We start from the raw sequence: 230686 nt of genomic DNA, 5'->3' as shown, positions 1-230686 counted from the left end.
AGTAGGGGTTGCGGCGCATGACGATGATGTCGTCGGCCCGGTACTCGACCGGCACCCAGGCGCCCATCACCGGCATGTTCATGAACTCCGGCGGGAAGGCGTTCTTGAACTGGTCGTAGGTGTTCTTCGAATATTTCGGATGCTGCGGCTTCAAGATGTGCGAGGGGCCGGGGCAGAAGGTGCCGTAGGCCATGGCGTAGAGATACTGCCGCGGGAACGCGTCCTTGAAGGTCCATTCGACCGTGTAGTCGTCGATCTTCTTCAGCGTCGTGCCGACGCCGAAGGTCTCGGGCGTCGCGCCGTTGAGCGGCGACACGTTCGGATCGACCACCTCGTCGTCCCAGTAGAACATCACGTCGTCGGCGTTGAAGGCAACGCCGTCGGACCATTTGGCGCCTTCGATCAGGTGCATGGTCAGCTTGTGGCCGTCCTTCGACCACTCCCAGCTCTTGGCAAGGTTGGGCAGCGGCTCTGTGTCCTTGGCCTCGACCTGGAACAGCGGCGCGGTGCGCGTCAGGCATTCGGAAAGGCCGATGTCGATGCCGCCCCAGCCTTGCGTCTGGCCGGCGCCGTAGTTCCAGCCTTCCGGCCGGCCGCCGATGACATGGCGCATCGTGTCGCCATAGACGCCGATGCCGTCCGGCATGTTGCCGGTCTTGAACACCAGAGGCTCCTTCGGCAACCGGTCCTTGACCGGCGGCAGCTTGCCGGCCTTGACGTATTTTTCCGTCACCCAGTCCGGCTCGTGATATTCGGGCAGCGCCTTGAACTCCAGGATGGAGTCGCGCGCCACGAACTTGATCTTGCCTTCGGCCGGGAACGTCGCCGGCTCGGGCGGGATCGTCGCTTCGGACGCGAAGGCGTTGAGCGCATGCGCCGAGACGCCGAGCATCAGCCCGGCGGCAATGCCAGCCTTAAGAAAATTCCTCATAGTTCTCCTCCCAGATGATTGGACGTCTGCTGCTGCCCGCCTCTTGTTCCAGATGGCTGATCCGACGGATGTGCCTCCCTGCAGTCCGCCTGCTTGTCTCGGATATCAGCCGGCCTGTTTCAGTGCCGCCTTTTCGGCGCGCAATTCCTCGATCGAGCGCACGCTGCGGCGCGCCGCGCCCGCCCATTCGCGGGTCTTGACCTTGGATTTCGACAGCCGCTCTTTCGCCGCTGGAACAGCGCCGGCATATTGCGGCAGCCATTGAGCCTGGGCGACGACCATCTCGTCCACCATCTGCCAGACTTCCTCCGGCGTCGACACGGCGCCCACCAGCGGGTCATGCAGCACGGCGAGCTTCAAGAGATCGATGTCGCCGGAAATTGCCGCATGCACCGACATGCGCTGGACATTGATGGAGGACATGCAGGTGGCCGCGCAGGCTTCGGGCAGTGTGATGCCGGCCGCCATGTTGATGCCGAAGCGATCGACGAAGCCGGGCGATTCGATGATGGCGTCCTGCGGCAGATTGGTGATCACGCCATTGTTCTTGACGTTGAAGTGGCCGCGATAGACCCGGTTGGTCTCCAGCGCCTCGAGGATGTGGCTGGCATGCTCGTTGGAGCGCTTGGCCGGATCGATCGGCTTCGACGCCGCTTCGAGGAATTGCGGATACTCCGTCTCGAACCAGTTGCGGGTCTCCGTCGAGTAGCGCAGATAGCCGCCGGTCTCGCCATGGATCCAGTCCGACATGTCGATCCAGCGCGTGATCTCCTCGGGGCGCTTGCGGTACCAGGGCAGATATTCCGACAGATGCCCGTTGCTTTCGGTCGAATAGACGCCGAAGCGCTTCAGCACGTCGATGCGCAGCTTCTCCTGCTTCGAATAGACCGGATGCGCCTCGAAGGCGGCGATGAGCTCGTCCTTGCCGATCGCTCGCCCGTTCAGCTTGAGCTCGATGAACCAGGTCTGATGGTTGATGCCGGAGCAGACATAGTCGAGTTCCTTCGGCGACTTTGCGCCAAGCACCTCGGCGATCTGTTCGGCGCCGTGCTGGACGCCGTGGCAGAGCCCGACCGTGTCGACCTTGCCGTATTCGATTGCCGCCCAGGTGTTCATCGCCATCGGGTTAGCATAGTTGAGGAATTTCGCGTTGGGGTCGGCGACCTCGCGTATGTCTTTGCAGAAGTCGAGGATCACCGGGATGTTGCGCTGGCCGTAGAGGATGCCGCCGGCGCAGATCGTATCGCCGACGCATTGGTCGATGCCGTATTTCAGCGGGATGCGGATGTCGTCGGCATAGGCTTCCAGCCCGCCGACGCGCACGCAGCTGATGATGTAGCGCGCGCCCTCCAGCGCCTCGCGGCGGTTGGTGGTCGCCGTCACTTTCGTCGGCAATTTGTTGGCCTCGACGATCCGGTCGAGGATCGCTTTGATCATCGCCAGATTGTGCTCGCTGAGGTCGGTCAGCGCGAATTCGATGTCTCTGAATTCCGGCACGCACAATATGTCGGTGAACAGCTTCTTGGTGAATCCGACGCTGCCGGCGCCGATAATAGCGATTTTGAAGCTCATCACCTTCACCTCGATCCAACTGAATGCTAGGCAAGGAGCAACAGGGGAGGATTTGGCCGCGCGCCATCGCGCGCATGCCAATCAAAGCCGGGAAATCCGGCCTTTTCTCCTCCCGCCCGCTCCTCGACCGCGGGTCTTTCGCGTTCTGAGAAGCTGGATTATGCCGTTATTGGCGGGCGCCGCCAGAGAAGGATTATGCTTTCGAGGGTAATTTTGTGCTACGCGATCTGATCACCAACGGGCAGGTGATGCGTACGGTCTCGCTGCCGCGCGGCCGCCAGCGCCTGCATGCCATGCCGACCAGCACCGGCTATGAGGTGCGCGAGGACGAGATCTACGATTGGGATGGGCGAAAGCGCGGCCAGACGCCCTTCACCGTGCTCCAGCACACGATCAGCGGCAACGGCGAACTGCGCTACGAAAACCGCAACTATCGCCTGCAGGCCAACGACACGCTTCTGGTGCTGGTGCCGCACAATCATCGCTATTGGCTGAGGCAGGGCGACCGCTGGGAGTATTTCTGGATTTCGATGAACGGCGAGGAAGCGCTGCGCATCCACAAATCCATCCTGAGCGTCTCCGGACCTGTATTGCGCCTGCAGCGGACGACCATCGATCACCTCGCCGATTGCAGCCTGCGGCTGATAAAGGGCGCGGCTTCGCCCGGGATGGCCTCGGCGATCGCCTATGAGGCGGCGATGGCGCTTTACGACGACGTCTTCGGCTCGCATGCTTTCGCCGAGAAGCTGAGCGCCATGCAGCCGGTCATCGACCACATCAACGCCAATCTCGACAAGCCGCTGCCGGTGTCGGAGCTGGTCGAGATCAGCGGCCTCAGCCGGGCGCACTTCTCGCGCTGCTTCGCCGAGAGCGAAGGCTTGCCGCCGGCCGAGTTCGTGCTCCAGCAGCGCCTGCAGCGCGCCGCCAAGCTGCTGACCAAGGCCGATTTCCTGCCGGTCAAGGAGGTGGCCGTGCTCTGCGGTTTCGAAGAGGCGAACTATTTCTCGAAGGTCTTTCGCCGCTTCTACGGCATCACCCCGACGCAGTTCCGCACCACCGGCATGTATGCCAGCCTCGGCAGCCTTCGCTGACGGCTAATGCATGTCGCCAAGAAGTGTGCAGCGGTTCTGGGACAACGACATGCATCAAAACAAAGGCCTACTGCCTGCGGTGGTCCAGTGCCGTCGAAGCGGTGTTGACCGGGTCGGCCGCCGCGAAGGCCTCGTCGATCTGCTCGGGCGTGCGCTGCTCGGTCCGCTTCCAGGCGACATATTGCACGATGCCGAAGCTCGGCCGCTGCGGCACCGTCTTCACCACCGGCATCCGGAACCCGTCGCGGAACTTGTCCCAGCGCGCGCCGAGCACCGCGACCATCTCCTCGACGGTCGGCGGCGTCGCCACATCGGCATAGGTGATGGTGACCTTGCCGGCCAGCGCCGCCTGGCGCGACAGCGGCACCGGGATCGAGGCGAGATAGTCGGTCGGCACGTCGATCAACCCGCCGAACGCCCACTGCTTACGCAACTCATCGCCGCTCATCGGCGCGACGGAAACATCGATGTCGTTGGGCGTGCCCGGCACCCGATATGGGCAGCGGAGGCGGCCGCAATTGGCTTGCGCCGAAAACTGCCAGAGCGAATAGCCCTGCCAATTGCCCATCGGGAAATGCACGTCGATGTCCGGCTTGTAGCGCGCATACCAGAGCGGCAGCCGCGACAACAGACGATAGGTGTAGCGGTTGTCGGCGATGTACTGCGCCGTCTTGCCGTTGACGTAGAGCACCGGGAAGCGGCCGAGGCGGCGATGCACCTGGCGCACGAATTCTTCGGCGTCCTCCAGCGACATCCATTGCGCCGGGTCGATGCCTTCGATGTCGAGCGCGATGAGATCGTCCGGCGAGGGGTCGGCGAAATCGATGAAATTGTTGGCCTGCTCGAGCGGGTTGCCCGGGCGGGCAAGGTGATAGGCGCCCCATTTCAGGCCGAGCGCCTTGGCCACCACCTTGCGCGTCTGGAACAATTCGCGCGTCACCGCATAGCGCTTCCACAGCGCCTTGCAGAGTTTGACGTCGGTGTCGCCGCCGAAACAGAAATAGGGCGGCGGCAACCCGTCCGAGGCCTTGTTGATGAAGCCGACGATGCGCTTGTCGGTGACAAGCTGCTGCCAGTCGATGGAATTGTATTCATAGGCGTCGATGACCAGTGCGCGGTCGGCATTCTTCCAGGGCTCGGAGAAATCCGAGGCCTGTGCCGCCGTGCCCAGCGCAACCGCCGCCGCGAGAAGCGCCAGGCGGCGAAGAGGGCGCGCCGGCTTTTTCAATCAGGGTGTCCCCACTGACCAGGGAACGATCCTGAACCGCTATGGTTAAGGAATTGCTTCGGGACGCGGGTCGATCATGGCTCAAGTGCGTTGGGTGGTATGGGGTAGGCCTCCGCGCCTGGCACGACCGGCGCTACGAAGCCTTCCTGGCACTGCGGACGGTGGGCCGCAGCAGACGATGAGCAATCGGTAACGAGTCAGCGTTGGAACAGCGATGGGACCTCGAATGGATCGGGCGCCGGTTCCTGCGGTAGCGTGCCTTCGGCGCTGCGCTTCTTGTGATGGGCAAGCGAGCATCGCGGCGAGCACAACAGGCCGCGGTCGCTCCAATAGGCCGGACCCTGTTCGATCTCTCCGTGATAATAGTTGAAGCCCGGCGCCCGATAGGGCAGCCCGCATTCGATACAGCGATAGGCGTCGGGTCTGGCAAGCATGAGCGTTCCGGTTCGCTTGGTCCGCAGTCACCGGATCATACCAGCCGGGTGGAATTCATCGTAGACATTTTGAGCGGCAGTTGCAGCCTTGAAAGGTGGCCGCCGCCCCTCAGCTTCGTCATCCACGGGCGGAGCGAGGAGCGTAGCGACGCAGCGCAGACCCGAGGATCCATTCCGTGACTTCAAAGCGCCGCTACGGTCCAGAATTCTGCTCCGCTGCACTCTACGGCCAAGGTAACGGCATGGATCCTCGGGTCTGCGCGTCCGCTTCGCTCCCGCTCCGCCCGTGGATGACGAAGTTTAGGCGCTTCGGCTAATCTCCAAAGTCGGCGAGCCACTTGGTTTGGGTCAAAGCGTCGCGAACCTTCGTGATTGGCCGGAGCGCCTGACGCGCGCTAATGCAAAAATCCGCGTGACAAAGTTTGACGTTTACGTAAAAAGAAAGTGCGAGGCCCGCCCAAAGCGTGGTGGCCTCGCTTCGGCCACGCGCCTAGGCTGGCCGGAACAGAGGAGGAAACATGTATCGCGCACCGGTCGAGGATATCGCTTTCACGTTGAAGCACGTCGCGGGGCTGAAGCCGGCGCTCGATTCCGGCGCCTTCGGCGATCTCGGCGAGGACCTAGTCGACGCGATCCTGGCCGAAGCCGGACGTTTCGCCACCGAGGAGGTGGCTCCGCTCCAGAAGATCGGCGACGAGCGTGGCGCGGTGCTGAAGGACGCGGCCGTCACGATGCCGCCCGGTTGGAAGGAGCTTTACCGGCGCTGGATCGAAGGCGGCTGGAATGCGCTGTCGGGACCGGAGGAATATGGCGGCCAGGGTCTGCCGACCATGCTCGGTGTCGCCGCGCTCGAAATGTGGAACTCCGCCGCCATGGCTTTCGGCATCGGCCCGACGCTGACCATCGGCGCGGTGGAAGCGCTCGACAAGCATGCCTCGGAGGAACTCAAGGCCAAGTATCTGGCCAAGCTCGTTTCCGGCGAGTGGATGAGCACGATGAACCTGACCGAGTCGCAGGCGGGCTCCGACCTCGCGGCCTTGCGCAGCCGCGCCGAGCCGGTCGGCGACGGCACCTACCGCATCTTCGGCCAGAAGATTTTCATCACCTATGGCGAGCACAATTTCACCGACAACATCGTGCATCTGGTGCTGGCCAGGCTGCCCGACGCGCCGGCCGGCACGCGCGGCATCTCGCTGTTTTTGGTGCCAAAATTCTTCGTCAATGACGACGGCTCGCTCGGCGCCCGCAACGACGTCTTCTGTTCGGGCCTGGAGCACAAGCTCGGCATCCACGCCTCGCCGACCTGCACGATGATCTATGGCGACGGTTTTCAAGGTGCCGCGCCCGGGGCCATCGGCTGGCTGATCGGCGAGGAGAACAAGGGCCTGGCCTGCATGTTCACCATGATGAACAACGCCCGGCTTTGCGTCGGCATGCAGGGCGTGGCGGTGGCCGAGGCCGCCACGCAAAAGGCGATCGCCTACGCCAATGAGCGCCGCCAGGGTAAGGCGTCCGGCTATTCCGGTTCCGGCATGGCGCCGATCGTCCATCACCCGGACGTGCAGCGCAATCTCTTGACCATGAAGGCTCTGACGCAAATCGCGCGCTCGATCAGCTATGCCTGCGCCCATGCGCTCGACCGCGCCCGCCTCGGCGAGGGCGAGGCGCGCGCCAGATGGCACGACCGCGCAAGCCTGCTGACGCCGCTCGCAAAAGCCTTCTCGACCGATGTCGGCGTAGAGGTCGCTTCGCTCGGCGTCCAGGTGCATGGCGGCATGGGCTTCATCGAGGAGACCGGTGCGGCGGCGCTTTACCGCGACGCCCGCATCGCGCCGATCTATGAAGGCACCAATGGCATCCAGGCGATCGATCTCGTGGCGCGAAAACTGCCACTCGGCGGCGGCGAGCATGTGCATGGCTACATCGGCGAGTTGAAGGCGATGGCCGATGCGGTGCGCACCTCCAATATCGACGGTTTCGGCCGCACCGCCGATAATCTCGACCGCGCGTTGGCCGATCTCGATGAGGCGACGCGTTTCCTGCAGAAGCTCACGGCCGACGGCAAGGCCGACGCCGCGATGGCCGGCGCCACGCCCTATCTGCGCCTGATCTCGCTTGCCGCCGGCGGCGCCTATCTGGCGCAGGGCGGGTTGGCCGATCGCAGCCGCATCGCGCTTTGCCGTTTCTTTGCGGAAAACCTGCTCGGCGAAACGCGCGCGCTGAAGGAGCGCGTCATCGACGGCGCCGAAAGTCTCGCCGCCGCCGGCAAGGCGCTGATTTCAGCCTGACCTTCACAAGGGAAAAATCGTGACCGACCATATCCTCATCGAGCGCCGGGGCGCCGTGCAGATCATCCGGATGAACAGGCCGGACAAGAAGAACGCGCTGACCCGCGCCATGTACGCGAAAATGTCGGCCGCGCTTGCCGAGGGGGACGCCGATCCGGCGGTGCGCGTTCACGTATTCCTCGGCGTTCCCGGCGCCTTTTCTTCCGGCAACGACCTCGCCGATTTCCTGGTCATCGCCACCGGCGGCGAAGGTGGCAACGAGGTCTGGGATTTCCTGATGGCCCTGGCCAAATCGCAAAAGCCAATGGTGTCCGGCGTCGACGGCATTGCCGTCGGCATCGGCACCACGCTCAACCTGCATTGCGACCTAACCTTTGCAACGCCGCGCACGCTCTTCCGCACGCCCTTCGTCGATCTCGGCCTGGTGCCGGAGGCCGGCTCCAGCCTGATCGCCCCGCAACTCCTGGGACGCCAGGGCGCCTTCGCACTGCTCGGCCTTGGCGAAGGCTTTTCGGCCGAGCGCGCCAAGGCTGCTGGGCTGATCTACGAGGTGGTCGCGGAAGACGCGCTGGAAAGCGCGGTGATGGCGGCCGCCGACGACATCGCCGCCAAGCCGCCGCAGGCGCTGAAGATCGCGCGCGACCTGATGCGCGAGCCCCGCGAGGAACTGGTCGCGCGCATCAAGGTCGAAAGCGAGCATTTCCGCGAGCGCCTGACCTCCGCCGAAGCACGCGCCGCGCTCACCGCCTTCATGACCAGGAAGAAGGGCTGACCGTCAGGGATAAAGCCGCTCTTTGTCCCAGCCGCCGGCGGCATTGCGCGAAAAGACCAGGCGGTCATGCAGCCGGAACGGCCGGTCGTGCCAGAACTCGATCGCCTGCGGCAGGATGCGGAAGCCCGACCAGTGCTTTGGCCGCGGGATCTCGCCGATGGCGTAGCGCGCCGTGTATTCGGCCACCGCCTTCTCCAGCGCGAAGCGGCTTTCCAGCGGCCGCGACTGTTTCGAGGCCCAGGCGCCGATGCGGCTGCCGCGCGGCCTTGTCGCGTAATAGGCGTCGGCCTCGGCGTCGGTCACGATTTCGACAGGACCGCGTATGCGCACCTGGCGGCGCAGTGATTTCCAGTGGAAGCACATCGCCGCCTTCATGCTGCCAAGAATTTCGCGGCCCTTGGCGCTCTCGAAATTCGTGTAGAAGACAAATCCCCTCTCGTCGAACCCCTTGAGCAGCACCATCCGCACATCAGGCATGCCGTCGGCATCGACGGTCGCCAGGGCGACGCCGTTGGCGTCGTTGATCTCGCTTTTGGTGGCATCTTCCAGCCATTCGGCAAAGAGCTTGAACGGCTCTGCCGCCTCGGTGAAGTCACCTGTTGTTAACTCAGTTTCGGTCATAGTTATTCGAATTTTTACCGTTGCGGGAGGAGTTTGCCTGTTGTCGCGCATCATGCAAGCTTTTGACAGCGGGCAACGGAGCGTTATCGCTTCGGCCAGTGTCAAGGCTGTGGTCGTGGCACTGGCTTTGCCGCTCGCGGCCTGCGGCGCCGGCGGTTTCAGCCTGGAGAAGGCCGAGGTCGACCGTTCGATCATCACTTCCAGCACCCCGTCCGCGCCCGCTGCCCCGGCTCTCAGCGACAAGGATTCCGACCAGACCACCATCGGCAACGCCGTCTCTTCCGCCGACATCAAGGAGCTTGGCGGTCAGTCGGTGCCATGGGCCAATTCCGGCACCGGCTCGCGCGGCGCCATCACCGAGCTGGTCGAACTGAAAGACACCGGCCTGACCTGCCGCCGCTTCACCGCCACGCGCGAAAGCTTCGATGGTGTCGCGCTCTACAGGGGCGAGCTGTGCATGGCCGAAGCCGGCGGCTGGCATATGCAGGAATTCAAGGCGCTCTGATTTTGGGCGCTCTGACTGGGGCACTCCGATTTTCGTGCGCCAATCCCTCTTGCGCCACTGGAATTTCTTCCTATGCGAGCGCATATAGGGGGCGACCCATGAATTCATTCTCTTTTGCAGGCAGGAAGCATGCGCGACCCCTATGAGGTGCTGGGCGTTGCAAAGAACGCATCGGCCAAGGACATAAAATCGGCCTACCGCAAGCTCGCCAAGAAGCATCATCCGGACCAGAACCCGAATGATCCCAAGGCGAAGGACCGTTTTGCCGCCGTCAACCAGGCTTACGAGGTCGTCGGCGACGAAAAGACGCGCGGCGCCTTCGACCGCGGCGAGATCGACGCCGACGGCAAGCCGAAATTCCAGGGCTTTGAGGGTGCAGCCGGCGGCGATCCGTTTGCCGGGTTCCGCCGTCAGCAAGGCCCCGGCGCCTCGCATTTCGAATTCCGCTCGGGGCGTCCCGGCGGCGATCCGTTCGACGGCAACAGCGACATTTTCAGCCAGATCTTCGGCGATGCCTTTTCCGGCGCGCGCGGCGGCGGCAGGGGCGGCGACCGCCGCCAGCCCGCCCAGGCAGCCGATTTGAACGTCACGCTCGACGTCTCCATCGAGGAGGTGGCCGCCGCCGACAAGGTGACGGCGATGTTCCCCGACGGCCGCAAGGTCGCGGTCAAGCTGCCCGCCTATGTCGAGGACGGCCAGACCATCCGGCTCAAGGGTCAGGGCGAGCAGGGGCCGGGCCAGCCGGGCGATGCGCTGGTCAAGATCCACATCCGCCGCCATCCGCGCTACCGCATCGAAGGCCGCGACCTGCATGTCGATCTTCCGGTCGATTTGGCCGACGCGGTGCTCGGCGCCAAGGTGGCTGTCGAGACGCCGACCGGCAAGCTGGCGGTCAACGTGCCGGCATGGTCGAGCTCTGACAAGGTGCTGCGCCTCAAGGGCCGGGGCCTGCCGGAAAAAGCCGGCGGCCAGGGCGATCTCTACGTCCATGTGCGGCTGATGCTGCCGGAAGGCGGCGATGCGGAGCTTGAAGCCCTGATGCGCCGCCAAAAAGGCTGATCGGGTCTGTTTTCTCTTCCCGGCAGTCCGTTTTGAAAGCTTGAAGGGGCTTTGTGCCTGTGCGATAGGGCTCTCCACGAAGCATTCTATTCTTGCGGAGAGCTTGCACATGGCGGGTGGACAGGGCCTGATGGCCGGTAAGCGGGGCCTCATCCTCGGCGTCGCGAACAATCGGTCGATCGCTTTCGGCATCGCCAAGGCTTGCGTCGATCACGGCGCCGAAATCGCGCTGACCTATCAGGGCGAGGCGTTCAAGAAGCGCGTCGAGCCGCTGGCAGCCGAGCTCAACGCGCATGTCGCCGGCCATTGCGACGTCACCGATCCGGAAAGCCTCGACGCCGTCTTTGCCGACATTGCCAAGCACTGGGGCAAGCTCGACTTCCTCGTCCATGCCATCGCCTTCTCCGACAAGGACGAGCTCACCGGCCGCTATGTCGAGACGACGCGCGACAATTTCCTGCGCACCATGGACATCTCCGTCTATTCCTTCACCACCATCGCCAAGCGCGCCGAGCCGCTGATGACCGATGGCGGCTCGCTGTTGACGCTGACCTATTACGGCGCCGAGAAGGTGATGCCCCATTACAACGTCATGGGCGTCGCCAAGGCGGCACTGGAGGCCAGTGTGCGCTATCTGGCCGTCGACCTTGGCGCCAAGAAGATCCGCGTCAATGCGATCTCAGCCGGTCCGATCAAGACGCTCGCCGCCTCCGGCATCGGCGACTTCCGCTACATTTTGAAGTGGAACGAGTACAATTCGCCGCTGAAGCAGACGGTGACGCAGGAAGAGGTCGGCGATTCCGGCGTCTACTTCCTGTCGGACCTGTCGCGCGGCGTCACCGGCGAAGTCCACCATGTCGATTCCGGCTACCATGTTGTCGGCATGAAGGCGGTCGACGCGCCGGACATCTCGACCGTCAAGGACTGATCCGCTCTCCGCCTATCTCTCCGTCCAGGCCCTCCGGAAGACCTGATGTATCCGCTCGTCTACATCGCGCGCCACGGCCAGACTGCGTGGAATGCCGAGCACCGCCTGCAGGGCCAGGCCGACACGGACATCAATGCGCGCGGCCGCGACCAGGCGGCCCACAACGGCCGGCAACTGGCCGCGCTGATCGGCAAAGGCGCGGATTTCGATTTTGTCGCAAGCCCGATGCGCCGCACGCGCGAGACGATGGAATTGATGCGCGCAGCGATGGGGCTTGATCCGCTCGCCTACCGCACCGATCCGCGCCTGGTGGAATTGAGCTTCGGCGACTGGCAGGGCCACACCTTCGCCGAGCTCGAAGAGCGTGTCCCGGGTTCGACCGACGGCCGCCGCGCCGCCAAATGGGATTTCCAGCCGCCCGGCGAGGGCGCCGAAAGCTATGAGATGCTGCTCGAGCGGGTAAAGCCCTGGTTCGACGCGCTGCGTCAGCCCACGGTCTGCGTCACCCATGGCGGCGTCATCCGCTGCTTCTTCCGCTTCGTCGCCGGCCTATCCAAGCGCGAAGCGGCCGGCCTCGAGGTCCCGCAGAACCGGCTGCTGCGGCTGGAGGGCCGGAGTCTGCATTGGTTGTAAAGAACGCGGCGTGGCGAATTCAGGTCAGGCCGAGTCGGAGTCGAAGACGGGCGCGAAGCGACCAAACTGGGTGGGCTCCGAGAACCGGAGCGGAGCGTACTTTTCGTACGTGAGCACCGGAAGCGCAGGAAGCCGCCATTTGCAGGCCGGCCTCACCTGAATTTAGTTCTGGTCGCTGTCGGGCAACTGCATATCCGTCACGACATTCTCGCCATTGCTGACGTCATAGGCGATGACGATGTCCATGCCGGGCTTGAGCGAGTCGATATCGGTCTCGGCGTTGAGCTTATAGGACTTGCCGTCGTCGAGCGTCAGCGTCAGCGTGTCCTTGTCGATCTTCTTGATCAGGCCTTCGGTCTGGCCGGCGAATGCGGCGGCGGTGGAAATCAAAAGCATGGCGCAGGCGGCGCCAATCAGGGTACGCATCGTCGTCCTCTTTGGTCATTGCGCCGGCTGGTTTGCGGCGGGTCCTCAACGGCGGATGGGAAGAGAGCAGAAACCAACCGAATGTGTCAAAACTAAAACCGCCACATCACGCTTTGATCCACCGGAACAGCGTTTGACCGCTGTGGAAAACGCCAATAGAAGCACGCGTGCAGCGCCGCGAACCCTTTTGGCGAGCAACGGACGCTGCACCACATAAGGTTGCCGGCTTTGCCGCCGGGCAGGGCGCGTTTCATGTCTCATAACACCTTCGGCCATCTCTTCCGCGTCACCACCTGGGGTGAAAGCCATGGCGCAGCGCTCGGCTGCGTTGTGGATGGCTGCCCGCCCGGCATCCGCTTCAAGCGCGAGGATATCCAGGCCGAGCTGGACCGGCGCCGCCCCGGGCAGTCGCGTTTTGTCACCCAGCGCCGCGAGCCGGACGAGGTCAAGATCCTGTCGGGCTTCATCCTCGACGAGGACGGCGAGACGATGATCACCACCGGCACGCCGGTTTCGATGATGATCGAGAATGTCGACCAGCGTTCGAAGGACTATGGCGAGATCGCCCGCCAGTATCGTCCCGGCCATGCCGACTACACCTACGACATCAAATACGGCGTGCGCGATTATCGCGGCGGCGGCCGCTCCTCGGCGCGCGAGACTGCGGCCAGAGTGGCGGCAGGTGCCTTGGCGCGTAAGGTCGTGCCGGGCATGGTGGTGCGCGGCGCCCTGGTCGCGATGGGCGAGAAGTCGATCGATCGCGCCAACTGGAGCTGGAATTTCGTCGGCGACGCCGAAAACCCGTTCTTCACGCCGGATCCGGCCTCGGTCCCGATCTTCACCCAGTATCTCGACGGCATCCGCAAGGCCGGCTCTTCGGTCGGCGCCGTGATCGAGATCGTCGCCGACGGCGTGCCGCCGGGCCTCGGCGCCCCGATCTATGCCAAGCTCGACCAGGACATCGCGTCGGGGCTGATGTCGATCAACGCCGTCAAGGGCGTCGAGATCGGCAATGGTTTCGAGGCCGCGCGCATCACCGGCGAACAGAATGCCGACGAGATGCGCATCGGCAACGACGGCAAGCCGGTGTTCTTGTCCAACTATGCCGGCGGCATCCTTGGCGGCATCTCGACCGGACAGCCGATCATTGCCCGCTTCGCCGTCAAGCCGACCTCCTCGATCCTGACCCCGCGCCAGTCGATCGACAAGGACGGCAAGGATGTCGAGGTGATGACCAAGGGCCGTCATGACCCCTGCGTCGGCATCCGCGCCGTGCCGATCGGCGAAGCCATGGTTGCCTGCGCGATCGCCGATCATTATCTGCGGCATAGAGGACAGACGGGGAAGTAGGGGAGTAGGGGAGTAGGGGAGTAGGGGAGTATGTTACCCCGACTGCCAACACAGCCAAAATTTTCCTTTTCCCTACTCCCATACTCCCTTATTCCCCTACTCCCCTAGCGAGCTAGCGAGCGTCCGATGCCTTACGACCAGAAGAAAATCGTCGAAGCGATCCGCGCCTTCGAGCGCGGCGAGATCGTCGTCGTCATGGATGATGACGGGCGCGAGAACGAGGGCGACCTGATCGTCGCCGCCGTCCACTGTACGCCGGAAAAGATGGCTTTCATCGTCCGCAACACGTCGGGCATCGTCTGCACGCCGATGCCGCGCGAGGAGGCTAGGCGCCTGAACCTGGCACCCATGGTGGCGGACAATGATTCCGCCCATACCACCGCCTTCACGGTCAGCGTTGATTTCAAGCACGGCACCACCACCGGCATCTCGGCGGACGATCGCACGCTCACCGTGCGCAACCTCGCCAATGGTAATGTCGGCGCCTCCGATTTCGTGCGCCCCGGCCACATCTTCCCGCTGATCGCGCGCGAGGGCGGCGTCCTGATGCGCTCCGGCCACACGGAAGCCGCTGTCGACCTCTGCAAGCTCGCCGGCCTGCCGCCGATCGGCGTCATTTCCGAGCTGGTCAATGACGACGGTACCGTCAAGCGCGGGCCTGAAGTCCAAGCTTTCGCCGAGCAGCATGGCCTGAAGCAGGTATCGGTCGCCGATCTCATCGCCTACCGCCAACGCAAGGAAACGCTGGTCGAGCGTGTCGCTTGCTCCGACATCAACACGCTTGGCGGCAAGGCGCAGGTCTTCACCTACACGCTGCCCTGGGATTCCATGCACCACGTCGCGGTCGTCTTCGGCGACATCCGCGACGGCGAGGAGGTGCCGGTGCGCCTGCATTCGGAGGATGTCGTCACCGACGTCTTCGGCACCAGCCATCGGCTCGACGCCATCATGAAGGCAATGGGCGAGCGCAGGCGCGGCGTCATCGTCTATCTGCGCGAAGGCTCCGTCGGCGTCGCCCATCAGGAGCGCAAGCGTCCGCAGAGCGGTGACCGCGAGGACCACGAGGAAGCGCGCCGCCGCGAGAACGAGTGGCGCGAGATCGGCCTCGGCGCCCAGATCCTCAAGGACCTCGGCATTTCCTCGATCAACCTGATCGCCTCGCGCGAGCGCCACTATGTCGGCCTCGAAGGCTTCGGCATCCACATCGCCAAGACCGAGATTCTCTGACACTTCGCGCGGCGGGCTTTGCAATGGCGGCGTCACTGCCCTTGAGCCAGCGCAGCGCGCGATTGCTGTTGCGGCGACCGAAGCAAGTCGATCTCGATTTCGTGGTAGACCTCTTTTCGCGGCCCGAGCTCGTGGCGCATCGCCCCGATCCGACACCGGACACGTCGCAGCAGAGCGCCGCGCGGCTTGCCCGCGACATCGACCACTGGAACAGGCGCGGCTTTGGCCGCTGGGCGGTCGAGGCGGAGGGCAGGCTGGTCGGATTCGGCGGCATCACCGTCTCGAACGACTTCGACGGCCTGAACCTTTCCTACCATCTCCATCCCGATAACTGGGGCCAAGGCTATGCCAGCGAACTGGTCCTGGAGGCGTTGCGTACGGCATTCCTGACCTTGGAGGCGGAGCGTGTGATCGCCTTGGCGCGACCGGCCAATCCGGCCTCGCGCCGCGTGCTGGAGAAATGCGGCTTCGCCTTCGACAGGGAGGTCATGCTGCACGGCGCGCCGACGGGGCTCTTCATCATCACGGCGGCGAGCTATTCGGGGCGACGGCCGGCCTGACGCCATGCCGGCCGTGGGGGTTACTCCGCCGGCACCACCGCCTCACCCTTGTCCACGTCGCAATCGTCCGTCGCCAGCCTGCATTGCCCGGCGAGAACCGTGGCGAAAGCGATCGCGCCTGCCGCCACCGAGACCCAGAACCCATTCTGCGGCCCGAAAGTGTCGACCATCCAGCCGGCGGCGAAGGAGCCCAGCGCCATGCCGATGCCGATGCCGGTCGTCACCCAGGTGACGCCTTCGGTGAGCATTGCCGCCGGCACGTGCCGCTCGATCAGCCCGAAGGCGGTGATGAAGGTCGGCGAGATCGCCACGCCGCTGACGAAAACAGCAAGCGCCAGGGCCGGCACCGTGTCGGCAAAGAGCAGTGGCAGCGTGGTGAGCGCGACGACGCCGACAGCGACGGCCAACTGCCGCTGCAGCGCCGCCTTGAGACTGAGCGCGCCGATGATGATGCCGACCACGAAGGACCCCAGCGCATAGACGCCGATGACAAGGCTCGCGGCTTCGGGCTGACCGAGCGCCTTGGTGATAGCGACGGTGGTGACTTCCGTGGTGGCGAAGGTCGCGCCGACGAAGATGAGCGCGAAGGTGATGATCTGCACCGGGCGCAGGCGGATCGCCGAACCGGCCACGCCATGCTCCGCCGGCCGGACAGGAGGCTCGGACGAGCGCTGCAGCAGGAAGGCCGCCACGCCAAGCGCCAGAAGCAGTGTGCTGACCACCATGCCGGCTTCAGGGAAGAGTGCTGCGCTCAAGCCCACCGACAGCGAGGCTCCGGCGACATAGACCAGTTCGTCCGCGGCGGATTCGAAGGCGAAGGCGGTGTTGAGCTCAGGCCGATCGCGAAAAATCTCGGTCCAGCGTGCTCTCACCAGCGCCGGAATGCTCGGCATGGCGGCGGCAAGCAGCGCCGACAGGAACAAGCTCCAGACCGGCCAGTGCTGGTTGGCCGCCACGACCAGCACTGCGAAGGCAAGCACCGAGATAAGCGTCGTCGGAAACGCGATCGCGGTCTGGCCGCGCTGGTCCACCCATCGCGATATCTGCGGTGACAGAAACGCATTAACCAGCGCGTAGGTCGCCGAGACGGCACCCGCCAGCCAATATTCGCCATGTGTCTGCGACAGCATGGCCACGATGCCGATCGGCGCCATGGCGATGGGCAGCCGCGCGATGAAGGCCGCCGCGGCGAAGCCTTTGGTGCCGGGAACCCGGAAGATGTCCGAATAGGGATTTCGCATGGTCCTGCTCCTCGACAAGGGTGCATAGCACAATTACATACGGGGCGTATGAATTTCAGGTAGTTCATACGCCCCGTATGTCAATTGGCATACGTTGCGTATGTGAATAGGGCCAGCGCATGCACAGACCGCGCAAGGAGATGATCGCCGAGACCCGTGCCAAGCTGATCGCGGCGGCGCGCCAGGCCTTCGGCACGATCGGCTATGCCGAGGCCTCGATGGACGATTTCACCGCGTCGGCCGGTCTCACGCGCGGCGCGCTCTACCATCATTTCGGCGACAAGAAGGGCCTGCTGCAGGCGGTGATCGCCGAGATCGATGGCGAAATGGCCGCGCGCGTCAACGAGGTGGCGTCGAAGGCGCCGACCCGCTGGCAGCATTTCGTCGACGAATGCACCACCTATATCGAGATGGCGCTGGAGCCGGAAATCCAGCGCATCATGTTCCGCGACGGCCCGGCGGTGCTGGGCGACCCGGCGCAATGGCAAAACGCCAACGCCTGCGTCGCCTCGATGACCGATCACCTGACAGCGCTGCAGGAGGAGGGGGTGGTCGTTGCCGATCTCGATCCGGAGACGGCGGCCCGGCTGATCAACGGCGCCAGCAGCCAGGCTTCGCAGCGCATCGCCAACGCCAAGGATCCGGCGGCGACGTCGAAAAAGGCCATTGCGGCCTTCAAGCAACTGCTGGAGGGTCTGCTTAAGAAGACCTGACCACACGCCAATGAACCCGACCGTCGGGCTTGTGCACCGGTTTTGCGCGGCGCACGCCGTGGCCGCAATTGACTTTCGCGGCCTTGGGCGCATCTTCTCCCGCCAACTCTAGGGGTGTGGAGAGTCGGGGCCATGTGGGACTTCAGCATCGGCAGGTCGGTGTCCATCATGATGCGGACATGGCCGTTCATCGTCTTTCGCATGATCGTCTATTTCGGCATCACGGTCGCCTACATCATGGCGACCGGCACGGGCGCCAGCGTCGGCTACGGCGTCGGTCATATCTCCACCGATCCTGACGGGCCGACATCCTTTGCCTTGTGGGGCGGCGTTGTCGGCTTCGGCATCGTCTCGATCGCCGTCTACTGGATCCGCGAATACATCCTCTATGTGCTGAAGGCCGGCCACATCGCCGTCATGGTGCATCTGATCGACGGCCGCGACGTTCCGGACGGCCAGGGCCAGATCGCCTATGCCAAGCAAGTGGTGACCCAGCGCTTCGCCGAGGCCAACATCCTTTTCGTCGTCGACCAACTGGTCAAGGGCGCCATCCGCGCCATCACCGGCCTGATCGGCGGCATCGCCGCCTTCCTGCCCATTCCGGGCCTGAGCGGCCTGGTTAGCTTCATCAACACGGTGATCCGCCTGTCGCTGACCTATGTTGACGAGATCATCCTCGGCTACAACATCCGCATCAATTCGAACTCGCCCTTCGAGACGGCGCGGCAAGGCGTCGTGCTCTACGCGCAGAATGGCAAGCACATGGTCAAGAACGCCGTCTGGCTGGCGGTGATCATGTGGGTCGTGTCCTTCGTCATCTTTCTGTTGATGCTAGCGCCCGCGGCAGCGATCCTGTGGGTCATGCCCGGACAGCTCGCCGGCTGGGCCTTTGTGCTGGCCATCGTCTTTGCCTGGGCCTTCAAGGCTGCCTTCATCGAGCCCTTCGCCATCGCCTCGCTCATGCAGGTCTATTTCGACGCCATCGAAGGCCAGGTGCCCAACCCGGAATGGGACAGCCGCCTGGCCGAGGCGTCGTCGAAATTCCGGGAGTTGCGCGACAAGGCGCTTGCCTCCTTCGGCGGCAACTCGCGCTGGGACGCGCCCCGGGCGGCTTGATCAGCTTCTCGTCGCGTTTTCGCCGCCAAGCCTTTCGATCGCCGACTTGAGCGTCGCCTCGCCGGCGCCGCGAAAGGTCTCGCTCATCACCAACTCGGGCAGCGGCAGGCGCTTGCCCCAGCCATGCGCTTCCAGGTCCGGCTTCGGCGCAAACTCCGAGACCCGGCCGACGCAGAGATAGGCGATTGGCGTGACATGTTCGGGGATCGACAAGAGCCGCTTCAGCGCCTCGGTTTCGATGATGCTGACCCAGCCGACGCCGACGCCCTCGGCTCGTGCCGCCAGCCAGAAATTCTGCACGGCGCAGACGGTGCTGTAGAGGTCCATTTCCGGATTGTGCCAGCGCCCGAGCGGCGAGTCTTTCGAGCGCTGCCGGTCGCAGGTGATGCAAAGATTGAGCGCGCTTTCGCAGATGCCTTCGAGCTTCAGCTTACTGTAAAGCGCCTGCCGCTCAGCCTCGATGGCCGGCAGTTCCTTTTCGCGCGCGGCGAGGAACAGGTCGCGCACCTGCCGCCGCCGTTCCGCGTCGCGGATGACGATGAAATTCCACGGCTGCATGTAGCCGACCGACGGCGCGTGGTGGGCGGCGGTGAGCAGCCGCGCCAGAACGCAATCGTCGAGATCGTCGGGAGTAAAATGGCTGCGCACGTCGCGCCGGGTGAACATCGCCCGGTAGACGGCGTCGCGCGCCAATTGGTCAAAGTCATCGCCGCCGACGGCGAGCGCCTGTGCTTGCATCGCTTTTCCCCTGCGATAAGCAATCCTGCGCCTGACCAAGCGCAAGACCATGTCTGCCGGGCCGGTCTTCTGGCTCGGGATCGACCCGCCTCCGGCGCCTTCCCGTCTTTCGACAGTGGCTTTGCCGGCGCGGTCCCCCTTACAGCGTTGGGCACGCCACGGAATAAAACCGTGTTCCCGATTCTCCCGCGTCGCGGGCACCAGGCAGCGACGCGACCTTACCGCGAAGCGCGGGCCGCGCCAATGGCGCGGGCGACATGGCCTGACGCAATTTTCCCCAGCCATTCCGTTTCCAAACATGGTCATTGCGGCCACAGGTGCCTAGATTAGGCGCCATGACAACCCGTCTCTACACGCACCCGATCTTCCTGGAACACGTCACGCCGCCCGGCCATCCTGAAAGGCCCGACCGTCTGCGCGCCATCGAACGCGTGCTCGACGACGAGGCTTTTTCGGCGCTCGACCGCGTCAAGGCGCCGGAGGGCGATGAGGCAACGATTCTCTATGCGCATCCCGAGGATCACGTCGAGCGCGTTCGCGCGGCGATCCCGGAGAGCGGCATCGCCTTGATCGACGCCGACACCAGCGCCAGCCCGAAGAGCTGGCAGGCCGTGGTGACGGCGATCGGCGCCGCCAATGCGGCGGTCGACGACGTCTTCGAGGGCCGCGCCGCCAACGTCTTCGTCGCCGCCCGTCCGCCGGGCCATCATGCCGAAAAGACCACGGCGATGGGCTTTTGCCTGTTCAACACGGCGGCCATCGCCGCCCGCTACGCGCAGAAGAAGCATCAGGCCGAGCGCGTCGCCATCGTCGACTGGGACGTCCATCACGGCAACGGCACGCAGGACATCTTCTGGGACGATCCGTCGGTGCTCTATTGCTCGACGCACCAGATGCCGCTCTATCCGGGCACCGGGGCCAAAAGCGAGACCGGCGCCGGCAACATCGTCAACGCGCCGCTGGCGCCGCGCACCGGCAGCGACCTGTTCCGCGACGCCTTTCTGTCGCGCGTGCTGCCTTCGATCGACGCCTTCGCGCCCGACTTGATCATTATTTCCGCCGGTTTCGACGCGCATCATCGCGACCCGCTGGCCGAGATCAACCTGACCGAGGATGATTTCGACTGGGCGACCGGGCAATTGATGGAGCGCGCCGGCCGCCATAGCGGCAATCGGCTCGTCAGCCTGCTGGAAGGCGGCTACGATCTGCAGGGACTGGCATTTTCAGTCGCCGCCCATGTCGGGCGGCTGATGAAGGGATAAGTGATGGCAGTGGAAGGCAATGAGGACGTCAAGGCGATGAGCTTCGAGCAGGCGCTCGACGCGCTGGAGAAGATCGTCGATGATCTGGAGCGCGGCGACGTCCCGCTCGACCAGTCGATCAGGATCTATGAGCGCGGCGAGGCGCTGAAGGCGCATTGCGACCGGCTCTTGAAGGCGGCCGAGGACAAGGTCGAGAAGATCAGGTTGTCGCGCGACGGCAAGCCGGTAGGAACGGAGCCGCTCGACGCGGAATAGTTGAAAGACGGTGAGGCAAAGCTAGCAAGGTAAGGAGTTCAAGCCATGTGCCGCAACATCAAGACCCTGGCCAATTTCGAACCGCCGGCAACCAATGACGAGGTGCATGACGCGGCGCTTCAGTTCGTGCGCAAGCTGAGCGGGTCGACCAAACCCTCAAAGCGCAACGAGCACGCCTTCCATCACGCCGTCGAAGCGATCGCCGCCATCGCGCGCGAATTGATCGACTCGCTCGAGACCAACCAGGAGCCGCGCAACCGCGAGGAAGAGGCGGCCAAGGCAAAAGCCAGGTCGGCGCTGCGTTTCGCTTGAGGGCCTGGCCATGAGCTTCTTTCCGGGAAACGATCCTGAGCCCGGCGACGCCTTCGCCTGCGACCAGATCGAACTGATGGTCGTGCCCAACGCCAAGGACATTGGCGGCTTCGAGGTGCGCCGCGCTCTGCCGACGGCAAAACGCCGACTGGTCGGGCCGTTCATCTTCTTCGACCGCATGGGCCCGGCCATCCTGCGCGCCGGCACCGCGCTCGACGTGCGCCCGCACCCGCATATCGGGCTTTCCACCGTCACCTATCTGTTCGACGGCAAGATCAGGCACCGCGATTCCCTCGGCACCGAAATGGTGATCGCGCCAGGCGACGTGAATTTGATGACCGCCGGCCGCGGCATCGTCCATTCCGAGCGCACGCCGGAAGAGTTGCGCGGCGCGCCGATGTCGATCTCCGGCCTGCAGACCTGGCTGGCGCTGCCGGACGGCAAGGAGGAAGTCGCGCCGATCTTCGAGAACACCGCGATGATCCGCCTGCCCGAGATCGATGCCGAAGGCATCAAAGGCCGGGTGGTCATCGGCGAATTCTCAGGCCTGCGCTCGCCGGTCGCGACGGCGTCGGAGACGCTCTACGCCGATCTCAGCCTGGCGGCCGGCGCCAGCGTCCAAATCCCCGCCGATGCCGAGGAACGCGCCATCTACACGCTCCAAGGTGAGGTTTCTATCGCCGGCGACCGCTTCCCGGCCGAGCGGCTTCTTGTGTTCAAGCCGGGCGAGGAGATCGTCGTCTCGTCCGAACGCGGCGCGCATTTCATGCTGTTCGGCGGCGCCTCGCTGGGCTCCAAGCGGTACATCTGGTGGAATTTCGTCTCCTCCTCGAAAGAACGCATCGAGCAGGCCAAGCAGGAATGGAAGACAGGGCGCTTCGATATCGTTCCTGGTGATGAGGAAGAGTTCATTCCGCTGCCGGAAAGCTAAGGTTTGCCGTGTATCCGCGTCACTGACGCGCATTTACATTCGCCCGCTAGCGGCCTATGCCGCGCATGATTATGGCGCAATTTTCTGGTAGCGCCGTGTTTGATCAATTGAAGCAGGACGCGCCCGAGTGAAGCCAGACACGCCGCTGCTCGACAAGGTCCGCATCCCGGCGGACTTGCGAACGCTTGACGAGAGCGAGCTCCCGCAGCTCGCCGCCGAGCTGCGCGCCGAGCTGATCGACGCGGTGTCGCAGACCGGCGGCCACCTCGGCGCCGGCCTCGGCGTCGTCGAGCTGACGGTCGCGCTGCACTATGTCTTCAACACGCCGGATGACCGGCTGATCTGGGATGTCGGCCACCAGGCCTATCCGCACAAGATCCTGACCGGGCGCCGCGACCGCATCCGCACGCTGCGCCAGGAAGGCGGCCTGTCCGGCTTCACCCGGCGGGCCGAGAGCGAATACGACCCGTTTGGCGCAGCGCACTCCTCGACCTCGATTTCGGCCGGACTCGGCATGGCCATGGCGCGCGACCTGTCGGGCGGCCGCAACAATGTCATTTCCGTCATCGGCGACGGCTCGATGTCGGCCGGCATGGCCTTCGAGGCCTTGAACAATGCGGGTGCGCTGGATGCCCGCCTCATCGTCATCCTCAACGACAACGACATGTCGATCGCGCCGCCGACCGGCGCGATGAGCGCTTATCTGGCCAGGCTGGCGTCAGGCAAGGCCTATCTCGGCCTGCGCGATTTCGGCAAGAAGCTGACCTCCTATCTCGGCAAGCGCGCCGACCGCGCCATCACCCGCGCCGTCGAGCATGCGCGCGGCTACGTCACCGGCGGCACGCTGTTCGAGGAGCTCGGCTTCTATCATATCGGCCCGATCGACGGGCACAATCTCGAGCACCTGATCCCGGTCTTGAAGAACGTCCGCGACAATGGCGACGGCCCGGTGCTCATCCATGTCGTGACCCAGAAGGGCAAGGGCTATGCGCCGGCGGAAGCCGCCGCCGACAAATATCACGGCGTCAACAAGTTCGACGTCATCACCGGCGCGCAGGCCAAGGCGCCGGCCAATGCGCCGGCCTACACCAAGGTTTTCGCCGAAAGCCTGATCCAGGAAGCGCGCGACGACGAGCGCATCGTCGCCATCACCGCCGCCATGCCGACCGGCACCGGCCTCGACCTGTTCGGCGAGGTGTTTCCGTCCCGCACCTTCGATGTCGGTATCGCCGAGCAGCATGCGGTGACATTCGCCGCCGGGCTGGCCACCGAAGGCTACAAGCCTTTTGCCGCCATCTACTCGACCTTCCTGCAGCGCGCCTACGACCAGGTCGTCCATGACGTGGCGATCCAGAAATTGCCGGTGCGCTTTCCCATCGACCGCGCCGGCTTCGTCGGCGCCGACGGCGCCACCCATTGCGGCGCCTTCGACACCACCTTCCTCACGACGCTGCCGGGCTTCGTTGTCATGGCCGCCGCCGACGAGGCGGAACTTCGCCACATGGTGCGGACCGCGGCATCCTATGATGACGGCCCGATCGCCTTCCGCTATCCACGCGGCAACGGCGTCGGCGTCGACATGCCGGAACGCGGCGAGGTGCTCGACATCGGCAAGGGCCGCATCCTGAAGGAGGGCACCAAAGTAGCGCTGCTGTCCTTCGGCACGCGGCTGCAGGATTGCCTGGTGGCAGCCGAGGAACTCGGCGCCGCCGGCCTCTCCACCTCTGTCGCCGATGCGCGTTTCGCCAAGCCGTTGGACGAGGATCTCATCCGTCGGCTCGCACGCTCGCATGAAGTGCTGGTGACGGTGGAAGAGGGCGCCATCGGCGGCTTCGCCAGCCAGGTGTTGCATTTCCTCGCTCATGAAGGCCTGCTCGAAAGCGGCCTCAAGGTGCGTCCGCTGGTGCTGCCGGACGTCTTCACCGACCATGCCAAGCCCGAGAAGATGTACGCGGATGCCGGCCTGGATTCGGCCGGCATCGTGCATACGGTCTTTGCCGCGCTCGGGCGAGGCGTCCAGGCGCAGCGCGCCTGAATCAAGTTCTTAACTGTTTAAATTGCTTTGCCGGCTTTTGCTGGTAAGCTTCTGTTAACGCTTTCGTTTGTTGGTTTGCTTACCTTGTCCCTTGGTCGTTTTTCAACGGCGCCCTGCTAGGTTTCGACCAAGGCAGGGGCTAAAACCAATGAAATCGTTTCTGTGCGGCATGGCCCTCTTGGCGGCCAGCGTTGCGCCGGCGGCAGCCGAAATGCGCTATGACCGCAACCTCGAAAAGGCGGTGACGGATATCGTCGCCGCCAAGATGGGCGCCATCCGTGGCGGCTTTTCCTACAAGCAGGTGCCGCAACTGGTGGTGATCCCCGAAGTCGCACCGGCCGCGCCCGCTCCGGTTGAGCCGCGCAAGCAGGCCGCCAACAATGACGGCTTGATGCCGGCCGTGGAGCGCCGCGTCTCGCGGATCGTGTTCTAGAACCACATATCGCGCACGCAGCGCCCATCGCGCGGCAAATCGTCGAAACTGTCGAGGCCATCGAAATGGTCGATCGGCAGGTCGGCGACGGCCTCGGGCGGCGCCAGCCTGACATTGACGGCAATGCGCGTGCGGCCGCTCTTGCCCTGGCGCAGGCCGCGCCAGGCGAGCACGCAGGCGCAGGTCGGACAAAACAGGATCTCCAGCGCGGGATCGGCCTTCTCGGCGCGGGTGTAGGAACTGACCGGCCCGAAAACCTGGATGCGCTCGTCGACATAGTCGTAGGCCCAAAGCGTGCCGTAGCGGCGGCAGAGCGTGCAGTTGCAGGCCGTGATCGGGCCGGGGTCGCCTTCCAGCGTCCAATGGGCTTTTCCGCAATGGCAGGTTCCCTTCAGCATCGGTCCTCCATTCGCTTGCCGCCTTGCCGGCATTGTGCAGGAGAGCCATGGCGGTGGGCAAGCGCCAACAGCCTTGCCTTCGCGCCCGGCATTCGCCAATGAAGGCCGATGAGTTCCCCTTTGCCAGCCAGCCAGCGCCAGCGGCTCGACGAACTGCTCGTCGGGCGCGGCCTGTTCGCCAGCCGCTCGCGCGCCCGCGACGCGGTCGAGCGCGGCACGGTGAGCGTCGACGGCTCGGTTGCCCGCAAGCCCGGCCAACCTGTCGCGGCAGACTGCGTGGTCGCGATCGACGACCCGGCACAGGCCTATGTCTCGCGCGCGGCGCTGAAGCTGATCGCCGGCCTCGACCGTTTCGGCTTTGATCCGTCGGGCAGCGAAGCGCTCGACATCGGCGCCTCGACCGGCGGCTTCACCCAGGTGCTGCTCGAACGCGGTGCCGCCCATGTCTTGGCGATCGATGTCGGCCATGGCCAGATGCATCCTGACATTGCCGGCGACCCGCGCGTGAGTCTGGTCGAGGGGCTGAACGCCCGCGACCTGACCATCGCCGATCTCGGTGGCCGCGCGTCGGATTTCCTGGTCTGCGACGTCTCCTTCATCTCGCTGAAGCTGGCGCTGCCGCCGGCATTGGAGCTGGTGGGCGAGGGCGCCAGGGCAATCCTGCTCGTCAAGCCGCAATTCGAGGCCGGGCGCGAAGCGATCGGCAAGGGCGGCCTGCTCAAGGATCCGGCCGATGCCGAACGCGTCGCTGCCGAACTGCGCTACTGGCTGGCCTCCATTCCCGGCTGGCGTGTGCTCGGTCTGCACCCGTCGCCGATCGAAGGCGGCGACGGCAACCGCGAATTCCTGCTTGCCGCGATCAAGGACGCAGGATCGCGATGAGTACGCGCTTCACCATCGCCAGGCTTGGTTCGCAGGGCGACGGCATCGCCGTTGCGGAAGGCGGCGAAGTCTTCATCCCCTTCACGCTGCCGGGCGAAACGGTCACCGCCGCACGCCAGAAGGACCGTGCGACCTTGATGTCGGTGCTGGAAGCCTCGCCGCTCAGGATCGATCCGGCCTGCCGCCATTTCAGCGAATGCGGCGGCTGCGCGCTGCAGCACTACGAGGCCGATGCCTACCGGCAGTGGAAGCGCGAGCGCGTCGTGCAGGCGTTGAAGGGCAAGGGCATCGCTTGCGAGGTCGGCGCGCTGGTGCCGTGCGAACCGCACAGCCGCCGCCGCGTCACCTTCAGCGCCAGGCGCACCGAGGCCGGCATGCTACTCGGCTTCGTTCGCGCGCTGTCTTCGGAAATCATTGCGATCGAGGAATGCCCGATCTCGTTGCCGGCGATCGTTGCGTTGCTTGATCGCTTGCGCAGGCTGGCCGACCTGGTCTGCGCGACGCCAAAGGCCTTCCACATGACGGTGACGGCCACCGCGTCCGGCCTCGACGTCGCCGTCCATGACGTCGGCAAGCTCGGCGACAACCAGCGCCGCATCGCCTCCAACTTCGTCATGGCAGAGGGATTTGCGCGGCTTTCCGTCGACGGCGAGATCATCGTCGAGCCGAAAAAGCCGGTGGTGCAGTTCGGATCGGTCGCCGTGGCCGTGCCGCCCGGCGCCTTCCTGCAGGCGACCGAGGCCGCCGAGCAGACGATGGCCGGCCTGGTCGGCCACCATCTGTCGCGGGCCAAGAAGGTGGCCGACCTGTTCGCCGGTTGCGGCAGCTTCGCGCTGAGACTGGCGGTAAAGTCGGAAGTCCACGCCGTTGAAGGCGATGCGCCGGCGCTCGCCGCGCTCGACCGCGCCTTCCGCTTCGCCAGCGGCCTGAAACGCGTGACCAGCGAGCGCCGCGACCTGTTCCGCCGGCCGCTGACCTTCAAGGAGTTGAACGCCTTCGACGGCATCGTCTTCGACCCGCCGCGCGCCGGCGCAGAGGACCAGTCGAAGCAGATCGCGCGCTCCGAGGTGCCGCTGGTCGCGGCCGTTTCCTGCAATCCGGTGACATTGGCGAGGGACCTGCGCATCCTGCTCGACGGCGGCTACCAACTGAAGAGCGTCACGCCGATCGACCAGTTCCTGTGGTCTGCGCATGTCGAGGCGGTCGCGCTGCTGGAGAAGCCGAAGCGCCGCCGCTAGAGCATGATGCCGAACCGGAGTCAGATCAGGATGGCGATCTAACGAAACGTCATGATCTGTTCACGCACCCGGCGGAAATCATCACTTTTCCTTGAGACCACCGGTTCCGCGCGTCCTGGCCGGGAACGCGCCTGAATCGCGCCGCAAAGCCGCCCTTTTGCACGCCCCTAGTCCGCCCGGCTGGCATTGCTCCAGCGTCGTTTGCCTTGACAGATGGGAAGTCTCAGATGCGGACGCTACAAAAACTCCTCGGTTTGTCTATTCTCTTTGTGCTTGTCGCCGGTTCGGCGACAGGCGCGATGGCGCAGGGCGAAAAACGCCTCGCCTTCGTCATCGGCAATGCCGCCTATGCTTCCGGCGCGCTGGCCACGTCCGCCAACGATGCCGGCCTGATCGCGCAGACCTTGCAGGCGGCGGGCTTCGATGTCGTCGGCGCGCGCGACGTCGATCAGGAATCGCTGCGCGGCGCTTACCGCGATTTCCTTGCCAAGGTCTCGGCCGCCGGTCCCGACGCCGTCGTCTTCGTCTATCTTGCAGGCCACGGCGCCCAGTTTGAGGGCGCCAACTACTTCCTGCCGGTCGATGCCAAGATCGCCAATCCGGCCGACGTGCCGCTGCAGGCGGTAAGGGTCTCCGACCTGACCAGCCCGCTCGCCGCGCTGCCGAACAAGGTCAACATCGTCGTGCTCGATGCGGCGCGGCCGAACGACTTTCCGCAGTCGAGCCAGCCGCTGGCCGGTGGCCTGGCGCTGGTCGATCCCGACCCGAACATGCTGATCGCCTTCAATGCCGCGCCGGGAACGGCGGCGCCTGAGGGCAAAGGCCCCTATGGCGCCTATGCGCAGGCTCTGGCCGAGATGATCCGCGACGGCGGCCTGTCGCTCGACGATCTGTTCGACCGCACAAGATTGCGCGTCAACGAGGCGACGCAAGGCGCCGAAGTGCCGTGGGATGCTTCCAAGATCACGACGCCCTTCGTCTTCTTCGATCGTTCTGCCGATGCTCCGCCGCCTAAAGTATCCGAGGCGCAGGCCGTTGCCGACCGTACCAGGGAAATCCGCGACTTCGACGCGCATGATGCCTATATGGCGGCGCTCGATCGCGACACGCTGCGCGGCTATGAGGATTTCCTCGTCGCCTATCCGCACGACCCGATGGACAAGCGCGTGCGCGCCATCATCGCGGCGCGGCGCGAGGCGATCACCTGGCGCCAGACCTGGCTGCGCGACACGCCCGAGGCTTATTGGTCCTATCTCGACCGCTATCCGCACGGGCCGCATGCCTGGGATGCGCGCCGCCGCCTCGAACATTTCGAGGCAGCACTCGAGCCGCCGCCGAGCTTCGCCATGATCGCCTATGACGTGCCGCCGCCGCCGCCGGAGGAGATCGTCTATGTCGACCGTCCGGTGCTCTATTTCGACGATCCCGACTATGATTTTGCGCCGCCGCCGCCGGTCGCGGTGGTGTTCCTGCCGCCGCCTCCGCCGGGATTCGTTGTGCTGGCGCCACCGCCACCGCCAGTCGGCATCTTCGTGCTGCCGACGCCCGTCTTCGTGCCGCTGGCGCGCTGGATCAACCCGCCGCATGACATCGTGCCGCCGCCGGACAACATCATCTTCAACAACATCCACAACACGACCGTCATCAACAACACCACGATCAACGAGAACCAGGGCGGCGGCCTGACCACCGGCCAGAAGCTGACCGCCGGTGCGGTCGGGGTGGGCGCAGCCGCTTTGGCTGCCAAGGTGGCGCTGCCGCCGCTGCTGCAGAAGCGGGCGGTACTCCAGCAGGGCAAGCAGCCCGGCCTGGCAACGCCGCTGTCGAAGACGCTTGCGACCGAGCATGCTCTGCCCGGCGCCGACGGCAAGACGCTGCCGCTGGTCAACGGCAAGATGCTGCCCTTGGTCAACGGCAAGCCGGCGGTGGCTGACAGCCACCTGAAGACGCTTGGCAAGCAGGGCGAGATCGTCACCGGACAAGGCGGCCAGCAAGGCAAGGACAAGCTCCACAGGCTGCCCACCGTCAATGGCGCGCCGGCCGCGAACGGAACGGCCGGCCAGGACAAGCTCGGCAAGAACACGACGGTTCTGTCGGATCAGAACGGCGGCAAGCCGAAGAAGCTGACGCGCAAGGATCTGGCCGCCGGCCAGGTCGGTGTCCCGAACGGCCAGGGCGCCGGCCCTGGCAATGGCGGCGACAGGGGCAAGAAGCTCCGCAAGCTGACGAACACCGGCGGTGACTCCGCCGCCGTCCATGTCCAGCACGACATCAAGCTCGACAAGCCGAAGATGCAGGTCCTGTCCAGGCAGGACCGACCGCAGTTCCACGCGCAGCCGAAGCCTCATCCGCAGGAGCGGCGTCTGCCGCAAATGGCCAGGCAGTCGGTCAAGAAGCCCGTCTGCGGACATCCGGGCGAGCCGCCGTGTAAGCGATAGGCTGTCGCGGAAACGGGTTCTGGGGAGGGCGATCGCATAGGGCGCTCCCCCACTCCCGCGGCTTGATTGCCAGGTGGTTCCCTCAATCCGTCGCTGCTTCGCAGCGCCACCTTTCCCCCTCCGGAGGGAAAGGAAGGGAGCTTTGCTGGTTGGGCGTTGACGGCAAAAGCTTGGCGCCTTTCCTCTACCCCATCGATCGGGGGAGAGGTGGCTCGGCGCGAAGCGCCGAGACGGAGTGGGGGTCGACTAGCGCCCACGAGGGGGCAATCAATCGGCCCAAAATGTCACAAACTATGGGTCGTGCAGCCTATGAGTTCGGCAGCCGCTTTGCCGTCCCGCCGCGCTGGTTGATCGACACCCAGGTGTTGGGGTTCTGCTGCGATTGGCGTTTGACGAAGTAATAACCGGTGGCGTTCCAGGGCCTGACCTCGTCGACGAGATTGTCCAGGATCATATCGCCCTTGTCAGTCTTCACCGTCAGGATGGTGTGGCCTTCGCCATCGAGGTCGCGCACCACTGTCATCAGCAGCGCTTGACGCGGAAAGCCAGCTTCCAGCAGAAGCTTGCGCTTGTAGAGCGCATAGATCTTGCAGTCGCCCTTGCCGTCCGTCGGATAGTCCCAGTGGTCGACCATCGTGCCCCAGTGGTCGAAATTGCTGACCGGCTTGATGGAGCGGTTTGCCTTAAGGTTGATGCGTCGCATCGTGCTTAGTTTCTGTGCCGTCAGCTTGACGCTCGTCGCCGGCAGTGCCGGCACTTTGCATTCCTTCGGGTGGCGATGGCAGAAGTCGAGCCAGCCATAGGGGACGCTGGTGCTGCCCCCGACCGCGGCGGAATCAGCCGTTTGTGACGATGTTCGCTTGAACCATGTCGACTGCGCCGCCGCTGCCGGACCGGCTTGCAACGAGATCGCACCAACGAAACCAACGAGGAAAGACGAAGTCAGGACGCCAGGCAAACGCCGCATTGCCAACACCACCGCATCGAAGGGACCGGCTCGGATATAAGACGAAAACCGCAGTCCCGGCCATTGAACAATTAATAATGTCCTAACATGATTGTGTTCACTTCAAGGTGCCGGCAAGGCGACCAACCTAAAAATTTCGGCGTCAGCCCTTGCCTGAAAGGATGCGCTCCACGAAGGCCGGCACGACCTGCGTTGCCGGACCTTCCAGTTGTTCGTCGAAACGCGAGGCCCAGCCGGCGCATTTGAGGTTGAGCTCCACCGTCAGGGCGCCGGCAGTGCGCGCTTCTTCCACAAACCCTGCCGCCGGATAGACGCTGCCGCTGGTTCCGATCGCCGCAAACAGGTCGCAGCCGCCCAGCGCCTCGCCGATCTCTTCCATGCGATAGGGCATCTCGCCGAACCACACGACATCCGGGCGCAGCCTTCCCGCTGCGCCGCAGCCCGGGCATTTCGATTGAGCCGCGATATCGTCCTTCCATGGATGGCTTTCGCCACAGGCCAGGCAAAGCGCACGGCCGAGTTCGCCATGCATGTGGATCAGTTTTCGCGAGCCGGCGCGCTCATGCAGGTCATCGATGTTCTGGGTGACGACAAGCACGTCGTCCGGGAAGGCCTGCTCGAGTCTGGCCAGCGCCTCATGCGCGGCATTCGGCTCGACGCTGCCGATCTGCCGCCGACGCATATTGTAGAAATCCTGAACCTTGGCGGGGTTGCGCGCGAAGCCCTGCGGCGTCGCAACTTCTTCAAGGTCGAAATTGGCCCAGACGCCGTTCGGGTCTCGAAACGTTGCAACGCCCGATTCCGCCGAGATGCCGGCGCCCGTCAGGATGACGATCTTGGGTTTGGACATGGCGGGCTCACCGGGACGTCGTTCGGAGCGCGATGATTTACCAGAACGACGCTGGTCCTCAAACCCTGGTCCCGCCCACCGTCATCCGGTTCATCCTCAGATGCGGCTGGCCGACGCCGACCGGCACGCCCTGTCCGGCCTTGCCGCACATGCCGATGCCGTTGTCGAGCTTCATGTCGTTGCCGATCATCGACACCCGGTGCATGGCGTCCGGGCCGTTGCCGATCAGCATCGCGCCCTTGATCGGCTGCGTCACCTTGCCGTTCTCGATCATATAGGCCTCGGTGCAGCCGAACACGAACTTGCCGGAGGTGATGTCGACCTGGCCGCCGCCGAAGGAAACGGCATAGATGCCGTTCTTGACCGAGGCGATGATCTCCTCCGGCTCCATGTCGCCGGCGGTCATGTAGGTGTTGGTCATGCGCGGCATCGGCTGGTGCGCATAGCCTTCGCGGCGGCCGTTGCCGGTCGCCTTCATGCCCATCAGCCGGGCGTTCTGGCGGTCCTGCATGTAACCGACCAGCTTGCCGTCCTCGATCAGCACGTTGCGCGCCGAGGGTGTGCCTTCGTCGTCGACTGTGAGCGAACCGCGCCGCTCGGGAATGGTGCCGTCATCGACCACGGTGACGCCCTTGGCCGCGACCTGCTGGCCCATCAGGCCGGCGAAGGCCGACGTCTTCTTGCGGTTGAAATCGCCTTCCAGCCCATGGCCGACGGCTTCATGCAGCATGACGCCCGGCCAGCCGCTGGACAGCACGATGTCGAAGGTGCCGGCCGGCGCCGGAACGGCTTCGAGGTTGACCAGCGCCTGCCTGAGCGCCTCGCTCGCCGCATGCTTCCAGCTTTCCTCGCTGACGAACTCGCCGAAACTCTTGCGGCCGCCCATGCCGTAGGAACCGCTCTCCTGCCGGTCGCCGTCGCCGACCACGACGGCGACATTGATCCTGACCAGCGGGCGGATGTCGCGCACGATCTGGCCGTCGCCGCGCAAGATCTCGACATGCTGCCAGGAGGCGGCGAGCGAGGCCGTCACCTGGCGCACGCGCGGATCCTCCGCCCGCAGCCAGCCGTCGATCTCCTGCAGCAGCTTGGCCTTGGCCTCGAAGGACGGCGAGGGGATCGGGTTCTCGTCGCCATAAAGGTGGCGGTTGGTGCGGGCAGGGGCCGCGGCGAGCGTGCCGGAATAGCCGCCCTTGACCGCCGAGACCGCGTCGGCCGCGCGCAGCAGCGAGGCTTCGGACAGGTCGCTCGAATGCGCGTAGCCGCTGGCCTCGCCGGCGACGGCGCGCAGGCCGAAACCCTGGTCGGTGCTGAAATTGGCCGTCTTCAGTCGGCCATTGTCGAACATCAGCGCTTCGCTCTCGCTGTATTCGACGAACAGTTCGCCGTCGTCGGCGCCCTTGATGGTGTCGGCGACGATCTCTTTGACGCGATCGTCGGAAATATCGAATTGGCCGATCAGGCTGTTCATGGCGGGTCCACTCGTGGAAACAAATCGTTGTCAAGGGATGTAGGCGCGAAGCAGCGCCGAGACAATCGCTGATGGACGCCCTGCCGGCGAATGCCGGCATGCCGCCATCACCAGGTCGGCGAATGCCGGCTTTCCGCGATCACTTGTCGTTCAGGAAATCCTTGATGTTGCCCGCCATCGAGTCCCAGTTGGAGAACTGCTCCTCCAGATTGGCCCTGGTGATGCCGCCGGCGAAGCTGACATCCATCTTGAAGTTCGAGCCGTCGCCGGAATAGGCCTTCACCCAGCGATATTTGCTGTTCCAGGCATTGGCCTGTTCGGCGGTGAGCGGATCGGTGTAACCGGTCGAGAATTGCAGCGACTGGCAGTTCTCGTGGTTTTCGCAGCCATAGAAATAGATCACGTATTTGACGCCCTCGACCCGCCCGGAAATCATCGGATCGCCATTGTCGTCCTTGTCCATCCTGGCCGAGCCGAACCCCTTGGCGATATCGAGGATTGCCGCCGGGTCGGGCTGCTGGAGAATTTCGCTATCTTCGGCCCGGGCAAGCGAAACCATACCGGCCAGCGTCAGACCGGCGATGAAGGCGGATAAAGTCGCGCGCATCGAACCTCCTCGTCCCCAGACGCGCACTTGGCGCCGGACCTCGAGTGTTAAGGAACGGCGGCGGCGCATGGGCCAGGAAGATCAAGGTAGGGCGGCGAAGCCGTCCGCAAAGCCCTTGAGGTCGACGGGGATGCCGATGCCTTCCTCAGGCGTCTGGAAGACGATGAAGGTGGCCGAGGTGCCGCTCTTCAGCGTGTCGAGCAGCGGCTTTTCGAGGATCACCTCGGCATAGCAGCCGTCCTGGAAGCAGCGCACGAAATAGGCGCGGCCGATATCCTTGCCGTCGACATTGAGGCCAAGCCCGTTGGGCAACAAAACGCCGAGCGGCGCCAGCACGCGCAGGATCTCGGCCTTGTTGTCGGCGGTGCGCAGCACCACCACCGAAAGCCCCATCTCCGGGCGGTCCTCGGCGACGACGTTCTGCATCATCACGCATTGTTCGGAGGTCGCGCCCGCCGGCGTGTCGCAGATGATCGACCAGGCGCCATGCGTCGACTTCACCGTGCCGCTGGGCGGCGTGGCGTTGTTCGGCGGGGCGGCGGCGCCGACGGCTATGCCGCCGCCGAGCAAGGCGATGGCAAGGACCGCCTTCGCCAGGGTTCTCGAAAGCCAGGAAGTCATAACGGCTCCATTAGCGAATCACGGCACTTTAAGCTGCGCCCGGGCCAAGTAAAGGACGAGACCGTCGCCGGGCCGCCCCGATACCGGCAATTCCGCGCTTTTCCTAAGTAAATTCGCCCGAATTGCGACCATCCGTCATGTCGCATCGCTACGGCTCGGGACGGCCTTTCGGCTGCGCGCAAAAATGCCGCACGGTTTCGTCCGCTCCTTCCTTGCGGAGGGAAATAGAGTATGGTTTGAACCAGCCTAGGGACAGACCGGGATTCCCAATCCTGGCATCGTCCTTTATTGGTGCGACCAGGGTCGCGGGAAGTGGGAGACGAGAGGGCGATGAGGAAATTCCTGGCAAGCGCGAAATTCTTGGCAGGTACGGCCGCTTCGGCCGTGCTCTTCTCCGGCGTTGCGGCCCACGCCGACCAGCCGCGCCCATGGGAGATGACCTTCCAGGCGCCGGCGACCGACATGATGCGGCAGATCGAGCGGTTCGGGAACTACACCATGTGGTTCATCGTCCCGATCACCATCCTGGTGCTGGTGCTGCTTGCCATTTGCGTCCTGCGCTTCCGCGCCAGCGTCAACCCGGTGCCGTCCAAGACCAGCCACAATACGCTGATCGAAGTGATCTGGACCGTTGGTCCGGTGCTTGTGCTGCTTTTGATCGCCATCCCGTCCTTCCAGCTGCTTACCGCGCAGTACACGCCGCCGGAAGAAGCCAAGCTCACCGTCAAGGCGACCGGCAACCAGTGGAACTGGGACTACGAGTACCAGGTCGACAAGACCTTCTCCTTCAATTCGGCGATCCTCCAGGACGCCGACCGCGCCAAGGCCGGCAAGGAAGACCGCAACCTCTACCCACGCCTGCTCGCGGTCGACAATGAACTGGTCGTGCCGGTCAACACCATGACTCGCGTGCTGGTTACGGCGACCGACGTGATCCATTCGTTTGCCATGCCGTCCTTCGGCTTCAAGATCGACGCCGTGCCGGGCCGCACCAACGAGACCTGGTTCAAGGCGGAGAAGGAAGGCCTCTTCTACGGTCAGTGCTCGCAGCTCTGCGGCAAGGACCATGCCTTCATGCCGATCGCGATCCGGGTCGTCTCCGATGCGCAATTCAAGACCTGGCTGGAGACGGCCAAGACCGACGTGCCCGGTGCCAACAAGGCGCTGATGGCCGAGATCGACGGTACCAACAAGGTAGCGGCCGCCGGCAACTGATGCCGCGGGTTAGCAAGAATTAGGGAACGGAGCGGAACATGGCAGAGGCTGCAGCTCACGACGATCACGACCACAAGCCCTATCATGGCTGGGTCCGGTGGGTGTACTCCACCAACCACAAGGACATCGGCACGCTCTATCTGATCTTCGCGATCTGCGCCGGCATCATCGGCGGCGCGCTTTCGGTCGTCATCCGCATGGAGCTGCAGGAGCCGGGCATCCAGATCTTCAGCGGTCTCGCGCAGATGGTCTACGGCATGAACGGCGACGCCGCCATCGACGGCGGCAAGAGCATGTACAATGCCTTCGGCACGGCGCATGCGCTGATCATGATCTTCTTCATGGTCATGCCGGCGCTCATCGGCGGTTTCGCCAACTGGATGGTCCCGATCATGATCGGCGCGCCGGACATGGCCTTCCCGCGCATGAACAACATCTCCTTCTGGCTCCTGCCGCCGGCCTTCATCCTGCTGCTCGCCTCGATGTTCATGCCGAGCGCGCCCGGCGCCTATGGCGTCGGCGGCGGCTGGACGATCTATCCGCCGCTCTCGACATCCGGCCAGCCTGGCCCCGCCATGGACCTGGCGATCCTGTCGATCCACATCGCAGGCGCCTCGTCGATCCTCGGCGCCATCAACTTCATCACCACCATCTTCAATATGCGCGCACCGGGCATGACGCTGCACAAGATGCCGCTGTTTGCCTGGTCGGTGCTGGTCACCGCCTTCCTGCTGCTGCTCTCGCTGCCGGTTCTTGCCGGCGCCATCACCATGCTGCTCACCGACCGCAATTTCGGCACCTCCTTCTTCGTGCCGGACAATGGCGGCGACCCGCTGCTGTTCCAGCACCTGTTCTGGTTCTTCGGTCACCCTGAAGTGTACATCCTGATCCTGCCGGGCTTCGGCATCATCAGCCACATCGTCTCGACCTTCTCGAAGAAGCCGGTCTTCGGCTATCTCGGCATGGCCTACGCCATGGTCGCGATCGGCGCCGTCGGCTTCATCGTCTGGGCGCACCACATGTACACGACCGGCCTGTCGCTCGACACGCAGCGCTACTTCGTGTTCGCCACGATGGTCATCGCGGTGCCGACCGGCGTGAAGATCTTCTCCTGGATCGCCACCATGTGGGGCGGTTCGATCTCCTTCAAGCCGCCGATGCTGTGGGCGCTGGGCTTCATCTTCCTGTTCACCATCGGTGGCGTCACCGGCGTCCAGCTCGCCAATGCCGGCCTCGATCGCTCGCTGCACGACACCTATTTCGTCATCGCGCACTTCCACTACGTGCTGTCGCTGGGCGCGGTGTTCGCGATCTTCGCCGGCTGGTACTACTGGTTCCCGAAAATGACCGGCTACATGTATTCGCCGGTCATCGCCAACACCCACTTCTGGGTCACCTTCGTCGGCGTCAACCTGATCTTCTTCCCGCAGCATTTCCTCGGCCTCGCCGGCATGCCGCGCCGCACGGTCGACTATCCCGACGCGTTCGCGGGCTGGAACTATGTGTCGTCGATCGGTTCCTACATCTCCGCGGTCGGCGTCATGATCTTCCTCTACGGCGTCTTCGAGGCCTTCCAGAAGAAGCGGGTGGCCGGCGCCAATCCGTGGGGCGAGGGCGCCACGACGCTGGAATGGCAGCTGCCTTCGCCGCCGCCGTTCCACCAGTGGGAACAGCTGCCGAAGATCAAATAGGCGACTGCCTGAACTACGGGACCGCCGGCCTGCCGGCGGTCTTGGCCAACGGAATAATGGACGTTAAGTACGCATGGCCCTTGCCGACGACAGATTGATGGAGGACGCGGGCTTTCGCATCTCGGAAGCGACCGCGGGCGATTTCTTTGCCCTGCTGAAGCCACGCGTCATGTCGCTGGTCGTCTTCACCGCCTTTGTCGGCCTGGTCGCGGCGCCCGTCGCCATCAACCCGCTGATCGCGGTCGTCGCGATTTTGGCGATCGCCATCGGCGCCGGCGCCTCGGGCGCGCTCAACATGTGGTACGACGCCGACATCGACGCGGTGATGACCAGGACCGCCAGCCGCCCCGTGCCGGCCGGTCGCGTCTCGCCGGGCGAAGCGCTGGGCTTCGGCCTTGTACTGTCGGCGCTGTCGGTGATGACGCTGGGCGTACTGGTCAACTGGCTGTCGGCATCGCTGCTTGCCTTCACAATCTTCTTCTACGCCGTCATCTACACGATGTGGCTGAAGCGCTGGACGCCGCAGAACATCGTCATCGGCGGCGCCGCCGGCGCCATCCCGCCGGTGATCGGCTGGGCCGCGGCGACCGGATCGGTCAGCCTCGAAAGCGTCATCCTGTTCCTGATCATCTTCCTGTGGACGCCGCCGCATTTCTGGGCGCTCGCTTTGTTCAAGTCTGATGATTATGCCCGCGCCGGCATCCCTATGATGCCGAACGTCGCCGGAGAGGCCTCGACGCGCCGGCAGATTTTCGCCTATGCGCTGATCCTGGCGCCCATCGGCGTGCTGCCTTGGGCGCTCGGCTACACCACGGTCGGCTATGGCGCGGTTTCCGCCCTGCTCGGTCTTGGCTTCGTCTGGTACGCGTGGAAGGTGCTGCGCATGCGCGACGACGATCGCGCGATGAAGCCGGCCAAGGCGCTGTTTGCCTATTCGCTGCTCTATCTCTTCGCCATTTTCGCCGCCTATCTCGTCGACAGCGTGGTCGGGCGCGCCCTGATGATGGGGGGTGCATGATCGTGGCCGACAAGAAGCTCGAACTGGTGACGCTGACGGAACGCCAGCAGAAGGCGCGCCGCAACCGCTCCATCGCCATCGGCGTGGCGCTGGCGGTGCTTGTCGCCATCTTCTATGCCGTCACCATCGTGCGCTTCGGCCACCATGGCAACAGCATCACCGGCTCCGGCCTGCTGGGAGGCGGCTGATGAGCGGCAAGACGAGCACGCCCCGCAAGGTCAACAACGGCATCGTCGCCGCCGTCTGTCTGGCCTTTTTCACCGGCATGGTCGGCATGGCCTATGCCGCGGTGCCGCTCTACAAGATGTTTTGCCAGGTGACCGGCTATGGCGGCACCACGCAACGCGCCGAAAGGCAATATGCCGGCCGCGTGCTCGACCGCGAACTCACCATCCGCTTCGACGCCAACACCAACGGCATCCCGTGGCAGTTCGAGCCGGTTGCCCGCTCGGTCACGATCAAGATCGGCGCAACGGCGCAGGCGCATTACAGCGCCACCAACAAGTTCGATACGCCGATCACCGGCCGCGCCTCGTTCAACGTGCAGCCCGAGATGGCCGGCGCCTATTTCAACAAGGTGGAGTGCTTCTGCTTCACCGACACGACGCTGAAGCCCGGCGAGACGCTGGACATGCCGGTCGTCTTCTACGTCGATCCCGACATCGTCAACGTCCCGGAACTCAAGGACTTGAAGACCATCACCCTGTCCTACACGATGTTCCCGGTCGAAAAGAAACAGCCGGTGGCCTCGTCCGCGCCCGCCGCCGGCGGCACCAACAAAATTTCCAATTCCGAAGCAAGCCTCGGGGGTTGATATGGCAGACGCGCACGCAAAACCACAACACGACTACCATCTCGTCAACCCGAGCCCCTGGCCGTTCCTGGGCTCGATCGGCGCTCTGGTCATGGCCATCGGCGGCGTCGCCTTGATGCAGTATCTGAAGGCCGGCAACTTCCCGATCTTCGGCCACAACATCGCCAATCCGTGGCTGTTCTTCATCGGCCTGATCATCGTGCTCTATACGATGTTCGCCTGGTGGTCGGACACCATCAAGGAAGCGCATGAGGGGCACCACACGCGCGTCGTGTCGCTGCACCTGCGCTACGGCATGATCATGTTCATCGCCTCCGAGGTGATGTTCTTCGTCGCCTGGTTCTGGGCCTATTTCGACGCCAGCCTGTTCCCTAGCGAGCAGATCCAGTATGCCCGCACCGCCTTCACCGGCGGCGTCTGGCCGCCGAAGGGTCTCGAGGTCCTCGACCCCTTCCACCTACCGCTCTACAACACCATCATCCTGCTTCTGTCGGGCACGACGGTGACCTGGGCGCACCATGCGCTGCTTCACGGCGACCGCAAGGGCCTGATCAACGGCCTGGTGCTGACCGTCGGCCTCGGCATGCTCTTCACCATGGTGCAGGCCTACGAATACATGCACGCGCCGTTCGGCTTCAAGGATTCCATTTACGGCGCCACCTTCTTCATGGCGACAGGCTTCCACGGCTTCCACGTCATCATCGGCACCATCTTCCTGCTGGTCTGCCTGGTGCGCGCCTGGAAGGGCGACTTCACCCCGAAGCAGCATTTCGGCTTCGAGGCGGCGGCCTGGTACTGGCACTTCGTCGACGTGGTCTGGCTGTTCCTGTTCAGCGCCATCTATGTCTGGGGCTCGACCGGCGCGCTGATCGAGGGCCACTGATAAACCGGGAAAGCGCGCAGCGGTTTTTCCGGAGTTTGCTTTCAGCATTTTTTCAGGAGTTTCGAAGGCGGCCGCAGCGACGCGCGCCGCCTTCTTCTTTTGGGCGCAATGGCTGGCCATCGCTGAAGCAATTCCAGGAAAAGTGTGAAGCGGTTTTCCGTCCGGAATTGCGTAAAAAGGAGATAGAGCGGTTCGCCGTTTCCGTGAAACGGCGAACCGCTCAAACCAATGTGGGCGAAAATTTCCCTGACCATCTGCGCGTATCTGATCGCGACGGTCCCGCTGCTCGAACGCAATGGGCCGCCTCGGCAGAAGGTCGACCTGGTGCGGGTCGAGAAGTCGCAACGGCAGCTGCAACTGATCGGCGCAGGCAAGATCCTGCGCAGCTACGGCATCGCGCTCGGCGGCGCCCCGATCGGTCATAAACAACAGGAAGGCGACGAGCGAACGCCGGAAGGGCGCTATGTGCTCGACTGGCGCAATCCCAACAGCGTCGCGCACCGGTCGATCCATATCTCCTATCCAAACGCCGATGACATCGCGGCGGCAAAGTCGCGCGGCGTCCATCCCGGCGGCTTTATCATGATCCATGGCCAGCCGAACGGTTTCGGCTGGATGGGCCGGCTGCTTCAATTGGTCGACTGGACCGACGGCTGCGTTGCGGTTACGGATTCCGACATGGATGAAATCTGGACAATGGTGGCCGACGGCACACCGATCGAGATTGTGAGATGAGCGACGACAAGGCGATCTGGCCACCCATCGACCCGATCTCGGCCGGCCTGCACGGACGCTGCCCGCGCTGCGGCGAGGGCAAGCTGTTCTCCGGGTTCCTCACCGTCGGCAAGCGTTGCTACAATTGCGGTCTCGACTATTCCTTCGCCGATGCCGGCGACGGCCCTGCGGTCTTCGTCATCCTGATCATCGGCTTCATCGTCGTCGGCTTGGCACTGTGGATGGAAGTCGCGCTCAGCCCGCCGCTCTGGCTGCATTTCCTCATCTGGCTGCCGCTGGCGCTGGTACTTTGCCTGACGGCGCTGCGTCTGATCAAGGGCGTGCTGATCACCTTGCAATATTCCAAGAAAGCCGCCGAAGGCAGGCTGGACACCGGCCAATGAGCGATACGATCGTTGCAGGCGCAGGCCGTTCGCGGCCGCGCTCGGCCTTGCTGCTTGGCCTTGGCTTGGTGCTGTTCGCCATCCTGCTCGGGCTCGGCACCTGGCAGGTGCAGCGCCTGCATTGGAAGGAAGACCTGCTCGCGACCATCGACAAGCGCACGCATGCCGCGCCGCTGCCGCTCGCCGATATCGAGAAGGAGTTCGCCGCCTCGCACGATGTCGAATACATGCCGGTGACGGTGACCGGCACCTTCCTGCATCAGGGCGAACGGCATTTCTTTTCGACCTGGGAAGGCGACAGCGGCTTCAACGTCTACACGCCGCTGAAGCTCGATGACGGCCGCTTCGTGCTCGTCAATCGTGGCTTTGTCCCCTACGACCTCAAGGATCCGGCCAAGCGTCCGAAGGGCGAGGTCGCCGGCCAGGTGACGGTGACCGGTCTCGCGCGTAACCCGCTGCCGGCAAAGCCGTCAATGATGCTGCCCGACAACGACGTCGCAAAGAACATCTTCTTCTGGAAGGACCGCGATGTCATGGCGGCGACTGCCGGCCTGCCGGCAGGCTTCTTGCTGGTGCCGTTCTTCATCGATGCCGACAAGACGCCCAATCCCGGCGGCCTGCCGGTCGGCGGCGTCACCATCATCGACCTGCCCAACAACCATCTGCAATATGCGGTGACCTGGTATGGGCTGGCGGCGGCCCTTGCCGCGGTGCTTATCCTAAGGCTTCGCCGTCCGGCGAAACAAGCGTGAGGCCCGCTGCTCTTGACAGGGCAGGGGTGCGCACCTCATTTCGCCACAGGATTTTCCACTGAACCGGCCCGCATTTGATGACTGAGAAAAAGCCACCGCTGACAATCCGGCTCTGCCAGCCGCGCGGCTTCTGCGCCGGCGTCGACCGCGCCATCCAGATCGTCGTGCTGGCGCTGAAGAAATACGGCGCGCCGGTCTATGTCCGCCACGAGATCGTGCACAACCGGTATGTTGTCGAGGGCCTGCAGAGCCTGGGCGCCGTGTTCATCGAGGAACTCTCCGAGATCCCGCCGGAGCATCGGCAAAGCCCTGTCGTGTTTTCCGCTCATGGCGTGCCGAAATCGGTGCCGGCGGATGCCCAGGCGCGTGAGCTTTTCTATCTCGACGCCACCTGTCCGCTGGTGTCGAAAGTGCACAAGCAGGCCATGCGCCACCAGCGGCTCGGCCGCCATGTGCTCTTGATCGGCCATGCCGGTCATCCCGAGGTGATCGGCACCATGGGGCAGTTGCCGGAAGGCGCCGTCACCCTGGTCGAGACCGAGGCGGATGCGGCGAAGCTCGAGCCGGCCGATCCCAAGGCGCTTGGCTTCGTCACCCAGACCACGCTGTCGGTGGAGGATACGGCCGGCATCATCCGCGCGCTGCAGGAGCGTTTTCCCGCTATGCAGGCGCCGGCGGCCGAATCGATCTGCTACGCAACCACCAACCGCCAGGAAGCGGTGAAGGAAACGGCGGCCGGCGCCGACCTTTTCCTCATCGTCGGCGCGCCCAATTCCTCGAATTCGCGCCGCCTTGTCGAAGTGGCGGAGCGCGCGGGCGCCGCGATGTCGCTTCTCGTGCAGCGGGCCGCGGAAATTCCGTGGGATGAGATCGGCGGGATTTCGACGCTTGGCCTGTCGGCCGGCGCCTCGGCGCCGGAGATCATCGTCGACGAGATCATCGACGCCTTCCGGCAGCGCTTCGACGTCACCATCGACCTGGCCATCACGGCCACCGAGACGGAGGATTTTCCGGTGATGCGGGTGCTGCGCGATGTCGAACTGACGGCGGCCGACATGGCCTTCGTCAACGGAGCCGCGTGAGCCCGCATGGCCGTCTATACCGACGTCAACGAGAACGAACTCAGCGCGTTCCTGAAGGCCTATCCGGTCGGCGAGCTCCTGTCCTACAAGGGCATCGCCGAAGGCACCGAGAATTCCAATTTCCTCGTCCATGCCTCGACCGGCTCCTACATCCTCACGCTCTACGAGAAGCGGGTCGACAAGGCCGATCTGCCTTTCTTTCTCGGCTTGATGGGCCATCTGGCGCGAAAGGGGATTTCCTGCCCGCTGCCGGTCACCGCGCATGACGGCGCCGTCATCGGCACGCTTGCCGGGCGGCCCGCCGTCATCATCACCTTCCTCGAAGGCCTGTCGCTGAGGCGCCCGACCGCCGCGCATTGCGGCGAGGTCGGCAAGGCGCTGGCCGAGCTCCATCTCGCCGGCCGGGATTTTGCGATGCAGCGCCCGAATGCGTTGGCCATCGACGGCTGGCGAAAGCTGTGGGACGCCGCTCGTGCTCGCGCCGACGAGGTCGAGCCGGGACTTGCGGCCGAGGTCGATGCCGATTTCGCCGACTTCGAGCGCAACTGGCCCGCCGGCCTGCCGCAAGGCATCATCCATGCTGATCTGTTCCCGGACAATGTCTTCTTCCTTGGCGAGAAGCTGTCGGGGCTGATCGACTTCTATTTCGCCTGCGACGATCTCTACGCCTATGACGTCGCCACCTGCCTCAACGCCTGGTGCTTCGAGAAGGATTTTTCCTTCAATTTGACCAAGGGCGCGGCGCTGCTCGCCGGCTACCAGTCGGTGCGGCCGCTCTCGGATGACGAGAAGGCGGCGCTGCCGATGCTGGCGCGCGGCTCGGCGCTGCGCTTCATGCTGACCAGGCTCTATGACTGGCTGACCATTCCCGACGGTGGGCTGGTGATGAAGCGCGATCCGACGGAATATATCCGCCGCATGCGCTTCCACCGTGCCATCCGATCGCCATCCGAATACGGGCTCAAATGAACAAGCAGGTTGAAATCTTCACCGACGGCGCCTGCTCCGGCAATCCCGGGCCGGGCGGCTGGGGCGCCATATTGCGCTTCAACGGCAAGACCAAGGAATTGTCGGGCGGCGAGGCCGAGACGACCAACAACCGCATGGAACTGCTGGCCGCCATCACCGCGCTCAACGCGCTGAAGGAGCCTTGCACCGTCGAGCTGCACACCGACAGCAAATACGTCATGGACGGCATTTCCAAATGGATCCATGGCTGGAAGAAAAATGGCTGGAAGACCGCCGACAAGAAGCCGGTGAAGAACGGCGAGCTGTGGCAGGCGCTGGACGAGGCCAACCGCCGTCACAAGGTCACCTGGAATTGGGTCAAGGGCCATGCCGGCCATCCCGAGAACGAACGCGCCGACGAGCTCGCGCGCGAGGGCATGGCGCCGTTCAAGAAAGGGTCGGCTGTCTCGACGACACCGAAGCCGGCAGCGGCGCCAAAGCCGGCCGCCCCGGCAAAGCAGCCGGCAACCCCGAGGCCACGGCGCTCGACCCAGAGCTATTGATTTCGGTGGACGTGTCCGCGCTCTGACCGGAGAAGCACGTCGTGCCGATCGCCTACTACATCACGCATCCGCAGGTCCGCATCGATTCCGACATTCCGGTGCCGGAATGGGGACTGTCCGACATCGGCCAAGCGAGGGCCGTCGCCATGCTCGACCAGCCTTGGGTCGGCTCGATAAGGCACATCGTCTCGTCCGCTGAGCGCAAGGCGATCGAAACCGCGGAAGTCCTGGCGGGACATCTTCATCTCGACGTCGAGGTGAGACAGCGGATGCATGAGAACGATCGCTCGGCGACCGGCTTCCTGCCACCCCCGGAATTCGAAGCGGTCGCCGACCAGTTCTTCGCCAGGCCGCGGGAAAGCATCCGAGGTTGGGAACGCGCCATCGATGCGCAGGACCGGATCGTCAGCGAGGTCGAAACCGCGCTTGCGACCAATAAAGCCGACATCGCTTTCGTTGGCCATGGCGGCGTCGGAACGCTGCTGCTGCTCCATCTCAGCGAGCGGGAAATCAGCCGCGAGGCGGATCAGCCGGCGGGCGGCGGCAATTATTTTGCTTGGGATACCGGCTCGCGCCGCGTTCTTCACAAATGGCGGCCGATAGATGTCCGGCCACCAGACGGCAATTGACGTTCACCGGATCAGCAGCGCCGTCGAGAACATTCCGAAGGCGAACACCGTGTGCGCCACGAGGTTGAGCGCGCGCACCTTCGTCGGATTGGGCGTTTTGGACGCCGCCCAGCCGGCGCCCATGCCTGGCGCCAGCAGAAACCAGCCGGCGCCGACCGTGACGATGCCGAGGATGAAAGCCGGCAGGAAGGTCGGGTTGGCTAGCCAGTCCGCGCCGGCGAGCACGACCAGGATCACGCCGTAAAGGATGCCGACCAGGTAGTGAAAGACCCAGCCGAGCGCCTTCTCATGCGCATAGGGCGCGGCCTTGCCGATATCGTCGTGGAACACCCTTTGCGGCAGATGCCGGACCCAGCGTCCGACCATGCCCCAATTGGGCAAGGGTTGGCCGATCGCCTTGTTGAGGATGATCGCCCAGATATCCATGAGCACGGTGGCGCCGATGCCGATCGCCACCCCTCGCCAGAGGATGTCGAGCATCATGGCATGATCCCGAAAAGTGGGAACCGGTTTTCGGACAAGATCATGCCCCAACAAAGAATGAGATCAGGATGGCGGGTCAACGAAGCGTCATCCTTATCTAGAGCTGCTCGAGGATCTTGGCCGCGCCGCTTTCGTCGACACCCGGCTTGGTCTCGACGTTGATCGCGGTGACCTTGCCGTCGTCGACGATCATCGAAAACCGCTTCGAGCGCAGGCCCATGCCGGCGGTGGAAAGATCGTTGTCGAGGCCGACCGACTTGGCGAAATCGGCGCTGCCGTCGGCGAGGTAGAGGATCTTGCCTTCGCCGCCGGTGAAGCGCGCCCAGGCGCCCATCACATGCACGTCGTTGACCGAGACGACGGCGATCGTGTCGACGCCGCGCGCCAGGATGGCGTCATGATTTTCGAGATAACCCGGCAAATGGTTGTTGGAGCAGGTTGGCGTGAAGGCGCCGGGGACGCCGAACAGCACCACCTTCTTGCCGGCGAAAATCTCGTCTCCCGTGATCGGCTTGGCGCCGTCCGCGGTCATGATCTTGAAAGTCGCGCCGGGCAGTTTTTCGCCAACCGAAATCGTCATGGGAAGCCTCGCTGGGGGGATGGATGGGAAGGATCGATGCCTTCGATATCGGACTGAGCGGCCGCCAGCAACCTCTGAGCATCGTTCCAGAAGCGCGTCGGTCGGAATTTTCGGCCCAAGGTCGCCTGGATCAAGGGAAAGGCAAGAGCCCGTCCACCGAACCTTCCGCGCTGGTCAGCGTATAATAGAGTCCGCCATCCGTGGGCGTCGCCGCCGGCCGGTCTAGGATCGGCACGGTGAACACCAGCTTGCCGTCCTTCTCGCTGCGCACCGGCGCGCCGAACATGTAGTCGCGCTCGCCGGCGATGAAGAAGTCGACGGCTTCCGGATCGCCCGGCGACTGCGCCTGGACGACCAGCGTCTCGTGGTCGCCGGGCAGCATGCTGACGCTGAAATCCGGCCGCGACGGCTCGGGCAGCATGGCTTGCGCCGTCTTCACCACCGCCGCGTCTTCCGCATTGTCCGGGTCGGAGGCCGGGTCGACGCTGAGCCGCGTCTGCACCGGAATGCAGATCGTCTGGCAAATGCCGAGGAAGATGTTGGCGTCGATCGTCGCCGGCTGGCCGGGCGCGGCAAGCGTGAAGGTCACCGGAAGCGAGACCGGTCGGTCATAGCCCGCCCATTTGCCGTAGCCGTCGTCATGCCGCTGCGGCGGCGGGAACATCAAACGCACATCGGCGATGTTCGTGCTGCCCGATATGTCGAGCTGCGGCGGCACCCCGGCATCGCCAGGATCGCGCCAATAGGTCTTCCAGCCGGGTTTCAACGCGATGTCGAGCACGCCGTGGATCTTGCCGGATTCATCCGGTTTTCCGGCGGTCACCAGCCGCACCTTGCCGCCTTCCGAATTGTACCAGATCGAGGACGAAGCCTCCGCCGGCACACCAGTCGCCCATCCGAGAACGACGCCGAGAGCAAGGATCTTCACGTATCGCATGGCGGTGATTTGACCGTCCGTTCTTGGCCGCGCAATGTCTTCATCGTGCCGCCCGTATCATATTTGCGTGACATAGGCCAAAGGCACCATCTTTTCGGCGCTGCGGAAACGGGTTACGCTCTCATTTATGGACTTGCTGCGCAACAAGAAGGCGGCCGCCGGACGCGGCTTCCTCGACGACCAGTTCCTGATTGCCATGCCCGGCATGAAGGACGACCGCTTCGCGCGCTCCGTCATCTACATCTGCGCCCACAGCGACGAGGGCGCGATGGGCCTCATCATCAACCAGACCCAGCAGATGCTGTTTCCGGACCTGCTTGTGCAACTCGGCATCATGAACGAGCAGGAAGCGATCCGCCTGCCGGCGCATACGCGCGATTTCGTCGTGCGCAATGGCGGACCGGTCGACCGCAGCCGCGGCTTCGTGCTGCATTCCGGCGACTACCGTGTGGAATCCTCGCTCAACGTCTCCGACGACATCTGCCTGACCGCCACGGTCGACATATTGCGCGCCATCTCGACAGGGCGCGGGCCGCGCCACGCGCTGATGGCGCTCGGCTATTCCGGCTGGGGCGCCGGCCAGCTCGAAACCGAGATCGCCGAGAATGGCTGGCTGACCTGCCCGGCGACGCCCGAACTCTTGTTCGACACCGACATCGAGCGCAAATACGACCGCATCCTCGCCTCGATCGGCATCGACCTCGCGCATCTGAGCGCAGCGGCGGGGCACGCTTAAGCGCCTACGTCATCCTTCGAGGTTGGCCGAAGCCCCTCGAACTTCGTCATCCTAGGGCGGAGCAAGGAGCGTAGCGACGCGCGCAGACCCTAGGATCCATGCCGTTCCATCGACCATAGAGTGCAACGGTGCAGAATTCTGCACCGTTTTCAACGCTTTAACGTCGCGGCATGGATCCTCGGGTCAAGCCCGAGGATGACGACCGTGATGGGTGCCACGGCCAATCGCAAAGGGCTCTGTTGCTCCACCAGAACGACAGGTTGCACCAGGCATTCCTGACCTAAGCCTGCGTCAGCGGATACTGCTCCCTCAGCGTCTTCAGCACCTGATCGCCGGGCATCGGCGCGCCGAACATGAAGCTCTGCACATATTCGCAGCCCATCTGGCGCAGTTCCAGCGCGTCGCTTTCGTCGGAGATGCCTTCGGCGACCACGGACAAGCCCAGCTCATGCGCCATGTTGACCATGGATTTGAGCAGCACGGCGCGCTTCGGCGTCGCGTCGTCGACAAAACTCTTGTCGATCTTGATCGTGTCGAAGGGGAAGCGCGTCAGGTAGGATAGCGACGAATAGCCGGTACCGAAATCGTCGAGCGAGAGCCCGATGCCGAGCTGCTTGAGCTTGGTCAGCACATGCGCGGTCTGCTCGGGATTGTCCATGACCAGGGATTCGGTGAGCTCCAGCCTGAAGCAGCGCGGCTTCAGATTGGCGCGCGCGATGACCGAGCGCACGTCGCTGACCAGGTCGCGGCGGATCAACTGCCGGCTGGAAAGATTGACCGAGACCGACAGCGGCGCATCGCCGATCTGCTTTTGCCAGGTGGCGAGATCCTCGGCCGCCTGCTGCATGGCGAACAGGCCGAGTTGCACGATCAGCCCGCAATTTTCCGCCACCGGGATGAAATCGCCCGGCGGGATCATGCCGCGCCTGGGGTGGTCCCAACGCAACAGGGCCTCGAAGCCGGCGACGGTGCCGTCCTCCAGCCGCACGATCGGCTGGTAGGCCAGCGTGAACTCGCGTCGCTCGATGGCGCGGCGAAGGTCGGATTCGAATTGCAGCCGGTCGGTGCCGACGGTGCGGAAGGCCGGCCGGAACGGCTCGATGCGGTCGCCGCCGAAGCGCTTGGCCTGGTGCATGGCAAGCTCGGCGTCCTTGACCATGTCCTCTGCCGAGCTCTGCGCCGTCGTCCAGGTGATCAGGCCGATCGAGGCGGTCAGCACGATCTCGCGCTTGGCGAAGGTGATCGGATTGTTGATCGCATGCTTGATGGCATCGGCCATGGCGGCGATGCGGGCGGGGTCCTGTTCGGAGAGCAGCATCAGCGCGAACTGGTCGCCGGCAAAGCGCGACAGCGAATCCTTGGGTTTCAGGAGCCGATGCAGGCGCCGCGCGACAGTGAGCAGGATGGTATCGCCGGCCGAGATGCCGAGCCCGTCATTGACCTGCTTGAAGCGGTCGATGTCGATGATGAAGACGGTCGGACGCACCTTGTCCTCGGTGCGGGCGATCGAGATGATCGCCTCCAGCCGGTTCATGAACAATTCGCGGTTCGGCAGGCCGGTCAGGTTGTCGTGCACGGCGTCGTGCAGCAGCCTTTCCTCGGATTTTTTCTGCTCGGTGACGTCGACCATTGTGCCGACGCAGCGGATCACCTCGCCGTCGGAGCCGATCACCGGGCGGGCGCGCAGCGAGAACCAGTGATAATGGCCATCCGCGCCGCGCAGGCGGAAATTCTGCGAGACCTTGCCGCGCCGGTGTTCGAGCACCACGTCGAGCGTGGTGCGGAAGGTGTCGCGGTCGTCGGCATGCAGCACCGGCAGCCAGTTGCGGGCGGCCCCCCCCAGGCTGTTGGGCGCGAGACCAAGCTGCAGGCTGATGTCGGGCTTGGTCACCACGCGGTCGCGCAGCACGTCCCAGTCCCAGACGATGTCGCCCGAGCCGGCAACGGCCAGCGCCTGGCGCTCGAGGTCTGAGAACAGGCCCTGATGCGCCCCGCCGCCGGCAAAGGCATGCTGCATGACGGTGAAGCCGATCAAAAGGATGATCAGGATCAACCCGCCGCCCAGTGCCGGCTGCGCGATGTCGTTGTCGAGCATGCCGGTAATCGCCATCCACGACCCGCATAGCCATAGGAGCACCATCACCCAGCTCGGCACCAGCATGATGGCGCGGTCATAGCCACGGATGCCGAGGAAGATGATCAGCCCGAGGCCGGTCAGCGCGGTGGCGGCAAACGAGATGCGGGCGATGCCGGCGGCGACCGCCGGATCGACGATGGCGACGCCCGCGATCAGCAGCAGACCGAGGATCCAGACCAGCGCGCCATAGCTGAAATGGCCGTGCCAGCGGTTGAGGTTGAGATAGGCGAACAGGAAGACGACGAAGGTGCCGGCAAGCGCGACTTCCGTACCCGCCCGCCATATCTGCTCGTTGCCGGGCGATATCTCGATGACCTTGTTGAGGAAACCGAAATCGACGCAGATATAGGCCAGCACCGCCCAGGCGAGCGCTGCCGTGGCCGGGAACATCGAGGTGCCCTTGACCACGAACAGAATGGTCAAAAACAGCGCCAGAAGCCCGGCGATGCCGATGACGATGCCGCGGAACAGCGTGTAGGAATTGACCGAGTCCTTGTAGGAATCCGGCTCCCACAGATAGACCTGCGGCAGCTTCGGCGAAGCGAGCTCGGCAATGAAGGTCACCACAGTGCCGGGGTTCAGCGTCACCCGGAAGACGTCGGCGTCGGGGCTGCTCTGGCGATCGAGCGCGAAACCTTCGCTGGGCGTGATCGCCACGATGCGGGTCGAACCGAGGTCGGGCCAGAAGATGCCGGAATTCACCAGTCGGAAATGCGGCGCCACGATCAGCCGGTCGAGCTGCTGGTCTGTGGTGTTGGCTAGCGCAAAGACGGCCCAGTCCCCGCTCGAGCGCGCGTCATTGGCCTCGACCTCGATGCGCCGCACGATGCCGTCCGGGCCGGGCGCTGTCGAAACCTGGAAATTGTCGCCCTGGTTCCGGTAGATCTCGACGGCGCGCGACAGGTCGAGCGCCTTGTCGTCGCGCGCGATCTTGATCGGCTCGACGGCCAATGCCGGCACGGCAGCGGAAAAACTGATGATGACCGCCAGGATAAGGGCGAACAGCGACGCGAATCGCGAGAAATTCGTCACATTCAGCCCTTCGTTCCATCGCCCGGCGGATCGTCCGCGATCCGGGCGTAGAGGTAGTGATCCTGCCAGACGCCGTTGATCCTGAGATAGGATCGCAGCAGTCCTTCGCGCCGGAATCCGGCTTTTTCAAGCACGCGGATCGATCGGGCGTTGTCGGGAATACAGGCAGCTTCGATCCGGTGCAACCTGAGCGTATCGAAGGCGAAGCGCGACACCAGCCTGACGGCGTCGGTCATCAGGCCGCGGCCGCCGAAACGCTCGCCGATCCAGTAGCCGACATGGCCGCTTTGCGCGACGCCGTGGCGGATGTTGCCGAGCGTGATGCCGCCGGCCAGCTTGCCGCTCGATTTCTCGAAGATGAAGAAGGCGATCGCCGTGCCTTGCGCATAGTCCTCGCGGTAGCGGCTGATGCGCAGCCGCCAGGCGGTGCGGTCGAGCTCGTCCGGCTGCCAGCGCGGCTCCCAGGGTTCCAAGAAGGCGCGGCTTTCGCCCCGTACGGTGGACCACTCGCGGTAGTCGTTGGTGAAGGGCACGCGCAGTGTGACCTTGTCGCCCTTCAGCGCCGGCAGGTCGCGGCGAAAGAAAGGGAGCGCGAACACGGCTCTTAGAACTGAGGTCAGACGGCTAGCCGGCGGGCCGTCGTCTGCGGACCCGCAAGCGATTCGAGGATTGCCTCGTAGGGCGCAAGCGTGCCCACGGGGCCGACCGCGGTGAGCGTCGGCTTGGTCGAGAACAGCCGCGACGACAAATCGGTGAGCCGCTCGACGGTCAGCGCCGAAAGCCGCTCCATCAATTCCTCCTTGGCGATCGGCCGCCCGAACAAAAGCAGCTGCCGCGCGATCTGCGAGGCGCGGCTGGCCGGGCTTTCGGCCGACATGATGAGGCCCGCGCGATACTGCGCGCGCGCCCGGTCGAGCTCTTCCTGCTCGATGCTTTCGCCGGCCTTTTGCAATTCGTCGATGATCACCGGCACCAGCTTGGCGATGTCGCTCTGCCCGGTCGCGGCATGCACGCCGAAAATGCCGGTGTCGGAAAAGCCCCAGTGGAAGGCGTAGACCGAGTAGCAGAGGCCGCGCTTCTCGCGCACTTCCTGGAAAAGCCTGGAGGACATGCCGCCGCCTAAAATCATCGACAGCACCTGTGAGGCGTAGAAGTCGCGCACGTGATAGGCGCGGCCCTCGAAGCCGAGCACGATCTGCGCATCCATCAGGTCCCGATCCTCGCGGAAATCGCCACCGACATATTGCGCATATTGCGGAATGTTGCTTTCGGCCTTGGCGCGGAAGCCGCCGAGCCGTTTCTCGACCTCGCGCACGAAAGCGTCGTGTTTGACGTCCCCGGCGGCCACGACCACCATGCGGTCGGCGCTGTATTGCCGCTCGATGAAGTCGTGCAACTGCTTGGAGGTGAAGGATTTGACCGTTTCCGGCGTGCCGAGGATCGAGCGGCCGATGGTCTGGTGGCGGAAGGCGGTTTCGGTGAAGCGGTCGAAGACGATGTCGTCGGGCGTGTCGTGCGCGGCGCCGATCTCCTGCAGGATCACATGCTGCTCGCGCTCCAGCTCTTCCGGGTCGAATTCCGATTCCTGCAGGATGTCGGACAGGATATCGACGGCCAGCGGCACATCGTCCGAAAGCACCCTGGCATAGTAGGAGGTGGTCTCGACGCTGGTGGCGGCGTTGATCTCGCCGCCGACATTCTCGATTTCCGAAGCAATTTGAAAAGCGCTGCGGCGCTTGGTGCCCTTGAACGCCATGTGCTCGAGCAGATGGGCCATGCCATGCTCTTCATCGCGTTCATTGCGGGCGCCGGATTTGACCCAGGCGCCCATGGCAACCGATTCGATGCTTGGAAGGGTTTCGGTGGCGACTGTCAGGCCGTTCGACAGACGGCTTACCTCAACACCCATATGGCAAGTACTCCCTAGCGCGCCGCCCGCGTGTGGCGGTTCGCGTAATCTTCCACCATTTTCAAGTCGGAGGGAAGTATCGTGTATTTTTCGTCGGCTGTCATCAAGCCGTCGAGCCAGGCGGGAAGCGCCGGATTGACGCCGCTGGCGGCCTCGACGGCGGCCGGGAATTTCGCCGGATGCGCGGTACCGAGCACCACCATCGGCACCGCGCTGTCGGTTTGCGCTGCGGCGACATGCACGGCGGCGGCGGTGTGCGGATCAAGCAGGTAGCTGCTCTTTTCGAGCGTCGAGCGGATGGTGGCGGCGACCTCGTCGACACCGGCGCGGCCGGCATCGAACTCGGCGCGGATGCGTGCTAGCTCGCCCGCCTCGATGGTGAAGGCGCCGGATTGCTTCAGCCCGTTCATGTAGCGCCGGACCGTCGCCGCATCGCGCCCCGCCGCCTCGAACAGCAGGCGTTCGAAGTTCGACGACACCTGGATGTCCATCGACGGCGAGGTCGTCGCGAACACGCCCTTGGTGCGGTATTCGCCGCTCGAAAGCGTGCGCGCCAGGATGTCGTTGTCGTTGGTGGCGATGATCAGCCGCTCGATCGGCAATCCCATGCGCTTGGCAGCATAACCGGCGAAAATGTCACCGAAATTGCCGGTCGGCACCGTGAACGACACCGGCCGGTCCGGCGCGCCGAGCGACACGGCGGACGAGAAATAATAGACGATCTGGGCCATGATGCGGGCCCAGTTGATCGAATTGACGCCCGACAGCGAGACCCGGTCGCGAAAACCGTGGTCGTTGAACATGTCTTTCACTAGGCCCTGGCAGTCGTCGAAATTGCCTTCGATCGACAGCGCATGGACATTGGCAGCCTTGGAGGTGGTCATCTGCCGCTGCTGCACCGGCGAGACCTTGCCGTGCGGGAAGAGGATGAAGATGTCGGTGCGGTCGCGGCCGGCGAAGGCGTCGATCGCCGCGCCCCCGGTGTCGCCGGAGGTTGCGCCGACGATGGTGGCGCGCTGGCCCCGTTCGGCAAGCACATGATCCATCAGCCGGGCCAGCAATTGCATCGCCACGTCCTTGAAGGCGAGCGTCGGGCCGTGGAACAGCTCCAGCACGAAGCTGTTCTTGCCGGTCTGCACCAGCGGGCAGACGGCTTCGTGCCGGAACGTCGCATAGGCCTCGCGCACCAGCCGCTCGAAGACGGGCGCTGAAATCTCGCCGCCGAGAAACGGCGTCAAGACGCGGATCGCCAGCTCCGGATAGGCAAGGCCGCGCATGGCGCGGATGTCGGCGGCGGGGAATTGCGGCCATTCGCCGGGCACATAAAGCCCGCCATCGCGCGCCAGCCCGGCCATCACCGCGTCGGAAAATCCAAGCACGGGCGCATCCCCGCGGGTACTCACATATTGCATCGTAAAGGGCCCATTGCTGCCGTTCGCGTCATCCACGGCAATTGGTTAATTTTCCGAGCCGGCTCAGTCGCATTTTTGCCGCGCGGTTGCTATACGTCACCGGCTTTGTGAGAGGGAAGTGCAGTTTCATGGCGTTTTATTCGGTCAACCGTCGTCTTGTCGCGGGTCTGGCGCTCAGTGGCTTTATGCTTGCCGCCGCCGGCTGCCAATCCGGCGACAATGGCATACTGAACCTCGGCATCGGCAAGAAGCCCGATCCGACAGCACCGATACCGCCGCAGGACCCGAAGGTGCTGGCCAGCCAGTTGCGCGCCTACTGCCCCAAGGTGACGCTGCGCGACGGCACCGCCTTCTTCAACACCTATGCCAAGGGCGCGACCGCGAAACCCAAGAAGAAAAAGGGCGACGCCGCGGCCGAAGCCGAGGCCCAGGCAGCCGCGGCTGCCGCGCAGGCCGGGCCTAACGGCCAGCCCGTCGATCCTAATCACGATCCGTCCAAGATCATCTATCAAGCCTCGATTACCGACATGACGCGCGACTGCACGCATGCCGACGGCCAGCTGTCGATGAAGATCGCGGTTGCCGGCAAGGTCGTGCCAGGCCCGATGTTCGCCCCCGGCACCGTCACCATGCCGATCCGCATCGCCGTCCAGCATGGCAATGACGTGCTTTATTCGCAGTTGCATCAGTACCAGGTGCAGGTGACCGACCCCTCGGCCGCTACTCAGTTCGTCTTCACCGACACCAATGTCGTCGTGCCGGAGCCGACCGCGCGCGACTACCAGGCCTATGCCGGCTATGACGAGAATACGCCGGCGCCGGCCGACAAGTCGAAGGGCAAGAGGAAGAAGCGCGCTCCGGCGACGAACTGACGCCGTCTTGGCGCCTGGCTCAGGCGTCTTCAGACCACTCCGACAGCGCCGCGATCGTGCTGTTCAGTTCCGCCCAGCGGCGGATGACGGTCTCGGCGCCGGCTTCGGTCAGCGTGTCGGCGTGGCCGGGATAGCTGTGCGCGGCGCCGGTGAACCCGATGACGCGCATGCCGGCCGCCCTGGCGCCGGTGACGCCGTGCACGGAATCCTCGATGACGAATGTGTCCTTCGGTTTGGCGCCGAGCTTTTCGGCGGCATAAAGGAACACGTCCGGTGCCGGCTTGGGCTTTTTGCTCGGAATGTCGAGGCCTGAATAGATGTGGCCGGCGAAGAAGGGCAGAAGCCGCACTTTCTCCAGCATGAACTCGACCCGTTCCCTGGGGGAATTGGAACAGACGGCGCGCGGCGCGGTGACGGCGGCCACCGCCTCGCGCGCGCCGTCAATGATGCGCACGTCGGCGCGCAGCTTGCGCTCGACCAACTCTTCCGCGCGGTCGATCAGCGAAGCCTGGAACGGGATCTGCGACTTCTCCTCGATCCGCATCAATATGTCCTTGAAGGTCAGCCCGGCATAGGTCTCGGCAATCTCCTCGGCCGAGATTTCATAACCGGCCAGAGTGATCAGCTCAGCCTCGATGCGCGCGGCGATGATTTCGGAATCGACGAGCACGCCGTCGCAATCGAAAATGACAAGATCTGGCTGGGGCATAGCTATCCGGGGTCGTTTGGGGGAAGGCCTGACGGCTCAAGCGGCGCGGCATACACCAATGGGCCGGTCCGCGCAAACCGAGTAAGCTCAACGGCAAGCCTTCACCGAATGTTTACGCTGATCGGTAACCATAACAGCCAGTAAAACTGTAACGCGTTCCTTTGGGTGTTTTGATGTCTGCCATGCGTCTTGTCGACGAGCTTTCCCACGCTCCCCAGCGGGCCGAATGGCTGGACACCATCCTGAAGGGCGACTGCGTCGCCGCACTCGACCGGCTGCCGGAAAAGTCGATCGACGTCATCTTCGCCGACCCGCCCTACAATCTGCAGCTCGACGGCGATCTGCACCGGCCTGACCAGTCCAAAGTCGACGCCGTCGACAATGACTGGGATCAGTTCGAAAGTTTCGAGGCCTATGACGCCTTCACCCGCGCCTGGCTGCTCGCCGCGCGCCGCGTCCTGAAACCGAACGGCACGATCTGGGTCATCGGCTCCTACCACAACATCTTTCGCGTTGGCGCCCGCATGCAGGACCTTGGCTTCTGGATCCTCAACGACGTCGTCTGGCGCAAGACCAACCCGATGCCGAATTTCCGCGGCCGCCGCTTCCAGAACGCGCATGAGACGATGATCTGGGCCTCGCGCGACCAGAAGGCCAAGGGCTACACGTTCAACTATGAAGCGCTGAAGGCCTCGAACGACGATCTGCAGATGCGCTCCGACTGGCTGTTCCCGATCTGCACCGGCGGCGAGCGCCTGAAGGACGAGAACGGCAACAAGCTGCATCCGACGCAGAAGCCGGAAGCGCTGCTCGCCCGCATCATGATGGCCTCGACCAAGCCGGGCGATGTCGTGCTCGATCCCTTCTTCGGCTCAGGCACCACGGGCGCCGTCGCCAAGCGCCTCGGCCGCCATTTCGTCGGCATCGAGCGCGAGCAAGGCTATATCGACGCCGCCAACGAGCGCATCGCCGCCGTGCGGCCGCTGGAGGACGCCGACCTCACTGTCCTGTCAGGCAAGCGCGCCGAGCCGCGCGTCGCCTTCATCAGCCTGATCGACACCGGCCTGATGCAGCCTGGCGCCACGCTCTACGACGCCAAGAAGCGCTGGGCGGCAAAAGTGCGCGCCGACGGGACGCTGGCGATCGGCGACAGCGCCGGCTCGATCCACAAGATCGGCGCCGAGGTGCAGGGGCTGGATGCCTGCAACGGTTGGACCTTCTGGCACTATGAGCGCTCAGGTGGCCTCACCCCGATCGACGAATTGCGGCGCATCGCCCGGTTGGGGATGGAGCGGGCAGGGGCCTGAGCCGTAGACTGCCGTTGAATCAGAGCTTCAACGGATCGTCGCAAGCGATTCAGTTCAGGCCGCAATCCCGAACCGCTCAAGGTCCGCTTTAAGCGTCTTGGCATCGGTGAACAGCACGGCCTGCCAGCCGGCGGCCTTGGCGCCGTCGACATTCTTCTGGCTGTCGTCGATGAACAGCGTAGCTGACGGATCGAGGCCGAATGCCGCGACATGATGGTCGTAGATGGCGCGGTCGGGCTTGATCTGGCGGATGTCGGCCGACACAGTCACGCCGCGCGGCCGGTTGAGAAAGTCGAAACGCTGCCTCGCCTCGGCAAGCGTGTCGGCAGCGAAGTTGGTCAGCATGGTCACGTCGTGGCCGCCCTCGATAAGGCCGAGCATGATGGCGACGCTGTCTTCATAAGCGTGCGGCACCATCTCGTGCCAGTGGCGGCGGAAATTACGGATGTTTTCCGCATGGTCCGGATGCGCGGCGATCAGCAGCGCTTCCGCCTCCTGCCACGTCCGGCCACGGTCCTGCTCGATGTTCCAGTCATGCGTGCAGACATTGTCGAAGAACCATTTGCGCTCTTCGGCATCCGGGATCAGCCGGCTGAAGGCAAGGTCTGGGTCGTAGTGAATCAGCACCTTGCCGATGTCGAACACGATGTGGCGGATTTCGGTCATGCAGGCCTCTTTGCACTGTGCGGCGACGGTTTTTTCGTCGCGCCCGGTATCGCCGCTTCGATTGCCTTTTTCATGACAGTCGGCAGCGCCTCCCCGGAAATCTCGTGCGCCGGCGACCAGAAATGGCCTGCCGGCGCATCGTCCGTGATGCGGGCATGGAATATTTCCAGCTCGAGCGCGAAATGGGTGAAGACATGCCCGATCTGGCCGGTGCGTCGCCAATCGGCGGGGAAGGGCGCGGCATCCGCCGTCGTCGCGCCGTCGACCCTTGCGGTCCAGCCTGTCGTCGGCACCTCCGTCATGCCGCCGAGCAGGCCCTTCTCCGGCCGCTTGCGCAACAGGATCGCGCCGTCGTCGCGCTCGGCCACGAAGGCGGCGCCCCGTCTGAGCGGCTTGTCGTCCTTCGGCAACCGGACCGGAAAGCGTTCCGGGTCGCCCGAAAGGATGGCGCTGCAATCCTCGCGCAGCGGGCAAAGCATGCAGCGCGGCCGCTTCGGCGTGCAGATCGTCGCGCCAAGGTCCATCATCGCCTGGGCGAAGTCGCCGGGCCGCGCCTGCGGCACCAGTTTCTCGACCAGCGCGCGGATTTCAGGCTTGGCCTCGCTGAGCGGCGTTTCGATCGAATGGAGCCGGGTCATGACCCGCTCGACATTGCCGTCGACGACCGCCGCCCGCCGGTCGAAGGCGATCGCCGCGATCGCGGCGGCGGTATAGACGCCGATGCCGGGCAGTTCGCGCAGGCCGGCTTCGGTGTCTGGGAAGCGGCCGCCTCTTTGCGCCACGAGATCGGCGCAGGCCTTCAGGTTTCGCGCCCTGGAGTAGTAGCCGAGCCCGGCCCAGGCTTTCATCACGTCCTCGGCGGGCGCCGCCGCCAGTGCTTCCACTGTCGGCCATTTCTCGACGAAATTGCGAAAATAGGCTTTCACCGCTTCGACCGTCGTCTGCTGAAGCATCACTTCGGATAGCCAGACACGATAAGGATCGGCCCTTATGCCACGCGCGAACGCCCCGGGCGTCACGCGCCAAGGCAGGTCGCGGTGGTGCGCGTCGTACCAGGCGAGCAGGCGCGTCGCGGTATCGGCCTTTGGTGATGCCTTGCGGGTCTGATCGAGCGGTGCCATTGATCGGATGAACTGGGGACTGGAGAACGCACATGGCAGGGAAAAGGCCCTTCGGCAATCCCGTTCCGGTGAGCGATCTCGCGACCGAGATCCTCGATCCGGTGCTGAAGAAGCGCGCCGGCATCTCGATCGGGCTGGTACAGTCCTGGGAAGAGATCGCCGGGCCGCGCCTCGCTACCCATTCGCGCCCGGAAAAGATCCAGTGGCCGCGCCGCCTGCATGAGGACGATCCGTTCGAGCCGGCGACGCTGATCATCGCCTGCGAAGGCATGGCGGCGCTGCATCTGCAGCACGAAGCCGGCGAGGTCATCAACCGCGTCAACGCCTTTCTCGGCTTCAACGCCATCGGCCGCATCAAGATCCTGCAAAAGCCCGTGCTGTCGCAGAAGGCCCGGCCAAAGCCGTCGCCTCGCCCGCTGAGCGAGGCCGAGAAATCGAAACTCGCGCGGATGGTGGGTAAAATCGAGGATGACGGCCTGCGCGCTTCGCTGGAACGGCTCGGCGCCACAATTATGGGTGAAAAGAAGCCGAAAGGATCGTAAGAAGCGTCACGAATGCGTCACCAATCTCGCGCATTCGTGATGCTCATGGTCAGGTTTGGCGATTGGATTGGGGATCGCGATGCCTTAATTCGCGCCAACTCTCGCCTTTTCTAGTCCTTGCATTGCAAAATCAAACGAATATCAGGTGATTCGCATGAACCGTGCCCCGTTTGGCAAGACTTTGTCCCGCAGAAACGTTCTGACCACTTTGGCCGCTGTTCCTGCGGTGGCGCTGCTTGCCGCATGCAGCGACTCCGGCGAGGAGGCGAAGGCTGCCGATGTGAAGCCTGCCAATCCGTCGACGCCCGCCAAGTCCGCGGCCACGCCGGCGGCGGCTCAGGTTCCGCAATCGAGCGGCGACGTCGACATGGCCGAATTGCTCAAGCCCGGCGCGCTGCCCGAAAAGCAGCTCGGCAAGGACGACGCCAAGGTCACCATCGTCGAATATGCCTCGATGACCTGCCCGCATTGCGCGCATTTCGACATGACCACCTTCCCTGAGTTGAAGACCAAATATATCGACACCGGCAAGGCGCGTTACATCCTGCGCGAATTCCCCTTCGATCCGAGCGCCGAGGCCGGCTTCATGCTGGCGCGCTGCTCGAAGGACAATTACTTCGCCATGGTCGACGTGCTGTTCAAGCAGCAGCCGAGCTGGGTCGGCGTCAGCAACACCAAGGAAGCGCTGCTGCAGATCTCCAAGCTGGCCGGTTTTACACAGGAGTCCTTTGAGTCCTGCTTGACGGACCAGAAGCTTCTGGACGATGTGAGAGCAGTCCAGAAACGCGGAGCGGACGAGTTCAAGGTCGACTCGACGCCGACCTTCTTCATCAACGGTAAGACCTATAAAGGGGCGATGTCGATTGAGGAAATGTCGGCGATCATCGACCCTCTGCTCTGACATCCAGGCCGCGCCGAAGCGGTCCGGCTTCGGCGCCTTGGCCGCTTTGTCTTGTCGCGGGTTCTTTTCGCAAAACCGCGTAACATTTTTGCGGAACCCGCTTGAAGGGCGGCGCGAATGAAATTTTCGCGCCTTCGCCTCCTCGGTTTCAAATCCTTCGTCGAGCCCGGCGAGTTCGTCATCGAACGCGGGCTGACCGGCATTGTCGGGCCGAACGGCTGCGGCAAGTCGAACCTCGTCGAAGCCTTGCGCTGGGTGATGGGCGAAAGCTCCTACAAGAACATGCGCGCGTCCGGCATGGACGACGTCATCTTCTCGGGCTCCGGCACCAGGCCGGCGCGCAACACCGCCGAAGTCACGCTTTTCCTCGACAACAGCGACCGAACGGCGCCCTCTGCCTTCAACGACGCCGACGAATTGCAGGTGTCTCGCCGCATCGAGCGCGAGGCGGGTTCGCTCTACCGCATCAACGGCAAGGAAGCCCGCGCCAAGGACGTGCAGCTTCTGTTCGCCGACCAGTCGACCGGTGCCCGCTCGCCTTCGATGGTCGGCCAGGGCCGCATCGGCGAGCTGATCCAGGCCAAGCCGCAGGCCCGCCGCGCGCTGCTCGAAGAAGCCGCCGGCATTTCCGGCTTGCACACACGCCGGCACGAGGCCGAGTTGCGGCTCAAGGCCGCCGAGCAGAACCTCGAGCGGCTCGACGATGTCGTCGGCGAGCTGGAAGGCCAGATCGACAGCCTGAAGCGTCAGGCGCGCCAGGCTTCGCGCTTCAAGAACCTGTCCGCCGACATCCGCAAAGCCGAGGCGACGCTTCTGCATCTGCGCTGGACGCTGGCCAAGACCCAGGAAGGCGAGGCGCGTTCGGCACTTGCCGTCGCCACGACGCTGGTCGGCGACCGCGCCGCGGCCCAGATGGCGGCGGCGCGGGAGCAGGGCATCGCCGCGCACCGGCTGCCGGATTTGCGCGATGCCGAGGCTGCCGCCGCTGCCGCCTTCCAGCGCCTGTCGATCGCCAAGACGCAGATCGAGGAAGAGGCCGGCCGCATCCGCGCCCGCCAGACCGAGCTCGAACGCCGCCTGCAGCAGCTCGATGCCGACATCGCCCGCGAAGAGCGGATGGTGCGCGACAATGCCGACATCCTCGAGCGCCTGCGCGCCGAGGAAGCCGAGCTCAATTCGGACAATGCCGGTGCCGCCGAACGCGAAGCGACCACGCGCGCCGCTTTCGAGCAGGCGGGTGCGACGCTGTCGCAGAGCGAAGCCAAACTTGCCGCGCTGACCGCCGAACGCGCCGAAGCGGCCGCCTCGCGCCATCAGATCGAACGCAGCTTGCGCGAGACCGCCGAGCGCCGCGACCGCTTCGCCCGCCAGCTCGCTGAGGTCGACCGCGAGCTGTCCGACATCGTCTCGCGCATTGCCGGCCTGCCCGATCCGGCCGAGAAGCGGCTGCTGGTTGAGGACGCGCTCGCCCGCCTCGAAGAAGGCGAGGCCGGCACCATCGCCGCAGAGCAGGCGGTGATCGAAGCTCGCGCCGCCGAGGCTGCTGCCCGGCCGCCGCTGCAGGACGCCAGGGCCGAGCTTGCGCGCATCGAGACCGAAGCGCGCACGCTGGCAAAAATCCTTAATGCCGCGAGCGGCGACCTCTTCCCGTCGGTGCTGGAGCAGATCAGCGTCGAACGCGGCTATGAGACGGCGCTCGGCGCGGCACTCGGCGAGGATCTCGATGTCCCGCTCGACCGCAGCGCGCCGGTGCATTGGGGGGAGAGCGCGGTACAGCCCGGCGACGCGGCGCTGCCGGAGGGCGTGAAGAGCCTGGCCAGCGTCGTCAGCGCGCCGGCCCAACTGGCGCGCCGTCTGGCGCAGATCGGCATCGTTGATGCCGCCGATGGCCGGCGTTTGCAGGCGCTGCTGGCGCCAGGACAGCGGCTGGTCAGCCGTGACGGCGCGCTGTGGCGCTGGGATGGTCTGACCGCCAGCGCCGATGCGCCGACCGCCGCCGCGCAGCGGCTGGCGCAGAAGAACCGTTTGGCCGAGCTCGATGCCGAGGCCGTGCAGGCAACACGCGTCGTGCGCGAGGCCGAGGAAGCGCTGGCGCGCGCCGAACAGGCGATGCGCCAGGCAAGCGAAGCCGAGCGCAATGCGCGCCAGGCCGGCCGCGACGCGCAGCACGCCCTGGATGCCGCCCGTAACGCACTGGCCGAGGCCGAGAAGGCCGGCGGCGAACTGGTCAACCGCCGTGCTGCCCTGGACGACGCCCGCGCGCGCATCGTCGACAGCCATGAGGAAACGCAGGCTGCTTTCCTCGAAGCCGAGGCGATGTTGCAGGACGCGCCCGATCTCGGCGATCTGCAATTGCAGCTCGAACAGGCCTCCGCCAACGTCTCGCGCGACCGCGCCACGTTGGCCGATGCGCGCGCCGTGCATGAGGGCTTGCGGCGCGAGGCAGAGGCGCGCATGCGCCGGCTCGACGCCATCGGCGCCGAGCGCAGCAACTGGCTGGAGCGCGCCGAGAACGCCTCGACGCAGATCGCCGCCCTTGGCGAGCGCAAGGCCGAAGCCGAAGCCGAACGTGAACGCCTGGCGGATGCGCCGGACGAGATCGACGCCAAGCGCCGCGCGTTGCTGACGCAGCTTTCCGAGGCCGAAGCGCTGCGCCAGGCGGCGGGCGACCGCCTGCAGGAAGCGGAGAACAAGCAGGCCGAGCTCGACAAGGCGGCGACAGCCGCCATCCAGTCGCTCGCCGAAGCGCGCGAAACCCGCGTCCGCGCCGAGGAGCGCCTGACCGCCGCCGACGAGCGCCGCGCCGAGGTCGAGGCGCGCATCCAGGAGGCGCTGAACACGCCGCCGCATCTGGTCATCAAGCATACCGGCCTCGAGGCCGACGATCCGATGCCCGACATGGCCGAGATCGAGCGCCAACTCGACCGGCTGAAGATCGAGCGCGAGCGGCTCGGCGCCGTCAACCTGCGCGCCGAGGAAGAGCAGAAGGAATTGTCGGAGCGTCTCGAAACCATCGTTTCCGAGCGCGAGGACATCATCGAAGCGATCAGAAAACTGCGTCAGGCGATCCAGAGTTTGAACCGCGAGGGCCGCGAGCGGCTGCTGGCCGCATTCGAGGTGGTCAACGGCCACTTCCAGCGCCTGTTTGCGCATCTGTTCGGCGGCGGCACCGCCGAATTGCAGCTGATCGAATCCGAGGATCCGCTGGAAGCCGGCCTCGAAATCCTCGCCCGCCCGCCGGGCAAGAAGCCGCAGACCATGACGCTGCTTTCCGGCGGCGAGCAGGCGCTGACGGCAATGTCGCTGATCTTCGCCGTCTTCCTCACCAACCCGGCGCCGATCTGCGTGCTCGACGAGGTCGACGCGCCGCTCGACGACCACAATGTCGAGCGCTTCTGCAACCTGATGGACGAGATGTCGAAGACGACCGAGACCCGCTTCGTCATCATCACCCACAACCCGATCACCATGGCCCGCATGGACCGCCTGTTCGGCGTCACCATGGCCGAGCAGGGCGTCAGCCAGTTGGTGTCGGTCGACCTGCAGGCTGCCGAGGCGATGCGCGAAGCGAGCTGAGCTCGGTCGCTTCAGGCCGTCTCACGACAAGAGCTCCTACTTTCTCCGAGGATCGCGGCGACTTTCAGTTCACCCGCCGCGAGATACCGCCGGCGCCGGATTGGATGGTCTGCTGATCCAGGAACCGGCCGGTGAAGCCCGTACACTCCTGGTTTCGGCCCTGATCGCTGATCATCTGGATGCCGGAAAAGCTGCCGTTGCCCATGGGAATTGCCGCCCACAGGCCGCTGCCCTGGTATTGACTGCACGCTCCGCTCTGGTCGCAGACCTGGTTTTGGTACTGCATCTGGCCGTCGGCGCCGTAGCTGACATAGAGGCGGCTGATCTGGCCCGTGTCCGGCGACGACGTCTCGCTATACCAAGTGCCGGCCATCGCTTGCGCGAGCTGCGGATCCCTGCGGCTCGCCATATCGGTGAGCGCCTGGGTCGCGGCCGCGTCGATCTGGCCCGATTGCTGGCTGAGGCAGACGGCATTCTGCGCCGCGGCGGGCGACGCCGCTACCACGCCGCCGATAACGAACAAAACATTCTTGAAGCTCACAGCACCCCCCGGTGTTTATCGATTCTGTCGCCGACGCCCCGGCACCCTGCATTCGAGGAAGCTCGTCGTCTGCGCGTGGAGCATCGGTTGCTCCAGGAGCTTGGCTTTCCAAGAGATATGCTTTCCGAAATCCGTCGACAAAAGCTGCCGCCTGAGCATCGCCGACCGCATCCGCGGCCACAACTAGCGAAACCGCTAGGTTTTCCCGGCTTTCACGCCGGTCGGCATTGCAACCGGAGAGCGATGCCGGCCATTTGGGCAACGACGCGTCCGCCCACTTGCCGCGCGGCAACGCCTTCGCTAGTGCCATCTCATGGCAACGCACAAGCTCGTCAACACCATCTGGCACAATGTCCTCGGCACGATAGCGCCGGCGCTCACGATCGCGTCCGGCGATGTCGTGACGATGGAAACGCTCGACGCTAGGGGCTTCGACAAGCACGGCGAGCAGCAGACGCGAGGACCAAACCCGATGAACGGCCCGGTCTTCGTAACGGGAGCCGAACCTGGCGACGCGCTGCGCGTGGACATCCTGCGAATGGACCCGATCCGCCCCTCCGGCTGGACGATCTCGTCTCTGGCCGCGAACGTCGTCGACCCCGAGGCTGCCCGCGACTTGCCGGCGCGGGAAAAAGCCGACTGGCAGATCGACCTGGTAGAGCGCACCGTGATGTTGCGGGAACCGCCGCCAGGCCTTGAAAATTTCGTGTTGCCGCTCGAACCGATGATCGGCTGCTTTGGCGTGGCGCCCGCCATGGGCCAGGCTTTCTCAACCGCGACGAGCGCCGAGAATGGCGGCAACATGGATTATCGCGGGTTTCGGCCCGGCGCGACCGTCTGGTTCCCCGTTGCCGCAGAGGGCGCGCTCTTCTTCGCGGGCGATTGTCATGCAACGCAGGGCGATGGCGAGATCGTCGGAACCGGGATCGAAACCTGTTTCGAAGTCGAGTTGCGCCTGAGCGTGGAAAAGAACAGGAGGTTGACATGGCCTCGCGGCGAGAACGAGACGCATATTTTCTCGGTCGGCAACGCTCGCCCGCTGGATCAGGCCCTTCAGCATGCGACCACGGACATGTTCAACTGGCTGACCAGCGACTATGGATTGTCCGCCGCGGCTGCATCGCATCTGATGGGACAGGTTGTGCGCTATCAGGTCGGAAACGTGTTCGACCCTGCCTATACGATGGTTTGCCTTATCGAAAAGCGGTGGCTTTCTAGAGCATGAAAAGTGGGAACCGGTTCTTCGGAAAAGATCACACTCCAGCAAAGAGCTGGATCAGGACGGCGATTTAACGAACCCTCGTCCTGATCTAAGCCGGCTTCCGTCGGCTGACAGGGTCGCGACAACCCGTTCGGCACGACGTTGACACTCATGCCTTAAGCACAAGCTGTTATCGATGTCCCCGGGTCGGACAATTTGACGGTTGGCTGGGGTTCCTGGAAGCTTTTCGAACCTTCTGGGTCGCGCCGCAGCCCAAATTGCGAATACTTATGGACAAATTGGGACACTAGATTCGGTTTAAGGATAAATTGGAGACATAGGTGTGGGCGGCCGCTTTGCGCCTCATGGCAGTCATTCACCGCAGTGGCCTTCCAACACAAAAAGCCGGAATGGTGCGAAGCTTGATATTACCTGCAAGCCGGGCGGACCGCAGCGGCCATCCGCAGGGAGCAAAAACTATCGAGGGGCGACAGGACGTATCCTTGGCAGCAGAGAAAACAGAACTGAGCTTGCACCTAGCAGGATGGTCGAGACCTGCAGCGCAGCTTGGTAGTTGCCGCACCAATCGTGGGCCAGCGCGTAGATGATCGGGGATATGGCCAATCCCATCTGGAAGGTGAAAAACACCGTGCCGAAGCAACGGCTGTAGGCGGATCTCGGAAACAGTCTCATCGTAAGGAAGGCGGCGATGTCGAGCTCCGCCCCAAGCGCAGCGCCGACGACCACCGGGGCGGCATAGAGCGCATGCCGGCCGCTAAAGCTGACGAACAGGAAGCCGAGGCTGGCCAGGGCCATTATGGTTGCGGCAACGATGGGGCTAGATAGCCGGTCGAAAATTGCACCCACGGCCAGTCTGCTGACGATTACGGCCGCACCGACAAGACCCGCGAGCGAAGCGACCTGACCGCGCTCGAGTCCGGCATCTGTCAGCATCGGGATCAGGTGCACGACCGCGCCGCCGACGGCGAGCGAGATGCAGGCGATCGCCGCGACCAGCGTCAGCAGCACGCGCTTGTCCGGCTGTCGGCTCGCGTCCGCGATAGCTTGACTGTCACGCCGCTCAGCCCGTCCGGTGCGTGCAAGCAGTATCGTTACGAATGGCACAAGCAGCAGGACGAAAGCACCCAGCGCGATGTAACCGGCGCGCCAGCCGTGCTGATGGATGAACGGCACCAGCGTCAGCGGCGCGACCAGGGCGGCAAGGCCTGAGCCCACCATCGTGAAACCAAGCGCAAAGCCTCGCCTGGCGTTGAAATGGTCGGCTATGATGCGCGAGACCGTCATTGGCGACGCCATCGCCCCGAGCGCAGCCATGACGGCGAAGATCGACCAGAATGCGCCAAGGCTCGCGCCAATCCGGCTCAGGGCAAAGTAGGCCGCGGCATAGACAGCCATGCCGCAGGCAATGAGCAGGCGGATGTCAAGCCGGTCCTGTATCCGGCCGACGACGAAGCCGCCGACAGCCATGCCGATCGTCAGCACGGTCACGGCCACGGAAATCTCGGCTCGGCTCCAGCCGAATTCGGCGCCAAGCGGCACCATGAAAATGCCGGCCGTATAAGGGGGCAGCGAAAAGACAAGGTTGACGAGAAGGCCGGCCAGCAGAACCGGCAAGCCGGCCATGACTTCGTTGGTTGCCGTCGTACCAGTTACCGCGGAATGTGCCGCCATCGCATTCAACTTGTCCGAGCCCTGCGCCAGGCAGCAGGGCTTTCCCCGACTACTTGCGTGAACACGCGAGTGAAGTGGCTCTGGTTGGCAAAGCTGGTCAGGCGCGCGATTTCCTCGATCGGCTGGCGTCCCCGGGTCATCATTTCCTTCGCCCGCTCCACGCGTCGTCCCAGCATCCATCGATGCGGCGGCATGCCATTGCTTTGGGTAAAGGCGCGGGTGAAATGCCTTGCCGAAAGCTTGCAGGCCGTCGCCAAGTCCTCAAGGGAAATGTCGCCGGACAGATTGCTGTCGAGAAGTTCGATGACACGGCGCTGCTGCCACGGCGCCAGCCCGCCCTTGCGGACGCGGTGCGCGGCAATCGCGCCGGCATGTCCGGTCAGCAGATGCAGGGCCGATGCCGTCAATACATGGTCGACGAACAGCCTGCTCGGCTCCTCGGGCCGCTCGAAAGCGGGCAACAACGACCGACCCAACTCGACGAACACCGGCTCATGGAAGAGCCAGCACAGTTGCGTCTGGATCTGCTCAGCGCGCGACAGCTCGTTGGCATCGGCAAGCGCGTGCAGCGCGCGCTGGGGAAAATAGAACTGGACCGAATTGACCGGACTGGCAAAACGCGCTTCGTTCTTCATCCGCAGGTCCATGAACGAGAGCGAGCCGGCCGGCTGCGGCCGCTGAAGCGGCAGCGCGCGGCCATCGATCCAGCTCTCCCGTTCGTAGCCGTCCTGGAAGGTGATCGCCGCAATGAACCCGTCTTCGATCTGGAGCGGCGCGGTTCTGTCGGCCGGCGGCACGTCGACGATCAGTCGCGTGGCGATCATGCTGCTGTTTTGCAGGCGGCGCGATGAAACCGTAGGAGCACTTTCAGCGCCGCAGATCTTCGCCAACCTGTTACCATAGCTTCCTGAGGTCACGACCGTTCCTCCGGTGCGCCCCGGCGCATGAGCGACAGCAGCGCAGGGTTCGCTTTCGACAGCGAGCGGACCATATGGGTCTCGGACTGAAACCCGCAGGCCGCGGCGATCTCCGCCAAGGTAAGGCGCGTCTTCTCCAGGAGCGAGCCTGCCAGAGAAATCCTGTGCCGGTTGAGCCATCGATGGGGCTCCATCCCCGTCGAAAACCTGAATGCGCCAGAAAATTCGGTCGCCGACATGCCAAGTTCACGGGCCATCTCGCGCAACGTGACTGTGCCGCCGAGCGACGCGGCAAGCTGATCGCGGCTCCGGTTGAGTTGCGCGGCGGATAGGCTGTGTTTCACTTTGCCGTCGCGACCAGTCCCACCGTAGCGCCTCAGAATGTGAGCGCCGGCCGCCGTCGTGATATGGTCGACGAACAGCCCGTTGGCCTCTTTCGGGCGCAGGAAAGACGGCAGCAGCGTCCTCGCGAGGCTGGAGAGAGTGACATCCTCGTTGCCGGCGCAATAGTCGTTTGGATACTCGTCCGGCAGGCCGACGTTCTCCATCTCGGCGATCTCGGCCATGGCAGCACGAGGAAGATAGAAGCAGACATAATGGACCGGCGTGGAGCGCACCCCCACCCATTCCTTTCTCAGATCGAAGATCGTCACGGTCCCGGCCTTCAACGGTTGCGCTTTGGTCGGGCGACCGTCCTCGAACAGGAACCGTTTCGGCCAATCCCTGATCTGGGCCATTGCCAGGATCCCATCTTCCGCCGGCACGGGCCGGGTGACATGGATTTCGGTATTGTCAGACCTGATCTCGGTGACCGCAATTCTCGACACACGCAGCATCGAATGAGAGACAAAGGCAGGCGCCTTTTCCACGCCCATGGCACGTCCAAGGGTTCGGCCATAGGCGCCGTCTGTCTTCATCGCGCATGCTTCTCCAGCGATCTCGGAAAGCTAGCTTTTCCGGCGGCCCGCTATAGGACGGATCGGTCACTTTTTGTCCAAAACGGACATGACGATGATGGAATCCGTCGTCCAGAATTCATGGTGGGATGGCGAGGGCTGACAGCACGCCAGCCCCCATCCACATGCGGGGGTCAACGCCCCCAGTGATCGCGGCTTCCCATGTCGTTGGTCACAGGCTTGCGGACGGTAGGGGACGCTTTCGCGGCGCCGATGCTCTCGATGATCGAAGACGTATGGGTTGAATCGAGCGCCGTCGGCGGCCGGTTGATCTGGTCGGCATTGTAGTGGTCGCTCCCTGCAAAAGCGGCGACGGCAGAGATGAAAACACAAGCGGCAGTGAGGCTGACGAGTTTCATGGTGATATCCTTTAGTGAGAGGTTGAACAAAAAGGTAGCGGCTTGCGACAAAACGCCGTTTGTCTGACGTCAGTCTGAGCGAGCGACCATCTGTACTTTGAATGATTGACTTCTCACCCGCTTTCACGAAGCGTGCGGATTTTGTCCACTTTGCGCGTCAACATCCCTTGCATAGCGATCCTCATCGGACCGACAAAAAAGACGGCATGCCGAAGCATGCCGTCTCAGGAAGCGATCGGGAGATGGTGTCGGCTCGGGAGGAGGGCGGGGGACTGCCGACGCGATCGCGACCGCACCTTAGGAGAGGCCGCGCCGCGGATATTTCCTGCGCCGCGCGCGCTTTGCCGGTTCAGGACAAATCAGGCTTCCATGGCTGGATCGGGCAAGACCGGACCGGATCATGACAGATAGTGCTGGCGGGCCATGCTTCACTCGACAGAAGCTAGAAGCGGCAACCGCGCTCCGGAGAAAAATATGGAAAAGACTTGGCTACCCAGCCTGCGCGTGAAAACACCAGAGGAGGGTTTCGCTCTTGCCGTCCGCATGTCGTTGGAGAACCTGAAAGCGATCCAACCATCAGACGAGATCCGCGAAAGACTCCGCATCATTTATGAGGACGACGCCGAAACGCTTATCGCTGCGTCGCAGATCATAGCGATTAATTTTCAGACGATTGCGGCCGCCAACAAATACTGGCCGAACGGTTAAAGCGGTTCGCCGTTTCACGCAGACGTCGGACCGCTCACATTTCCTGGAATTGCTCCAGCCGGAGAATTAGCCCGAATTCTAATGCCGATCTCAGTTCGGCGCCAGATTGCGCGGAGCGATACCATGGCTACGGACAAAGTCGTCGGCGAATTCTGCCACGTTGTCATATCGGAGCAGCTTTGCCACCGCCTCGACGTCGTACCCGCGCGAAAGTAGCTTTCGAGCGCGCTCGGCCCGCAGGCCACGACGCCATGCGTGAATGCTGCTGCCTACCGAGTTCTCGAAGGCGATCGCGAAATCCAGCGGCGAGATAGCTGAATCGGCTGACAGCTCATCGAGCCGGATACCACCGTCCAGGTGCTCGGCGAGCCGTTCCGTTGCATGTGCCGTTTCGCGGCCGGACAGGAGTCTCGGCGCGCGCGCCTTGCATCGCGTATTGCAGGCATGGTTCTTGACAGCATGTGCGGTCGCCGCCACCGCGACATGATCGACAAAGAGCGGGTTGGCCAGGCGCGGATCGCGGAAGCAAGGCGCTATAGCTCGCGCCAGATTGTGCAGAGTCGGATCCGCGACACCGACTCCCGGATTCTGATTGAACGCATCGGCCGCGGTAATGCCCTCCTTTTCCGCGATGGCCAGAAACGCTGCTCTCGGAACGTAGAAACTGACGTGGTGAAAGGCACTGACACTATTGGCCATCGGCGACGAGCGAAGGTCATAGAAATTCGCGGTGCCGGCCTTGAGATAGGACGTGGGGACCTCTCGTCCGTCGAGGAACATGCCGTGGGCGGCGACGTCCCGAAGCTGGATCGTCAGCAGAAAGGAGTCTTCGACGGGGATTGGCTCGGTCAGTCCGGCGTTCTCTTTCTCGCATCGAATCTCGGTCACGGCGATACGCGCATTGGTCAGCGTCTTCGCCACGAAGAAGGGAGCGGTCTCGATCTTGAACGTCTTGCGCAGACGTTCGCCATATGCGCCGGCCTCGTCCATGGTCACCTAAAGCATCTTGCGCCAGTTGCCGGGCGCAATGCCGACGACGCGGGAAAAGACCCGGGTGAAGTGGCTCTGGTCTGCGAAGCCGCAGGCCAGCGCTACTTCGGCGAGAGGAAGTACCGTGGTGCGCAATAGATGCTTGGCGAGATCGCAGCGCCTCAGCACCATCCAGTGGTGCGGCGCGACACCGACGGATTTTTTGAAAGCGCGGGCGAAATGGCGAGGCGAAAGACCGCACTCCTCGGCGAGCCTGGCCAGCGGCAACTCACCGCCGAGATTGGCATCGATGATTTCCTTGGCGCGCCGTTCGAGTCGTTCGGTCAGGCCGCCAGTCACACCTTTGCCTGGCAGGCGCAGTCCGCCATAGCGGTGCCCGATATGCGAGGCGACGGCGAGCGTGGTGTGGTCGAGGAACAGCTGGCTGGCATAGGCCGGATTGTCGAACGCAGGCAGCATGGCCGCGCTCAGTGCGCCTATGATCGGATCGTCAGCCGGAATGTCGGCACGCTGGCTGAGCTCCGTGAACGGCGTGGTTTCGTTTTCTTCTGCAATCGCATCGAAGGCTGAGCGCGGCAGGTAATACATCATGCAATTCGAAGTCTCGCCGATATAGGCGAGCGGATCGCTCCGCAGGTCATAAAAACTCGTCTGCCCGCCGAAAAAAGGGAGCTTGCCCGTACCCTTGCCGTTGATCCACAGCTCGTGATCAATGCAGTCCTCGATCTGGTAGGCCACGAGGTATGCATCTTGCGAAGGAATGGAAGATGTCATGCTTGGTTTTCGGCATTTGATGTGGGTGACGGCAATTTCGGACCGCTTCAGCGTCCTGGAGACGATCGCGGGCGCTGTATCCAGCTGGAAATGATCGCCTAGACTGCGGCCATAGACTCCGTGCGTGCCCATCCCGTTTCTCCTGCGCTGATCCGACCTTGCCGAAAAAATACCGGTTCAGGACGCGGACAATACCACCCTCCGTGCCTCTGACGACGTCACGTTTCCACGATCTTTTGTACAAAAAGGACGAAATCGGCGTGGTGTTTCCAGCCGATCCCGTCACGATCCGTCTGCCGGGAGATAATCGATCCCCCGCCGAAACTTTGCGATCACTGGGCGTCGGCGACGGCGGGCTGGGCAATGCTTTCCGCCGCGGCAATAATCGCCTTGGCCACATCCTTCGGATGGCTCAGCATCGCCACATGGCTGGAGTCGAGCTTGACCACCTTGGCCTTGATGTTGGCCGACATGCCCGCCTGGAAGCGTGGATCGATCATATGATCCGCGCCGCTCAGTACATACCAGGACGGCTTCGTCTTCCAGGCTGCGACGGTGATGGTGTCATCGAGGCAGCGCGCCGCCCAAGGCCCTTGGGTCGCGGCGACGACCTTGGCTTCTGCGCGCGGCAAATCCTGGGCGAAGTCGCTGATTATGGCCTCCTCGGGCAAGGTAAGATAGCCGCCGGAATCGACCTTGAGCTTCGCCGTCCACGGCGCGGGCGGGAACGGCTTGGTCATGCTGTTGATCGACTGCCCTTCATCGGGCGCGAACGCAGCGACATAGACGAGCGCCTTGACCTTGGGATCGTCGCCGGCCTGGGTGATAACGGCGCCGCCCCAGGAATGGCCAACCAAGACGACGGGACCGGTCTGCTGATCGACCGCCCGTTTCGTCGCGGCAGCGTCGTCGGCCAGCGAGGACAGCGGGTTCTGCACCGCAACCACATGCAGGCCACGGCTTTCAAGCAAGGGGATGACTTTCGACCAGCTCGAACCGTCGGCGAATGCGCCGTGGACGAGAATCACGGTGCTGCCGGACAGGTCTCGTGGCGCGGATTGAGCTGAAGCCACAGCCAGGCCCATCGTGGCCGTCACCGACAAGGCCGTGCCCGCGGCGCGCCAGTTGATGGTTGAGAGTATGTCGCTCAGATGCTGCATAACGGTTCTCCTATTTCATCGGGGTGGTTAACGGGGTATCGCCGTCGTCGACGATAAAGACGGCGAGCAGGCTTGCGGGATTGGTGTCGCTCGCATTCTCGCTGACGCGATGCTGCGACCCGGGCGCTTCGTAAAATTTCTCGCCGGTCTTGTAGATGCGGACCGGGCCGTCGCCGACCTGACTGCGTATCTGCCCGGCCAGGACGTAGGCAAAGATGAAGGCCGACGGCGCATGGGTGTGAGGAGTGGACTTCGCGCCGGGTGGATAGTCGACTCGCACCGCAACGATCTTCTTTCCCGGCACGTTCGGAAGAGACTGCTCGAAGATCGGCGTGGCCGTCTCGGCAGCACGCAAAGGTGTGGCGGCAGAGACTAGCCCTAGGAGCCCAAGGGCGGACCCGATCGCTGCGAGACGGGAGCGCCTGCTGTCTGCGGATTGGGGCATGTCAGTTGCCTTCCACGGCAAACAAGATGCTGGCGAAGTCTTCCGCCGTTTCCTTACGCTGCCAATCGCGCTGCAATTCGCAGATGAGCTGGACCCAGCTGGTCGGCTTCGCGCCCGCCTGAACCATGCGGCTCACCGCCAGCGCGTGGGCTTCGGATGAAGTCCCGCCGACGGCGTCGACGACGGGATAGACCTCATAGCCGTCATGCAGTGCGTCGAGAGTCGGGAAGCAAAGGCAGACCTCCGTCCAGAGGGCGGCGATCACCAGCTTGCGACGGCCCGTCTTCTCCACCGCGGCGCGGAAGTCGTCGTCCTCCCAGGCATTGATCGTCGTCCGGTCGAACGGCTCGGCAGGGAGGATTTCCGACAATTGGTGGATCATCGGCCGATTGATGCCTGTTTTGACGTTGACGGTTGTGGTGACGACGGGAACGCCGAAAAGCTTGGCCGTGCGGGCTAAGGCGGTGATGTTGGCGACCAGCTCGCGGCGGTCCCGGGAGGCAACCGAGCCGACCTGGATCGGCTGGTAGTCGATGATCAGGACCGCACAATTCTGTGGTGTCAGCAGATGGTCGCCGACGGGATCGCGCGGCATTGCAGAGGAAGTCATGGCTTGTCCTTTGGGGCTATGGGGCGGCCGCCGTCGCGCGGGCGCCGGGCATTGGCATGAGAGAGCGGGCGTGGTTCAATCACCGGCGATGAAGGGCACCAAAAGGTCGATCGCCTGTTTCGGTTGCTCTTCCATGATCCAGTGGCCGGAGTCGCGGATGACGGCAGCTTGGACATTTGCCGCTGCAAAGCCGACCTCGATGGCCAGCTTGGACCCGTAGGAGTGGTCGCCGCCGATGGCCAGCACCGGCATCGTCAACTTGCCCCGGTTGACCAGCAGTGCCTGGTTGTCGCGGGCGTCCTGGTCAAAAGCGGCGAACTGACCGCTGAACGCGTCGTGGATCGCGCCGGGTAGTGAGTAGAGCGCCGCATAATGGTTGCGTGTCTGCTCGTCGATCGCCGCCGGGTTCGCCGACATGTCGTTGTAGAAGCGGTCGAGCAGGATGCGCTCGCGGCCAGCCACCAGGCGCTCGACGTCCGGCCCGCGGAAATTGAAGTGCCAGGTCTTGGGATTCTCGAGCTGGTCGTTCCAGTGGCCAATGCCGGGCAATGGTGCATCCATCACCGCCCATTTCGTCACGCGCGCTGGATACTGTGCCGCCAGCGCGTAGCCGACCATGTTGCCTATGTCGTGGGTGACGAGGTCGATATGATGGACGCCGAGCTTGTCGAGGATCGCCGCGAGGTCGCGGGCTTGGGCGACCTTCTCGTAGCCGGCGTCGGGATGCGACGACAGCCCCATGCCGCGAAGGTCGGGCACAATCACCATATGATCCTTCACGAGCAGTTCGGCCAGCGGTTCCCACATGTCGCCGGTATCACCGAAGCCGTGCAGCAGAAGGACGGCAGGCCCCTGCCCACCGACGCGGACGTAAAGGGTGCCACCGCTCACCGGCATCTGGCTCGCCTGGAAGCTGGACGGAAACGGCTTCACCTCCGCCTCCGCCGGGGCAGATATGGCAAGAAGCGCCAGCATTGCGGGCGCCAGGGCATCGCGGGAAAGAGAGGGAAACATGGGCAATCTCCGTTCGGTTACAGATCGGAGTATTGCCGGGAGGGTGGCGCGGCTCTTTGCGAAACTTGCCGAGACTTTGCGGAAAAGGACATGATCGAATTTCCGGTTTGAGGCCGAGCTTGAACCTTCGGCCACCCCCCAACTTTCCCATCCGGAAGTCGACGGTCTGCATTCACGCCCACCCGTTATCCGCATTCGCGGATCGCAATGTCAGCCTATCGGCGCACGCGAAACTTGGAACTGGATGAAAGGCCTTGGGTGATAGGCCTTGGATTGTGCTGTTAGCCGATCGATCCGGGCGATGCCGGTTTCGAGGGCAGGCGTGCCAGCGGCAACCACATATTGACGGTCGTGCCGCTGCCCTCTGCGCTAGTGATCGAAAGCAGTCCGTTCTGGTGTTCCAGACTCTGCCGCACGGTCATCAACCCCAGTCCCGATCCATGCGCCTTCGTTGAGAAACGCGACTGTCCGACCTGCTCCAAGATGGCTTCGCTCATGCCGATACCGGAGTCGGAAATCGACAGGCGGACCATGAAATCGGCGTGGTGACACTTCGCGGAGACAGGACGCTCCAGCAAGGCAGCGACGACAAGATTACCGCCGTCGGGCATGGCATCGCGCGCATTCAGCACGAGGTTAAGGAGAGCCCGTTCGAGGAGCGGCTCGTCGAACTGGACCGGCGGCAGGTCGGCGGACGTTTCGACTCTTAGGGCGACGTCGGATCCGATTGCTCCGGCCATAACCGGCTCGAACCGGGCAAGAAGTTCGCCGACATGGACGACTCCCGGATTGGCTTGAAGCGCGTGCCTGTTGTCGAGCAGCTGCCGTGTTAGGATTCCGGCCCTGTAAGCGCAAAAGATCGCACCGTCGATCCTGCGCATCTGCTTCTCAGAACCGACTTTCTGGCGCTGCAGGTCGATGAGGATGCTCACGATTGGCGTGAGGAAATTGTTGAAGTCGTGAACGATGGACGCAAGCCGCGCTTGGGCCGCGGCGGAGCCATCGGCAGCTATCCTTGAGTCAATGTCGAGCGGTTCGTGGTCCATTGTCTGCCTGGTCCGTTCGAGTGACTTGGAGAACTTCCGCCGAATGAGCCTTGGGTACGCGGCGAGATGGATGCCTTACCGATCATTTTCAGGCGCAACCCGCAGCACGATCTTGCCACGGCGATGGGGGCGGCGCCCCTCAAGCATTTCGTGCGCCTCGACGGCCGAGGCTAGGGGTAGAACTTCGCCGACCTTTCCGACGAGGTCTCCCCGCTCCAGCATGGACGCGATCTTGTCGAGTCGCGCGGTGCTGACATCGACCAGGAAGAAGCTGGACCGCACCCCATGCCGCGCCGCTTCCACTTCGTTCGGCCGGGATACAGTCGAGACGAGGATGCCTCTTGGCTTGAGGATCGATAGCGAGCGACGCTGAGTCTCGCCGCCGACCAGGTCGATGACAGCGTCGACATCGCTTAGCTTTTCCTCGAAGCGCTCTTTCGTGTAGTCGATTGTGTGGCTTGCGCCGAGGCTGCGCACATAGTCGGTGTCCGCCTCTGCGACGACGGCGACCACATTGGCTCCGGCCCTGCTTGCCAATTGGACAGCGAAGGCGCCGACATTCCCGGCCGCGCCATGGATCAGCACCGTTTGGTCGGCCGCGAGTTCGGCATGCTCGAAAATCGCCTGCCATGCCGTAACCGCAATGACAGGAATAGATGCAGCTTCGATATCGCCTAGCCTGGCAGGCTTCCTGGCAATCATCGCCGCCGATGCCACAGCGTATTCGGCGTACGCGCCGACAAAGCGGGGATTGGTCGCTCCGAAAACCGAATCTCCGCGGGCGAATGCGAAGACATCGGCGCCAACGGATTCCACTGTACCTGCCAGGTCGGCTCCCGGCGTCAGCGGTAGAGGCTGGGGCAAGACGCTCTTGCCGCCGCGTACCCACCCGTCCCAGGGACCGACGCCGGCGGCGTGGACACGAACCAGGACTTCGCCTGGACCGGCAACGGGACGATCTACTTCCTCCATCTGGATCGCTTCGGGCGGACCGAAACGATTTACGCGCGCTGCTATCATCGTCTGCCCGTTGACGGAGGGCGTCAAAACAGCGGTATCGTTCATGGCCGGGTCTCCTTAGGTGGTTGGTTGCCGATCAGTCGCTTCGCCAGAAACAAAGCGGGCGCTGCGCCGGCAGAAAACAATACGAGCGCGAAGAACGCCTCATCGAATGCGATCGCTCCAACCTGCCTCCCGAGCATTTGTTGAAGTAGGGGGATTGCGATCCGGGAAGAAGCTCCCCCGGCGAGGCCGCGTTCGGCGAGTGAGGCTGCCACGGCACCCAGCCGCGATTCCAGCCGCGGGTCTCCGTCGACGAGGTGCGCGGACAGTATCGTGGTAGCGAGCGATGATTGATGATCGATGTATGTCTGTAGGGACGCCGTTCCGAGCTGGCCGCCAAGCTGCTTGCAGAAGTCGAACAGGCCGATGCCGAACGGCAGGGAGTTATTTCCAAGGCCCGGCAACGCGATGATCGTCAGTGAAATGAACAAAAGTCCAAGTCCGAAGCCGCGCAGGAGCAGGGGAAAAGCAAGGTCTGCAGGTCCGCTGGCACTTGTTGCGCCGGAGAGCATCCACATTGCCCCGGCAAAAAGCGCGATGCCGAGCGGCACAGGCGCGATCGGCATCAGGCCAACCTGTATAGCGACGCCGGCCAGCAGCATCGCAACGCCAAGCATCGCACCGCTGGGAAGCAGCAGAGTCCCCGCGTCGGTGGCCGTCATTCCGAGCACGTTGAGCGCGAAGGCAGGAACCAGATAGGAGGTTCCCGACAGGGCGAAGCCGGCGACGACGCTGGCCAGCAGCCCGAAACGAAACCCTGGATTGCGCAAGAGAGATAGACGGATCAGCGAGGAGTTCGCGTCGCCCCATTCCAGAACAATGAATAGGCCGACAGCCAGCGACCCCAGCAGAGCGAGGCCTGCAATCAGCCTGTCATCCAGCCAGTTGAAGCGGCTCCCCTGTTGTAGAACGTAGGTGATCGCAGCGGCGGCGACACCAAGAAGCAATATCCGGAAGAGCGGCAGTTCGATCCGTTGACCGATGGGCCGATCCCCATCCGCGGCAAGCAGGACGAGTGCCGCAATGCCGAGCGGGACATTGCAGAGGAATATCCAGTTCCAGGAAAGGTGGTCAACGAACCAGCCTTGCAGGGCCGGCGTCAACGTCGTCGGCGCCATCACCGCGCCGATGGCGAACATGGCCTGCACGGAAGGCTGTCGATCACGCGCGAAGCGAAAGAACAGCAGAGCTTGCCCGGCGACGAGGATTGCGCTTCCCGCAAATCCCTGAAAGGCCCTGCAAGCATAAATCCATGTGAGATCGGTCGACAGGGTTATCGCCGTGCAAGACAGCAGCAGCACAACCGTGCCCGCGCGCAGGCAGGCAGTCGGCCTCAGCACTGCGATGAACAAGGGAACGGTGAGGAAGCCCACAAGCTTTGCGGCGACGAAGACAATATCGGCAGTGGCCAATTCGTCCGTCGTCGCGTGAATGTCACCAAGGATGCCGATGCGCCCGATCGAAAGCGCCGTGCTGGCGATGGCGTCCATGGATACCGCGATGACGGTCCCGGAGAGGACGGAAATCGCCTGCAGAAGTGTCATGGGGTACCAGCCTTGATGGCTGTGTTTGGCCGAGATGCTCATTGCCAGACGCCCTGATGCTCGGCGGCACCTGTCCCGTCCTCAACGCGCACTGCTACCCGTACCGAAAGTCCAGGAACGAGACGGCCCGGTAACGGATTGGCCTTGAGCCTGATCTTAACCGGCACGCGCTGGACGATGCGGATAAAATTACCCGTCGCATTGTCAGGCGGCAGCAGGCTGAAGGCAGCGCCACTGCCTGGCGCGAAACTGTCGACGACACCTTGGATAGGAATCCCGGGGTATTCGTCCACGGTGATGCGGACAGCTTCTCCAGCCTTGACGGAACCGAGCTCCGTTTCCTTGAAATTGGCGACGACCCACACATCGTCGACCGGCACGATGTCCAGAACGGTCACGCCAGGCGTAACGTAGCGACCGACACGGACCTGTCTGTTGCCGATGACGCCGTCGATTGGCGCCGTCACCAGCGTTTGCGCAAGATCAAGCGCGGCCAGGTCAAGAGCGGCATTCGCTTGCGACAGTGCCGCCGCGGCGCCCATCGACTGCGCCGTCAGAACATCGATCTTCAATTTCTGGGCAGAAAGATTTGCCTCAGCGCCGCGAAGAGAGGCCGCCGCCCTGTCAGACGCTGCCTGCGCGTCCTGGAATTTCTGTTCGCTTGCGGTTCCGCTTCTTTGCAATTTTGCGTAGCGGTCAAGGTCGGCTTCGGCGAATTCCTGTTCCGCCGCCGCCGACTGACGCTGCGCATCGGCCTGCGCAACCAGCGCGTCTTGAAGCGTCAACGTCGCTTCGATGTCGGCAATCTCGGCCTGCCGGGCCGCGACATTGGCTTTCGACTCATTTACCTTCGCCCGGAAATCGCGATCATCGATCCGGAAAAGAAGGTCGCCCTTTCTGACCCGGTCGTTGTCGCCTATCGCTACTGACGTGACATATCCCGCCAGCCTCGGAGCAATGCTGGTGATGTCACCGTGCAGATACGCATTGTCGGTCGCGACCTCGAAGCGTGCCAGCGTGTACCATTGCCATCCCCAGCCCAGGCTAAGGATGGTTGTCACCGTGGCGACGATAGCGATCGCTAATTTGCGAGCCGCGCGCATTTCTAACCCCGTAATCCGTGGGACGAATGCGGGCAGCATGAATTGTGAGCGCGTGGATCACTTGAATGATGCGAGCGCCCTATGGCGTTTCCGGCCACAAACGCGCGGGCGCTATATGAGATTTAGAGTGTCAGCTGTCTATTCAATGACGCCGGCGGTTCTACAATCGGGAATCGATTGGGGTTCCTGGAAGCTTTTCGAACTTTCTGGGTCGCACCTCAGCCGGAATTGACTGGGCTGATAGAGCAAATTGGAACGCCGACTCGCTAGACATCGACTTTCTGGTGGATGCCTCGCTCGTCCGAGCGTCTGCACTAAGCACATAGTAGTTCGAGGGAGCAAATGGCGGCATGGGTCGCATGTCGGTCATCAACATTATGTTGTCGAATTGCCAAAAGCGGACACGCTGTTGCGCCCACAGGATCGCCCTAGACGCAAAAAAGCCAAACCCGCGCTGCCACCGCTCTCGGCGCGGGCGTTGGCTATGGATGATGCGCATTCAATGGGATGCTGGCGGTAGTTTAACGATGTGAATACATATCCAGTTGCTCTAGAGAGCTGAGTCGGTTAGCCGAAGGTCCATTCTTTTGTCGATCGACCTGGCGGTGCTGGTCGACTTCGAGTTGATGGGCTGACACTACTGGCCGAGGCCGCCACGATCGCCGTGCCACTTTCCAAGCTCGGTCTCGAAGGTCTTAACTCCTCAACGCGATGTAGATGGCGGGGATGACCAGCACCGTCAGCAGTGTTGAGGAGGCGAGGCCGAACAGCAGCGAGATCGCAAGCCCCTGGAAGATTGGGTCCGTCAGGATCACCGCCGCGCCAATCATCGCGGCCAGCGCGGTGAGCAGGATGGGTTTGAAGCGGATCGCGCCGGCCTCAAGCAGGATGTCAACCAGCGGCCGGCCGGTGCCGCCGGAATGGCGGACGAAATCGACCAGCAGGATCGAGTTGCGTACTATTATGCCGGCCAGCGCGATGAAGCCGATCATCGAGGTGGCAGTGAAGGGCGCGGCGAAAGCCCAGTGGCCAAGCATGATGCCGATCAGCGTCAGCGGGATCGGGGTCAGGATGACCAGCGGCAGCCTGAAGGATCCGAACTGCGCGACGACCAGGACGTATATGCCGAGGATCGCCACCATGAAGGCGGCGCCCATGTCCCGGAACGTCACCCAGGTCACCTCCCATTCGCCGTCCCACAGAAGAATCGGTTTCGATTCGTCGTCCGGCTGGCCATGCAGCGCGATTTCGGGCTTTGGAAGCGTCCCCCAGTCTGTCTTGGCGATCGCGTCGTCCACCGCCAGCATGCCGTAGACGGGCGCCTCGAAAGCGCCCGCCAACTCGCCCATCACCATCTCGGCGGGGCGGCCGTTGTGGCGGAAGATCGGGTATGAGGCGGGCTCGGTCGCCAAGCGCACCACGTCGCCCAACTCGACCACGTCGCGCGCGCCGGGCAAGGCGTTGGCCGGCACTGGCGTCGCCAGCGCGCGCTGGTCGACGACGCCGGCGCCCTTCGACAGGGCGATGCGGATCGGGATCGGATAGCGCCCGCCGCCGCGGTGCGAATAGCCGACCGTGGTGCCGCCGAACAGGTAGCTCAGCGTGTCATAGACGTCCGACTGCTCGACCTTGTAATATTCGAGATTGTCCTGGTCGATCGACAGCCTTTGCCTTTGTGGCTGGTTGTGGAAGCTGTCGTCGACGTCGACGATGAAGGGGACGCTCGAGAAGGTTTCGCGCACCTTCGCCGCGACGGCGCGCCGGGTCTCGGCGTCCGGCCCGTAGATTTCGGCCAGCAGCGTGCCAAGCACCGGCGGCCCGGGCGGCGGCTCCACCACCTTGATGACGGTGCCGGCTGGCATTGCCATGCCCCTCAGACGCTCGCGTATGTCGAGCGCGATGGCATGGCTGGCGCGGCTCCGCTCGCCCTTCGGCACAAGGTTCACCGTCACGTCGCCCTGTTCGGGGCTAGAGCGCAGATAATAATGGCGCACCAGTCCGTTGAAGTTGAACGGGGCCGCGGTGCCGGCATAGGTCTGGAAGGAGACGATCTCCGGCACGCCGGCCAGACGGTCGACCGCTGCCTGCAGCACACGGTTCGTGTCCTCGACCGACGAGCCCTTTGGCAGATCTGCGACGACCTGCAACTCGGTCTTGTTGTCGAAGGGAAGCAGCTTCACGGTCACATGCCTGGTGTAGATCAGCGCCATGGACGATAGTGTTGCCACGCCGACGACGAGCAGGAACATCCAGGCGCGCAGGCGCGACTTCAAGATCGGCCGGGCGACCGTGGCATAGGCGCGGCCGAGAGTCCCTATATGAGCGCCGCCATGGCCGGCCTGTCCCCCTGCCGCCGCGTGCTGCCGGCCAAGCTTCATCATCAGCCATGGTGTCAGTATGACGGCGACGAAGAAGGAGAACAGCATCGCCGCCGAGGCATTGGCCGGGATCGGGCTCATGTAAGGCCCCATCATGCCGGACACGAAAAGCATCGGCAAAAGGGCGGCAACAACCGTTAACGTGGCGACGATAGTCGGATTGCCGACCTCGGCGACGGCGTCGATGGCGGCCGCGCTGCGCGGGCGCCCGTCGTCCATGGCCCAGTGGCGGGCAATGTTCTCGATGACGACGATGGCATCGTCGACCAGGATGCCGATCGAGAAAATGAGCGCGAAGAGGCTGACGCGGTTGAGCGTATAGCCCATGATGCGGGATGCAAAGAGCGTGAGCAGGATCGTCGTCGGGATGACGACCGCCACCACCAGCGCCTCGCGCCAGCCGATTGCGACCGCGACCAGCACGACGATCGAGATCGTCGCCAGGCCAAGATGGAAGAGCAGTTCGTTCGCCTTCTCGTTGGCGGTCTCGCCATAGTCGCGGGTCACGGTCATCCCGACGTCCTTGGGGAATATCTGCCCGCGCGTCTGCTCCAGCCGCTTGCCGATCGCGTCGGCGATGAGGACCGCGTTAGTGCCGGGACGCTTTGCGATGGCAAGCGAGACGGCGGGACCACGCTCCAGCCCGCCGGCGGTCTTGGCGATGTTCATGACGCGGTTTTCGCCCGGCGCCGTCGCCAGCACGATGTTCGCCACGTCTCGCACATAGACCGGCCGTCCGTCGCGGGCGGTCAGCAGCAGATTGCCGATATCGGACAGACCTTGCAGCGTCTGGCCGGCGACCAGCGCCTGTTGCTTGCCCTGCTCTCGCACCGTGCCAAGCTGAAAGGAGCGGTTAGCGCCGGAAATCTTGGCGGTCAGCTGCTGCAGCGTGATCCCATAGAGGGAGAGTTTCTCCGGATCTGGTTCGACCTGGATCGCCTCCGGCTGCTCGCCGACGATATAGGTCAGGCCGATATCGGGGAGCTTCGCCACCTCGACCTGAAGCTCGCGCGCCAACCGGGTCAGGTCGGCAGAGGAATAGCGGCTCGCGGCTTCCGGCGTAGGCGTCAGCGTCACCACCACAATGGCGACGTCGTCGATGCCGCGTCCAACGATCAGCGGCTCCGGAATGCCGACCGGGATGCGGTCCATGTTGGCCCGCACCTTGTCGTGCACGCGCAGCACGGCCGCGTCCGAACTGGTGCCCACCTTGAAGCGGGCCGTCACCAGGGCGCCGTCATCCTCGGTCTGCGAGTAGACATGTTCGACGCCGTCGATGCTCTTGATGATAGTCTCCAATGGTTCGGTGACCAGCTTGACTGCATCCTCGGCCTTGAGCCCGTTGGCCTGGACGTGGATGTCCACCATCGGCACCGAGATCTGCGGCTCCTCCTCGCGCGGCAGCGTCACCAGCGCCACTAGGCCAAGCGCGAGCGCGGCCAGCAGGAAGAGCGGCGTCAGCGGCGAGCCGATGAAGGAGCGGGTGAGTCCGCCGGCAATGCCGAGCTTCATGGCAGCACGACCTTGTCGCCATCGGCGAGGCCGGACAGCACCTGGATGCGCGCCTGGCCGGTGTCGTCGAACCGCTCGCCGAGCACCACGGCCACGTCAACCGGACCGTTCGCCGTTTCGACCGTGACGTAATCGACGCCGTGGATCGTGCGCACCGCTTGTGGCGGAACGCCGAGCATGGCGCGCTTGCCGACCGGAATGGACACAAGCGTGCGCTCGTTGACGAAATAGGTGCCGATATCGGCGACCTCGACATCGGCGATGACCCGGCCGCTCTCGATCTCCGGGTAGACCTTGACGATGCGTCCCTCGCGGGCCTTGACGAAGCCGGCATTCGACCCGGTGCCGCGTTCGCCGATGTCGACGGCGGCGCCTTCCGCGATCTCGGCGGCATGGCGTTCCGGTAGCGACAGGCGAAGATAATATCGGCCGGAAGCGACGCGTGCGACCGGTTCGCCGGCCATAATCACCGAGCCGGCGGTAACAGGAATGGTGAGCACCCGCCCGGTGGCCGGCGCCAGCGTCTGTCCTTCTCTGGCGCTCTGTTCGATGACGGCTTTGTCCGCGACTGCCGCCGCGAGCTGGTTTGTCGTGACATCGAGCTGCAGTCGCGCGGCATCGACCCGGCTTTGCGCGGCCACGCCCTTGGTCAGCAGGTCCTGCGCGCGCTGCATCTCGATGCGGGCATTGTCGAGCTGCGAGGCGAGGGCAGCAATCTTGGCGTCGGCTGCGCGCAGCTGGAGCGAGATCTTGTCGTCGACCACGACCGCGATCAGATCACCCTGGTGCACCTCTTGGCCCTCGGAGACGCGGACCTCGCTGATGGTTCCCGATATGCGGGCGCGCGCCGGCACCACGGTACGGCTTTCGACCTGTCCGTAGACGGCCTTCATTTCGGTCACGGTGGTGGCCTTAACCGTGAATTCCGCAGCGTTCGCATTCGACACCGCAAGGCATGCGGTGCCGATCAGAAGAATGGTTGCGAGGGCCGATCGCGTGGTTCGCATTGCGCAATTCCGGTCGTTGATTTGGTCCGGGAGGCGCGTCCCGCGCTTTCCGTTTGGTGGTGGTCCCCGAAACGCCGGCCGCTATTTGAACGCGACGCCCGCTTTGCAACCGAGTTTCTTGAACACGATCGCCGCCGGGCAGAACCCGGTGATCGAGGCTTGGACCATGTTCAGTCCGGCGAATGCGGTCAGCAGAAACCAGTAGGATGAATAGTAGATGCCAAGCGCCAGCGAGATCAGCACGACGAACCCAGCAAACATCAGCACGGCCTTGTCGATGGTCATTTTCATTCTCCCGATGCGAGCCGAACATAACAACACTACGCTAGGATTGCTTGGTTCGACCGATCAGCACGATGATAAGGTCACGCCTTTCGCAACCTGCTAGGGCTTGCATTTAACATTCAAAGATATTAAATTCAAGAGTATGAATGTTGAACGGATGATCTCGGCTTCTGGGAAAGCGGCGGACCTGCTGAGGAGCTTGTCCCATCCGCAACGGCTTCTAGTGCTTTGTGCGTTGGGAAAGGATGAGCGGTCTGTCGCGGAGTTGCGTGATTTACTGGGCATCGAGCAGGTGCCGATGTCGCAGCAGCTCATGCGCTTGCGCGCTGACGGACTAGTCGAATCGCGCCGCGACGGGACGACCGTCTACTACCGCATCACTCGGCCAGAAGTCCTGACGGTTGTCGAAGCACTTCATTCGGCTTTCTGTCCATGACGCTTGCGGGACACTCTCTTGGTCAAATTGAGCATCGACCATAATCTGTCTGGAAGCTGTCGGTCAGCAAAGGCCCCGTACCAGTCGTCAGCTGGTTCCACAATTCGCGATCAACTGGGTTTTTGCACCGTTGTGGCGTTGCCTCGCTTTGCGCGTTCTGATTCAGCCGGCGATCACGCTGCCTGCAGCTTGCCGGTCGAGGCGACAACTCGACTTCAACGACATCGCCAACGATGTTTGGCTTGGCCGCACGGTTCAACTCCATCGGGCGGACGCCATCGCTGAGTTCAAAGGTCAGCGGCGCCTTCTGTTGTTAGGAATCGACATGTCCGGATGTTCGGCCGGATGCAAGGCGATTACCATTCTGTAATATGACAATCCTGACTGTCAGCGCTAAACTTCTCACATTGTGGTGAAGCGAAAAGTAGTGTGCAGCGCGCCCTCAAGCTCTTGGTATACACGGGTCTCTTCTGCTGCTGCCAGTTGTTGTCGGCGGACGCAGGGGAACCATCGAAATCGTTGGATCTCGACGACCTAACATGGACGGAAGTGCGCGACCGGATTGCTGGTGGGACAACAACCATCCTCATTCCGATTGGTGGGACGGAACAGAGCGGGCCGGCAATTGCCTTAGGCAAGCACAATGTGCGGGTTCGATTTCTAGCTGAGAGAATTGCCGCCAAGTTAGGGAATGCACTGGTTGCACCCGTGGTGGCTTACGTGCCTGAAGGGTCCATCGACCCGCCAACCGGACACATGCGATTTCCAGGAACGATCACGATAAGCGATAGGGCTTTCCGGCTTTTGATCGAAGATGCTTCGCGCAGTTTCAAGCACCACGGCTTTAAGACGATTGTCCTACTGGGTGATCACGGTGGATACCAGGCATCGGAAGCGTCCGTCGCCCGCCAGCTGAACGCTGAGTGGGTCAACAGTCACGCGAGGGTATTTGCGGCAACCGAGTACTACCGGATCGCGCAGACTACATATATCGACAAACTCCTAGAAGCTGGTGCGAAGCAGTCAGAAATCGGCACGCACGCAGGTCTTGCCGACACTTCGCTTATGCTCGCCATTGACCCGTCGATGGTTCGCCAGGACCCCTTGGCCAAAGGATCTCAAATGGGTGCCGTTGACGGAGTCTATGGTGGCGAACCTACCCGCTCTACAGCCGAATTTGGTCAACTTGGTATAGACGCGATTGTCGACGGAACGACAGACGCAATTCGGGCATTCGTCGCCAAGCAAAAGTGAATTGGCGGCCTATGATTGGCCAATATTGCGAACCAATGGGCCATTATCTTGATCGTCGCCGCAACCTCATCTGCCATTTGCCTCAGCTTCGCTCTTGGACCCGCTGGACTGTCGGGTGTTTTAGATTCCGGCGACACTCCTCGCTCGTTCGCCTGAGTAGTCTTTTCGCAGGGTAGGGTGCGCTGACAGCCAGTTGTCAGGTGGTTCGTGAGATATTGCTCCAAATGCGTATGCACGGCTCGACCGCGCGTGCCTGAAATCTGGATGCACTGCCCATGAAAAAGATTGCTTTGTCGCTTCTCGTGATCGTTTCGTCCGGAGCCTATGTCTGGGATCAGGCTGGGAACCTCCATGCCAGAAACCTTACCGATACGGCGGAGCCGGTCGACCCGGCACAGCAAGTCACCTCGCTGCCACCACCCTCTGCGGCTCCGGTAGACCATGCTCCGGTCGAGAAAGCAGCTCTGCCCGAGCCGCGAAAGCAGGAGACCCGGGAGGAGCGGACTCGGCGGACCGAAGTTGAATTCAGCAGGGAACCTGCGGCGGCGATTCCGGAGGCCCCGGCGATTGCTATCGGCCAGACACAGATTACGCCTGTGCTGCCGGCATCGCGGCAGAAAAAGCTAAGAGCCGAAGGCGCAAGCGCAGCAGCGGCCGAGACGTTCGAGATAACACCAGCGGTGTATATTCCGGTACCTCAACGGCGGCCGGCAAGTTATCGCGCCGCGGCACGCCTGATTGATGCCGGCGCGAAGCCCGCGACCCATGGGTACATTGACGGGATCTACAATGGCCCGGCCGCCGACGCCTACTACGGCATTGTCCAGGTTCAGGCCCTGGTTCAGGGCGGTCGCCTCACGGCGCTCAAGATATTGCGATACCCCAACGACAGGCGCACTTCGGTCAACATCAACCGGCAGGCGCTGCCCATGCTGCGCGACGAGGCGATCAGCGCCCAAAGCGCCGATGTTGACATGATTTCCGGCGCAACGCTGACGAGCAAGGCCTTCATTCAATCGCTTGGCGGCGCCCTGGACAGGGCTTCGTAGTAAGTCATGCGCGAAACGAGAATTATGATGGGCATGCCCATCACAATCGACCTTGGCGCTTCGGATGGCGCCCTGGCCGAGACGGTGTTCGGCTATTTCGACGAGGTCGACCGACGGTTCAGCACCTACCGCACCGACAGCGAGATATCGGCCATCAACCGCGGCGACATTCCGGTGCGCGACTGGAGTGGAGATATGCGGGAGGTTATGGCGCTCGCCGAGCAAACCAGGAAGGATACGGGCGGGTATTTCGATGTCCACAGGCCTGACGGATCGCTCGACCCGTCCGGCATCGTAAAGGGCTGGGCCATCCGCAATGCGGCCGATATCGTGCGCGTTGCCGGCGTCGTCGACTTCTTCATCGAAGCCGGCGGCGACATCCAGTCGTCCGGCAAAAATGCCTCCGGACAGGAATGGAGTGTCGGCATCCGCAGTCCGTTCCATCAAGATGAGATCATCAAGGTCGTCTATCCGCACGGGCACGGCGTCGCTACCTCCGGCACTTACGCACGCGGACAGCACATCTACAACCCTTTCAACGCGTGCGGACAGATCTCCGATGTCGTCAGTCTCACCGTGATCGCCTCGGATGTTCTGGAAGCCGACCGCTTCGCAACCGCCGCCTTCGCGATGGGCCGCGAGGGAATCCTGTTCCTCGAGCGCACGCAAGGCCTTGAGGGATACCTCGTTGATGAAGGCCGCCGAGCGACGCCGACTAGCGGCTTTGGAGCTTTCTGCCTGCCATGATCAAGGTCCTCGACCGGTTTCTTGACCACGTTACCATGTATCGGCTGGTCCTATACTATCTGATGGCGCTGCTGGGAGCGGCCATAATGCTGGGTTTCACGAACCCTGCGCCGTATGATCCGGTCTTGCTTGCCTTCACCGTAGGGCTGGTGCTGGCCATTTGCTGGGTCACCAATAAGGCCTTCGCCCGCACCTTCGCGGTTCCGGCAAACAGCGAATCGTTCCTGATAACTGCTTTGATCCTGGCGCTCATCCTAGAGCCGGTTGCTGTCACCGATCTAAAGGGGATTGCCGCTGTGGCGTTCGCGTCGGTCTGGGCGATTTCGTCAAAATACATCCTGGCCATCCGTGGAAAACACCTGTTCAATCCGGCTGCGGTGGGCGTGGCCCTGACCGCTTTCCTGCTCGACAGCCCGGCCACATGGTGGGTCGGGGGAAGCATATGGCTGCTTCCTGTCGTAGTCGTGGGTGGGGTCCTGGTGGTGCGCAAGCTGCGCCGGCTCGACCTCGTAACGACGTTCGGCGGCGTGGCGCTAGCGACGATACTGGCCACCACCGACCCCTCTGACTACGGCAACGCACTCACCGAGACCTTCACTTCGTCGCCCTTGCTGTTCTTTGCCTTCGTGATGCTAACCGAACCGCTTACGGCACCGACGACACGCTGGCCGCGCATCGCGTTTGCCGGCATCGTCGGCTTCCTGTTCGCCCCCAACGTCCATATCGGCTCGTTCTATTTCACGCCCGAGCTCGCACTCCTGGCGGGCAACCTGTTCGCCTATGCGGTAGGCCCGCGGGGTCGTTTTGTGCTGACTTTGGAGAAAATCGAAAGGACCGCCGTGGACAGCTACGATTTCGTCTTCAAGTCCAAACGAAAGCTCGCTTTCGATGCTGGTCAGTACCTGGAATGGACACTTGGGCTCGACCGTTCAGACAATCGCGGCAACCGACGCTATTTCACGCTCGCCTCCGCGCCCACCGAGCGATCGGTGCGGCTGGGCGTCAAGTTCTATCCGCAATCGAGCGCCTTCAAGCGGGCGCTTGCTGCTATGAAGCCCGGGAGTTCGATCCATGCCGCGCAATTGGCCGGCGATTTCACCCTGCCATCCGATCCCGACGTCAAGCTCGCTTTCCTTGCCGGCGGCATCGGCATCACGCCGTTCCGTTCGATGCTGCGGTATCTGCTCGACCGCAATGAGCCGCGGCCGATCGTGGTTCTCTACGGAACCGAGCGCCAGGAGGATATCGCCTATCGCGATGTACTGGGCGCGGCGCGGCGCGAACTGGGCATCAAAACGTTTCACGCTGTCGCCCTGGGTGCTGGGCGCGGCCAGTATCCCGGTTATATAGACTCACGCCTGGTACGCCTTGCCATTCCCGACTACCTCGAGCGCACGTTCTTCATTTCCGGTCCCCAGATCATGGTCAAGGCGTTGCGGCGGACGCTTCTCGCCATGGGCGTTCGCCGGGCGAAGATAAAGGTCGACTATTTTCCCGGCTTTGCCTGAGCCCGCCTCAGCCATGGCAGGGCAAATAGACGCTCACTCTGAGGCCGGGCGTAGCGTTGGCAATCGCTAGCCGACCTCCATAGGCTTCGACGATGTCCGATACGATCGCCAGGCCAAGGCCGCTGCCGCCGCCCTTGCTATCGAACTGGACGCCACGCGACAATACGGCCTGCAGGCCAGCCTCGGGTATGCCCGAGCCGTCGTCTGAAACCGTGATGGTCATCTCCCCAGCGTTCGCGCATGCGCTGATCTGGACGGTGGATTTCGCAAAACGCGCCGCGTTTTCTATCAGGTTGCCGAGGATCTCCGTCAGATCGCCTTCATCGATCGAGCCTGTAAAATCCTCTGGTACGTCGATCCCGAACGAGAGTTGCTTGCCCGCTGGCGTGCGCCTGACGACGGCGACCACGCCGGCTGCAACCTCCCGGACTTGGCAGGCGGCTTTGCCGGAAACGCCCGGCGCAAGACGGGCGCGTGCCAGTTCGCGCTCGACATGCCGGCGGATGGCGCCGGCACTCTTCTCGATTTCGTCGGCGAGTTCGGTTTCCCCCTTTTTTCGTAAGGCCCGGATATCCGCCGACAGAACCTGCAGCGGGGTCTTCAGACCATGCGCGAGATCGGTGGCGCGCGAGCGCGCGCGGGCGAGCGCTTTTTGCTGGGCGTCGAGCAAGCGGTTGATTTCGTCGGCAAGCGGCTGCACTTCGACGGGAGCGGTGAAGTCGATGCGTGCCGTGCGCTGCCCAATGACATCTTTGACAGCGACACGGAGGCCTTCCAGCGGCGCGAGGCCGACGGTGATCTGGGCGAAGAAGGCCGCCATCAGCGCGAGGGCAAGGACGATGAGCGCCGGAGCCAAGTCGCGGACATACTGTCCCACCGATGCTTCAACGCTGCGATGATCCTCTGCAACGACGGCTCGAAAGCTGCGCCCGTCGGCATCGGTGATGGTGCGCATGACAGCGACCGTGAGTTCTCCACCTGGCCCCTTTAGCTCTGCCTTCTTCAGTGTGCCGTTGCCCCCCGGCTCAGGCAAGGTAAGCGTTCCGTCCCAGAGCGAGCGCGAGCGCACCAGGGCATGCGAAGTCATGTTCTCCACTTGCCAATAATGGCCCGACAGGGGGCTGACGAAGCGCGGATCGGTCAACGTCGCTTCGACGGTTAGGCGACCGTCGGTCGCGAAGCGGGTCGCGCCTATCAACTCGTTGAGATCGACAGTCAGTTCACTGACAACCCGACGCTCGACATTCAGTTCGAACAGATAGCGTAGCCCGACGCCCGCGAGGGCAAGCGCAATGACGACCGATACGGCTGCCGCCGACCAGAGCCTGATCCGGATCGAGTTATGCATCAATCAGGTCCACCAGGCACAAGGTATCCGAACCCGCGTCGCGTCTCGAGGACGTCACTGCCAAGTTTGCGGCGCAGACGCGCCACGATGACTTCTATCGCGTTCGGATCACGTTCGTTGTCGGAGCCGTAGAGATGTTCGGCAAGTTCGGTTGCCGCGACCACGCGGCCGGCGTGATGGATCAGAAAGGCCAGAAGCCGATATTCCAGCGGCGACAGCGCCACTGGAGCGCCGTGGAGCGAAATCCGCATCTGGCGCGTGTCGAGCAGCAAGCGCCCCGATTTCAGCACCGGCGCCGACTGTCCGGCCGAACGGCGCAGAATGGCGCGCAGCCGGGCCAGCAGTTCCTCCATCTCAAAAGGCTTCGGGAGGTAGTCGTCGGCACCGGCATCGATGCCTTCGACGCGCTCGGTCCACAGGCCCCTTGCGGTCAGGATCAGCACCGGAAAATGGCGGGCGTTGGTCCGCCAGCGCTTCAACACCGTAAGGCCGTCGACCTTCGGCAGGCCGAGATCCAGGATTGCCGCATCGTAGCTCTCGACATCACCCGCGAACCAGGCCGATTCGCCGTCGCGTACAATGTCCACGGCCATGCCTGAGGCTTTCAGGGCTGCAGCGATGTCGGTGGCAATACGCGGTTCGTCTTCAGCAAGAAGAATTTTCATCTCGGGTCGCCGTCGATGTGCATAGTTGCGCCGGGTCTGGCATCTACGTCGACGATCCTGCGGCGGCCGTCGGGGCCTACCACCTGGAGCCGATAAGCCCACTTGCCGCGTAGGCGGACGAGATTGACCGCAACAATCTCTCCGGGCACCCGGTCGCGGACCGTAGCCAGGATGTCGGCAAGGCCTTCGATTTCACCGCGCTCGTAAAGGTCCCGGGCACGGTCATGGTCACCGTCCTCATCTTCCGCACGGACGGCAAATGGAACGGCGCACATGAGCCCCACCACAGCCAGAACCGCCAAGCGCATCAGCATTGGTTTCATCGAAACGTCATGTCGCATGCCGGAGCTTTCAACGACCTGTCAATCCGATGGCGGACAACGTCGAGCGACAAGTCTATCAGAATTGTCGGGCGGATCATGGCTGCGATGTGCAAACCGCGTACAGATTCCCTCCTCGATGTTTTTGCGAGGCCCGAGCGAGCTTTTCGAGAGCATGTGGTGGCTTGCAAGCCAGATTCATAATAGCTCGAACCCTGCCAAGGGAGGCAAGGCTTCGTTTATGAGTCCATAGAACGATGGCCGATACGGCTCTAGTCTTCGGTCAGAACGGGTGGCGCGAGCGGGTTCATACGTTCGAGTGTCCGGTCCTTAATCACGAATTGATGCCAAAATGCGATTAGCGCATGAAGGCCGGCCAGCCAAAGAACCACGGTGCCGCCAGTCTGGTGTAGTTCCGCAATCATGCCCGGCGGTCCCTGGGTAGGCGTCGCAAGGCTCGGCAAGCCTACTCCGAAGAAAGAAACCCCAACACCCAGGCGAGAAGCGGCATACCAGCCGCTCAAGGGCAGCCCGATCAGAAATAGATACAGCGCCGTGTGCCCAAGCCGAGCGGCGATGCCCATCCAATAGCTTTGAGGCACCTCCACATCCGAAGCCGCGCCGATCAAACGGGCCAGAATGCGAGGAATTACGAGTAACAGTACCGCAAGCCCGACGGTGAAGTGCACATAGGATGGATCGGTTTTGGCATGACGGCCGCCTACGGCCGTAAACCAGGCGACAATCACCAGGATAGCTGTGAGCCAATGAATGGCGATCAGAAACTGTGAATAGCGGCGCATCGATCGTTCCTCAAGGTTTGAAAGCAGGGCTCCCGGACAATCGAGCAACTGCTAATATGTTCCGACTTGCCGACGGCGTGAACCTCGCGGCCACACCGGTCCTGCAGATTTCGTCGCCGAGCGCGACGAGACGGTTGGCCCGGCACGCTCGACGTATCGGTTATTGAACCTTGATGGTCGCCCACATGCCGTTCATGAAATGATCGGGGATATTGCAGAAGACTGCGTAGAAGCCCGGCTTGAGGTTGAGCGTCAGCGACCCTGTCTTGCCCGGATCAAGTTCCGAGACTTCACCAAGATGGCCGGCCGCATCCTCATCGACACGGTTTTCGTTCGAAACATATGGGAGCGTCGTCTTTTTCGGATCGGCGACGGGCACGACGATCATTTCATGGACGGTAGCCTTCGACGTGTTAATCACATCGAAGGTCACCTTTCCAGCCGGTACGGTCTTCTTGTCGACTTCAATCTTCATCATCGCCATGTTCATATTCGCCGGCATGCCCATGCCCATCTTGGCGTCAGGCTTCATGTCACCATTCTTGTCCCATAATTTGACGTTGACAGTGGAATCCGCGAACGCGGGCGCTGAACCTGCCAGCGTAACCAGCGCCAATCCAATTCTCAAAAACTGCATTGAAGTCTCCTGACCGCCATCCGGCGACCACAGGCGGCGGACTGCTTGGGTCCGATCGGTCGCTGGCGCTGTCTAGCAACCGCCACCTGACAAGACGCTGACAATAGCTTTCGACATTGCGAAGGGAACCGACTTGAGCCGCCTGCCTTACGCAAGACTTTGGTCTTCTTCGTGAGAGGCTTGAGACCGCCGTAATACGGCGCGGCCGGGGTTCCTGGAAGCTTTTCAAACTTTCTAGGTCGCGCCTCAGTCGGAACTGACAGGGTTGGTTGGGCAGATTGCGGCGTAGGTTCAGTAGAGTCATCGACTTTCTGCCGGATGCCTCTTTCGTCCACCGTCAGTCCCGCTATCGAGACCACCCCAGCAGAAATTTCCTCCCGCGATGGAATAGTTTCGGGCCTAGCTCAGTAGATGCAGCGTTGAGGGTGAGCTTCGACTGTGGCGGCTGCCTCCAGAGGCCACTGTCGGAACTGGGGAGCGAAGCAGGCATTGATGACACATGGCTATCCGACGCCTGCACTTCGGGAGGAAAGCGCTCCCATCAGGCCCAGCGGTTGCGTCCCTGACCGCTGGGCCGATCCCGGGCTAAGACCATGCGGAACGGTATGAGCGTGAACTTCGACGTCACACCCTATCTTGAAGATTTATGGCGTTACGCGCGTGTGCTGACGCGCGATGACTCGGATGCCGACGATCTGGTGCAGGAGGCGCTTGTCCGTGCCCTGTCATTGGCCAAATCTTACGATGCATCGCGTCCGCTGTTGCCCTGGTTGATCACAATAGTCCGGAATACCTTTTTGTCTGGCGCCAGCCGCATGGCGATCGACCGGCAGCGCCTTGCCTCTTACGCCGATCTCTCCGATCGAACGTCGCCCCCCGCGCAAGAGCATTGCGCCGAACTAGCCGACGTTGAACGAGCGCTCGCTGCCATGCCGGCGGAGCAGGCGGAAATCCTTCATCTGGTTGGCGTACTGGGCTTCACCTATTCGGAAGCCGCCGAGTTGCTGGGGGTGCCCAGCGGGACGGTCATGTCCCGCCTGAGCCGAGCCCGATTTGCGCTGAAACACAGCGTGGAGGATGCAAGGGGCCAGGTGTCGGGTTCGTTGAAAATTGTGGGAGGCCGTGATGTGGCCGAATAGCCGGATTTCGGACGAAGAGATCAACCGGTTCCTCGACGGCGAGCTCTCGCCGTCGCAGCGATCCGACCTGCAAGCGCGCCTTGCGCAGGAGCCGGAACGGGCCGCCGAGGTGTTTGCACACGCGCAGCGCATGGAGGCTTTGCGTAGTGCTCAACCGCGTCGAGCGTTTCCACCGCAAGCGACCGTGGAAAAGGCAAGACAGTTGGAGCGGGTGTTCCGCCGCAAGAAGCTGGTAGCTGCCCTGAAACTGCAGGTCGCTGCTGTCGTCCTAATTGCAGTTGGGTGGTCGGCCAACTCGCTGACCGTGCCGCTTCGCCAAGGCGGCAAGACGGCCGATGAGACCTTCATACTGGCCGCGAGAGATGCCTTGAAAGTTGCGCAGCTCAATGCTGGTCCCGACAGGGGTAATGAGCCGAAGCAGGACAAAATTGAACGGCTTGTCGGTGCAGTCAACGTCAGCATGCCGACTTTGCCTTCGGTATGGGTCGTGAAGGATGTCCAAGTGCAGCCCTGGAATGGGCAGCAGAGCCTCGTCGTGACGGCCGACACGCCCAGCGTCGGCAGGATCACGCTCGTCGCGGCTCCCATGAACGGCGAGGACGCCGTTCCTCCGACCCCGGCCACCGACGGTAGGGTTCCGACGGTCTACTGGCAATCGGGAGGTACAGCTTACGCCTTGATGGGGTCCGCCGCGCCGGACCGGCTCGAAGTGGAAGCAAAGCAGATCGAAGTCGCCACGCGCAGAAACATTGCACCAAAGACAAGGGGGTAGCCAGGACCGATGCCATCAGAAAGGAAGCGAATGCATTCACCTTATGACCGATGGTACTCGCCGTCATTCGCCTATCGCTGGAGCGACTTTGATTGGCCCCGTTGTCGACCAACCGCTGCTCTCCCGCAGAAAAGGAGCCCAGCACCATGACCGTCCTGTCGTTCGAAAGGCGCTACTTTCCGTGCATCTGCCCGGTCTGCGCCGGAATGGCGCTGGAGGCCGAGGTCACGTCCCGCAAGGTCGAATTCCAATGTGCATCTTGCGGGGCGTTCGAGATCACTTCCGCGGCTCGCTCGGCGATGAAGGGGCTCTCGCAGGAAAACCGTGCTGTCTGGTTGTCGCAAGCCAGGCAACAGGGCTCCACGGTTCCTCTGGTTGCCTGTGCAAATGAAACGCTTCACCGGCCCGACCGCTCCTGTGACCACGGCTAGGCTTCAGGGAAGTGCGACCGCGCGGGCACTTCCTGACGGCCCGGCATCCGGCTGGGGTGGTGCCGGGCCGTTCCCCACTTGGCGGGAATTAACAAGCGTTCCGTCCTTGATCGTCAGACGGCCATGATACGCAAGTTGGAGGAATACGAACAAATCGGCCTGATCGGCTATCCCGGCGACGGCGAGTATATCGCGGTCCTGGGCGATCGCGAGCACCAGAATTGGCTGCTCGGGGGTGAGGTCTGCGGCCGGAATGGCGCAGTCCTGGCCGATCAGGCGGCAGCTCTGCCTAGATATTATCCGCAGGGAGCCCGCCTTGTCCTTGTGACGGTAAGAAACGATTGGATCGTCTCGATGAGAGATTACGACACTGCCGAGGTCGGCCACGACCCAAACTGAGGATCGCGAGGAGCCCTTTGGCTGCAGGGAACAAGGATTCAAGCCAGGACGAACGTCAAGCCGATCTCGAAGCGGCGGCGATGCTGCGCACGTCAAACACCATGACTTTCGATGCCGGTACCGAAATGGCTATCTCGGCTGTCGCCACCGAGATGAAACTGACCCGGCTGGAGGTCATTCGCCTTGCTATTCGCGAATGGCTGGCGACGCGCGAAAGCGCGCGCTTTCCAGTTGAGGACCACGCGCCATATCAATCTTTGGCGCCTCTTCGTTCGGACGTCCCTGAGTAGCCCCTTCAACGAGCGCTGAGCCTTGCCAATGCTTCACAGACACGTCAACGGTAGGTCCACTCTGGATCTGTATGAGCCAATCAACGTGCTGAAGCCGGTGGCTCCCGATCTGTGGATCGTCGACGGGTCTGAGGTCAGGTTCGGGCTAGGCTGGCTGAAATTCCCCTTCTCAACACGCATGACGATCGTTCGGCTGCGAAGCGGGGAATTGGTCCTCCATTCACCAGTGGCATATTCCTCCGCGCTGCGGTCGGCGATCGAGATATTGGGACCAATCCGCTACCTGGTTGCGCCGAATTCGCTCCACTATTGGTGGGTGCCCGACTGGAAAGCTGCTGTCCCCGCTGCAAAGGTCCTGGCTGTGCGCGGCCTCACACGTCGAGCGAAGCGCCGTATCGATGTCGATACTTTGCTGGTGGGTCGTCATTCGCCTTGGCCTGATGACGTCGACCTGCTTGTGGTGCGCGGAGACATGCTGACCGAGGCCGTGCTGTTTCACCGCGGCAGCCGAACGTTAATCCTCACCGATCTGATCGAAAATTTTGAGCCAAGTCGGATTCATAGCTGGCTTCTAAGACTTCTCGTGAAGCTCGCCGGCGCCGCCGATCCTGACGGCAAGGCTCCTATCGACATGCGGCTGAGCTTTTTCGGGCGCCGCACAGCGCTGCGATTGGCGGTTCGTCAGATGCTCGACTGGGATCCGGAACGCGTCATCGTCTCGCACGGACGATGGTATGAGACGGACGGAGCTTCGGAGCTGCGACGGGCATTTCGATGGGCGCTGTGAGCACCCTCGCTCACCTGCAAGCCTAGCGCCTTTTTGATTGGTCACTCAGATTCCAGCCCGTAGGCTCCTGCAATGGACAATCCGGCAAAGATCGCACTCTTGATTGTAGTGCTGGCGGCGGCCGCCATCATCTTGTCCGTTTGGCTTTTCGAGCCACCTGATTGGGGAGTGCGAATCTGAAGCCATTAAACCGCCTTGACGGCATCTCCCGATACCGCACGACGCCGCCTGATCGCCTCGGCAATGAATACGCGGGACATCGCATGATAGAGTGGCTCGTGTGAAATCAGGCGGGCCGTCCCGTAGCCCAGCATCGCCGCGCACATCAGCGCAATGACATTATCGTGGTTGCCGGTCATCTCCAGGATGATGACGAAGGCGGTCATCGGCGCCTGCACAACACCGGCGAAATAGCCGGCCATGCCAAGCAGGGCGGCCAGGCTGGTGCTCGTGCCGAGGATCAGGCCGAGTGTGCTTCCCAGGCCGGCGCCCACCGCCAGCGACGGTGCGAAGATACCCCCTGGGATGCCCGACACCATCGACAGCAGGCCGGCCGCGAACTTCTCCACGAAGAAGAACGCCGGCAGCGGGGTGCCTTCGATCGCGCCGCGCGCCTGGGTGTAGCCTGTTCCGAAGGTCAGGCCGCTCGAGGCAAACCCGATGACAGCCACCGCCAGCCCGCAGAGTCCTGCCACTATCAAAGTGCGCCAGAGCGGCTGCAACGCATTCCAGCGGCGGATGCGGCGCATGGCCTTCAACGCCAGCAGCGAAAACAGCGCGCCTACGCCACCGCCGATGATTCCGCAGGCCAGCACCAGCGGCCAATCGCTGGCGAAAGCCACAGTATCCTTCGCGACGCCGAAATAGGTGTAATTGCCAAGCAGCCCAAGCGAGGCCAGGCCCGCCAAGATGACCGCCGTGAGCACCAGCCCGTTGGTGCGCGATTCATAGGTGCGGCCCATTTCCTCGATGGCAAAGACGATGCCTGCGAGCGGCGTGTTGAAAGCAGCCGCGATGCCAGCTGCCGAACCAGCCAGGATCAGGCCCCGCGCCTGCGCCATGCCGCCCCAGCGCGCTGCCTGGAGCATCAGCGAGGCGCCAACCTGGACCGTTGGTCCCTCGCGGCCGATCGAGGCGCCGCAGAACAGGCCGACGACGGTGAGGGCAATCTTTCCCGTGACGAGCCGCAACGAAAGGATATGGTCACGATCCTCGTCGTCCCGCAGGTGACGCGCCGCAATCGCCTGCGGGATGCCGCTGCCCTGCGAGCCCGGGAAGAACGAATGGGCCAGCCAGGCGCAGAGCACGAAGCCGAGCGGCGTTATCAGCAACGGCAGATAGAAGCGCCAGCCGCCGGCGGTGCCGATGACGGCATGAAACAGCGCCTGCGCCTGGTCGGCCAGAATTGCGAACAGCACGCTGATCAGGCCGATCGAGATGGCGCCCGCCCAGAAGACCAGGCGCGGCTGCCATACGCGCCGCGAAACCCACATCGCCTGCGAGCGACGCAGCATGCGATATTTTCGGGAAATGCCGGCCATGTTTGTCCTCAAGAGGGAAGCTCTGCCGTAACACAGGGGAGGCGGCGATCAAGCCATGGCAGCGACAAAATGGGGGGCAGGGCCCGGAAAGGGAACTATGGCCCACCTCCTCGGCCCTGCAGCCATCATCTTTTGGTGTGTTGGCTCGAGGACGCAAGAGCCAACACACCGATGAGTCAGACTGGTTCCGAAATCGGACCACAGTCTCGAATGGCGAGATCAGCCCTGCGCGACAGGCACCGCAACGAAGCGATTGCTGTCGTCACGTGTGATCTGCATCAGCACGACCTTGCGGCCGGACTTCACCGCATCGTCCATCGCCCTGTTGACATCGCCGGTGGTGTTCACCTGTTTCGAATTGATCGAGGTGATGACGTCGCCGGGCTGGATGCCGCGGTCGGCGGCGGCGCTGTCGGGATCGACGTCGGTCACGACCAGGCCCTTGCCGTTGTCGGCCTTGGTGACAGTCAGGCCGAGGTCGGCAAGTGTATCGGCCTTGGACCCGGGTGCCGACTGGTGATGGCTATCGTCGTTCGAGGCCTGCTTGTCGCTGGCCGGCAGGGTGCCGAGATCGACCTTGACCGCTTCATCCTTGCCATTGCGCCAGACGGTTACGTCGACCGACTTGCCCGGGGCGTAGGCGCCAATCATGCGGGCGAGTTCCTTCGGCGAAGCGACATCCTTGCCGTCGACCTCGGTGATGACGTCGCCGGCGACGATGCCCGCCTTCTTGCCCGGGCCTGAATCCTGGGCGCTGGAGACCAGCGCCCCCTTGTCCGACTTCAGGCCGAGCGACTCCGCGATGTCCTTGGTGACGGGCTGGATTTCGACGCCGAGCCAGCCGCGCTGGACGGAACCGTTCTTCATCAGGTCATCGACGACCTGCTTGGCGGTCGAGGCTGGGATGTCGAAGGCGATGCCGACGCTGCCGCCCGACGGCGAGAAGATGGCGGTGTTGATGCCAACCACCTGGCCGTCGAGGTCAAAGGTCGGGCCGCCCGAATTGCCGCGATTGACCGGGGCATCAATCTGGATGAAGTCGTCATAGGGGCCGGCGCCGATGTCGCGGCCGCGCGCCGAGACGATGCCGGCGGTGACGGTGCCGCCGAGGCCGAATGGATTGCCGACCGCCACCACCCAGTCGCCGATGCGGATCTTGGAGTCGTCGGCGAAGTCGACATAGGTGAACTTGGTGCTGCCGCCATCGACCTTGAGCACCGCGAGGTCGGTGCGCGGATCGGTGCCGATCAGCTTGGCGTCGAATTCCTTGCCGTCATTTGTGACGACGCTGAAGTCAGAGCCTTCCGAGACGACGTGGTTATTGGTGACGAGGTAACCGTCTTCGGAGATGAAGAAGCCCGACCCTTGTGCGACTGGGCGGGGCTGGCCATTGCCATGGTCGCGATGGTTGAAACGATGCATGCCGAACTCGCCACCCTGATCGCCAAAGCCGCGGAATTCCTTGAAGAAACGGCGTAGCTGCGGATTGTCGGGCAGGTTGTCGAAGCCATTCTGATCGTTGGAACCGTCATCGGCGGTCGGCTGGATCTTGGCCTTGACCTTGACGCTGACGACCGCCGGCGACACGCGCTCGACGAGGTCGGCGAAGCCAGGGACCTGCGCCGACTGAACGTGTACGGCATCGGCCAGAACGGGTGTCGTGCCGGTTGCATAGGCCCCGAAGCCGATTGCCCCAGCCATAGCCAGGGAGGCAGCGGCAGCCATCAGACGTCCATGTGTACGGGGTAAGATTTTCATGATCTCGTATCCTCTTTCAAGATGTCGCGCCCTGATGGGCGTCGTGTTGAAAAGAATAGGGAGAGGCGCATTACGACGTCATTTCCAGCGCATGAACTTTTAGTAACATTGGCGAGTAATTGATCGCGGCGCAGCTTTCGAGGGATCTCATGCTGATTCTTCCGAAGCTGGAAATTTCGGCCCTTGGCCAAGTCAAATACTCGGCTACTTGGCATGCTCGAATCTCCTGCCCTTGGGACGAACGCAGCCGGTGACGAACAGCACCGGAAGCGTTGCTCTGCGCTGGCGGCTGGGCGGGAATTCCAGAGCGGCGTCCAGTCAAGGAGCGCTACATCCTGGCAGCAACCCTCTTGTTGAAGCCATCGAGGATCTGCTCGGCCATGCGAGCGTAGTTGCCATCAAAGTGATGGCCGCCGGTCGTCTTGATCACCTCGACGCCCCTCGGGGAGAGCGCGTTGCAGAATGTGTCGGTCTCTTCGTTTCCATAGAAACATTGGAGCAACTTTGCAGGCACTTGCTCGATCGCCGGCCCAACCGGAACGGCCTCGGAGCTGGGCGCGGCTCCAAGCCACCCGGCAACCTGAATCTCCCAATCAGCGGCATTCGCGAACCCCAGGAGCGAAATCTGCGCGATACGAGATTTTATGTCGGCCGCGAGGTCGTTGTAGACGAATGGGAGCACGTCCGCGCCGAAAGAGTAGCCGACCAATGCGACATCCTTGGCATGCCATTTTTCGCCATAGGCCCGGATCACCGCGGCCAGGTCGGCCGCCGTCTGCTCAGGCGTTTTCTTTTCCCAGAAATAGCGCACACTGTCCCAGCCGACGACCGAAACTCCCCGCGATTGCAGCTCTTCGGCGATCGTCTTGTCGAGATCTCGCCAGCCCCCGTCCCCCGATAAAACGATCGCCATCTGTCCGGTTGGGTGTGACGCTGGCAGTTCGATCAATGGAAGCGCCGAGAGGCCGCTAGCGTCGCCCGCATCGAAGTGCGGCTGCACCAGTGAGGTCACCGCATCGCTAGCGCTACCGGGGACAGACTGAACGCTCATCGGCATGCCAGCGCTTTGAAGCGAGGCAAAATAGGTGCGGGCTTCCTTGGGCTCGGCGGCCGTAAGACCAAGGTTCCAAAACCCCTGCAGGACCTTGGACGGTCCGTAGGCGAAGCCGCCGGGTTGAGGAGACGAGGGCGCGCCAGCGCAAAGCGGCCGCTCGCTGGGAAGCACCACGCTTGGGTCCACTGAGACAGCCCCTGCCACCGTGTTGACGGGAGCCTGCGCCAGAATAGCCCCTGCAAGTGTGCCGCCGGCATCGACGCCGGCCAGAATGGGAAAATGATACTGCAGCCCACTGTGCTCGCGCTGCAGCCGGCGGCTAAGGATCTCCACATCGCCCACCAGGTTATGGCAGGGCTCCTTTTCTTCCGTGAGCCTGGCCAGATAGGTTTTGGTGTCGACGCCGACCGCGAGTGCCCCCTGCTGCCCAAGCGCCGCCAGTGCCGCCTGGTTAGCGTCGCTCCATCCGTCCTGCCCCGAAAACAGGACGACGTATCCCTGGATCGGACCATTCGGCACCACAAGGTGGACATCCCCATAGCGGCCTCCCTCGATCGCCAGTGACGGCGTCGGCGCCATGATTGCAAATGCTGCTGACATGAGGGTGGCAAGCTTATTCATTCTGCGTTCGTGCTCCTGAGCTCTTGAACCTGGCACCAATCAAGGCTGTGGCATCCGCGAGCACGACAAATGGGCTCAGCGTACCCGACGCTGCCAGGTAGCGCGGTTCCCACGCCGGATTGAATTTGTTCTTGAACGCTCTGAGGCCCTGGAAATTGTAGAGCCGGGTTCCATAGCGCCAGATCATCTCACCCAGCCTGTGCCATCGCGACGACAGCGGGGCAGCCGACACGCCGCTCAACGGAGCTATCCCTAGACTCAGACTGCCATAGCCCATGTCTTTGAGTTCGAGGATGAGCTTCGTGAACAGGAACTCCATGGCGTAGGGCGATGCCGTGGTCGTGTGGCGCATAAGGCCGACCGAAGCTTCCTGCTGCGTCCCGGTCGCCATGACGGTTACGAACGCAACGGGAAGGTCATTCTGTCGAACGAGGGCGACCCATTGGGATCCCAGATATGAGGGTTCGAACGCGGCGATTGAGAATCCCTTTTCCCTAGTTCTGCGCGAACGCAACCATGCTGCCGAAATCTCGATCAAGGCATCCATGATTTCGGCGATCTGTCGGGGTGGCACAAGTTCGAACGTCAACCCTTCGCGTTCGCCGCGCTTGAGCGAATAGCGAAGGTGGGCACTTGTTTTGCCCTTCATGTCAAAGCCGGCGAGCCCCACGCGTGCCTCCTCGCCAAGCTTCATCACTGACAGGCCCGCGTCCAGATAGAACGGCAAGCTTTCAGGACGGATCTCGTAGAAGGCGGCGCGACCCCCATGGCTTGCGGCCAATGCAACAAATTTCTTGATCAATCCGGGCCATTCCTCGACCGGGCCTACGGGGTCGAAGAGTGCAATCCAGCTGCGGCCGCGCTTGCCGTACATTATGAAAGCGTCTCCCGTTCGGGAAAACAGCAGGCTCTTGTCGCCCATGAGAGCCAGCATCGCCTGGCTCCTGGCTTGGGCACGAATGATCCGCGAAGCGTGCCCAAGTGCTATGAGGTCCGGATGGGGTGCGAGCCCCTTTGGCGGGCGAAGCAACTGCCAAAGGCCGATGACGACAGCGAGGATCGCGGCGCCCAGCAAGGCGCGCAGCGCCCTGGGGGCCTGCGCATCAAACTCAAACTGCCACCAAAGGTCGCGCGCTGTGTAGTCGGCGTTTCGGAACGCCACGAGGAAGATTATGGCCGTTGCGAGGACGATCACGCCTACGGCGACGGCCCACCCCTGCGTAAAAGGCTGACCCAACATTGAAGCAGGTCGGTCAAACCGACGTTTGGTCGCGAGCAGGAGGCTGATGACAATCGCCAGGAATCCGGCCTCTCCATAAGCGAGTCCCTTGGCCAGAGACAAACCGAGACTTGCTGTCGCCATCAAGAGCGCAAGCCACCAGGCACCGTCACGTCGTTCAAACAGTCCACGGGCCAGAAAGAGAAACACAACGCCGGCCAGACTGCCGAGAAAATGAGACGTTTCGACCACCCAAAGGGGCAGGCGCATCGAGAGGATCGCCAGTCTGTGACCGAACGTCGGCGTTGCCCCGGACGTAAGCAGCATCACTCCAGTTGCAAACGCGATGACGCCCATGAAGCGGGGCGAAAGTTGAGCGGCCGCCTCGATAAGCCGATCGTTGGCGGTGGGGGTCCTCGTTCCCAAGGCAAGGCGAGTTTCGAATATTGCGAGCAAGGCCGCCGAAAGCACCAATGGCATCCCAAAGTATATCCCTCGGTACGCCAACAGCGCTGCCGCGATCTGATCGATGGGGGCATGTCCCGCATAGACCCAAAATACAGCCGCCTCGAATATTCCAATGCCGCCTGGCAGGTTGCTGACGGCCCCCAAAGCAGTAGCCGCCGAGAAAATAGCGGCAAAGCTGAGGAAATTTATCGAAGCTCCCGGTAGAAGCATCCACAGAGCGGTTGCAGCTGCGAAGAGACGGATACCCGTCAGTCCGAGCTGCATGCCCGCGATCGCCTTGCTCGGGACTGCAAGGCTGAAGCTGCCGACGCGGACTGGTCCGCGCAAGCCAAACAGCAGGAGTACAATGGATCCAGCGAGCGCGCTCCCTGCCGCCACCTGCAATACGCCCGTCGGCCAGCCGAGAAGGTGCGAGACCGGCCCAGCCTCGATGAGTGTCGTCATGCCTCCAAAGCCGGCAAGGCCAAGGCCGAAGCCGCCAGCGACAAACAAAAGGAGCCGGGCGATATCCTCGGACCGAAGTCCGACGGCTCGGTAAATCCGGTATCGAACCGCCGCGCCGGTAAGGGTGCCGAAACCGACTGCATTCCCAAGAGCTGTTCCACAAAAGCCGGCCACGAGGGGCGCGAGACGTGGCGTGCGAGCGCCGACGTAGTAGACCGCACACACGTCGCGCCCGACCACGGCCGCCAAGCTTACCGCTGTCGCGAAGACCGCCCAGCCTATGGAAGCCGCCGGAAGGTGACTGAGCGCGTGCACAAGGGCATGATAGTCGATGCTCTGGATCGTGCTGCCAAACGCCAGAACAAGAAGGGTCAGCGCGGTAAAAATCGTTGCTGAAAGGCCGAGGCGGCGTGCCTTGGCGCCGGATTTGTCCCCCTGGTACGGAAGGTCCAACTGTGCGGCGCTTGGCGTAGAATTGCTTTCTGCGAAGCTCGCGCCTTCGCCATCAGTTCGCGCTGTAAGCGACATTTGTTTAGGCCCGTATCTCTTGCCGCTGGAACGAGACATAGGCGATGGTGAACAACACCAGAAGCGCGGCGATCATGCCTGCAAGCTGCGGCCAGATCAGCGCCACGCTGAGCGAGAAGGGCAGGGGCGCGCCCATCAGCGCCCCGCTCAACTGATCGGTAAAAAGCAGGCCAAGCGAGCGTGTTGCCGGATTGAGCAGGGCCAGCGTAGTCTCTCCGTAAAGGGTGTTGGGCGAGATGCGCGCGATGGCCTGCTGGATGTCGATCTGGTGAACTGCGGTCATTGGATCGAGCGGGTCGATCGGTGCGACGGCGCCTGCGATCAGCGGTGCCAGCATCGGCCAGAAGACCGTGAACAGCAGCCAGGCCGTGAGCGCGCAAAGCGCCGAGGTTGCCGGCGATTTGACGATTGTGGAGAAGGCCATCGCCACCGCCAGCCAGACGCCGGCGTAGACAAAGGAGGCGAAGAGGAAGGCAAGGCCGCGGGCGATCTCCTCACCGCTGGGCGGCAGCCCAAGCAGCAGCATCCCCAGGCCGGTGACCAGCAGCCACAGAGCCAGCAGGCAGATGGCGATGACCAATAACCCGCCCAGGAACTTGCCGGTGAGAAGTGCGTCGCGGTAGATCGGCTGCGACAGAATGCGAGACAGCGTGCGGCGGTTGTATTCGCCATTGATGGCGTCGAAGCCAAGCGCGATAGCCACCAGCGGCACCAGGAAGCCGAGGAAGAACACGAAGGACGGCAATGGTTGCTGGGCAGTTGTGAACAGGCGCAGGAACAGGAACTGGTCCTCGCCGATTGTGGCCTTGATCTGGCCGATCGCGGCATAAACCGAGCCGATCGCCGTGAGCAGCACCAGGACCATCACCAGATGGATGCGGATGCTGTTCATATGATCGGCTGCCTCCTTGAGCGCGATCGTCGACAGGCCGGCAAATGGCGATCCTTCACGCCGCGACATCATGGCTCTCTCCTTCGAAAAAGCGGACATAAACCTCGTCGAGCGTAGCCTGGCGGATAGCCATGGAATGCAGCGCACCGCCGGCGCCCACGACACGACAGGCGATATCGGCCCTGACATCGGCGTCGGCATCGACCAGCCAGTGTCCCGTCTTCAGGGCAGTCAGGCCCGATATGTGCGGCGCCCCGGCCAGGATATTCACCAGGTCTGCCTTCTCGGTTTCAACCTCGAGCTTATACGCGCCGCCGAGGATGCTGGCGGTGAGGTCCTCGACCCGGCCGATGAGGCCGACTTGGCCCTTGCGGAACAGCGCGACCCTGCTGCAGATCGTCTGCATCATCGCAAGCTGATGGGACGAAAGCACGAACGTCACGCCCTCATCCGCCAACTCACGGATCAACTCCAGCAGTTCCTGTGTCGCTTGCGGATCAAGGCCGGACGTCGGCTCGTCAAGAATGGCGATCTCGGCCTGTTTGACCAGCACCTCGGCTAGCCCGAGCCGCTGGCGCATGCCGCGTGAGAAGGTCGCGACGCGGCGGTCGGCGACCTCCGCAAGCCGCACTCGCCTCAAGGCGCCAGCGATGCGCCCGTCGGCCTCGCCGGACATCAAACCCGCAAGCCTTGCCGTGTAGGCGAGATTCTCCCACGCAGTCAGATGATCGTAGAAACCGATCTGGTCCGGTAGGTAACCGACCTGCCGTTTGACGGTCAGCGGCTGGCGCAACGGGTCGAGACCGAGAACACGGATCGAGCCGGCGGTCGGTTCGGTGAGGCCGAGAAGCAAGAGGATCGTGGTGGTTTTGCCCGAACCGTTAGGACCGAGCAGGCCGAACACCTCGCCCTTCTCGATGGTGAGATCGATTCCGTCAACCGCCGGAGATCGACCGTAGCGCTTGATGAGGCCGCGCGCTTCGATGACCGGGCTCATCGGCGTCCATACCGCGTCACGGCAAAGGCCAGCATCAAGGCGGAAGCGCCGATCACGCCAAGGCCGGTCACGCCCCACAGCGTGGATGTCCGCACGGTCACGCGGAAATCGGCATTGTCGGATGCGCCGTCGCCATTCGCTCGGACCGAGACCATATAGTCACCGGCGATTGCCTGGGTCGAAGGCGTCATCGAGACGCCGACATCGGACGTCCCGCCAGGTGCGATCTCGTCCACCTTCTCGGGATTGAAGGCGACCTTCCAGCCGGATGGCGGGCTCGCCGAAAGCTTGACGTCGCGGGCCGGGGCCGAACCGCTATTCGACAAGGTGAAGGTGAAGGTGCGCTCCTGACCGGCAGTGGCATCTCCGGACAGTCTGCCCTGAGGACCTGCAAGAGAAACGGACGGCCTGCCAGTGATGTCGAGCAGCAGCTTGGTGTCGGCGCTGGCGGCGCCTCCGCTAGCGGCGACCGCCACTGGATATTGACCCGCCTGGGCGTTGTCCGGCGGCTGGACGCCGACCGACAGTGTCTTGGATTCACCCGCCTTCAGCGGCAGGCTGGTCAGTTCCTGGGAGCCGTAGCCCTGCTTGAAGGTCACCTGGAAGCCGGGCGGCGCCTTCGACAGCAGATTGACGGTCGAATCCTCTTGGCCATCGTTCTTGATGTCGACCTGGAAGTCGAAGGCCGATTTGGCGGTGCCGCGCAGGGCAGGGAGCTTGGGCTCCAGCGTCAGCTTTGCAGGCTCGGTCTTGGCGACCGTCATCGCCATTGGCAGTTTCAAAGCCTCCGTGGAGGCCTTGCCCGACACGGCAAAGTTCACCGCTTTGCCGATGTCGCCTGCTGGCGGCGTCAACTTCAGCGTCAGGCTGACCGTGCCGTCCGAGCCGGCGATTGCCGCGGTAACGGGTTTGCCACCGCCGTCGATTTCCCACTTCCAGCCGTCGAGCAGGCCATCGACACCGAGCTCGACGCGTTGCGGCGGCAGTCCGCGGTTAGCCAGGTTCAAGGGGACGCTGACGGTCTTCCCGGCCTGAGCCGAGAATTCAGGATAGGGCGTGGTTAGCCACAAGCCGGTCGGCGCCTGGCTGGCAGCACCCGCAGCGCTTTGTGCGTATGCCTGAGGTGTTGTTGCAACGAGCCCTACCGCGAATAGAGCTGTTGCGACATAGGTTGTCGGGTTCGAAAAAGGCGCACGAATACCCGCAGGATTCATCGATACCTCCCGCTCACAAATTGAAAATTATCGTTTTCTTGCAAAGCTTTGGCCGCTCTGCTCGGGGGAGCAGGGGGTGCCTCTAATGTGGCACGAGTTGGGCGGCACTTACCCGGCCGGCCCATGTTCACGACTTTGTTCCAATTCGTCACTATGCGTGATCGACGCCGCCATCGATCTCACCCGCAAAGAGAGGCTCAAAGTGAGATCGATGGGGACGCTGAGCAGGCACGAAGGGCACTGGTCGACGCTATTTTCCCTTTCCACGCCAGTCTTCAACCAGCGAGAAAAGAAACGAGCCTGACCAGGTCAGGAGCAGCAACCCGTTCAAGGGCGCTATGGACGTGACGAGCCGCATTTCGCCGATCGGGATGACGTTGTTGTAGCCGAGCGAGGCATAGGCTTCTGCTGCGTAGTAGAAATAGTCCATGCTCGTCGGAAAGGCCTTTCCGTCAAAATCGCCGAGAGCAAGCGTCTGGTCCGCCAGATGGAATATCGCGGCATAAATCCCGATCTCCACGAGATGAAGACCGACCAGCCCGCAGATGACGAAGAGCAGCGCGGGATAAGCTCCAGTTGACCTGCGGGCCAGTCTGTCGAGGCGCTGGATTGCCTCATAGTGGAGAGAAGACGACCCGATGACGGCGACGAACGTCAAGGCGATGGCGATCAGCATATTCATGGGATTTGTCTGGCAGCGATTTGGATGGCTCGCGGAGACCGTATTCAAGCTTGTCGAAGTTCGGCATGATTGCGCGCAAATGGGCTGAACGATGGCGAGACGTTCCGAGACCCGAAAATGCTTGCCAACGTAGGCGAGGCACCGCGGCCAATTCGTTGCATTTCCTGCACCTGGGAGAGCATACTAGCCGCTGCGTTCCTCGTGTGAGGGATTGGCTGATGCGCATGGGCACCAGAAGCGTTCCGATCGAATATTACATTCTTCAGATTGCCACACCGACCACTCCGCCATCTGAGATGGGAAGTGTTGTCGTCGGCTATCTTGCCGATAGACCCATCTTGTCCACCGTCGTGGATTCGACAGGCACCCGCTACCGCTACGTTGGCCTGGCGTCACGACTGCCGGATGGGCGCTACGATGTCCAAGCGCTCTCTCCCGGTGAATGGATCGTCGAACCGGGGCTGATCTACAGATCGCAAGCCGCATCATATGGCGTCAGGAGAAGCGCTGGCAGACTTGCAAGCCTGGCGTCAGCTTTGCACATTTGGACGCGGCGATGATGACGGGTGATCTCTGGGCCTTGCTTGCGGCCCTATTGCTTGCGAGCGTTCAGCTCACCATCGCCAGCGTTCTAACGCTGCGTCAGCTTGGGGGAATTTGGGTGGCGGGACCGCGCGACGAACAGCGTGAGGTAACTGGCATCAGCGGCCGCTTCGTTCGAGCCCATCAAAACCTCCTGGAGATCTTTCCGCAATTCGTCGCCGCGCTGTTTCTCGCTCACGCGGCCCATGCAGCGGGCTCGCTTTCGGTCGTTGGTGCTTGGTTCTTCGTCATCGCCCGGCTCGCTTACGTTCCCGCATACGCCTTCGCTCCCCCAGGCGTGCGGCCTGTATGCTGGGTCGCCGCATGGCTCGGTATCGTTCTCATCGTGGCCGACGTGTTCGTTTGATTGCGCTCACCAGAGATCGGGTTGTCCCATCAGATCTGGCGGTAACCGACAGGGATCCACATCCGGCGTCCGTGGCTGGTTTGGCTGCGTGATCGTCAGGTCGAAAGGAATGGCCACCGATAATCGGGTAGCTGTATTGCATCGGTAATTTCCTTCCCGATCGCCAGACGCGCCAGCCCAGGTACCGCGAATGCATTTGTAACCAGGTTGCGGAACAGCAGCCCCAGTTGTGTCCTGGGTGCTAATGCGGTCGCGAACCGCTTTGCGCCTTGCTGCTTTGTCCGGATGTAGTCCCGCAGGAAAGCCTCGTAACGCACGAAGGCCTCCTGATGCCATCCGCCAGCGTTCAAAAGCTCGCCGGCCAGCACGTAGGCGGAAATCATCGCCAGGGCTGAACCTTGTCCTGCCAGAAGGGAAACGCAAAATGCGGCATCACCGACAAGGGCAACGCGACCGTGCGACCAGCTGTTCATCACGATCTGGCTGACGCTGTCGAAATAGAGTTCCCTGGCACGATCCAACTCCTCCAGGATGCGAGGACATTCCCACCTTCCATCGCCGTATTTTTCCCGCAGCATTCCCTTCTGCTGGAGCAGCGCGGTTGGCAAACGGTCACGGTCGACAGCGAAGACGAACAGGAAAAGCGTGCGGTTGTGATGCATGGTGAAGCGGCCGAGCATCCGTCCCGGCTGCCCGTACATCAGATACATGTCCTCGTCGCGTGGCCTATAGCCTTCGACCTCGAATGCCGCGACCGCGTAGCCGAGCTTCTTCTCGAACTGATCCTGAGGCCCGAACGCCAGGCGCCGAACGCCCGAATGCAAACCGTCGGCACCGATCACCAGATCAAACGCGCGCTCGCCTCCATCCTTCAGTCGAACGCGCACGCCGTCGGCCTGTTGGTCGAGGTCGATGATCTCATTGTCTAAAAGGACCTCAGTCGTGTCTTTGATTTTTTCGAAGAGCAGGCGTGACAGGTCGCTTCGCCCGAGCGTCACATAGCGGTTGTTGGTCAACTCGCCAAAGACGTCCGTGCCAAAGCCTGCGACGCGCTTTCCGCTGTCGTTGACGATGCACATCTCGCTGACATGGTATCCAACGTGATTGATGTCTGCCTCGAGGCCCATCTTCTCGGCGATCCAATAGCCAAGTCCCCAGAAATCGATAGCGTAACCTCCGGTTCGCAGACGCGGCGCCTGTTCGATCAAGGTCGGCTGGAACCCGCCGGCCTTGAGCCAAAAGGCAAGTGTAGGTCCCGCAATCCCTCCACCGGAAATCAGCACGGTTCGGTTGGCCATTTTGAATTGCGCCATCGCCTACAACACTTCGCCGGGATATACGCCCCACAAGCGGATTTGCTTGATGAAGCCGTTGGTTGAGCCCGCCGCCGCCGCGCACCATTGCCCATCGCATCGCTTCAGTTTGACTTCGACGCGAGGGGCAAGCCAGGCGGTTATGGAGCTATCCATCGTCGGTCCCGTGCGCAGCGCAACATTGTTCTTGTTCCAAGGCGCGACGATGCCGGTCCTCTTCCCAGATAGGAGTGACCCATGGATCCATCCGCTGGTTCCCTCCCAATCCCTCACCCGACGCCAATTGCCATATTGCTGGTAGATTTCGAGGGGGATCCCCGGCCGCACAAAGATCCATTCGATATCGTAGCTGGCGCCCGGCCCAACCCGCAGATTTGCGGCGGACGCTTTCAGCGAGACAAAGCGAGGCAGAGGAAGGGGTCCGACCTCTGCGCGCAGCCCCATGGTCGTTGCGGGCGTCGCGAGCAATAAAGCTGTGAGAGCGGCACGGGCGAAGACAGTATACGGTCGACGTTTGACCGTTCTGCGGGCAGCGAGGAAGCCGATCGCGGCTCCGGATTTCATGGGCATGCACTCTCGAGCATGGTGAGAGGCATCGCTCCGCGTGAGACTGAGGCGGTTAGAAGTGCCTGTGGACGAGAGGACTTTGCCACGGTCGTTCACCTGTCTCCGAGGATAGGGGTGTTCGATTGAAGCAGTCCTATTCTACGAGCATGTGGGCCTCTCGGGCCGCGTCGACCAATGCGTCCCGGGCGACGTCAGCTCCAATGCCGCCATTCATGGCCTGGCGGCAGGCACGCAACGCGGCCTGATGCTTCTGACTTCCGGCGCTGCGCCAGTGCTTGGTCAGCAATTCGACCGCTTGATTGGCGTTGGAGAGATTCTTGATATCGCCAGATATGCCGGTTGCCACCGCAACCGGCCTTGAAAACCATGCTTCAAACATCGCTGCGCCTCCATCATGAATAGCTCGGCGAAAGACTCGCCTCGCCAAGCGAGCCTCAATCCATCAGCTCTTGGTGTTCTCCTGGGCCACGCTGTTCGCCGGAATCGTGTCCATCGCTGACAATTTATCCGCGCATAAATCCGCGGCACCCGGCACGTCCTTCTTCATGCCGGCCAGTTTCACCCACCCGCCATCGCTGATGAAGCTGTCTCTCTGGTAGGAAGACGTTCCCTTCAGCTTGGCGAGGTTATCGCTGGCGTTCGACGCTGTGATGAACTTCTCGACGCACAGATTGGCCGCGAGCTCAGCCTTGGCCTTGATGGCGGATGTCTTGGCCATTTCCGCCGCGGTGCCCGAAGTTGTCCAGCCGCCGGCCGTGAAGCCGACGATCATCGTTAGCACCACGGCGCCTGCCACCGACCAAAACCATAATGTCTTGGAGGGCTGGTACTCGTCGAAGCGTTGCGAAAATGTTTGATCAGCTGCCATTGCTTCCTCCTTTGTCAGGTGCGCTTTTTGTTCTCAGGTTGATTTGCGTTTTCCAGACGACATCGGTCGGTCGGGTCGACATGATGAGGCCCTCTGGGCAGGGGTGACCCAGTCGAAGAGACGAGACAAAGGAAGGCCGGGGCCGATCGGAAGAATTCTCGGCCGCGACCACGCCGCCGCCGATGCTCGAACGCCCATGCTCCTCTGCCGCACTGTCGTGCGTGAGACGCTGTGTTTGAGCGCCCGGAAATTCTCCAAGATGGTGAGTGCAGACAAAACTTCACCTCGTTGCTGCGTATACCAACCTGGGCAGCAAACTATTCCAGTCAGTCGCAATCATGTGATCGCTGCGGTGCCGAGGCGGTCACCTCGGCGCAGAAACGAACCTTCTAGTCGGCTCCGAGACCGGGTTGAGGCGGCTTGTTTTGTGAAGCGGCATGATTATGTGATTGGCTCGGCGTGTGCTGCGTGCGCCCGGACCCCGGTCCGACTACGGAGAACGATAGAACCGTTTTTCATAGGGAGCGCGGCAATGCCCAGGCTCAAGTCCATTCTTCGCGAATTCCTCGACGGCGAGGCGGCCGGCGGCATCATCCTGATGGTGGCGGCCGCACTTGCGCTGATCGTCGCCAATTCGCCGCTGGCCGGCACCTATTTCGCCGTGCTGCACGCCTATCTCGGGCCGCTCAGCGTCTCGCACTGGATCAATGACGGGCTGATGGCGGTGTTCTTCCTGCTGGTCGGGCTGGAGATCAAGCGCGAGGTGCTGGACGGCCAGCTCTCCACCTGGCCGCGCCGCGTGCTGCCCGGCATCGCCGCCGCCGGCGGCATGATTTTTCCGGCGCTGATCTATGTTGCCATCAACCGCAACAATCCCGCAGCACTCTCCGGTTGGGCGATCCCCACCGCCACCGACATCGCCTTCGCGCTCGGCGTCCTGTCGCTGCTCGGCAACCGCGTGCCGGCGTCGCTAAAAGTCTTCCTCACCGCCTTGGCCATCATCGACGATCTCGGCGCCGTCATCATCATCGCGCTGTTCTATACGACCGGCCTGTCGCTCGCCTATCTGGCGGCGGCCTTCGCCGTCATCGCCGTGCTGATCGTGCTCAACCGCATGCGGGTGATGAACCTCGTCCCGTACCTCGTTCTGGGCGTCGTGCTTTGGGTGCTGGTGCTGAAATCGGGCGTGCATGCCACGCTTGCCGGCGTAGCGCTTGCGCTGACCATCCCGCTGGAGCGCACGCCGGGGACAAGCCACGACGCCGAACATTCGCCGCTGCACCGGCTGGAGCACGGCCTGCACAAGCTCGTCCCCTTCATCGTCATCCCGATCTTCGGTTTCGCCAATGCCGGGGTCTCGCTCGGCCGCCTGAGCTTCGCCGCCCTGGTCGAGCCGCTGACCCTGGGCGTCGCCGCCGGCCTGGTGCTCGGCAAACTGGTCGGCGTCTTCGGCTCCTCGGCTCTGGCCATCCGCCTCGGCCTCGCCGACCTGCCGGTCAATGCCGGCTGGCTGCACATGCTGGGCATTTCGCTCTTGTGCGGCATCGGCTTCACCATGAGCCTGTTCATCGGCCTGCTTGCCTTCGCCAGTGACGCGGCGCTCCAGGACGCGGTGAAGGTCGGCATTCTTGCGGGCTCGCTGATCGCCGCGCTGCTGGGCTCGGCTGTGCTGTTGTCAATCGCAGCTAGGCGCTCCTCTCATGCTCCTTGATGTCGCGGTTCGCCTAGTTTTGTTGTGAGACCTTCATATCGTAGGTGGTCCGTCGCAATGTTGGCGCAGCTTTCACCACACTAATCCGGCATATGCGTGAATGGGCCCTACGTTGTACAAGACGCCCGGAGGAACCTTGCCCGCGCAGTCGACGGAACTGTCCTGCCTGCCTCAATTGAGAACCAAGCGGACGGTTCTCTCTCAAGGGCGCTAACCTCATTTGCCCGCGCGCCGTCGGAAGAAACTGCGACGGCGGGCTAATAACGATCATGTGAATTGCTCTGCCGGCATATGGGCCTAGCTCAGTCGCATGACTGACTTCGCCAAGATTACTCTTCTAGCTATCGGCGCGATCATCGCCGTTCTGCTGGTGTCGACATGGTTCCTGGAGCCGGCCTCCTGGGGCGGGTTTTGAAAAATGCCTCGCTCCACACCGCTCACCGCTCCTGCTGACCGCGCAGGCGACGCTGGTCGCTTTTTACTTCGCGGAACCGCTGAAGTTGTTCCTGATGGGGCAGACAAGTATACGCGCTTTTGAAGGCACTGCGTAAAGGGGGACGATCGAACACCTAGGCAACGCGACTTCGTCGATTGAAATTGGTTTCGACCAGGCGGTGAACCGCGCCGGGTTTTCCGGAGGCCGTTTCGTTTGAGTAACGCGGCCATGGCTTATTCATTCAGCATGGCGTAGTAGCGCTCCTCGGCTTCGGCCGGCGGGTTTTTATTACCCGAAACCCAACGTTCCCAATCCTTTAGCCAGGCCGAATCCGGCTGTTAGTCTGGCGGAATTGTTCGCTCGAATGAATAGTCGATTTCATTGCCTCCGCTCTGGATTGATCGCGTCCGTTCCAGCGCTTCCAAATAGGCCATATCGACAAGATAGGTCAGCAACTCTTCGCCTTCCGAGTTTATCTGGCGGCGTATCTGCCGAAGCATGCTTGCGGCGAACTGCAAGTTTTCGATTCTGGCTGATCGATCCAACTTCCCCTCCGACAAGAGGTAGCAGTTTGAGACGGTATTTTAGCATAAACTGAATATAGCCGGCATAACATTTGAGTGCGCAGCCCTGCGGTCATGTCACTCGATCGGTCTATTGACGGAACTGCGTCACCCGTCCGAAGAGAAAGCTAGGCGCATAGTCCATCCTTCAGGGGTGTAGCCATTCGCCGGCCCGTCTTCGCCTCTAGGGGAGGTGGCGACGGGCTTTTTGGCATTCAACCGGTGACATCGTTCGGGTCAAAGTAGCGTCTTTCAACCAAAACTGGTGATAAGACTGCTGCTATCGCGTGGACAGCTATGAGCACGATGAACGCTGGCTTGGCGAGCGAGTGGATATCACCCCAAGGGTCCCCAACGTAAACGGCAAGAAGCCCCAAAATCGGCGTCGCCAAGAGCAGTAGGTAGAACAAGCCGTGAGACGTGAGACGCAGAAGCCGCCATCTTCATCCATCCCGGGCCGTACTTGCAGCGATCACTCACCAACCGGGCGACGCGGCTGAGTAATCTGCCGCGCGCGCGTCGTTCCGCCCCAATATTGCTCGCCCTAGGCTGCAACATTCAGGTGCTCTAACGCTCAGAACTGTTTAGCCTTTTGGCGGCAAGATACATCAGCGCCGAAGCGGCGCGCCTCCTATCCCACCCGGCGGCCTCGGCCTGATCCAGCAGATTCTCGATTTGAGCAGCCAATGCATCTTGGCAATCGTTATCGTAGCGGGCCGCATTGGTATGGAGGGAGGGCGGTTTTATCGCGAGTTCATGTGACATTGAATTGCTCAATTAGTGAATGGCTCTGGGAGAAGATTGAGGCGGCGTTGACCGCCGCCTCGCTGGCTTTAGACGTGCGAGGGCCGCGCCTTCCAATTGGGTGGCGGCATATCTCCATCCTCGATAAGGATGTCCTTCTTCCGGGCAAAGGCGGCGAAAATCCCCCTGGCCGTCTCCGCATCGATGTCTCCAACCAGCGCCGCCTTGCATGCGCGGATTGCAGCTTTCTGCTCGGGGCTGTTGCCGCACCAATCGCTGGCGAACTGATACGCGTCAACCACGGTGTTGATCTGACGGGGAAAGCCCATTCCAACCCAAACCCGGATCGGTTTTTCGAACGGCTTAGAAAGCATCGCGACCTCCATCGCGAGACTTCAAGCGGCTAGCCCGCCGCGGCCGCCGACGCTCGTCATCCATGGCGGCGGGGCGCTCAGTTCTTCAAGTATCTTGGCTGATTTCGCGAAACCGCAGAAGGCCTCCCTCGCGGAGCTTCGCGGGTAGTCGCTGTCGAATGCCCTTTGGCAGGCCCGCAGCGCCGTATCGTAGATCGGGCCGCGTCTGTGTCTCGGCCATTCGTAGAGAAATTCGAGGGCGTCGTCGACGCATGCGATTTCTTCAATAAGGCTGCTTCCGCTCTTTACGAAAACAGGGCTGTCGAACATCCGGTCGTTCATCAGATCCTCCAAATCGAACGAACAATTGAGTGTTAGAAGAGCCGGAACCCGCAATGGTCTTTGGCTCAGCGGGCGATATGGGTTTGACGATTTTCGTCGTCAAGGGGTCTCGAATCCCGTATGTCCATAGCTAAGCCTCTTGGACAGTCTTTGCAAAATTTGATTGCGCTTCGATAAGCCGATTGGGAATGCGACCAAGGTCCGGCGACGGTCGTCTTAAGCCGGGTCAATCTGGTTCAACAATGTCGATATCGCTGTAATGACTTGCGGCAAGAAGAATGGCTTGGTGATCATGATGCTGTTCGGAACGCCTTCCGCGCCCCACTGGCCAGCACTATCGCCGCTCACATAAACTACCGGCATCGTGGAGTTCGCTTGCCGCACGTGGCGCGCCACCTCCCAACCCGACAACCCCGGCCCTAGGCGAATGTCGGAGAGTAGGGCCTTAAACTTGTCTGGTTCGGCATCGAACGCGGCAATTGCTTCCTTCGCGGTTCCAACGCCAACTACCTGAAAACCGGCTTCTTCAAGCGCTGATTCAAGGTCCAACAAAATCATCGTCTCGTCTTCAACGACCAGAACAGCGCTTTCCGCCAATGCATATCCCCGGCGCTTGAACTAGACGGGAGCGATATCTGTCACTCCATCCGCCGACGTCCCAGTCAGCGATGTCATTTGACGTAGGGCGCGGCCTTTAGTGGGCAAGTGCCATGAGTGTTGGCGGCTCCGGCCGGATGTTGAGAAACTGATTTTGTATCAGATTGGGACGGCGCGGAACTTGCAGGGTAGCCCTACATAGCTGGGGTGGCCGCACCATCCCTGGCTATGCCCTTCACCACGGGCGCCCACCGTTGCCGTGAATGGGACGGTGGGCATAGGGGCTCACGGGCGCCCCGACAGAGCGTGAGGCGCCAGAAACCGGGCCTGACCGGGAGGGGTTCTCTGTGGATCGCCGGCTAAACAGCGACGATATACCCGCGCGAGTACTACCGGGGATGCCCGCATAATTTGCATGGGCAACGCCCTACACGGTAGGTTTAGTGAGTACGCCGGGATTCGTTAGCCGAGACGGGGCCTTAATTCATTCCGGTGAGGTAGAAGGATGCGCCGGCAGCTATCGCCGCAAGGCTGATCATGAAGGCCATGAACGCCTCAAAGCCATTGCCGCGATTTCCCATCCTGTCCATGGCACTCCTCCCAAAGCGCTGAGCAGATTTCTAACGTGGTCCTCGCCATAAGGTTTCAAGAATGGGGCGCAAAAGGGGCGTCTCGCCCTAGGACGCTGGCAAGCGCAGCGAGACGGTAGCGATGAGAGCCGGAAACCCCACATGCACCCTGGTGAGGTTCCGTGTGGCAAAGGGTGGCCCGGCAACTCTCTTCTTCGGGGGATGACAAGCCGCCGGGCCCTGGGGGACCCCAAGGACGGTGGCACCCGGCCTCAGGAACTGCAACCATGATCCTTAAAGGCGCCAATGGCAATGCATAGCCATGTATGCGGCCACCGCGCTATTGTATCAAGGTTGTGAAGGGATTGCGATGAGCGACAGAAACAAGATCATAATCATGGTGTCGGCGGCTCTGATCGCGATGCTGTCGATTTCGCTCGCCAAGCATATGCTGTTTTGATCGAGCCATTTTTCGTGACAGCGGCCGGCCAGGACGCGTGCAGCGGCAACTCGTCACAAAAAGAGAGCCGGGGGATTGGGGCTGTGGCGGGCCATGACGATCTAACGCAGGTGATTGACCATCTTCTGGCGCCAGATTTCCAACGGCGTCCGCCACAGTCGATACCGGCCTGCTCGTTTGATCTGGTCGGTGATCGGCGCGCTTCCATTGTCTTTGAAGAATTGCAACACGCGCGGCCCGGCGAATGCTTTCTTTCCGCGTGTATTGTAGTCCCCGATCCTCATATGATGCGGGCTGATGCTGGCGGCTTTAGATACGGCGATGCCGATGCAGAACTGTTCCGCCGCGTCGATCTTTGCAATTTCATGCTCGGCGAGCATCTGCGAATACGCGTCGTGCAGCGCCGGCATGTTGTCGTGGTGGATGCCCATGATGCCGCTCACATGGGCTCCAACCCAGTCACGACATAGTGACATATCCGGATGTCTTTACCCGCGAGGCGAGGCGTCCGAGCAAGCGGCCTCTCTCGCTTTCGCATGATCGAGTGCGTCGGAGAAATGGACGAAAAAGCGCCTGACAGATCTGCGACCGGATAATGATCCGCTTCCATGAAGATCAGGCGGTCGGAGCGCTTTCAGAAGCTCAACGACCAGACTAATTTAGAGGTTGGCCATTTTGCGTGGGTGACTGCTGCCGACTCCTTATTGGGCCTCCCTTGAAACCCGCGCGGGTAGAGGATGGTATCGGCTGAAAGACAAGGGCCTCTAGCGCGAACCCGCTCAAAAGGAGCCAAGGTCACAACGCGTCCAATGGAACCGATCGCCACGTTTTGATCGCACTCAGGAGCGGCCCGGCCCAGCGGGGGACGCCAGAAACCGGGCCTCACCGGCAGGGTTCTCTGTGGAGGGCCGGCTAGGTAGCAACCATACACCCGCGCGAAGATATCCTGGGATGCCCGCATAAGATGCAGGGGCGACGCCCTACCTGATACACCCTAATGAGTATCGGCGGATTAGCGGGGCAAGAGCCAACTACTAGTGCCATCGCGGATTCTCAGATCAGTGGCAGCTGGGGGACTCGGGATCTAGATAGCGACGGATTTATCGAAGGTATGCGACGATCTGTGGGAGCAAGAAATCACGATCGTCAAAAATCTTCGCCTATGCGTTTGAGCTCATCCGCCGCAGCCGCCACCTAGTCCAACATCGCCGACAGCGCAGATGTCGCAGCCTGCCGCGATCATATCATCGACGAAGGCGGGATCTCGCTCTCCCGCGTCAGCTTCAAGTTTCGGTTTTCCGTTTCGAGGCCGCCTCCTTCGTGAGGTCTGCCGCCTTACGTCCCAGCCCGCTTGCCTTGGCCAACCGCGACCGCGTCGCAGCATAGTTAGGCGCGACCATCGGATAATCGCGCGCCAATCCCCACTTCTCGCGATACTCTTCGGGCGTCAGGCTGAAATGCACGTCGAGATGTCGCCTCAGCGATTTGAACTTTTTCCCGTCCTCGAGACAGATGATGTAGTCGGGGAATACCGATCGCTTCGGATTGACCGCGGGCTCCTGCTTTGGCACCGAGGGCTCTGCCGGTTGCCTGATACCGGCAAGGGACGAATGAATTGAAGCGATCAGATCTGGCAGGCCGGCTGCGGGGAGGGGGTTATTGCCTACATAGGCGGACACGATGTCCGCAGTGAGGCTGATTATCTCAGCGTGATCGTGTTTCTCTTCCGGCAATTTTTAGAACTCCCGTTTCTACGTACAGTGTTCGTAGTTGGCGGAAGGATCGAGTGCAAGTGTTGTCGGCCTTGGCCATGCAGGGACGGTGCTCATTTCGTTCGCGGAGCGTTCGAAATACAAGCGATCTCTAATGCAATTCTGTTCACGGCCAAAGGAAGTAGGCATCAACAGCCGATTGCCAGATTGTGGACGACGATCGCCACGCGCAGTCGTGCAAACCATGCTATGACCCCGGAAATACGGAAGCGGTAGTACTACGCCTTCGGCCTAGGCTTCGGAGATGATGCAGGGGCCGCGGTTGTGGGGTCGCCGTGGTTGGATGAGATTTGCAATAATTTTGAGAGCTTCGCGGAGTGGCAGAGAGCGGATTTGATTCTTGTCGATAGGTTCGCTCACCGACTTTCACACTGACGTGGTTGTTGGCCTGGTGTGATCAAATGGACGGCTATATGCATCGCCGCCGATCGCAAACCACCGTTATGTTCGCTGGCGCTTATGGCCCTCATGTCGTTCCGCATCGAACGCCTCCTTTCCTTTGGCGGCCCACAGGTCCCGCGCACGCTCGCTCTCATGGCTCTTCAGCTTGGTGGCGATCCACACCAGCGCGCCGTAGATGATGGCGCGATCGTCATTGGTAAGTTCGACGACGCCTGCCTTGAGGACGAGACCTCCGAGTTCGATCAAATGCCGGGTGCGTTTGCGACGCTCGACCTGCCAGGTGCGCATGTCACTGCGAGCCAGGGCCGCCCGCTGACGATTGTATGCTGCTCGGTTGCCCTGCAGTGCTGCGAACGTTGCGCTGAGGTGCCGGAGCAGATCGCCGGGACCCGCTTTCGAAAAACATCGCTCCACGCTTGGCCCATGCCTCACGCTTTGCGGTGTCTTTCGTTTCGGCGAGTGCGACCAACGCGCCGGCCAGTTCATCGGTATTGAGTTGATCGGCGCCGGTGGCGATCACCAGTTCGCCAAGCTGCTGGACCTTTCGCGTTTTGAGCTCGCGCGCCTTGTCTTCCAGCGCCTTCAGCTCGGCGTCGAAGTCGCGTGGTTTACGCATGGCTGTCTCCATCGATTGTCGATGCGGGCTATGATAGGGGAGCGCCTGCCGGAAGGCTTCAGGGTTGCAGGGACAGCCCGGGACGGGCTGGTCCATCCCGAGAATTTTTCGAGGGAGGGCGCGCTTATACGTCGTGCCGACGTGCGCTTTGACGTGCAAATGATTTGGTCGCGATGGCGATCTATCATCTTCACGTCAAGGTCATTGGCCGCAAGGCCGGCTCAAGTGCTGTGGCTTCGGCCGCCTACCGCTCGGCGTCGCGGCTGCGCGACGAGCGTATCGAACGCACGCATGACTTCTCGGCCAAGCGCGGCGTCGTCCATTCCGAGGTGATGCTGCCGGAGAATGCACCCGAAGCCTGGAGCGACCGCGAGCGGCTGTGGAACGATGTCGAAGCCTTCGAGATGCGCAAGGACGCGCAGCTTGCCCGCGAGATGGAGTTTGCCCTGCCGCGTGAACTGAACCAGGCGCAAGGCATCGAGTTAGCACGCGACTTCGTGCAGGCCGAGTTTGTCAGCCAGGGCATGGTCGCCGATCTCAACGTGCATTGGGACAGGGCGGAGGATGGCAGTCCAAAACCGCATGCCCATGTCATGCTCACTATGCGCTCGGTCGATGAGAACGTTTTTGGCGCAAAGGTGCGCGACTGGAACGCTACCCAGATGGTCGAGCGTTGGCGCGAGCGATGGGGCGAGCTTGCCAATGAGCGCTTGGCCGAACTCGACATCGACGCCCGCATCGATCATCGCAGCCTGGAAGCGCAGGGCATTGCGTTGGAGCCGCAAACCCAGATTGGTGCACCAGCCCAACGCATCGAGGGCGGCGCTTCTGACTCCGTCGACATCGAAGCCGATCGCGCCGAACTGCATCGCGAGATCGCGCGCAACAATGGCGAGCGCATCATCGCCGGTCCATCCGTGGCGCTCGACGCCATAACGCACCAGCAATCGACCTTCACCCGAAAGGACATTGCGAAGTTCGCGCATCGGCACAGCGACGGAATCGAGCAGTTCAATACGGTCATGGCAGCCATCAGCAACGCGCCCGATCTAGTCGAACTCGGCAAGGATGGGCGAGGCGAAGATCGCTTCACCACTGGCCAAATGATTGAGACCGAACAGAGCTTGCATCGTGCGGCGGAACGCTTGGCTGGGGAGGAACGTCATCCGGTGAGTGACGCAAATCGCGAAGCGGCCCTGGCGCACGCGGCGCAACGCGGTCTTGTCCTGTCGGCCGAGCAGACCGACGCGCTGGATCACATCACCGACGGCGGAGGTCTTGGTGTCGTCGTTGGTTTTGCCGGCACCGGCAAGAGCGCCATGCTGGGTGTCGCGCGCCAGGCTTGGGCGGCAGCAGGCTATGAGGTTCGAGGCGCGGCACTCTCCGGCATTGCTGCCGAGAATCTTCAAAGTGGTTCTGGCATCTCGGCTCGAACTATCGCCAGCATGGAACATAGCTGGGGACAGGGCCGCCATCTGCTTACCGCGCGCGATGTCCTGGTGATCGATGAAGCCGGCATGGTCGGCACGCGCCAGTTGGAGCGCGTGCTCTCCCATGCCGCGGACGCTGGCGCAAAGGTCGTGCTGGTTGGCGATCCGCAGCAACTGCAGGCGATCGAAGCCGGGGCTGCATTCCGTTCGATCCATGAGCGTCATGGCGGCGTCGAAATCGGTCAAGTGCGCCGGCAGCGCGAGGACTGGCAGCGGGACGCCACGCGCGATCTTGCAAGCGGCAGGATCGGCGCTGCGATCGGCGCCTATGAAGCGCAAGGCATGGTGCATCAGGCTGCGACGCGCGACGAGGCGCGCAGCGGTCTTGTCGCGCGCTGGGATCGCGACAGGCAGGCAAAACCTGATGCGAACCGGATCATTCTCGCCCACACAAACGACGAGGTGCGCGCACTCAACCAGGCGGCGCGCGAGCGTATGCGTGCTGCTGGAGATATCGGAGACGATGTTCAAGTGAATATCGAGCGCGGTGCGAGAACCTTCGCCAGCGGAGATCGCGTCATGTTCCTGCGCAACGAGCGGTCGCTCGGCGTCAAGAACGGCACGCTCGGCATGATCGAAGAGGTCAGCATCCAGAGGATGACGGTGCGCACCGATGACGGCAAGTCTGTGCGCTTTGACCTGAAAGACTACTCCCACATAGACCACGGCTATGCCGCGACCATCCACAAAGCTCAAGGCATGACCGTTGACCGGACCCATGTCTTGGCGACGCCGGGCATGGATGCGCACGGCAGCTATGTGGCTCTGTCGCGGCATCGAGAGGGGATGGAGCTGCACTACGGCAGGGACGACTTCGCGAACCGCGACCTGCTGGTCAGCACCCTGTCACGCGACCGCGCGAAAGACATGGCGTCGGATTACGAGCAAGCCGATCCAGCTCAGAGTTATGCCGAGCGGCGCGGGATCACCTTCCGCAAGCGTGTGGTCGAGATCGTGCGCCGGATAGTTCCGGAGAAATTGCGCGACCGGATCGGCGGGTTGCTCGACGGGTTGCGCTCGTCCGCAGATGCCGAGCCCGGCCGAGGCGATAGGCCCAAGCCGGGAAGGGACGACGTTGGAGCGCAAAACGGCGATGCCGGCGCCGCGCCTGGTAGAGAAGCTTCCTCAAGGGACATGCAGCTCAAAATGAATGCGCCGATGGACCCGGACGCGGCGTTGCGCAGTGCACGCACCAAGGCCCTCGTGCGCCACGCACGCGCACTCGACGCTGCTATCAGCAATGGGAAGGCGGATGGGCAGGGCAGTCCCGAGCAGATGCGCGAATTAAGCGATGCGCGCAAAGCTTTTGAGAAAGTTCGGCCTCATGGCTGGCACGATGCCGAAGCGGCTTACGTCAAAAATCCCGAGTTGGTTCGCGAAGCGGCGGCCGGCCGCGTCAACCGCATCGTACTCGCTCTCCAGCTCGAAACCGAACTTCGCATCGGACTAGACGCCGATCCAATCGGTAAGGCGGACCGTTTCGTGGAACGCTGGCAAAAGCTCGAGCGGACAAGCCAGCGTCAATATCGGGCCGGCGACACGTCGGGCTACAAGTCAACGCGCTCCGCCATGTCCGACATGGCCAAGAGCCTCGAGCGCGATCCGCAGCTTGAATCGCTTCTCGCCAACCGCAAGCGCGAACTCGGCATCCATAGCGATTCTGGTCGGCGCCTTGGCGCGGAACTCGCGTTCAGCCACGGCATCGGCAGCGGGCGTGGAATAGGAATCTAGACCCTCCGATTTGCCGCCGTTCCCACGCCCCAGCTCGATGAGATGACAAATTGGATTGCGCGCAAGCTTTCGGTTGTCCTGTCTGGTTCCAGCGGGTGCCAAATGTTCTCAGCGAAAGGCAAGGCAGCCATGGCTGAAGCGGATCGTATTATTCGCCTTAGGACCGTCCTTGCGCGGACCGGCTTGTCCCGTTCAACGATGTACCGCAAGATCGCCGAAGGCACGTTCCCGGGTCAGATCAAGATCAGCGTAAACGGTGCGGGATGGAAGGAGTCCGACATAAATCGGTGGGTCACGGATCCGGCCTCTTGGCACACCAGTGGATCACGAAAAAACAGCGACTAGTGGCGGTCGAGTAGTACGTTGCTGCCACCGTTGAGCGCTCCTCTCTGAGGCAACTTCAATGACTGAGAAGGGGCGGGAAGCTGTCAGTCCGCTCTCCGAGTAACGCCACCGAAATGGTAATTCCGAGGCGGCCTATTTCGGAGGGTCAACGCCGTCGGTGTCCGCGCATTGCGAACGAGATCCTCTAGCCGGAATGCCCTCCGGCGCATATATTGATTTGGGAAGCGAGGGTTCACAATGTCTCGAAAAGGTCAACACGTCGTTCCGTCTGCTGGCGGGTGGAGTGTTAAAAAAGCTGGCGCATCGCGCGCCTCAAGCACTCATCCTACGCAACAGGAGGCTATTGCGGCGGCAACTCAGATCGCTCGCAATCAGCGAACGGAGCTGTACATTCACGGTCGGGACGGACGCATCCGTGAACGCAACTCCTATGGCAACGATCCACATCCGCCGAAAGGATGACGGTGCCGCCGTTCGAGCGGTCGGTTTTCGTCAACTGTCCTTTTGACGAGGCTTTTGCACCGCTTCTCCAAGCAATAGCCTTCTGCATCACCGATCTCGGTTTTTTCCCGCGCCTCGCGCCGGAGAATCCTGACAATGCCGCCAATCGGCTAGATCGTATCGTCGAGCTAATTCGAGGGTCGAAATATGGCATCCATGATCTAAGTCGATGCAAGTCCGCCGCCGCCGGAGAGTATGCGCGACTCAATATGCCCTTCGAACTGGGGCTAGATCACGGATGCGCACGATTTGGCGGAGGGCAGATGACCGAAAAAACAATCCTGATCCTCGAAGAGACCAGGTACGACTATCAGAAGAGCCTCTCCGACATTTCGGGATGGGACATTCAGACGCACGAGGCGGACTTCATCAAGTTGGTTCGGATCGTCGCAGGCTGGCTGATCCGGCAGGCAGGTGCCGATCCAGTTGGTCCTGCTAAAATCCAAGGCGACTATCTAACTTTTCAAGAGTGGTATTGGGAACGCGAGATAGCGCGCGGTGCGTCGGATGACGATATTAAGGCTTATCCGACATTTCAGGTTGTCACCGCGATGCGCGAATGGGTAGAAGCAGGCAAGCCGGACTGAGCCGCCCGGCGCGTTGGCACCAGCCGTGGCCGGATGCAGTCAGGTATCGTTCGGCACCCGCATCGCGAAGGCGTGCATTCAGCTCGAACACGCGTTTCGCCTCAATGAATCCGCGCTGATATCCTTTCGTTACAGGTCCTTTGCCCTGGTATCCGCGGAGGACGCCATCCATCGCTATTCGATGGATTGAGAATCAACGGAATTCTTGGTGGACTCAGGTAAGTTGAGTCAGATCCATTCCGCGATAGCGGCGGACGAATTGGGCGGTCAGCTTGCCGCCGAGCTGCATCCAAAGTGAGAGCCGAAGGCCCATGGCTGGCTATAAATCTACTCAGGTGAGGAAACCGACCGATGAAACAGAGTTCGAGAAGAACTGTGTTGTTCTGTTTAAGGAATTGCTTAACGACCCTAATGTGAGCCGCGTCGGGACGCGGGGCCAACGACAGAACGGCGTCGATATTAAGGGACATCGTGATGGCGATCCTAACTGGCTGGTTGGCGTCCAATGCAAACTCAAGACCGGTATCAGCAAACTTACCAAGAAAGAGGTGGATCACGAGGTGAAGCAGGCTTTGGCCTTCAGGCCGCCTCTTCAGGAATATTTCATCGTCACCACATCCAAAAACGATACCAAACTTCTGCAACGCGCCGCCACTCTGATGCAAGAGCAGGCAGCCGCAGGCCGGAGAATCCAAATAGAGGTTTGGGGCTGGGACACCCTTGAGGAGAAGATTAATCAGCACCAGGCCGCCAAGCACGCCTTCGATCCGGGCTTCAGTCCTACCATTGCCGTACAAGACCGAAAACTGGATGCGCTGATTGAAGGGCAGTTGAGGCAGCCCACCAAAGATGACTTCGTTGCCCTTGCCAGCAAGCTTGACAAAGAGCGTACAGAGTTCTCGGCCCAATTGCCGCAAAGGATTGCCGACCGCGAACTGCGCGAAGAGTTGGCGAAAGCACTACGCAGACGTGGGTTTGCCCTTTCGGACACACCGGAAGAACTTGCATCGTTGGCGGCCCGAGCTGCAGGCGGCGACTTGGCTTCCGGTAGCCAGTTAATCAAAGCGGAAGTTTTTGAACGGGCTGCGCGCGCCAACGCCGTACCCGAGACGCAGCTAATCGCCATTGAGTTTCGCAATCGTGCGGCAGCAGCCGATCCGTCGCGCGACCTCTTAGTAGTCGATGCGTTGCTGAAGGAAGCGAACAGAGACCCCAACGGCGCTCTGCGTCATCTTAAATCTCGTAATGATATTGAGGCCCGATCGGCTCTCTTCTCGGTCCTGATGCGGCACAAAGGTCCACAAGCAGCCTTGATGTGGGCTCGGACCGAAAACCTTGGCGCCGAGGATTTCACCCCGCCGAGCGCCCTCAATCTTGTGCTCAGGATGGTCGAAAGCGCCGACTACGATGCGGCACTGGCCTTCGTGCTCCAAATTCCATCAGCATACTTCGACGAGATCGCGGCGCTGCTGTTACTTAGAGCCCAACTCAGACTGGCATCGATCCTACCCCAAGATCAAAAGGCTGCGCTTTTTCAAGGGCTACCGATCAACCCGCGACAATTGCAGTTCGCAAGCGGCCCGCGAGCAGATGACATAGCAAAAGCAGCACTCTCCGACATTCAGGCGCTCCTTGCGCAGACTAAAGACCTTGGAGTGACGTACCTAGACGATTATCTGATGGAATTCGCGTTATGGCTACGACTTGAGATTGTCGATGAACATGCTTCGGCACGTGAGCAACTGGCTGTAGAAATTGCGGACCCGGAACTAACTCTGCGCCGCGTTCGCCTAGCCCTTGCCTACGACATACCATTTGACGCGACTGCGCTGCAACGAAACCTTGTCCAGCGGAAGGAAATTGGCGGATGGAATGCGGACGAACGATTTGCAGCCTTTCTCATCGCCTTCCAAAGCGGTTCCCCAAGGAACATCGCCGAATTCTTTGAGGCACATCGCGATGACTTGTTCGCGCAATCCGAGCTGGCGCCGGTTCATCTCGCTGCGATCGAGATCGAAGCGACGGCGCGCGCCGGCCGCATCGATGATGCACGTGGCCTTCTTAGGCAATATGAGGGAACATACCTCAATGACGAACAGGTCAAGGATCTTGAGGAGCAGATTGCGGCCATTGAGAGAGATGATGAGTTGGATACTCACCGACGACGTTACGAAGTATCCGGGGGCCTGTCGGAGCTTCGAGTACTGGTCGGAGGATTGCGGGTAAGAGGTGACGTCGCTCTTCTAGCAACCTACTCGCCAGCACTTGCGCGCGCCACGCGCACACGAGGGGATTTCGACACAGCGATCAAATCGCTATACCACGCCCACCGCGATGCAGATCTGATAGATTTAGCGAACGATTTGCCGGATTTAACCAAGCTCGATCTTGAGTATGAATCGATCAGGGGTTGGGCGCTTTACCGCTTAGGACGGGTTGTGGAAGCGCGGGATATTGCCCGCAAGCTGTTCGCGTCGAGGAGCGACAACAACGACCGAGAGTTGGCCATAAACACGGCAATTGAGACCGGCGACTGGGGATATTTGCAGGGCATTCTAGCGCATGAAGTTGCTCGCGTTGATGCGTTGTCAGCAAACGACTGCACGCGTCTCGCACGGCTAGGATTTGAAATTGGCAGCCCCTACGTCAATCAGTTCCGTGATGCAGCACTCCTCAAGGCTCCGGACGATCCCAGTGTACATCTAATGGCATACATGCTGGCCACAGAACGCGGTGAGGAGGACCACGGCTCGCAGGCGCATGAATGGTTTCAGAAGGCGGTCGCTCTGTCTGGACCCACCGGACCGGTTCAGGCAGTCTCGCTTCGTGAATTGATCGACCACACTTCAGGCTGGCGCGAGCGCACTGAGAAAGTCGATAGAGCGTTTCGGCATGCAGAAGTGCCCGCATTTATGGCCGCGCAGGCCGTGCGGCGTCGATTGCTAGATCTCACGCTCGGCCAGGCTAGCCGCAACCTTGACACCCAAGATAGTCGGCTGAGCTTTCCGGTATTCGCGTTTTCCGGCGCAAAACCCGGTGTGGAACTCAACGTCGGAGAAACGGCGGCTTTCGACATCACCGCATTGATAACGCTGGAATATCTTGGGCTTCTCGATGAGGCGCTCAACCACTTCGGGCGAGTGACAATCTCACCGCGCACACTCACGCTTCTGTTCGCGGAGCGTCAGTTCATAAGAGTGCAACAGCCGTCGAGGGTTGCGAAGGCTCGACGCATTCAAGCCTTGATTGCTGCTGGCCGACTGAAAGTTGTGGTTCGTAGGGATAGCCAGCGTACGGCTGCCAACAAAGAGATCGGCGAGGAAATGGCCACTCTGCTGGATACTGCTGCGACTGATGGAGGACTGGTGGTTCGCAGCGCCCCCGTGATCAAGCTCGGGTCCTATCTTGACGAAACAGCCGATATGAGTCGCTACGCGGCCGTTTTGACTGATACGCACGCGGTTCTTGCGCTGCTGTCAGCCGAAGGAAAGATTGAAGAGGGTACGCGACGATCGGCCGAGGCATATCTGAATCATGTCGACAAACGTTGGACTGCCGCGCCTACCATCAACTTAAGCACCAGGCTTTACCTCGATGACTTGACCGTCACCTATCTGGATTACCTTGGTCTGCTCGATGCCCTTACGGGCTTTGTCGGCAATGTCTTTATCCACGAGGATGTAAGCGATCAGATCCAGCAGACCCTCAGATACAGCGAACACACAGGTGAACTGTTAGGCGCGATTGAGCACATACGTGGCGCGCTTGCTGCGGGTATTCAGTCCGGTCGTGTAGTGTTTTCTTCGAGGCAATCCTCCGCCGAAAGTGCGGACGAAAAAGGGGAGGATCCTGGGGACTTCTCACCCACCCTTGATCTACTGTCCGACTTAGCAGGTTGCGATGTAGCAATCGTTGATGATCGTAGCCTGAACAAGTTAGCAAAGTGGTCAGATAAAGCTGGACGTACTGTTCCATGTGCAAACACGCTTGATATTTTGACGGCACTTCGAAAGTCGGGCCAAATCGAGGAGACTTCATATTGGGCGAAGCGCCACAAACTGCGGATCGGCGGCTTTTATGCCGTGGCGCTGGAAGCAGACGAGCTCATATTTTGGTTGGAGGCTGCACCGAGAAGCAATGGAACGGCTCGGGAAACACCGGAACTCAGGGCAATTCGCGAAAGCGTAGCACTGCCTCAAATAAATGATGCCTTTGTTGCCCAAGAGGAGCATTGGCTCGCCGGTGTTCGCTTCGCCATCTATCAAGCCATTCGTCGAACTTGGATGGAGACCAAGGACTACGGTGTCGCTGAAGCCAATGCGAATTGGCTTCGATCGATCAATCCCGATCCTCGCGGCTGGTGTGTAGAATTTAACAATGAGGCTACGTGGGCCGCGGCACAACAGCAGGCGGCAAACCAGATTGCCATTCTTATGGTTTTCACCAGCGCCAAGAAGGATCGCAGGCGCCGTTACTTTGAATGGCTAGATGCAAACGTTATTGCACCATTTAGAAAGACGAATCCCGAAACTTGGAACGCTGCTTTGGATTTCCTCAAATCCTATGTGGCGCAGTTATGGGAGGTTAACGAGGATAAGTCTGAGCGTGACCGGGAAGTGCTAACGGCACTCCTCCTCAATCCATTGCCCTCTCTCGACCGGATGAAGCTTTTTCTGGATGAGGCTTTCTGCAAAAAACTTGGTATTAAGCCGCAATTTTGGTATCCGCTTGGCGGCGACCAATCCGTCGAAGCTGTCAGCCTTCACGGAGCATTGCGCGGAGCAATCGCCGGGCGCAAAACGGCGATCCTTGCCCTGAAGGATGGGCGCAGTGCTCGCGTTAAACTTGGGACGCAAAAAGACGGCAGCGCGACATTCGTCCTGGACAAGAAGGGCTTTGCCTTCACCAATGCCGATCTGCTAAGCGCGGAAAGAAAAATACGTTTGAAGGGTTTGGACCGAGTTTTTAGAGCCAAGCCGTTGTTGGCCGGAGAAGAGAACAAATGGCGTGATGTCGCGGGACGTGCCTTCACCGACCGCGAATATGACGACTTGATGACAACCTTGGGTGAGACACCTGAGGCATTTTCTTTTGAATTGGGAAAGCCACATGATCTGAGTTCAGAGAGCATGATGCCGAACTCGCCTGAATATTATGGGCGGCTTTTGGCACCTCTGGGCGATTCGACTGATTTGCCAAGCTTCATCTGCGGTGAGTTGAAACGCGCTCGCGAGTCGCTTTTCGAGCGGAATCCAGCCCGGGCCCTACGCCGCATCGCTTTCAGCGCTTTGTGGGAGCCGCTAATTCCATTCGACCTGCTGGCAGCTCTGAAGCCAGCCGACGTTTCGCCGCTTCTTATCGCCGAAGACCCGTTCAGTCTCCTGTTCGGGTTCGAGCTCTGCAGGCATCTTCTTCAAAACGATCTGGCCTATTCTGATCTGGGGACTTCGTTCTTGGAAAGGCTCTTTGGCAACAAAGATGTGAACCACCGGCGGTGCGAAGTCTTCACGGCATGCGCCGTTGTGGCGACCATTGGGTTTCGTCAAGCAGCCCAAGCTGCCGGCGCACCCGTTTATCAGGCCAGACTAGCGGCGCTCACCCATGCTGGCGTACTCACAGATGGGCTTAGCAGACTGCCTGATAGCAGCGGTTTCTTGCGCTGGTCGATCAATCATTTTTATCCATTCTACATCTGGCATGGTGTTGTGGACCGACGAGAAGCGATGCGTTGGGATCCTGTCTGGATCAGCCCCGATCACATCTTCGCTGAACTCGTCGGCCGGGTTGGGAAAGGCCTCGACATGCTCCCCCCGGAACACCGACCTGCCCCTTGGGTCGCCATAATCCAGTCTGCTATTGGGCAACTTAGCGAATCCACAAACCCGTTGGCAGCGATGTTTCCGGGACCGTTTGACGATTTCGGCGAAGCCCAGCCGAGAGTTGTTTGGCACGAGGTTGTGGCCGAAATCGAAGAGCAACTTGCCCGAGCCGCAAACCCTGCAGAAGCGCAGGGCCTTGCGGCGATGGCGTTTGCACTCGCGCCCTCGGAACGTGCCGTCGGAAACGTCCTGCGCATATTCAGTTCAAATAGCGAGGAGCCGGTTACTGATGCCAAAGGAGAATTGCCGTATCTCCAAGTTGCAGCGCATTTTGCTCTAGCCGCCCGCTCTGAGTCGATTGCCGAGGTTGTCGTACAGCGATGTTTCGTCCTGATGCACGCCACTCCGGATATGGCCACTGACCTGTTCGCTATCATCGCAACATCTAGCGCAATTCACGGCAACACTCGAAAGTACTACACTGCTATCGGGGAGTACGCAGCTCGATCCTGTTTCTTGATTGATGACGCGGAATCCCTCGGCAATCTTGCGGCAGTGTTTGACGTTCTTATTGAACGCGACGAGCGTCTTAGTCCAGTGCTTGCGAAGGCTCATTCCATAGCCCGGACAAAACGCGGTCGAATTTAGTTCGACTGCGGACGCCGATGCGGAGACCTATGCAGCCACACGCGTTGGCATTCGAAACGTCCCGTTCCGGCAATCCCAAAATTGAGTTTTCTGGCGCATGAGGCGCATTGCTGACATTGGGAAGATAATCCCTAAAAATGGCGCCGCCTTCGACTAAGTGTTCACGGCACCACGTGACAAGCGCACGCCAGGGCCACCACCATTTTCCGGAATAAATTGAATTCCTGCAGATTCAAACGTTGCTTGAATGGTAGCTAAGGTCGAGCCCTTGAGTTGTTCGCCTCTTTCGAAACGCGCGATGGTGTCGGGGGAAACGCCGGCATTCCGAGCCAAGTCTCTCGTGCCCCAGCCAAGCGCCACGCGCGCCATTTTACATTGGATTACGTTCATTTCGTAACGTCGATACGATTTTCGTTGATCTGCATGAGTAGCTGGGCTATCGTATCCCTGATACGAATTGTGGAGTCCGACTGCTCGGCTGCTGACGGTGTTGAGACCACCTTCAGCAGCCTGACCACGCCCAAGCTTACCGGAGCTCGGATCATGGCTGATTCCGACAATAGCACGACTTTGTCTTCCGTCACGCTCGGTGGAAGCGGCGAGGGGACTGTAAAGGCATCTCCTCATTCCGATGAAGCAGATCCTCCGCTTGAGCTGCTACGAGACTGGTTGCGGGCGCAGCATGTCTCACAGGTTCTCTGCCGATTTCAACAACGGCTGGAAACGCGTGCCCTCGGCGCCGGCCGCGCGGCGTCGAGGGAAGCCAAGGTCGGTTATTCGATCGCCTACCAAGCGGAAGTCGAGGCTGCGACATCGGCTTTGAAGATTCAGGATCGACTTCCGCGTACGCGTGCACACTCACTTCTCGGCGTTGTCGCCAAGCTCGAAATAATCGTCGGCGCAGATCGCGACATCGACGACCCGACAGAGTTTCCTTGGCCACATATCGAATCGATCCTACGCGACTTGAAGGAAATCGCCGGGAGTGTGCCGTTTGAGCGGCCTGACCGATCTATCGTTCAGGCGGATTGTCGGCGGTATCAAGCCAGGGCCGCCGATCTGGTCAGTCTCGAAAAGCATGCCGCTGAGCCCCCTTTTGGTGAGCAATCGGCCGCTGGTACTGATGCAGAGTAGAACTGGATACGTGGGCGCACACAAAGGCCATTCGGCGCTGAGGCGATTTCAGCCATCCTTATCCCGATGCAGATATGCTCGGGACCCAAACTGTGAAGGCGGCACGGCGCGCCACAAAACGCGGCGGCAGACGCGATGCAGAGGCCGATCTGTTTTTGCGCCGGCGCGTCGTTGACGAGGCGTTCCTGGAACGAACGGCTCGCTTGTTTGAGGCTCGCATGGGGCGTTCGCTATCAACGGAAGATGCACGCCAAATCGTCGACAATATCGGCGGCTTTTTTCGTATCCTTGCCGAATGGGAACGGATTGACCGGGGCAAATAGCTGGCGCTTCATGCTCACGTGATGGCCTTCGGTTGTGCGACGTGCGATGAACGAGGAGGCACCTCAGGTGAACCAGCGACTTGTCCGGGTCTCCAAGCCCGCAGGCCTTGTAAAGGCGCTGCTATACGCGCGCGTCTCCTCCAAGGAGCAGGAGAAGGAAGGCTTTTCGATCCCGGCGCAATGCAAGCTGCTGCGCGACTACGCCCTGCAACATCGGTTCGACATCGTGCAGGAGTTTATCGACGTCGAGACGGCCAAGACCACGGGCCGGACCAACTTCGGCGAGATGGTCAAATATCTGCGAAAGCATCCCGGCATTCGAAGCGTCCTGGTCGAGAAGACAGACCGGCTCTATCGCAACCTGAAGGACTGGGTGACTCTCGATGAACTGGATGTGGAAATCCACCTTGCGAAAGAAGGTGTGACGCTGTCGCGAGACTCGCGCTCATCTGAAAAGTTCATGCATGGCATCAAGGTCTTGATGGCCAAGAACTATATCGACAACCTGTCGGAAGAAGCCCGCAAGGGCCAGATGGAGAAGGCGGAGCAGGGCATTTGGCCGACTAAGGCTCCGCTGGGCTATGTCAACACCACGGGCAAGGACGGCAAAAAGGTTATCGAGCCGCATCCTGACCTGGCTCCAGTCGTCACGCAGCTGTTCGAGCGCTACGCAACCGGCCAGTATTCACTCAAGGCCTTGGCTAAGGCAGCCCATGGCGATGGGCTGATCTATCCCAAGAGCGGCAATCCGGTTCCGGTCAGCACCGTGCATATGATCCTGCGCAATCGCCTCTACACAGGGCTGTTCCAGTGGAACGGCAAATTGCACCACGGTAAGCACGAACCACTCGTATCGATCGAGCTTTGGGAGCGCGTCCAGGGCGTTCTGACGGGCCGCAATGCGGTGCCGACCCACCCGATAGGAAACGAGTTTGCCTTCACAGGCCTGATGACCTGCACCAAATGCGGCTGCGCCGTTGTCGCTGAGATCAAGAAGGGCAAATACGTCTATTATCACTGCACGGGGCACGCCAACAAAGGCCGGGGCGGATACGCAGACTGCCGCCGCAAATATGTCCGCGAGGAAGTGCTCGATCAGGCGTTCGCCAGCCTGCTCGACCAGTTGCATTTCGACGAAGAGATACTGGAATGGGTAAAGGCAGCCCTCATGGCCAGCCATGCCGACGAGCGCCGCGAGCATGAACAGGCGATCCATCGATGCCAGGTCGAGTACAAGCGGCTCGAGGATCGGCTACACGCCATGTATCTCGACAAACTCGATGGCCGCATCGACAATGCCTTCTACGACCGGATGTCGGCACAGTGGCGAACCGAACAGACGCGGCTGCTTCGCGAGATTGAGCGCCATGGCAGCGCCGAAGAATCATACATGGAGGACGGCATCCGGCTGTTGGAGTTGGCGCGCAATGCCAGCCGACTGTTTGCGAAGCAGCCTGCGCACGAGAAAAAGCGGCTTTTGAATCTCGTGCTGTCGAACTGCCAATGGGACCAAGGCGAGATTCAAGCGGCCTTCAGGCAACCGTTTGATCTGCTTGCGGAAACGGTCGCATCCGGAGCAGCGACAGGTGCACTGCAGACAGCTTTATCAAGAGGGAGTCCAGTTTGGCTGGGGCGCCAGGATTCGAACCTGGGAATGTCGGTACCAAAAACCGATGCCTTACCACTTGGCGACGCCCCAGCAGGCGGCGGATGCCCGCTGCGCGCGGCCTTATAGGACGGGTCGGCGCAAAGCTCAATGGCGGGCGCGCATGAAAGGCGATGGCAATCCACAGTCCCCGGCTAAACGCTGCGATTACGCAGCCGGGTGTAGAGATCGGCATAGGCCTTGCCCATCTTTTCAGCTGTGAAAAGGTTCGAAAACCGGTCGCGCGCCGCCCGTCCCCATTTTGCCGCTTCGTCAGGCGTCTCGACGAGCCGGTTGATGGCCTCGGCCAGGCGAACCGGATCGGAAGGCGGGATAACGAGGCCGGTCACGCCGGCCTCGTTGACATAGGACGTTCCCGTGCCGATATCGCACGAGATCATCGGCTTGCCGCACATGGCGGCTTCCGCCAGCGAGACGCCATAAGCCTCGGAGCGTTGATTCGAGGGGAAGACGAAGCCGCTGCAGGCGTGAAGCAGGGCCATTTTCCGTTGCTCGGAGACCGCGCCGAGGAAGGCGACATTGTCGCGCTTCAGCCTTTCGGCCTGGCTCTTCAATTGCTCCTTGACCGGTCCCGCTCCGGCAATGACGATCCTGCACCGCACCCGGTCCGCCGCGTCGATCAGAATATTCAGTCCCTTGTAGTAGCGCAGCACGCCGACGAACAGCACGAACGGCTCAGGTGCCACCGACCGGAGCCAGCTCGCGTCGGCCGCCGTCGGCGCCGGATAGGCGGCTTCGTCGATGCCGATCGGAATGACGCTCGATTTGGCCGCAAACCGCCTCAAGACGGCGCTCGAGCGCAGATAGTCGGGCGAGGTCGCCACTAAAGCGTCTACATTGCCGAGGAAGCGCATCATCAGCGGTCGGTAGAACGACAAGAGCAGGCGTTGCCTGACGACATCCGAATGATAGGTGACGACGCAAGGCTTGCCGTGACGGGAATAAAAATGCGCGACGTCCATGACCGGCCATGGAAAATGGTAATGCACCAGGTCGGATTGCCGAGCGAGCGCATCGAACTTGCGAAAAACCTCGCGGGAAAACCCCGTCGAGGCCAGCTCGAAATCGAGCTTCGCCTTGGCGGCCATATGGCTGTCGATACGCCTGGTGTTTTCGTTTGGAGCGCTGCTCAGCGACAGCACCTCGGTTTCGACTCCGTGGCGAGCCGTGCTTTCGGCAATGGCGTGGATGGTCCGCTCCACCCCGCCGAAACTGTCCGGCAAATATGTCTTGAAGAAATGCAGGACTTTCAAACAGGCGTCCTTCGTCTTGATCGGATGGCCTGCTCGAAAGCTTTGCTCGGGAAGTCGGCAGGTGGATGTCTCACGACCGTATCGCACCGGCATAACACTTCAGGGCATTCATGCGGTCGTTGACCTCTTGGAAGAGTCGAGGAAGGCGTTAATTTCGGCCGCGATGAACTCTCCAGTTTATTTAGCGCAAACTGCCTGTTCTGGTTAGAATTAGATCGCCTTGCAGTCTGGATACCTCGTCCCAAGTTACCTTGCGCAGCGGCTGTTGCCAAAGGGCGAGATAGGGAATGAACCTTTCTGATTCGAGGAATGCAATATTTTCCGTGATAGCCTCTGAGCCGAGAGTGCGTGTGACGAGAAACGGGTCCCATTCGATGATAAGCTTAATATCACGGTTATTACGGATGACCTCTTTGGCCCCGCGCAGCACAAGCGTTTCGTAACCCTCGACGTCAATCTTAAGGCCGTCGATCTTTTGGCCGGCGAACATCTTGTCAAGCGTGACTGTGTTCACCTGGATCACTTCGACACTGGAATTCTCCGACTCGCCGAAGATATCGAGTCGGACCTGCGGAACAGAAAAACCGGACATTGCGGAATGTGATCGGAACTTGGAAAAGCTTTTGACCTCCTCAGTATCGGACACCGCGAGCTGGTGGGTCTTGATGACATTCCCCATCCCATTGACATCGACGTTGAGTCTCAGTGTGCCATATAGGTGGGGCACGGGTTCGAAGGAGTAGACCTTACCAGTCTGACCAACAATCGATCCAGCGAAAAGAGTATGCAACCCGACATTGCCGCCGACGTCAACAAAAGTTGAACCAGGTTTCAATATCTGCATGATGACGTCCCTGATGTGATCCTCCCAGCAACCATGCTCCAGCACATGCAGGGTAATATGGTGGTCGGTGGCATCGAGAAAAAACCGGTGCCCATCTGAGTTGTGGAAATAGATGTGGCTATCTCCAGAATTCAGCGTCAAAGGCACTGCTTTGGCGATTGCGCGGGAATCGACCATCGTTTGAGATGTGCCGCCCGTCAGATATGGTCGCATTGCATTGAGTTGGCTATCAAGTTGTGACTTGATCACGTCGGAGAGTCGATGCTCGATACGCTGACTGACCTTGATGGCAAGATAGTCCATCGCAAGTTTGGCGCGGTTGCGAATCCAGTTACCCATTTAGGCCTCCCGCAGCCCAAAGGGCTAAAAGGGGTCCCTTAACATTATGCTGCGCTTTACCGCAACACTGGTTGCCCAAACCCGGCCTCTCGGTATAACGGAAACGGCCCAGATCCCAGTGTCGCTAGATGACAGCACTGCGGACAGATCACCATCTCTCGGCCACTAAGGTGCACACAGTGTTGTAAATCCCGCCAATTCAATTGGGAGGTTCTTTAGTTGATATTTCTCAGCCATCACAAGTGTGCGTCTAGCCTGCTGAGCTCATTTCTTTCAAATTTGAGCATTGTCAATGGATTGACATTTTATGCGACTTCAGACGGTTCTGAAATTCCTGCAGAGAACGTCAACATAACGCATTTGGCAAATGCGAATTATAGGACAGTGGCTCCACACCTTCGTGGTGTGGTCGTTCATCTTATCCGTAACCCGCTAAACATAGTACAGTCCGCATATTTCTCCCATATTCGAACACATCCTCTGGATGGTTGGCCAGAACTTGCCTTGCAACGCAAGTTGCTTCAGGGGTGCTCGCAAGAACATGGGATGTTCCTCACTCTGACATTTGTCGAGCGCGATGATTTCTACAGGAATACCGGTGGGCCGCTCGCCGATTTGCGGCGCTGGGATTTTTCAGACCCACGCATCGTTACGGTGCGCATGGAAGACTTCGGTGAAGACATCGGCAGTGTAATTCGTCCGGCTTTGGGTTCTGCTTCAATTGGGCTTCAGTGGCCAGAATCGGATAAATTTTCATTCCGACGTATGTCTGGCGGGAGGGAGCCCGGGCAGGTCGATTCACAGTCGCATTATCGATCCGGCAGCCCTGATGCATGGCGGGAGGAGTTGCCGTCGCCTGTCATCGAATACATCAGGACTTATTACCGCAATCTATTGGAGAGGTATTATCCGAGTTCTCTTGAAAGGTAGGGTAGGCTTGCGTTCTCCTTTTCTTCTTTAGGTCACGTCGTTCCGCTAAGGCTTTCGAAGCGCATCGTCGATATAGCCGCCCCACCTCGTCAAGGGCGGCATCGATGTGGATGCGCGGAATGTCGATTTCTTGCGGGGCACTGAAGGATTGCATCGGGGACGGTAGCGATCCGTTTGACTATGTTTTCGCGTCACACGTTATCGAGCACGTGCCAATGCGGGTGTTGGTCTGCATTCTATACCACTAAGTTTCCATGATCCCGCGCCAACCGTGAAGCGCGATCACGGTGCAGCGGTCAGGATCCTTTCATCAACCCACTAAAGCGCAACTTCCATCAATCTTCCGTGTTCCAAGGAGAACGCGCGCGTGCAAAACTGTTTTATTAGATCAATCGAATGAGATGCAAAAACAAATATTCGAGCGTTTCCAACAAGCGTCTTCATACGGTCTTGTGCTTTTGACTGAAATGCAGCGTCACCCGTGCCAAACGTCTCGTCGACCAACAAGATTTCAGGGTGCACCGCCGTTCCCACTGCAAACATCAGCCGCATTTTCATCCCTGCCGAATAAGTATGGACAGGAAGTTGTAAGAAATTACCCAATTCAGTAAATTCTTCAATGTCAGGTACCATAAGCGTAACCTCCGACCGCGTTGAGCCTAAAAGCATACCCATACGATAGATGTTCTCGTATCCCGACAACTCCTCATCAAGGCCTGCGCCTAGCTCGATGATCGTTGCGACACGACCATCCCTGGTTATCTTCCCGGAAACGGGCATAAATATACCCGCCATAGTGCGCAACAAAGTCGTCTTTCCGGCTCCGTTGTGTCCGATTAATCCGACACTGTCGCCGTCACGCAGTTCAAAGCTCACGTTGTCCAATGCCGTAATTGTGACAATGCCGGCCGTAGGTTGGGACACGATCCCGCCAGTGCCGATTTGGACCAATTTGTTCCTCAACGACATGCTTTTCGCATTGTAAATTGGATATTGGACGGTCACATTTTCAAACTTTAACAGCGCCATCTTCACACCCAAAAAACTACGCGTCCATGCTTTTTGCCAAGAATGCAGAGGGTCGCGATCCCGCCGGATATAAGTAGGCCAACGCTAACCTGGTAAACAAAAACGGGCGGTGCGAAGCCCAGCATAGGGTCACGAACAAGTGAAACGAGGTAAGTAAGCGGATTGAGCCAGGCGATAAATTCAGTCATCGCGAGCTGATTGGGTCGATATATCACCGGTGTGAGGAAGAACATTAGCGGCATGAATGATCCAACGAGTGGACCCAAATCCCGAAATCTCGCGCCTAGCAACCCAATCAAGCTGGACAACCAGAAGAGGTTGGCAATCACAAGGACCAGACCGGGCACTACCAGTAACTGATTGAGGCTCAGCGGCGGTGGAAATATCAATAAGACGAAAACGACAACGAGTAAATTATGGCAGAAATTTATCAATTGTCTAAGGAGTAGCTGCAACGGGAAAACGAAAAGTGGAGCGCTTACATTTCTTATCAATCTCGCATTGCCAATGTACACGCCGGACGCCTCCAGAATTGATCCCGATAGCAGTTGCCAAACGACAAGACCAATGGAAAGCGACGGAATAAACGTCGACTTGTCGATGTGGAGTAATTCGCTCCACAGGAAGCCAAGGCCCACCACGCCAACGGCTGTGCCTAGCACCAACCAGAGTGGTCCGAGCACGCTTCGTCTGTATCGCGCTCTGGTATCGCCCCATGCAAAGTACAAGGACAGCGGCAGCATGCTTGCCGCCTGGACGAGGTCGTTCCAGCCTTCTTTAAAATCCTTTACCATCTGCTATTGGGCGGCCTGTTTGAAGCCTTGTGTCTGGGGGTCAAGGTTAACCAAAAAATTAGGGAGATCACGAGCGTAAACCACTGCCTGGGTTTGACAGTTGTAGACCGACGTCACAGGTTTTTCAGGGTGGCCACTGAGATCCCGTCGCATCAACATTTCGGTCTTGGTAGCAATCTCCAGGTAGTTGCCGATATCGAATCGCATATAATTGTCATAGGGTACAAGTTTAAATAGTTCATCAAAAGCAAAAGAAGACGAACAAAGTACCCGTTGGCATGCATCCATGCATATCGAGGCGATCCCTGATCCATCTTGGCCATTTTCGTAATAAGGCAGCCACGCAACGTCTACCGCGCTTGCGACTTTCCAAAAGTCGTTGTCTTCGAGCTCTCCCAGAAAAAACACTCTGCCGCGAAGCGATTTATTTGCCAAGACCGTCTCTATGAGTTTTTGAAGATACGCGTCGGTTTTCCCATCCACCTTAAGCGTCTGGGGATGCTGACGGCCAAAGATCAGGAGTTTATATTCCTTTGGCAAAAGTGAAAGTGCCTTCAGGGCGTCACCATGACCTTTGTAAGCGCTTATATATCCGAACATCCCAAGCAATACGTCTGATTCCGTAAGACTAATCTCAGACCGTATACGCTCTAGGACTGACCCATCCCTCTCGAAGTTATCTGGGACAATTTTCAATGGATGAACATCCACGCGTGTGTAGTTAAAAAACTGTTGAATTTGCCGCGCAGCTCTCGAGGTGTGGACGATCAGCCGAAGGTTGTTCTTGATGGCATTTTTGATAACCTTACGATTGATCCTAATATGTATATCAGCCAACTTGTTGCCAATAATCTCTCGCAAGCCGTCGACAATTTGCAGGGTTACTAATTTCCTTATCCCTGCCCTGGCGCTCGCCGATGAAGCTTCCATGAGGCGAGGCGAATGAAGGGTAACGGTGGTATTGGGGTTCGCTTGCATTAGAATAGTAGCGCGACGAATGATGTCACTGGGAAGGGTTCCGTAAAGGCCGGCTTCAAACTGAATATTTACGCCATCAAAGGCTTTCAGCCGGCTTGCAATTTCAGAAATGTGCCGATGGCCTTTTTCCCGTATTATCTTATTTGTTGATTGCAGCAATTTTAGGTCAAGCTCGATAACCTCGACACTTGCATTGCTGTAGTGTCGGATCGAATCATGCAAAACTCTTGTAAAAGACGCGTTGCCGCAGCTTTCAGAGTAACTGGATACGATTGCAAATGTACTCATTGTCGGATGCCAGCCTGATTGTCTTCGTACCACTTGTAGGTGCGAGCCAGCCCGCATTGTAAACTAATTTCCGGCGCAAACCCTGCGCTTCTCAATTTGCTGTTATCTACGACGCGACTCCTTATACCTACCGGTCTATCTACGTTGAATCTGACATCGGATACGCCGGCCTCTGACGCTATGCACTCTGTCACTTGTCTAATGGTAACGCCAATGCCGCTCGATATGTTCACGAAATTTTGCAATCCTGCATTCGTCAGGCATAACATTACGCCTCTGGCTGCGTCTTCGGCATGCAAAAAGTCTCGCTCCGCAGTGCCATCCCCCCAAACCTCCAGCGGCGTCTTGGTTAAGGCCGCGCGATGGGCTTTGACAACTAGCGAAGGAATAACATGCCCGTTCGTAACGTCAAATCGGTCATGGTCGCCGTATAGGTTAGTAAAAATACCATATGTATATCGCATGCCTATTTCCTTACATAAAATCTCAAGATAGCTATAAGCGTGGCGTTTAGCCATAGCATAACCAAATTCACCAGAATGCGGTAAACCTGTGAAGAAATTGTCTTCTCGTAATGGCATCTCAAGATAGGGGTATGGGTACGATGCAACTGTCCCTGCGAAGAAAAAGTTATTCACTGGGTACTTTGCAATGGCAGAGAAGATGTGATGATTGATCGCTGAATTCTCTGTCACGGCCCGAAGCTGGTTTTTCATGTTGCCAGCGAGCCCAAATACGGTCGCTGCCAAGTGAATTACTGTGTCTGGACGGTAAGTTGAGAAATATCGTCGAGTTTCATTCTCATCGAGCAAATCTAATTCCTGACGGCTTGGCCTTAGCACATCGCGTACGCCAAGCCGCTCAAGCTGCCGAACAATGGCACGGCCCAGGACGCCGCTCGCACCAGTGACGAGGCATCGCGAATCAAGTTTGGATGCAGACGACATCAGTGTCATGGGTACACGTGCCCTCACTCCGGTCGGGGATAGTGATTGTAGCCGCTGTTCTGAATCATTTGGTCTCGTTGCGCGCTCAGCAAGTCTGCCCGCATCATCTCGCCAACCAATTCAGTGAAGCCGATTTTCGGTTCCCAGCCGAGCTTCAATTTTGCCTTGCTGGCATCTCCAAGAAGGGTTTCCACCTCCGCAGGCCGGAAGTAACGAGGGTCCACGGCCACGATGCATTTGCCCGTCCTCGGGTCGTAGCCTTTTTCATCGACACCCTTTCCTTCCCAGCGGATATCGATACCCAGTTCTGCAGCGGCAAGGGTCGCAAACTCGCGAACCGAGTGTTGCTCACCGGTTGCGATGACGTAGTCCTCAGGAGATTGCTGCTGAAGCATGAGCCATTGCATCTCGACATAGTCCTTGGCGTGACCCCAATCGCGCAGAGAGTCGAGATTGCCCAGGTAAAGTCGCTCTTGTATGCCTAGCTTGATACGTGCGAGGGCCCGCGTAATCTTGCGCGTCACAAACGTCTCCCCCCGCATTGGGGACTCGTGATTGAACAAAATGCCGTTGCAGGCGTAGATGCCGTACGCTTCACGATAGTTGACCGTAATCCAATACGCATACAGTTTGGCCACAGCGTAGGGGGACCTGGGATAGAATGGCGTAGTCTCCTTTTGAGGCGTCTCTTGCACGAGCCCGTACAGCTCAGATGTAGAGGCCTGATAGAAGCGGACCTTTTTCTCCAAGCCAAGAATGCGAATGGCTTCCAAAATTCTCAACGCTCCTAGAGCGTCGGAATTTGCGGTGTATTCCGGCTCCTCGAATGAAACAGCCACGTGGCTCTGGGCTGCCAGGTTATAAATCTCATCCGGCTGCACGAGTTGAATAATGCGCATCAAGCTGGATGTATCCGTGAGATCGCCATGATGCAGTGTTAGATCTACGCCCCTTTCGTGGGGATCATGGTACAAATGATCAATGCGGTCCGTATTAAAAAGAGATGTGCGGCGCCTTATGCCATGCACGGAATATCCCTTTTGTAGCAGGAACTGAGCCAGATAGGCTCCATCTTGGCCGGTAACGCCAGTTATCAATGCTGTCTTTGTCATTAGAACTCTCGATATGTTCGATAATATTTTCGCCAAGCCCTTGACGTCTTCAACTGCCCGTCCTGGCGAGGTCTGCATCCACCATTTCCCGGATCATCTCCTCCAGTGTGATCGTCGCTTCCCAGCCGAGCTTGGCTTTCGCCTTGGCTGGATTGCCGAGCAGGACCTCTACTTCGGCCGGCCGGAACAGGTCGGGATCGATGATGAGGTGATCATCCATCTTCAGCCCGACATGCTCGAAGGCGATCCGGCACATGTCACGCACCGTGGTGGTCCGGCCGGTGGCCACGACATAGTCGTCCGCCTCATCCTGCTGCAGCATCAGCCACATGGCGCGGACATAGTCTTTCGCGTGGCCCCAGTCGCGCTGGGCGTCGATATTGCCGAGGCGCAACTCCTTGGCCATGCCCTTCTTGATGCGGGCGACAGCGTCGGTGACCTTGCGGGTGACGAACTCGATGCCGCGCAGCGGCGACTCGTGGTTGAACAAAATGCCACTCGAGGCATGCAGCCCGAAGCTCTCGCGGTAATTGACTGTGATCCAATGCCCATAGACCTTAGCCACCGCATAGGGGGAGCGGGGGTGGAAGGCCGTGGTCTCCGACTGCATCGGCTCCTGGATCTGGCCGTACATCTCCGATGAGGATGCCTGGTAGAAGCGCGCCGAGGGGATTTCGAGCCGCAGCGCCTCAAGCACGTTGGTGACGCCGATGCCGGTGACGTTGCCGGTCAGGATCGGCTGCTGCCAGGAGGATGCGACGAAAGATTGTGCGGCAAGGTTGTAGACCTCGTCCGGCTTTACATCGCGCATGATCCGCGACAGTCCTGAAAGATCGCTCAGATTGCCGTCGACGATCCGCACGTCTTCTTCGATGCCAAGCCACTTCAGCCGCGTGATGTTGACGTCGGCAGTAGTTGAGCGCCGCGCAAGGCCGTGGACCTCGTAGCCCTTCGCGAGCAGGAGTTCCGCCAGATAGGCGCCGTCCTGCCCGGTAATGCCGGTGATCAATGCTGTCTTTGCCATCAATACTCTCAATGAATTCGGATAATTACTCCCCCAAGCCCCTAATCCGTTGATTGCCCGCCCCAGCCCTGCGGGTCAGTGAATCGTCATGCGCGCCCGTATACGTCGTCGAAGCGCACTATGTCATCCTCGCCAAGATAATCGCCGCTCTGAACTTCGATGATCACCAGATCGATCTTGCCCGGATTTTCCAGCCGGTGCTTGTGACCGCACGGGATGTAAGTCGATTCATTGGTTGCCAGGAACAGCTCCTTGTCGCCATTGACGATCTTCGCCGATCCGCTGACCACCACCCAATGTTCCGAACGATGATGGTGCATCTGCAGGCTGAGCCGCCGCCCGGGCTTCACCTCGATGCGCTTGATCTTGAAGCGTTCGCCTTCCTCCAGCACCGTGTACGTCCCCCATGGCCGGTGCACGGTGGAGTGCAAGAGATGCGCTTCGTGCCCCGATGCCTTGAGGCCCTCGAACAGCTTCTTGACGTCCTGCACGCGTTCGCGTGAGGCCACCAGCAACGCGTCAGGCGAATCGACGATCACCAGGTCGCTGACGCCGACCGTGCCGATGACGCGCTTGTCCGAAGTGATGTAGCTGCCGGAAGTGTCCACAGTGTGTACATCGCCGCGGATCCTGTTGCCGCGCTCGTCCGCCTGGATCAGCTCCGCCATGGCGTTCCACGATCCGATGTCGTTCCAGGCCATCTCGCAGGGGACCACGGCAAGATTGCGCGCCTTTTCCATCACGGCATGGTCGAGCGAGATTCGCGGCGCAAGCGCGAAATGCTCGCCCGAAAGTTCGATCTTGCCGGTGTCGCCGCCATTCTCGAGGCGGCCGTGCTGGTAGCTTGCGGCGACCGCGTCGAGCACGGCGGGACAATGCGCGGCCAGGGCCTCAAGCATGGTTCGCGCCGTAAAACAGAAGATGCCGGCATTCCAGAAGAAGCGCCCGGACGCCAGATATGTCTTGGCCGTGGCGAGGTCCGGCTTTTCGACGAAACGAACCACCTTCTCGCCATCGGCCTCGATATAGCCGAAGGCGGTGTCCGGACGGCTGGGCTTGATGCCGAGCGTGGCGATCAGGCCCTGCCGCGCGTGGTCGATGGCCCGCCCCATCGCAGCCGTGAAGGCCGAGAGATCGCCGATCATGTGGTCGGCCGGAAACACGCACAAAATCGCGTCCGGACCCTGGGTTGCGTTGGCGTGGACGACGGCCGCCGCCACCGCCGCGGCCGTATCGCGCCCCTCCGGCTCAAGCAGGAAAGTGTGCGGCGGAACCGCCGGCGACAATTCGTCGAAATCGTCCTTGGTCAGGAAAAGGTGGTCCCTCGACGTCACCGCGACGAGTTCCGTAACGTTCTTCAGCGAGACCGCTCTGAGCACGGTGTGCTGGATCAGCGAGCGCCCGTCCGCAACCTTGAGGAAAGGCTTCGGATGCGACTGCCTGGACGCCGGCCACAGCCGCGACCCGGCGCCGCCGCTGATGATGACGGGAACCACTTTCATTCGACGATCTTTCGCTCGTCTGACAGTCCGGCGTCCCGCGCCCGTTCGAGCGCTATTGCCACGATTTCACTTGCCCTGTCATGGCTGGCGGCCTCGGCATAGCAACGAAACTCCGGCGCGTTGCCCGAAGGCCGCAGATGGACGATCTCGCCGCTTACCATGCGCGCCCTGAGACCGTCGGTCACGTCGACGTCGGCGACGGTTCCGAAGGGTGCCAGAAACGCCTGCAGGGCATCACGGTCGGCGAGCCGATGCATCAGGCCGCGCGATGCCTCGACCGGGAAATTCTCCAGCCGCTCGCTGGCGCAGATCGGAAGCTTCCAGAGCGAGCGCAGCGCCGACAGAGACTTGCCCGTCGATGCCACGGTGCCGAGCGTCGCCAGGATCGGCAGAAAGGAATCGCGCGTCGGCAGTGCCGACAATGTCTTGCCGTTCAAGAGACAGTCCGACCCGAGCAGCACCCCGCCATTGGCCTCGAAGCCGACGATCGTGCCGCCGGCCGGTTGCGCGGCCTCCATGCCGGCTATGACGAAGGGCGAGCCGACCCTCGTCCTCACCACCTTGAAGCCGAAAGCGTCGGAAATGCCCGAGTTCGACGTCACCGGCGTCACCACGACATCGGCCTTGACGAACAGCGCCGTGGCGAGGCCGATCAGGTCGCCGCGGAACAATTCGCTGTTTTCGTCGATGATAAGAGGGCGGTCGGCATCGGCGTCCGTCGACAGCACGGCGTCGAATTTGAACTCGCGTACCCACCCTTTCGCCTTGGCCAGGGTCTCCGGGCTGACGGCCTCGGTGTCGACCGGCACGAAAACCTCGGATTTTCCGACGGCCATGGCATCGGCGCCGTAGGCGCGCAGCACCTCGACCAGCAGTTCCGCCGCCACGGAACTGTGCTGGTAGACACCAAGCCTGAGCCCGGAAAGCGCGGCGGAGGGGAGAATGGAGCCCACACGGTCCCAAAAGGCGGCCAGAGCCTGATCACGGCCGGCTTGCCACTGTGCCTGTGCCGGCGGCCATGGGTAGTGGTCCGACAACTCGGCGACATAAGCGGTGATCGCGGCCTCGTCCGCCTTGTCGATCTCGCCCTTCGGACCATAGAACTTGATGCCGTTGCGGTCGGCGGGAATGTGCGATCCGGTCACCATCAGCGCCGCGCCGCGCTGCCGGCCGGCATGGAAAGCGAGCGCCGGGGTGGGGATCGCTCCGCAGTCGATCGGCTCGAAGCCGGCCGCGGCGAGCGCGGCCATGCAGTCCGCTGCGATCTCCGGACTGCTGTCGCGCAGATCGCGCCCGACAAAAACCTTGCCCTGATCGAACCCGGTCGCACGCAGGCGCCGGGCAAAAGCTTCAGTGTAGAGTCCGCTTGCTCTTCCGATCAAATCGGAAGCCAAACCCCGGACACCGCTTGATCCGAATTTCATGAGCGCGCTTTTGTTGCTGAAAGATCAGGCTGCTACTTATTGGAGCAGAACTGCCTGTCAACAGCAAATTTACCAGGAAATCTGCGTCTTTTCTAATGTCCCCACACCGCCAACTCGTTACCGGCCGGATCGGTGAAGTGGAATCGTCTGCCGCCGGGAAAGGCAAAGATCGGTTTCACGATGACGCCGCCGGCATTCTCGACCGCGTCCAGCGTTTCCTCGAGGTTTTGCGAGTAGAGCACCGGCAGCGGCTTGGCCGGCGCCTCGCCGGCATCCGCCTGGAAACCGCCGTCCAGGCCTTCGGCAAAGGCCGAATAGGTCGGGCCGTAGTCGGTGAACGACCAGGCAAAGGCCGCGCTATAGAAGGATTTAACGCTGTCCAGCGTGCCGCCTGTCGCCGGCAACTCCAGATAGTCGAGTTTTCCGTTGAGTTTCATCACGCTACTCCATACATGTTCCGGTTATGTTCTATAGGGAGCGGCATTATCCGGCAAGTCTTTTTGACGCAGCTTTTGCTTAATCGATTGTAGGAGCCGGACCCGTCACGCCTGCGCCTTGCCTTTCGCACTGCAGCATCATATCGCTCGGACCGGAAGGGCGGGGAAGCGGGCTCCGACCCGGCTGTTGTCTATCTTCCACGAACTGGAGGGCAAGCATGACCAAGTGGGTTTACACCTTCGGCGACGGTGCCGCCGAAGGCCGCGCCGGCGACCGCAACCTCCTCGGCGGCAAGGGCGCCAACCTGGCCGAGATGTGCAGCCTCGGGCTGCCGGTGCCGCCGGGCTTTACCATCACCACCGAGGTCTGCAACGCCTATTACGCCGACGGCCGCACCTATCCGGCGGCGCTCGAAGCCAGTGTGTCGTCCGCGCTCGACAATATCGGCACGATCACCGGCCGCCGCTTCGGCGATCCCTCGAAGCTGCTCCTGGTCTCGGTGCGATCGGGCGCCCGCGCCTCCATGCCCGGCATGATGGACACCGTGCTCAATCTCGGCCTCAATGACGAGACGGTGGAGGCCTTGGCCGCTGATTCCGGCGACGCGCGCTTCGCCTACGACAGCTATCGCCGTTTCATCCAGATGTATTCCGATGTCGTCATGGGGCTCGACCACGAGGTGTTCGAGGAAATCCTCGAGGACCAGAAGGCGAGCCTCGGTCACGAACTCGACACCGAACTGACTGCCGCGGAATGGCAGGGCGTGATTTCGCTCTATAAGGCCAAGGTCGAGGAAGAACTGGGCAAGCCGTTCCCGCAGGATCCGCATGAGCAGCTCTGGGGCGCGATCGGCGCCGTGTTTTCGAGCTGGATGAACAGCCGCGCCATCACCTACCGCCGCCTGCACGACATCCCGGAAAGCTGGGGCACGGCGGTCAACGTCCAGGCCATGGTGTTCGGCAATATGGGCGACACCTCGGCCACCGGCGTCGCCTTCACGCGCAACCCGTCGACCGGCGAGCGGCAGCTCTACGGCGAATTCCTGGTCAACGCCCAGGGCGAGGACGTGGTCGCCGGCATCCGTACGCCGCAGAACATCACCGAGGCCGCGCGCATCGCCGCCGGCTCCGACAAGCCGTCGCTGCAAAAGCTGATGCCGGACGCCTTCCAAGCCTTCGTCGACATCTCCGACCGGCTGGAAAAGCACTACCGCGACATGCAGGACCTCGAATTCACCATCGAGCGCGGCAAATTGTGGATGCTGCAGACCCGTTCCGGCAAGCGCACCGCCAAGGCGGCGCTCAAGATCGCGGTCGAGATGGCAAGGGACGGGCTGATCACCAAGGAAGAGGCCGTCGCCCGCATCGATCCCGCTTCGCTCGACCAGCTCCTGCACCCGACGATCGATCCGAAAGCCGCGCGCGACGTCATCGGCATGGGCCTACCGGCCTCGCCGGGTGCCGCCACCGGCGAGATCGTCTTTTCATCTGGAGACGCAGAGGATGCCAAGGCGCAAGGTCGCAAGGCGATCCTGGTGCGCATCGAGACCAGCCCCGAGGACATCCACGGCATGCATGCCGCCGAGGGCATCCTCACCACGCGCGGCGGCATGACCAGCCACGCCGCGGTGGTGGCGCGCGGCATGGGCAAGCCCTGCGTGTCGGGCGCCGGCTCGCTGCGGGTCGACTACAAGGCCGGCACGCTGCTCTCTATGGGCCAGACCTTCCGCAAGGGCGACATCATCACCATCGATGGCGGCAACGGCCAAGTGCTCAAAGGGGCTGTAGCCATGCTGCAGCCGGAGCTGTCGGGCGACTTCGCCGCCATCATGGAATGGGCGGACGCCGCGCGCCGCATGAAGGTGCGCACCAATGCCGAAACCCCGCTCGACGCGCGCATGGCGCGTTCCTTCGGAGCCGAAGGCATCGGGCTTTGCCGCACCGAGCACATGTTCTTTGACGGTGCCCGCATCGTCGCCATGCGCGAGATGATCCTGGCCGACACCGAGAAGGACCGGCGTTCAGCACTCGACAAGCTTCTGCCGATGCAGCGCTCGGACTTTCTCGAACTGTTCGAGATCATGGCCGGCCTGCCGGTGACGATCCGCCTGCTCGACCCGCCGCTGCACGAATTTCTGCCCAAGACCGAAGCGGAACTCGCCGAAGTCGCCACCGCCATGAACGTCTCGGCCGACAAGCTGAGACAGCGCACCGAGGCGCTGCACGAGTTCAACCCGATGCTCGGCCATCGCGGCTGCCGGCTCGCCGTTTCCTATCCCGAGATCGCCGAGATGCAGGCGCGCGCCATCTTCGAGGCGGCGGTCGAGGCCGGACGGAAGGCCGGCGCCTTGGTCGTCCCGGAAATCATGGTGCCGCTGGTCGGCCTCGTGAAGGAACTCGACTACGTCAAGGCGCGCATCGATGCGGTGGCGCAAAGCGTCATGCAGGAAACAGGCACCAAGATCGATTACCTCACCGGCACGATGATCGAACTGCCGCGCGCGGCGATCCGGGCGCACGTTATTGCCGAATCGGCCGAATTCTTCTCCTTCGGCACCAATGACCTGACGCAGACGACATTCGGCATCTCGCGCGACGATGCCGCGTCCTTCCTCGAAACCTACCGGCAGAAAGGCATCATCGAGCAGGATCCGTTCGTGTCGCTAGACGTCGACGGCGTCGGCGAACTGGTGCGCATCGCCGCGCAAAAGGGCAAGGCGACGCGGCCTGCCATCAAGCTCGGCATTTGCGGCGAGCATGGCGGCGATCCCGCCTCGATCCGCTTCTGCGAGGAGGTCGGCCTCGACTATGTCTCGTGCTCGCCCTACCGCGTGCCAATCGCCAGACTGGCGGCGGCGCAAGCCGGTGTGGCAGCGGCGAAGAGTGCTGCAAAACGCGCCTGAGCGGGGGGCGGGCGGATTACGGTTTTGTATGGAATGTCACACGAACGTGCGCCTTTCCGCCCCGATTCCCGACACGGTTTGAAACGAGTTTCTGGCTCCGAACTATTGGTGCCAGAAACCCATGTTGCAGATTTCCCCCACCACGCTCCGGTCGATCCTGATCCTGCAGACCAAGTTCATCGGCGACATCGTGCTTGCCTCGACGCTGGCCAAGAACCTCCAGCTTCAATATCCCGGCGTCCGCATCGTATTCCTGTGCGAAGCGCGTTTCGCCGGCTTCCTGACGGTGCATGGCATTGCCTCCGAGGTCGTCCCCTTCAGCCGCGCCAAGATGCGCGGCACGCCGTTGGAGCGTGGGCGCGAGCTTTTCCGCGCGGTGCGCGCCTTGCGCCAGCACCGCTTCGACATGAGCATCGACATTACCGATTCGAAGACGTCGCGCATCGTCTCCGGACTGGTCAATGCCCCGGTCAGGCTCGGTTATGTCCCGTCGGAAAAGCCGCCGCGCTGGTATGAGCGCCAGCCGGCCACTGTCGGGATGAAGCCTTTCGGCTTTGGCAAGAAGCATTTCCTCTACCGTTATCTGTCGCCGCTGGAGGCGCTGGGCGTCGCCTTGCGCGTCAGGGTGCCGGCGATCCGGCCGCTGCCCTTCGAGACGACGCGGGCGCTCGCGCTGCTGGCCAGGCATCGCATCAAGCCGAATGGCTTCATCGCGGTGCACGTCGGCGCAAGCTTTCCCGGTCGTCGCTGGCAGCCGGAGCGCTTTGCCGCGGCGATCGACAAGATAGTCAAGGAAACCGGCCTCGGCATCGTTCTGGTCGGCGGCCCGGACGAGAGCGAAGCAACCGACGCGATCATGGCGCTGGCCAAGGCGCCTGTCGTCAACCTGGCTGGCGCGCTGCGCCTGGAAACGCTGCTGGCGCTGCTCAAGGAGGCGCGACTGTTCCTCGGCAACGAGAGCGGCCCGATGCATATGGCGGCCGCGGCCGGCATACCGGTGGTCGGCCTGTTCGGCCTGACCAACCCGGTTCGCTGGGCGCCGGTCGGCGTCCCCAGCATTTCGTTGCGGCCCTCCATGCCTTGCGATTGCGTCGGCGGCGACTTGTGCCACCGCACGGATCCGAGCAAGGCGTGTTGCGTCTGGCGGCTGGAAGTCGATCCGGTGGTCGACGCGGCGCTCGAACTCCTGGCGCGCACCGAAGTGGCCTTCGAACACGCGGTCTGACGTTTGCGCGGAGTATTGTGCCATCTGTTGGCCGACCCGCACGTTCTGCCGGAGCGCGAGACTCATGATGGTCCACAGCCTTGTCGTCTTGTATATAAGATCACGTGAACATACACGTGGTTCCAGATGTCGACATCTCAACCCAGCTTCGCGGACTCCGATCCGTCCGGTGCGCGCACACGGATGTCGCAGATTCGCCCCGGCCCCGTCCGATCGATCCTGATTGTGCAGACGAAGCACATTGGCGATCTCGTCCTTGCCTCCGCGCTGGCGAATAATCTTCAGCTCGAATACCCCGGCGTTCGTATCGCCTTCCTCTGCGACGCCCACTTCGCCGGTCTTCTCACGGCCAACGACATTGCCACGGAGGTCGTGACCTTCCGCCGTTCCCACATGCGCGGCTCGCCGTTGCGACGCACGCAGGAACTCGTCCTGGCGCTCTTCAGATTGCGCCGCCGCCGATTTGACATGACCATCGACATCACCGATACGAGGACGTCGCGGTTCATCTCAGGAGTGGTGGGTGCACGGATTCGCGTGGGATATCATCCCTCCGCAAGGCCCTTGCGTTGGTTCGAACGCCAAACTGCCAATGTCAAGGCAAAGCCGTTCGGCTTTGGTGAGCGGCACTTTCTCTATCGATACCTTTCGCCGTTGGAAGCGCTTGGCATAGAGCTGCGTGTGCGGGTTCCCGCCTTCCGCCCTCGGACGTCCGAGACAGCGAAAGCCTCGGCGGTGCTGGACAAGTTTCATCTTCGGCCGAACGCCTTTGTCGCGGTGCATGCCGGGGCAAGCTTCCCCGGTCGCCGCTGGCAACCCGAGCGCTTTGCCCAGGCAATCGACCGGATTTCGGCCGAAACCGGTTTGCGCGTCGCCCTGGTCGGCGGTCCGGATGAGAGCGAGACAGCCGAAACGATCCTAGCCACTGCGAAGACGCCGATCGTCAATCTGGTCGGAACGGTCCCACTCGAAACGCTGCCTGCGTTGTTCAAGCAGGCGCGGCTGTTTCTCGGCAACGATAGCGGCCCCATGCATATGGCGGCGGCGGCCGGTACGCCCGTCATCGGCCTGTTCGGCCTTCAGAGCCCGATCCATTGGGGGCCGATCGGCGCGCCGAGCATTCCGGTTCGCCCATCAATGCCTTGCGACTGCGTCGGCGGCGACCTGTGCGAACGGCCTGACCCCAACAAGGCGTGCTGCGTCTGGCGCCTCGAGGTCGACCCGGTCGTCGACGCCGCACTCGAGCTCCTGGCGCGGACGCAGACCGCCCTCGAGGCCTCGGCATAAGGCGAAAGCAAATTTTCGCGATTGCCCTTCCTGTTCTTTTTGCCGTCCGCAATTTCGCCTAGATGGCGGTCTGTTGAGATAAGTCTCCTAGAGGCAGGTTTCTTGGCGCGAAGCGGCGATTGGCCTGGCGCGCCGTCTTGGAATGAATGATGGTTCTGTTGCAAAAGTCTCTTTGCGCGATTGCGCTCTTGGCATCGGTCGTTTCAGCCGCCAGCGCCGCGACGCTGGTTGAGCCGACGTTGCGGCTGCCACCGCAAGGCGCCGAGGCCGGCGGCGGGCGCGTCGCGCTGACGCTCGATGCCTGCGGCGGAAAGACCGATACGCGAATCCTCTCGGCGCTGGTCGACAACAGGATCCCGGCGACCATCTTCGTCACCGGCATCTGGCTGAAGCGCAATGCCGCCGCCTTCGAGATCATGAAGGCGCATCCCGACCTGTTCGAGTTGGAAAACCACGGCGGCCGCCACATCCCGGCGGTCGACACGCCACAAAAGATCTACGGCATTCGCAGCGCCGGCAGCCCGGAAGCGGTGCAGTCCGAGGTGGAATCTGGTGCCGCCGCTCTTGTGAGCGCGGGCGGCCGGGCGCCGAAATGGTACCGCGGCGCCACCGCCGAATACAGCCCTTCGGCGATCGCCATGATCCGCAAGCTGGGCTTCAAGATCGCCGGTTTCTCGATCAATGGCGACGGTGGGTCGCTGCTCGGGGCCAAGGAGACTGCGCGCCGCATCGCCGCCGCCAAGGATGGCGACGTCATCATCTCCCACATCAACCAGCCGACCCACGCCGCGGGCGAGGGCGTCGTGCAAGGGCTGCTCGCCTTGAAGCAGAAGGGCATGACCTTCGTGCGACTCGACGATGCCGAAGGGGTCGGAAACGACGGCACCACCGATTGACGCTCGAGGCTGTGTTGAGATCCGGGTCAGGGCGCGCCGAAAATGGTGAGTTCTGAGAACCGGAGCGGAGCGTACTCAAGGTATGTGAGAACCGGAAGCGCAGGAACTCGCCATTTGCAGGCCGGACTCACCCGAATCTAAAGACAGCCTCAGTCCGGCGTCGCCTCGACCGTCACCTTGCTGGTGTAGAACGCGCCGTGATTGCGGATCCCGGTCATTTCGTCGAACGGATGCTCATAGGCCCACATCGCGTTCGTACCGGTTTCGCTCGCGGGCTGGACGCTCCAGTAGCTGGCATCGCCCTTATACGGGCAATGCGTCGAGTGCCCGGTGCCGGCGAGCTTGCTGAAATCGATGTCGTCGAACGGGATGTAGAAGGCGTCCGGATAGGGCGGCTCCGAGAGGAGCTTGGCGCGGGTCGACCGGGCGATGACGGTGTCGCCAGCACGTACCGTCACGCTGCCGCGATAGGGCTCGATTGTGATCACCTTGTCCGGATTGCGCTGGAATCCGGGGGCGGGGTTGGCGACTTTGTCCATTGCGGGTCTCCTTGCGGAGAACTTACATGTGTCGAGACCATGCATCGCGCAAGCGCGCGCCGCGGGATACGCGATCACCATTCATTGAAGGTCAGGGTTACGGTCTAGGCGGCGGTCTTGAAGGCATCCATCAGGCCGGCATAGGCGGCGGCTATGCCCGCGACCGGATTGGCGCTTCTGGCCGCCGTCTCGACCTTCAGCGCGCCGCCGGTGGTCGGCAGCGTCAGCAGAAGGAACTGGCGATTGCTGGCCTCACCGATGCAGGCGGCCGCGACATGCTCACCTTCGGCACCGTTGGCGACGCACATCTTGAACAGCAGCGTTCCACCGACAGCCTCCAACGCGCCGCCGACCACTTCGGCGAACTCGTCGTCGGAAACGGCCTTGGCGTCCGGCGTCAGATCGTCCAGACTTTCGGCAAGCGTGCTTTCAAGGGCTTTTTCGTCAAGCTGCGCGTCCATGCGAACCACTCCATTCGCCAATCACACCCCAGCCCGTTAACAGACATTAACGCCGAGAATGGCCGGATTAAGGCGGTTTTCATGGGCTTTTCGGTTCCTCCACCGCCCTTGCGCTGATGACCGCTGGACAATCCGCCTGATCGTTTCACAATGCGTGAAACAACGACGCAGAAGCGCACAAGGGGAGGAGACAAAATGCTCGGACTGATGCAGTCATGGCCGCTGCTCTGCCACAAGCTGATCGACCACGCCGAACGCCAGCACGGCGGGCGCGTGATCGTGTCGCGCTCGATCGAAGGGCCGATCGTGCGCACCACCTATGCCGAAATCCATCACCGGGCGCTCAAGGCGGCGCAGCGATTGGAGCGCGACGGCTTCGGCCTCGGCGACCGCATCGCCACCCTTGCCTGGAACACCGCCCGCCATATCGAGGCCTGGTACGGCATCATGGGCATCGGCGCGATATACCATACGCTCAATCCCAGGCTTTTCCCCGAGCAGATCGCCTGGATCATGAACAATGCCGAGGACAAGGCGATCTTCGTCGACCTGACCTTCGTGCCGCTGCTGGAAAAGATCGCCGGCGCGGTGCGCTCGCTCAAGCGGGTGATCGTGCTGACCGACCGGGCGCATATGCCGCAAACCTCGCTGCCGAATGCCGTCGCCTATGAGGAATGGCTGGCCGAGGCCGACGGCGCATTCGCCTGGAAGACCTTCGACGAGAACACCGCCGCAGGCATGTGCTATACTTCCGGCACGACAGGCGATCCGAAGGGCGTGCTTTACAGCCATCGCTCGAATGTCCTGCACGCCATGACCGCGGCCATGCCGGACGCCATGGGGATTTCGTCGCGCGACGTCGTTCTGCCCGTGGTGCCGATGTTCCACGCCAATGCCTGGGGGCTCGGCCAGAGCGGACCGATGATCGGTGCCAAGCTGGTGATGCCCGGCTGTAAGATGGACGGCGCATCGATCTACGAGCTTCTCGACACCGAACAGGTGACCTTCAGCGCCGCCGTCCCGACGGTGTGGATGATGCTGCTGCAATATCTGGAGGAGACCGGCAAGAAACTGCCTCATCTGAAAAAGGTCGTCATAGGCGGCTCGTCCTGTCCGCGCGCCATCACCGAGAAATTCCAGGACAACTACGATGTCCAGGTCGTGCATGCCTGGGGCATGACCGAGATGTCGCCGCTTGGCACGCTGTGCACGATGAAGCCGCAGCACGAGGCGCTGACCGGCGAGGCCCGGCTCGATATCCAGGGCAAGCAGGGCTTCCCGCCCTTCGGTGTAGAGATGAAGGTAACGGACGACGACAACAAAGCGCTGCCTTGGGACGGCAAGACCTTCGGACACCTGAAGGTGCGCGGCCCGGCCGTGGCGCGTGCCTATTACGGCGGCGCCGGCGCCGAGCAGTTCGACGCCGATGGCTGGTTCGATACCGGCGATGTAGCGCATATCGACGCCTCGGGCTACATGCAGATCACCGACCGCGCCAAGGACGTCATCAAATCGGGCGGCGAGTGGATCTCGACCATCGATCTGGAAAACCTTGCCGTCGGTCATCCCGATGTCGCCGAGGCCGCCGCCATCGGCATTGCCCATTCCAAATGGGGCGAGCGGCCCTTGCTGGTCGTCGTGCGCAAGCCGGGCAAGGAGCCGACGAAGACCGATATCCTGACCTTCATGGACGGCAAGGTGGCCAAATGGTGGATGCCCGACGACGTCGCCTTCGTCGGCGAAATTCCGCACACCGCCACCGGCAAGATCCAGAAGAGCACCTTGCGCGACCGGTTCAGGGACTACCGCCTGCCGACGGATTGACGAAAATGTTCGATCTTCCGGCTTCAAGCCTGGGGCAAAAACCTCTAAACCTCGGCGCGGGCTGGGACGACGCGGTAAAGAATGGCATCAATTCCTGAACGGCAGACGTCGAGGGCGGCCGGCTGGTCGCGGCGGATCGGGGCGTTTTCCCTTGTGCTTTTGCTGACGGTGGTGGCCGGTTATCGGCTCGACCTTATGGAGACGCCGCCCTTTCTGTGGGTGCTGGCGCTCGTCGCGCTGCTTGCGGCGCTTGCCTTGCTTCTGGCCGGCCTTGGCCTGTCACGGGTCTGGAGCTTCGGCGATCGCGGCGGCCGCGATCTCAGCGTCGGTGCGCTGCTGGCCGTGCTGGTGCTGGCGCCCTTCGGCATCGCCGTCTACTGGGCGACGGTCTTTCCGCCGCTGCGCGACATCTCGACCGACCTCGACGATCCGCCGGTGCTCGATACCAGCGACCGCACCTTAGACATGAACCCGATTTTGCCGCCGACACCGGGCGAGCAGCGCCTGCAGGCCGACGCCTATCCGCTGGTCGCCGGGCGCACCTACAACCTGCCTTTCGAGACGATTGTCGATGCGGTCGAGACCGTGCTCGACCGTCGCAGTTGGCAATTGACCGCGCCTTATCCCGATATCGCCGGACAGAGCCAGGCGACGATCAACGCGCTCGCCAAGGGCTTTGTGCTCGGCCTGCCGGCCGACGTCGCCATCCGCGTCACCGCCGATGGCGATTCGGTGATCGTCGACATGCGTTCGGCCTCGCGTTACGGCCGCTATGACCTCGGCGACAACGCCGCCCGCATCACGGACTTCCTGGGTGAACTCGACCAGGAGGTGGCGGGCCAGGTGGGCGCCGCGCCGACGGAATAGATTTAACTGGCCGGTTCGAAAATACCGTCGATCGCCGGATCGCCATCGGTTGCGACCAGCCCGCGCGCCACGAGATCCTCCAGATGCGCGAGCACCGAAAGCCCGGCCGCGCCATGCAGCCTGGGGTCGGTGTCGCGATAGATCGCGGCGACCATTTGAGGGATGGTGTGGTCGCCGGCGCGAATGCGTTCGAGGATCGCCGCCTCGCGCATCTTGCGATGCGTCTTCAGGCCGCGCATCAACCGGCGCGGCTCTCTCACCGGTCCGCCATGGCCGGGCAACAGCAGGTGGTCGTCGCGCGCGATCAGCTTGTCGAGCGAGGTTATATAGTCGGCCATGGCGCCGTCCGGCGGCGCCACGATCGAGGTCGACCAGGCCATGACATGGTCGGCCGGAAACAGGATGCCGGTGCCTTCGAGGGCGAAGGCGGCATGGTTGACGGTGTGCCCGGGCGTCAGCACCGTGCGGATCGTCCAGCCATCACCCAGGGTAAGGTCGTTGTCCGTCAGCACGACATCCGGGACGAAATCCATGTCGGCGCTGGCGTCGAGCGGGTTGACCTGGCCGATCCGCAAGGGTCGCGCCGGCCGGTGCGGGCCCTCGGCAAGCAAAGGCGCGCCGGTTCGCTCTTTCAGCCGCGCCGCCAAGGGTGAATGGTCGCGATGGGTATGGCTGACGAAGATGTGGCTGACCGGTCGGCCAGCAATCGCCGCAAGCAGAACGTCGAGATGGGCGTCGTTGTCCGGTCCCGGATCGATCACCGCCAGCGTGTCGCGGCCGATGACATAACTGTTGGTGCCATGGAAGGTGAACGGGCCGGCATTCGCGGCGGTGATGCGCTGCACATCCGGCGCCACCGTGACCGCCCGGCCGTGGGCCGGGTCGAAGCTGGTATCGAATTCAAGCGCCATGTCGTGCTCCGCTGCAATGCGGCAAAACGATTGCCGCTTGATACGGAAGCCAATATAGGAAAACCAGCCACCCAGTTAATCGGCCAGAACGAGGAAGACCATGGCAACTGCAACCACGATGCGTCCGCTTGTTTCTCTCACCTTGCCGGACCAGGGCGCAGCCCGGCTCGCCACGCAGCTCTTCCTGGCACTGGCCGGAACCCTGCTGCTGACCCTCTCGGCCAAGACCAAAGTGGTGCTCGGCCCGGTCGATATCTCGCTGCAGACGCTTGCGGTGCTGCTGATCGCCTCGGCCTTCGGCCTGCGCCTGGCGGTCGCGACGCTGCTGCTCTATCTCGCCGAAGGCGCCATGGGGCTGCCGGTCTTCCAGGGCACGCCGGAAAAGGGCATCGGCATCGCCTATATGCTGGGCTCGACCGGCGGCTACCTTGCCGGTTTCGTGGTGATGGCGGCGATCGCCGGCTGGGCCGCCGATCGCGGCTGGGACCGCAACCCCTTCAAGCTGTTCGGCGCCATGCTGACCGGTGAGGTCGTGATGATGGCGATGGGCTTTGCCTGGCTTGCAATGCTGATCGGACCGGAAAAGTCGTGGCAGTTCGGCGTCGTGCCGTTCATTGTCGGCGACCTGATCAAGGTCGCTTTGGCCGCCAGCCTGGTGCCTGCCGTCTGGGCGCTGCTCAAGCGCGCCTAAGCCAAACGAAACGCAAGAAAAGCCGGCGGGCTCAAACCCCGCCGGCTTTTTCGCGTCCGGCTTTCAGATGGCTCGATCAAGACGTCTGTTCTCCTGATAGTTGTAACCGATTGAATATGCTGCCAAAGGCAGTAAAGCCGATATTAGTACATGCCGGGGCATAAGGGACGGACGCGATGTGCGAGATCCGACCGCCGGCAGCCCGTGGGCAGGCGGCAGTTGAACGGAGAGCTTGTTGAAAGGGATAATCCTCGCAGGGGGCAGTGGGACGCGCCTTTATCCGCTCACCATAGCGGTCTCTAAGCAAATCCTGCCCATCTACGACAAGCCGATGATCTACTACCCGTTGAGCGTGCTCATGCTTTCCGGCATACGGCAGATCATGGTCATCTCGACGCCGCGCGACCTGCCGGTTTTCCAGGCTCTGCTCGGCGACGGCTCGGAATTCGGCCTTGAGTTCTCCTATGCCGAGCAGCCGCAGCCCAATGGTCTGGCCGAAGCTTTCATCATCGGCCGCGATTTCATCGGCAGGGACAATGTGTCGATGATCCTGGGCGACAACATCTATTTCGGCGACGGGCTGTCGAAACTCTGCCGGACGGCTGCGTCGCGCGAAACCGGCGCTTCGGTCTTTGCCTATCATGTTGAGGATCCCGAGCGGTACGGAGTCGTCTCCTTCGATAAGGCCACCGGCAAGGCGCTGACGATCGAGGAAAAGCCGCTCAAGCCGAAATCCAGCTGGGCCGTCACCGGGCTCTATTTTTACGACAACAGGGTCGTCGAGATTGCCTCCTCGATCCGGCCTTCGACGCGTGGCGAGCTTGAGATCACGGCGGTCAACAATGCCTATCTCGAGCGCGGGGAGTTGCATGTTCACCGGCTTGGCCGCGGCTATGCCTGGCTCGACACCGGCACGCATGACAGTCTGCACGAGGCGTCCTTCTTCGTGCGCACCATCGAGCATCGTCAGGGTATCAAGGTCGCCTGTCCGGAGGAAATCGCCTTCGAGCAGGGCTGGCTCGATGCCGACAAGGTGCTCGACCGCGCCGCCCGCCTCGGCAAGAACGAATACGCCGCCTATCTGCGCAGGCGTGTCGCCGATCTGACGGAGGACTAGGGTGCTTGATGTCAGGGAACTTGGGCTGGAAGGGCTGCTGGAGATCGTGCCGAAGCGGCATGGCGACGCCCGCGGCTATTTTAGCGAGACCTGGAACGCCGAGCGTTTCGCCGCCGCCGGCATCGATCTGAACTTCGTCCAGGACAACCATTCCTACTCCGCTGCCGGCGGCGTGCTGCGCGGCCTGCACTACCAACTGCCGCCGCGTGCCCAGGATAAGCTTTTGCGCGTGCTGCGCGGCCGCGTCTTCGACGTTGTCGTTGACATCCGCCGCTCGTCGCCGAGCTTCGGCAAATGGTCGGGGCTCGAGATCTCGGCAGAGAAGGGCAACCAAATCCTGGTGCCGAAGGGCTACGCGCACGGCTTCGTGACGCTCGTGCCGGACACCGAGATCCTCTACAAGGTCACCGACACCTATTCGCCGCAGCATGACCGGTCGATCCGTTTCGACGATCCCGCAATCGGCATTGCGTGGCCCTCACTCGCCGGCGACTTCCAGCTCTCGGACAAGGATCGCAAGGCGCCGCTGCTGGCAGCGGCGGAGGTTTTTCCTTGAGGGCCGACGGCGGGCCTAATTTCCTGGTGACGGGCGGCGCCGGCTTTATCGGCTCGGCGGTGTGCCGGCATCTCTGCGCCAATCCGGCCTACCGCGTCACCAATCTCGACAAGCTCACCTACGCCGGCAACCTCGCATCGCTGAGGCCGATCGAGAACGCGCACAATTACCGTTTCGAGCAGGCCGACATCTGCGACGAACGCGCGGTGCTCGAAATCCTGCGCCGCGACGACATCGACATCGTCATGAACCTTGCCGCCGAGAGCCATGTCGACCGTTCGATCGACGGCCCCGGCGCTTTCATCGAGACCAACATCGTCGGCACCTACCGCATCCTGAACGCCGCGCTGGAGTATTGGCGCGGCTTGCCGCAAGAGCGACAGGCGCGCTTCCGCTTTCACCATGTCTCGACCGATGAGGTGTTCGGCGATCTGCCTTTCGATGGCGGCATGTTCGTCGAGGAGACGCCCTATGCGCCGTCATCGCCCTATTCGGCCTCGAAGGCGGCGTCCGACCATCTAGTGCGCGCCTGGCACGAAACCTATGGCTTGCCGGTCGTGCTCTCCAACTGCTCGAACAATTACGGGCCTTATCATTTTCCCGAAAAGCTGATCCCGTTGGTCATCCTCAACGCGCTCGACGAGAAGACGCTGCCCGTCTACGGCGCCGGCGCCAATGTCCGCGACTGGCTGTTCGTCGAGGATCACGCGCGGGCCCTCGAACTCGTCGCCACGAAGGGGCAACCGGGCGAGAGCTACAATGTCGGCGGCAATTCCGAACGCACAAATCTCACCGTTGTCGAGACGATTTGCGATCTGCTCGACCAGAGACGACCGCGTGCCGGAGGCAAGAGCCACCGCGAGCTGATCTCCTTCGTCACCGACCGTCCCGGACATGACCGCCGCTACGCCATCGACGCCTCCAAGATCGCGCGCGAGCTCGGTTGGACGCCGCGCGAGAATTTCGACTCAGGTCTGGCACGGACCGTCGACTGGTATCTCGACAACAAATGGTGGTGGGGTCCGATCCGCGAGCAGCGCTATGCCGGCGAGCGGCTTGGCGCGGCCCCGACGGACGGCCGCAAGGGGGCCGCGTGAGGCTTGCCGTCACCGGGCGCGAGGGTCAGGTGGCCACAAGCCTGATAGAGGCGGCGCGGACCCGTGGTGACGTCGAGGTCGTAGCCCTCGGTCGGCCGGCGCTCGACCTGGCGCGCCCGGAAACGGTGCTTGCCGCGCTTGAGGCGGCAAAGCCCGACATCGTCGTTTCAGCCGCCGCCTACACCGCCGTCGACCAGGCCGAGGACGAGAGGGATCTGGCCTTTGCCGTCAACGCCGTCGGCGCCGGCAAGGTCGCAGAGGCGGCGGCAAAGCTCGGCGTTCCCGTCATCCATCTGTCGACCGACTATGTCTTCAACGGCGCCAAGGACAGCGCCTATGTCGAGACCGACCCGACCGAGCCGATCGGCGTCTACGGCGCCTCTAAACTCGCCGGCGAGCAGGCGGTGGCGGCGGCCAGTTCGCGCCACCTCATCCTGCGCACTGCCTGGGTCTACAGTCCCTTCGGCAAGAATTTCGTGAAAACCATACTGAGGCTCGCCGCAGACCGCGACGAGCTTTCAGTCGTCGCCGACCAATGGGGCAATCCGACCTCGGCGCTGGACATTGCCGACGCGGTCCTGCACGCGGCCGCCAGGCTGGGGCACGGGGCGCCCTTCGGAGTTTACCACCTGGCGGGCACAGGCGAGACCAACTGGAGCGGCTTTGCCCGCCACATCCTCGATGCCAGCCGCGCGCTCGGCGGTCCGCATGCCCGGGTTCGCGACATCACGACAGCCGAATATCCGACAAAAGCCAGGCGCCCGGCCAATTCCCGGCTGTCGAGCGCGAAATTCGCTGCCGTATTCGGCTGGACCCCACAAATATGGCGTGAGTCGACAGAAACTGTAGTAGGCCGTATCCTCGCCGGCAGCAGGTGAGGCGCATGGGCAGGGCTTGTCCGGCGTAGACGGCTTTCGTTTTCGTAAAGACGTCACAGTCTAGTTCGACTGTTGTCGAACAATCCTGGTGATTTGAACGCAATATACTCAAAAACCTCTGGCGATACGCCCGACTCCGCGCTATTGCGGTTGCGGGTATGGGGGTCGGGGACTTGCAATCTAGAGTGGTGACGTCGGATTATTTGATCCGGCGCCGTTCTGGTGGTTAAGTCCCTGCGCCTGGAGTTCAGTGCCGCCCTATGACGTCCTATGTTGAAGCCGTATCGGAACTCCGACCGAGGATGCGGCGCGCCATCATCATGATCCAGGACCTGATCATGGTCCTGGTCGCCGTGGCGCTCAGCCTGATACTGTCGCAATCGCGACTTTCCTTTGACGCCTTCTCTTATGCCGGGCTGATCTGCTGGGCGGTCATCGTGTTCGCCGCTCACCTGTTGTTCCGCTATTGCGGTCTCTACAACACCGTGTGGCGCTTTGCTTCCACGCCCGACTTTTTCAACATCCTGAAGGGCTGCGGCATACTGACAGTGGTGCTATACCTGACGTCGCTGGCTTTTCGCTATTTCTTCCAGCCCGTCGCCGGCCTCAACGAACGTCAGTTCATCGTCTTCTTCCTCGTCTCCTTCACCATCATTTCGGCGCCCAGGCTTTACTACCGGTTCCTGCGCGACGGCGCGAGTTGGCGTATCCTGCGCCGCGCTCCCGGTGGGGCGCCAATCAGGCAGGCGCTGTTCATCGGCCGGTTGAGCGAGGCCGACGTCATCGTGCGTTTCACCCGCACTGCGGTTCCGGCGGAATATGCCATCGCCGGCATCATGGCGACCGAAAGCGACGCGCCGCTCGGCACACAGATCCAAGGCGTTCCCGTGGTGGCGGTCCGTCCGCGCCTGGTCGAAGTCCTGGAAGAATATGTCAGGGGGACCGAGAACCTCGACCTCGTCATCTTCGGCAACGGCGCCGAGCGAGAGATCGAGGACTATGCCGAACTTGTGCGCGTCGCCCGTCACAGCGGCATCACGGTCGTCCAGTTTTCCGGGCTGTCCGAGTTGGGGCAGGGCGGCAGGCTGGTTCTCGACGCGGTCGAGATGGAAACGATCATGCGCCGCTCGGCCGTTGCCACCGATATCGAGCGCATCGGCGCTTTCGTCGACGGCAAGCGCGTGCTGGTCACGGGCGGCGCCGGTTCCATCGGCCGTGTGCTCGTCAAGCGCTCGCTCGAACTCGGCGCCGAGGCGGTGCTGGTCGCCGACAACTCCGAATTCGGCATCTTCCAGCTCGACCAACTGCTCGACGACGACGAGCGCGGCCGGCTGACCAACCGCATCGTCGACGTCACCGACCGGCGCCAGATGATGCGCATCGTCGGGGAGTTCAAGCCGGCCATCATTTTCCACGCCGCGGCGTTGAAGCACGTGCCGATCCTGGAAGAGAACTGGGAAGCCGCGGTCGAGACCAACGTTTTCGGCACGCTGGTCTGCGCCGAAGTCGCCGCCAAATGCGGCGTCCCGCAGTTTCTGCTCATCTCCAGCGACAAGGCAGTCGATCCGACGTCCGTGCTCGGCGTCACCAAGCGGGCCGCCGAGCAGATCGTCGCGGCACTGCACGAGGTGCATGCCGCGCCAGGCGGCAATAGCAGCGGCTTGAACGGCCATGACAACGGCAACCGCCACCCCGGCACCAAGTTCATCGCGGTGCGCTTCGGCAATGTCTTCGGCTCCAACGGCTCGGTCGCGACCATCTTCCAGGCGCAGATCGAGGCCGGCGGCCCGATCACCATCACCGACCGGCGCATGACGCGCTATTTCATGACTGTTGCCGAGGCTGTCGATCTCGTCATCATGTCGGCAACCGATGCCGAGGGGCGCCAGGGCAGCGACGATTACGCCATCTATATGCTCGACATGGGCAAGCCTGTGCCGATCCTCGAGGTCGCGGAAACTATGATCCGCATGGCTGGCAAATCGCCTTACACCGATATCCCCATACGCTTCACCGGCGTCAGGCCCGGCGAAAAGCTGCACGAGACGCTGCATGGCGAGAACGAGGAGGTCGTCAAGCTCGACATCGCCAAGGTCTTCGGCCTCAGGAGCGAAGTCGTGAGCTGGGCGAAAATCCAAGCCGGGCTGACGACCCTGCAAGCCGCCCTGCGCGACCAGGACAAGGCAGCCGCTATGTCGGTGCTGATGGGATTGCATGAGGAGCGGAACACCCCGGATCGCGTCGAGCCGAAGGCGGCGGGCCAGAGCGCTTGAAACGGTCCCAGAAAAAGTCGTGAGGGTTTTCCGTTCGCAAATGCGTCAAAACAAAGCGTTCCGCAACGCGTTGGTGCAGAGTATCGCGGGCGGCTACACTATGCCCAACCGCAAGGCGCGCGAGCTTCTGGCGAAAGCGTCGGCAAGAGCCGAGTTGATCAGCCACGACTGGTGGGCCTATCTGATCGTCGCCTGGCGGCGGATCTGACCGTGACGGCCAAGCGCTTGCTCGATCTGGCCGTCGCGGCTCCGATGCTGGTGATTGCGGTTCCGATCCTGCTCGTCGCGATGCTGGCGATCCGCGCGACGTCCCCCGGGCCCGCCATCTTCTCGCAAACCCGTGTCGGCCGGGGAGGCGCGCTTTTTACCTGCCGCAAACTGCGCACGATGCATCGCGGAACACCGTCATTGCCCACGCACGAAGCGCCGGCCGCTTCGGTCACCGTCGTCGGCAGGGCGCTGCGGGCAACCAAGATCGACGAGTTGCCGCAGCTGTGGAATGTGTTGAGCGGCGAGATGAGCCTTGTCGGGCCGCGCCCATGCTTGCCCACGCAAACCGAGCTGATCGAACGGCGCAGACAGTTGGGCGTGCTCGCCGCACTTCCGGGCATCACCGGCCTGGCGCAGATCAAGGGCATCGACATGTCCGACCCGAAGCTCTGCGCCGAGACCGACGCCGCCTACCTCGAGACGGCCTCGGTTGGGCTGGACTTGAAGATCTTGCTGGGCACGTTCTACCGGGGCTGACGGCGCATTTTTCGCGCCAGTTCCTCGAGCCTGCCGAGCGTATCGACCTCCGGCGCCCAGCCTTGCGATGCCAGCAGCGATGGGTCGCAGACCTGGCTGGCCGTCAAGGCCCGCCATGAGGCTCCTTTACCGAGCAGGCTCGCCCCCAGCCGAAGCGGATAGGGCGACATCGGCAAGAGGCGCGCCGGACGGCCAAGACCTCGCCGGAACGCGATGACGATCTCGGACAGTGCGACCGCAGGTGTATCGCTGGCGACATAGATAGGATGCAGTTGCGCCGGCATCGTCAGAATATGCGTGACCGCGCCTGCCACGGCCTCGGCCGATATCAGCGAACGCATACCGGTCAAAGCCCCGCTGGGCAGAGGCAAGGCCGTGTCGGCGAGCCGCATCAGCGACGCCATGCTGCCCTTCATGCCTTCGCCATAGACCGCCGGCAGCCGCAGCGCGGTGGCGTCGGCGCGGCCGGCATAGGCCTCGGCCATCCTGATCTCGCCCTCGCGCTTGGAGCGGCCATAGGCGCATTGCGGGGCGGGCGGCGTCGCCTCGTCGATGGTCCCGTTGAAGCCGGCGCCGACGACGGCGCGGATGGAGGAGAGATAGACGAAGCGACCGCTGGCATGGGCCGCCGCCGCCTTGGCGAGCCGCCCGGTCAGCGCAGCGTTGGCGGATTGATAGTCGGCCTCGCCGGCATGGCGGTCGTTGTTGAGCGCGGCGCAGTGGACGACATGCGTCGCATCGCGCATCAGCGCTGCGAAGGCCTCGTCGGGCGCATCGACGGCGGGCAGCAGAACGGCATCCGGCGCGGCAGGCAGCAGCTGGCGCGAGGCGACCCGTACATCCATGCCGGCCGCTTGCAAATGGCTGGCGATCCGTCCGCCGACAAAGCCCGTCGCGCCCGTGACCAGGACTTTCATGATTGCCGGCTGGTCTGCGGCGTCATGGCCGGCGCGCTCTTTCCGGTCGGTGCTATCGTTCGCCCTGATCCCAGATAGGTTCCGCAGATAAGGAACGTCATCAGCATCGCGTCGAGGATGTCGTGGCCGACCAGAATGCCGCTCAAGCCGGCGATCAGATAGGTTATAAGGACAATGACGATCATCGTCGCGCCGAACCGTTCCAGCGGGTCGGCGCTGCGCCGCAGCGTCCTTGCCGCGTTCCAGGCGGCGACGATGAAGATCGACGCCAGCGCCAGCGCCCCCAGAAGACCGGCCTCGACCAGCGCGGTGATGAAGCCGTTGTGGAAGTGGCTGAAGCCCTCGTCCAGGCCGAACCGGTCGTGAAAACCTTTTACCATCAGCGCCCGGCTCTCGGAGATGCCGTGGCCGAAAACCGGCGCCTGGCGGAACGCGCCGAGGCCGATCTCCCACATCGCCACGCGCAGGCCGAGCGATGTCGAGTGGTCGCTGCTGGCGTTCAGCGCCTGCCAGTCATTGACCAGGAAGTCGGCTCGATCCTTGATGCTATGGTAGCTTATCGCCGCGATCGCCAGATAGGCCGCGACCCCGATCACCGCGAAACGGGTAAGGCGGGCGCCGGCGAAGCGGCGGCGATTGATCGCAAGAATGGCAATGCCGGCAATCGGCATGGACACCCAGATCATGCGCGATTCCGAATAGAAGATCGCCACGCTTCCGGCGGTCGCTGCAAGGAGCAGCATCCGCCAGCGCTTTTCGATCCCCGACAGGGCGCCGGCAAGGCAGGCCATGACGGCAAGGCAGGTCACCGTCGCGAAGACGATCGCGTTGCCGGCTCCGCCGGCGGCTCGCGTGCCGAACCAGTGATACTGGATGACGGCGAGAAGTAGCGCCCCGAAGCAGCCGGCCGCGCTCGCCAGGATGGCGATACGCGCCAGCACGGGTTTTTCGGTGATGCTCCAGGTCGAATAGGAGATAGGGAAGAACAGCAAGGTGATCAGCGGCAGAAACAGCCGCAGATCCTCCTTCAGCGTGCCGTTGACGATCGACGCCAGCACCATGGCGGCGCAATAGGCATAGATCGCGATGGTCTGGGCGAGCATCGGCGCATCTATGTTGAAACGCCGCCGCTTCAGGGCGAGAAGCATCACCGACCATACCGCGCCGGCATTTAAGGTGACGCTCGCCAGCGATCCCAGGACTGGCGGCGAGAAGAAACAGATGATCGAGAAATAGATGTTGATCTGTGCGGGCGTGAGATGCCGGCGGAGCGATGTAAGCGGGTTCAATGCCTTGCTTCGCGATCTTTCAGGGTGTCCGCAATTCCACGCAGCCGGCCAACGGCCGTTGCATGGTCTGCGGCGATCCTGCCTTGCCCGTCTCCCAAGGCCCCTATAGCGGTTGCCATCGATCCGCGATAGGCCGGCCGCCGGGTGTTCAGGCAAAAAACCGGCACATGCGGCTAAGCGGCCCAACGATTTTCCTGGCCGCCGTGTTTCGAGGTATGGGTAGGATTTTCCGCCATTCCGGCTCGTTCTGGAAAATTCGTTCCCGAACCATGATGCGTGGCGCGTGTCTTGCATTGTTATCGGCGGCGGCGATCTGTTAGAACGCCTGCACGAAACAGATTGTCCAAATCGAACCTTGCCGGGCGGCATCGCATGCGCCCCAGACCGCAAGATTTCGTTCGGCGGCACGAAAGAACGCTCAACAGTCCATGAACATCGCGCTTACGCATCTGCAGCGGCTCGAGGCCGAATCCATCCACATCTTCCGGGAGGTCGCGGCCTCGTTCTCCAAGCCGGTGATGCTCTATTCGGTCGGCAAGGATTCGTCCGTGCTGATGCATCTGGCTATGAAGGCCTTCTATCCCGCCAAGCCGCCTTTCCCGTTCCTGCATGTCGACACGACGTGGAAGTTCCGCGAGATGATCGCCTTTCGCGATCAGATGGCGCAGAAGCTCGGCTTCGACCTGCTGGTCCATGTCAACGAGGACGGCGTGCGCGAGGGCATCAATCCCTTCGATCACGGCTCCAACACCCACACCCATGTGATGAAGACGGTGGCGCTGCGCCAGGCCCTCGACAAATACGGCTTCGACGCCGCTTTCGGCGGCGCCCGCCGCGACGAGGAGAAGTCGCGCGCCAAGGAGCGCATCTTCTCGTTCCGCAACGCACAGCATGCCTGGGACCCGAAGAACCAGCGGCCGGAGATGTGGAAGATCTTCAACACCCGGATCGCGCCGGGCGAATCGATCCGCGTCTTCCCGCTGTCCAATTGGACCGAGCTCGACATCTGGCAGTACATCCTGCAGGAGAACATACCGATCGTGCCGCTCTATTTCGCCAAGGAGCGGCCCATCGTCGAGCGCGACGGCATGCTGATCATGAAGGACGACGATCGCATGCAACTGCGTCCCGGCGAGACGATCGAGAACCGGCTGGTGCGCTTCCGTACGCTGGGCTGCTATCCGCTGACCGGCGCCATCGACTCGGAAGCCGACACGCTTGAAGCCATCGTCGGCGAGATGCTGACCGCCCGCACCTCCGAGCGCCAGGGCCGCCTCATCGATCGCGACGAGGCCGGCTCGATGGAAAAGAAGAAGCGCGAGGGATATTTCTGAGAATGCGCCACATCATGGCCAAGAGCCTCGCCCCGACCGATGAGATCCGCGACTACATGGCCGCGCAGGAGAAGAAGTCGCTGCTGCGCTTCCTCACCTGCGGTTCGGTCGACGACGGCAAGTCGACGCTGATCGGCCGCCTGCTCTCCGACACCAAGCAGATCTTCGAGGACCAGCTTGCCGCGCTCGAGAAGGATTCGCGCAAGCACGGCACCACCGGCGACGACCTCGACTTCGCGCTTCTGGTCGACGGGCTGGAGGCCGAGCGCGAGCAGGGCATCACCATCGACGTCGCCTACCGCTTCTTCGCCACGCCGAAGCGCAAGTTCATCGTCGCCGACACGCCCGGCCACGAGCAGTACACGCGCAACATGGCGACCGGCGCCTCGACCGCCGACCTCGCCATTGTGCTGATCGACGCGCGCCAGGGCGTGCTGCGCCAGACCAGGCGTCATTCGATCATCGCCTCGCTGCTCGGGATCCGCCACATCGTGCTTGCGGTCAACAAGATCGATCTCGTCGGTTTCGACAAGGATGTGTTCGACCGGATCGTCGGCGAGTACGGCGAGTTTGCGAAGGACCTCGGCTTCGTCTCGATCGCGCCGATCCCGATGTCGGCGCGCTTCGGCGACAACGTCACCAGCCGCTCCGAGCGCACACCCTGGTATTCAGGCCCGTCGCTGATCGAGCATCTGGAAACCGTGTCGGTCGACGAGGCCGCGGTCGAACTGCCGTTCCGCTTTCCGGTGCAATATGTGAACCGGCCGAACCTCGACTTCCGCGGCTTTGCCGGCACCATCGCCTCGGGTGCGGTCTCGCAAGGCGATGAAGTCGTCGTGGCGAAATCCGGCAAGGCATCGCGCGTGAAACGTATCGTCGCGCAGGGCGGCGATCTCGAGCAGGCGGTCGCTGGCCAAGCGATCACCCTGGTGCTCGACGACGAGGTCGAGGTCTCGCGCGGCAATTTGCTGGTGTCGCCGGCCGCACGACCGCAGGTCGCCGACCAGTTCGCCGCCAACATCGTCTGGTTCGACGAGCAGGCGCTGCTGCCCGGCCGCTCCTACATTCTTCGTACCGAGACCGACCAGGTCAGCGCCACCGTCACCGAGCTAAAATACCGCGTCAACGTCAACGACTTCGCGCATGAGGCGGCGAAGTCGCTCGACATCAACGAGGTCGGCGTCTGCAATCTCTCAACGCGCGCGCCGATCGCCTTCGATCCGTTCGGCGAGAACCGCACCACCGGCGCCTTCATCCTGATTGATCGCATCACCAACGCCACCGTCGGCGCCGGCATGATCCTGCATTCGCTACGCCGCGCCGAAAACATCCACTGGCAGTCGCTCGATGTCGGCAAGCGCGGCCGTTCCGACCTGAAGAACCAGCGCCCGGCGGTGTTCTGGTTCACCGGGCTGTCCGGTTCCGGCAAGTCGACCATCGCCAATCTGTTCGAGAAGAAGCTGTTTGCCTCGGGCCGTCACACCTACATCCTCGACGGTGACAATGTCCGCCATGGCCTGAACCGCGATCTCGGCTTCACCGATGCCGACCGCGTCGAAAACATCCGCCGCGTCGCCGAGGTGGCCAAGCTGATGGCCGATGCCGGGCTGATCGTCATCGTCTCCTTCATCTCGCCCTTCGCCGCCGAGCGGCGCGTGGCGCGCGAGCTGATGGCCGAAGGCGAGTTCGTCGAGGTGTTCGTCGACACCCCATTCGAGGAATGCGCCCGCCGCGATCCGAAGGGCCTCTACGCGCGTGCCCTGAGTGGCGAGATCAAGAATTTTACGGGCGTCGATTCACCCTATGAGGCGCCGGAACATCCGGAGATCCATCTCAAGACCCTGGGTAAAAAGCCCGAGGAGATGGCAGAAGCCCTGGAGCATTGGCTGAATGAGCGCGACATTGCCGAAGACCAGTACGACAATGGCGGCGGCATCTGACGACGAGGCCATGCTCGGTGTCTTCGAACACCTGGCGCTCGACGCCGGGCGCGAGGTGATGCGGGTTTTCCACGAAGGCTGCGCGGTTGACAGCAAGCTCGACAGTTCGCCGGTGACAGAAGCCGACCGCGAGAGCGAAAAAATCATCCTTGCCGGCCTGCGCGCCGCCTATCCGGATATACCTTGCGTGGCCGAGGAAGAGGTGGCGGCTGGCATCGCCACGCCCGATCTCGAAGGCGCGTTCTTCCTGATCGATCCACTCGACGGGACCAAGGAATTCGTCAACCGCCGCACCGACTTCACCGTCAACATCGCGCTGGTCCGCCACGGCGTGCCGGAAGTCGGCGTCGTCTACGCGCCTTGCACCGGGCGCTTTTTCACCGGACGTCCGGGCAAGGCGGAAGCGCTGGAGGTCGACGCCGATTACCGCGTCACCGGCCGCCGCCCGATCAGCGTTCGGGCAGGGGGTTCGCCGCTCGCCGTCGTCGCCAGCCGCTCGCACAACACGCCGGAAACCGACGCCTTCATCCGCGACCTTGGCGCTGCCGAGATCGTCTCGGTCGGCTCGTCGCTGAAATTCTGCCTGCTCGCCGCCGCCGAGGCGGACGTCTATCCGCGCTTCGGCCGCACCATGGAATGGGACACGGCGGCGGGCGATGCCGTGCTGCGCGCCGCCGGCGGCATGACCCGCACGCTGGACGGCGAACCGCTTACCTACGGCAAGCGCAACCAGGCCAGCGACAGCGATTTCGCCAACCCGCATTTCATCGCGAGGGGGAAGAGCGCGGCTTAAAACGTCGGCGATTGCAGCCGCCAGTCAGCGCGTCGTCATCCTAGGGCGAAGCAAGGAGCGCAGCGACGCGCGCAGACCCTAGGATCCATGCCGTGACGCTAAAGCGTTGCAGCGGTTGCAGAATTCTGCACCGTTGCGCTCGACGTCGAAGGTCACGGCATGGATCCCCGGGTCAAGCCCGAGGATGACGAAAGTGCTGGTTATGCCGCCGCGACATGCGCCGAGTTCGATCCGATATAGTTGCGGATCGTCTCGATGATGCGGTCCTGGTCGGCTTCGCTGAGATAGGCGTGCATTGGCAAGCACAGGATCTGCTTCGGCAGTTCTTCCGAGACGGCAAGGCCGGTCGGCGTGCGCGGATAATCCTTGTAGGCCGCCTGCTCGTGCAGCGGCTTCACGTAATAGATCACCGACGGAATGCCCTTTTCGCCGAGATGCGCCTTCAGCCCGTCGCGCTTCGGCGTCTCGATGGCGTATTGCGCCCAGGCCGAACGGCCATGGCCGAGATTGCGCGACGCTTTGACGACATCGCCGAGGCCGGCGGCATAACGGTCGGCGACCACCTGGCGCGCCACCATCTCGTCCTCGAGGATGGCGAGCTTTTCGATCAGGATCGCCGCCTGCAGCGTGTCGAGGCGCGAATTGATGCCGACGCGCACATTGTCATACTGCGTCTCGCCCTTGCCGTGGAAGGCGAAGGACCGCAGCTTGTCGGCCAGCGCGCCGTCGTTGGTGAACATCGCGCCGCCGTCGCCATAGCAGCCGAGGGGCTTCGCCGGATAGAAGCTGGTCGAGCCGACATGGCCGAAGGCGCCGCACATCGTGCCGTCGGCCGAGCCGCCCATGGACTGGGCGGCGTCCTCGATCACCAGAAGGTTTTCGCGCTTGGCGATCGCCATGATCGCCTCGTAGTCGGCCGACAGCCCGAACAGGTCGACCGGGATGATCGCCTTCGGCTTCAGCCGGCCTTCCTTTTTGATCATCTCGATCGCCGCCTCGAGGCTGACGACGTCGATGTTGTAGCTGTCGCGGTCGACATCGACGAAGACCGGCTCGGCCTTGGCCAGCGCCACGACTTCGGCGGTCGCCGCGAAGGTGAAGCTCGGCACGAACACGGCGTCGCCCGGGCCGATGCCGGCGGCAAACAGCGGCAGGAGCAGCGCGTCTGTGCCGTTGGCGCAGGCGACCACATGCTTGACGCCGACATAGGCCGCGAGCTTGTTCTCGAATTCGGTGACCTGGGGTCCGAGAATATAGCGGCCTTCCTCGACCACCGTGTCGATCGCGGCCTTCAGCCGGTCGCGGATACGTTCGCGCTGCGCGCCAAGATCGATGAACTGCATGTCGGCCTCAAAATGGATCAACGAGCTGTTGGAGCGTACTCTTGTGCGACCGGACGGGCGCACGTCGCTCCAATAAAACCGGCCCGCTGGTATCAGACTTGGGCCGGGCGAGAAAGCCGGCCGGGTGCGAGGCGAATTGCCTATGTGTCGCAGCCTGTTACTGCTCTTTGCCGGCGCAATGCCCGAAGAAGCCGGAAAACCGGGCTAAAACGAGCATTTTCAATGGTTTTTATCGCGTCGTTCCCAATTTTGGAAACATAAAGTGATCGGCTGCGGCAGATCTTTCGGCCGTCTCGGGAACTGCTTACGCTATCTCGTGCCGCCAGGGCGGGTTGGCGCCGGCCCGCGAAACGGTCACCGCGGCGGCCCTGGCGCCGAGCTCCAGTGCCTTGCGGATCGCTTCTTCGCTCAAGTCGCCGATCGCCGCCTTGGTGAGCAGGCCCTGCTCGTGCAGCGAGGCCAGGATGCCGGCATTGAACGTGTCGCCGGCGCCGACCGTGTCGACCACCTTCACCTTCTGCGGCATGACGGTGACCTTGTGCGCCTTGCTGTAGCCGACGGCGCCCTCGCTGCCATGCGTGACCACGATCAGCTTCGGGCCGCGTTCCAGCCAGTTGCGGATGACGTCTTCGTGCGAGCCGGCCTCGTCAAACCATTCGAGGTCCTCGTCCGACAGCTTCACGATGTCGGCCATCGCCATCATCTCGCGAATGCGCCTGAGATGCTTGGCCTTGTCCGGGATGAAGTTCGGCCGGATGTTGGGATCGAGCATCATAACCCGGCTCTCATGCTCGCGCCGCATGAACTCCTCATAGGCTGATCCGGCCGGCTCGGAGATCAGGCTGATCGCGCCGAACAGCATCGCCTCGATCTCGGAGCCGAGCTTCGGCAGGTCCTCGATGGTCAGCATGCGCCCGGCGGTGTTCTCGTCGTAGAAAGTGTAGGTCGCCTGGCCGTTGGTGAGCCGCACGAAAGCCAGCGTGGTGGGGCGAGGGGAGGTGTGCGCGTAGGTCGAGCTAACCTTGCTGGCGCCGAGCGCGTCGCGGAACTGGCCGCCGAACAGGTCGGAGGAGAGACCGGAAAAGAAGCCGGCCGGTGCCCCGAGACGTCCGAGCGCGATCGCCGAGTTGAACACCGCGCCGCCGACATAGGGCGCGAAGGCAGCTTCGCCTTCGGTCGTCGTCCGTGGCAGCATGTCGATCAGGGCTTCGCCACAGCAAAGGATCATGTCGTCTTGGTCTCCGGCGGATAAATCACGCCCTTGCGGATGATGATGTTGGCAAAAAGCCTGGGTTCTGAGGTCGCCACGATCGCGTGCGCGGCCTTGACGCGTGCATAGAAGTCGGGACCGGCCAGCGCAACCACCTTGTGGCCCGGCGCGCGCCTGGCGCACACCGCTTCCATCTCGTGATGCACCGGGTCCGACAGTGCCGGATCGCCCTTGACCGAGGCTCGGAACAGCGCCTCAGGCACCGCCTCGTCCACCGGCAGCACGCTGAGCACGGCGTCGAGCACGGCGACGATGTGATGGCCGTCGGCACGGATCAGCCGCCGCGCCTGTTCCTCGGCCGGATAATTGCCGTCGACGATGGCGATCTCGTCGCCGTGCCCCATGGCCCTCAGCGTCGCCAGGAACTGCGGCCCGAGCAGCGAGGGAATGCCGATCAGCATGGTCAGGCGCCCCCGGAAGTGTTTGGCCCGATGAGGAAGCGCTCGGACAGCGGCAGGCTGGCGCCGCCGAGCGCCCGGGCATGGATGCCGACGGTTCCCTCGCGCACGAAAGGCAATTTCAATCCCTCGGCGTCGATGCCGGCCATGGTTTGCCGGATTGCTTCCACAAGCCGGCGCCGCACTTCGAGCGGCATCCAGCCGTCGATCACCGCCGCCTCGAAATCGATGACCGAAGAGGCGGCCACGATGGCATAGGCGAGCGCGCGCGATGCACTGGCGATCCAGTCGTCGAGCTCGGCGCCGATGTCGCCCCAATCCTGCGGCGAGGTCCAAAGATAAGAGCCGTCGATGCCCTTGGCCGAAAGCGCCTTTTCCAGCATGGCGATCGAGGCGACGTCGATGAGCTGCGCCGGCTTGCCGTCCGGCCCCGGCACCGGCATCGAGCCCAGCGCGCCGGCATTGCCGTTGGGGCCGCTGTAGAGCCGGCCGTTGAGCACGATGCCGCCGCCGGCGAAGGCGCCGATGTAGAAATAGACGAAATCGCGAGCCCCGCCGCTCCGCCCGAAGACCAGTTCCGCCCCGCAGGCCGAGGTCGCGTCGTTCTGCAGATAGACCGGAAAGTCGCATTGCGCCTGGATGTTGGCGCGAATGTCGCGATGGCGCCATTCGTCCATGATGTCGCGCGGCGCGCCGGCCGTGTCGGCCCAGTTCCACAATTCGAACGGCATGGCGATGCCGAGCCCGGCGATGCGCTTGTCCTGCGCCGGCGTCAGTTCCGCGCGCATCTTCTTGATGCCCTCGGTGACGAACTCGACCGTCTCGCGCGGCGCCGGATAGCGGTAGGAATTGTGCAGCATGGCGCGCACATTGCCGAGGAAGTCGATCAGCACCAGCTCGGCCGAGCGCCGGCCGATCTTGAGGCCGATAAAGAAGGCGCCTTCCGGGTTGAGCGCCATCGGGATCGAGGGCTGGCCGATCTTGCCGCGCAGCGGCGCTTGGCGGACGAGCAGCTTGTCTTCCTCCAGCTCGCGCATGATCACCGACACGGTCTGTGCCGACAGTCCGGTCATGCGCGCGATGTCGGATTTGGCGAGGCTGCCATGCTGACGCACCAGCGAAAGCACGAGCCGCTCATTGTGGTCGCGCATGCCGCTCTGGTTGGTGCCGCGATGCAGCCGGCTTTCCAAAACCTCGGGCGAACCGTGCCTGGCAGTGCCGGTCTCCACCCCCTGTTCCTCCCGTCGTTTGCTTCGATGCTTTTGGGTCAGAATGAGTGAGCGGCGCAAGTGTGTCAATAATAAATAAGAGTGATTTAATTATTGACAGGCCTACCTCACTTGTGTTTTTTGAAGCTGCGCCCACGCTGGGTTAAGAATGTTGGGCGCGCAGGAGATGCCGGGTGGCCCGGCGTCCGCAATGGTTCCACTGGGAGGAAAATCGTGAGCAAGAAATCTCTTTTGAAGTCCACCGTGTTCGCTGCGGCCGGTCTGGGGCTGCTGGCGTTCGCCTCGTCGGCGTCGGCCGCCGGCGTCGGCGCCTGCCTGATCACCAAGACCGACACCAATCCCTTCTTCGTCAAGATGAAGGAAGGCGCGACCGCCAAGGCCAAGGAACTCGGCGTCGACCTCAAGACCTATGCCGGCAAGATCGACGGCGACAGCGACAGCCAGGTTGCGGCGATCGAAAGCTGCATCGCCGACGGCGCCAAGGGTATCTTGATCACCGCTTCCGACACCAAGGGCATCGTGCCGTCGGTTAAAAAGGCGCGTGACGCTGGCCTGCTGGTGATCGCGCTCGACACCCCGCTCGACCCGATCGATGCCGCCGACGCGACCTTCGCCACCGACAATCTCGAAGCCGGCAAGCTGATCGGCGCCTGGGCCGCCGCGACCCTCGGCGACAAGGTCAAGGATGCCCGGGTCGGCTTCCTCGACCTGACGCCGTCGCAGCCGACCGTCGACGTGCTGCGCGACCAGGGCTTCATGATCGGCTTCGGCATCGATCCCAAGGATCCCAACAAGATCGGCGATGAGACCGATCCGCGTATCGTCGGTCACGACGTCACCAACGGCAACGAGGAAGGCGGCCGCAAGGCGATGGAGAACCTTCTGCAGAAGGACAACACCATCAACGTCATTCACACCATCAACGAGCCGGCCGCCGTCGGCGCCTACCAGGCGCTCAAGGCCGTCGGTCTCGAAAAGCAGGTGCTGATCGTCTCGGTTGACGGCGGCTGCCCGGGCGTAAAGTCCGTCACCGAAGGCGTGATCGGCGCCACCTCGCAGCAGTATCCGCTGCAGATGGCGGCCCTCGGCATCGAGGCCATCGCCGCCTTTGCCAAGGACGGCACCAAGCCGAAGCCGACCGAAGGCAAGAACTTCTTCGACACCGGCGTCAATCTCGTCACCGACAAGCCGGCCAACGGCGTCAAGTCGATCGACACCAAGGAAGGCCTGGCCAAGTGCTGGGGCTGACATTCTGAAAGATCCACAAACCGTGCGGCTGGGGGCTTGATCCCCGGCCGCATCGGGTGGACGATGCGCTTTCGTCAAAGCGCGACAATCCTGGCGACAGACCGGAAGAAGCGTCGACGGCGCGCGCGGCAATGAGAAGGCCGCACGCAGACGGGAGGACACATGTCTCAGATACAGGAATTCGAAAAGGTACTTTCCGGCAGCGACACCAGCGTCGCAGCCTTCGACGAGCACAAATCGGCCGTCAAGCGCGCCCAGCACTTCCTGCATTCCACGCCTGCGGCTGTGCCGCTGATCGTGCTGGTTCTGTCGATCATCATCTTCGGCATCACCATCGGCGGACGTTTCTTTTCGTCCTACACGCTGACGCTGATCCTGCAGCAGATCGCCATCGTCGGCATTCTGGGCGCCGCCCAGACATTGGTCATCCTGACCGCCGGCATCGATCTGTCGATCGGCGTGATCATGGTGATTTCGGCCGTGATCATGGGCAATTGCGCCATCACCTACGGCATGCCGACCATTCTCGCGGTGGTGCTGGGGCTTGCCGCCGGCAGCGCCTGCGGGCTGCTCAACGGCTGGCTCGTCGCCTACATGAAGCTGCCGCCCTTCATCGTCACGCTGGGCACCTGGAACATCGTCATGGCGACGAATTTCATCTATTCGGCCAATGAGACGATCCGTGACGCCGATGTCGACGCACAGGCGCCGCTGCTGCATTTGTTCGCGGTAAGCTTCAGGGTCGGCTCTGCCGTGCTGACGCTCGGCGTCATTGCCATGGTGCTGCTGGTCGTGCTGCTTTGGTATGTGCTGAATCACACGGCATGGGGCCGCCACGTCTATGCCGTCGGCGACGATCCGGAGGCAGCCAAGCTCTCCGGCATCCAGACCAAGAAGGTGCTGATGGCCGTCTATACGCTTGCCGGCCTGATCGCCGCTTTCGCGGCCTGGGTCTCCATCGGCCGCAACGGCTCGATCTCGCCGTCCGCCGCCGTCACCGACTACAATCTGCAGGCCATCACCGCGACGGTGATCGGCGGCATCTCGCTCTTCGGCGGACGCGGCTCGATCCTCGGCACGCTGTTCGGCGCCATGATCGTCGGCGTCGTCTCGATGGGCCTCAACATGCTGGGCGCCGATCCGCAATGGAAGGTGCTTTTGACCGGCGTCCTGATCATCGGCGCCGTGGCGATCGACCAATGGATCAGAAAGGTTTCGGCATGACCCAGGAACCCATCCTCACGGCGCGCGGCCTGATCAAGCGCTATGGCCGCGTCACCGCCCTCGACAATGCCGATTTCGACCTCTATCCGGGCGAAATCCTTGCCGTCATCGGCGACAACGGCGCCGGCAAATCGTCGCTGATCAAGGCGATTTCCGGCGCGGCCGTGCCCGACGAAGGCGAGATCCGGCTCGAAGGCAAGCCCGTTGCCTTCAAGTCGCCGATGGAGGCCCGCGAGGCCGGTATCGAGACCGTCTACCAGAACCTCGCTCTGTCGCCGGCGCTGTCGATCGCCGACAACATGTTCCTCGGCCGCGAGATCCGCAAACCGGGCGCGCTCGGCAGTTGGTTCCGCATGCTCGACCGGCCGGCGATGGAAAAGCGCGCCCGCGACAAGCTCACCGAGCTTGGCCTGATGACCATCCAGAACATCGGCCAGGCGGTGGAGACCTTGTCGGGCGGTCAGCGCCAGGGCGTCGCGGTGGCGCGCGCGGCCGCCTTCGGCTCGAAGGTGGTGATCATGGACGAGCCGACGGCGGCGCTTGGCGTCAAGGAAAGCCGCCGCGTGCTGGAGTTGATCCTCGACGTCAAGAAGCGCGGCCTGCCGATCGTGTTGATCTCGCACAATATGCCGCATGTCTTCGAGGTGGCCGATCGCATCCACATCCACCGCCTCGGTCGCCGCCTTTGCGTCGTCGATCCGAAGCAGATTTCGATGTCGGATGCCGTTGCGCTGATGACCGGCGCCAAGAAGCCGCCGGAGGACGCGCTGGCGGCTTGATCCTCACGCCATATCCTGATGGCCGCGGGGGAGCTTGACGGGTCTTTTGCCAGAGCGGTTCGGCGTTTCACGCAATCGCCGAACCGCTCTAAATCTTTGTTTATGCGCAATTCCGGACGGAAAGCTGCCTCTCACTTTTCCTCGAATTGCTCTAAATCGATTGAAACAATGCTGCAACGCACTAAGATGGGCTGGGAGGAACGGCGAAAGCCGTTATGATCAGGCCAGCTGAACGAGAGGCGAAATGACATCCGCCATGACGATCGAAGTCCCGGTTCTCGACAATCCCGATCCCAAGACGCTCGCCGAGGAAGTCTTGCTGTCGCTGAAATACCGGGTGGGCAAGGACACAACCGTCGCCACGCCCTATGACTGGCTGACGGCCTCGATCAAGGTGGTGCGTGACCGCGTCGTCGACCACTGGATGCAGGCGACCAAGGAAGCCTACGACCAGCAGGAAAAGCGCGTCTACTATCTCTCGCTCGAATTCCTGATCGGCCGCCTGATGCGCGACGCCTTCTCCAATCTTGGCCTGATGGAGAACATGCGCGAGGCGCTGGCCTCGCTGGGAGTCGACCTCGACCTCATTGCCGGGCTCGAGCCGGATGCCGCGCTCGGCAATGGCGGTCTCGGCCGGCTCGCCGCCTGCTTTATGGAAAGCATGGCGACCGTCGACATCCCGGCTCACGGCTACGGCATCCGCTACGCCAACGGCATGTTCCGTCAGGAAATCCAGGGCGGCTGGCAGGTCGAGCTGCCGGAGACCTGGCTGGACCACGGCAATCCGTGGGAATTCGAACGGCGCGAGCGCTCCTTCGAGGTCGGCTTCGGCGGCTCGGTGGAATCGATCACCTCCAAGGACGGCCGCCTCGAACGCCATGTCTGGAAGCCGACCGAGCATGTGCTGGCCGTCGCCTACGACACGCCGGTCGCCGGCTGGCGGGCCAAGCGCGTCAACACGCTGCGGCTCTGGTCCGGCATGCCGATCGACCCGATCCTGCTCGACAAGTTCAACGCCGGCGACCACATCGGCGCGCTCGCCGAAAGCAACAAGGCCGATGCGCTGTCGCGCGTGCTTTATCCCGCCGATTCGCACATGGCCGGTCAGGAACTGCGGCTCCGTCAGGAATATTTCTTCTCCACCGCCTCGCTGCAGGACATCGTCCAGCGGCATTTGAGCCAGTATGGCGATCTGAAGTCGCTGCCCGACAAGGCGGCGATCCACCTCAACGACACCCATCCGGCGGTCGCAGTCCCCGAATTGATGCGGCTTCTGATGGACATCCACGGCATGGATTTCGACCTTGCCTGGGACGTCACCAAGCGCACCTTCGGCTACACCAACCACACGCTGCTGCCCGAGGCGCTGGAAAGCTGGTCGGTGCCGCTGTTCGAGCGGCTTTTGCCGCGCCATATGCAGATCGTCTATTCGATCAACGCGCAGGTGCTGCTCGAGGCCCGCGCCACCGGAAAATTCTCGGGCGAGCAGATCGCCCGCATCTCGCTGATCCAGGAGAGCGGCGAACGGCGCGTGCGCATGGGCAATCTGGCCTTTGTCGGTTCGCATTCGATCAACGGCGTTTCCGCGCTTCATACCGAGCTGATGAAGGAGACGGTGTTCGCCGATCTCCACAAGCTCTATCCCGACCGCATCAACAACAAGACCAACGGCATTACGCCCCGCCGCTGGCTGATCCAGTGCAATCCGGGCCTGACCGGGCTCGCCCGCGAAGCGATCGGCGATCGCTTCATGGATGACATCGAGGCCATCAAGGCGCTCGACCCCTTTGCCGACGACGCCGCCTTCCGCGAGAAGTTTGCCGCTGTGAAGCGGCAGAACAAAATAAGGCTCTCGAACCTCATCGCCGACCGGCTGGGCATCCGGCTCGACCCGTCGGCGCTGTTCGACATCCAGGTCAAACGCATCCACGAATACAAGCGCCAGCTTCTCAACATCCTGGAGGCGATCGCGCTTTACGACCAGATCCGTTCGCATCCCGAGCGGGACTGGATGCCGCGCGTGAAGATCTTTGGCGGCAAGGCGGCGCCGAGCTACCACAACGCCAAGCTGATCATCAAACTGGCCAACGATGTCGCCAAGGTCATCAACGGCGATCCGTCGGTGCGCGGACTGCTGAAAGTGGTGTTCGTGCCGAATTACAATGTCAGCCTTGCCGAAGTGCTGATGCCGGCCGCCGACCTCTCCGAGCAGATATCGACCGCGGGCATGGAAGCCTCCGGCACCGGCAACATGAAGTTCATGATGAATGGCGCGCTCACCATCGGCACGCTCGACGGCGCCAATGTCGAGATGAAGGAGCATGTCGGCGCCGACAACATCTTCATCTTCGGCCTCACCACGCAGGAGGTCGCCGACCGCCGCAGCAGCGGTTACAACCCGCGCGGCGTCATCGAGGCGTCCCCCGAACTGTCGCAGGCGGTGTCGGCAGTTTCGTCCGGCGTCTTCTCGCCCGACGACCCCAACCGGTACCGCGACCTCATGAACGGCCTTTACCAGAGCGACTGGTTCATGGTGGCGGCCGATTTCGATTCCTATGCCGACTGCCAGCGCGAGGTCGACACCGTCTGGCGCAACAGTCCCGACTGGATTGCCCGCGCCATCCGCAACGTCGCGCGTGGCGGCTGGTTCTCTTCCGATCGCACCATCCGCCAATATGCGAAAGAAATCTGGAACGTGCCTGCCTGATGTGATTGCATGAGATCACGACCAACGTGGTCTGACACAAAGCAAAATAATCCCCCGGGAGGGAATACCGCCTGATGAAGAAGCCGCGCGCGACCGCTGCGACAAGCGGGCCGGACGGTCTGGCGCCAGCCGGCGATGTCGCGGCCATCGTTGCCGGAACGCATGGCGATCCTTTTGCGGTGCTGGGCGTGCATGAGGCCGGCAAGGGCTTCGTCGCGCGCTGCTTCGTGCCCAATGCCGAATTCGTCACCGCCTATACGCTGGCCGGCAAGGATGTCGGGGAGCTTACGCGCCGCGACGATGCCGGCTTCTTCGAGGGCAAGGTTTCGATCCGCAAGCGCCAGCCGCTGCGCTTTCACGCCAGAAATGCCGGCGGCGACTGGTGGCTGACCGACCCCTATTCCTTCGGCCCGGTGCTCGGCCCGCTCGACGACTATTACATCGCCGAGGGCTCGCATCTCAGGCTCTTCGACAAGCTTGGCGCCCACCTCATCGACCATGAGGGCGCGACCGGCGTGCATTTCGCTGTCTGGGCGCCCAATGCGCGGCGCGTGTCGGTCGTCGGCGACTTCAACGACTGGGACGGCCGCCGCCACACCATGCGCGACCGCAAGGACACCGGAATCTGGGAATTGTTCATTCCCGATATCGGCGCCGGCCGGCCCTACAAATACGAGATCATCGCTCCCGACGGCGTGCGGCTGCCGCTCAAGGCCGATCCGTTCGCCTTCGAGTCCGAGTTGCGTCCGGCCACCGCCTCGGTGACGGCGCCGCCGATGGCGCATCAATGGGGCGACGAGGCGCACCGCACCTATTGGCGCAAGGCCGATCCGCGGCGCGAGGCGATGTCGATCTACGAGGTCCATGCCGGCTCGTGGCAGCGCCAGGATGACGGCAATTTCCTGTCCTGGGATCAACTCGCCGCGCGGCTCATCCCTTACGTGGTCGAGACCGGCTTCACCCATATCGAGTTCCTGCCGATCTCCGAACATCCCTACGACCCGTCCTGGGGTTATCAGACAACCGGTCTTTATGCGCCGACGGCGCGCTTCGGCGATCCAGATGGCTTCGCCCGTTTCGTCGATGGCGCGCATCGCGCCGGCATCGGCGTCATCCTCGACTGGGTGCCGGCGCATTTCCCGGTCGACGAGCACGGGCTGGTCCATTTCGATGGCACCGCGCTCTACGAGCATGCCGATCCGCGCCAGGGTTTCCATCCCGATTGGAACACCGCGATCTACAATTTCGGCCGCCGCGAGGTGGTGTCGTTCCTGGTCAACAACGCGCTGTTCTGGGCCGAAAAGTATCATGTCGACGGACTGCGCGTCGACGCGGTCGCCTCGATGCTCTACCTCGACTATTCGCGCAAGGCCGGCGAATGGATCCCCAACGAGAAGGGCGGGCGCGAGAATTTGCAGGCCGTCTCCTTCCTGCAGAAGATGAACAAGGAGCTCTACGGCCACCATCCGGGCGTCGTGACGATCGCCGAGGAATCGACCTCATGGCCGAAGGTCTCGCGTCCGGTACATGAAGACGGGCTCGGCTTCGGCTTCAAGTGGAACATGGGCTTCATGCATGACACGCTGGAGTATCTCTCCAAGGAGCCGATCTTCCGCAAGCACCACCACAACGACATCACCTTCGGCCTGACCTACGCCTTTTCGGAGAATTTCGTGCTGCCGCTCTCGCATGACGAGGTGGTGCACGGCAAAGGCACGCTGCTCAACAAGATGGCCGGCGACGACTGGCAGAAGTTTGCCACGCTGCGCGCCTACTACGCCTTCATGTGGGGCTATCCCGGCAAGAAGTTGCTGTTCATGGGCCAGGAATTCGCCCAGCGCCGAGAGTGGAGCGAGGAACGCGCGCTCGACTGGAATATGCTCGAATATGCGCCGCATCGCGGTGTCTGGCAGACGGTGCGGGATCTCAACTACCTCTACCGCTCGCGCCCGGCGCTGCATGCGCGCGACTGCGAGCCGGAAGGCTTTTCGTGGCTGATCGTCGACGACCGCGAAAACTCCGTCTTTGCCTGGCTGCGCAGCGCGCCCGACGGCAATCCGATCGCTGTCATCTCGAATTTCACGCCGGTGCCGCGCGAGGGCTACCGCGTGCCGCTGCCGAAGGCGGGCGAATGGCGCGAGATCATCAATACCGATGCCGCCGACTATGGCGGCTCTGGCATGGGCAATGGCGGCAAGGTCGAGGCCAGCGGGCAAGGGGGCGGCGTCTCCGCCAGCCTTTTGTTGCCGCCGCTGTCGACGATCATGCTGGAATTCGTAGCGGACCAGCGCAAATGATGGCGCGTATTGCGCCAGCCACGATCCGGGCAGCTTACTTGGGAGGGTAACGATGGCAGAACTCAAGAGAACCCAGCCGCTGGCGCGCGACGCCATGGCCTATGTGCTGGCAGGCGGGCGCGGCAGTCGCCTCAAGGAACTGACCGACCGGCGCGCCAAGCCCGCTGTCTATTTCGGCGGCAAGACGCGTATCATCGACTTCGCGCTCTCCAACGCGCTGAACTCCGGCATCCGCCGCCTCGGCGTCGCCACCCAGTACAAGGCGCATTCGCTGATCCGTCACCTGCAGCGCGGCTGGAACTTCCTGCGCCCCGAGCGAAACGAGAGCTTCGACATCCTGCCGGCATCGCAGCGCGTGTCCGAAACGCAATGGTATGAAGGCACCGCCGACGCGGTCTACCAGAACATTGACATCATCGAGGCCTACGGCCCCGAATACATGGTCATCCTCGCCGGCGACCACATCTACAAGATGGATTACGAGCTGATGCTGCGCCAGCATGTCGATGCCGGCGCCGACGTCACCGTCGGCTGCCTCGAAGTGCCGCGCATGGAGGCGACCGGCTTCGGTGTCATGCATGTCGACAAGAAGGACAACATCATCGCCTTCGTCGAAAAGCCGGCCGATCCGCCCGGCATCCCCGACAAGCCGGAATATGCTCTCGCATCGATGGGCATCTACGTCTTCAAGACCAAGTTCCTGATGGAACAGCTGCGCCGCGACGCTGCCGAGCCCGGCTCCAGCCGCGACTTCGGCAAGGACATCATCCCCTATATCGTGCAGCACGGTAAGGCGATCGCGCACCGCTTCGCAAAATCCTGCGTACGCTCCTCGCATGAGTCCGAGCCCTACTGGCGCGATGTCGGTACGGTCGACGCCTATTGGGAAGCCAATATCGACCTCACCGACGTCACGCCCGAGCTCGATCTCTACGACCGCGACTGGCCGATCTGGACCTACGCCGAATTGAAGCCGCCGGCAAAGTTCGTGCATGACGAGGATGGCCGCCGCGGCGAGGCAATCTCATCGCTGGTGTCGGGCGACTGCATCGTCTCCGGCGCGTCGCTGCGCCGCAGCCTGATCTTCACCGGCGCGCGCATCAATTCCTACTCCAAGCTCGAGGAAGTGGTGATGCTGCCCGACGTCACCGTCGGCCGCAAGGCGCGCCTCAAGCGCGTCGTCATCGACCATGGCGTCAACATTCCGGAGGGATTGGTGGTCGGCGAGGACCCGGCGCTCGACGCCAAGCGTTTTCGTGTATCGGAAAAAGGCATCTGCCTGATCACGCAAGATATGATCAACAAGTTGGCAACCTGATCGGCAGGCTGTCAGTTTGATCAGCAGGCTGTCAGTTTGATCACCAAGTTGTCACGTTAGCAGTGGATCGTTAGGCGCATGCAGGTTCTGTCGGTCACGCCCGAGATCTTCCCGCTGATCAAGACCGGCGGCCTTGCCGACGTGACCGGCGCCTTGCCGATCGCGCTGGCCGGCAAGGGCGTGGCGATGCGCACGCTGATCCCCGGCTATCCGGTGGTGATGGCGGCCTTCGCCAAGAAGAAACCCGTCTACCAGTATCCGCTGCTCCACGGCGGCAAGGCTTCGGTCCATGCCGTCAAGATCGGCGATCTCGATCTCTTCGTGCTCGACGCGCCGCATCTCTTCGACCGCCAGGGCGGCCCTTACGGCACCGCTTCCGGCGCCGACTGGCCGGACAATTGGCGGCGCTTCGCGGCGCTAAGCCAGGTCGGCGGCGACATCGCCGGCGGCGCCATCTCCGGCTATCAGCCCGACATCGTGCATGCGCATGACTGGCAGTCGGCGATGACGCTGGCTTACATGCGTTACGGCAAGGCGGTCGGCGTTCCCTCGCTGATCACCGTGCACAACCTTGCTTTCCAGGGCCAGTTCGGCGCTGGCATCTTCGGCGAGCTCGGCCTCCCAGGCGTTGCCATGCAGCTCGACGGCGTCGAATATTATGGCGGCGTCGGCTATCTCAAGGCCGGCCTGCAGGCCGCCTGGGCGATCACCACGGTTAGCCCCACTTATGCGCAGGAAATCCGCTCGCCGGAATTCGGCATGGGCCTCGACGGCCTCATCAACATGCGCGCCACCGATCTCTACGGCATCGTCAACGGCATCGATGTCGACATCTGGAACCCAGAGACCGACAAGCACCTGGTCGCCAACTATTCGGGCGACACGCTTGCCGCCCGCGCGAAAAACCGCAAGGCGGTCGAGGAGCGCTTCAGCCTCGAAGTCGACGACAGCCCGATCGTCTGCATCGTCAGCCGGCTGACCTGGCAGAAGGGCATGGATATCCTGGCCGCGGTCGTCGACGGCATCGTCGCCGCCGGCGCGCGCCTCGCCATCCTCGGCTCCGGCGATGCCGGCCTCGAAGGTTCGCTGCTTGCCGCCGCCGCGCGCCATCGCGGCCGCATCGGCGTCGTTGTCGGCTATGATGAGGGCTTGTCGCATGTCATGCAGGGCGGCTGCGACGCCATCGTCATCCCGTCGCGCTTCGAGCCTTGCGGCCTCACCCAGCTCTACGGCCTGCGCTATGGCTGCGTGCCGATCGTCGCCAGGACAGGCGGTCTCGCCGACACCATCATCGACGCCAACGAGGCGGCCCTCTCGGCAGGGGTCGCCACCGGCATCCAGTTTGCGCCCAACAATGGCGGCGCCATGCTGCATGCCATCCAGCGGCTGGTCGAGGTGCATGCCAGGCCCGCGACCTGGGCCTCGATCCAGCGCCAGGGCATGAAGGCCGATGTCTCCTGGGACAAGAGCGCCGAAAAATACGTCGAACTCTATCGCTTGCTGCTTTCGAAAAGGGCTGCCTGAGACATGATCAGAACCGTCCCCACCAAACCCTATACCGACCAGAAGCCGGGCACGTCGGGCCTGCGCAAGAAGGTGCCCGTGTTCCAGCAGGAGCACTATGCCGAGAACTTCATCCAGTCGATCTTCGACGCGCTGGAAGGTTTCGAAGGCAAGACGCTGGTGATCGGCGGCGACGGCCGCTTCTACAACCGCGAGGTCATCCAGAAGGCGATCGCCATTGCCGCCGGCAACGGCTTCGGCAAGGTGATGGTCGGTCAGGGCGGGATTCTGTCGACGCCGGCCGCCTCCAACATCATCCGCAAATACAAGACCTTTGGCGGCATCATCCTGTCGGCCAGCCACAATCCGGGCGGCCCGCACGAGGATTTCGGCATCAAGTACAATGCCGGCAATGGCGGCCCGGCGCCGGAGAAGATCACCGACGCGATCTTCGCCAAGTCGAAGGAGATCAAGAGCTTCAAGATCGCCGATATCGGCGAGATCGACATCGACACCATCGGCACCGTCAAGGCGGGCGACATGACGGTCGAGATCTTCGACCCGGTCAAGGACTACGCCGAGCTGATGGAAAGCCTGTTCGACTTCGACGCCATCCGCGCCAGTTTCAAATACGGCTTCCGCCTGCGCTTCGACGCCATGCATGCGGTGACCGGCCCCTACGCCAAGGAGATCTTCGAGCGGCGCTTGGGCGCGCCCAACGGCACCTGCCGCAACTTCAAGCCGCTGCCGGATTTCGGCGGCCATCATCCCGATCCGAACCTGGTCCACGCAAAACATCTCTATGACGAGATGATGGGACCCGACGCGCCGGATTTCGGCGCGGCTTCCGACGGCGACGGCGACCGCAATCTGATCATCGGCAAGGGCATCTTCGTCACCCCGTCGGACTCGGTGGCGATGCTTGCCGCAAACGCCACTCTGGCGCCCGGCTACAAGGAAGGCCTGAAGGGCATAGCGCGTTCGATGCCGACCAGCGGCGCCGCCGACCGCGTCGCCGAAAAGCTCGGCATCGGCATCTACGAGACGCCGACCGGCTGGAAGTTCTTCGGCAATCTGCTCGACGCCGGCATGGCGACGATTTGCGGCGAGGAGAGCGCCGGCACCGGTTCCAACCACGTGCGCGAGAAGGACGGTCTGTGGGCGGTGCTTCTGTGGCTCAACATCCTCGCCGTGCGCGGCGAGAGCTGCAAGGACATCGTCACCAAGCATTGGGAGACCTACGGCCGCAACTACTATTCGCGCCACGACTATGAGGAGGTCGAAAGCGACCGTGCCAACGCGCTGGTCGATGAACTGCGCGCCAAGCTCGGTTCGCTGCCCGGCACCAGCGTGCGTGGCCTCAAGATCGCCAAGGCCGACGATTTCGCCTATCACGATCCGGTCGACGGTTCGGTGAGCAAGAACCAGGGCATCCGGATCCTGTTCGAAGGCGGCTCGCGCGTCGTGCTGCGCCTCTCCGGCACGGGCACCTCGGGTGCCACGTTGCGCGTTTACATCGAGCGGTACGAGCCGGACAAGGCCAGGCACGACCTCGACACCCAGGAAGCGCTCGCCGACCTCATCGCCGCCGCCGACGACATCGCCGGCATCAAGAGCCACACCGGCCGCAACAAGCCGAGCGTGATTACTTGAGGATATCTTGGCGGTTGGCCGACACGCTCAATGTTTCGTCATCCACGGGCGGAGCAAGGAGCGAAGTGACGCGGCGCAGACCCGAGGATCCATGCCGTGACGTCAGGGCGTTGCCACGGTCCAGAATTCTGCTCCGCTGTACTCCACGCTTGAGGTCACGGCATGGATCCCAGGGTCTCCGCGACGGAGCTTCGCTCCTGCTTCGCCCTGGGATGACGACGTCGTGGAGGTTTTGGCCAATCTCCAACGTTTGCAACAACCAACGAGGTTGGCAAGCGTGAGCAATCTGGGCGCCAAGCTGTCGTTCAACGCTGTCGGCAAGGGCGTTCAATTTGCCTTTGCCTCGAAGAGCGCAACACGCGGCTGGGTTTCTTTGTTTGATCCGACCGGCGCGGTCGAGACACAACGCATAGAGCTGGTGCGAACCCCACTGCCGCCCCTGGGAGAGGATTGGGCGGCTTTTCAAGGCTTCGTGCAAGACATCAAAGCTGGCGCCCGTTACGGCTTTCGCGCGGACGGTCCCAATGCGCCAGAACGCGGCCTATGGTTTGATCCGGACAAGCTGCTCACCGACCCCTACGCCATCGAGATCGATCGTCCCTACCAGTACCACTGGCGGCTCGCTGCCAAACGCAACGAAGGCGCCGACACGGCCTCGCTGATGCCCAAGGCAATCGTGGTCGCACTGCCTGAGCCGGTGGCGCCGTTGCCGCCCGTCTTCCAGCCAGGCGGCCTGATCTACGAGCTCAACGTCCGCTCCTTCACCAAGCTGCATCCGGATGTGCCGGAAGCGCAGCGCGGCACCATCGCAGCACTCGCCCATCCCGCCATCCTCGATCATCTGAAACGCCTCGGCGTCTCCGCCGTCGAATTGATGCCGATCACCGCCTCGATCGACGAGCGGCATCTGCCGCCGCTGGGCCTGAGCAACGCCTGGGGCTACAATCCCGTCACCTTCATGGCGCTCGACCCGCGCCTGGCGCCGGGCGGCCTGAAGGAACTGCGTGACACCGTGGCGGCGTTGCGCAAGGCCGGCATCGGCACCATCCTCGACCTCGTCTTCAACCACACCGGCGAGAGCGACCGGTTGGGCCCGACTTTGTCGCTGCGCGGCCTTGACGCGCAGGCCTATTACACGCAGCTGCCGGATGGCCGCTTGGCCAACGACACCGGCACCGGCAACACCGTAGCCTGCGATCATCCGCTGGTGCGCGAGATGGTGCTAGACACGCTCCGCCATTTCGTGCGCCAGGCCGGCGTCGACGGTTTCCGCTTCGACCTCGCGCCGGTGCTTGGCCGCGTCAGTGGTTCGTTCGATCCGGACGCGCCGCTGCTTCGCGCCATCGCGGCCGATCCTGTGCTCGCCGACCGCGTGCTGATCGCCGAGCCGTGGGACATCGGTCCGAACGGCTACCAGCTCGGCAACTTCAGTGCGCCATACCTGGAATGGAACGACCGCTACCGCGACGATATCAGGCGCTTCTGGCGCGGCGATGCCGGCGCGATCGGTTCGCTCGCCACGCGGCTTGCCGGATCGTCCGATGTGTTCGGCAGGGAAGGCCAGCCGGTCAGCCGTAGCGTCAATTTTATCGCCGCGCATGACGGCATGACGCTGGCCGACATCGTTGCCTATGAGCGCAAGCACAACGCCGCCAATGGCGAGCAGAACCGCGACGGCCACAACGACAATCTGTCCTGGAACAACGGCGTCGAGGGCGAGACGGGCGACACGGCGATTGTGAAAGCCCGATCGAACGATCTGCGGGCGCTGCTGGCCACGCTCTTTGCCTCGCGCGGCACCGTCATGCTGACCGCCGGCGACGAATTCGGCCGCACGCAGCAAGGCAACAACAACGCCTATGCGCAGGACAACGCCATCACCTGGCTCGATTGGACCGGCCGCGACCGGGCGCTCGAGACATACACATCGGCGCTGTCGGCGCTGCGTCGCGCCTTCCCGGCCTTGACCGACACGCGCTTTCTCACCGGAAAGCCGCCGCAAGGCTCGGACATTCCCGATGTCGCCTGGCTGGCCGAGACCGGCGCGCCTTTGAGCGAAGCCGACTGGAACGATCCCGCGCGCCATCGCCTCGTCATGCTGCTCGGCGATGGCGAAGGCGACCGCCTTGCGGTCCTGGTCAATGGCGACCGCCGCCAATGCGTCTTCGCCTTACCCACGCGGGAGGGTTTTGCGTGGCGTCCGGCAATCGAAGGACAGTCGGTCGACATGGCGCGGCCGCTGCCAGGCCGCAGCGTCAATTTTATGATCGAAGGCCGGGTCAGGAAGGCCCGCGCCAGGAAGGGTTCCTGATGGGTGGCGAGAATGCGGAGCAGGGGGCCGAGTGGTGGCGCGGCTGCGTCATCTACCAGATCTATCCGCGCTCCTTCCAGGACACCACCGGCGACGGCAGCGGCGACCTGAAAGGGATCACCGCGCGGCTTGGCCATGTCGCCTCGCTCGGCGTCGATGCCATCTGGCTGTCGCCCTTCTTCAAGTCGCCGATGGCCGATATGGGCTACGATGTGTCCGACTACCGCGACGTCGATCCGATCTTCGGCACGCTCGAGGACTTCGACGCTTTGATCGCCGAGGCGCATCGGCTGGGGCTGAAGCTCATCATCGACCAAGTGATCTCGCATTCTTCCGACAAGCATGAATGGTTCGTCGAAAGCCGCGCCAGCCGCGACAACGCCAAGGCCGAATGGTATGTCTGGGCCGACGCCAGACCGGACGGCAACGCCCCCAACAATTGGCTGTCGGTCTTCGGCGGACCATCCTGGGAATGGGACGCCACCCGCCGGCAATATTACATGCACAATTTCCTTGCGGCGCAACCTGATTTGAACTTCCACACGACGCAGGTGCAGGACGCGCTGCTCGACACCGTTCGCTTCTGGTTGGAACGCGACGTCGACGGCTTTCGCCTGGACACCGTCAACTATTACGTCCACGACCGCTGGCTGCGCGACAACCCGCCTTTGGCCGCGAGCGTCGCCGGCACCAATGGCTCGACCAGCACCTATGCTTTCCAGGAGCATCTGTTCGACAAGTCGCGCCCCGAAAACCTCGATTTCCTGAAGCGCTTCCGCGCTTTGCTCAACGAATACCCGGATCGCGCCGCGGTCGGCGAGGTCGGCGACGAGGAGCGCTCGCTGCAGACGCTCGCCGCTTACACATCGGGCGGCGACAAGCTGCAGATGTGCTACACGTTCGACCTGCTCGGGCCGCAATTTTCGGCCGCTCATGTGCGCGGCTGCGTCGAGGCGTTCGAGAAGGCGGCGCCCGACGGCTGGGTCTGCTGGGCCTTCTCAAACCACGACGTCGTGCGCCATGTCAGCCGATGGACCAGGCCCGGCGACAACCCGGACGGGGTGGCCAAATTCTCGATCGCGTTGCTTGCCTGCCTGCGTGGCTCGATCTGTCTCTACCAAGGTGAAGAGCTTGGCCTCGAGGAAGCGGAACTCGCCTATGAGGATCTGCGCGATCCGCTCGGCATACGCTTCTGGCCGGGCGTGAAGGGCAGGGATGGCTGCCGCACGCCGATGGTCTGGGAAGCCGGAGCCGAAAATGCCGGCTTCTCGACCGGCAAGCCTTGGCTGCCGGTGCCGCAGGCGCAGCGCGCCCGCGCGGTGGATGTGGAGAATGGCGAGGATGCTTCGGTGCTTGCCGCCTATCGCGCGGTGCTGGCGCTGCGCAAGCGCCATCCGGCGCTGAGCGGCGGCTCGATTCGTTTCCTCGATGCGGAAGGCGATGTGCTGGCGTTCATCCGTGAGCTTGACGGGGAAAAACTGCTTTGCGTCTTCAACTTCGCCGGCGAGGCGGCAGGCTGGGCGCCGCCGCCGGAGCTTGGCGATGTCGAGGTGACGGCGCTTGCCGTCGATGTCGCCGGGGTTCTTGGCGGCGTGCTGGAGGAAACGGGGGTGGCGCTGCCGCCTTTGGGCTGTTTCGTCGGTGCGCTTGGCTGATCGCCTCGATGGGAGTTACTGGACCAGCACCGAGCGTCCGCAGGTCGCGCCGGTGACCCGCACGTCGGCCTCGCCGACACGCACGCCGAGCGCGCCGAGCACGTTGTAGAGCAGGCTGTCGACCGGCGCGGTCACACCGTTGAGCACCGTTACCACCGCCGGCTTCACCGTGCCCAGAAGCGCGGTGACATCGATGCCGAGGCCAAGCGCGCTGACCGTCAGCGACAGATTGTTGACCAGCGATGTGGTCAGCGACTGCGTCAGGTTCTTGGTCGACACCGTCTTGATCGTCTTGTTGGCGATATCGGTGGCGTTGAAGGTCAGGTTGGTCGGCGCCATGTTGGTGATCGAAAAGGCCGATGAGCCGTTGATCTGGATCAGGCTGAGATTGATCAAAAGCAGCTTCAGGCTGACATCGGCGATTTCGGCGTTGGTGAAGGATTGCGGCTTGGTGAAGTCGGCGAAGCCCGTGGCATTGCTGTCGGCGAGATGCGCCTCTACCACGCCAGGCTGGGCGGCGATCGAGACCTGGATGCTCGAGGGACCGGTCGGACAGCTGATATCGGTCAGCTTGGCTTCCGCATAGGCGACCTCGACATTGAGCGGCAGGTTGACCGCGAGCAGCTTGACGCCGCCGCCCAGATTTACGCCGGCATTGCCGTTTCCATTTCCATTGCCGTAGCCGTTGCCATTGTTGCCGTTTCCAATGCCGACGCTGGCGTTGAGCTTGATGCGCGTCTGCGCCGTGCGGACCACGGTTCCTGCGCCTCCCACCGAAAGCCAGGCCGAATTCTGCATCGGCTCGCCGATGGCGATGGCAAGCGTCGTCGATGTCAGTCCCGGTATCGTGGCGCCGAGATTGACCGCAACCTGGTTGCTGCCGTTTGCCAAGGCCGCCGCCGCCGTCAGCATGCTGAGCGCACTAGCCGAAACGTTGAGTCCCGGCGGCTTCTGGCCGATGCCGAGATTGCCGACCGTGCCGAGATCGATCAACGTGCTGAGCGGGATCTTGACGCTGTTGGTGGCGCTGGAGGCCATGATCTGCAAGGCCACCTTGGCCGTATTGCCAAGCCCGGGAACGTTGGCCATGGCCGTGGCGATCTGTCCGACCGTTGCCTTCGAGGCGAGCACGTCGCTGTAGGAAACGCCGGTCAGGTGCAATTGCGTCGCCAGCGCATCGGTGAAGGAAAGCACATCGATATCGGCCGAGACCAGCGAATTATAGTCCATGACGCTAAGCGAGACGTTGCCGCCGAGAAGGCCGCCGAGCAACGCATTGAGAAGGCCGCCATTGAGGCTGGCGAGCCGCGAGCCGACCGAGAAGGCTGCTTGCGGCTGCGCGCTGGCGATTGCACTCGTGCCGATCGTCGGCGGCGCCATGATCGAGCCGGCAAAATAGAGCGTGCCTTGCTTCTTCAGCGTCACCTGCACGGCATTGTAGGGCGTTTTGCCCGCCTCGAAGCGGCTGCCGGCGGCGACGGTGGTGATCCCGGTATAACGTCCCGGCGTCACCTGGATGACCGCCTTCGTCGCGGTCGGCGCGACCGTCGCGCCCTGCTGCTGGACGGCGACAGAGGTGATGCCGTTGTCGCTCAGCGTGGTCAATGCCGCCTGCTGGGCATTGTTGATGTTCGAGGCCGCGGTGATCGCCGCAAGGTCGGCGATCGACTGCGCGGCACGGCGTTCATTGTAGAGCGCGCCCTGGTCCACGGCGAAGGCGGCCAAGGCCAGCGCCACCGGCGTGCACAGCGCCGTCATGACGGCGAAATTGGCGGTCCTGTCGGCGAGCAGCCGCCGCGTCGTCGCCAACAATCCCCCCTTGGTGCGCATCATATGCCTCCGACGCGGATCGTCGACTGGCGCTGGATCGTCGTGCCCGGCAGCGGCAGGCTTTGGAACAGATTCCAGATCGGCAGGTTGCGCGCGTCGTAGGTGACCGAGACGACGAACTGGCTGCCGTCGGCGACGCTGTCCTGCGCGTTGACCGTCAGCTTCTTGGGATCGACGAAGGGATAGCCTGAGACATCGTTGGCGATGAAATCGGTCACAAGCGCCTGCCGCTCCGTCTGGTTGAGCCCGGCGATCGCCGTTCGCGCCGCATCGGCCGCGATCTGCTGCACCGAATGGCTGGCGCCGAAATAGATTCCGTATGCAACCATGCCGAGCAGAAGCAGGATGAAGACCGGCGCTAGCATGGCGAATTCGATCGCCGTCGTGCCCGCGGCGTCCACCCGCAAACGAGACCACGAAACGGAGCTTTTTCGGTTCTTCAGCATGGTGCGCAGAATGCCAAAACCTGCTTGCAGAAACAGAAAATGCGCTGAACAACCGACAGGTGTGCCAAGTTGAAGTCAGGCTCTAAGCTTTTAGATTTCGCTGATTTAGCGCAACGGCGCTCACTTAGCGTCAATCAGGCAATGGTTGAAATAAAATACTCCTCTGTCTAGTCTCCTGCCACCCGCCGCCGGAAGGGACCGGCGGCACGCTTGAAACGGCCGTTTCAACGGTTCCGGAGCGTCAACACTTAAGGAGGTGTGGCTGAGGGGCCGCGCCGACAGGGAGAAACTTCATGCTGAAAAACATGCTGAAGGCGACGGTGTTCGCCACTACCATGGCGCTGTCCACGGGTGCCTTCTACACGCACGCTTTTGCCGAAGTTGTCTACAACCGCGGCAGCGCCGCGGAGCCTGAATCCGTCGATCCGCACAAGACCTCGACCGTCTACGAAGCCAACATCCTGCGCGACCTGTTCCAGGGACTGGTCATGCAGGACGAGAAGACCAATCTCATCCCCGGCGCCGCCGAGAGCTGGACCGTATCGGACGACGGCACCGTCTATACCTTCAAGCTGCGCAAGGATGGCCTGTGGTCGGACGGCAGCCCGGTGACGGCCGAGGATTTCGTCTATGCCTTCCATCGCCTGGAGGACCCGGCGACCGGCGCCGAATACGCCTCGATGCTCTATCCGGTGAAGGGAGCCGAGGACTTCAACACCAAGAAGGGCAAGGCCGATGACATGGGCGTGAAGGCCATCGACGCCAACACGCTGGAGATCACGCTGAAGGCGCCGACGCCTTACTTCCTCGAGATGCTGACCCACCAGGCGACCTATCCGGTCAACAAGGCCTCGATGGACAAGCTTGGCGCCGACTGGATCAAGCCCGGCAACCTCGTCTCCAACGGCGCCTATACGCTGGCCGAGTGGGTGCCAAACGACCATCTCAAGCTGGTCAAGAATCCGAAATTCTGGGACGCGGCCAGCGTCAAGATCGACACCGTCAACTACATCCCGACCGAGGACCGCTCCTCGGCCATGAAGCGTTTCGAGGCCGGCGAGCTCGACAGCTATGACGACCTGCCGACCGAGCAGCTTGCCGACCTGAAAACCAAGTTCGGCGACCAGATCCGCGTCGGGCCGTATCTCGGCACCTACTACTACGCCATCAAGACCGACAAGGAGCCGTGGAACAACATCGAGCTGCGCAACGCCATCTCGATGGCGATCGACCGCGACTTCCTCGCCGAGAAGGTCTGGCAGAACTCGATGCTGCCCGGATATTCGATGGTGCCTCCGGGCGTCGAGGGCTACACGCCGTCGCTCGCCAAATTCGCCGACATGTCGCAGATCGACCGCGAGGACGCGGCCAAGAAGGTGCTGGAGAAGCTCGGCTACACGCCCGAGCATCCGCTGAAGATGGAGATCCGCTACAACACCTCGGAGAACCACAAGAACACCGCGGTGGCCATCCAGGAACAGCTGAAGCCGCTCGGCGTCGAGGTGACGCTGCTCAACACCGACACCAAGACCCACTACGGCTTCCTCGAGCAGAAGGGCAATTACGACGTCGCCCGCGCCGCCTGGATCGCCGACTACAAGGATCCCGAGACCTTCCTCGGCATCTCGCGCAAGGCGAGCGGCAACAACTACTCGAACTATGACAGCCCGGCTTACGAGGCTGCCATGGACAAGGCCGCCGCCGCCGGCGGCAAGCCGGAAGAGCGCATGAAAGACCTCGCCGACGCCGAGCGCATCCTCGTCGACGATGTCGGCCAGATCCCGCTGCTCTATTACAGCTACCACGACATCGTGTCCTCGAAGCTGCATGGCTTCACCGACAATGTCATGGACATCCATCCGTCCCGCTTCATCACCAAGGACTGACCGGAAACCTTGGCCGCGCCGCCGCTTTCTTTTGAGAGCGGCGGCCGCGGTCTGTGGTCGTGCCGGGCTGAAAGTCAGGTTGGATTTTCAACTGCCTGGTGCGAAGATCAGAGATGCCAATGCGCCGGATCTTCGTCTGGAGAGCCGTCGCCCTGGCTGAAGCGGGGCGCCGATGCTGCGTTATGTCTTCCGGCGGTTGTTGACCGCCATTCCGACGCTGTTCGTCATCGTGACGGTGGCGTTCTTCCTGATCCGCGTCGCCCCGGGCGGCCCGTTCAACCAGGAGCGGGGGCTTAGCCCCGAGATCAGGGCCAATATCGAGGCCCAGTTCGGCCTCAACGATCCGCTCTGGCTGCAATATGTCCATTATCTCGGCAATTTGCTGCGCGGCAATTTCGGCCCGAGCTACAATCTGCCGGATTTCACCGTCACCGAGCTGTTCGCCAAGGGCCTGCCGATCTCGATCCAGATCGGCACCTCGGCCCTTGTGCTGGCGCTGCTGCTCGGCTCGGTCCTCGGCACCATCGCGGCGCTCAACCAGAACAGGATTGCCGACTATTCGGTGATCGCTTTGGCCACCGCCGGAAGCACTATCCCGACCTTCGTCATCGCGCCGGTGATCCAGCTTGTCTTCGGACTGTCCTGGAAACTCCTGCCGATCGGCGGCTGGGGTGATGGCGCCCTGATCAACAAGGTCGGCCCGGTGCTGACGCTGGCCCTGCCGCAGATTGCCATCGTAGCCCGGCTGATGCGCGGCTCGATGATCGAGAGCCTGCGCTCGCATCATATCCGCACCGCCCGGGCGCTCGGCCTCTCCGACTGGTCGGTGGTGGTCAAGCACGCGCTGCGCGGCGCCGTGCTGCCGATCGTCTCTTTCACCGGTCCGGCGGCGGCGGCGCTGTTGACCGGCTCGATCATCGTCGAGACGATCTTCTCCATCCCCGGCGTCGGCCGCTATTTCGTCGATGCCGCGCTCAACCGCGACTATACGCTGGTCATGGGCACCGTGGTGGTGATCGCGCTCTTCACCATCGTCTTCAACCTGATCGTCGATCTGCTCTACGCGGTGGTCGATCCGAGGGTGCGCTATGACTGACATCGCAGCCGCCGCCGCACCGCCGGCCGTCGTCGGACGCTCGCTCTGGGGCAATGCCTGGGCGCGGCTGAAGCGCAACCGCGCCGCCATGTTCAGCCTCTATTATCTGGCTTTCATCGCCGTCATCAGCGTGTTCGGCCCCTGGGTCGTGCCGCATGAATACACCACCATCTATGGCGACTACGTGCGCATGCCGCCGAGCCTCTCGGCCTACCCCAAGCCGGACATGATCCAGGGGGCGCTGACGGACGCCACCAAGCGCATGCGCGTCGACGTCAAGGAATGGCATCAGGACGGCAATCGCGTCATCGTCACCCTGATTTCCACCAAGCCGATCGACGATCGCAACGTGCGCTATCTCGACCGCTCCGACGCTTTCGACGACACAAAGATCGAGAACAAGTCGCCCGACGGGCTCGAAGTGACGATGAGCACCGCCATCAAGCAGCAATATTTCTACTTCGGCACCGACAACACCGGGCGCGACCTCTTATCGCGCACGCTGATGGCCGGGCGCATCTCCTTGGCCATCGGCCTGCTTGCCGGCGTCGTCGCCGGCGTCATCGGCGTCGTCTACGGCGCTACCGCGGGCTTCGCCGGCGGCCGTGTCGACGAGGTGATGATGCGCATCGTCGACGTGCTCTATTCACTGCCCTTCATCTTCTTCGTCATCATGCTGGTGGTGTTCTTCGGGCGCAATTTCGTGCTGATGTTCCTGGCCGTGGGTGCCGTGCTGTGGCTCGACATGGCCCGCATCGTGCGCGGCCAGGCGCTGTCGATCCGCCGGCAGGAATATGTCCAGGCTGCCGAAGCCATGGGCGTCGGTCGGCGCGGCATCCTGTTGCGCCACGTCATCCCCAACCTGCTCGGGCCGGTGGTGATCTACATGACGCTGCTCGTGCCGCAGGTCATCATCCTGGAGAGTTTCCTGTCCTTCCTCGGCCTCGGCGTGCAGGAGCCGATGACCAGCTGGGGCGTGCTGATTTCGGTCGGCGCGAAAAACATCGGCTACGCCAACTGGCTGCTGCTTTTCCCGGCCTTCTTCCTCGTCTCGACGCTGTTCGCGCTGAATTTCGTCGGCGACGGCCTGCGCGATGCGCTCGACCCGAAAGACCGCTGACATGGCTGCTTCCGAAACCATCCTCAGCGTCAAGGACCTGCGCGTCCGCTTCCAGACCCTCGACGGCACCGTGGAGGCGGTCAAGGGCATCAACATCAAGGTCAATGCCGGCGAGACGGTCGCCGTCGTTGGCGAATCCGGCTCCGGCAAGAGCCAGACGATGATGGCGGCAATGAACCTGTTGTCCTCCAACGGCGAGGCGACTGGCCATGTCGACTATCGCGGCAGCAACCTTTTGACCATGACCAAGAGCGAGCTCAACAAGGTGCGCGGCCGCAAGATCAGCATGATCTTCCAGGAGCCGATGACCTCGCTCGATCCGCTCTACACCATCGGCAACCAACTGATCGAACCGATCCGCCGCCATCGCGGGCTGTCCGCGGCCGCGGCGCGGGAAGAGGCGCTGAAGCTGCTCAGGCTGGTGCACATTCCCGATCCCGAGCGGCGGATGAAATCCTATCCGCATGAAATGTCGGGCGGCCAGCGCCAGCGCGTCATGATCGCCATGGCCTTGGCCAACGACCCCGACATACTGATCGCCGACGAGCCGACCACGGCGCTCGACGTCACCATCCAGGCGCAGATCCTGATGCTGCTTGCCGAACTGCAGCGCAAGCTCGGCATGGCGATCGTCTTCATCACCCACGATCTTGGCATCGTGCGCCGCTTCGCCGACCGCGTCTATGTCATGCGGCAGGGCGAGGTGGTGGAGGAGGGCGAGGCCGAAGCGCTCTTCGCCAACCCGCAGCATGCCTACACCAAGATGCTGCTCGCGGCCGAGCCGACCGGCACCAAGTCGCCGCCGCCGGCCAACGCGCCTGTGCTGCTCGAGGGCCGCAATGTCGAGGTGGTTTTCAAGATCGGCGGCGGCTTCCTCGGCGGCGAGCCGCTGATGCTGCGCGCGGTGGACAAGATCTCGATGCGGCTGAAGCGCAACCAGACCATCGGCATCGTCGGCGAATCCGGCTCCGGCAAATCGACGCTCGGTCGTGCGCTACTCAGGCTCTTGCCCAGCGACGGCGTCATCCGCTTCGGCGACCGCGACATCTCGCAAGCCGACAAGCAGACGATGCGGCCGCTGCGGCATGAATTGCAGCTGGTATTCCAGGACCCGTTCGGCTCGCTGTCGCCGCGCATGACGGTCGGCCAGATCATCACCGAAGGCTTGCTGGTGCATGAGCCCTCGCTGACGTCGAAACAGCGCGACCAGCGCGCCGTCGAGGCGCTGCGCGAGGTCGGCCTCGACCCCAATGCGCGCAACCGCTACCCGCACGAATTCTCCGGCGGCCAGCGCCAGCGCATTGCCATTGCCCGCGCCATGATCCTGAAGCCGAAAGTTGTGGTGCTGGACGAACCGACCTCGGCGCTCGACAGATCGGTGCAGAAGCAGATCGTCGAATTGCTGCGCAAGCTGCAGGCCGACCACGAACTGTCCTATCTCTTCATCAGCCACGATCTCGCGGTCGTGCGCGCCATGGCCGACTACATCATCGTCATGAAGCAGGGCAAGATCGTCGAGGAGGGGCCGACCGAAGAGATATTCGGCAACCCGCGCGAGGCCTACACCCAGACGCTGATGAACGCGGCGATCGATTCGAAGCGGTTCAGGGCGAGCGCGTAAGGCGAGGGCGGCGGCCAGTCATTGCGAGGACGGGCACCTTTGCTTTCGCATCGCGGCCATCACCTGCTGCTGTTGCTGCAGTCGTTCGATCTTTGCGGTTTCGCGGTTGGCCACCGCCGTCTTCACGCGCTCGCCGCCCAGCAGCCATGTAGGCACGCTGGTGCTTGCGACCTTGCCGCGGGCGATTGCTGTCCGCGAGATATCGGTGGCGGTGTCGCCGAGCGCGACGTTGAGTTCGCTGCAGCTCATTTTGTCGTATTTCGCCGGGCCGATCGAGGCCACGGTCGACGAGCAGCCTGCCGCGGCGAGCAGAATGACGGTCATCGCCGAAAAGGCTCCTGGCTTGAATTTCATACGCTCAACCCGCTCTCGTCGTTCCCAGATAAGGTTACAGCCAAATAGGGCAGGGGCCATTAGGTCAAAGGAAGAGCCTGCTGTCGAGCCCAATGGGCGTCGGCGATCGTTCCGGGCCAGATGTTCAGGGCCGAAAGGCTAATGTGGTAGCGGGAAGCCATATCGAGCGAAGCGCCGGTTTCCACCCGGAATTGAGTAAAAACAAAGAGATAGTGCGTTTCACCATTTTCGTGAAACGGTAAAACGCACCAGTTGATGCACCGGCTCTTTAGACCTCGGATAGGTTTTGCCGATATTTATCGAAGAAAAGGAGCAGGAAAGTCATGAGCGAAGTCTGGCATTCACTCCTCGCCAATCTTGCCCTCGTCTCGATTCTGGTCGTCGCCTGGGACCTAGTGGCTGATTTCACCGGGCGTCTCCCGCGGCTGATACAGTCGCTGCTTCTCGGCGTGGTCATGTGTGCGGGCTCGATCATTTCGATGGCGACAGCGCTAAACGTCTCGGGCTTCGTCGTCGACCTGCGTGCCGCATTCATCGCTGCCGCCGCGTTCTTCGGTGGATGGCCGGCAATGTTCGTAGCCGCCATCGGCTCCGTCGCCTATCGCCTCTATCTCGGCGGGCAGGGCGCCAATGTCGGGGTCATGGGCATCCTGATTACCGCGGTCGTCGGCATGGCATGGTTCCATATCGTTGCGGCCCGCTCCCGCACCATGTTCGACATACTCGGCCTCGGCGTCACGGTGGCGCTGGCTGGATTGATCACGCTTCTGGTCATCCCGCACCAGGTCCTCACCGGCTTCGTTCAGCAGAGCACCTGGCCGTCCCTCGTGTTCCGCTTCATCGGCACGTTCATCATCGGCGTGCTGCTCGATAGGCAGCAGAGGCGGCGCGATCTGGCGCAATCCAATATGGTCTACCGGGCCATGGTCCGCGAACTGCCGGATTGCCTCAACGTGAAGGATGTCGACGGCCGTTTCGTCGTCGCCAACCCGGCCACCGCCGAAATGATGGGCGTCGCTTCGGTCGAGGAGCTGATCGGCAAGACGGACTTCGATTTCTATCCGCAGGAGTTAGCCGAGCGCTTCAGGCAGGATGAGACCGGCGCGCTTGAAGCCGGGCAGACATTGCGCGTCGACCAGCCTGCGCAGTTCCGGGACGGAAGGCAGGGCTGGCTCTATACTTTGAAGGCGCCGTTCCGCGACGAGGTCGGCAAGACCGTCGGCGTCATCACCTACAACCGCGACATCACCGAGCAGAAGAAAAACGCCCAGCTCAAGAACGACTTCATCTCGACGGTCAGCCACGAATTGCGCACGCCGCTGACATCGATCCGCGGCTCGCTCGGCCTGATCGCGGCGGGCGTTGCGGGCGAATTGCCGGCCAAGGCCGCCAACCTCGTCAACATTGCCCACAACAATAGCGAAAGGCTGGTCCTCCTGATCAACGACATTCTCGACATGGAGAAGATCGAATCGGGCGTGATCACCTTCAAGATCAAGCAGGTGGCAGTCCGTCCGGTGCTGGAGCAAGCCATTGCCGCAAGCTCCAGCTACATGGCCGAGAACAAGATCCGCATGGTGCTGGTCGATGATGCCCCGCGTGCCGAGGCTAATATCGACCCAGACCGCATGCATCAGGTGATGGCCAACCTGCTGTCGAATGCGATCAAGTTCTCCGATCCCGGTGGCACCGTGACGGTGAAGGTGCAGCGTCGCGACCGCGACATGCTGCGCATCTCGGTGATCGACCAGGGCGCCGGCATTCCGGAAGCGTTCCGCAGCCGCATATTCGGAAAGTTCGAGCAGGCGGATGCGTCGAGCACCCGAAAAAAGGGCGGCACGGGCCTCGGCTTGAGCATCGTCAAGACCATCGTCGAAAAGCTGGGCGGCGCCGTTTCCTTCGAAACCGAGGAGGGCAAGGGGACCGCGTTTCACGTCGACCTCGCCGAAGCGCACAGCCAGATCGAGAAGCCGGTTTTTGTCGAGCGCCGGGCGCGCAAGCGCGATGGCCGCCTGCGTGTCCTCATTTGCGAGGACGAGGCCGACATCGCCGCCGTGATCGCGGCGCTTCTCGACGCGGAGGGTTTTTCCAGCGACGTCGCCCCCGACATCGACACTGCCAAGGCGCTTCTGAGCTCTCGCGACTATGTGGCGCTGACGCTGGACATCAAGCTTGCCGGACAATCCGGTATCAAGCTTTTCCATGACATCAGAGCGTCAAAGGTGAACTCGGAAATTGCCGTCATCGTCATCTCTGCCGTCGCCGACGAGGCCAGGCGCTCGCTGAACGGCAATGCCATCGGTATTGTCGACTGGCTGGAGAAGCCGGTGGATTCGAAACGGCTTCATGCCGCTCTCGCCAAGATCGTCGGCCGCAGGGTCGAGCCCAAGCCGCGGATCCTGCATGTCGAGGACGACGAGGGCGTGCTTGCGGTGATGTCGGAGGGCCTGGGCTCCGGCGTGTCGATCACCTCGGCGAAAACGCTGAAGGACGCGCAGGAGACGATCGCGCGCCATCGCTTCGACCTGGTCATTCTGGACATTGCGCTGCCCGATGGGTCTGGGCTGGATCTGCTTGCCGGTCTGCCGCTCGAGACCGGGGTCATCGTGTTCTCGGCCGCGGAACTCGACCAGAAACTCGGCGACCGGGTGCAGGCGATCATGACCAAGACGAGGGCTTCCGAGATAGACGTCGCCAAGCTGGTCAGAAACATGCTGGCCTCGTCGCGCGACGGCGCAGCGCCGCCCCAAGCCAGGGAGTGACGATCATGCCGGCAAGGATCCTCTATGTTGATGATGAGGACGATATCCGCGAAATCGCCCAGATGTCGCTGGAACTCGACCCGGAGTTCGAGGTGAGGTCCAGCCCCTCGGGTATCAAGGCGCTGGCCGATGCAGCCGCATGGCGGCCCGACCTCATCCTGCTCGACGTGATGATGCCGGACATGGACGGGCCCGAAACCTTGAAGCGCCTGGGTGAATCGCCGGCGACGGCGTTGATACCGGTCGTGTTCATCACCGCGCGCACCCAGACCCATGAGGTGGAGCGCTATCTCGCCATGGGAGCGGTAGGGGTCATCGCCAAACCTTTCGACCCGATGGCGCTGGCCGGTGAAGTCAGGAAGCTGCTCTCGTCGGCCAATGGCCCCGGCTAAGGCATCCCGGCGGGCGGGCAAGAAGCCTGTCGGCAAGCTGGATATGGTGTTTACGCCTCCTATACCATACCCCGATTTTCATCTACTGATCGTATCGAAAGGCGGCTGTCGCGAATCGCTTTTAATTATGATTGCGCGGCCTCGTTTGAAGTGAACCGCTTTGGCGGATGTCGGTTCATGGTTTGATTTCTCCGGGGGGCAGCGAGGCATAAACCGGAGCAGGACTGGTGGACGGAGCGAAGGCAAGAGTTCTGATCTGCGACGACGATCCCTTGTTGCTCGAGCTGATGGAATTCAGGCTGCGGGCGAAAGGCTATGAAGTCGACAAGGCCGTGGACGGGGCCGAGGCGCTCTCGAAGGCGCAGGACAGGCCCGACATCATCGTGCTCGACGCGATGATGCCCAAGGCCGACGGCATCGAGGTGCTGGCCCGTATCAAGGGCGACCCGGCCCTGTCTGATACTCCCGTCGTTATGCTGACCGCGCGCAAGGCCGAAAAGGATATCGTATCGGCCCTGGAAAAGGGCGCGGACGACTATCTGGTCAAGCCGTTCATCCCCGAGGAGCTTCTGGCGCGGCTCGCACGTCTGATCGCCCGCAAGAGCGGGAAGCGCTGATGCGGCGCGGCCGGCGCGCAACCTTTGCCGCATGCATGTTCCTTGCGCTCGCCGCTGCACCCGTCGCCACGTTGGCGCAGACTGTCGATGAGCTCTACGCATCTGCCGTCAAGGCCAGACAGGCCCAGCACTTCGACGAGGCGGCCGACCTGCTCAAGCGCGCGCTGGCGCTCAAGCCCGACAACGCCGACGCCCTGGTTCAGCTCGGCTTTGCCGAACTCGGCCGCAACGACCTCGACGCAGCGCGCGATGCCTTTTCCAAGGCGCTTGCGATTGCCCCGGCCTATCGCGATGCCAGCTTCGGCATGGCCCAGGTCGAATTCCGCGCCGGCAATCTGGATGCGGCGCTCCCGCTCGCCGAAGCGGTCGTAGAGGCCGAGCCCCGCAACACCGACGCCACAGCGCTTGTCGAGAACATCCGCAAGGCCAGGCAGGCGTCCGCCACCAAGGCCAGCCAGGTCGCCGGCGGCAAGGCGAAGCCGCCTGCAGCGGCCCAGGCGCCGGGGAAGAAACAGCCCCGCCGGCCCGATCCGGTCGCCGCTCTGTTGGAGCAGGGCAGGCGTTTGCGCACAGCTGGGAATCTGCCCGAGGCCGAGACTGTCTATCGCCGCGCCCTCAGGCTTTCGCCGAAAAACACCGACGTCCTGGTCGCGCTCGGCCTTGTCGTCGGCTCCGGCCAGCGCTTCGATGAGGCTGGGCGCCTTTTCGACCGCGCGCTTGCCATGGAGCCCGGTCTTCTCGATGCGCGCCTGGGCAAGGTCCGCCTGGCGATCTGGCAGGGCGACGCGCCACGCGCCCGGGCGCTGGTCGACGATGTGTTGGCGACGGCGCCCGACAATGTCGAGGCGCTCGACCTCGACGGAAGGATTGCCCTGCTCGAGGGAGATGACACGCGCGCCGAGCGCTCCTTCCAGCGGGTGCTGGCATCCGACCCGCGCAATGCCGAGGCGATGGTGGGCATCGGCGATGTGCGACGCGCCCAAGGCGACGACGAGGCCGCGCGGCAGGCCTACAGCCAGGCGCTCGCCATCGAGCCCGGCTCTTCCGACATAGAGCAGAGGCTGGCGGTGCCGCCGCCGCGCAAATGGCGGCTCGACCTCGGCAGCGAGGTGAGCGATCTCACCAACGGGCTCGGCGACTGGACCGACAGTTCGGCCGGCCTTGCCTACCGGCTGTCGCCGCGCACGACGATTTCCGGCCGTACCCGGGTTGCGACCCGCTTCGGCCGCACCGACGTCCAGATCGAGGGTCGCATCGACCAGGCTTTCACGCCGGCTTTCTCGGCGTATGCGCTGGCCGCGGCGACGCCGGATGCCGACTTCCTGGCGCGCTATTCGATAGGCACCGGCGCGTCATGGCAGATCGTGGCGCCGGCAAAGGCCTTCGGCCCGCTTTCGCTCAACGTCGACGCCCGCTACGACAAGTTCGCCGATACGGATATCACCAGCATCCAGCCCTGGGTGCAGGCCTATGTCCTCGACGGCCGCCTGGGGCTGTCCGCCCGCTGGGTGCACGCCCAGGACGATACCGGCACGCGCGCCGACGGCTATGTGCTGCGCGCCGATCTCGCGCTGACGCCGCGCTTCGGCGTCTTCGGCGGCTATGCCGACGCGCCCGAGATCGACGACGGCGCGCTGGTGCCGACGCGCACCGTCTTTGGCGGCGCATCCTTTGACGTCAGCGATACGCTGACTTTGCGCGCCAGCATCGCGCATGAGCAACGCCCGACATTCGATCGAAGCATATTCGGTCTCGGCCTGACCGCGCGGTTCTGACCATGTGGTACATCTGGGACCTTTCGATACTGCTCAGCGCCCTTTCCCTGGTGATCATGCTGTTCCTGATCGCCCGCCGCGTGGTGCAGGAGCATCGCGACAGCGCCGCGGCCGATCAGCGGCGTCAGCTGTTGACGGCGTTGATCGCCTTTACGGAGAGCCGCGACAAAGAGGCCTTGAAGGCGGCGGTGCTCGGCGTGCCGGCCGGCGTTGCGATCAATGCCGGCTTCGAGTTCATTTCGCTGCTGCGTGGCGAGGAGCGTGACGACGTGCTTGTCGCCTTCATCGAATGCGGCTTGCCGACCCTCGTCGGCAAACAGCTGGAGCGGGGCAATGTCGCCGACCGCATCCACGCGACCGAGATGTTGGCGGCGCTAGGTTCGGAGGAAGCGTGGGGACGCCTGCTTGCGGCACTCGACCACGACCGCTCGCGTGAAGTCAGGATCGCTGCCGCCATCGCGCTCTGCGATCTCGGCAGCCTGCCGCTGCTCGGCGTCGCGCTGGACAAGATCGGCGTGGCCGGACAGCGCTCGCGGCGCTTGATCGAGCTGTTCAGGCGCTTTCCACGGTCGCGCTTCAACGAACTTGCGGTGCATGCATCGCGTGTAGACGCCGTGCCTTTCGTCAGGGCCGCCGCGATCGACGCGCTTGCCCGCGCCGGCGGCTTCGGCTTCTCCGATTTCTTCGCCGGCCTGACCGGCGATGCCTCACCCGAGGTCGTGGCCGCGGCGCTGCGCGCGCTGGGCCACACCGGCCACCCGGAGGCGCCGGCCATCCTGGCAAGGGCCATGGAAAACGAGGACTGGGACGTGCGCGCCGCAGCGGCCGAATCCGCAGGGCGGCTCAGCCTGCCCGAATTGGCCGCGCCGCTGTCCAGGCTCATGGACGACGAGATGTGGGCCGTGCGCTATGCCGCCGCCAACGCGCTGCTTTCGTCCGGCCAGCCGGGAGAACTGCTGCTGCGTGAGATCGCCGCCAGCGAGGTCTCGCGCAGCCAGCGCACCGCTTCGCTTATTCTTGCCGAGGGACCGGCCGCATGATCGCCGACTGGAGCCAACAGATCGTTCTTGCCGCCACCATCCTGTCCTGGTTCATCATCGGTGCCGGGCTGGCGCAGACGGCGATCTATCTGCTGCAACTGATCTTCGCCGGCTATGCGCTTTCGAAGCGCCCGCCCGTGGCGCGCTCGGCGCTGCTGTGGCACCGCTATGGCGACGTCGCGCCGCCGATCGCGCTCCTGGTGCCTGCCTATAACGAGGCGTTGAACGTGGTCGAGAGCGTCCATTCGATGCTGGCGCTCGAATATCCGAACTTCGAGGTGGTCGTTATCAATGACGGTTCGAAGGACGACACGCTGCAACGGCTCATCGATGCTTTCAAGCTGGTGAAGTTCCGCCGGCCCTATGAAGAGGCGCTGGCGCACCAGCCGATCCGCGGCCTTTATTCCTCGCCGATGACCGAGCGGCTGTTCGTGGTCGACAAGGAGAATGGCGGCAAGGCCGACGCCCAGAATGCCGGCATCAATGTCTGCCGCGCGCCGCTTTTCTGCGTGATCGACGGCGATTCCATCCTCGAGCCCGATGCGCTGATGCGGGCAGTTCAGCCCTTCATCGACGACCCCGAGCGCACCATCGCCGTCGGCGGCACGATCCGCATCGCCAACGGTTCGAAGATCGAAGCGGGCAGGGTGCGCGAGATCCATCTGCCGCGCCGTCTGCTGCCGCTGCTCCAGGTGGTCGAATATCTGCGCGCCTTCCTCATGGCGCGGCTTGCCTGGAGCAGCATCAACACGCTGATGCTGGTCTCCGGCGCCTTCGGCATGTTCCGCCGCGCGGAAGTGGTGGCGGTGGGCGGCTTCACCAAGGGTTCGATGGGCGAAGACCTCGACCTCGTCATCAAGCTGCATCGCCACATGCGCGATATTAGGCGCAAATACCGGATCCAGTTCATTCCCGAGCCGGTCTGCTGGACCGAAGCGCCGGAAACGCTGAGCGTGCTGGCGAGGCAGCGCACGCGATGGCAGCGCGGCGCGCTCGAATGCTTCTTTCGCTACCGCTCCATGCTCTTCAACCCGCGCTACGGCCGCGTCGGCTTCCTCGGCTTCGGCCACATCCTGATCGTCGACGTGTTGGGACCGGTGGCCGAGGTGCTGGGCTACATCCTTATCCCGGCCTTCTGGCTGCTCGGCATCCTGTCGGCCGAGTATCTGCTGGCCTTCACCTCGCTGATCTTCACCTATGGCGTCTGCGTCAGCGTCTGCTCGCTGGTGCTGGAGGAGGCCGAATTGCAGCGCTTTCCGCGCGCCAGGGATCTGGCCGTGCTGACGGCTGTCGCCGTGATCGAGAACTTCGGCTACCGCCAGCTCAACAATTTCTGGCGCGTGAAGGGCTGGTGGCAATTCTTGCGCGGCAACCAGGGTTGGGGCGAGATGACCAGGACCGGCTTGGGCGGCGCGAAGAAATAGGCCGCCTTACGCCAGCGTCCGCTCTATCTCGGCGATGAGCGCATCGAGCGCGGTGCCGACGGCTTCCTCATTCGCCTTCTCGACCAGCAGAGTCTCCAGCGCCGAAGCCCGTGTGCTGATATCCGCAAATCCGAACGTTCCCGCAGCACCGGCGAGCGAGTGGGCGATCTTGACCAAGGGGTCTTTGGACGAGCCGTGCAGCGAATCTTGCCCTTCGGCGATAGCCTTCAGCTGCGCGAGCTGATCGGCGCAACGGGCGAGAAAGCGTAGGCGCAACGGGGCGAAAGGATCGTTGGAGATGAGGCGACACTCCCATTCCTGGATATGTGTGACCCAGCCGCGCGGAACGGTCCAGACGCTCATTTGCCTTTCTGCGGGAAATCTGTGGGGTATCGGGAGAAACAGATCGCTAAGTGCCTGTTTTTTCTGGTCGGAGTGGCAGGATTTGAACCTGCGACCCCATCGTCCCGAACGATGTGCGCTACCAGACTGCGCTACACTCCGTGACCAGACGGCGGGCTTATAGCCGCCGCGTTTCGATCCTGCAAGCGCCAATGGCTGCACTTGTGTCGCATTTGTTTGCTTTCGCGAAAAGCCGGCTCAGTCCGCTGCGAAAATGCCAGGCGTTTGGTCCAATGGCATGGCTCCGAATCGGATAAATACCGCTCGCAGGCGGGTATGCTATTGATCGACCAACCCAGAGCGAGACCCGAATGAGCCAGCGCATCGTCAGTTTCGTCATGAGCGGCGGCGTCGGCTCGCGGCTTTGGCCGCTGTCGCGCGAGGACAATCCGAAACAATTCCACGATCTTTCCGGCGACGGCTCGATGCTGGCGAAAACCTTGCGCCGCCTGACGGCGCGGCCGGAGGGCGAAACGCCGATCTTCCTGATCGCCTCGGAGCGCCACGCCGAACGCGTCCATGCCGACCTTGCCGGCCTCGACCTTGCCGGCGGCGGCCCGCTGTTCGAGCCGACGGGGCGCAACACGGCGGCCGCCGTCGCGCTGGCCAGCCTGCGCACGCTTTCCGAATTCGGCGACGAACTGGTGCTGGTGGTGCCGTCCGACCATGAGATCTCGACACCACAGCAGTTCTGGCAAAGCATCGAGGCGGGCGCGGCGGCGGCAAATACCGGCCGTCTCGTGGTGTTCGGCGTGAAGCCGACGCAGCCCGAGACCGGCTATGGCTATATCGAGGTCGGAGCCGACAAGGACGGCGTCTTCGATGTCTCGCGCTTCGTCGAGAAGCCCGATCTTGCTACCGCTCAGGCCTATCTCGACGCCAGAACATTTTACTGGAACACCGGCATCTTCCTGTTTCGCGCCGGCGCCATGCGCGATGCATTCGCGGCTTTCCAGCCCGACATCTGGCAAGCGGCCGAAGCCGCCTACAAGGCGGCGACCAGCGATCTCTCGGGCCTCTATATGCCGCTGGAGCTTTACGCGGCGATCCCGTCGACGTCGATCGACTACGCCGTCATGGAGCGGGCGAAAGACATCGCCATGGTGCCCGCCGGCTTCCGCTGGAACGATCTCGGCTCCTGGCAGTCGCTGCTCGATGTCGGCCCGTCGGACGACGACCGCAACGTCATCGTCGGCGACGTCGTCGCCATCGACTGCGAGAATTCCTATATCCGCAGTGAAGGCCGCCTTCTGTCGGCGATCGGCATGAAGGACGTCGCCATCGTCTCCACCGCCGACGCCACCTTCGTCGCGCCCGTCAGCCATAGCCAGCACGTCAAGAAGATCGTCGAGCAGCTCGAAAAATCCGGGCGGCTGGAAACAAGGTTCACGCCGGCGCCGGACCGCGTCATCGAAAGCGGCGCCTGGCGGCGGCGCGTGCATCACTGGCTGTTCGACGAGACGCTGCCGCTGTGGTCGACATCGGGCGTCGACGCGCATTATGGCGGCTTCCACGAAGCGCTCGCCTTCGACGCCTCTGCGCTGATGAAGCCAAAGCGCATGCGCACGCAGGCGCGCCAGGTCTATGCCTTCGCCGTCGCCAAGGAGCGCGGCTGGGACGGCCCGGCCGACCGGCTGATCGCGCATGGTATCGACTTCATGGCAGGCAAGGGCCGCACCGAACGCGGCGGCTGGGTGCGCACGCTCAACATAGACGGCTCGGTCGCCGATCCGGTCGAGGACGCCTACGACCATTCCTGCGTGCTCTTGGCGCTGGCGCATGCCCACATCTCGGGGCACGCGGATGCCTTGCGGCTCGGCGAGGAAACCTTTGCTTTCCTCGACGCGCATCTGGAAGACAGCCGCATGACCGGCTTTCTGGAAACCTCCGACGGGGCGGAGGAGCGGCGCTCCAACCCGCATATGCATTTGCTCGAGGCCTTTCTCGCGTGGCACAAAGCAACCGGAGATCGCGCCTATCTGCGCCGCGCTGCGCGCATCATCGACCTCTTCCGCAGCCATTTCTTCGATGCAGAAAGCTGGACGCTTGGCGAATATTTCGACGAGGGCTGGAAGCCGGCGGCGAACGACAAGGCCAGTTGGACCGAGCCCGGCCATCATTTCGAATGGGCGGCACTTCTCGTCGATTTCGCTGCGCGAAGCGGCCAGGCCGAACTCAGCGGCTTCGCCCGCAAGCTCTACGCCTCGGCCATCGCTAACGGCCTCAACCGCGCCACCGGGCTTGCCTATGGCGCTGTCTCGCGCCAAGGCCTGCCGCTCGACACTGTATCGCGCAGCTGGCCGCAGGCCGAGGCGATCAAGGCGGCGATCGCGCTCGACGGCTCCGGCGGCCCTGACCTCAAGCCCGAGATCGAGGCGCGCGTCGGCCGCCTGTTCCGCTGGCACATCGACCCGGCGCCCCTCGGCCTGTGGATCGACCGCATCGACGAACGCGGCCGCTCGCAGGCGACAGATGTGCCGGCCAGCATCTTCTACCATCTGGTCTATGCGCTGACGCAGTATCTGGACGGGACGGCGGGGGAGGGGTGAGGCGGCGCTGGCCTAACTAGTCGTCACTGTCTTCTTCGAAAATCGCATCGATGTCACGAGCACCGTGCAGGATTCGTTCGATGCGCACATCATCGTCCTCTGCGATGTAGAAAATTACATAGTGCTGGAACGGAACTGACCGTAGGTTCGGCGATAGCGAGTATCGGGGCGCGCCACCACGTGGTGCGTCTGCAATTCGATCGCACCGCGCTCTGAGAGCGGCAACAAAACGCCGAGCCGCAGCTGGGTTTTCAGCATGGATATAATCGCCGATCTCCTCGACATCTCTGGCGGCGAAAGGCGAAAATGTGACAGCCATTTATTTTTGGCTTTTGTCACGGTACTTCGCGTCCAGCCGGTCAAGAACCTCTGATGCTGGAATGCCAGGACCGCTTTCCCTTCCTTTGCGGATATCTTCACGCAAGGCGGCAAGCTTCGCTTGGCGTTGCTCCTCGCGCTCCTCCAGCAGGCGCAGGCTGTCGCGTACGACTTCGCTGGCGCTCGCGTAGCGGCCACTTTCGACAAGCTCGCGCACCAATGCCTCGTAACGAGAGCCGATATTGTAGCTGGCAGGCATGACGCCATCCTTCGGATATTATCTATTTTTATCAATTTATGATAAGTTGGTTGGCCCGGTTTGCCAAGTCAATACGGGCTCGCCACATCCCCCGTCTCGACATACACCGCCTTCAGCTGCGAGTAATTCGCCAGCGCCGCCAGGGAGTTCTCACGGCCGATGCCGGACTGCTTGACGCCGCCGAAGGGCATTTCCACCGGAGTCAGATTATAGGCGTTGATCCAGCATGTGCCGGCCTGCAATTCGGCGATGACGCGATGCGCGCGCGGCAGATCGCGCGTGAAGACGCCGGCGGCCAGACCGAACTCGGTGTCGTTGGCGCGCTCGATAACCTCGTCCTCGCTGTCGAATTTCAACACGCTCATCACCGGTCCGAAGATTTCCTCGCGCGCGATGCGCATGGTGTCGGTGACATTGGTGAACACCGTCGGCTCAATGAAGAAGCCGCCGTCGAAACCCTGCAGCGAGGGCACATTGCCGCCACAGGCAAGCGTGGCGCCCTCTTGCTTGCCGGCTTCGATGTAGGAGACGACCTTGTCCTGCTGCGCCTTGTTGACCAGCGGTCCCATCTGCGTTTCCGGATCGAGCGGATCGCCGATGCGGATCTTTTTCGTGCGCTCGACCAGCCGCTCGACGAAGCGGTCATGCAGGCCCGCCTGCACGAAGACGCGCGTGCCGTTGGAGCAGATCTGCCCGGTCGAGTAGAAATTGCCGAGCATGGCGCCGCCGATGGCGTTTTCGAGATTGGCATCGTCGAAGACGATCAGCGGGGACTTGCCGCCGAGCTCCATCGTCGCGTGCTTCATCTTCGAGCCGGCGAGCGACAGCACCTTGCGGCCGGTCGGCACGGAGCCGGTCACCGAGACTTTCGCCACGATATCATGGCCGACGAGGCCGGCGCCGACATCGCCATAACCTTGGACGACGTTGAACAGGCCATCAGGCAAACCCGCTTCCGAGTAGATCTCGGCCAGCGCCAGCGCCGACAGCGGCGTGTTCTCCGAGGGCTTGAACACCATCGCGTTGCCCATGGCCAAGGCCGGCGCCGATTTCCAGCCGGCGATCTGGATCGGATAGTTCCAGGCGCCGATGCCGACGCACACGCCAAGCGCCTCGCGCCGCGTGTAGGCGAACGGTCCGCCGAGATCGATCATCTCGCCATTGAAGGTGGCGACCGCACCGGCGAAATATTCCAGGCAGTCGGCGGCAGAAGGCGCGTCCGCCACGAGCGTCTCCTGGATCGCCTTGCCGGTATCGAGCGTCTCGATCCGCGCCAGGTCGGCATTGCGTGCGCGCAAGATGTCGGCGGCGCGGCGCAGGATGCGGCCGCGCTCGACCGGCTTCAGCCGCGCCCAGGCCGGCTGCGCGGCGCGCGCGGCCTCGATGGCGATCTCCAGCACGTTCGGCGTCGCTGAATGCAGCGTTGCGATGACCTCGCCGGTCGCCGGATAGATCACCGGCAATGGCGCGCCGCCCTCATCCTCGATGTAGCGGCCGTTGACATAGTGCGAGGCCGTTGGCTGGGCGCGCATGGGAATTCTCCGTTGATGGTCGCTGGGCGGGGAGGGCGCCCGCTGGATGATGGCCTATCTGTCCGCCACCTGCCAGCGCGGATTGATCCAGGGTTCCTGGTTGGACGGCGCCAGCGGCGTGCGGCCAAGGATGTGGTCGGACGCCTTCTCGCCGGTCATGATCGACGGCGCATTGAGATTGCCGTTGGTGACGCGCGGGAAGATCGAGGAATCGGCGACGCGCAGGCCCTCGACGCCGATGACCCGGCATTCCGGATCGACGACGGCGGTGAGATCATCCGCGCGGCCCATCTTGCAGGTGCCGCAGGGATGATAGGCGCTCTCGGCATGGTCGCGGATGAAGGCGTCGAGTTCGTCATCGCTCTGCACATGGCTGCCCGGCGAAATCTCCTTGCCGCGGAAACCGTCGAAGGCTTTCTGCCCGAAGATCTCGCGGGTCAGCCGGATGCAGTGGCGGAACTCGCTCCAGTCGTCCGGATGCGACATGTAGTTGAAGCGGATCACCGGCTTGGCCTTCGGGTCGGGCGAGCGCAGCGTCACCGAGCCGCGCGACTTGGACCGCATCGGCCCGACATGCGCCTGGAAGCCGTGCGACTTCGCCGCCGCCTTGCCGTCATAGCGCACCGCCGCCGGAATGAAGTGGTACTGGATATCGGGATAGTCGACGCCGGCCGCAGAGCGCACGAAAGCCGCCGCCTCGAAATGGTTGGTGGCGCCAAGCCCGGTCTTGAAGAACAGCCATTGCGCGCCGATCAACGCCTTGGAGAACGGGTTGAGCACCGAGTTCAGCGTGATCGGCTTGGTCGCTTCCTGCTGGATGTAGAGCTCCAGATGATCCTGCAGATTGCCGCCGACGCCTGGACGGTCGGCGACGACCTGGATGCCGTTTTCCTGCAGATGCGCTCCAGGGCCGATGCCGGACAGCATCAGGATCTTCGGCGAGTTGATCGACGACGCCGCGACGATCACTTCACGCCGCGCCTTAACGACTTGAATCTGTTTATGAGCTTCGATCTCGACGCCGACGGCGCGTTGATTCTCGATCACCACGCGGCGGGCGAAACCATTGAGCAGCCTAACATTTCCGCGTTTGAGAGCCGGCTTCAGATAGGCGTTCGCCGTCGACCAGCGGCGGCCGCGAAGGATGGTCTGCTCCATCGCGCCAAAACCTTCCTGCTTCGAGCCGTTATAGTCCTCGGTAAGCTCGAAACCGGCCTGGCGGCCGGCCTCGACAAAGGCGCCGTAGAGCGGGTTCTTGCGCGCGCCGCGCTGCACGTGCAGCGGACCACTGTGGCCGCGCCAGCCATCCTCGCCGCCGTCGGAATCCTCCATGCGCTTGAAGTAGGGGAGCACGTCGGCGAAAGCCCAGCCGGTCGCGCCCTGTTCGGCCCAATGGTCGAAGTCATGCGCATGACCGCGCACATAGACCATGCCGTTGATCGAGGACGAGCCGCCGATCACCTTGCCGCGCGGCGTGGCCAGCACGCGACCGCCGAGATGCGGCTCCGGCTCGCTGGCGAAACCCCAGTCGTAGAGGCTCATGTTTAGCGGGATCGACAGCGCCGACGGCATCTGGATCAGCGGCCCCATATCGGTGCCGCCGAATTCGATGACGATCACCGAATGCTTGCCGTCTTCCGACAGCCGGTAGGCCATGGCCGAACCGGCGGAGCCGGAGCCGATGATGACGAAATCCGCTTCAAGCATTGTTCATATGCGCCATGAAATCGGCGAGCGAGACATTGCCGCCGGTAGCCACAACCAGGACGGTCTTGCCCGCCACATCCACCTTGCCGCCGAGCAGCGCTGCCAGCGACGCCGCGCCCGAGGGCTCCAGCACCAGCTTCATCCGCTCGAAGGCGATCTTCATTGCACGCCGCACGGCGGCGTCATCGACGGTCACGCCGCGCACGCCGGCCGCACTCACCGCCGCGAAAGGTGCGTCGCCGGGTTTTCGCGCCATCAGCCCGTCGCAGATCGATTTCGGCCCGATCGGCATCGTCTCGATCGCGCCATGCGCCAGCGAGGAACCCATGCCGTTGAAACCCTCCGGCTCGACGGCGATAATCTCGGTTTTCGGCGACAGATAGTGGAAGGCGAGCGAGACGCCGCCGATCAGCCCGCCGCCGCCGACCGAGCAGAAGACAAAGTCGGCATGCGCCTTTTTCGCCGCCAACTGTTCGAGTGCTTCCAGTCCCGCGCCGGCCTGTCCGGCAACGATCTCGGGATCGTCGAAGGGATGGAGCAAGGTAAGGTGCTCGGTCTCGGCGATCTCGCGCGCCTTGGCCGCGGCGACCTCTTCACGGGCGCGCTCGCCATGGTGGGTCAGCACGACGCGCGCGCCATAGCCGGCGGTCGCGTCACGTTTGGCCGCCGGCGCGTCGATCGGCATGACGATGGTGACGGGAATGCCCAGCGCCTGGCCGGCGGCCGCCAGCCCTTGCGCGAAATTGCCGGAGGAGTAGGCGACGACGCCTTGCTTGGCCTCGTCCGCCGACAGCCGCTTCAGCCGCCAATAGGCGCCGCGCACCTTGAAGGAGCCGGCCCATTGCAGCGATTCCGGCTTGACGAACACGCGCGCCGCGCCGGTCTCTTTGGCAAGCGTGGCCGACTCCAGCAGCGGCGTGACCTGCGTCGCCGTCGAGGTGATGGCGTAGGCCTGCTTCAGATGATCGATGGTGGGAACCAGAATGTCTGCCATCATTCGCCTCGTGGATAGCGCTTGCTCTCTTCGAGATTGTCGAGATTCATGTGGTTGCGCATGTAGCGCTCCGAGGCCTTCTGCAGTGGCTGGAAGTCCCATGGGTAATAGGCGCCGTTGCGCAGCGCCGGGTAGACCACCCAGCGGCGCGCCTGGCTCTCCCGCACGGCGGCGTCGAAAGCGGCCATGTCCCAGCGCGCCCGAACCTTTTCCTTGAACGACGCCACCAGATCAGCGTTGGCCGGATCGTCGGCGAGGTTTTCGCGCTCGAGCGGGTCGGCTTCGAGATCGAACAGTTGAGGGGCATCCAGTTCGCAATGGACGAATTTGTGTTCGCCCTCGCGGATGGCCACCAGCGGTGCGTAGGAGCCTTCGGCCGCATACTCGATCAAGACAGGCGCGCTGCGCGGCTTGCCGCCAAGCAGCGGCAGCAGCGATTGGCCGTCCGTCCACGGCGCGATCGCCGCGATGTCGATGCCGGCGAGGTCGCACAGCGTCGGCGTCACGTCGAGATTGGAAACCGGCGCCTCGATCAGCCCGGCCGGCACGCCCTTGCCGGCGATCATCAGCGGCACGCGCGCCGAGCCCTCGAAGAAGCTCATCTTGAACCACAAGCCGCGCTCGCCCAGCATGTCGCCGTGATCCGAGCAGAACAGGACGATGGTGTCGTCGAGCATGCGGCTGCGCTTGAGCACGTCCAGAAGCTCGCCGAGCTTGTCGTCGACATAGGAGATGTTGGCGAAATAGCCCCGCCGCGAACGGCGCACCTGTTCATCGGCGATATCGAAGGACGCATAATCGCTGGCGCGATAGAGCCGCTGCGAATGCGTGTCCTGCGCATCATACGGGATAAAGGGCGTTTCCGGATCGAGCGCCTGGCAGCTTTCGTAGAGATCCCAATACTGCTTGCGCGCGACATAGGGATCATGCGGGTGCGACAGCGAAACCGTGAGGCACCAGGGCCGCCGCTCCGCATCGTCCTGCTCCCGCGACAGCTGATAGAGTTTTTGCGAGGCGAGGAAGACGACCTCGTCGTCATACTCCATCTGGTTGGTGGTTTCGGCGACGCCGGCGCCGGTGACCGAGCCCAGATTGTGGTACCACCAGTCGATGCGCTCGCCGGGCTTGCGGTAGTCCGGCGTCCAGCCGAAATCGGCCGGATAGATGTCGGTGGTCAGCCGCTCCTCGAAGCCATGCAACTGGTCCGGGCCGACGAAATGCATCTTGCCGGACAGGCAGGTGTAATAGCCGGCGGCACGCAGGTGATGGGCAAAAGTCGGGATCGAGGAAGCGAATTCGGCGGCGTTGTCATAGACCCCCGTGCGCGACGGCAACTGCCCGCTCATGAAGGAGGCGCGGCCGGGCGCGCAGAGCGGCGATGCGGTGTAGTTGTTGGCAAAGCGTGCCGAGCGGGCGGCGAGCGCCTTCAGATGCGGTGCATGCAGGAAGTCGGCCGGCCCGTCCGGGAACAAGGTCCCGTTGAGCTGATCGACCATGACGATCAGGAAATTCGGTCGTCTGGTCGTCAAGGCAGGCTCCGTCCGCTGAGCTTGGTTTCGAGATAGTCTTCGACGAGCGCGATTGCCGTCTGCGCGTCCGGCACGCCGTCCTTCAGCGCGCGGCGGATATAGAGCCCGTCGATCAGCGCTGCCGTCGCTTCCGCGACACGGTCGGCCTCGGCTCGGGGCAGAATGCCGGTCAGCCCGCTCATCAGGTTGGAATTGAGCCGCCTCGCATAGATCTTGAGCAGTCGCCGCAGGGCCGCAGATTTCTGCGCCTCGACATAGAAGGCGAGCCACGCGGCAATCGTTTCCGGCTGGAATTGCTCGTCGGAGAAGCTGACCGCAACCACGGCCGACACGCGCTGTCGCGGCGTGACGGCGAGACCGAGCGCGCGCCTTGTGTCGGTGTTGAGCTCGGAAAGGATGTGCCGCATCGTCGCGAACAGAAGCTCGTCCTTGGCGCCGAAATAATGATGCGCCAGCGCCGACGACACGCCGGCGCGGCCGGCAATCTCCGACATGGTGACGTCCAGCGAGCCGCGCTCGCCGATCGCGGAGATCGTCGCATCGATCAGCGCCTTGCGGCGCAGCGGTTCCATTCCGACTTTCGGCATGTGGGGGAGCCCGGTTCGAGGGCGAGATTATTTTTTATTGACGGATCAATCAATGAAAAATCGACGCTCGGATCAAGCGATCGCGCGGCACTGGCCTATCGCGAAGATCTGGAAAACGGTTCACGATTGAACAATATTGAATCGCATGCCGTGAACAGCGTGTGCTAGGTTCAGCGGCAAATGGAGGCTGTCATGACCGCATGCATCGTCGGCTGGGCGCATTCGCGCTTCGGCAAGCTCGAAGGCGAGACGCTGGAGGGCCTGATCACCAAGGTCGCCGTCGAGGCGCTCGACCATGCCGGCATCGGTCCGGACGATGTCGACGAGATCATGCTTGGACATTTCAACGCCGGCTTCTCGCCGCAGGATTTCACCGCAAGCCTCGTGCTGCAGGCGGACGACCGGCTGCGCTTCAAGCCAGCGACGCGGGTCGAGAACGCCTGCGCCACAGGTTCGGCAGCGGTGCGGCAAGGCATCCGCGCCATCGACGCCAACGCGGCCCGCATCGTGCTGGTGGCCGGCGCCGAGCAGATGACGACCACGCCCGGCCCCGAGATCGGCAAGAACCTGCTGAAAGCCTCCTATCTGCCGGAGGACGGCGAGACGCCGGCCGGTTTCGCCGGCGTCTTCGGCAAGATCGCGCAGGCCTATTTCCAGCGCTATGGCGACCAGTCGGACGCGCTGGCGATGATCGCCGCCAAGAACCACAAAAACGGCGTCAACAATCCTTACGCCCAGATGCGCAAGGACTTCGGCTACGAATTCTGCCGCCAGGAAAGCGAGAAGAACCCGTTTGTCGCCGGGCCGCTGAAGCGCACCGACTGCTCACTGGTCTCGGACGGCGCCGCAGCCCTGGTGCTCACCGACACCGCGACGGCGCTGAAGATGCGCCGCGCCGTCACCTTCCGCGCCAACGAGCATGTCCAGGATTTCCTGCCGATGTCGAAGCGCGACATCCTCTCCTTCGAAGGCTGCGAGCGCGCCTGGGAACAGGCGCTGAAGAAGGCCGGTGTGACGCTGGACGATCTCTCCTTCGTCGAGACGCATGACTGCTTCACCATCGCCGAACTGATCGAATACGAGGCGATGGGGCTGGCCAAGCCCGGCGAGGGCGCAAAGCTGGCACTGGACGGCACGACGGCCAGGGACGGCCGGCTGCCGGTCAACCCGTCGGGCGGCCTCAAGGCCAAGGGCCATCCGATCGGCGCCACCGGCGTGTCGATGCATGTGCTCACCGCCATGCAGCTGACCGGCGAGGCCGGCGGCATCCAGGTGCCAGGCGCAAAACTCGGCGGCATCTTCAACATGGGTGGCGCGGCTGTCGCCAACTACGTTTCCATCCTCGACCGGATCAGGTAGAAGCGGCCCGCGTTGAAACGCGCCCCTTCAGGCGGCGCGTGCGGGAGGCACTATGACAAATCCGGTTCTGGTCGGAGTCACGCGCGGCGCGGTGGTCGAAAGCGCCCATCGCGGCGCCGTCGCGGTCTTCGATGCCGACGGCAAGGCTGTGTTTGAGATCGGCGATACAGACCGTCCGGTGTTCCCGCGCTCGGCAGTGAAGGCGATCCAGGCATTGCCGCTGGTCGAATCCGGCGCGGCCGATGCCTATGGCTTCGGCGACCGCGAGCTAGCGCTGGCCTGCGCCTCGCATTCCGGCGAACCCGAACATACCAAACTGGCCGCCGCCATGCTCGCCAAGGTCGGTCTCGACAAGACGGCGCTCGAATGCGGCGCGCATTGGCCCAATCATGAAGCCACCATCGCGCTTGCCCGCGCCGGCGATGTGCCGAGCGCGTTGCACAACAACTGTTCCGGCAAGCATGCGGGCTTTATCTGCACATGCGTGCACTCGGGCATCGCCTATCAGGGCTACGTCAAGGAGGGACATGCGCAACAGGAGATGGTGCGCGACGCCATGCAATCCGTCACCGGCGCTGCCCACAACACCGAAAACAGCGCAACCGACGGCTGCTCGATCCCGACCTATGCCGTGCCGCTGAAGAGCTTTGCGCTGGGCTTTGCCCGCATGGCCACGGGCAGGGGTTTTGCGTCGGAACGCGCCAAGGCGGCAAAGCGCTTGCTCGCCGCATGCATGGCCGAGCCGTTCCTGGTTGCCGGCACCGGCAAGGCTGACGTCGCACTGATGCAGGCCGCGCCCGGCCGCATCTTCGTCAAGACCGGCGCCGAAGGCGTCTATTGCGCCGCCGTGCCGGAACTTGGTCTCGGCATCGCCTTGAAATGCGACGACGGCGCCGGCAGGGGAGCGGAGGTGATGATCGCCGCGATGCTGGCAAAGTTGCTGCGCGCGGATGAAGCGGTTGCGGCAAGGCTCACCGAACTCGCCTATCCGTCCGTTGAAAGCCGGATCGGCGCCAAGGTCGGCTTGCTGCGGCCGACGGCGGCGCTGAGTTAGGCTTACCTAACTTACCTTGTTGCGCTCCACCGTCAGATGCGCGTAGCCGCTGTCGCTTGACTTGGCGAGGTCGCCGGTCACCGGGTCGGCCCAGCGCTGGCCGATGATGGCGCCGTTTTGCGCGCCGTCGATGACATTGTCGGAGATGACGGCGCTGCCGGAGCCTTCGACCACCGAGACGACGATGCCGGTGCCGGCCTTGCGGATGATGTTCCCTGTCGCCACGACATTGCGCAGGTAAGGTCCCCAGCCGAGCTGCATGCCATAGAGCGGCGCGTTCTCGACCACATTGCCGGAAACCGTCGTGTCGGCCTCGGCGCTGATGCCGACGCCGAAGCCGGGCGGATCGGCGGTGTAGGGGCCGACCGTCGTCAGGTTGCGCACGATGTTGTTTGCGCACACCGCCATGCGGCCGCCTTCGTTGAAGTTGACGATCGAGATGCCGTTGGCGGCGCCGTCGACCAGATTGTTGCTGAGGATCGCGCCTTCGAAGGAGAATTCCGAATAGATGCCGGTCTCGCCCGAGCGCGAACAGGTGTTGCCGGTGATCTGCAGATTGCTGGCGCTGTTGGCGCGGATCGCGGTGAAGGCGCAATCGGAGACGACATTGCCGGAGATGATGACATTGCCGGCGCGGAAGGCGTTGATGCCGTTGCCGTTCTGACCGGTGCCGCCGCTCCGCGCGCCGATGCGCTGGACGCGATTGCCGCTGACGATGGTGCCGTCCTCTGCCGCCTGCCAGCGATGCACCAGGATGCCGCCATTGGCGCAGTCGGACACAGTGTTGCCGGAAATCTCCAGCCCGCCGGCCTCGACCGAATAGATGCCGGCATCCGCAGCGCCCGAAATGTCGGACCGCCCGACGCGGCCGGCGACATGTTCCAGCGCCAACCCGTTCTTGCCGCTGCCGGTGACCTGGCAATTGTCGATGACGAGATGGCCGACGCGGCGCAGGTCGAGCAGGCCTTGCGTATAGTCGCCGAGCCAGCGGTTGCTGCCGTCGAAGACGAGGCCGGTGAGCTCGATATGCTCGGCCTGCTCGGCCATCATCAGATGGCCGTTGCCGCCATAGATGATGCGCGTGGCACCCGGCACGCCGGAGAGGCGCACGCGGGCGGGCAGCTTCAGGTTGGAGACAAGATAGGTGCCGGGCGGCAGCGCTATCGGCGCGTCGCGCTCGCTGGCCTCGGCCAGCATCTTGGTGAAGGCCTTGCTCTGGTCGTCCAACGCGCCCGGCTGCACGCCGATCTCGGTGGCGTTTATCGAGCCGCGCATCGCGGCCATTTCGATGCCGGGCAGCGTCTTGGCCGAGGCCTTGCCGAGACAAAGGCCGGCGACGGCGAAGCCGGCGCTCCGGGCAAGCATCGTTCGTCTGTTCAACATCGGCACAGGTCCTGGCGGTTCCCGCTGCCCGTCGCAGGAATCGTGCCAGAGCGGCCCATGGCAAATCGCTTGTAGAGTTGGCTCGCCAAGCCTAAGTTCACGGTATGAGCAGAGCTTTTACCCGGGAAGAAGACAGTGAAAACGCCATTGCGGCTGTCGGCGAACGTCCTGTCAGCCAGCACCGCAACCTGGTGACCGAGCGCGGCCTAGCGATGATCGAGGACAACCTCGCCGATCTGCGCGACATCCTGGCCAAGGCCGAAAGGAAAGGCGATCGCGAGCGCATCGCGGTGGTCTCGCGCGACCTGCGCTACTGGACCGCCCGGCGCGAGAACGCCGAGCTTTCAGTCCCCGAGCCGGGCAGTGATGTGGTTCGCTTCGGCATGGGCGTCACGCTGGAAGGCGACGACGGCAAGAAGGTGCATTGGAGGATCGTCGGCGAGGATGAGGCCGATCCGTCCAAGGGCAGCATTTCCCACGTCTCGCCGATGGCCGTGGCCCTGTTCGGCAAGAAGGTCGGCGAGGTCGTCAAGGTCAACGGCAAGGAATGGGAAATCGTCAAGCTTTCGGACAAGGCAGAGAGCTAGCTTTCGAGCTTGACGGTATGGTCGCGGAAGAACGCCGCGGCGCCGGCCTCGTCGATTTCCCCGGCGGCGACCATCAACACCAGTTGGATGACGTCCTGCTGCTCGGCTTCGATGCTCAAACCATTGAAATAGAGAAACAAGTCGGCCGCTGCAAAAGCCGTGCGCTTGTTGCCGTCGACAAACGGATGGTTCTTTGCAATGCCGAAGAGGTAGGCGGCAGCGAGTTCACAAAGATCGGGTTGGCCGTACGCTTCTTTCTGTCGGGGCCGAGCGAGGGCAGATTCCAGCATGCCCTCGTCGCGTATGCCAGGGGCACCGCCGTGGAGGCGCAATTGCTCGGCATGCATCGCCTCCACGAATTCTCGCGAATGATGCTCGGTCATTTAGCGAGCGCGCGGTAGGCAACCTCGTATTTCTTCATGCGCTCGCGCGCGATCTTCATCTTGCGCTCAAACTCTTCGGCAGAGTCTTCCGAGCGGCGCAGGCGAAGCTCTTGGCCCTCCTGAACGACGACCACGTTGTCGCCCGCCTTCAGGTTCAAACGATCGAGAAGCTCTTTCGGCAAAATCAAACCTTCGGAGTTGCCAATCTTTCGAATGGTGGTGTTCACGACTGGATTGTCCTGTTGCAACACCAATTATAACGTCAAGCGCCAAATGTTGCAACAGCGATTATAACGGCGCTAACGCTCCGCCAGCAACCGATCCATCAACCGGTCCGCCGCTTCCGGGATCACCGTCCCCGGCGGAAAGATCTCCGCCGCGCCAGCCTGCAGCACCGCGTCATAATCCTGCGGCGGGATGACGCCGCCGGCGACGATCAGCATGTCGCCATGGCCGAGCTTCTTCAGCGCGTCCTTGAGCTCCGGGATCAGCGTCAGGTGCCCGGCGGCCAAGGAGGAGGCGCCGATGATGTCGACGCTGTGCTGCACCGCCAGTTTCGCGATCTCGTCCGGCGTCTGGAACATCGGCCCGACGGTGACGTCGAAGCCGAGATCGGCAAAGGCGCTGGCGATCACCTTCTGGCCGCGGTCGTGACCGTCCTGGCCCATCTTGGCGACCAGGATGCGCGGCTTGCCGCCGGATTTCTTCTCGAACGCCTCAATCTTTTCCTTGAGCCGGTCGACCGCCGGATTGTCGCCGAGCGCCTCGCGATAGACGCCGGAGATCGTCTGCACCGCCGCCGTGTGGCGACCGAACACTTTCTCCAGCGCCAGTGAAATCTCGCCGACCGTGGCGTTGGCCCGCGCCGCGCGGATCGCGAATTCGAGCAGGTTCTCGCCGCTTTCGGCCGCGCGGGTCAGCGCCACCAGCGCATCCTCCAGCGCGGCGACGTCGCGCGTGCCTTTCAGCCGCTGCAGCTTGGCCAACTGCCGGGCCTTCACCTCGGCATTGTCGATCTTCAGCACATCGACTTCGATGTCGGCCTGCGGCCGATGCGCGTTGACGCCGACCAGGATCTGCTCGCCGGAATCGATGCGCGCCTGGGTGCGCGCCGCCGCTTCCTCGATGCGCAGCTTCGGAATGCCTTGCTCGATCGCCGCCGCCATGCCGCCGAGGCTTTCCACCTCCTCGATATGGGCGAGCGCGCGCGCCGCCAGATCGTGCGTCAGCCGCTCGACATAGGCCGAGCCGCCCCACGGATCGATCATGCGCGTGGTGCCGGATTCCTTTTGCAGGATGAGCTGCGTGTTGCGCGCGATCCGCGCCGAATGGTCGGTCGGCAGCGCCATCGCCTCGTCGAAGGAATTGGTGTGCAGCGACTGCGTATGCCCCTGCGTCGCCGCCATCGCCTCGATCATGGTGCGGGTGATGTTGTTGTAGGGATCCTGCGCCGTCAGCGACCAGCCGGACGTCTGGCAATGGGTGCGCAGCGAGAGCGAGCGCTCGTCCTTCGGCGCAAAATTCTTCTGCATCAGGCTCGACCACAAAAGCCGCGCCGCCCTGAGCTTGGCGACCTCCATGAAGAAGTTCATGCCGATCGCCCAGAAGAAGGAGAGCCGCGGCGCGAAGCGGTCGATGTCGAGGCCGCCGGCAACGCCGGCGCGTGCATACTCGATGCCGTCGGCGATCGTATAGGCGAGCTCGAGGTCGGCGGTCGCGCCGGCTTCCTGCATATGGTAGCCGGAGATCGAGATCGAGTTGAACTTCGGCATATGTTTGGAGGTGTAGGCAAAAATGTCCGACACGATCCGCATCGAAGGTTTTGGCGGATAGATGTAGGTGTTGCGGACCATGAACTCCTTCAGAATGTCGTTCTGGATGGTTCCGGCTAGATCTTTCTGCGCGACCCCCTGCTCCTCCGCCGCCACGATGTAGAGCGCCATGATCGGCAGCACGGCGCCGTTCATGGTCATTGAGACCGTCATTTCGTTGAGCGGAATGCCGTCGAACAGCTGGCGCATGTCGAGGATGGAATCGATCGCCACGCCGGCCATGCCGACATCGCCGGCGACGCGCGGATGGTCGCTGTCATAGCCGCGATGGGTGGCAAGGTCGAAGGCGACCGACAGGCCTTTCTGGCCGGCGGCGAGATTGCGCCGGTAGAAGGCGTTGGATTCTTCCGCCGTCGAGAAGCCGGCATATTGCCTGATCGTCCAGGGCTGCTGGACATACATGGTCGGGTAGGGGCCGCGCACGAAGGGCGGCAGGCCCGGATAGGTGTCGAGATTGGCGAGACCCTTGAGATCGCCCTGGCCGTAAAGATGCCTCACGGCGATGCCTTCCGGCGTCATCCGCTGGCCCTTGAGCTCAACCGGCGCGCGTTTGGGCGCCGACCAGCCGATCCGGCTGAAATCCGGAATCATGATCCGGCTCCGATCGACTGGTCGATGCGGACCGGAAACAGCGGCTCGCAGGTGGCGACGCCTTCGGTCAGCGCCGGCCGCCGTTCGGCCGGCAACGTCTCGACCGGGCGCTCGTTCGGCGCGCGGAAGAGCGTCGTGCCGACAATGCCGCGTTCGCCCGCCCGGTAGGCGGCGTTGCGCCTGGCGGCTGCGGTCTGCACGCGGTTCTGGATATAGCCCTGCTGCAGGCTGGCGAGCACGCCGCCCTCCGCCTCGATGCGCTGGAATTCCGCCCAGGCAGCCGCGCAGAGCTCGTCGGTCAGCGCCTCGACCGCGCCGGAGCCGCTGACCGGATCGGCGACATGGTAGAGGTGGCTTTCATGCGCCATGACGAGCTGCGCGTTGCGGGCGACGCGGCGGGCAAATCCGGCGGGCAACCCGTGCGCGATCGTATGCGGCAGGATCGAGATGGAATCGGCGCCGCCGGTCGCGGCGGCGAAAGCCGCGATGGCGGTGCGCAGGATGTTGGTCTCCGGGTCGGCCATCGTCATCATGCGATAGGAGGTCTCGGCATGCACGCTCGCGGTCGAGGCCGGGATCGAGCAGGTCTCCTGGATGCGCGCCCAGAGCGTGCGCAGCGCGCGCACCTTGGCGATCGAGACGAACTGATCCTGGTCGACGCTGAGCGCGAAGCCGATATGGGGGGCCGCGTAGACCAGCGGCTGGCGCGCCTTCTCGAACATCCTCAAATAAGAGATGGCCGAGGCCATCATCGTGCCGAGCTCCTGCGCCTCTGTGGCGCCGGCATTGTGGAAGACGCGGCCGTCCGCCTCGAGCAGCACGCCCGGCACGCCCATCGAGAAGAAATGCGCCAGCGACTGCGGCATCGATTCCTGCAGCGCCTCGATCGAGGTGCGCAGCCGCCCGGTGCCGGCGAAGATCGCCGCCGGGTCGATGCCGAAGGACAGATTGAGTTTGGCCGGATCGGAGCGGCGGCGGCTCAAGAATGCCAGCAGCCAGTCGGCGACGGCGCGGCTCCAGGGATGGGCGTCGATGCGCACCTGCACACGGTTGAGCGGCACGCCGTCGAGCACCGCCTCCAACGCTTCCGCGGTGCGCGGCAGGCCATAGCCGAACGCGTTGGGCGCGCCCTCGAAGACCAGCGACAGGCCGGTCGCGCCCTGGGCGATGTCTTCCAGCGCCTGCGCGCTGGCGCGTGCGGTGTCGGGGTCGTCGACGCGCTGGCTGACGATCCACGGCGCCGTCGGATTGGTGCGCAGCAGCGGTTCGGAGGCAGCGGAGCGTTCGCTGAGCGGCTCGATGCGGATGCCGTCGTCGGTGTGCGAAACGAGCTTGTCGTCGAACGCACTGCCGGCAAGTGCCTTCTCGGCCAGCGCCTGCCAACGCTTGGCGTCCGGGTTCGGAAGGTCGACATCCCTGGTCATGGCGCCGGCGCCCATCGCTCTCCTCGTCTTTTGGCCGCATCGGCCGGTACCGGCCAATCTAAGGTCACCGTCCGGATATCACAATGTGCCATCCGGCCACGTTCGCGTGCGGCCAGCTAACCGATTGCCAAACATGCGCAAAATGCGCAAGCGCCGAGCGCCGATTTCGGCCGGCGACCCGACCACGCTACCACTTTCAGGCATTGTCGCTGGGCGCTCGCCTGACTATACCTCGGACGAGGCTTTTTTCACGAAACGGATTGCGGAGACCGGACATATGGCTGACGAAACCTCGATCTTCATCGGCGCCAGCCGCAAGCCCGACGATTCCTATCAGCGCGCCGAAGAGCTCCTGCTGCGCTACGGCAATCGCCACGGCCTGATCACCGGCGCCACTGGCACCGGCAAGACGGTCAGCCTGCAGGTTCTGGCCGAGGGCTTTTCCAATGCCGGCGTGCCGGTCTTCTGCGCCGACATCAAGGGCGACCTTTCCGGCATCGCCATGATGGGCGAGGCCAAGGATTTCCTGGTCAAGCGCGCCGGGCAGGTCAAGCTCGACCCTTACCAGTTCCAGGAATTCCCGGTCATCTTCTGGGACCTGTTCGGCGAGCAGGGCCATCCGATCCGCGCCACCATCTCCGAGATGGGGCCGCTGCTTTTATCGCGACTGATGAACCTCACCGATGCGCAGGAAGGCGTCATGAACATCGCCTTCCGCATCGCCGACGAGGAAGGTCTGCTCTTGCTCGATTTGAAGGACCTGCAGGCGCTGCTGGCCAACATCGCCGAGCGTTCGGACGAGCTCAGCGCCCGCTATGGCAACGTCACCAAGCCTTCGGTTGGCGCCATCCAGCGCACGCTGCTGGTGCTGGAGCAGCAGGGTGCCGCGAATTTCTTCGGCGAGCCGGCGCTGCGCATCGCCGATATCATGCGCACGACCCGCGACGGGCGCGGCGCGGTCAGTGTGCTCGCCGCCGACAAGCTGATGATGAACCCCAGGCTTTATGCCACCTTCCTGCTCTGGCTGATGTCGGAGCTGTTCGAGGAACTGCCCGAGGTCGGCGACCTCGACAAGCCGAAGCTGGTCTTCTTCTTCGACGAGGCGCATCTGTTGTTCGAGGATGCTCCGAAAGTGCTGATCGACCGTGTCGAGCAGGTGGTGCGGCTGATCCGCTCCAAGGGCGTCGGCGTCTATTTCGTCACCCAGAACCCACTCGATATCCCAGAGAAAGTGCTCGCCCAGCTCGGCAACCGCGTCCAGCACGCTTTGCGCGCCTATACGCCGCGCGAGCAGCAGGCGGTGCGCACGGCGGCCGACACGTTCCGGCCCAATCCCGATTTCGACTGCGCCACCGCCATCACCCAGCTCGCCACCGGCGAGGCGCTGGTCTCGACGCTGGAGGACAAGGGCGTGCCGGCCATGGTCCAGCGCACGTTGATCCGGCCGCCATCCTCGCGGCTGGGACCCATCACGCCGGACGAGCGCCGCAAGCTGATCGCGCAGAGCCCGGTCGCCGGCCAGTACGACCAGATGGTCGACCGCGAATCGGCCTTCGAGATCCTGCAGAAGAAGACCAAGGAGGCGCAGGACGCCGAAGCGCAGGCGCCGCAGCAGAACAGCGGCTCGCGCTGGACGATTCCCGGCTTCGACGATGTGCTGGGAACCGGCAACCGGCGCTCCTCCAACCGCCAGACCGTGGCCGAGGCCGCGATCAAGTCTGTGGTGCGCTCGGTCGGCTCTTCCGTCGGCCGAGCCATCGTGCGCGGCATTCTGGGCAGCCTGTCGCGGGGGCGGTGAGCTGTCTCCTCGATTTGAGCCAATTCCGGACAGAAGGCGCGCGCCGACCTGCGTGAACCTCAAAACTTACAAAAC

Annotated in this window: 211 protein-coding genes, 2 tRNA genes, 1 pseudogene and 1 riboswitch (1 of these 215 only partly in view); of the genes and pseudogenes, 107 read left to right on the top strand and 107 right to left on the bottom strand. The window is 62.7% G+C overall.

The window, feature by feature from the left end; genetic code table 11:
• Positions 1–931 carry the 5' portion of an ABC transporter substrate-binding protein gene (locus FJ988_RS15070; RefSeq protein WP_140818957.1) on the bottom strand. Its footprint begins 1151 nt before the window's first position, so the window shows 931 of its 2082 coding nt (coding positions 1–931); it begins with the start codon at positions 929–931; the stop codon falls past the left edge of the window.
• Between the two features lie 105 nt (positions 932–1036).
• A complete protein-coding gene (locus tag FJ988_RS15065; RefSeq protein ID WP_140818956.1) occupies positions 1037–2503 on the bottom strand; it encodes an alpha-glucosidase/alpha-galactosidase in 1467 nt (488 codons plus the stop codon).
• 248 nt (positions 2504–2751) lie between these two features.
• On the opposite strand from FJ988_RS15065, the gene FJ988_RS15060 reads away from it, so the two are divergent.
• Positions 2752–3594: an AraC family transcriptional regulator gene (locus tag FJ988_RS15060; protein WP_140818993.1), complete on the top strand. Its 843-nt coding sequence runs from the start codon at positions 2752–2754 to the stop codon at positions 3592–3594.
• A gap of 67 nt (positions 3595–3661) precedes the next feature.
• Here the strand turns inward: FJ988_RS15060 and FJ988_RS15055 are convergent, their stop codons facing one another.
• Entirely contained in the window at positions 3662–4822 is a 1161-nt protein-coding gene (locus FJ988_RS15055; RefSeq protein ID WP_140818955.1) for a glycoside hydrolase family 25 protein, read from the bottom strand.
• Positions 4823–5019: 197 nt separating this feature from the next.
• Complete coding sequence (locus tag FJ988_RS15050) at positions 5020–5256, bottom strand: hypothetical protein (RefSeq protein WP_140818954.1); 237 nt, start codon at positions 5254–5256, stop codon at positions 5020–5022.
• Between the two features lie 518 nt (positions 5257–5774).
• Here FJ988_RS15050 and FJ988_RS15045 point away from each other — a divergent pair.
• The gene (locus FJ988_RS15045) at positions 5775–7544 is read left to right on the top strand and encodes an acyl-CoA dehydrogenase (RefSeq protein WP_140818953.1); all 1770 of its coding nucleotides are present in this window, start codon (positions 5775–5777) and stop codon (positions 7542–7544) included.
• 19 nt (positions 7545–7563) lie between these two features.
• A complete protein-coding gene (locus FJ988_RS15040; protein ID WP_140818952.1) occupies positions 7564–8316 on the top strand; it encodes a crotonase/enoyl-CoA hydratase family protein in 753 nt (250 codons plus the stop codon).
• Between the two features lie 3 nt (positions 8317–8319).
• Here the strand turns inward: FJ988_RS15040 and pdxH are convergent, their stop codons facing one another.
• The gene (gene pdxH / locus FJ988_RS15035; protein WP_140818951.1) at positions 8320–8937 is read right to left on the bottom strand and encodes a pyridoxamine 5'-phosphate oxidase; all 618 of its coding nucleotides are present in this window, start codon (positions 8935–8937) and stop codon (positions 8320–8322) included.
• A gap of 40 nt (positions 8938–8977) precedes the next feature.
• Between pdxH and FJ988_RS15030 the strand changes: the two genes are divergently transcribed.
• From FJ988_RS15030 to FJ988_RS15015, 4 genes are all read left to right on the top strand, one after another.
• Positions 8978–9442, top strand: a complete 465-nt coding sequence (locus FJ988_RS15030) for an RT0821/Lpp0805 family surface protein (protein ID WP_140818950.1) — start codon at positions 8978–8980, stop codon at positions 9440–9442.
• A 129-nt stretch (positions 9443–9571) separates the two neighbouring features.
• Entirely contained in the window at positions 9572–10501 is a 930-nt protein-coding gene (locus FJ988_RS15025) for a DnaJ C-terminal domain-containing protein (protein ID WP_140818949.1), read from the top strand.
• 109 nt (positions 10502–10610) lie between these two features.
• The gene (fabI, locus tag FJ988_RS15020) at positions 10611–11429 is read left to right on the top strand and encodes an enoyl-ACP reductase FabI (protein ID WP_127229536.1); all 819 of its coding nucleotides are present in this window, start codon (positions 10611–10613) and stop codon (positions 11427–11429) included.
• A 45-nt stretch (positions 11430–11474) separates the two neighbouring features.
• The gene (locus tag FJ988_RS15015; protein WP_140818947.1) at positions 11475–12062 is read left to right on the top strand and encodes a histidine phosphatase family protein; all 588 of its coding nucleotides are present in this window, start codon (positions 11475–11477) and stop codon (positions 12060–12062) included.
• A 162-nt stretch (positions 12063–12224) separates the two neighbouring features.
• Here FJ988_RS15015 and FJ988_RS15010 read toward each other — a convergent pair whose 3' ends face one another.
• Positions 12225–12488 carry a DUF1344 domain-containing protein gene (locus tag FJ988_RS15010; RefSeq protein WP_140818945.1) on the bottom strand — a complete coding sequence of 88 codons (264 nt, stop codon included), beginning with the start codon at positions 12486–12488 and terminating at the stop codon, positions 12225–12227.
• 252 nt (positions 12489–12740) lie between these two features.
• On the opposite strand from FJ988_RS15010, the gene aroC reads away from it, so the two are divergent.
• From aroC to FJ988_RS14995, 3 genes are all read left to right on the top strand, one after another.
• Positions 12741–13838 (top strand): chorismate synthase, encoded by a 1098-nt coding sequence (gene aroC, locus FJ988_RS15005; protein ID WP_140818943.1) that lies wholly within the window; start codon positions 12741–12743, stop codon positions 13836–13838.
• Positions 13839–13964: 126 nt separating this feature from the next.
• Positions 13965–15065, top strand: coding sequence for a 3,4-dihydroxy-2-butanone-4-phosphate synthase (gene ribB / locus FJ988_RS15000; RefSeq protein ID WP_140818941.1), 1101 nt, complete (start codon positions 13965–13967; stop codon positions 15063–15065).
• A 23-nt stretch (positions 15066–15088) separates the two neighbouring features.
• Positions 15089–15625 (top strand): GNAT family N-acetyltransferase, encoded by a 537-nt coding sequence (locus FJ988_RS14995; protein ID WP_140818939.1) that lies wholly within the window; start codon positions 15089–15091, stop codon positions 15623–15625.
• Positions 15626–15645: 20 nt separating this feature from the next.
• On the opposite strand, the gene FJ988_RS14990 is transcribed toward FJ988_RS14995, so the two are convergent.
• Positions 15646–16866 carry an MFS transporter gene (locus tag FJ988_RS14990; RefSeq protein ID WP_140818937.1) on the bottom strand — a complete coding sequence of 407 codons (1221 nt, stop codon included), beginning with the start codon at positions 16864–16866 and terminating at the stop codon, positions 15646–15648.
• Positions 16867–16985: 119 nt separating this feature from the next.
• Here FJ988_RS14990 and FJ988_RS14985 point away from each other — a divergent pair, with 119 nt between their 5' ends.
• Together FJ988_RS14985 and FJ988_RS14980 are read left to right on the top strand one after the other, a co-directional pair.
• The gene (locus FJ988_RS14985; RefSeq protein ID WP_140818935.1) at positions 16986–17579 is read left to right on the top strand and encodes a TetR/AcrR family transcriptional regulator; all 594 of its coding nucleotides are present in this window, start codon (positions 16986–16988) and stop codon (positions 17577–17579) included.
• A gap of 132 nt (positions 17580–17711) precedes the next feature.
• Positions 17712–18695 carry a hypothetical protein gene (locus FJ988_RS14980; RefSeq protein WP_181183537.1) on the top strand — a complete coding sequence of 328 codons (984 nt, stop codon included), beginning with the start codon at positions 17712–17714 and terminating at the stop codon, positions 18693–18695.
• Here the strand turns inward: FJ988_RS14980 and bluB are convergent, their stop codons facing one another.
• Positions 18696–19433 (bottom strand): 5,6-dimethylbenzimidazole synthase, encoded by a 738-nt coding sequence (bluB, locus tag FJ988_RS14975; RefSeq protein WP_246688552.1) that lies wholly within the window; start codon positions 19431–19433, stop codon positions 18696–18698.
• A 41-nt stretch (positions 19434–19474) separates the two neighbouring features.
• A riboswitch (cobalamin riboswitch) is annotated at positions 19475–19653 on the bottom strand.
• A 115-nt stretch (positions 19654–19768) separates the two neighbouring features.
• On the opposite strand from bluB, the gene FJ988_RS14970 reads away from it, so the two are divergent.
• The 6 genes from FJ988_RS14970 to FJ988_RS14945 all read left to right on the top strand — a co-directional run bounded on the left by FJ988_RS14970 (position 19769) and on the right by FJ988_RS14945 (position 24661).
• The gene (locus tag FJ988_RS14970) at positions 19769–20695 is read left to right on the top strand and encodes a histone deacetylase family protein (protein WP_140818933.1); all 927 of its coding nucleotides are present in this window, start codon (positions 19769–19771) and stop codon (positions 20693–20695) included.
• A 3-nt stretch (positions 20696–20698) separates the two neighbouring features.
• Positions 20699–20950, top strand: coding sequence for an exodeoxyribonuclease VII small subunit (locus FJ988_RS14965; RefSeq protein WP_040991103.1), 252 nt, complete (start codon positions 20699–20701; stop codon positions 20948–20950).
• A 45-nt stretch (positions 20951–20995) separates the two neighbouring features.
• A complete protein-coding gene (locus FJ988_RS14960) occupies positions 20996–21262 on the top strand; it encodes a DUF2277 domain-containing protein (protein ID WP_127282518.1) in 267 nt (88 codons plus the stop codon).
• Positions 21263–21272: 10 nt separating this feature from the next.
• Positions 21273–22193 carry a pirin family protein gene (locus FJ988_RS14955; protein WP_140818931.1) on the top strand — a complete coding sequence of 307 codons (921 nt, stop codon included), beginning with the start codon at positions 21273–21275 and terminating at the stop codon, positions 22191–22193.
• A gap of 127 nt (positions 22194–22320) precedes the next feature.
• Positions 22321–24228, top strand: coding sequence for a 1-deoxy-D-xylulose-5-phosphate synthase (gene dxs / locus FJ988_RS14950; protein WP_140818929.1), 1908 nt, complete (start codon positions 22321–22323; stop codon positions 24226–24228).
• Between the two features lie 148 nt (positions 24229–24376).
• Positions 24377–24661: a hypothetical protein gene (locus tag FJ988_RS14945; RefSeq protein ID WP_140818927.1), complete on the top strand. Its 285-nt coding sequence runs from the start codon at positions 24377–24379 to the stop codon at positions 24659–24661.
• On the opposite strand, the gene FJ988_RS14940 is transcribed toward FJ988_RS14945, so the two are convergent.
• Positions 24658–25059 (bottom strand): GFA family protein, encoded by a 402-nt coding sequence (locus tag FJ988_RS14940; RefSeq protein WP_140818925.1) that lies wholly within the window; start codon positions 25057–25059, stop codon positions 24658–24660. The two genes, FJ988_RS14945 and FJ988_RS14940, sit on opposite strands and share 4 nt — an antisense overlap.
• Before the next feature lie 108 nt (positions 25060–25167).
• On the opposite strand from FJ988_RS14940, the gene FJ988_RS14935 reads away from it, so the two are divergent.
• The 3 genes from FJ988_RS14935 (at position 25168) to FJ988_RS14925 (ending at position 29617) form a co-directional block, all read left to right on the top strand.
• Entirely contained in the window at positions 25168–25941 is a 774-nt protein-coding gene (locus FJ988_RS14935; protein ID WP_140818923.1) for a TlyA family RNA methyltransferase, read from the top strand.
• On the top strand, positions 25938–27179 hold the full coding sequence (locus FJ988_RS14930; protein ID WP_140818921.1) for a class I SAM-dependent RNA methyltransferase: 1242 nt from the start codon (positions 25938–25940) through the stop codon (positions 27177–27179). Before FJ988_RS14935 ends, FJ988_RS14930 begins: the two co-directional genes overlap by 4 nt.
• A gap of 227 nt (positions 27180–27406) precedes the next feature.
• The gene (locus tag FJ988_RS14925; protein WP_140818919.1) at positions 27407–29617 is read left to right on the top strand and encodes a caspase domain-containing protein; all 2211 of its coding nucleotides are present in this window, start codon (positions 27407–27409) and stop codon (positions 29615–29617) included.
• A 307-nt stretch (positions 29618–29924) separates the two neighbouring features.
• On the opposite strand, the gene FJ988_RS14920 is transcribed toward FJ988_RS14925, so the two are convergent.
• The 5 genes from FJ988_RS14920 to FJ988_RS14900 all read right to left on the bottom strand — a co-directional run bounded on the left by FJ988_RS14920 (position 29925) and on the right by FJ988_RS14900 (position 34133).
• Entirely contained in the window at positions 29925–30584 is a 660-nt protein-coding gene (locus FJ988_RS14920) for a transglutaminase-like cysteine peptidase (protein ID WP_140818917.1), read from the bottom strand.
• A gap of 142 nt (positions 30585–30726) precedes the next feature.
• Positions 30727–31434, bottom strand: coding sequence for an NAD-dependent deacylase (locus FJ988_RS14915; RefSeq protein WP_140818915.1), 708 nt, complete (start codon positions 31432–31434; stop codon positions 30727–30729).
• Positions 31435–31492: 58 nt separating this feature from the next.
• Entirely contained in the window at positions 31493–32905 is a 1413-nt protein-coding gene (gene tldD, locus FJ988_RS14910; RefSeq protein WP_140818913.1) for a metalloprotease TldD, read from the bottom strand.
• A gap of 139 nt (positions 32906–33044) precedes the next feature.
• Positions 33045–33512 carry a YbjN domain-containing protein gene (locus tag FJ988_RS14905; RefSeq protein ID WP_181183535.1) on the bottom strand — a complete coding sequence of 156 codons (468 nt, stop codon included), beginning with the start codon at positions 33510–33512 and terminating at the stop codon, positions 33045–33047.
• Positions 33513–33593: 81 nt separating this feature from the next.
• Positions 33594–34133 (bottom strand): invasion associated locus B family protein, encoded by a 540-nt coding sequence (locus FJ988_RS14900; protein ID WP_140818909.1) that lies wholly within the window; start codon positions 34131–34133, stop codon positions 33594–33596.
• Positions 34134–34463: 330 nt separating this feature from the next.
• On the opposite strand from FJ988_RS14900, the gene coxB reads away from it, so the two are divergent.
• The 13 genes from coxB (at position 34464) to FJ988_RS14835 (ending at position 44846) form a co-directional block, all read left to right on the top strand.
• Positions 34464–35348 (top strand): cytochrome c oxidase subunit II, encoded by an 885-nt coding sequence (coxB, locus tag FJ988_RS14895; protein WP_140818906.1) that lies wholly within the window; start codon positions 34464–34466, stop codon positions 35346–35348.
• 38 nt (positions 35349–35386) lie between these two features.
• Positions 35387–37039, top strand: coding sequence for a cytochrome c oxidase subunit I (ctaD, locus tag FJ988_RS14890; RefSeq protein ID WP_140818904.1), 1653 nt, complete (start codon positions 35387–35389; stop codon positions 37037–37039).
• 73 nt (positions 37040–37112) lie between these two features.
• A complete protein-coding gene (locus tag FJ988_RS14885; protein WP_140818902.1) occupies positions 37113–38057 on the top strand; it encodes a heme o synthase in 945 nt (314 codons plus the stop codon).
• Positions 38054–38245 (top strand): hypothetical protein, encoded by a 192-nt coding sequence (locus FJ988_RS14880; protein ID WP_140818900.1) that lies wholly within the window; start codon positions 38054–38056, stop codon positions 38243–38245. Before FJ988_RS14885 ends, FJ988_RS14880 begins: the two co-directional genes overlap by 4 nt.
• Entirely contained in the window at positions 38245–38871 is a 627-nt protein-coding gene (locus FJ988_RS14875) for a cytochrome c oxidase assembly protein (RefSeq protein WP_140818898.1), read from the top strand. The genes FJ988_RS14880 and FJ988_RS14875 overlap by 1 nt, the downstream gene beginning before the upstream one ends.
• 1 nt (position 38872) lies before the next feature.
• Complete coding sequence (locus FJ988_RS14870) at positions 38873–39754, top strand: cytochrome c oxidase subunit 3 (RefSeq protein WP_140818896.1); 882 nt, start codon at positions 38873–38875, stop codon at positions 39752–39754.
• A 228-nt stretch (positions 39755–39982) separates the two neighbouring features.
• Complete coding sequence (locus FJ988_RS14865) at positions 39983–40489, top strand: murein L,D-transpeptidase family protein (RefSeq protein ID WP_140818894.1); 507 nt, start codon at positions 39983–39985, stop codon at positions 40487–40489.
• A complete protein-coding gene (locus FJ988_RS14860) occupies positions 40486–40872 on the top strand; it encodes a DUF983 domain-containing protein (protein WP_140818892.1) in 387 nt (128 codons plus the stop codon). The genes FJ988_RS14865 and FJ988_RS14860 overlap by 4 nt, the downstream gene beginning before the upstream one ends.
• Positions 40869–41624 (top strand): SURF1 family protein, encoded by a 756-nt coding sequence (locus FJ988_RS14855; protein WP_181183534.1) that lies wholly within the window; start codon positions 40869–40871, stop codon positions 41622–41624. Before FJ988_RS14860 ends, FJ988_RS14855 begins: the two co-directional genes overlap by 4 nt.
• Before the next feature lie 77 nt (positions 41625–41701).
• Positions 41702–42706 carry a 4-hydroxy-3-methylbut-2-enyl diphosphate reductase gene (ispH, locus tag FJ988_RS14850; RefSeq protein WP_140818890.1) on the top strand — a complete coding sequence of 335 codons (1005 nt, stop codon included), beginning with the start codon at positions 41702–41704 and terminating at the stop codon, positions 42704–42706.
• Positions 42707–42712: 6 nt separating this feature from the next.
• On the top strand, positions 42713–43675 hold the full coding sequence (locus FJ988_RS14845; RefSeq protein ID WP_140818888.1) for a homoserine kinase: 963 nt from the start codon (positions 42713–42715) through the stop codon (positions 43673–43675).
• Positions 43672–44217: a ribonuclease HI gene (gene rnhA / locus FJ988_RS14840; RefSeq protein ID WP_140818886.1), complete on the top strand. Its 546-nt coding sequence runs from the start codon at positions 43672–43674 to the stop codon at positions 44215–44217. Before FJ988_RS14845 ends, rnhA begins: the two co-directional genes overlap by 4 nt.
• Positions 44218–44258: 41 nt before the next feature.
• On the top strand, positions 44259–44846 hold the full coding sequence (locus FJ988_RS14835) for a histidine phosphatase family protein (RefSeq protein WP_140818883.1): 588 nt from the start codon (positions 44259–44261) through the stop codon (positions 44844–44846).
• Positions 44847–44849: 3 nt separating this feature from the next.
• On the opposite strand, the gene FJ988_RS14830 is transcribed toward FJ988_RS14835, so the two are convergent.
• From FJ988_RS14830 to FJ988_RS14820, 3 genes are all read right to left on the bottom strand, one after another.
• Entirely contained in the window at positions 44850–45326 is a 477-nt protein-coding gene (locus tag FJ988_RS14830) for a DUF2938 domain-containing protein (RefSeq protein WP_140818989.1), read from the bottom strand.
• A 100-nt stretch (positions 45327–45426) separates the two neighbouring features.
• On the bottom strand, positions 45427–45909 hold the full coding sequence (locus tag FJ988_RS14825; protein WP_140818881.1) for a peroxiredoxin: 483 nt from the start codon (positions 45907–45909) through the stop codon (positions 45427–45429).
• A gap of 130 nt (positions 45910–46039) precedes the next feature.
• Positions 46040–46846, bottom strand: coding sequence for a protein-disulfide reductase DsbD domain-containing protein (locus FJ988_RS14820; protein ID WP_140818879.1), 807 nt, complete (start codon positions 46844–46846; stop codon positions 46040–46042).
• A 127-nt stretch (positions 46847–46973) separates the two neighbouring features.
• On the opposite strand from FJ988_RS14820, the gene FJ988_RS14815 reads away from it, so the two are divergent.
• Complete coding sequence (locus FJ988_RS14815; protein ID WP_140818877.1) at positions 46974–47582, top strand: YqgE/AlgH family protein; 609 nt, start codon at positions 46974–46976, stop codon at positions 47580–47582.
• A gap of 280 nt (positions 47583–47862) precedes the next feature.
• Here FJ988_RS14815 and FJ988_RS14810 read toward each other — a convergent pair whose 3' ends face one another.
• The 4 genes from FJ988_RS14810 to thrC are packed head-to-tail and all read right to left on the bottom strand — an operon-like array spanning position 47863 to position 54072.
• A complete protein-coding gene (locus FJ988_RS14810) occupies positions 47863–50751 on the bottom strand; it encodes an EAL domain-containing protein (RefSeq protein ID WP_140818875.1) in 2889 nt (962 codons plus the stop codon).
• Between the two features lie 2 nt (positions 50752–50753).
• Entirely contained in the window at positions 50754–51350 is a 597-nt protein-coding gene (locus FJ988_RS14805; protein WP_140818873.1) for a GNAT family N-acetyltransferase, read from the bottom strand.
• A 17-nt stretch (positions 51351–51367) separates the two neighbouring features.
• Positions 51368–52660, bottom strand: a complete 1293-nt coding sequence (locus FJ988_RS14800; protein ID WP_140818871.1) for a pitrilysin family protein — start codon at positions 52658–52660, stop codon at positions 51368–51370.
• 14 nt (positions 52661–52674) lie between these two features.
• Positions 52675–54072: a threonine synthase gene (thrC, locus tag FJ988_RS14795; RefSeq protein ID WP_140818869.1), complete on the bottom strand. Its 1398-nt coding sequence runs from the start codon at positions 54070–54072 to the stop codon at positions 52675–52677.
• A 128-nt stretch (positions 54073–54200) separates the two neighbouring features.
• Here thrC and FJ988_RS14790 point away from each other — a divergent pair, with 128 nt between their 5' ends.
• Complete coding sequence (locus tag FJ988_RS14790) at positions 54201–54944, top strand: hypothetical protein (protein ID WP_140818867.1); 744 nt, start codon at positions 54201–54203, stop codon at positions 54942–54944.
• Between the two features lie 19 nt (positions 54945–54963).
• Here FJ988_RS14790 and FJ988_RS14785 read toward each other — a convergent pair whose 3' ends face one another.
• On the bottom strand, positions 54964–55653 hold the full coding sequence (locus FJ988_RS14785) for an HAD family phosphatase (RefSeq protein ID WP_140818865.1): 690 nt from the start codon (positions 55651–55653) through the stop codon (positions 54964–54966).
• 173 nt (positions 55654–55826) lie between these two features.
• Here FJ988_RS14785 and FJ988_RS14780 point away from each other — a divergent pair, with 173 nt between their 5' ends.
• On the top strand, positions 55827–56960 hold the full coding sequence (locus tag FJ988_RS14780; RefSeq protein WP_140818863.1) for a site-specific DNA-methyltransferase: 1134 nt from the start codon (positions 55827–55829) through the stop codon (positions 56958–56960).
• Between the two features lie 54 nt (positions 56961–57014).
• On the opposite strand, the gene FJ988_RS14775 is transcribed toward FJ988_RS14780, so the two are convergent.
• Together FJ988_RS14775 and mutY are read right to left on the bottom strand one after the other, a co-directional pair.
• Entirely contained in the window at positions 57015–57626 is a 612-nt protein-coding gene (locus FJ988_RS14775) for an HAD family phosphatase (protein ID WP_140818861.1), read from the bottom strand.
• Positions 57623–58747 (bottom strand): A/G-specific adenine glycosylase, encoded by a 1125-nt coding sequence (gene mutY, locus FJ988_RS14770; protein ID WP_140818859.1) that lies wholly within the window; start codon positions 58745–58747, stop codon positions 57623–57625. Before mutY ends, FJ988_RS14775 begins: the two co-directional genes overlap by 4 nt.
• Before the next feature lie 32 nt (positions 58748–58779).
• Here mutY and FJ988_RS14765 point away from each other — a divergent pair, with 32 nt between their 5' ends.
• The 3 genes from FJ988_RS14765 (at position 58780) to smc (ending at position 63766) form a co-directional block, all read left to right on the top strand.
• Positions 58780–59289, top strand: a complete 510-nt coding sequence (locus FJ988_RS14765) for a DUF721 domain-containing protein (protein WP_140818857.1) — start codon at positions 58780–58782, stop codon at positions 59287–59289.
• A 154-nt stretch (positions 59290–59443) separates the two neighbouring features.
• Positions 59444–60190, top strand: coding sequence for a DsbA family protein (locus tag FJ988_RS14760; RefSeq protein WP_140818855.1), 747 nt, complete (start codon positions 59444–59446; stop codon positions 60188–60190).
• A gap of 117 nt (positions 60191–60307) precedes the next feature.
• Positions 60308–63766 (top strand): chromosome segregation protein SMC, encoded by a 3459-nt coding sequence (gene smc, locus FJ988_RS14755; RefSeq protein ID WP_140818853.1) that lies wholly within the window; start codon positions 60308–60310, stop codon positions 63764–63766.
• A 64-nt stretch (positions 63767–63830) separates the two neighbouring features.
• On the opposite strand, the gene FJ988_RS14750 is transcribed toward smc, so the two are convergent.
• Positions 63831–64307 carry a hypothetical protein gene (locus tag FJ988_RS14750; RefSeq protein WP_140818851.1) on the bottom strand — a complete coding sequence of 159 codons (477 nt, stop codon included), beginning with the start codon at positions 64305–64307 and terminating at the stop codon, positions 63831–63833.
• Between the two features lie 313 nt (positions 64308–64620).
• Here FJ988_RS14750 and FJ988_RS14745 point away from each other — a divergent pair, with 313 nt between their 5' ends.
• The gene (locus tag FJ988_RS14745) at positions 64621–65532 is read left to right on the top strand and encodes an acetamidase/formamidase family protein (protein WP_140818849.1); all 912 of its coding nucleotides are present in this window, start codon (positions 64621–64623) and stop codon (positions 65530–65532) included.
• Positions 65533–65985: 453 nt separating this feature from the next.
• Here the strand turns inward: FJ988_RS14745 and FJ988_RS14740 are convergent, their stop codons facing one another.
• The 4 genes from FJ988_RS14740 to FJ988_RS14725 all read right to left on the bottom strand — a co-directional run bounded on the left by FJ988_RS14740 (position 65986) and on the right by FJ988_RS14725 (position 69432).
• A complete protein-coding gene (locus FJ988_RS14740; RefSeq protein WP_246688554.1) occupies positions 65986–67200 on the bottom strand; it encodes an MFS transporter in 1215 nt (404 codons plus the stop codon).
• A 5-nt stretch (positions 67201–67205) separates the two neighbouring features.
• The gene (locus tag FJ988_RS14735) at positions 67206–68090 is read right to left on the bottom strand and encodes a helix-turn-helix domain-containing protein (RefSeq protein WP_140818845.1); all 885 of its coding nucleotides are present in this window, start codon (positions 68088–68090) and stop codon (positions 67206–67208) included.
• Positions 68091–68113: 23 nt separating this feature from the next.
• A complete protein-coding gene (locus FJ988_RS14730) occupies positions 68114–69034 on the bottom strand; it encodes an AraC family transcriptional regulator (RefSeq protein WP_140818843.1) in 921 nt (306 codons plus the stop codon).
• 173 nt (positions 69035–69207) lie between these two features.
• Complete coding sequence (locus tag FJ988_RS14725; protein WP_140818840.1) at positions 69208–69432, bottom strand: DUF680 domain-containing protein; 225 nt, start codon at positions 69430–69432, stop codon at positions 69208–69210.
• Positions 69433–69906: 474 nt separating this feature from the next.
• Here FJ988_RS14725 and FJ988_RS14720 point away from each other — a divergent pair, with 474 nt between their 5' ends.
• The gene (locus tag FJ988_RS14720; RefSeq protein ID WP_140818838.1) at positions 69907–70140 is read left to right on the top strand and encodes a hexameric tyrosine-coordinated heme protein; all 234 of its coding nucleotides are present in this window, start codon (positions 69907–69909) and stop codon (positions 70138–70140) included.
• A 90-nt stretch (positions 70141–70230) separates the two neighbouring features.
• Here the strand turns inward: FJ988_RS14720 and FJ988_RS14715 are convergent, their stop codons facing one another.
• The 13 genes from FJ988_RS14715 to FJ988_RS14655 form a co-directional block, all read right to left on the bottom strand.
• A complete protein-coding gene (locus FJ988_RS14715) occupies positions 70231–71130 on the bottom strand; it encodes an AraC family transcriptional regulator (RefSeq protein WP_140818987.1) in 900 nt (299 codons plus the stop codon).
• Positions 71131–71136: 6 nt separating this feature from the next.
• Positions 71137–72036, bottom strand: a complete 900-nt coding sequence (locus FJ988_RS14710; protein ID WP_140818836.1) for a helix-turn-helix domain-containing protein — start codon at positions 72034–72036, stop codon at positions 71137–71139.
• 200 nt (positions 72037–72236) lie between these two features.
• Positions 72237–73064 carry an alpha/beta hydrolase gene (locus FJ988_RS14705; RefSeq protein ID WP_246688551.1) on the bottom strand — a complete coding sequence of 276 codons (828 nt, stop codon included), beginning with the start codon at positions 73062–73064 and terminating at the stop codon, positions 72237–72239.
• Positions 73065–73074: 10 nt separating this feature from the next.
• On the bottom strand, positions 73075–73419 hold the full coding sequence (locus FJ988_RS14700) for a cupin domain-containing protein (protein WP_407067716.1): 345 nt from the start codon (positions 73417–73419) through the stop codon (positions 73075–73077).
• Between the two features lie 91 nt (positions 73420–73510).
• Positions 73511–74104: an isochorismatase family protein gene (locus FJ988_RS14695; RefSeq protein ID WP_246688550.1), complete on the bottom strand. Its 594-nt coding sequence runs from the start codon at positions 74102–74104 to the stop codon at positions 73511–73513.
• Positions 74105–74194: 90 nt separating this feature from the next.
• On the bottom strand, positions 74195–75268 hold the full coding sequence (locus FJ988_RS14690) for an alpha/beta hydrolase (protein WP_348644322.1): 1074 nt from the start codon (positions 75266–75268) through the stop codon (positions 74195–74197).
• A gap of 146 nt (positions 75269–75414) precedes the next feature.
• Positions 75415–76179, bottom strand: a complete 765-nt coding sequence (locus FJ988_RS14685) for an ATP-binding protein (RefSeq protein ID WP_140818830.1) — start codon at positions 76177–76179, stop codon at positions 75415–75417.
• A 75-nt stretch (positions 76180–76254) separates the two neighbouring features.
• Positions 76255–77244, bottom strand: coding sequence for an NADP-dependent oxidoreductase (locus FJ988_RS14680; protein ID WP_246688549.1), 990 nt, complete (start codon positions 77242–77244; stop codon positions 76255–76257).
• Positions 77241–78827 (bottom strand): MFS transporter, encoded by a 1587-nt coding sequence (locus tag FJ988_RS14675; RefSeq protein ID WP_140818828.1) that lies wholly within the window; start codon positions 78825–78827, stop codon positions 77241–77243. Before FJ988_RS14675 ends, FJ988_RS14680 begins: the two co-directional genes overlap by 4 nt.
• Positions 78824–79888, bottom strand: a complete 1065-nt coding sequence (locus FJ988_RS14670) for an HlyD family secretion protein (RefSeq protein ID WP_140818826.1) — start codon at positions 79886–79888, stop codon at positions 78824–78826. The genes FJ988_RS14675 and FJ988_RS14670 overlap by 4 nt, the downstream gene beginning before the upstream one ends.
• A 695-nt stretch (positions 79889–80583) precedes the next feature.
• A complete protein-coding gene (locus FJ988_RS14665) occupies positions 80584–83778 on the bottom strand; it encodes an efflux RND transporter permease subunit (protein ID WP_140818824.1) in 3195 nt (1064 codons plus the stop codon).
• Positions 83775–84785 (bottom strand): efflux RND transporter periplasmic adaptor subunit, encoded by a 1011-nt coding sequence (locus FJ988_RS14660; protein ID WP_140818822.1) that lies wholly within the window; start codon positions 84783–84785, stop codon positions 83775–83777. Before FJ988_RS14660 ends, FJ988_RS14665 begins: the two co-directional genes overlap by 4 nt.
• Positions 84786–84866: 81 nt before the next feature.
• Entirely contained in the window at positions 84867–85070 is a 204-nt protein-coding gene (locus FJ988_RS14655) for a DUF2892 domain-containing protein (RefSeq protein ID WP_140818820.1), read from the bottom strand.
• Positions 85071–85212: 142 nt separating this feature from the next.
• Between FJ988_RS14655 and FJ988_RS14650 the strand changes: the two genes are divergently transcribed.
• The 5 genes from FJ988_RS14650 (at position 85213) to FJ988_RS14630 (ending at position 90064) form a co-directional block, all read left to right on the top strand.
• Entirely contained in the window at positions 85213–85506 is a 294-nt protein-coding gene (locus tag FJ988_RS14650; RefSeq protein ID WP_140818979.1) for a helix-turn-helix transcriptional regulator, read from the top strand.
• Between the two features lie 519 nt (positions 85507–86025).
• Positions 86026–86760, top strand: coding sequence for a creatininase family protein (locus FJ988_RS14645; RefSeq protein WP_246688548.1), 735 nt, complete (start codon positions 86026–86028; stop codon positions 86758–86760).
• A 275-nt stretch (positions 86761–87035) separates the two neighbouring features.
• Positions 87036–87809 carry an FMN-binding protein gene (locus tag FJ988_RS14640; RefSeq protein ID WP_140818816.1) on the top strand — a complete coding sequence of 258 codons (774 nt, stop codon included), beginning with the start codon at positions 87036–87038 and terminating at the stop codon, positions 87807–87809.
• 6 nt (positions 87810–87815) lie between these two features.
• Positions 87816–88556 (top strand): FAD:protein FMN transferase, encoded by a 741-nt coding sequence (locus tag FJ988_RS14635; RefSeq protein WP_140818814.1) that lies wholly within the window; start codon positions 87816–87818, stop codon positions 88554–88556.
• On the top strand, positions 88553–90064 hold the full coding sequence (locus tag FJ988_RS14630) for an RnfABCDGE type electron transport complex subunit D (RefSeq protein WP_140818812.1): 1512 nt from the start codon (positions 88553–88555) through the stop codon (positions 90062–90064). Before FJ988_RS14635 ends, FJ988_RS14630 begins: the two co-directional genes overlap by 4 nt.
• Before the next feature lie 7 nt (positions 90065–90071).
• On the opposite strand, the gene FJ988_RS14625 is transcribed toward FJ988_RS14630, so the two are convergent.
• The 5 genes from FJ988_RS14625 to FJ988_RS14605 form a co-directional block, all read right to left on the bottom strand.
• On the bottom strand, positions 90072–91412 hold the full coding sequence (locus FJ988_RS14625) for a sensor histidine kinase (RefSeq protein WP_140818810.1): 1341 nt from the start codon (positions 91410–91412) through the stop codon (positions 90072–90074).
• Positions 91412–92077 (bottom strand): response regulator transcription factor, encoded by a 666-nt coding sequence (locus tag FJ988_RS14620; RefSeq protein WP_140818808.1) that lies wholly within the window; start codon positions 92075–92077, stop codon positions 91412–91414. Before FJ988_RS14620 ends, FJ988_RS14625 begins: the two co-directional genes overlap by 1 nt.
• A complete protein-coding gene (locus FJ988_RS14615; protein ID WP_140818806.1) occupies positions 92074–92400 on the bottom strand; it encodes a PepSY domain-containing protein in 327 nt (108 codons plus the stop codon). Before FJ988_RS14615 ends, FJ988_RS14620 begins: the two co-directional genes overlap by 4 nt.
• 269 nt (positions 92401–92669) lie before the next feature.
• Positions 92670–93200, bottom strand: a complete 531-nt coding sequence (locus FJ988_RS14610; protein WP_140818804.1) for a cytochrome b — start codon at positions 93198–93200, stop codon at positions 92670–92672.
• Positions 93201–93360: 160 nt separating this feature from the next.
• The gene (locus tag FJ988_RS14605; protein ID WP_140818802.1) at positions 93361–93837 is read right to left on the bottom strand and encodes a plastocyanin/azurin family copper-binding protein; all 477 of its coding nucleotides are present in this window, start codon (positions 93835–93837) and stop codon (positions 93361–93363) included.
• Between the two features lie 605 nt (positions 93838–94442).
• Here FJ988_RS14605 and FJ988_RS14600 point away from each other — a divergent pair.
• From FJ988_RS14600 to FJ988_RS14575, 6 genes are all read left to right on the top strand, one after another.
• Positions 94443–94976, top strand: a complete 534-nt coding sequence (locus tag FJ988_RS14600) for a sigma-70 family RNA polymerase sigma factor (RefSeq protein WP_140818800.1) — start codon at positions 94443–94445, stop codon at positions 94974–94976.
• Complete coding sequence (locus FJ988_RS14595) at positions 94963–95748, top strand: anti-sigma factor (RefSeq protein WP_140818798.1); 786 nt, start codon at positions 94963–94965, stop codon at positions 95746–95748. The genes FJ988_RS14600 and FJ988_RS14595 overlap by 14 nt, the downstream gene beginning before the upstream one ends.
• A gap of 146 nt (positions 95749–95894) precedes the next feature.
• The gene (locus FJ988_RS14590; RefSeq protein WP_140818796.1) at positions 95895–96179 is read left to right on the top strand and encodes a hypothetical protein; all 285 of its coding nucleotides are present in this window, start codon (positions 95895–95897) and stop codon (positions 96177–96179) included.
• A 135-nt stretch (positions 96180–96314) separates the two neighbouring features.
• Positions 96315–96578 (top strand): hypothetical protein, encoded by a 264-nt coding sequence (locus tag FJ988_RS14585; protein WP_140818794.1) that lies wholly within the window; start codon positions 96315–96317, stop codon positions 96576–96578.
• A gap of 17 nt (positions 96579–96595) precedes the next feature.
• Positions 96596–96868: a hypothetical protein gene (locus FJ988_RS14580; RefSeq protein ID WP_140818792.1), complete on the top strand. Its 273-nt coding sequence runs from the start codon at positions 96596–96598 to the stop codon at positions 96866–96868.
• 28 nt (positions 96869–96896) lie between these two features.
• Positions 96897–97655 (top strand): DUF4336 domain-containing protein, encoded by a 759-nt coding sequence (locus FJ988_RS14575; protein WP_140818790.1) that lies wholly within the window; start codon positions 96897–96899, stop codon positions 97653–97655.
• A 185-nt stretch (positions 97656–97840) separates the two neighbouring features.
• On the opposite strand, the gene FJ988_RS14570 is transcribed toward FJ988_RS14575, so the two are convergent.
• The 8 genes from FJ988_RS14570 to FJ988_RS14535 all read right to left on the bottom strand — a co-directional run bounded on the left by FJ988_RS14570 (position 97841) and on the right by FJ988_RS14535 (position 109073).
• On the bottom strand, positions 97841–99196 hold the full coding sequence (locus tag FJ988_RS14570; protein ID WP_140818788.1) for a chloride channel protein: 1356 nt from the start codon (positions 99194–99196) through the stop codon (positions 97841–97843).
• A gap of 219 nt (positions 99197–99415) precedes the next feature.
• Positions 99416–100921, bottom strand: a complete 1506-nt coding sequence (locus tag FJ988_RS14565) for a Do family serine endopeptidase (protein ID WP_246688546.1) — start codon at positions 100919–100921, stop codon at positions 99416–99418.
• 361 nt (positions 100922–101282) lie between these two features.
• A complete protein-coding gene (locus tag FJ988_RS14560) occupies positions 101283–102629 on the bottom strand; it encodes a virulence factor family protein (RefSeq protein WP_140818783.1) in 1347 nt (448 codons plus the stop codon).
• On the bottom strand, positions 102622–105288 hold the full coding sequence (mprF, locus tag FJ988_RS14555) for a bifunctional lysylphosphatidylglycerol flippase/synthetase MprF (RefSeq protein ID WP_140818781.1): 2667 nt from the start codon (positions 105286–105288) through the stop codon (positions 102622–102624). Before mprF ends, FJ988_RS14560 begins: the two co-directional genes overlap by 8 nt.
• Positions 105289–105292: 4 nt before the next feature.
• Positions 105293–106252, bottom strand: coding sequence for an ABC transporter permease (locus tag FJ988_RS14550; RefSeq protein ID WP_140818779.1), 960 nt, complete (start codon positions 106250–106252; stop codon positions 105293–105295).
• Entirely contained in the window at positions 106236–107177 is a 942-nt protein-coding gene (locus tag FJ988_RS14545) for an ABC transporter ATP-binding protein (RefSeq protein ID WP_140818777.1), read from the bottom strand. The genes FJ988_RS14550 and FJ988_RS14545 overlap by 17 nt, the downstream gene beginning before the upstream one ends.
• Entirely contained in the window at positions 107174–108184 is a 1011-nt protein-coding gene (locus FJ988_RS14540) for an NEW3 domain-containing protein (RefSeq protein ID WP_246688545.1), read from the bottom strand. Before FJ988_RS14540 ends, FJ988_RS14545 begins: the two co-directional genes overlap by 4 nt.
• Positions 108185–108641: 457 nt before the next feature.
• On the bottom strand, positions 108642–109073 hold the full coding sequence (locus tag FJ988_RS14535) for an ion channel (protein ID WP_140809694.1): 432 nt from the start codon (positions 109071–109073) through the stop codon (positions 108642–108644).
• A 218-nt stretch (positions 109074–109291) separates the two neighbouring features.
• Here FJ988_RS14535 and FJ988_RS14530 point away from each other — a divergent pair, with 218 nt between their 5' ends.
• Complete coding sequence (locus tag FJ988_RS14530) at positions 109292–109633, top strand: hypothetical protein (protein WP_181183533.1); 342 nt, start codon at positions 109292–109294, stop codon at positions 109631–109633.
• Positions 109630–110022, top strand: coding sequence for an MAPEG family protein (locus FJ988_RS14525; protein ID WP_181183532.1), 393 nt, complete (start codon positions 109630–109632; stop codon positions 110020–110022). The genes FJ988_RS14530 and FJ988_RS14525 overlap by 4 nt, the downstream gene beginning before the upstream one ends.
• 95 nt (positions 110023–110117) lie before the next feature.
• Here the strand turns inward: FJ988_RS14525 and FJ988_RS14520 are convergent, their stop codons facing one another.
• The 4 genes from FJ988_RS14520 to FJ988_RS14505 form a co-directional block, all read right to left on the bottom strand.
• Complete coding sequence (locus tag FJ988_RS14520; RefSeq protein WP_140818771.1) at positions 110118–111335, bottom strand: FAD-binding domain; 1218 nt, start codon at positions 111333–111335, stop codon at positions 110118–110120.
• A gap of 3 nt (positions 111336–111338) precedes the next feature.
• Complete coding sequence (locus FJ988_RS14515) at positions 111339–111905, bottom strand: SH3 domain-containing protein (RefSeq protein ID WP_246688544.1); 567 nt, start codon at positions 111903–111905, stop codon at positions 111339–111341.
• A 130-nt stretch (positions 111906–112035) separates the two neighbouring features.
• Positions 112036–112281 (bottom strand): DUF982 domain-containing protein, encoded by a 246-nt coding sequence (locus tag FJ988_RS14510; protein WP_140818769.1) that lies wholly within the window; start codon positions 112279–112281, stop codon positions 112036–112038.
• Positions 112282–112344: 63 nt separating this feature from the next.
• Entirely contained in the window at positions 112345–112770 is a 426-nt protein-coding gene (locus tag FJ988_RS14505; RefSeq protein WP_140818767.1) for a hypothetical protein, read from the bottom strand.
• Positions 112771–113302: 532 nt separating this feature from the next.
• Between FJ988_RS14505 and nhaA the strand changes: the two genes are divergently transcribed.
• Entirely contained in the window at positions 113303–114481 is a 1179-nt protein-coding gene (gene nhaA, locus FJ988_RS14500) for a Na+/H+ antiporter NhaA (RefSeq protein WP_140818765.1), read from the top strand.
• 774 nt (positions 114482–115255) lie between these two features.
• On the opposite strand, the gene FJ988_RS14495 is transcribed toward nhaA, so the two are convergent.
• The 9 genes from FJ988_RS14495 to FJ988_RS14450 all read right to left on the bottom strand — a co-directional run bounded on the left by FJ988_RS14495 (position 115256) and on the right by FJ988_RS14450 (position 121335).
• The gene (locus tag FJ988_RS14495) at positions 115256–115462 is read right to left on the bottom strand and encodes a hypothetical protein (RefSeq protein WP_246688543.1); all 207 of its coding nucleotides are present in this window, start codon (positions 115460–115462) and stop codon (positions 115256–115258) included.
• 585 nt (positions 115463–116047) lie between these two features.
• Complete coding sequence (locus FJ988_RS14485) at positions 116048–116245, bottom strand: hypothetical protein (RefSeq protein WP_246688542.1); 198 nt, start codon at positions 116243–116245, stop codon at positions 116048–116050.
• Between the two features lie 68 nt (positions 116246–116313).
• Complete coding sequence (locus FJ988_RS14480; protein ID WP_140818971.1) at positions 116314–116598, bottom strand: DUF982 domain-containing protein; 285 nt, start codon at positions 116596–116598, stop codon at positions 116314–116316.
• Positions 116599–116619: 21 nt separating this feature from the next.
• Complete coding sequence (locus FJ988_RS14475) at positions 116620–116919, bottom strand: DUF982 domain-containing protein (RefSeq protein WP_140818763.1); 300 nt, start codon at positions 116917–116919, stop codon at positions 116620–116622.
• Between the two features lie 216 nt (positions 116920–117135).
• A complete protein-coding gene (locus tag FJ988_RS14470; protein ID WP_140818761.1) occupies positions 117136–117516 on the bottom strand; it encodes a response regulator transcription factor in 381 nt (126 codons plus the stop codon).
• Between the two features lie 1130 nt (positions 117517–118646).
• Positions 118647–118988 (bottom strand): hypothetical protein, encoded by a 342-nt coding sequence (locus tag FJ988_RS14465; protein WP_140818759.1) that lies wholly within the window; start codon positions 118986–118988, stop codon positions 118647–118649.
• Between the two features lie 840 nt (positions 118989–119828).
• Entirely contained in the window at positions 119829–120278 is a 450-nt protein-coding gene (locus tag FJ988_RS14460; RefSeq protein WP_140818757.1) for a MucR family transcriptional regulator, read from the bottom strand.
• 480 nt (positions 120279–120758) lie between these two features.
• Positions 120759–121007 carry a conjugal transfer protein TraD gene (locus FJ988_RS14455; RefSeq protein WP_140818755.1) on the bottom strand — a complete coding sequence of 83 codons (249 nt, stop codon included), beginning with the start codon at positions 121005–121007 and terminating at the stop codon, positions 120759–120761.
• A 1-nt stretch (position 121008) separates the two neighbouring features.
• The gene (locus FJ988_RS14450; protein ID WP_210242762.1) at positions 121009–121335 is read right to left on the bottom strand and encodes a conjugal transfer protein TraD; all 327 of its coding nucleotides are present in this window, start codon (positions 121333–121335) and stop codon (positions 121009–121011) included.
• Between the two features lie 173 nt (positions 121336–121508).
• On the opposite strand from FJ988_RS14450, the gene traA reads away from it, so the two are divergent.
• The 5 genes from traA to FJ988_RS14425 all read left to right on the top strand — a co-directional run bounded on the left by traA (position 121509) and on the right by FJ988_RS14425 (position 132456).
• On the top strand, positions 121509–124556 hold the full coding sequence (gene traA, locus FJ988_RS14445) for a Ti-type conjugative transfer relaxase TraA (RefSeq protein WP_140818751.1): 3048 nt from the start codon (positions 121509–121511) through the stop codon (positions 124554–124556).
• Positions 124557–124685: 129 nt separating this feature from the next.
• The gene (locus FJ988_RS14440) at positions 124686–124901 is read left to right on the top strand and encodes an AlpA family transcriptional regulator (RefSeq protein WP_140818749.1); all 216 of its coding nucleotides are present in this window, start codon (positions 124686–124688) and stop codon (positions 124899–124901) included.
• Positions 124902–125138: 237 nt separating this feature from the next.
• Positions 125139–125363: a DUF2188 domain-containing protein gene (locus tag FJ988_RS14435; protein ID WP_140818747.1), complete on the top strand. Its 225-nt coding sequence runs from the start codon at positions 125139–125141 to the stop codon at positions 125361–125363.
• Positions 125360–125989, top strand: a complete 630-nt coding sequence (locus FJ988_RS31175; protein ID WP_246688541.1) for a hypothetical protein — start codon at positions 125360–125362, stop codon at positions 125987–125989. The genes FJ988_RS14435 and FJ988_RS31175 overlap by 4 nt, the downstream gene beginning before the upstream one ends.
• A 311-nt stretch (positions 125990–126300) precedes the next feature.
• On the top strand, positions 126301–132456 hold the full coding sequence (locus FJ988_RS14425) for a hypothetical protein (protein ID WP_140818745.1): 6156 nt from the start codon (positions 126301–126303) through the stop codon (positions 132454–132456).
• 153 nt (positions 132457–132609) lie between these two features.
• Here FJ988_RS14425 and FJ988_RS14420 read toward each other — a convergent pair whose 3' ends face one another.
• Positions 132610–132846: a multiprotein-bridging factor 1 family protein gene (locus FJ988_RS14420; RefSeq protein WP_210242761.1), complete on the bottom strand. Its 237-nt coding sequence runs from the start codon at positions 132844–132846 to the stop codon at positions 132610–132612.
• A gap of 153 nt (positions 132847–132999) precedes the next feature.
• On the opposite strand from FJ988_RS14420, the gene FJ988_RS14415 reads away from it, so the two are divergent.
• From FJ988_RS14415 to FJ988_RS31565, 3 genes and pseudogenes are all read left to right on the top strand, one after another.
• A complete protein-coding gene (locus FJ988_RS14415) occupies positions 133000–133590 on the top strand; it encodes a hypothetical protein (RefSeq protein ID WP_140818743.1) in 591 nt (196 codons plus the stop codon).
• A gap of 74 nt (positions 133591–133664) precedes the next feature.
• Positions 133665–133913: a hypothetical protein gene (locus FJ988_RS14410; protein WP_140818741.1), complete on the top strand. Its 249-nt coding sequence runs from the start codon at positions 133665–133667 to the stop codon at positions 133911–133913.
• Positions 133914–133959: 46 nt separating this feature from the next.
• A pseudogene (locus FJ988_RS31565) lies at positions 133960–134964 on the top strand (recombinase family protein); the annotation flags it as partial.
• Between the two features lie 573 nt (positions 134965–135537).
• Here FJ988_RS31565 and FJ988_RS14390 read toward each other — a convergent pair.
• The 3 genes from FJ988_RS14390 to FJ988_RS14380 form a co-directional block, all read right to left on the bottom strand.
• Positions 135538–135612: transfer RNA gene (locus FJ988_RS14390), tRNA-Gln, on the bottom strand.
• Between the two features lie 101 nt (positions 135613–135713).
• Positions 135714–136832 carry a glycosyltransferase gene (locus FJ988_RS14385; protein ID WP_140818737.1) on the bottom strand — a complete coding sequence of 373 codons (1119 nt, stop codon included), beginning with the start codon at positions 136830–136832 and terminating at the stop codon, positions 135714–135716.
• A 181-nt stretch (positions 136833–137013) separates the two neighbouring features.
• Positions 137014–138015 carry an FkbM family methyltransferase gene (locus tag FJ988_RS14380; RefSeq protein WP_140818735.1) on the bottom strand — a complete coding sequence of 334 codons (1002 nt, stop codon included), beginning with the start codon at positions 138013–138015 and terminating at the stop codon, positions 137014–137016.
• A gap of 546 nt (positions 138016–138561) precedes the next feature.
• On the opposite strand from FJ988_RS14380, the gene FJ988_RS14375 reads away from it, so the two are divergent.
• Positions 138562–138945, top strand: a complete 384-nt coding sequence (locus FJ988_RS14375) for a hypothetical protein (protein ID WP_140818733.1) — start codon at positions 138562–138564, stop codon at positions 138943–138945.
• Between the two features lie 318 nt (positions 138946–139263).
• On the opposite strand, the gene FJ988_RS14370 is transcribed toward FJ988_RS14375, so the two are convergent.
• The 9 genes from FJ988_RS14370 to FJ988_RS14330 form a co-directional block, all read right to left on the bottom strand.
• Positions 139264–139974: an ABC transporter ATP-binding protein gene (locus tag FJ988_RS14370; protein WP_140818731.1), complete on the bottom strand. Its 711-nt coding sequence runs from the start codon at positions 139972–139974 to the stop codon at positions 139264–139266.
• A gap of 2 nt (positions 139975–139976) precedes the next feature.
• Positions 139977–140717 (bottom strand): ABC transporter permease, encoded by a 741-nt coding sequence (locus FJ988_RS14365; protein ID WP_181183531.1) that lies wholly within the window; start codon positions 140715–140717, stop codon positions 139977–139979.
• A gap of 54 nt (positions 140718–140771) precedes the next feature.
• The gene (locus FJ988_RS14360) at positions 140772–142034 is read right to left on the bottom strand and encodes a glycosyltransferase (protein WP_140818727.1); all 1263 of its coding nucleotides are present in this window, start codon (positions 142032–142034) and stop codon (positions 140772–140774) included.
• On the bottom strand, positions 142031–142990 hold the full coding sequence (locus tag FJ988_RS14355; protein ID WP_140818724.1) for an NAD-dependent epimerase/dehydratase family protein: 960 nt from the start codon (positions 142988–142990) through the stop codon (positions 142031–142033). The genes FJ988_RS14360 and FJ988_RS14355 overlap by 4 nt, the downstream gene beginning before the upstream one ends.
• Positions 142991–143004: 14 nt before the next feature.
• On the bottom strand, positions 143005–144093 hold the full coding sequence (gene gmd / locus FJ988_RS14350) for a GDP-mannose 4,6-dehydratase (protein ID WP_140818723.1): 1089 nt from the start codon (positions 144091–144093) through the stop codon (positions 143005–143007).
• A 49-nt stretch (positions 144094–144142) separates the two neighbouring features.
• Positions 144143–145117 carry a GDP-mannose 4,6-dehydratase gene (gmd, locus tag FJ988_RS14345; protein WP_140818721.1) on the bottom strand — a complete coding sequence of 325 codons (975 nt, stop codon included), beginning with the start codon at positions 145115–145117 and terminating at the stop codon, positions 144143–144145.
• Positions 145118–145203: 86 nt separating this feature from the next.
• Complete coding sequence (locus FJ988_RS14340) at positions 145204–146619, bottom strand: mannose-1-phosphate guanylyltransferase/mannose-6-phosphate isomerase (protein WP_140818719.1); 1416 nt, start codon at positions 146617–146619, stop codon at positions 145204–145206.
• Positions 146616–148043 (bottom strand): phosphomannomutase, encoded by a 1428-nt coding sequence (locus FJ988_RS14335; RefSeq protein ID WP_140818717.1) that lies wholly within the window; start codon positions 148041–148043, stop codon positions 146616–146618. The genes FJ988_RS14340 and FJ988_RS14335 overlap by 4 nt, the downstream gene beginning before the upstream one ends.
• A gap of 92 nt (positions 148044–148135) precedes the next feature.
• A complete protein-coding gene (locus FJ988_RS14330; RefSeq protein WP_140818715.1) occupies positions 148136–148480 on the bottom strand; it encodes a VOC family protein in 345 nt (114 codons plus the stop codon).
• A gap of 218 nt (positions 148481–148698) precedes the next feature.
• Here FJ988_RS14330 and ppdK point away from each other — a divergent pair, with 218 nt between their 5' ends.
• From ppdK to FJ988_RS14310, 4 genes are all read left to right on the top strand, one after another.
• Positions 148699–151383 carry a pyruvate, phosphate dikinase gene (gene ppdK / locus FJ988_RS14325; protein WP_140818713.1) on the top strand — a complete coding sequence of 895 codons (2685 nt, stop codon included), beginning with the start codon at positions 148699–148701 and terminating at the stop codon, positions 151381–151383.
• A 121-nt stretch (positions 151384–151504) separates the two neighbouring features.
• Entirely contained in the window at positions 151505–152608 is a 1104-nt protein-coding gene (locus tag FJ988_RS14320; protein ID WP_140818711.1) for a glycosyltransferase family 9 protein, read from the top strand.
• 183 nt (positions 152609–152791) lie between these two features.
• Positions 152792–153895: a glycosyltransferase family 9 protein gene (locus tag FJ988_RS14315; protein WP_140818709.1), complete on the top strand. Its 1104-nt coding sequence runs from the start codon at positions 152792–152794 to the stop codon at positions 153893–153895.
• 149 nt (positions 153896–154044) lie between these two features.
• A complete protein-coding gene (locus FJ988_RS14310; protein WP_140818707.1) occupies positions 154045–154791 on the top strand; it encodes a polysaccharide deacetylase family protein in 747 nt (248 codons plus the stop codon).
• Positions 154792–154940: 149 nt separating this feature from the next.
• Here the strand turns inward: FJ988_RS14310 and FJ988_RS14305 are convergent, their stop codons facing one another.
• Together FJ988_RS14305 and FJ988_RS14300 are read right to left on the bottom strand one after the other, a co-directional pair.
• Positions 154941–155330: a DUF427 domain-containing protein gene (locus tag FJ988_RS14305; RefSeq protein WP_140818705.1), complete on the bottom strand. Its 390-nt coding sequence runs from the start codon at positions 155328–155330 to the stop codon at positions 154941–154943.
• A 104-nt stretch (positions 155331–155434) separates the two neighbouring features.
• On the bottom strand, positions 155435–155791 hold the full coding sequence (locus FJ988_RS14300; protein WP_140818703.1) for a hypothetical protein: 357 nt from the start codon (positions 155789–155791) through the stop codon (positions 155435–155437).
• 195 nt (positions 155792–155986) lie between these two features.
• Between FJ988_RS14300 and FJ988_RS14295 the strand changes: the two genes are divergently transcribed.
• Positions 155987–157615, top strand: a complete 1629-nt coding sequence (locus tag FJ988_RS14295; protein WP_140818701.1) for a fatty-acid--CoA ligase — start codon at positions 155987–155989, stop codon at positions 157613–157615.
• Positions 157616–157696: 81 nt separating this feature from the next.
• Positions 157697–158482 (top strand): DUF1499 domain-containing protein, encoded by a 786-nt coding sequence (locus FJ988_RS14290; protein ID WP_140818699.1) that lies wholly within the window; start codon positions 157697–157699, stop codon positions 158480–158482.
• Positions 158483–158484: 2 nt separating this feature from the next.
• Here the strand turns inward: FJ988_RS14290 and FJ988_RS14285 are convergent, their stop codons facing one another.
• Complete coding sequence (locus FJ988_RS14285) at positions 158485–159393, bottom strand: MBL fold metallo-hydrolase (protein ID WP_140818697.1); 909 nt, start codon at positions 159391–159393, stop codon at positions 158485–158487.
• A gap of 100 nt (positions 159394–159493) precedes the next feature.
• On the opposite strand from FJ988_RS14285, the gene FJ988_RS14280 reads away from it, so the two are divergent.
• The 8 genes from FJ988_RS14280 to FJ988_RS14245 all read left to right on the top strand — a co-directional run bounded on the left by FJ988_RS14280 (position 159494) and on the right by FJ988_RS14245 (position 166752).
• The gene (locus tag FJ988_RS14280; protein WP_140818695.1) at positions 159494–160084 is read left to right on the top strand and encodes a biotin transporter BioY; all 591 of its coding nucleotides are present in this window, start codon (positions 159494–159496) and stop codon (positions 160082–160084) included.
• Between the two features lie 235 nt (positions 160085–160319).
• A complete protein-coding gene (gene rfbA / locus FJ988_RS14275) occupies positions 160320–161201 on the top strand; it encodes a glucose-1-phosphate thymidylyltransferase RfbA (protein WP_140818693.1) in 882 nt (293 codons plus the stop codon).
• Between the two features lies 1 nt (position 161202).
• Entirely contained in the window at positions 161203–161757 is a 555-nt protein-coding gene (gene rfbC, locus FJ988_RS14270; RefSeq protein WP_140818691.1) for a dTDP-4-dehydrorhamnose 3,5-epimerase, read from the top strand.
• Positions 161754–162854: a dTDP-glucose 4,6-dehydratase gene (gene rfbB, locus FJ988_RS14265; protein ID WP_140818689.1), complete on the top strand. Its 1101-nt coding sequence runs from the start codon at positions 161754–161756 to the stop codon at positions 162852–162854. Before rfbC ends, rfbB begins: the two co-directional genes overlap by 4 nt.
• A complete protein-coding gene (gene rfbD, locus FJ988_RS14260; protein WP_140818687.1) occupies positions 162851–163732 on the top strand; it encodes a dTDP-4-dehydrorhamnose reductase in 882 nt (293 codons plus the stop codon). Before rfbB ends, rfbD begins: the two co-directional genes overlap by 4 nt.
• 302 nt (positions 163733–164034) lie before the next feature.
• Positions 164035–166005 carry a UDP-N-acetylglucosamine 4,6-dehydratase gene (locus tag FJ988_RS14255; protein ID WP_140818685.1) on the top strand — a complete coding sequence of 657 codons (1971 nt, stop codon included), beginning with the start codon at positions 164035–164037 and terminating at the stop codon, positions 166003–166005.
• A 40-nt stretch (positions 166006–166045) separates the two neighbouring features.
• The gene (locus FJ988_RS14250; RefSeq protein WP_246688539.1) at positions 166046–166213 is read left to right on the top strand and encodes a hypothetical protein; all 168 of its coding nucleotides are present in this window, start codon (positions 166046–166048) and stop codon (positions 166211–166213) included.
• A gap of 44 nt (positions 166214–166257) precedes the next feature.
• Entirely contained in the window at positions 166258–166752 is a 495-nt protein-coding gene (locus FJ988_RS14245) for a sugar transferase (protein WP_140818965.1), read from the top strand.
• Here FJ988_RS14245 and FJ988_RS14240 read toward each other — a convergent pair.
• Together FJ988_RS14240 and FJ988_RS14235 are read right to left on the bottom strand one after the other, a co-directional pair.
• Positions 166740–167669: an NAD-dependent epimerase/dehydratase family protein gene (locus FJ988_RS14240; protein WP_140818683.1), complete on the bottom strand. Its 930-nt coding sequence runs from the start codon at positions 167667–167669 to the stop codon at positions 166740–166742. The genes FJ988_RS14245 and FJ988_RS14240 overlap by 13 nt on opposite strands.
• On the bottom strand, positions 167666–168958 hold the full coding sequence (locus tag FJ988_RS14235) for an O-antigen ligase (protein WP_246688538.1): 1293 nt from the start codon (positions 168956–168958) through the stop codon (positions 167666–167668). The genes FJ988_RS14240 and FJ988_RS14235 overlap by 4 nt, the downstream gene beginning before the upstream one ends.
• 428 nt (positions 168959–169386) lie before the next feature.
• Here FJ988_RS14235 and cysD point away from each other — a divergent pair, with 428 nt between their 5' ends.
• Genes cysD through cysQ form a run of 3 tightly spaced genes read left to right on the top strand, consistent with a single transcriptional unit; the run spans position 169387 to position 173025 of the window.
• Complete coding sequence (cysD, locus tag FJ988_RS14230; RefSeq protein ID WP_140818678.1) at positions 169387–170292, top strand: sulfate adenylyltransferase subunit CysD; 906 nt, start codon at positions 169387–169389, stop codon at positions 170290–170292.
• 2 nt (positions 170293–170294) lie between these two features.
• Positions 170295–172232, top strand: a complete 1938-nt coding sequence (gene cysN / locus FJ988_RS14225) for a sulfate adenylyltransferase subunit CysN (RefSeq protein ID WP_181183529.1) — start codon at positions 170295–170297, stop codon at positions 172230–172232.
• Between the two features lie 10 nt (positions 172233–172242).
• Complete coding sequence (cysQ, locus tag FJ988_RS14220; RefSeq protein ID WP_181183540.1) at positions 172243–173025, top strand: 3'(2'),5'-bisphosphate nucleotidase CysQ; 783 nt, start codon at positions 172243–172245, stop codon at positions 173023–173025.
• Positions 173026–173225: 200 nt separating this feature from the next.
• Here cysQ and FJ988_RS14215 read toward each other — a convergent pair whose 3' ends face one another.
• From FJ988_RS14215 to FJ988_RS14200, 4 genes are all read right to left on the bottom strand, one after another.
• The gene (locus FJ988_RS14215) at positions 173226–174368 is read right to left on the bottom strand and encodes a DegT/DnrJ/EryC1/StrS aminotransferase family protein (protein WP_140818674.1); all 1143 of its coding nucleotides are present in this window, start codon (positions 174366–174368) and stop codon (positions 173226–173228) included.
• Between the two features lie 304 nt (positions 174369–174672).
• Positions 174673–175596 (bottom strand): carbohydrate kinase, encoded by a 924-nt coding sequence (locus tag FJ988_RS14210; RefSeq protein ID WP_140818672.1) that lies wholly within the window; start codon positions 175594–175596, stop codon positions 174673–174675.
• Positions 175593–176039 (bottom strand): RbsD/FucU family protein, encoded by a 447-nt coding sequence (locus FJ988_RS14205; protein ID WP_140818669.1) that lies wholly within the window; start codon positions 176037–176039, stop codon positions 175593–175595. Before FJ988_RS14205 ends, FJ988_RS14210 begins: the two co-directional genes overlap by 4 nt.
• Positions 176040–176041: 2 nt before the next feature.
• Complete coding sequence (locus FJ988_RS14200; protein WP_140818667.1) at positions 176042–177265, bottom strand: ROK family transcriptional regulator; 1224 nt, start codon at positions 177263–177265, stop codon at positions 176042–176044.
• Positions 177266–177508: 243 nt separating this feature from the next.
• On the opposite strand from FJ988_RS14200, the gene FJ988_RS14195 reads away from it, so the two are divergent.
• The 10 genes from FJ988_RS14195 to FJ988_RS14145 all read left to right on the top strand — a co-directional run bounded on the left by FJ988_RS14195 (position 177509) and on the right by FJ988_RS14145 (position 193960).
• Positions 177509–178513 carry a sugar ABC transporter substrate-binding protein gene (locus FJ988_RS14195; RefSeq protein WP_407067697.1) on the top strand — a complete coding sequence of 335 codons (1005 nt, stop codon included), beginning with the start codon at positions 177509–177511 and terminating at the stop codon, positions 178511–178513.
• Between the two features lie 162 nt (positions 178514–178675).
• A complete protein-coding gene (locus tag FJ988_RS14190; protein WP_140818663.1) occupies positions 178676–179737 on the top strand; it encodes an ABC transporter permease in 1062 nt (353 codons plus the stop codon).
• Positions 179734–180516 carry an ATP-binding cassette domain-containing protein gene (locus FJ988_RS14185; RefSeq protein WP_140818661.1) on the top strand — a complete coding sequence of 261 codons (783 nt, stop codon included), beginning with the start codon at positions 179734–179736 and terminating at the stop codon, positions 180514–180516. The genes FJ988_RS14190 and FJ988_RS14185 overlap by 4 nt, the downstream gene beginning before the upstream one ends.
• A 244-nt stretch (positions 180517–180760) precedes the next feature.
• Positions 180761–183223, top strand: a complete 2463-nt coding sequence (locus FJ988_RS14175; RefSeq protein WP_140818656.1) for a glycogen/starch/alpha-glucan phosphorylase — start codon at positions 180761–180763, stop codon at positions 183221–183223.
• A gap of 74 nt (positions 183224–183297) precedes the next feature.
• Entirely contained in the window at positions 183298–185520 is a 2223-nt protein-coding gene (glgB, locus tag FJ988_RS14170; RefSeq protein ID WP_140818654.1) for a 1,4-alpha-glucan branching protein GlgB, read from the top strand.
• 52 nt (positions 185521–185572) lie between these two features.
• The gene (gene glgC / locus FJ988_RS14165; RefSeq protein WP_140818651.1) at positions 185573–186838 is read left to right on the top strand and encodes a glucose-1-phosphate adenylyltransferase; all 1266 of its coding nucleotides are present in this window, start codon (positions 185573–185575) and stop codon (positions 186836–186838) included.
• 78 nt (positions 186839–186916) lie between these two features.
• Positions 186917–188362 (top strand): glycogen synthase GlgA, encoded by a 1446-nt coding sequence (gene glgA, locus FJ988_RS14160; protein WP_140818649.1) that lies wholly within the window; start codon positions 186917–186919, stop codon positions 188360–188362.
• A gap of 3 nt (positions 188363–188365) precedes the next feature.
• Positions 188366–189994 carry an alpha-D-glucose phosphate-specific phosphoglucomutase gene (locus FJ988_RS14155; protein ID WP_140818646.1) on the top strand — a complete coding sequence of 543 codons (1629 nt, stop codon included), beginning with the start codon at positions 188366–188368 and terminating at the stop codon, positions 189992–189994.
• A gap of 277 nt (positions 189995–190271) precedes the next feature.
• Complete coding sequence (gene glgX, locus FJ988_RS14150; protein ID WP_140818644.1) at positions 190272–192305, top strand: glycogen debranching protein GlgX; 2034 nt, start codon at positions 190272–190274, stop codon at positions 192303–192305.
• Positions 192305–193960, top strand: coding sequence for an alpha-glucosidase family protein (locus FJ988_RS14145; protein WP_140818641.1), 1656 nt, complete (start codon positions 192305–192307; stop codon positions 193958–193960). Before glgX ends, FJ988_RS14145 begins: the two co-directional genes overlap by 1 nt.
• Positions 193961–193975: 15 nt before the next feature.
• On the opposite strand, the gene FJ988_RS14140 is transcribed toward FJ988_RS14145, so the two are convergent.
• Together FJ988_RS14140 and FJ988_RS14135 are read right to left on the bottom strand one after the other, a co-directional pair.
• Positions 193976–195793 carry a pilus assembly protein TadG-related protein gene (locus FJ988_RS14140; protein WP_140818639.1) on the bottom strand — a complete coding sequence of 606 codons (1818 nt, stop codon included), beginning with the start codon at positions 195791–195793 and terminating at the stop codon, positions 193976–193978.
• A complete protein-coding gene (locus tag FJ988_RS14135; RefSeq protein WP_140818636.1) occupies positions 195790–196236 on the bottom strand; it encodes a TadE family protein in 447 nt (148 codons plus the stop codon). Before FJ988_RS14135 ends, FJ988_RS14140 begins: the two co-directional genes overlap by 4 nt.
• Before the next feature lie 293 nt (positions 196237–196529).
• Here FJ988_RS14135 and FJ988_RS14130 point away from each other — a divergent pair, with 293 nt between their 5' ends.
• The 4 genes from FJ988_RS14130 (at position 196530) to FJ988_RS14115 (ending at position 201959) form a co-directional block, all read left to right on the top strand.
• Entirely contained in the window at positions 196530–198122 is a 1593-nt protein-coding gene (locus FJ988_RS14130) for a peptide ABC transporter substrate-binding protein (RefSeq protein WP_140818634.1), read from the top strand.
• Between the two features lie 172 nt (positions 198123–198294).
• On the top strand, positions 198295–199218 hold the full coding sequence (locus FJ988_RS14125) for an ABC transporter permease subunit (RefSeq protein ID WP_140818632.1): 924 nt from the start codon (positions 198295–198297) through the stop codon (positions 199216–199218).
• Complete coding sequence (locus tag FJ988_RS14120) at positions 199211–200338, top strand: ABC transporter permease (RefSeq protein WP_140818630.1); 1128 nt, start codon at positions 199211–199213, stop codon at positions 200336–200338. Before FJ988_RS14125 ends, FJ988_RS14120 begins: the two co-directional genes overlap by 8 nt.
• Before the next feature lies 1 nt (position 200339).
• Positions 200340–201959 carry an ABC transporter ATP-binding protein gene (locus FJ988_RS14115; RefSeq protein WP_140818628.1) on the top strand — a complete coding sequence of 540 codons (1620 nt, stop codon included), beginning with the start codon at positions 200340–200342 and terminating at the stop codon, positions 201957–201959.
• Positions 201960–201977: 18 nt separating this feature from the next.
• On the opposite strand, the gene FJ988_RS14110 is transcribed toward FJ988_RS14115, so the two are convergent.
• Positions 201978–202283 carry a hypothetical protein gene (locus FJ988_RS14110; RefSeq protein ID WP_246688537.1) on the bottom strand — a complete coding sequence of 102 codons (306 nt, stop codon included), beginning with the start codon at positions 202281–202283 and terminating at the stop codon, positions 201978–201980.
• 353 nt (positions 202284–202636) lie between these two features.
• Here FJ988_RS14110 and FJ988_RS14105 point away from each other — a divergent pair, with 353 nt between their 5' ends.
• The 6 genes from FJ988_RS14105 to FJ988_RS14080 all read left to right on the top strand — a co-directional run bounded on the left by FJ988_RS14105 (position 202637) and on the right by FJ988_RS14080 (position 210323).
• Complete coding sequence (locus FJ988_RS14105; protein WP_140818624.1) at positions 202637–205075, top strand: ATP-binding protein; 2439 nt, start codon at positions 202637–202639, stop codon at positions 205073–205075.
• Positions 205076–205080: 5 nt separating this feature from the next.
• Complete coding sequence (locus tag FJ988_RS14100; protein ID WP_140818622.1) at positions 205081–205467, top strand: response regulator; 387 nt, start codon at positions 205081–205083, stop codon at positions 205465–205467.
• 227 nt (positions 205468–205694) lie between these two features.
• The gene (locus tag FJ988_RS14095; protein ID WP_140818620.1) at positions 205695–206084 is read left to right on the top strand and encodes a response regulator transcription factor; all 390 of its coding nucleotides are present in this window, start codon (positions 205695–205697) and stop codon (positions 206082–206084) included.
• On the top strand, positions 206084–207859 hold the full coding sequence (locus FJ988_RS14090) for a YaiO family outer membrane beta-barrel protein (RefSeq protein ID WP_140818618.1): 1776 nt from the start codon (positions 206084–206086) through the stop codon (positions 207857–207859). The genes FJ988_RS14095 and FJ988_RS14090 overlap by 1 nt, the downstream gene beginning before the upstream one ends.
• A 2-nt stretch (positions 207860–207861) precedes the next feature.
• A complete protein-coding gene (locus FJ988_RS14085; RefSeq protein ID WP_140818616.1) occupies positions 207862–208899 on the top strand; it encodes a HEAT repeat domain-containing protein in 1038 nt (345 codons plus the stop codon).
• Positions 208896–210323: a glycosyltransferase family 2 protein gene (locus tag FJ988_RS14080; RefSeq protein ID WP_181183528.1), complete on the top strand. Its 1428-nt coding sequence runs from the start codon at positions 208896–208898 to the stop codon at positions 210321–210323. Before FJ988_RS14085 ends, FJ988_RS14080 begins: the two co-directional genes overlap by 4 nt.
• 6 nt (positions 210324–210329) lie before the next feature.
• On the opposite strand, the gene FJ988_RS14075 is transcribed toward FJ988_RS14080, so the two are convergent.
• On the bottom strand, positions 210330–210686 hold the full coding sequence (locus FJ988_RS14075) for an Hpt domain-containing protein (protein WP_140818614.1): 357 nt from the start codon (positions 210684–210686) through the stop codon (positions 210330–210332).
• 64 nt (positions 210687–210750) lie between these two features.
• A tRNA-Pro gene (locus tag FJ988_RS14070) sits at positions 210751–210827 on the bottom strand.
• 209 nt (positions 210828–211036) lie between these two features.
• On the opposite strand from FJ988_RS14070, the gene FJ988_RS14065 reads away from it, so the two are divergent.
• Positions 211037–213274 (top strand): mannose-1-phosphate guanylyltransferase/mannose-6-phosphate isomerase, encoded by a 2238-nt coding sequence (locus FJ988_RS14065; protein WP_140818612.1) that lies wholly within the window; start codon positions 211037–211039, stop codon positions 213272–213274.
• 16 nt (positions 213275–213290) lie between these two features.
• On the opposite strand, the gene FJ988_RS14060 is transcribed toward FJ988_RS14065, so the two are convergent.
• The 7 genes from FJ988_RS14060 to betI all read right to left on the bottom strand — a co-directional run bounded on the left by FJ988_RS14060 (position 213291) and on the right by betI (position 220200).
• Positions 213291–213593: a type II toxin-antitoxin system RelE/ParE family toxin gene (locus tag FJ988_RS14060; protein WP_140818610.1), complete on the bottom strand. Its 303-nt coding sequence runs from the start codon at positions 213591–213593 to the stop codon at positions 213291–213293.
• Positions 213594–213851 carry a type II toxin-antitoxin system ParD family antitoxin gene (locus tag FJ988_RS14055; RefSeq protein WP_140818608.1) on the bottom strand — a complete coding sequence of 86 codons (258 nt, stop codon included), beginning with the start codon at positions 213849–213851 and terminating at the stop codon, positions 213594–213596.
• 68 nt (positions 213852–213919) lie between these two features.
• On the bottom strand, positions 213920–215383 hold the full coding sequence (betB, locus tag FJ988_RS14050; RefSeq protein WP_140818606.1) for a betaine-aldehyde dehydrogenase: 1464 nt from the start codon (positions 215381–215383) through the stop codon (positions 213920–213922).
• A 54-nt stretch (positions 215384–215437) separates the two neighbouring features.
• Positions 215438–217090: a choline dehydrogenase gene (gene betA / locus FJ988_RS14045; RefSeq protein WP_140818604.1), complete on the bottom strand. Its 1653-nt coding sequence runs from the start codon at positions 217088–217090 to the stop codon at positions 215438–215440.
• On the bottom strand, positions 217083–218087 hold the full coding sequence (locus tag FJ988_RS14040) for a threonine/serine dehydratase (RefSeq protein ID WP_181183527.1): 1005 nt from the start codon (positions 218085–218087) through the stop codon (positions 217083–217085). Before FJ988_RS14040 ends, betA begins: the two co-directional genes overlap by 8 nt.
• Positions 218084–219613: a choline-sulfatase gene (gene betC, locus FJ988_RS14035; protein WP_140818600.1), complete on the bottom strand. Its 1530-nt coding sequence runs from the start codon at positions 219611–219613 to the stop codon at positions 218084–218086. Before betC ends, FJ988_RS14040 begins: the two co-directional genes overlap by 4 nt.
• Positions 219610–220200 (bottom strand): choline-responsive transcriptional repressor BetI, encoded by a 591-nt coding sequence (betI, locus tag FJ988_RS14030; RefSeq protein WP_140818598.1) that lies wholly within the window; start codon positions 220198–220200, stop codon positions 219610–219612. Before betI ends, betC begins: the two co-directional genes overlap by 4 nt.
• Before the next feature lie 192 nt (positions 220201–220392).
• Between betI and FJ988_RS14025 the strand changes: the two genes are divergently transcribed.
• Together FJ988_RS14025 and FJ988_RS14020 are read left to right on the top strand one after the other, a co-directional pair.
• Positions 220393–221559 carry an acetyl-CoA acetyltransferase gene (locus FJ988_RS14025; RefSeq protein WP_140818595.1) on the top strand — a complete coding sequence of 389 codons (1167 nt, stop codon included), beginning with the start codon at positions 220393–220395 and terminating at the stop codon, positions 221557–221559.
• Between the two features lie 52 nt (positions 221560–221611).
• Entirely contained in the window at positions 221612–222613 is a 1002-nt protein-coding gene (locus FJ988_RS14020; RefSeq protein ID WP_140818593.1) for an asparaginase, read from the top strand.
• A gap of 6 nt (positions 222614–222619) precedes the next feature.
• On the opposite strand, the gene FJ988_RS14015 is transcribed toward FJ988_RS14020, so the two are convergent.
• Positions 222620–223996 carry a TIGR03808 family TAT-translocated repetitive protein gene (locus FJ988_RS14015; protein WP_140818591.1) on the bottom strand — a complete coding sequence of 459 codons (1377 nt, stop codon included), beginning with the start codon at positions 223994–223996 and terminating at the stop codon, positions 222620–222622.
• A gap of 104 nt (positions 223997–224100) precedes the next feature.
• On the opposite strand from FJ988_RS14015, the gene greA reads away from it, so the two are divergent.
• A complete protein-coding gene (gene greA / locus FJ988_RS14010; RefSeq protein WP_140818589.1) occupies positions 224101–224583 on the top strand; it encodes a transcription elongation factor GreA in 483 nt (160 codons plus the stop codon).
• On the opposite strand, the gene FJ988_RS14005 is transcribed toward greA, so the two are convergent.
• The 4 genes from FJ988_RS14005 to FJ988_RS13990 form a co-directional block, all read right to left on the bottom strand.
• Positions 224580–224966 (bottom strand): type II toxin-antitoxin system death-on-curing family toxin, encoded by a 387-nt coding sequence (locus FJ988_RS14005; protein WP_140818587.1) that lies wholly within the window; start codon positions 224964–224966, stop codon positions 224580–224582. The two genes, greA and FJ988_RS14005, sit on opposite strands and share 4 nt — an antisense overlap.
• Entirely contained in the window at positions 224963–225193 is a 231-nt protein-coding gene (locus tag FJ988_RS14000; protein WP_140818584.1) for an AbrB/MazE/SpoVT family DNA-binding domain-containing protein, read from the bottom strand. The genes FJ988_RS14005 and FJ988_RS14000 overlap by 4 nt, the downstream gene beginning before the upstream one ends.
• A gap of 72 nt (positions 225194–225265) precedes the next feature.
• Positions 225266–227389 carry a methylmalonyl-CoA mutase gene (scpA, locus tag FJ988_RS13995; RefSeq protein ID WP_140818582.1) on the bottom strand — a complete coding sequence of 708 codons (2124 nt, stop codon included), beginning with the start codon at positions 227387–227389 and terminating at the stop codon, positions 225266–225268.
• Positions 227386–228828: a methylmalonyl-CoA mutase family protein gene (locus FJ988_RS13990; RefSeq protein ID WP_140818580.1), complete on the bottom strand. Its 1443-nt coding sequence runs from the start codon at positions 228826–228828 to the stop codon at positions 227386–227388. The genes scpA and FJ988_RS13990 overlap by 4 nt, the downstream gene beginning before the upstream one ends.
• Before the next feature lie 262 nt (positions 228829–229090).
• Here FJ988_RS13990 and FJ988_RS13985 point away from each other — a divergent pair, with 262 nt between their 5' ends.
• Positions 229091–230611 (top strand): helicase HerA-like C-terminal domain-containing protein, encoded by a 1521-nt coding sequence (locus FJ988_RS13985; RefSeq protein WP_140818578.1) that lies wholly within the window; start codon positions 229091–229093, stop codon positions 230609–230611.
• Positions 230612–230686 lie beyond the last annotated feature (75 nt).

This window comes from Mesorhizobium sp. CU3 (assembly GCF_006442965.1).
Taxonomy (GTDB): Bacteria; Pseudomonadota; Alphaproteobacteria; order Rhizobiales; family Rhizobiaceae; genus Mesorhizobium.
This window is presented reverse-complemented; position numbering and strand designations above follow the sequence as displayed.

Bases quoted from the DNA above. Each gene is read 5' to 3' on its own strand.
- betI (WP_140818598.1), bottom strand. From the start codon at position 220,200: ATGCCGAAAGTCGGAATGGAACCGCTGCGCCGCAAGGCGCTGATCGAT.
- rnhA (WP_140818886.1), top strand. From the start codon at position 43,672: ATGAACAAGCAGGTTGAAATCTTCACCGACGGCGCCTGCTCCGGCAAT.
- FJ988_RS14790 (WP_140818867.1), top strand. From the start codon at position 54,201: ATGGCGTTTTATTCGGTCAACCGTCGTCTTGTCGCGGGTCTGGCGCTC.
- FJ988_RS14040 (WP_181183527.1), bottom strand. From the start codon at position 218,087: ATGATGGCAGACATTCTGGTTCCCACCATCGATCATCTGAAGCAGGCC.
- ppdK (WP_140818713.1), top strand. From the start codon at position 148,699: ATGACCAAGTGGGTTTACACCTTCGGCGACGGTGCCGCCGAAGGCCGC.
- FJ988_RS14870 (WP_140818896.1), top strand. From the start codon at position 38,873: ATGGCAGACGCGCACGCAAAACCACAACACGACTACCATCTCGTCAAC.
- FJ988_RS14590 (WP_140818796.1), top strand. From the start codon at position 95,895: ATGACCGTCCTGTCGTTCGAAAGGCGCTACTTTCCGTGCATCTGCCCG.
- FJ988_RS14855 (WP_181183534.1), top strand. From the start codon at position 40,869: ATGAGCGATACGATCGTTGCAGGCGCAGGCCGTTCGCGGCCGCGCTCG.
- gmd (WP_140818721.1), bottom strand. From the start codon at position 145,117: ATGGCAAAGACAGCATTGATCACCGGCATTACCGGGCAGGACGGCGCC.
- FJ988_RS14215 (WP_140818674.1), bottom strand. From the start codon at position 174,368: ATGCAGTTCATCGATCTTGGCGCGCAGCGCGAACGTATCCGCGACCGG.
- FJ988_RS14255 (WP_140818685.1), top strand. From the start codon at position 164,035: ATGCGGCGCGCCATCATCATGATCCAGGACCTGATCATGGTCCTGGTC.
- FJ988_RS14455 (WP_140818755.1), bottom strand. From the start codon at position 121,007: ATGCGCACCTGGCAGGTCGAGCGTCGCAAACGCACCCGGCATTTGATC.
- FJ988_RS14335 (WP_140818717.1), bottom strand. From the start codon at position 148,043: ATGAAATTCGGATCAAGCGGTGTCCGGGGTTTGGCTTCCGATTTGATC.
- FJ988_RS14830 (WP_140818989.1), bottom strand. From the start codon at position 45,326: ATGCTCGACATCCTCTGGCGAGGGGTGGCGATCGGCATCGGCGCCACC.
- FJ988_RS14600 (WP_140818800.1), top strand. From the start codon at position 94,443: ATGAGCGTGAACTTCGACGTCACACCCTATCTTGAAGATTTATGGCGT.
- FJ988_RS14380 (WP_140818735.1), bottom strand. From the start codon at position 138,015: ATGGGTAACTGGATTCGCAACCGCGCCAAACTTGCGATGGACTATCTT.
- FJ988_RS14780 (WP_140818863.1), top strand. From the start codon at position 55,827: ATGTCTGCCATGCGTCTTGTCGACGAGCTTTCCCACGCTCCCCAGCGG.
- FJ988_RS14710 (WP_140818836.1), bottom strand. From the start codon at position 72,036: ATGGGCACGCACGGAGTCTATGGCCGCAGTCTAGGCGATCATTTCCAG.
- FJ988_RS14670 (WP_140818826.1), bottom strand. From the start codon at position 79,888: ATGCGCGCGGCTCGCAAATTAGCGATCGCTATCGTCGCCACGGTGACA.
- FJ988_RS15060 (WP_140818993.1), top strand. From the start codon at position 2,752: ATGCGTACGGTCTCGCTGCCGCGCGGCCGCCAGCGCCTGCATGCCATG.
- FJ988_RS14420 (WP_210242761.1), bottom strand. From the start codon at position 132,846: ATGAACGTAATCCAATGTAAAATGGCGCGCGTGGCGCTTGGCTGGGGC.
- betB (WP_140818606.1), bottom strand. From the start codon at position 215,383: ATGCGCGCCCAGCCAACGGCCTCGCACTATGTCAACGGCCGCTACATC.
- FJ988_RS14620 (WP_140818808.1), bottom strand. From the start codon at position 92,077: ATGAAAATTCTTCTTGCTGAAGACGAACCGCGTATTGCCACCGACATC.
- FJ988_RS14765 (WP_140818857.1), top strand. From the start codon at position 58,780: ATGGCAGGGAAAAGGCCCTTCGGCAATCCCGTTCCGGTGAGCGATCTC.
- betA (WP_140818604.1), bottom strand. From the start codon at position 217,090: ATGCTTGAAGCGGATTTCGTCATCATCGGCTCCGGCTCCGCCGGTTCG.
- FJ988_RS14650 (WP_140818979.1), top strand. From the start codon at position 85,213: ATGAATGTTGAACGGATGATCTCGGCTTCTGGGAAAGCGGCGGACCTG.
- FJ988_RS14310 (WP_140818707.1), top strand. From the start codon at position 154,045: ATGGTTCTGTTGCAAAAGTCTCTTTGCGCGATTGCGCTCTTGGCATCG.
- FJ988_RS14120 (WP_140818630.1), top strand. From the start codon at position 199,211: ATGACTGACATCGCAGCCGCCGCCGCACCGCCGGCCGTCGTCGGACGC.
- FJ988_RS14640 (WP_140818816.1), top strand. From the start codon at position 87,036: ATGAAAAAGATTGCTTTGTCGCTTCTCGTGATCGTTTCGTCCGGAGCC.
- FJ988_RS14745 (WP_140818849.1), top strand. From the start codon at position 64,621: ATGGCAACGCACAAGCTCGTCAACACCATCTGGCACAATGTCCTCGGC.
- FJ988_RS15065 (WP_140818956.1), bottom strand. From the start codon at position 2,503: ATGAGCTTCAAAATCGCTATTATCGGCGCCGGCAGCGTCGGATTCACC.
- FJ988_RS14015 (WP_140818591.1), bottom strand. From the start codon at position 223,996: ATGTTGAACAGACGAACGATGCTTGCCCGGAGCGCCGGCTTCGCCGTC.
- FJ988_RS14330 (WP_140818715.1), bottom strand. From the start codon at position 148,480: ATGAAACTCAACGGAAAACTCGACTATCTGGAGTTGCCGGCGACAGGC.
- FJ988_RS14315 (WP_140818709.1), top strand. From the start codon at position 152,792: ATGTCGCAGATTCGCCCCGGCCCCGTCCGATCGATCCTGATTGTGCAG.
- FJ988_RS14005 (WP_140818587.1), bottom strand. From the start codon at position 224,966: ATGACCGAGCATCATTCGCGAGAATTCGTGGAGGCGATGCATGCCGAG.
- FJ988_RS14475 (WP_140818763.1), bottom strand. From the start codon at position 116,919: ATGAACGACCGGATGTTCGACAGCCCTGTTTTCGTAAAGAGCGGAAGC.
- scpA (WP_140818582.1), bottom strand. From the start codon at position 227,389: ATGATTCCGGATTTCAGCCGGATCGGCTGGTCGGCGCCCAAACGCGCG.
- FJ988_RS14155 (WP_140818646.1), top strand. From the start codon at position 188,366: ATGATCAGAACCGTCCCCACCAAACCCTATACCGACCAGAAGCCGGGC.
- FJ988_RS15025 (WP_140818949.1), top strand. From the start codon at position 9,572: ATGCGCGACCCCTATGAGGTGCTGGGCGTTGCAAAGAACGCATCGGCC.
- FJ988_RS14695 (WP_246688550.1), bottom strand. From the start codon at position 74,104: ATGCCGCGCGATCCCGTCGGCGACCATCTGCTGACACCACAGAATTGT.
- nhaA (WP_140818765.1), top strand. From the start codon at position 113,303: ATGCCCAGGCTCAAGTCCATTCTTCGCGAATTCCTCGACGGCGAGGCG.
- cysD (WP_140818678.1), top strand. From the start codon at position 169,387: ATGAACATCGCGCTTACGCATCTGCAGCGGCTCGAGGCCGAATCCATC.
- FJ988_RS14100 (WP_140818622.1), top strand. From the start codon at position 205,081: ATGCCGGCAAGGATCCTCTATGTTGATGATGAGGACGATATCCGCGAA.
- FJ988_RS14115 (WP_140818628.1), top strand. From the start codon at position 200,340: ATGGCTGCTTCCGAAACCATCCTCAGCGTCAAGGACCTGCGCGTCCGC.
- FJ988_RS14875 (WP_140818898.1), top strand. From the start codon at position 38,245: ATGAGCGGCAAGACGAGCACGCCCCGCAAGGTCAACAACGGCATCGTC.
- FJ988_RS14880 (WP_140818900.1), top strand. From the start codon at position 38,054: ATGATCGTGGCCGACAAGAAGCTCGAACTGGTGACGCTGACGGAACGC.
- FJ988_RS14825 (WP_140818881.1), bottom strand. From the start codon at position 45,909: ATGACGATTTCGGTTGGCGAAAAACTGCCCGGCGCGACTTTCAAGATC.
- FJ988_RS14435 (WP_140818747.1), top strand. From the start codon at position 125,139: ATGTCTCGAAAAGGTCAACACGTCGTTCCGTCTGCTGGCGGGTGGAGT.
- FJ988_RS14905 (WP_181183535.1), bottom strand. From the start codon at position 33,512: ATGCGCGCGACTTTATCCGCCTTCATCGCCGGTCTGACGCTGGCCGGT.
- FJ988_RS14060 (WP_140818610.1), bottom strand. From the start codon at position 213,593: ATGGCTGTCACATTTTCGCCTTTCGCCGCCAGAGATGTCGAGGAGATC.
- FJ988_RS14595 (WP_140818798.1), top strand. From the start codon at position 94,963: ATGTGGCCGAATAGCCGGATTTCGGACGAAGAGATCAACCGGTTCCTC.
- FJ988_RS14515 (WP_246688544.1), bottom strand. From the start codon at position 111,905: ATGCCCATGAAATCCGGAGCCGCGATCGGCTTCCTCGCTGCCCGCAGA.
- FJ988_RS14020 (WP_140818593.1), top strand. From the start codon at position 221,612: ATGACAAATCCGGTTCTGGTCGGAGTCACGCGCGGCGCGGTGGTCGAA.
- FJ988_RS14605 (WP_140818802.1), bottom strand. From the start codon at position 93,837: ATGCAGTTTTTGAGAATTGGATTGGCGCTGGTTACGCTGGCAGGTTCA.
- FJ988_RS14560 (WP_140818783.1), bottom strand. From the start codon at position 102,629: ATGAATAAGCTTGCCACCCTCATGTCAGCAGCATTTGCAATCATGGCG.
- FJ988_RS14565 (WP_246688546.1), bottom strand. From the start codon at position 100,921: ATGGCTGCCGCTGCCTCCCTGGCTATGGCTGGGGCAATCGGCTTCGGG.
- FJ988_RS14245 (WP_140818965.1), top strand. From the start codon at position 166,258: ATGCTGGTGATTGCGGTTCCGATCCTGCTCGTCGCGATGCTGGCGATC.
- FJ988_RS14720 (WP_140818838.1), top strand. From the start codon at position 69,907: ATGGAAAAGACTTGGCTACCCAGCCTGCGCGTGAAAACACCAGAGGAG.
- FJ988_RS14290 (WP_140818699.1), top strand. From the start codon at position 157,697: ATGGCATCAATTCCTGAACGGCAGACGTCGAGGGCGGCCGGCTGGTCG.
- FJ988_RS14090 (WP_140818618.1), top strand. From the start codon at position 206,084: ATGCGGCGCGGCCGGCGCGCAACCTTTGCCGCATGCATGTTCCTTGCG.
- FJ988_RS14295 (WP_140818701.1), top strand. From the start codon at position 155,987: ATGCTCGGACTGATGCAGTCATGGCCGCTGCTCTGCCACAAGCTGATC.
- FJ988_RS14485 (WP_246688542.1), bottom strand. From the start codon at position 116,245: ATGTCACATGAACTCGCGATAAAACCGCCCTCCCTCCATACCAATGCG.
- FJ988_RS14130 (WP_140818634.1), top strand. From the start codon at position 196,530: ATGCTGAAAAACATGCTGAAGGCGACGGTGTTCGCCACTACCATGGCG.
- FJ988_RS14055 (WP_140818608.1), bottom strand. From the start codon at position 213,851: ATGCCTGCCAGCTACAATATCGGCTCTCGTTACGAGGCATTGGTGCGC.
- FJ988_RS14785 (WP_140818865.1), bottom strand. From the start codon at position 55,653: ATGCCCCAGCCAGATCTTGTCATTTTCGATTGCGACGGCGTGCTCGTC.
- FJ988_RS14625 (WP_140818810.1), bottom strand. From the start codon at position 91,412: ATGCATAACTCGATCCGGATCAGGCTCTGGTCGGCGGCAGCCGTATCG.
- FJ988_RS14440 (WP_140818749.1), top strand. From the start codon at position 124,686: ATGGCTGAAGCGGATCGTATTATTCGCCTTAGGACCGTCCTTGCGCGG.
- FJ988_RS14675 (WP_140818828.1), bottom strand. From the start codon at position 78,827: ATGAGCATCTCGGCCAAACACAGCCATCAAGGCTGGTACCCCATGACA.
- FJ988_RS14800 (WP_140818871.1), bottom strand. From the start codon at position 52,660: ATGGGTGTTGAGGTAAGCCGTCTGTCGAACGGCCTGACAGTCGCCACC.
- FJ988_RS14630 (WP_140818812.1), top strand. From the start codon at position 88,553: ATGATCAAGGTCCTCGACCGGTTTCTTGACCACGTTACCATGTATCGG.
- FJ988_RS14145 (WP_140818641.1), top strand. From the start codon at position 192,305: ATGGGTGGCGAGAATGCGGAGCAGGGGGCCGAGTGGTGGCGCGGCTGC.
- gmd (WP_140818723.1), bottom strand. From the start codon at position 144,093: ATGACAAAGACAGCATTGATAACTGGCGTTACCGGCCAAGATGGAGCC.
- FJ988_RS14570 (WP_140818788.1), bottom strand. From the start codon at position 99,196: ATGGCCGGCATTTCCCGAAAATATCGCATGCTGCGTCGCTCGCAGGCG.
- FJ988_RS14715 (WP_140818987.1), bottom strand. From the start codon at position 71,130: ATGGACGAGGCCGGCGCATATGGCGAACGTCTGCGCAAGACGTTCAAG.
- FJ988_RS14320 (WP_140818711.1), top strand. From the start codon at position 151,505: ATGTTGCAGATTTCCCCCACCACGCTCCGGTCGATCCTGATCCTGCAG.
- cysQ (WP_181183540.1), top strand. From the start codon at position 172,243: ATGCTCGGTGTCTTCGAACACCTGGCGCTCGACGCCGGGCGCGAGGTG.
- greA (WP_140818589.1), top strand. From the start codon at position 224,101: ATGAGCAGAGCTTTTACCCGGGAAGAAGACAGTGAAAACGCCATTGCG.
- FJ988_RS14925 (WP_140818919.1), top strand. From the start codon at position 27,407: ATGCGGACGCTACAAAAACTCCTCGGTTTGTCTATTCTCTTTGTGCTT.
- FJ988_RS14900 (WP_140818909.1), bottom strand. From the start codon at position 34,133: ATGACTTCCTGGCTTTCGAGAACCCTGGCGAAGGCGGTCCTTGCCATC.
- FJ988_RS14930 (WP_140818921.1), top strand. From the start codon at position 25,938: ATGAGTACGCGCTTCACCATCGCCAGGCTTGGTTCGCAGGGCGACGGC.
- FJ988_RS14615 (WP_140818806.1), bottom strand. From the start codon at position 92,400: ATGAAACCAATGCTGATGCGCTTGGCGGTTCTGGCTGTGGTGGGGCTC.
- ispH (WP_140818890.1), top strand. From the start codon at position 41,702: ATGACTGAGAAAAAGCCACCGCTGACAATCCGGCTCTGCCAGCCGCGC.
- FJ988_RS14505 (WP_140818767.1), bottom strand. From the start codon at position 112,770: ATGGCAGCTGATCAAACATTTTCGCAACGCTTCGACGAGTACCAGCCC.
- FJ988_RS14680 (WP_246688549.1), bottom strand. From the start codon at position 77,244: ATGAACGATACCGCTGTTTTGACGCCCTCCGTCAACGGGCAGACGATG.
- FJ988_RS14610 (WP_140818804.1), bottom strand. From the start codon at position 93,200: ATGCGCCGCTATTCACAGTTTCTGATCGCCATTCATTGGCTCACAGCT.
- ribB (WP_140818941.1), top strand. From the start codon at position 13,965: ATGCCTTACGACCAGAAGAAAATCGTCGAAGCGATCCGCGCCTTCGAG.
- smc (WP_140818853.1), top strand. From the start codon at position 60,308: ATGAAATTTTCGCGCCTTCGCCTCCTCGGTTTCAAATCCTTCGTCGAG.
- FJ988_RS14970 (WP_140818933.1), top strand. From the start codon at position 19,769: ATGACAACCCGTCTCTACACGCACCCGATCTTCCTGGAACACGTCACG.
- FJ988_RS14980 (WP_181183537.1), top strand. From the start codon at position 17,712: ATGTGGGACTTCAGCATCGGCAGGTCGGTGTCCATCATGATGCGGACA.
- FJ988_RS14075 (WP_140818614.1), bottom strand. From the start codon at position 210,686: ATGAGCGTCTGGACCGTTCCGCGCGGCTGGGTCACACATATCCAGGAA.
- FJ988_RS14480 (WP_140818971.1), bottom strand. From the start codon at position 116,598: ATGCTTTCTAAGCCGTTCGAAAAACCGATCCGGGTTTGGGTTGGAATG.
- FJ988_RS14940 (WP_140818925.1), bottom strand. From the start codon at position 25,059: ATGCTGAAGGGAACCTGCCATTGCGGAAAAGCCCATTGGACGCTGGAA.
- aroC (WP_140818943.1), top strand. From the start codon at position 12,741: ATGTCTCATAACACCTTCGGCCATCTCTTCCGCGTCACCACCTGGGGT.
- FJ988_RS14760 (WP_140818855.1), top strand. From the start codon at position 59,444: ATGAACCGTGCCCCGTTTGGCAAGACTTTGTCCCGCAGAAACGTTCTG.
- FJ988_RS15010 (WP_140818945.1), bottom strand. From the start codon at position 12,488: ATGCGTACCCTGATTGGCGCCGCCTGCGCCATGCTTTTGATTTCCACC.
- FJ988_RS14135 (WP_140818636.1), bottom strand. From the start codon at position 196,236: ATGCTGAAGAACCGAAAAAGCTCCGTTTCGTGGTCTCGTTTGCGGGTG.
- FJ988_RS14815 (WP_140818877.1), top strand. From the start codon at position 46,974: ATGGACTTGCTGCGCAACAAGAAGGCGGCCGCCGGACGCGGCTTCCTC.
- FJ988_RS14535 (WP_140809694.1), bottom strand. From the start codon at position 109,073: ATGAATATGCTGATCGCCATCGCCTTGACGTTCGTCGCCGTCATCGGG.
- FJ988_RS14740 (WP_246688554.1), bottom strand. From the start codon at position 67,200: ATGGCGGCACATTCCGCGGTAACTGGTACGACGGCAACCAACGAAGTC.
- FJ988_RS14025 (WP_140818595.1), top strand. From the start codon at position 220,393: ATGACCGCATGCATCGTCGGCTGGGCGCATTCGCGCTTCGGCAAGCTC.
- FJ988_RS14140 (WP_140818639.1), bottom strand. From the start codon at position 195,793: ATGATGCGCACCAAGGGGGGATTGTTGGCGACGACGCGGCGGCTGCTC.
- FJ988_RS14665 (WP_140818824.1), bottom strand. From the start codon at position 83,778: ATGAAGCTCGGCATTGCCGGCGGACTCACCCGCTCCTTCATCGGCTCG.
- FJ988_RS14865 (WP_140818894.1), top strand. From the start codon at position 39,983: ATGTGGGCGAAAATTTCCCTGACCATCTGCGCGTATCTGATCGCGACG.
- traA (WP_140818751.1), top strand. From the start codon at position 121,509: ATGGCGATCTATCATCTTCACGTCAAGGTCATTGGCCGCAAGGCCGGC.
- FJ988_RS14525 (WP_181183532.1), top strand. From the start codon at position 109,630: ATGATGACGGGTGATCTCTGGGCCTTGCTTGCGGCCCTATTGCTTGCG.
- FJ988_RS13985 (WP_140818578.1), top strand. From the start codon at position 229,091: ATGGCTGACGAAACCTCGATCTTCATCGGCGCCAGCCGCAAGCCCGAC.
- FJ988_RS14065 (WP_140818612.1), top strand. From the start codon at position 211,037: ATGAGCCAGCGCATCGTCAGTTTCGTCATGAGCGGCGGCGTCGGCTCG.
- coxB (WP_140818906.1), top strand. From the start codon at position 34,464: ATGAGGAAATTCCTGGCAAGCGCGAAATTCTTGGCAGGTACGGCCGCT.
- FJ988_RS14285 (WP_140818697.1), bottom strand. From the start codon at position 159,393: ATGGCGCTTGAATTCGATACCAGCTTCGACCCGGCCCACGGCCGGGCG.
- FJ988_RS14935 (WP_140818923.1), top strand. From the start codon at position 25,168: ATGAGTTCCCCTTTGCCAGCCAGCCAGCGCCAGCGGCTCGACGAACTG.
- FJ988_RS14635 (WP_140818814.1), top strand. From the start codon at position 87,816: ATGCGCGAAACGAGAATTATGATGGGCATGCCCATCACAATCGACCTT.
- FJ988_RS14725 (WP_140818840.1), bottom strand. From the start codon at position 69,432: ATGAAACTCGTCAGCCTCACTGCCGCTTGTGTTTTCATCTCTGCCGTC.
- FJ988_RS14520 (WP_140818771.1), bottom strand. From the start codon at position 111,335: ATGGCGCAATTCAAAATGGCCAACCGAACCGTGCTGATTTCCGGTGGA.
- FJ988_RS14175 (WP_140818656.1), top strand. From the start codon at position 180,761: ATGACATCCGCCATGACGATCGAAGTCCCGGTTCTCGACAATCCCGAT.
- tldD (WP_140818913.1), bottom strand. From the start codon at position 32,905: ATGAACAGCCTGATCGGCCAATTCGATATTTCCGACGATCGCGTCAAA.
- FJ988_RS14190 (WP_140818663.1), top strand. From the start codon at position 178,676: ATGTCTCAGATACAGGAATTCGAAAAGGTACTTTCCGGCAGCGACACC.
- FJ988_RS14545 (WP_140818777.1), bottom strand. From the start codon at position 107,177: ATGAGCCCGGTCATCGAAGCGCGCGGCCTCATCAAGCGCTACGGTCGA.
- FJ988_RS14885 (WP_140818902.1), top strand. From the start codon at position 37,113: ATGGCCCTTGCCGACGACAGATTGATGGAGGACGCGGGCTTTCGCATC.
- FJ988_RS14730 (WP_140818843.1), bottom strand. From the start codon at position 69,034: ATGAAGACAGACGGCGCCTATGGCCGAACCCTTGGACGTGCCATGGGC.
- glgA (WP_140818649.1), top strand. From the start codon at position 186,917: ATGCAGGTTCTGTCGGTCACGCCCGAGATCTTCCCGCTGATCAAGACC.
- FJ988_RS14410 (WP_140818741.1), top strand. From the start codon at position 133,665: ATGCTCGGGACCCAAACTGTGAAGGCGGCACGGCGCGCCACAAAACGC.
- FJ988_RS14355 (WP_140818724.1), bottom strand. From the start codon at position 142,990: ATGACACTGATGTCGTCTGCATCCAAACTTGATTCGCGATGCCTCGTC.
- FJ988_RS14685 (WP_140818830.1), bottom strand. From the start codon at position 76,179: ATGGACCACGAACCGCTCGACATTGACTCAAGGATAGCTGCCGATGGC.
- FJ988_RS14575 (WP_140818790.1), top strand. From the start codon at position 96,897: ATGCTTCACAGACACGTCAACGGTAGGTCCACTCTGGATCTGTATGAG.
- cysN (WP_181183529.1), top strand. From the start codon at position 170,295: ATGCGCCACATCATGGCCAAGAGCCTCGCCCCGACCGATGAGATCCGC.
- FJ988_RS14705 (WP_246688551.1), bottom strand. From the start codon at position 73,064: ATGCAGCATCTGAGCGACATACTCTCAACCATCAACTGGCGCGCCGCG.
- FJ988_RS14425 (WP_140818745.1), top strand. From the start codon at position 126,301: ATGGCTGGCTATAAATCTACTCAGGTGAGGAAACCGACCGATGAAACA.
- FJ988_RS14210 (WP_140818672.1), bottom strand. From the start codon at position 175,596: ATGATCCTTTGCTGTGGCGAAGCCCTGATCGACATGCTGCCACGGACG.
- FJ988_RS14250 (WP_246688539.1), top strand. From the start codon at position 166,046: ATGCGTCAAAACAAAGCGTTCCGCAACGCGTTGGTGCAGAGTATCGCG.
- FJ988_RS14915 (WP_140818915.1), bottom strand. From the start codon at position 31,434: ATGTCCAAACCCAAGATCGTCATCCTGACGGGCGCCGGCATCTCGGCG.
- FJ988_RS14085 (WP_140818616.1), top strand. From the start codon at position 207,862: ATGTGGTACATCTGGGACCTTTCGATACTGCTCAGCGCCCTTTCCCTG.
- FJ988_RS14080 (WP_181183528.1), top strand. From the start codon at position 208,896: ATGATCGCCGACTGGAGCCAACAGATCGTTCTTGCCGCCACCATCCTG.
- FJ988_RS14960 (WP_127282518.1), top strand. From the start codon at position 20,996: ATGTGCCGCAACATCAAGACCCTGGCCAATTTCGAACCGCCGGCAACC.
- FJ988_RS14105 (WP_140818624.1), top strand. From the start codon at position 202,637: ATGAGCGAAGTCTGGCATTCACTCCTCGCCAATCTTGCCCTCGTCTCG.
- FJ988_RS13990 (WP_140818580.1), bottom strand. From the start codon at position 228,828: ATGGGCGCCGGCGCCATGACCAGGGATGTCGACCTTCCGAACCCGGAC.
- FJ988_RS14820 (WP_140818879.1), bottom strand. From the start codon at position 46,846: ATGCGATACGTGAAGATCCTTGCTCTCGGCGTCGTTCTCGGATGGGCG.
- FJ988_RS14955 (WP_140818931.1), top strand. From the start codon at position 21,273: ATGAGCTTCTTTCCGGGAAACGATCCTGAGCCCGGCGACGCCTTCGCC.
- FJ988_RS14205 (WP_140818669.1), bottom strand. From the start codon at position 176,039: ATGCTGATCGGCATTCCCTCGCTGCTCGGGCCGCAGTTCCTGGCGACG.
- FJ988_RS14110 (WP_246688537.1), bottom strand. From the start codon at position 202,283: ATGACCGTCATTCTGCTCGCCGCGGCAGGCTGCTCGTCGACCGTGGCC.
- FJ988_RS14450 (WP_210242762.1), bottom strand. From the start codon at position 121,335: ATGCGTAAACCACGCGACTTCGACGCCGAGCTGAAGGCGCTGGAAGAC.
- FJ988_RS14845 (WP_140818888.1), top strand. From the start codon at position 42,713: ATGGCCGTCTATACCGACGTCAACGAGAACGAACTCAGCGCGTTCCTG.
- FJ988_RS14360 (WP_140818727.1), bottom strand. From the start codon at position 142,034: ATGAGTACATTTGCAATCGTATCCAGTTACTCTGAAAGCTGCGGCAAC.
- FJ988_RS14375 (WP_140818733.1), top strand. From the start codon at position 138,562: ATGTTCCTCACTCTGACATTTGTCGAGCGCGATGATTTCTACAGGAAT.
- FJ988_RS14240 (WP_140818683.1), bottom strand. From the start codon at position 167,669: ATGAAAGTCCTGGTCACGGGCGCGACGGGCTTTGTCGGCGGACGGATC.
- FJ988_RS14300 (WP_140818703.1), bottom strand. From the start codon at position 155,791: ATGGACGCGCAGCTTGACGAAAAAGCCCTTGAAAGCACGCTTGCCGAA.
- FJ988_RS14125 (WP_140818632.1), top strand. From the start codon at position 198,295: ATGCTGCGTTATGTCTTCCGGCGGTTGTTGACCGCCATTCCGACGCTG.
- FJ988_RS14185 (WP_140818661.1), top strand. From the start codon at position 179,734: ATGACCCAGGAACCCATCCTCACGGCGCGCGGCCTGATCAAGCGCTAT.
- FJ988_RS31175 (WP_246688541.1), top strand. From the start codon at position 125,360: ATGACGGTGCCGCCGTTCGAGCGGTCGGTTTTCGTCAACTGTCCTTTT.
- FJ988_RS14415 (WP_140818743.1), top strand. From the start codon at position 133,000: ATGGCTGATTCCGACAATAGCACGACTTTGTCTTCCGTCACGCTCGGT.
- FJ988_RS14280 (WP_140818695.1), top strand. From the start codon at position 159,494: ATGGCAACTGCAACCACGATGCGTCCGCTTGTTTCTCTCACCTTGCCG.
- FJ988_RS14305 (WP_140818705.1), bottom strand. From the start codon at position 155,330: ATGGACAAAGTCGCCAACCCCGCCCCCGGATTCCAGCGCAATCCGGAC.
- FJ988_RS14370 (WP_140818731.1), bottom strand. From the start codon at position 139,974: ATGGCGCTGTTAAAGTTTGAAAATGTGACCGTCCAATATCCAATTTAC.
- FJ988_RS14510 (WP_140818769.1), bottom strand. From the start codon at position 112,281: ATGTTTGAAGCATGGTTTTCAAGGCCGGTTGCGGTGGCAACCGGCATA.
- FJ988_RS15050 (WP_140818954.1), bottom strand. From the start codon at position 5,256: ATGCTTGCCAGACCCGACGCCTATCGCTGTATCGAATGCGGGCTGCCC.
- FJ988_RS14965 (WP_040991103.1), top strand. From the start codon at position 20,699: ATGGCAGTGGAAGGCAATGAGGACGTCAAGGCGATGAGCTTCGAGCAG.
- glgC (WP_140818651.1), top strand. From the start codon at position 185,573: ATGGCAGAACTCAAGAGAACCCAGCCGCTGGCGCGCGACGCCATGGCC.
- FJ988_RS14660 (WP_140818822.1), bottom strand. From the start codon at position 84,785: ATGCGAACCACGCGATCGGCCCTCGCAACCATTCTTCTGATCGGCACC.
- FJ988_RS14920 (WP_140818917.1), bottom strand. From the start codon at position 30,584: ATGCGGCGTTTGCCTGGCGTCCTGACTTCGTCTTTCCTCGTTGGTTTC.
- pdxH (WP_140818951.1), bottom strand. From the start codon at position 8,937: ATGACCGAAACTGAGTTAACAACAGGTGACTTCACCGAGGCGGCAGAG.
- FJ988_RS14995 (WP_140818939.1), top strand. From the start codon at position 15,089: ATGGCGGCGTCACTGCCCTTGAGCCAGCGCAGCGCGCGATTGCTGTTG.
- FJ988_RS14860 (WP_140818892.1), top strand. From the start codon at position 40,486: ATGAGCGACGACAAGGCGATCTGGCCACCCATCGACCCGATCTCGGCC.
- FJ988_RS14530 (WP_181183533.1), top strand. From the start codon at position 109,292: ATGCGCATGGGCACCAGAAGCGTTCCGATCGAATATTACATTCTTCAG.
- FJ988_RS14340 (WP_140818719.1), bottom strand. From the start codon at position 146,619: ATGAAAGTGGTTCCCGTCATCATCAGCGGCGGCGCCGGGTCGCGGCTG.
- FJ988_RS14550 (WP_140818779.1), bottom strand. From the start codon at position 106,252: ATGATGTCGCGGCGTGAAGGATCGCCATTTGCCGGCCTGTCGACGATC.
- mutY (WP_140818859.1), bottom strand. From the start codon at position 58,747: ATGGCACCGCTCGATCAGACCCGCAAGGCATCACCAAAGGCCGATACC.
- mprF (WP_140818781.1), bottom strand. From the start codon at position 105,288: ATGTCGCTTACAGCGCGAACTGATGGCGAAGGCGCGAGCTTCGCAGAA.
- FJ988_RS14365 (WP_181183531.1), bottom strand. From the start codon at position 140,717: ATGCTGCCGCTGTCCTTGTACTTTGCATGGGGCGATACCAGAGCGCGA.
- ctaD (WP_140818904.1), top strand. From the start codon at position 35,387: ATGGCAGAGGCTGCAGCTCACGACGATCACGACCACAAGCCCTATCAT.
- fabI (WP_127229536.1), top strand. From the start codon at position 10,611: ATGGCGGGTGGACAGGGCCTGATGGCCGGTAAGCGGGGCCTCATCCTC.
- FJ988_RS14945 (WP_140818927.1), top strand. From the start codon at position 24,377: ATGAAATCGTTTCTGTGCGGCATGGCCCTCTTGGCGGCCAGCGTTGCG.
- bluB (WP_246688552.1), bottom strand. From the start codon at position 19,433: ATGCAAGCACAGGCGCTCGCCGTCGGCGGCGATGACTTTGACCAATTG.
- FJ988_RS14655 (WP_140818820.1), bottom strand. From the start codon at position 85,070: ATGACCATCGACAAGGCCGTGCTGATGTTTGCTGGGTTCGTCGTGCTG.
- thrC (WP_140818869.1), bottom strand. From the start codon at position 54,072: ATGCAATATGTGAGTACCCGCGGGGATGCGCCCGTGCTTGGATTTTCC.
- glgB (WP_140818654.1), top strand. From the start codon at position 183,298: ATGAAGAAGCCGCGCGCGACCGCTGCGACAAGCGGGCCGGACGGTCTG.
- FJ988_RS14985 (WP_140818935.1), top strand. From the start codon at position 16,986: ATGCACAGACCGCGCAAGGAGATGATCGCCGAGACCCGTGCCAAGCTG.
- FJ988_RS14775 (WP_140818861.1), bottom strand. From the start codon at position 57,626: ATGACCGAAATCCGCCACATCGTGTTCGACATCGGCAAGGTGCTGATT.
- FJ988_RS15015 (WP_140818947.1), top strand. From the start codon at position 11,475: ATGTATCCGCTCGTCTACATCGCGCGCCACGGCCAGACTGCGTGGAAT.
- FJ988_RS14990 (WP_140818937.1), bottom strand. From the start codon at position 16,866: ATGCGAAATCCCTATTCGGACATCTTCCGGGTTCCCGGCACCAAAGGC.
- FJ988_RS15045 (WP_140818953.1), top strand. From the start codon at position 5,775: ATGTATCGCGCACCGGTCGAGGATATCGCTTTCACGTTGAAGCACGTC.